The 228,148-nt window shown below is 62.8% G+C and carries 224 protein-coding genes, 3 tRNA genes and 2 pseudogenes (2 of these 229 running past the window's edge); 114 read left to right on the top strand and 115 right to left on the bottom strand.

Annotation, left to right across the window (positions count from 1 at the left end; genetic code table 11):
• Together hppD and GC121_RS12445 are read left to right on the top strand one after the other, a co-directional pair.
• A protein-coding gene (gene hppD / locus GC121_RS12450; RefSeq protein WP_151974814.1) for a 4-hydroxyphenylpyruvate dioxygenase crosses the window boundary here: on the top strand, positions 1-64 show its 3' portion. 1,040 nt of this gene lie to the left of the window's left edge; the window shows 64 of its 1,104 coding nt (coding positions 1,041-1,104); the start codon falls outside the window, past its left edge; the stop codon is at positions 62-64.
• Positions 65-233: 169 nt separating this feature from the next.
• Positions 234-310: transfer RNA gene (locus tag GC121_RS12445), tRNA-Arg, on the top strand.
• Positions 311-322: 12 nt separating this feature from the next.
• Here GC121_RS12445 and GC121_RS12440 read toward each other — a convergent pair.
• Genes GC121_RS12440 through grxC form a run of 3 tightly spaced genes read right to left on the bottom strand, consistent with a single transcriptional unit; the run spans position 323 to position 1,880 of the window.
• Positions 323-796, bottom strand: coding sequence for a DUF1178 family protein (locus GC121_RS12440; protein WP_151974812.1), 474 nt, complete (start codon positions 794-796; stop codon positions 323-325).
• Entirely contained in the window at positions 793-1,617 is an 825-nt protein-coding gene (locus GC121_RS12435) for a carbon-nitrogen hydrolase family protein (RefSeq protein WP_151974810.1), read from the bottom strand. The genes GC121_RS12440 and GC121_RS12435 overlap by 4 nt, the downstream gene beginning before the upstream one ends.
• Positions 1,617-1,880 (bottom strand): glutaredoxin 3, encoded by a 264-nt coding sequence (gene grxC, locus GC121_RS12430; RefSeq protein ID WP_151974808.1) that lies wholly within the window; start codon positions 1,878-1,880, stop codon positions 1,617-1,619. The genes GC121_RS12435 and grxC overlap by 1 nt, the downstream gene beginning before the upstream one ends.
• Before the next feature lie 130 nt (positions 1,881-2,010).
• On the opposite strand from grxC, the gene GC121_RS12425 reads away from it, so the two are divergent.
• Complete coding sequence (locus GC121_RS12425) at positions 2,011-2,484, top strand: Hsp20 family protein (protein ID WP_151974806.1); 474 nt, start codon at positions 2,011-2,013, stop codon at positions 2,482-2,484.
• A 362-nt stretch (positions 2,485-2,846) separates the two neighbouring features.
• Here the strand turns inward: GC121_RS12425 and GC121_RS12420 are convergent, their stop codons facing one another.
• From GC121_RS12420 to tpiA, 3 genes are all read right to left on the bottom strand, one after another.
• Positions 2,847-4,484 carry a CTP synthase gene (locus GC121_RS12420; protein ID WP_151974804.1) on the bottom strand — a complete coding sequence of 546 codons (1,638 nt, stop codon included), beginning with the start codon at positions 4,482-4,484 and terminating at the stop codon, positions 2,847-2,849.
• A gap of 100 nt (positions 4,485-4,584) precedes the next feature.
• Positions 4,585-4,977: a preprotein translocase subunit SecG gene (gene secG / locus GC121_RS12415; RefSeq protein ID WP_370513752.1), complete on the bottom strand. Its 393-nt coding sequence runs from the start codon at positions 4,975-4,977 to the stop codon at positions 4,585-4,587.
• 100 nt (positions 4,978-5,077) lie between these two features.
• Positions 5,078-5,836 carry a triose-phosphate isomerase gene (gene tpiA, locus GC121_RS12410; RefSeq protein ID WP_151974802.1) on the bottom strand — a complete coding sequence of 253 codons (759 nt, stop codon included), beginning with the start codon at positions 5,834-5,836 and terminating at the stop codon, positions 5,078-5,080.
• A gap of 269 nt (positions 5,837-6,105) precedes the next feature.
• Here tpiA and GC121_RS12405 point away from each other — a divergent pair, with 269 nt between their 5' ends.
• From GC121_RS12405 to lexA, 9 genes are all read left to right on the top strand, one after another.
• Positions 6,106-8,034, top strand: coding sequence for a peptidylprolyl isomerase (locus GC121_RS12405; RefSeq protein ID WP_151974800.1), 1,929 nt, complete (start codon positions 6,106-6,108; stop codon positions 8,032-8,034).
• A gap of 12 nt (positions 8,035-8,046) precedes the next feature.
• The gene (gene trpE / locus GC121_RS12400) at positions 8,047-9,558 is read left to right on the top strand and encodes an anthranilate synthase component I (RefSeq protein ID WP_151974798.1); all 1,512 of its coding nucleotides are present in this window, start codon (positions 8,047-8,049) and stop codon (positions 9,556-9,558) included.
• On the top strand, positions 9,558-10,346 hold the full coding sequence (locus tag GC121_RS12395) for a phosphodiester glycosidase family protein (RefSeq protein WP_151974796.1): 789 nt from the start codon (positions 9,558-9,560) through the stop codon (positions 10,344-10,346). The genes trpE and GC121_RS12395 overlap by 1 nt, the downstream gene beginning before the upstream one ends.
• Complete coding sequence (locus tag GC121_RS12390) at positions 10,343-10,948, top strand: aminodeoxychorismate/anthranilate synthase component II (RefSeq protein ID WP_151974794.1); 606 nt, start codon at positions 10,343-10,345, stop codon at positions 10,946-10,948. The genes GC121_RS12395 and GC121_RS12390 overlap by 4 nt, the downstream gene beginning before the upstream one ends.
• On the top strand, positions 10,945-11,940 hold the full coding sequence (trpD, locus tag GC121_RS12385) for an anthranilate phosphoribosyltransferase (protein ID WP_151974792.1): 996 nt from the start codon (positions 10,945-10,947) through the stop codon (positions 11,938-11,940). The genes GC121_RS12390 and trpD overlap by 4 nt, the downstream gene beginning before the upstream one ends.
• Before the next feature lie 266 nt (positions 11,941-12,206).
• Complete coding sequence (gene trpC / locus GC121_RS12380; RefSeq protein WP_151974790.1) at positions 12,207-12,995, top strand: indole-3-glycerol phosphate synthase TrpC; 789 nt, start codon at positions 12,207-12,209, stop codon at positions 12,993-12,995.
• Positions 12,996-13,121: 126 nt separating this feature from the next.
• A complete protein-coding gene (locus GC121_RS12375; RefSeq protein ID WP_151974788.1) occupies positions 13,122-13,514 on the top strand; it encodes a DUF3597 domain-containing protein in 393 nt (130 codons plus the stop codon).
• A gap of 198 nt (positions 13,515-13,712) precedes the next feature.
• Positions 13,713-14,186 carry a cyclic pyranopterin monophosphate synthase MoaC gene (gene moaC / locus GC121_RS12370; protein WP_151974786.1) on the top strand — a complete coding sequence of 158 codons (474 nt, stop codon included), beginning with the start codon at positions 13,713-13,715 and terminating at the stop codon, positions 14,184-14,186.
• A 112-nt stretch (positions 14,187-14,298) separates the two neighbouring features.
• Positions 14,299-14,961: a transcriptional repressor LexA gene (lexA, locus tag GC121_RS12365; RefSeq protein WP_151974784.1), complete on the top strand. Its 663-nt coding sequence runs from the start codon at positions 14,299-14,301 to the stop codon at positions 14,959-14,961.
• A gap of 24 nt (positions 14,962-14,985) precedes the next feature.
• On the opposite strand, the gene GC121_RS12360 is transcribed toward lexA, so the two are convergent.
• Complete coding sequence (locus GC121_RS12360; protein ID WP_151974782.1) at positions 14,986-17,175, bottom strand: ComEC/Rec2 family competence protein; 2,190 nt, start codon at positions 17,173-17,175, stop codon at positions 14,986-14,988.
• 29 nt (positions 17,176-17,204) lie between these two features.
• Between GC121_RS12360 and gltX the strand changes: the two genes are divergently transcribed.
• Both gltX and GC121_RS12350 read left to right on the top strand, forming a co-directional pair.
• Positions 17,205-18,638, top strand: a complete 1,434-nt coding sequence (gene gltX, locus GC121_RS12355) for a glutamate--tRNA ligase (protein ID WP_151974780.1) — start codon at positions 17,205-17,207, stop codon at positions 18,636-18,638.
• Between the two features lie 41 nt (positions 18,639-18,679).
• The gene (locus GC121_RS12350) at positions 18,680-19,966 is read left to right on the top strand and encodes a citrate synthase (protein ID WP_151974778.1); all 1,287 of its coding nucleotides are present in this window, start codon (positions 18,680-18,682) and stop codon (positions 19,964-19,966) included.
• A gap of 48 nt (positions 19,967-20,014) precedes the next feature.
• Here the strand turns inward: GC121_RS12350 and GC121_RS12345 are convergent, their stop codons facing one another.
• From GC121_RS12345 to GC121_RS12330, 4 genes are all read right to left on the bottom strand, one after another.
• Positions 20,015-21,379: a sensor histidine kinase KdpD gene (locus tag GC121_RS12345; RefSeq protein ID WP_151974776.1), complete on the bottom strand. Its 1,365-nt coding sequence runs from the start codon at positions 21,377-21,379 to the stop codon at positions 20,015-20,017.
• Between the two features lie 4 nt (positions 21,380-21,383).
• Positions 21,384-22,349: a hypothetical protein gene (locus GC121_RS12340; protein WP_151974774.1), complete on the bottom strand. Its 966-nt coding sequence runs from the start codon at positions 22,347-22,349 to the stop codon at positions 21,384-21,386.
• A gap of 34 nt (positions 22,350-22,383) precedes the next feature.
• Entirely contained in the window at positions 22,384-23,547 is a 1,164-nt protein-coding gene (locus GC121_RS12335) for a hypothetical protein (RefSeq protein ID WP_151974772.1), read from the bottom strand.
• Positions 23,548-23,622: 75 nt separating this feature from the next.
• Positions 23,623-23,928, bottom strand: coding sequence for an Hpt domain-containing protein (locus GC121_RS12330; protein ID WP_151974770.1), 306 nt, complete (start codon positions 23,926-23,928; stop codon positions 23,623-23,625).
• Between the two features lie 69 nt (positions 23,929-23,997).
• Here GC121_RS12330 and GC121_RS12325 point away from each other — a divergent pair, with 69 nt between their 5' ends.
• A complete protein-coding gene (locus GC121_RS12325) occupies positions 23,998-26,586 on the top strand; it encodes an ATPase (RefSeq protein WP_151974768.1) in 2,589 nt (862 codons plus the stop codon).
• Here GC121_RS12325 and GC121_RS12320 read toward each other — a convergent pair.
• The 26 genes from GC121_RS12320 to GC121_RS12205 all read right to left on the bottom strand — a co-directional run bounded on the left by GC121_RS12320 (position 26,583) and on the right by GC121_RS12205 (position 49,160).
• Complete coding sequence (locus GC121_RS12320) at positions 26,583-26,873, bottom strand: DUF1467 family protein (protein WP_151974766.1); 291 nt, start codon at positions 26,871-26,873, stop codon at positions 26,583-26,585. The two genes, GC121_RS12325 and GC121_RS12320, sit on opposite strands and share 4 nt — an antisense overlap.
• Positions 26,874-26,888: 15 nt before the next feature.
• A complete protein-coding gene (locus tag GC121_RS12315) occupies positions 26,889-28,538 on the bottom strand; it encodes a ribonuclease J (protein WP_151974764.1) in 1,650 nt (549 codons plus the stop codon).
• Positions 28,538-29,326 carry a type III pantothenate kinase gene (locus GC121_RS12310; RefSeq protein WP_151974762.1) on the bottom strand — a complete coding sequence of 263 codons (789 nt, stop codon included), beginning with the start codon at positions 29,324-29,326 and terminating at the stop codon, positions 28,538-28,540. The genes GC121_RS12315 and GC121_RS12310 overlap by 1 nt, the downstream gene beginning before the upstream one ends.
• A gap of 2 nt (positions 29,327-29,328) precedes the next feature.
• Positions 29,329-30,066 (bottom strand): biotin--[acetyl-CoA-carboxylase] ligase, encoded by a 738-nt coding sequence (locus tag GC121_RS12305; protein ID WP_151974760.1) that lies wholly within the window; start codon positions 30,064-30,066, stop codon positions 29,329-29,331.
• A 10-nt stretch (positions 30,067-30,076) separates the two neighbouring features.
• Positions 30,077-31,540 carry an NADH-quinone oxidoreductase subunit NuoN gene (gene nuoN, locus GC121_RS12300; RefSeq protein WP_151974758.1) on the bottom strand — a complete coding sequence of 488 codons (1,464 nt, stop codon included), beginning with the start codon at positions 31,538-31,540 and terminating at the stop codon, positions 30,077-30,079.
• Positions 31,540-33,075, bottom strand: a complete 1,536-nt coding sequence (locus GC121_RS12295; protein ID WP_151974756.1) for an NADH-quinone oxidoreductase subunit M — start codon at positions 33,073-33,075, stop codon at positions 31,540-31,542. The genes nuoN and GC121_RS12295 overlap by 1 nt, the downstream gene beginning before the upstream one ends.
• Positions 33,075-35,066, bottom strand: a complete 1,992-nt coding sequence (gene nuoL / locus GC121_RS12290; protein WP_151974754.1) for an NADH-quinone oxidoreductase subunit L — start codon at positions 35,064-35,066, stop codon at positions 33,075-33,077. The genes GC121_RS12295 and nuoL overlap by 1 nt, the downstream gene beginning before the upstream one ends.
• Before the next feature lie 7 nt (positions 35,067-35,073).
• Positions 35,074-35,379: an NADH-quinone oxidoreductase subunit NuoK gene (gene nuoK / locus GC121_RS12285; RefSeq protein WP_151974752.1), complete on the bottom strand. Its 306-nt coding sequence runs from the start codon at positions 35,377-35,379 to the stop codon at positions 35,074-35,076.
• A complete protein-coding gene (locus GC121_RS12280) occupies positions 35,376-35,993 on the bottom strand; it encodes an NADH-quinone oxidoreductase subunit J (RefSeq protein WP_255478893.1) in 618 nt (205 codons plus the stop codon). The genes nuoK and GC121_RS12280 overlap by 4 nt, the downstream gene beginning before the upstream one ends.
• Positions 35,994-36,023: 30 nt before the next feature.
• Positions 36,024-36,509, bottom strand: a complete 486-nt coding sequence (gene nuoI, locus GC121_RS12275) for an NADH-quinone oxidoreductase subunit NuoI (protein ID WP_151974750.1) — start codon at positions 36,507-36,509, stop codon at positions 36,024-36,026.
• On the bottom strand, positions 36,506-36,997 hold the full coding sequence (locus tag GC121_RS12270; RefSeq protein WP_151974748.1) for a hypothetical protein: 492 nt from the start codon (positions 36,995-36,997) through the stop codon (positions 36,506-36,508). The genes nuoI and GC121_RS12270 overlap by 4 nt, the downstream gene beginning before the upstream one ends.
• A complete protein-coding gene (gene nuoH / locus GC121_RS12265) occupies positions 36,970-38,013 on the bottom strand; it encodes an NADH-quinone oxidoreductase subunit NuoH (RefSeq protein ID WP_151974746.1) in 1,044 nt (347 codons plus the stop codon). Before nuoH ends, GC121_RS12270 begins: the two co-directional genes overlap by 28 nt.
• The gene (locus GC121_RS15365) at positions 38,010-38,153 is read right to left on the bottom strand and encodes a hypothetical protein (protein ID WP_199857850.1); all 144 of its coding nucleotides are present in this window, start codon (positions 38,151-38,153) and stop codon (positions 38,010-38,012) included. Before GC121_RS15365 ends, nuoH begins: the two co-directional genes overlap by 4 nt.
• On the bottom strand, positions 38,150-40,156 hold the full coding sequence (nuoG, locus tag GC121_RS12260) for an NADH-quinone oxidoreductase subunit NuoG (protein ID WP_151974744.1): 2,007 nt from the start codon (positions 40,154-40,156) through the stop codon (positions 38,150-38,152). Before nuoG ends, GC121_RS15365 begins: the two co-directional genes overlap by 4 nt.
• Positions 40,149-40,799 carry a hypothetical protein gene (locus GC121_RS12255; protein ID WP_151974742.1) on the bottom strand — a complete coding sequence of 217 codons (651 nt, stop codon included), beginning with the start codon at positions 40,797-40,799 and terminating at the stop codon, positions 40,149-40,151. Before GC121_RS12255 ends, nuoG begins: the two co-directional genes overlap by 8 nt.
• A complete protein-coding gene (gene nuoF, locus GC121_RS12250; protein WP_151974740.1) occupies positions 40,796-42,100 on the bottom strand; it encodes an NADH-quinone oxidoreductase subunit NuoF in 1,305 nt (434 codons plus the stop codon). Before nuoF ends, GC121_RS12255 begins: the two co-directional genes overlap by 4 nt.
• On the bottom strand, positions 42,100-42,240 hold the full coding sequence (locus tag GC121_RS15360) for a hypothetical protein (protein ID WP_199857945.1): 141 nt from the start codon (positions 42,238-42,240) through the stop codon (positions 42,100-42,102). Before GC121_RS15360 ends, nuoF begins: the two co-directional genes overlap by 1 nt.
• The gene (gene nuoE, locus GC121_RS12245) at positions 42,240-42,908 is read right to left on the bottom strand and encodes an NADH-quinone oxidoreductase subunit NuoE (protein WP_151974738.1); all 669 of its coding nucleotides are present in this window, start codon (positions 42,906-42,908) and stop codon (positions 42,240-42,242) included. The genes GC121_RS15360 and nuoE overlap by 1 nt, the downstream gene beginning before the upstream one ends.
• Entirely contained in the window at positions 42,898-43,086 is a 189-nt protein-coding gene (locus GC121_RS12240) for a hypothetical protein (protein ID WP_151974736.1), read from the bottom strand. The genes nuoE and GC121_RS12240 overlap by 11 nt, the downstream gene beginning before the upstream one ends.
• Positions 43,083-43,340, bottom strand: coding sequence for a hypothetical protein (locus tag GC121_RS12235; RefSeq protein ID WP_151974734.1), 258 nt, complete (start codon positions 43,338-43,340; stop codon positions 43,083-43,085). Before GC121_RS12235 ends, GC121_RS12240 begins: the two co-directional genes overlap by 4 nt.
• On the bottom strand, positions 43,337-44,551 hold the full coding sequence (locus GC121_RS12230; RefSeq protein ID WP_151974732.1) for an NADH-quinone oxidoreductase subunit D: 1,215 nt from the start codon (positions 44,549-44,551) through the stop codon (positions 43,337-43,339). The genes GC121_RS12235 and GC121_RS12230 overlap by 4 nt, the downstream gene beginning before the upstream one ends.
• Positions 44,548-45,297, bottom strand: a complete 750-nt coding sequence (locus GC121_RS12225; protein WP_151974730.1) for an NADH-quinone oxidoreductase subunit C — start codon at positions 45,295-45,297, stop codon at positions 44,548-44,550. Before GC121_RS12225 ends, GC121_RS12230 begins: the two co-directional genes overlap by 4 nt.
• Positions 45,294-45,842, bottom strand: coding sequence for an NADH-quinone oxidoreductase subunit B family protein (locus tag GC121_RS12220; protein ID WP_151975730.1), 549 nt, complete (start codon positions 45,840-45,842; stop codon positions 45,294-45,296). The genes GC121_RS12225 and GC121_RS12220 overlap by 4 nt, the downstream gene beginning before the upstream one ends.
• A 17-nt stretch (positions 45,843-45,859) precedes the next feature.
• Positions 45,860-46,246 carry an NADH-quinone oxidoreductase subunit A gene (gene ndhC / locus GC121_RS12215; protein ID WP_151974728.1) on the bottom strand — a complete coding sequence of 129 codons (387 nt, stop codon included), beginning with the start codon at positions 46,244-46,246 and terminating at the stop codon, positions 45,860-45,862.
• Between the two features lie 85 nt (positions 46,247-46,331).
• Positions 46,332-47,660: an SMP-30/gluconolactonase/LRE family protein gene (locus tag GC121_RS12210; protein WP_151974726.1), complete on the bottom strand. Its 1,329-nt coding sequence runs from the start codon at positions 47,658-47,660 to the stop codon at positions 46,332-46,334.
• A gap of 60 nt (positions 47,661-47,720) precedes the next feature.
• Positions 47,721-49,160, bottom strand: coding sequence for a coniferyl aldehyde dehydrogenase (locus tag GC121_RS12205; protein ID WP_151974724.1), 1,440 nt, complete (start codon positions 49,158-49,160; stop codon positions 47,721-47,723).
• A 143-nt stretch (positions 49,161-49,303) separates the two neighbouring features.
• Between GC121_RS12205 and GC121_RS12200 the strand changes: the two genes are divergently transcribed.
• The 3 genes from GC121_RS12200 (at position 49,304) to GC121_RS12190 (ending at position 51,405) form a co-directional block, all read left to right on the top strand.
• Positions 49,304-50,500: an acetyl-CoA C-acyltransferase gene (locus tag GC121_RS12200; RefSeq protein WP_151974722.1), complete on the top strand. Its 1,197-nt coding sequence runs from the start codon at positions 49,304-49,306 to the stop codon at positions 50,498-50,500.
• Positions 50,501-50,564: 64 nt separating this feature from the next.
• Entirely contained in the window at positions 50,565-50,975 is a 411-nt protein-coding gene (locus tag GC121_RS12195; protein WP_199857849.1) for a hypothetical protein, read from the top strand.
• 40 nt (positions 50,976-51,015) lie between these two features.
• Positions 51,016-51,405: a hypothetical protein gene (locus GC121_RS12190; RefSeq protein WP_151974718.1), complete on the top strand. Its 390-nt coding sequence runs from the start codon at positions 51,016-51,018 to the stop codon at positions 51,403-51,405.
• 60 nt (positions 51,406-51,465) lie between these two features.
• Here GC121_RS12190 and GC121_RS12185 read toward each other — a convergent pair whose 3' ends face one another.
• Positions 51,466-51,945 carry an SH3 domain-containing protein gene (locus tag GC121_RS12185; protein ID WP_151974716.1) on the bottom strand — a complete coding sequence of 160 codons (480 nt, stop codon included), beginning with the start codon at positions 51,943-51,945 and terminating at the stop codon, positions 51,466-51,468.
• A gap of 128 nt (positions 51,946-52,073) precedes the next feature.
• On the opposite strand from GC121_RS12185, the gene GC121_RS12180 reads away from it, so the two are divergent.
• Complete coding sequence (locus GC121_RS12180) at positions 52,074-53,375, top strand: ammonium transporter (RefSeq protein ID WP_234421238.1); 1,302 nt, start codon at positions 52,074-52,076, stop codon at positions 53,373-53,375.
• On the opposite strand, the gene GC121_RS12175 is transcribed toward GC121_RS12180, so the two are convergent.
• From GC121_RS12175 to GC121_RS12165, 3 genes are read right to left on the bottom strand one after another with little or no spacing between them, the layout of a single operon-like run.
• Entirely contained in the window at positions 53,372-54,079 is a 708-nt protein-coding gene (locus tag GC121_RS12175) for a triacylglycerol lipase (RefSeq protein WP_151974714.1), read from the bottom strand. The genes GC121_RS12180 and GC121_RS12175 overlap by 4 nt on opposite strands.
• Position 54,080: 1 nt before the next feature.
• Positions 54,081-55,487, bottom strand: coding sequence for a nitronate monooxygenase family protein (locus GC121_RS12170; protein WP_151974712.1), 1,407 nt, complete (start codon positions 55,485-55,487; stop codon positions 54,081-54,083).
• Positions 55,468-56,262, bottom strand: a complete 795-nt coding sequence (locus tag GC121_RS12165; RefSeq protein WP_370513751.1) for a class I SAM-dependent methyltransferase — start codon at positions 56,260-56,262, stop codon at positions 55,468-55,470. The genes GC121_RS12170 and GC121_RS12165 overlap by 20 nt, the downstream gene beginning before the upstream one ends.
• A gap of 227 nt (positions 56,263-56,489) precedes the next feature.
• Between GC121_RS12165 and GC121_RS12160 the strand changes: the two genes are divergently transcribed.
• On the top strand, positions 56,490-57,992 hold the full coding sequence (locus GC121_RS12160; RefSeq protein ID WP_151974710.1) for a tetratricopeptide repeat protein: 1,503 nt from the start codon (positions 56,490-56,492) through the stop codon (positions 57,990-57,992).
• A 54-nt stretch (positions 57,993-58,046) separates the two neighbouring features.
• Here GC121_RS12160 and prfB read toward each other — a convergent pair whose 3' ends face one another.
• The 3 genes from prfB to GC121_RS12145 all read right to left on the bottom strand — a co-directional run bounded on the left by prfB (position 58,047) and on the right by GC121_RS12145 (position 62,791).
• Positions 58,047-59,174: a peptide chain release factor 2 gene (prfB, locus tag GC121_RS12155; protein WP_151974708.1), complete on the bottom strand. Its 1,128-nt coding sequence runs from the start codon at positions 59,172-59,174 to the stop codon at positions 58,047-58,049.
• 111 nt (positions 59,175-59,285) lie between these two features.
• The gene (locus GC121_RS12150; RefSeq protein WP_151974706.1) at positions 59,286-61,835 is read right to left on the bottom strand and encodes a penicillin-binding protein 1A; all 2,550 of its coding nucleotides are present in this window, start codon (positions 61,833-61,835) and stop codon (positions 59,286-59,288) included.
• An 83-nt stretch (positions 61,836-61,918) separates the two neighbouring features.
• Positions 61,919-62,791: an N-acetylmuramoyl-L-alanine amidase gene (locus tag GC121_RS12145; RefSeq protein WP_151974704.1), complete on the bottom strand. Its 873-nt coding sequence runs from the start codon at positions 62,789-62,791 to the stop codon at positions 61,919-61,921.
• A gap of 483 nt (positions 62,792-63,274) precedes the next feature.
• On the opposite strand from GC121_RS12145, the gene GC121_RS12140 reads away from it, so the two are divergent.
• Positions 63,275-65,980 (top strand): ribonuclease E/G, encoded by a 2,706-nt coding sequence (locus tag GC121_RS12140; RefSeq protein WP_151974702.1) that lies wholly within the window; start codon positions 63,275-63,277, stop codon positions 65,978-65,980.
• A gap of 78 nt (positions 65,981-66,058) precedes the next feature.
• Here the strand turns inward: GC121_RS12140 and GC121_RS12135 are convergent, their stop codons facing one another.
• Complete coding sequence (locus GC121_RS12135) at positions 66,059-66,775, bottom strand: SDR family NAD(P)-dependent oxidoreductase (RefSeq protein WP_151974700.1); 717 nt, start codon at positions 66,773-66,775, stop codon at positions 66,059-66,061.
• 254 nt (positions 66,776-67,029) lie between these two features.
• On the opposite strand from GC121_RS12135, the gene GC121_RS12130 reads away from it, so the two are divergent.
• Together GC121_RS12130 and zapE are read left to right on the top strand one after the other, a co-directional pair.
• On the top strand, positions 67,030-67,812 hold the full coding sequence (locus GC121_RS12130) for a succinate dehydrogenase iron-sulfur subunit (protein WP_151974698.1): 783 nt from the start codon (positions 67,030-67,032) through the stop codon (positions 67,810-67,812).
• A 5-nt stretch (positions 67,813-67,817) separates the two neighbouring features.
• Entirely contained in the window at positions 67,818-68,924 is a 1,107-nt protein-coding gene (zapE, locus tag GC121_RS12125; RefSeq protein WP_234421236.1) for a cell division protein ZapE, read from the top strand.
• Here the strand turns inward: zapE and GC121_RS12120 are convergent.
• The 12 genes from GC121_RS12120 to GC121_RS12065 form a co-directional block, all read right to left on the bottom strand.
• Complete coding sequence (locus tag GC121_RS12120) at positions 68,921-70,816, bottom strand: XrtA/PEP-CTERM system amidotransferase (RefSeq protein ID WP_151974694.1); 1,896 nt, start codon at positions 70,814-70,816, stop codon at positions 68,921-68,923. The two genes, zapE and GC121_RS12120, sit on opposite strands and share 4 nt — an antisense overlap.
• A gap of 11 nt (positions 70,817-70,827) precedes the next feature.
• On the bottom strand, positions 70,828-72,384 hold the full coding sequence (xrtA, locus tag GC121_RS12115) for an exosortase A (protein WP_234421235.1): 1,557 nt from the start codon (positions 72,382-72,384) through the stop codon (positions 70,828-70,830).
• A complete protein-coding gene (locus GC121_RS12110; protein WP_151974692.1) occupies positions 72,374-73,597 on the bottom strand; it encodes a TIGR03087 family PEP-CTERM/XrtA system glycosyltransferase in 1,224 nt (407 codons plus the stop codon). Before GC121_RS12110 ends, xrtA begins: the two co-directional genes overlap by 11 nt.
• A gap of 10 nt (positions 73,598-73,607) precedes the next feature.
• A complete protein-coding gene (locus tag GC121_RS12105; RefSeq protein ID WP_151974690.1) occupies positions 73,608-74,666 on the bottom strand; it encodes a FemAB family XrtA/PEP-CTERM system-associated protein in 1,059 nt (352 codons plus the stop codon).
• Entirely contained in the window at positions 74,663-75,586 is a 924-nt protein-coding gene (locus GC121_RS12100) for an XrtA system polysaccharide deacetylase (RefSeq protein ID WP_234421234.1), read from the bottom strand. Before GC121_RS12100 ends, GC121_RS12105 begins: the two co-directional genes overlap by 4 nt.
• 15 nt (positions 75,587-75,601) lie before the next feature.
• Entirely contained in the window at positions 75,602-76,756 is a 1,155-nt protein-coding gene (locus tag GC121_RS12095; RefSeq protein WP_151974688.1) for an XrtA/PEP-CTERM system-associated ATPase, read from the bottom strand.
• Positions 76,757-76,776: 20 nt separating this feature from the next.
• Positions 76,777-78,429, bottom strand: coding sequence for a preprotein translocase subunit YajC (locus GC121_RS12090; protein WP_151974686.1), 1,653 nt, complete (start codon positions 78,427-78,429; stop codon positions 76,777-76,779).
• A 4-nt stretch (positions 78,430-78,433) separates the two neighbouring features.
• Positions 78,434-79,471 (bottom strand): capsular biosynthesis protein, encoded by a 1,038-nt coding sequence (locus GC121_RS12085; protein WP_151974684.1) that lies wholly within the window; start codon positions 79,469-79,471, stop codon positions 78,434-78,436.
• A 10-nt stretch (positions 79,472-79,481) separates the two neighbouring features.
• Positions 79,482-81,011: an XrtA system polysaccharide chain length determinant gene (locus GC121_RS12080; protein ID WP_151974682.1), complete on the bottom strand. Its 1,530-nt coding sequence runs from the start codon at positions 81,009-81,011 to the stop codon at positions 79,482-79,484.
• Between the two features lie 13 nt (positions 81,012-81,024).
• Positions 81,025-81,669, bottom strand: coding sequence for an XrtA/PEP-CTERM system exopolysaccharide export protein (locus GC121_RS12075; protein WP_151974681.1), 645 nt, complete (start codon positions 81,667-81,669; stop codon positions 81,025-81,027).
• Positions 81,670-81,864: 195 nt separating this feature from the next.
• Positions 81,865-83,091 carry a pyridoxal-dependent decarboxylase, exosortase A system-associated gene (locus GC121_RS12070; RefSeq protein WP_151974678.1) on the bottom strand — a complete coding sequence of 409 codons (1,227 nt, stop codon included), beginning with the start codon at positions 83,089-83,091 and terminating at the stop codon, positions 81,865-81,867.
• Positions 83,088-84,590, bottom strand: coding sequence for an acyl-CoA ligase (AMP-forming), exosortase A system-associated (locus tag GC121_RS12065; protein WP_151974676.1), 1,503 nt, complete (start codon positions 84,588-84,590; stop codon positions 83,088-83,090). The genes GC121_RS12070 and GC121_RS12065 overlap by 4 nt, the downstream gene beginning before the upstream one ends.
• On the opposite strand from GC121_RS12065, the gene GC121_RS12060 reads away from it, so the two are divergent.
• From GC121_RS12060 to GC121_RS12045, 4 genes are read left to right on the top strand one after another with little or no spacing between them, the layout of a single operon-like run.
• Positions 84,583-85,638, top strand: coding sequence for a GNAT family N-acetyltransferase (locus GC121_RS12060; protein WP_234421232.1), 1,056 nt, complete (start codon positions 84,583-84,585; stop codon positions 85,636-85,638). The two genes, GC121_RS12065 and GC121_RS12060, sit on opposite strands and share 8 nt — an antisense overlap.
• A 14-nt stretch (positions 85,639-85,652) precedes the next feature.
• The gene (locus GC121_RS12055; protein WP_151974674.1) at positions 85,653-85,946 is read left to right on the top strand and encodes a phosphopantetheine-binding protein; all 294 of its coding nucleotides are present in this window, start codon (positions 85,653-85,655) and stop codon (positions 85,944-85,946) included.
• Positions 85,947-85,952: 6 nt separating this feature from the next.
• Positions 85,953-86,621 carry a hypothetical protein gene (locus tag GC121_RS12050; RefSeq protein ID WP_151974672.1) on the top strand — a complete coding sequence of 223 codons (669 nt, stop codon included), beginning with the start codon at positions 85,953-85,955 and terminating at the stop codon, positions 86,619-86,621.
• Positions 86,621-87,418, top strand: a complete 798-nt coding sequence (locus GC121_RS12045; protein WP_234421231.1) for a hydrolase 1, exosortase A system-associated — start codon at positions 86,621-86,623, stop codon at positions 87,416-87,418. Before GC121_RS12050 ends, GC121_RS12045 begins: the two co-directional genes overlap by 1 nt.
• On the opposite strand, the gene GC121_RS12040 is transcribed toward GC121_RS12045, so the two are convergent.
• Genes GC121_RS12040 through GC121_RS12020 form a run of 5 tightly spaced genes read right to left on the bottom strand, consistent with a single transcriptional unit; the run spans position 87,377 to position 92,336 of the window.
• A complete protein-coding gene (locus GC121_RS12040) occupies positions 87,377-88,576 on the bottom strand; it encodes a class I SAM-dependent RNA methyltransferase (RefSeq protein ID WP_151974670.1) in 1,200 nt (399 codons plus the stop codon). The genes GC121_RS12045 and GC121_RS12040 overlap by 42 nt on opposite strands.
• A 27-nt stretch (positions 88,577-88,603) precedes the next feature.
• Positions 88,604-88,933 (bottom strand): hypothetical protein, encoded by a 330-nt coding sequence (locus GC121_RS12035; RefSeq protein WP_234421230.1) that lies wholly within the window; start codon positions 88,931-88,933, stop codon positions 88,604-88,606.
• Position 88,934: 1 nt separating this feature from the next.
• The gene (gene ilvD / locus GC121_RS12030; protein WP_151974668.1) at positions 88,935-90,653 is read right to left on the bottom strand and encodes a dihydroxy-acid dehydratase; all 1,719 of its coding nucleotides are present in this window, start codon (positions 90,651-90,653) and stop codon (positions 88,935-88,937) included.
• Positions 90,654-90,699: 46 nt separating this feature from the next.
• Entirely contained in the window at positions 90,700-91,434 is a 735-nt protein-coding gene (locus GC121_RS12025; RefSeq protein ID WP_151974666.1) for an N-formylglutamate amidohydrolase, read from the bottom strand.
• Entirely contained in the window at positions 91,431-92,336 is a 906-nt protein-coding gene (locus GC121_RS12020) for a 4-(cytidine 5'-diphospho)-2-C-methyl-D-erythritol kinase (protein WP_151974664.1), read from the bottom strand. Before GC121_RS12020 ends, GC121_RS12025 begins: the two co-directional genes overlap by 4 nt.
• 142 nt (positions 92,337-92,478) lie before the next feature.
• Between GC121_RS12020 and GC121_RS12015 the strand changes: the two genes are divergently transcribed.
• On the top strand, positions 92,479-93,033 hold the full coding sequence (locus GC121_RS12015; protein WP_151974662.1) for a hypothetical protein: 555 nt from the start codon (positions 92,479-92,481) through the stop codon (positions 93,031-93,033).
• 32 nt (positions 93,034-93,065) lie between these two features.
• Here GC121_RS12015 and GC121_RS12010 read toward each other — a convergent pair whose 3' ends face one another.
• Positions 93,066-94,712, bottom strand: coding sequence for an electron transfer flavoprotein-ubiquinone oxidoreductase (locus GC121_RS12010; RefSeq protein WP_151975722.1), 1,647 nt, complete (start codon positions 94,710-94,712; stop codon positions 93,066-93,068).
• Positions 94,713-94,752: 40 nt separating this feature from the next.
• On the opposite strand from GC121_RS12010, the gene GC121_RS12005 reads away from it, so the two are divergent.
• From GC121_RS12005 to ppdK, 5 genes and pseudogenes are all read left to right on the top strand, one after another.
• Positions 94,753-95,538 (top strand): hypothetical protein, encoded by a 786-nt coding sequence (locus GC121_RS12005; RefSeq protein WP_151974660.1) that lies wholly within the window; start codon positions 94,753-94,755, stop codon positions 95,536-95,538.
• Positions 95,535-97,310, top strand: a complete 1,776-nt coding sequence (locus tag GC121_RS12000) for a lytic transglycosylase domain-containing protein (protein WP_151974658.1) — start codon at positions 95,535-95,537, stop codon at positions 97,308-97,310. The genes GC121_RS12005 and GC121_RS12000 overlap by 4 nt, the downstream gene beginning before the upstream one ends.
• Before the next feature lie 217 nt (positions 97,311-97,527).
• Positions 97,528-98,097, top strand: a pseudogene (locus GC121_RS15870) (flagellar motor protein MotB); the annotation flags it as partial.
• A gap of 256 nt (positions 98,098-98,353) precedes the next feature.
• Positions 98,354-99,556, top strand: a pseudogene (locus GC121_RS11990) (glycine--tRNA ligase subunit beta); the annotation flags it as partial.
• 138 nt (positions 99,557-99,694) lie between these two features.
• Positions 99,695-102,364, top strand: coding sequence for a pyruvate, phosphate dikinase (ppdK, locus tag GC121_RS11985; RefSeq protein ID WP_151974654.1), 2,670 nt, complete (start codon positions 99,695-99,697; stop codon positions 102,362-102,364).
• Here the strand turns inward: ppdK and GC121_RS11980 are convergent.
• Entirely contained in the window at positions 102,354-103,130 is a 777-nt protein-coding gene (locus GC121_RS11980) for a methyltransferase (RefSeq protein WP_199857848.1), read from the bottom strand. The two genes, ppdK and GC121_RS11980, sit on opposite strands and share 11 nt — an antisense overlap.
• Before the next feature lie 42 nt (positions 103,131-103,172).
• Between GC121_RS11980 and GC121_RS11975 the strand changes: the two genes are divergently transcribed.
• Together GC121_RS11975 and hisI are read left to right on the top strand one after the other, a co-directional pair.
• A complete protein-coding gene (locus GC121_RS11975; RefSeq protein ID WP_151974650.1) occupies positions 103,173-103,988 on the top strand; it encodes a ComF family protein in 816 nt (271 codons plus the stop codon).
• Between the two features lie 260 nt (positions 103,989-104,248).
• On the top strand, positions 104,249-104,617 hold the full coding sequence (gene hisI, locus GC121_RS11970; RefSeq protein WP_151974648.1) for a phosphoribosyl-AMP cyclohydrolase: 369 nt from the start codon (positions 104,249-104,251) through the stop codon (positions 104,615-104,617).
• Positions 104,618-104,713: 96 nt separating this feature from the next.
• Here hisI and cysK read toward each other — a convergent pair whose 3' ends face one another.
• From cysK to tyrS, 4 genes are all read right to left on the bottom strand, one after another.
• Positions 104,714-105,634, bottom strand: a complete 921-nt coding sequence (gene cysK / locus GC121_RS11965) for a cysteine synthase A (protein ID WP_151974646.1) — start codon at positions 105,632-105,634, stop codon at positions 104,714-104,716.
• A gap of 3 nt (positions 105,635-105,637) precedes the next feature.
• Entirely contained in the window at positions 105,638-106,873 is a 1,236-nt protein-coding gene (locus GC121_RS11960) for an MFS transporter (protein ID WP_151975721.1), read from the bottom strand.
• A gap of 155 nt (positions 106,874-107,028) precedes the next feature.
• On the bottom strand, positions 107,029-107,367 hold the full coding sequence (locus tag GC121_RS11955) for a PilZ domain-containing protein (protein WP_151974644.1): 339 nt from the start codon (positions 107,365-107,367) through the stop codon (positions 107,029-107,031).
• A gap of 65 nt (positions 107,368-107,432) precedes the next feature.
• The gene (gene tyrS, locus GC121_RS11950) at positions 107,433-108,668 is read right to left on the bottom strand and encodes a tyrosine--tRNA ligase (protein ID WP_151974642.1); all 1,236 of its coding nucleotides are present in this window, start codon (positions 108,666-108,668) and stop codon (positions 107,433-107,435) included.
• Between the two features lie 56 nt (positions 108,669-108,724).
• On the opposite strand from tyrS, the gene GC121_RS11945 reads away from it, so the two are divergent.
• Both GC121_RS11945 and GC121_RS11940 read left to right on the top strand, forming a co-directional pair.
• The gene (locus GC121_RS11945) at positions 108,725-109,270 is read left to right on the top strand and encodes a DOMON-like domain-containing protein (protein WP_151974640.1); all 546 of its coding nucleotides are present in this window, start codon (positions 108,725-108,727) and stop codon (positions 109,268-109,270) included.
• Positions 109,267-110,469, top strand: coding sequence for an exo-beta-N-acetylmuramidase NamZ domain-containing protein (locus GC121_RS11940; RefSeq protein ID WP_151974638.1), 1,203 nt, complete (start codon positions 109,267-109,269; stop codon positions 110,467-110,469). The genes GC121_RS11945 and GC121_RS11940 overlap by 4 nt, the downstream gene beginning before the upstream one ends.
• Here GC121_RS11940 and GC121_RS11935 read toward each other — a convergent pair.
• The 5 genes from GC121_RS11935 to GC121_RS11915 all read right to left on the bottom strand — a co-directional run bounded on the left by GC121_RS11935 (position 110,463) and on the right by GC121_RS11915 (position 117,349).
• Positions 110,463-110,819 (bottom strand): hypothetical protein, encoded by a 357-nt coding sequence (locus GC121_RS11935; RefSeq protein ID WP_151974636.1) that lies wholly within the window; start codon positions 110,817-110,819, stop codon positions 110,463-110,465. The genes GC121_RS11940 and GC121_RS11935 overlap by 7 nt on opposite strands.
• A gap of 56 nt (positions 110,820-110,875) precedes the next feature.
• On the bottom strand, positions 110,876-112,630 hold the full coding sequence (locus GC121_RS11930) for a serine/threonine-protein kinase (protein WP_199857847.1): 1,755 nt from the start codon (positions 112,628-112,630) through the stop codon (positions 110,876-110,878).
• A 76-nt stretch (positions 112,631-112,706) separates the two neighbouring features.
• Positions 112,707-114,002, bottom strand: coding sequence for a serine hydrolase (locus GC121_RS11925; RefSeq protein WP_151974632.1), 1,296 nt, complete (start codon positions 114,000-114,002; stop codon positions 112,707-112,709).
• 111 nt (positions 114,003-114,113) lie between these two features.
• Entirely contained in the window at positions 114,114-116,105 is a 1,992-nt protein-coding gene (parE, locus tag GC121_RS11920; RefSeq protein WP_151974630.1) for a DNA topoisomerase IV subunit B, read from the bottom strand.
• Positions 116,106-116,179: 74 nt separating this feature from the next.
• Positions 116,180-117,349 (bottom strand): penicillin-binding protein activator, encoded by a 1,170-nt coding sequence (locus GC121_RS11915; protein WP_151974628.1) that lies wholly within the window; start codon positions 117,347-117,349, stop codon positions 116,180-116,182.
• 39 nt (positions 117,350-117,388) lie between these two features.
• Here GC121_RS11915 and rsmI point away from each other — a divergent pair, with 39 nt between their 5' ends.
• The 4 genes from rsmI to GC121_RS11895 all read left to right on the top strand — a co-directional run bounded on the left by rsmI (position 117,389) and on the right by GC121_RS11895 (position 120,262).
• Entirely contained in the window at positions 117,389-118,234 is an 846-nt protein-coding gene (rsmI, locus tag GC121_RS11910) for a 16S rRNA (cytidine(1402)-2'-O)-methyltransferase (protein WP_234421229.1), read from the top strand.
• Positions 118,231-118,581, top strand: coding sequence for a YraN family protein (locus tag GC121_RS11905; RefSeq protein ID WP_151974624.1), 351 nt, complete (start codon positions 118,231-118,233; stop codon positions 118,579-118,581). Before rsmI ends, GC121_RS11905 begins: the two co-directional genes overlap by 4 nt.
• A gap of 14 nt (positions 118,582-118,595) precedes the next feature.
• The gene (gene gshB / locus GC121_RS11900) at positions 118,596-119,567 is read left to right on the top strand and encodes a glutathione synthase (RefSeq protein ID WP_151974622.1); all 972 of its coding nucleotides are present in this window, start codon (positions 118,596-118,598) and stop codon (positions 119,565-119,567) included.
• Positions 119,568-119,647: 80 nt separating this feature from the next.
• Positions 119,648-120,262 carry a DedA family protein gene (locus tag GC121_RS11895; RefSeq protein WP_151974620.1) on the top strand — a complete coding sequence of 205 codons (615 nt, stop codon included), beginning with the start codon at positions 119,648-119,650 and terminating at the stop codon, positions 120,260-120,262.
• Here GC121_RS11895 and GC121_RS11890 read toward each other — a convergent pair.
• The 4 genes from GC121_RS11890 to rph all read right to left on the bottom strand — a co-directional run bounded on the left by GC121_RS11890 (position 120,259) and on the right by rph (position 123,747).
• Positions 120,259-121,152, bottom strand: coding sequence for a tyrosine recombinase XerC (locus GC121_RS11890; RefSeq protein ID WP_151974618.1), 894 nt, complete (start codon positions 121,150-121,152; stop codon positions 120,259-120,261). The genes GC121_RS11895 and GC121_RS11890 overlap by 4 nt on opposite strands.
• A 94-nt stretch (positions 121,153-121,246) precedes the next feature.
• Positions 121,247-122,398 carry a radical SAM family heme chaperone HemW gene (hemW, locus tag GC121_RS11885; RefSeq protein WP_151974616.1) on the bottom strand — a complete coding sequence of 384 codons (1,152 nt, stop codon included), beginning with the start codon at positions 122,396-122,398 and terminating at the stop codon, positions 121,247-121,249.
• A 9-nt stretch (positions 122,399-122,407) separates the two neighbouring features.
• The gene (gene rdgB, locus GC121_RS11880; protein ID WP_151974614.1) at positions 122,408-123,037 is read right to left on the bottom strand and encodes an RdgB/HAM1 family non-canonical purine NTP pyrophosphatase; all 630 of its coding nucleotides are present in this window, start codon (positions 123,035-123,037) and stop codon (positions 122,408-122,410) included.
• Positions 123,034-123,747 carry a ribonuclease PH gene (gene rph, locus GC121_RS11875; protein ID WP_151974612.1) on the bottom strand — a complete coding sequence of 238 codons (714 nt, stop codon included), beginning with the start codon at positions 123,745-123,747 and terminating at the stop codon, positions 123,034-123,036. The genes rdgB and rph overlap by 4 nt, the downstream gene beginning before the upstream one ends.
• A gap of 54 nt (positions 123,748-123,801) precedes the next feature.
• Here rph and hrcA point away from each other — a divergent pair, with 54 nt between their 5' ends.
• Together hrcA and grpE are read left to right on the top strand one after the other, a co-directional pair.
• Positions 123,802-124,845 carry a heat-inducible transcriptional repressor HrcA gene (hrcA, locus tag GC121_RS11870; RefSeq protein WP_151974610.1) on the top strand — a complete coding sequence of 348 codons (1,044 nt, stop codon included), beginning with the start codon at positions 123,802-123,804 and terminating at the stop codon, positions 124,843-124,845.
• 9 nt (positions 124,846-124,854) lie between these two features.
• Positions 124,855-125,436 carry a nucleotide exchange factor GrpE gene (grpE, locus tag GC121_RS11865; RefSeq protein ID WP_151974608.1) on the top strand — a complete coding sequence of 194 codons (582 nt, stop codon included), beginning with the start codon at positions 124,855-124,857 and terminating at the stop codon, positions 125,434-125,436.
• A gap of 89 nt (positions 125,437-125,525) precedes the next feature.
• On the opposite strand, the gene GC121_RS11860 is transcribed toward grpE, so the two are convergent.
• The 5 genes from GC121_RS11860 to GC121_RS11835 all read right to left on the bottom strand — a co-directional run bounded on the left by GC121_RS11860 (position 125,526) and on the right by GC121_RS11835 (position 128,657).
• A complete protein-coding gene (locus tag GC121_RS11860) occupies positions 125,526-125,990 on the bottom strand; it encodes a hypothetical protein (RefSeq protein ID WP_199857846.1) in 465 nt (154 codons plus the stop codon).
• A gap of 24 nt (positions 125,991-126,014) precedes the next feature.
• Entirely contained in the window at positions 126,015-126,932 is a 918-nt protein-coding gene (locus GC121_RS15350; protein WP_199857845.1) for a hypothetical protein, read from the bottom strand.
• A gap of 122 nt (positions 126,933-127,054) precedes the next feature.
• On the bottom strand, positions 127,055-127,636 hold the full coding sequence (locus tag GC121_RS11845) for a hypothetical protein (RefSeq protein ID WP_151974606.1): 582 nt from the start codon (positions 127,634-127,636) through the stop codon (positions 127,055-127,057).
• On the bottom strand, positions 127,633-128,136 hold the full coding sequence (locus GC121_RS11840) for a vgr related protein (RefSeq protein WP_234421228.1): 504 nt from the start codon (positions 128,134-128,136) through the stop codon (positions 127,633-127,635). Before GC121_RS11840 ends, GC121_RS11845 begins: the two co-directional genes overlap by 4 nt.
• The gene (locus GC121_RS11835; RefSeq protein ID WP_151974604.1) at positions 128,133-128,657 is read right to left on the bottom strand and encodes a copper chaperone PCu(A)C; all 525 of its coding nucleotides are present in this window, start codon (positions 128,655-128,657) and stop codon (positions 128,133-128,135) included. The genes GC121_RS11840 and GC121_RS11835 overlap by 4 nt, the downstream gene beginning before the upstream one ends.
• Before the next feature lie 172 nt (positions 128,658-128,829).
• Between GC121_RS11835 and dnaK the strand changes: the two genes are divergently transcribed.
• The gene (gene dnaK / locus GC121_RS11830; RefSeq protein ID WP_151974602.1) at positions 128,830-130,758 is read left to right on the top strand and encodes a molecular chaperone DnaK; all 1,929 of its coding nucleotides are present in this window, start codon (positions 128,830-128,832) and stop codon (positions 130,756-130,758) included.
• A 72-nt stretch (positions 130,759-130,830) separates the two neighbouring features.
• A complete protein-coding gene (gene dnaJ / locus GC121_RS11825; protein ID WP_151974600.1) occupies positions 130,831-131,958 on the top strand; it encodes a molecular chaperone DnaJ in 1,128 nt (375 codons plus the stop codon).
• Positions 131,959-131,967: 9 nt separating this feature from the next.
• On the opposite strand, the gene GC121_RS11820 is transcribed toward dnaJ, so the two are convergent.
• Positions 131,968-134,280, bottom strand: coding sequence for a patatin-like protein (locus GC121_RS11820; RefSeq protein WP_151974598.1), 2,313 nt, complete (start codon positions 134,278-134,280; stop codon positions 131,968-131,970).
• Positions 134,281-134,389: 109 nt separating this feature from the next.
• Between GC121_RS11820 and radA the strand changes: the two genes are divergently transcribed.
• The 9 genes from radA to rnr all read left to right on the top strand — a co-directional run bounded on the left by radA (position 134,390) and on the right by rnr (position 145,462).
• Complete coding sequence (gene radA / locus GC121_RS11815; protein WP_151974596.1) at positions 134,390-135,757, top strand: DNA repair protein RadA; 1,368 nt, start codon at positions 134,390-134,392, stop codon at positions 135,755-135,757.
• Between the two features lie 12 nt (positions 135,758-135,769).
• Positions 135,770-136,300 (top strand): CvpA family protein, encoded by a 531-nt coding sequence (locus GC121_RS11810; RefSeq protein ID WP_151974594.1) that lies wholly within the window; start codon positions 135,770-135,772, stop codon positions 136,298-136,300.
• Positions 136,297-136,722, top strand: a complete 426-nt coding sequence (locus tag GC121_RS11805) for an iron-sulfur cluster assembly scaffold protein (protein ID WP_234421226.1) — start codon at positions 136,297-136,299, stop codon at positions 136,720-136,722. Before GC121_RS11810 ends, GC121_RS11805 begins: the two co-directional genes overlap by 4 nt.
• Before the next feature lie 32 nt (positions 136,723-136,754).
• Complete coding sequence (locus GC121_RS11800) at positions 136,755-138,392, top strand: MFS transporter (RefSeq protein ID WP_151974593.1); 1,638 nt, start codon at positions 136,755-136,757, stop codon at positions 138,390-138,392.
• Complete coding sequence (alr, locus tag GC121_RS11795; protein ID WP_151974591.1) at positions 138,379-139,425, top strand: alanine racemase; 1,047 nt, start codon at positions 138,379-138,381, stop codon at positions 139,423-139,425. Before GC121_RS11800 ends, alr begins: the two co-directional genes overlap by 14 nt.
• A 79-nt stretch (positions 139,426-139,504) precedes the next feature.
• Positions 139,505-140,071: a polyhydroxyalkanoate synthesis repressor PhaR gene (gene phaR / locus GC121_RS11790; protein WP_151974589.1), complete on the top strand. Its 567-nt coding sequence runs from the start codon at positions 139,505-139,507 to the stop codon at positions 140,069-140,071.
• Positions 140,072-140,150: 79 nt separating this feature from the next.
• Positions 140,151-141,695, top strand: a complete 1,545-nt coding sequence (locus tag GC121_RS11785; protein WP_151974587.1) for an aminoacyl--tRNA ligase-related protein — start codon at positions 140,151-140,153, stop codon at positions 141,693-141,695.
• Positions 141,696-141,744: 49 nt separating this feature from the next.
• Positions 141,745-143,103 carry a M28 family peptidase gene (locus GC121_RS11780; protein WP_151974585.1) on the top strand — a complete coding sequence of 453 codons (1,359 nt, stop codon included), beginning with the start codon at positions 141,745-141,747 and terminating at the stop codon, positions 143,101-143,103.
• A gap of 79 nt (positions 143,104-143,182) precedes the next feature.
• Positions 143,183-145,462, top strand: a complete 2,280-nt coding sequence (gene rnr / locus GC121_RS11775) for a ribonuclease R (RefSeq protein ID WP_151974583.1) — start codon at positions 143,183-143,185, stop codon at positions 145,460-145,462.
• A 116-nt stretch (positions 145,463-145,578) separates the two neighbouring features.
• Here the strand turns inward: rnr and GC121_RS11770 are convergent, their stop codons facing one another.
• Positions 145,579-146,031 (bottom strand): universal stress protein, encoded by a 453-nt coding sequence (locus GC121_RS11770; protein ID WP_151974581.1) that lies wholly within the window; start codon positions 146,029-146,031, stop codon positions 145,579-145,581.
• A 145-nt stretch (positions 146,032-146,176) separates the two neighbouring features.
• Between GC121_RS11770 and GC121_RS11765 the strand changes: the two genes are divergently transcribed.
• The 19 genes from GC121_RS11765 to mazG all read left to right on the top strand — a co-directional run bounded on the left by GC121_RS11765 (position 146,177) and on the right by mazG (position 161,732).
• Positions 146,177-147,502: a pyruvate dehydrogenase complex dihydrolipoamide acetyltransferase gene (locus GC121_RS11765; protein ID WP_151974579.1), complete on the top strand. Its 1,326-nt coding sequence runs from the start codon at positions 146,177-146,179 to the stop codon at positions 147,500-147,502.
• Between the two features lie 284 nt (positions 147,503-147,786).
• Positions 147,787-148,158 carry an acyl-CoA thioesterase gene (locus tag GC121_RS11760; protein ID WP_151974577.1) on the top strand — a complete coding sequence of 124 codons (372 nt, stop codon included), beginning with the start codon at positions 147,787-147,789 and terminating at the stop codon, positions 148,156-148,158.
• Between the two features lie 107 nt (positions 148,159-148,265).
• Positions 148,266-148,616, top strand: coding sequence for an endonuclease domain-containing protein (locus tag GC121_RS11755; protein ID WP_151974576.1), 351 nt, complete (start codon positions 148,266-148,268; stop codon positions 148,614-148,616).
• The gene (locus GC121_RS11750) at positions 148,613-148,798 is read left to right on the top strand and encodes a hypothetical protein (protein ID WP_151974574.1); all 186 of its coding nucleotides are present in this window, start codon (positions 148,613-148,615) and stop codon (positions 148,796-148,798) included. Before GC121_RS11755 ends, GC121_RS11750 begins: the two co-directional genes overlap by 4 nt.
• The gene (lpdA, locus tag GC121_RS11745; protein ID WP_151974572.1) at positions 148,791-150,206 is read left to right on the top strand and encodes a dihydrolipoyl dehydrogenase; all 1,416 of its coding nucleotides are present in this window, start codon (positions 148,791-148,793) and stop codon (positions 150,204-150,206) included. The genes GC121_RS11750 and lpdA overlap by 8 nt, the downstream gene beginning before the upstream one ends.
• Positions 150,206-151,141: an aminotransferase class IV gene (locus GC121_RS11740; protein WP_151974570.1), complete on the top strand. Its 936-nt coding sequence runs from the start codon at positions 150,206-150,208 to the stop codon at positions 151,139-151,141. Before lpdA ends, GC121_RS11740 begins: the two co-directional genes overlap by 1 nt.
• On the top strand, positions 151,138-151,866 hold the full coding sequence (locus GC121_RS11735; RefSeq protein WP_151974568.1) for an HAD family hydrolase: 729 nt from the start codon (positions 151,138-151,140) through the stop codon (positions 151,864-151,866). The genes GC121_RS11740 and GC121_RS11735 overlap by 4 nt, the downstream gene beginning before the upstream one ends.
• Positions 151,867-151,905: 39 nt before the next feature.
• A tRNA-Ser gene (locus GC121_RS11730) sits at positions 151,906-151,995 on the top strand.
• Between the two features lie 33 nt (positions 151,996-152,028).
• Positions 152,029-152,529 carry a shikimate kinase gene (locus tag GC121_RS11725; RefSeq protein WP_151974566.1) on the top strand — a complete coding sequence of 167 codons (501 nt, stop codon included), beginning with the start codon at positions 152,029-152,031 and terminating at the stop codon, positions 152,527-152,529.
• 118 nt (positions 152,530-152,647) lie between these two features.
• Complete coding sequence (locus tag GC121_RS11720) at positions 152,648-153,682, top strand: lytic transglycosylase domain-containing protein (protein ID WP_151974564.1); 1,035 nt, start codon at positions 152,648-152,650, stop codon at positions 153,680-153,682.
• Positions 153,666-154,790 carry an SPOR domain-containing protein gene (locus tag GC121_RS11715; RefSeq protein WP_151974562.1) on the top strand — a complete coding sequence of 375 codons (1,125 nt, stop codon included), beginning with the start codon at positions 153,666-153,668 and terminating at the stop codon, positions 154,788-154,790. Before GC121_RS11720 ends, GC121_RS11715 begins: the two co-directional genes overlap by 17 nt.
• Before the next feature lie 45 nt (positions 154,791-154,835).
• Positions 154,836-155,984 carry a D-alanyl-D-alanine carboxypeptidase family protein gene (locus GC121_RS11710; protein WP_151974560.1) on the top strand — a complete coding sequence of 383 codons (1,149 nt, stop codon included), beginning with the start codon at positions 154,836-154,838 and terminating at the stop codon, positions 155,982-155,984.
• Positions 155,981-156,616, top strand: coding sequence for a dTMP kinase (gene tmk / locus GC121_RS11705; protein WP_151974558.1), 636 nt, complete (start codon positions 155,981-155,983; stop codon positions 156,614-156,616). Before GC121_RS11710 ends, tmk begins: the two co-directional genes overlap by 4 nt.
• Positions 156,613-157,584 carry an AAA family ATPase gene (locus GC121_RS11700; RefSeq protein ID WP_151974556.1) on the top strand — a complete coding sequence of 324 codons (972 nt, stop codon included), beginning with the start codon at positions 156,613-156,615 and terminating at the stop codon, positions 157,582-157,584. Before tmk ends, GC121_RS11700 begins: the two co-directional genes overlap by 4 nt.
• An 11-nt stretch (positions 157,585-157,595) precedes the next feature.
• Positions 157,596-159,164, top strand: coding sequence for a methionine--tRNA ligase (gene metG / locus GC121_RS11695; RefSeq protein ID WP_151974554.1), 1,569 nt, complete (start codon positions 157,596-157,598; stop codon positions 159,162-159,164).
• Complete coding sequence (locus tag GC121_RS11690) at positions 159,164-159,952, top strand: TatD family hydrolase (protein ID WP_151974552.1); 789 nt, start codon at positions 159,164-159,166, stop codon at positions 159,950-159,952. The genes metG and GC121_RS11690 overlap by 1 nt, the downstream gene beginning before the upstream one ends.
• On the top strand, positions 159,949-160,716 hold the full coding sequence (locus GC121_RS11685) for an MBL fold metallo-hydrolase (RefSeq protein WP_151974550.1): 768 nt from the start codon (positions 159,949-159,951) through the stop codon (positions 160,714-160,716). The genes GC121_RS11690 and GC121_RS11685 overlap by 4 nt, the downstream gene beginning before the upstream one ends.
• The gene (locus GC121_RS15345; RefSeq protein ID WP_199857844.1) at positions 160,713-160,880 is read left to right on the top strand and encodes a hypothetical protein; all 168 of its coding nucleotides are present in this window, start codon (positions 160,713-160,715) and stop codon (positions 160,878-160,880) included. The genes GC121_RS11685 and GC121_RS15345 overlap by 4 nt, the downstream gene beginning before the upstream one ends.
• Positions 160,881-160,979: 99 nt before the next feature.
• Positions 160,980-161,732 (top strand): nucleoside triphosphate pyrophosphohydrolase, encoded by a 753-nt coding sequence (mazG, locus tag GC121_RS11680; protein WP_151974548.1) that lies wholly within the window; start codon positions 160,980-160,982, stop codon positions 161,730-161,732.
• Here mazG and hflX read toward each other — a convergent pair.
• The 7 genes from hflX to dusB form a co-directional block, all read right to left on the bottom strand.
• A complete protein-coding gene (gene hflX / locus GC121_RS11675; protein WP_234421225.1) occupies positions 161,729-163,000 on the bottom strand; it encodes a GTPase HflX in 1,272 nt (423 codons plus the stop codon). The two genes, mazG and hflX, sit on opposite strands and share 4 nt — an antisense overlap.
• A gap of 68 nt (positions 163,001-163,068) precedes the next feature.
• Positions 163,069-163,650 (bottom strand): RNA chaperone Hfq, encoded by a 582-nt coding sequence (hfq, locus tag GC121_RS11670; RefSeq protein ID WP_151974544.1) that lies wholly within the window; start codon positions 163,648-163,650, stop codon positions 163,069-163,071.
• 186 nt (positions 163,651-163,836) lie between these two features.
• The gene (locus tag GC121_RS11665; protein WP_151974542.1) at positions 163,837-165,222 is read right to left on the bottom strand and encodes a sigma-54 dependent transcriptional regulator; all 1,386 of its coding nucleotides are present in this window, start codon (positions 165,220-165,222) and stop codon (positions 163,837-163,839) included.
• 19 nt (positions 165,223-165,241) lie between these two features.
• On the bottom strand, positions 165,242-167,476 hold the full coding sequence (locus tag GC121_RS11660) for an ATP-binding protein (protein ID WP_339390190.1): 2,235 nt from the start codon (positions 167,474-167,476) through the stop codon (positions 165,242-165,244).
• A gap of 58 nt (positions 167,477-167,534) precedes the next feature.
• On the bottom strand, positions 167,535-168,950 hold the full coding sequence (locus tag GC121_RS11655; protein ID WP_151974541.1) for a sigma-54 dependent transcriptional regulator: 1,416 nt from the start codon (positions 168,948-168,950) through the stop codon (positions 167,535-167,537).
• A complete protein-coding gene (locus GC121_RS11650) occupies positions 168,947-170,044 on the bottom strand; it encodes a nitrogen regulation protein NR(II) (protein WP_234421224.1) in 1,098 nt (365 codons plus the stop codon). Before GC121_RS11650 ends, GC121_RS11655 begins: the two co-directional genes overlap by 4 nt.
• The gene (dusB, locus tag GC121_RS11645) at positions 170,041-171,063 is read right to left on the bottom strand and encodes a tRNA dihydrouridine synthase DusB (protein WP_151974539.1); all 1,023 of its coding nucleotides are present in this window, start codon (positions 171,061-171,063) and stop codon (positions 170,041-170,043) included. Before dusB ends, GC121_RS11650 begins: the two co-directional genes overlap by 4 nt.
• 71 nt (positions 171,064-171,134) lie before the next feature.
• Here dusB and GC121_RS11640 point away from each other — a divergent pair, with 71 nt between their 5' ends.
• Genes GC121_RS11640 through GC121_RS11630 form a run of 3 tightly spaced genes read left to right on the top strand, consistent with a single transcriptional unit; the run spans position 171,135 to position 173,325 of the window.
• Positions 171,135-172,295, top strand: coding sequence for a bifunctional 2-C-methyl-D-erythritol 4-phosphate cytidylyltransferase/2-C-methyl-D-erythritol 2,4-cyclodiphosphate synthase (locus GC121_RS11640; RefSeq protein WP_151974537.1), 1,161 nt, complete (start codon positions 171,135-171,137; stop codon positions 172,293-172,295).
• 8 nt (positions 172,296-172,303) lie between these two features.
• On the top strand, positions 172,304-172,813 hold the full coding sequence (locus GC121_RS11635) for a hypothetical protein (protein ID WP_151974535.1): 510 nt from the start codon (positions 172,304-172,306) through the stop codon (positions 172,811-172,813).
• Positions 172,810-173,325 (top strand): CinA family protein, encoded by a 516-nt coding sequence (locus GC121_RS11630; protein WP_151974533.1) that lies wholly within the window; start codon positions 172,810-172,812, stop codon positions 173,323-173,325. Before GC121_RS11635 ends, GC121_RS11630 begins: the two co-directional genes overlap by 4 nt.
• Here GC121_RS11630 and GC121_RS11625 read toward each other — a convergent pair.
• Both GC121_RS11625 and lipA read right to left on the bottom strand, forming a co-directional pair.
• Complete coding sequence (locus GC121_RS11625; protein WP_151974531.1) at positions 173,286-173,747, bottom strand: type II toxin-antitoxin system RatA family toxin; 462 nt, start codon at positions 173,745-173,747, stop codon at positions 173,286-173,288. The two genes, GC121_RS11630 and GC121_RS11625, sit on opposite strands and share 40 nt — an antisense overlap.
• A complete protein-coding gene (gene lipA, locus GC121_RS11620) occupies positions 173,747-174,697 on the bottom strand; it encodes a lipoyl synthase (RefSeq protein ID WP_151974529.1) in 951 nt (316 codons plus the stop codon). The genes GC121_RS11625 and lipA overlap by 1 nt, the downstream gene beginning before the upstream one ends.
• A gap of 83 nt (positions 174,698-174,780) precedes the next feature.
• Between lipA and GC121_RS11615 the strand changes: the two genes are divergently transcribed.
• The 4 genes from GC121_RS11615 to GC121_RS11600 are packed head-to-tail and all read left to right on the top strand — an operon-like array spanning position 174,781 to position 177,498.
• Complete coding sequence (locus tag GC121_RS11615) at positions 174,781-175,764, top strand: sodium-dependent bicarbonate transport family permease (protein ID WP_151974527.1); 984 nt, start codon at positions 174,781-174,783, stop codon at positions 175,762-175,764.
• Complete coding sequence (locus tag GC121_RS11610; RefSeq protein ID WP_151974526.1) at positions 175,761-176,069, top strand: transcriptional regulator; 309 nt, start codon at positions 175,761-175,763, stop codon at positions 176,067-176,069. Before GC121_RS11615 ends, GC121_RS11610 begins: the two co-directional genes overlap by 4 nt.
• Positions 176,069-176,710, top strand: coding sequence for a carbonic anhydrase (locus GC121_RS11605; RefSeq protein ID WP_151974524.1), 642 nt, complete (start codon positions 176,069-176,071; stop codon positions 176,708-176,710). The genes GC121_RS11610 and GC121_RS11605 overlap by 1 nt, the downstream gene beginning before the upstream one ends.
• Before the next feature lie 44 nt (positions 176,711-176,754).
• Positions 176,755-177,498 (top strand): NYN domain-containing protein, encoded by a 744-nt coding sequence (locus GC121_RS11600; RefSeq protein ID WP_151974523.1) that lies wholly within the window; start codon positions 176,755-176,757, stop codon positions 177,496-177,498.
• A gap of 17 nt (positions 177,499-177,515) precedes the next feature.
• Here the strand turns inward: GC121_RS11600 and mutL are convergent, their stop codons facing one another.
• Complete coding sequence (mutL, locus tag GC121_RS11595) at positions 177,516-179,321, bottom strand: DNA mismatch repair endonuclease MutL (RefSeq protein WP_151974522.1); 1,806 nt, start codon at positions 179,319-179,321, stop codon at positions 177,516-177,518.
• A 185-nt stretch (positions 179,322-179,506) separates the two neighbouring features.
• Between mutL and GC121_RS11590 the strand changes: the two genes are divergently transcribed.
• The 6 genes from GC121_RS11590 (at position 179,507) to GC121_RS11565 (ending at position 185,418) form a co-directional block, all read left to right on the top strand.
• Complete coding sequence (locus GC121_RS11590) at positions 179,507-180,553, top strand: rod shape-determining protein (protein WP_151974521.1); 1,047 nt, start codon at positions 179,507-179,509, stop codon at positions 180,551-180,553.
• A 34-nt stretch (positions 180,554-180,587) separates the two neighbouring features.
• A complete protein-coding gene (mreC, locus tag GC121_RS11585; protein WP_151974519.1) occupies positions 180,588-181,508 on the top strand; it encodes a rod shape-determining protein MreC in 921 nt (306 codons plus the stop codon).
• The gene (locus tag GC121_RS11580; protein ID WP_151974517.1) at positions 181,508-182,080 is read left to right on the top strand and encodes a rod shape-determining protein MreD; all 573 of its coding nucleotides are present in this window, start codon (positions 181,508-181,510) and stop codon (positions 182,078-182,080) included. The genes mreC and GC121_RS11580 overlap by 1 nt, the downstream gene beginning before the upstream one ends.
• Positions 182,065-184,092, top strand: a complete 2,028-nt coding sequence (gene mrdA / locus GC121_RS11575) for a penicillin-binding protein 2 (protein WP_151974515.1) — start codon at positions 182,065-182,067, stop codon at positions 184,090-184,092. Before GC121_RS11580 ends, mrdA begins: the two co-directional genes overlap by 16 nt.
• Positions 184,089-185,207 (top strand): rod shape-determining protein RodA, encoded by a 1,119-nt coding sequence (gene rodA / locus GC121_RS11570; RefSeq protein WP_151974513.1) that lies wholly within the window; start codon positions 184,089-184,091, stop codon positions 185,205-185,207. The genes mrdA and rodA overlap by 4 nt, the downstream gene beginning before the upstream one ends.
• 135 nt (positions 185,208-185,342) lie before the next feature.
• Positions 185,343-185,418: transfer RNA gene (locus tag GC121_RS11565), tRNA-Lys, on the top strand.
• A 10-nt stretch (positions 185,419-185,428) separates the two neighbouring features.
• Here GC121_RS11565 and GC121_RS11560 read toward each other — a convergent pair.
• A complete protein-coding gene (locus GC121_RS11560; RefSeq protein WP_151974511.1) occupies positions 185,429-186,529 on the bottom strand; it encodes a redoxin domain-containing protein in 1,101 nt (366 codons plus the stop codon).
• A gap of 149 nt (positions 186,530-186,678) precedes the next feature.
• Between GC121_RS11560 and GC121_RS11555 the strand changes: the two genes are divergently transcribed.
• Entirely contained in the window at positions 186,679-187,662 is a 984-nt protein-coding gene (locus GC121_RS11555) for a M48 family metallopeptidase (RefSeq protein WP_151974509.1), read from the top strand.
• Here the strand turns inward: GC121_RS11555 and GC121_RS11550 are convergent.
• Positions 187,659-188,183: a flavin reductase family protein gene (locus GC121_RS11550; protein ID WP_151974506.1), complete on the bottom strand. Its 525-nt coding sequence runs from the start codon at positions 188,181-188,183 to the stop codon at positions 187,659-187,661. The genes GC121_RS11555 and GC121_RS11550 overlap by 4 nt on opposite strands.
• A 97-nt stretch (positions 188,184-188,280) precedes the next feature.
• Here GC121_RS11550 and ribB point away from each other — a divergent pair, with 97 nt between their 5' ends.
• Entirely contained in the window at positions 188,281-189,534 is a 1,254-nt protein-coding gene (gene ribB / locus GC121_RS11545) for a 3,4-dihydroxy-2-butanone-4-phosphate synthase (RefSeq protein ID WP_151974504.1), read from the top strand.
• Between the two features lie 2 nt (positions 189,535-189,536).
• Positions 189,537-189,956 carry a 6,7-dimethyl-8-ribityllumazine synthase gene (gene ribH / locus GC121_RS11540; protein WP_151974503.1) on the top strand — a complete coding sequence of 140 codons (420 nt, stop codon included), beginning with the start codon at positions 189,537-189,539 and terminating at the stop codon, positions 189,954-189,956.
• A gap of 169 nt (positions 189,957-190,125) precedes the next feature.
• On the opposite strand, the gene eno is transcribed toward ribH, so the two are convergent.
• On the bottom strand, positions 190,126-191,409 hold the full coding sequence (eno, locus tag GC121_RS11535; protein WP_151974501.1) for a phosphopyruvate hydratase: 1,284 nt from the start codon (positions 191,407-191,409) through the stop codon (positions 190,126-190,128).
• Positions 191,410-191,570: 161 nt separating this feature from the next.
• Between eno and GC121_RS11530 the strand changes: the two genes are divergently transcribed.
• From GC121_RS11530 to GC121_RS11510, 5 genes are all read left to right on the top strand, one after another.
• Positions 191,571-192,104, top strand: a complete 534-nt coding sequence (locus tag GC121_RS11530; RefSeq protein WP_234421221.1) for a hypothetical protein — start codon at positions 191,571-191,573, stop codon at positions 192,102-192,104.
• 6 nt (positions 192,105-192,110) lie between these two features.
• Complete coding sequence (locus GC121_RS11525; protein ID WP_151974499.1) at positions 192,111-192,548, top strand: phage holin family protein; 438 nt, start codon at positions 192,111-192,113, stop codon at positions 192,546-192,548.
• Positions 192,541-192,909 carry a hypothetical protein gene (locus GC121_RS11520; protein ID WP_151974497.1) on the top strand — a complete coding sequence of 123 codons (369 nt, stop codon included), beginning with the start codon at positions 192,541-192,543 and terminating at the stop codon, positions 192,907-192,909. Before GC121_RS11525 ends, GC121_RS11520 begins: the two co-directional genes overlap by 8 nt.
• A 16-nt stretch (positions 192,910-192,925) precedes the next feature.
• Positions 192,926-193,429 carry a hypothetical protein gene (locus GC121_RS11515; protein WP_151974496.1) on the top strand — a complete coding sequence of 168 codons (504 nt, stop codon included), beginning with the start codon at positions 192,926-192,928 and terminating at the stop codon, positions 193,427-193,429.
• Between the two features lie 90 nt (positions 193,430-193,519).
• Positions 193,520-193,759, top strand: coding sequence for a DUF4170 domain-containing protein (locus GC121_RS11510; protein WP_151974494.1), 240 nt, complete (start codon positions 193,520-193,522; stop codon positions 193,757-193,759).
• Here the strand turns inward: GC121_RS11510 and GC121_RS11505 are convergent.
• The 5 genes from GC121_RS11505 to GC121_RS11485 form a co-directional block, all read right to left on the bottom strand.
• Complete coding sequence (locus GC121_RS11505) at positions 193,710-194,189, bottom strand: hypothetical protein (protein ID WP_151974492.1); 480 nt, start codon at positions 194,187-194,189, stop codon at positions 193,710-193,712. The two genes, GC121_RS11510 and GC121_RS11505, sit on opposite strands and share 50 nt — an antisense overlap.
• A 22-nt stretch (positions 194,190-194,211) precedes the next feature.
• On the bottom strand, positions 194,212-194,679 hold the full coding sequence (gene greA, locus GC121_RS11500; RefSeq protein ID WP_151974490.1) for a transcription elongation factor GreA: 468 nt from the start codon (positions 194,677-194,679) through the stop codon (positions 194,212-194,214).
• 98 nt (positions 194,680-194,777) lie between these two features.
• Positions 194,778-198,107, bottom strand: a complete 3,330-nt coding sequence (carB, locus tag GC121_RS11495) for a carbamoyl-phosphate synthase large subunit (protein ID WP_151974488.1) — start codon at positions 198,105-198,107, stop codon at positions 194,778-194,780.
• Positions 198,091-198,498: a hypothetical protein gene (locus tag GC121_RS11490; RefSeq protein WP_151974486.1), complete on the bottom strand. Its 408-nt coding sequence runs from the start codon at positions 198,496-198,498 to the stop codon at positions 198,091-198,093. The genes carB and GC121_RS11490 overlap by 17 nt, the downstream gene beginning before the upstream one ends.
• 85 nt (positions 198,499-198,583) lie before the next feature.
• Complete coding sequence (locus tag GC121_RS11485) at positions 198,584-199,156, bottom strand: hypothetical protein (protein WP_151974484.1); 573 nt, start codon at positions 199,154-199,156, stop codon at positions 198,584-198,586.
• A 141-nt stretch (positions 199,157-199,297) separates the two neighbouring features.
• On the opposite strand from GC121_RS11485, the gene GC121_RS11480 reads away from it, so the two are divergent.
• Entirely contained in the window at positions 199,298-199,651 is a 354-nt protein-coding gene (locus GC121_RS11480; protein ID WP_255478892.1) for an endonuclease domain-containing protein, read from the top strand.
• Between the two features lie 598 nt (positions 199,652-200,249).
• On the opposite strand, the gene carA is transcribed toward GC121_RS11480, so the two are convergent.
• Positions 200,250-201,428 (bottom strand): glutamine-hydrolyzing carbamoyl-phosphate synthase small subunit, encoded by a 1,179-nt coding sequence (gene carA, locus GC121_RS11475; protein WP_151974480.1) that lies wholly within the window; start codon positions 201,426-201,428, stop codon positions 200,250-200,252.
• A gap of 149 nt (positions 201,429-201,577) precedes the next feature.
• Here carA and GC121_RS11470 point away from each other — a divergent pair, with 149 nt between their 5' ends.
• The 7 genes from GC121_RS11470 to GC121_RS11440 all read left to right on the top strand — a co-directional run bounded on the left by GC121_RS11470 (position 201,578) and on the right by GC121_RS11440 (position 208,463).
• Positions 201,578-202,030 carry a GatB/YqeY domain-containing protein gene (locus GC121_RS11470; protein WP_151974478.1) on the top strand — a complete coding sequence of 151 codons (453 nt, stop codon included), beginning with the start codon at positions 201,578-201,580 and terminating at the stop codon, positions 202,028-202,030.
• A gap of 149 nt (positions 202,031-202,179) precedes the next feature.
• Positions 202,180-204,021: a DNA primase gene (gene dnaG / locus GC121_RS11465; protein ID WP_151974476.1), complete on the top strand. Its 1,842-nt coding sequence runs from the start codon at positions 202,180-202,182 to the stop codon at positions 204,019-204,021.
• A 159-nt stretch (positions 204,022-204,180) separates the two neighbouring features.
• On the top strand, positions 204,181-204,408 hold the full coding sequence (locus GC121_RS11460; RefSeq protein ID WP_151974474.1) for a hypothetical protein: 228 nt from the start codon (positions 204,181-204,183) through the stop codon (positions 204,406-204,408).
• A gap of 10 nt (positions 204,409-204,418) precedes the next feature.
• Positions 204,419-206,437 carry an RNA polymerase sigma factor RpoD gene (gene rpoD, locus GC121_RS11455; RefSeq protein ID WP_151974472.1) on the top strand — a complete coding sequence of 673 codons (2,019 nt, stop codon included), beginning with the start codon at positions 204,419-204,421 and terminating at the stop codon, positions 206,435-206,437.
• A gap of 21 nt (positions 206,438-206,458) precedes the next feature.
• Positions 206,459-207,037: a DUF2059 domain-containing protein gene (locus GC121_RS11450; RefSeq protein ID WP_151974470.1), complete on the top strand. Its 579-nt coding sequence runs from the start codon at positions 206,459-206,461 to the stop codon at positions 207,035-207,037.
• 17 nt (positions 207,038-207,054) lie between these two features.
• The gene (locus GC121_RS11445) at positions 207,055-207,594 is read left to right on the top strand and encodes a pseudouridine synthase (protein ID WP_151974468.1); all 540 of its coding nucleotides are present in this window, start codon (positions 207,055-207,057) and stop codon (positions 207,592-207,594) included.
• 209 nt (positions 207,595-207,803) lie between these two features.
• Positions 207,804-208,463 carry a ParA family protein gene (locus GC121_RS11440; RefSeq protein WP_234421220.1) on the top strand — a complete coding sequence of 220 codons (660 nt, stop codon included), beginning with the start codon at positions 207,804-207,806 and terminating at the stop codon, positions 208,461-208,463.
• Here the strand turns inward: GC121_RS11440 and GC121_RS11435 are convergent.
• Complete coding sequence (locus GC121_RS11435; RefSeq protein WP_151974466.1) at positions 208,460-208,912, bottom strand: isoprenylcysteine carboxylmethyltransferase family protein; 453 nt, start codon at positions 208,910-208,912, stop codon at positions 208,460-208,462. The genes GC121_RS11440 and GC121_RS11435 overlap by 4 nt on opposite strands.
• 146 nt (positions 208,913-209,058) lie before the next feature.
• Between GC121_RS11435 and rpiB the strand changes: the two genes are divergently transcribed.
• From rpiB to rpsD, 6 genes are all read left to right on the top strand, one after another.
• Positions 209,059-209,499, top strand: coding sequence for a ribose 5-phosphate isomerase B (gene rpiB / locus GC121_RS11430; RefSeq protein WP_151974464.1), 441 nt, complete (start codon positions 209,059-209,061; stop codon positions 209,497-209,499).
• Positions 209,500-209,512: 13 nt separating this feature from the next.
• Positions 209,513-210,820, top strand: a complete 1,308-nt coding sequence (gene glyA, locus GC121_RS11425) for a serine hydroxymethyltransferase (protein ID WP_151974462.1) — start codon at positions 209,513-209,515, stop codon at positions 210,818-210,820.
• Between the two features lie 5 nt (positions 210,821-210,825).
• Entirely contained in the window at positions 210,826-211,062 is a 237-nt protein-coding gene (locus GC121_RS11420) for a hypothetical protein (protein WP_199857843.1), read from the top strand.
• A 6-nt stretch (positions 211,063-211,068) separates the two neighbouring features.
• Positions 211,069-211,560 carry a transcriptional regulator NrdR gene (nrdR, locus tag GC121_RS11415; protein ID WP_151974460.1) on the top strand — a complete coding sequence of 164 codons (492 nt, stop codon included), beginning with the start codon at positions 211,069-211,071 and terminating at the stop codon, positions 211,558-211,560.
• Positions 211,544-212,275 (top strand): RNA methyltransferase, encoded by a 732-nt coding sequence (locus GC121_RS11410; RefSeq protein ID WP_151974458.1) that lies wholly within the window; start codon positions 211,544-211,546, stop codon positions 212,273-212,275. The genes nrdR and GC121_RS11410 overlap by 17 nt, the downstream gene beginning before the upstream one ends.
• 170 nt (positions 212,276-212,445) lie before the next feature.
• Positions 212,446-213,060, top strand: a complete 615-nt coding sequence (rpsD, locus tag GC121_RS11405) for a 30S ribosomal protein S4 (RefSeq protein ID WP_151974456.1) — start codon at positions 212,446-212,448, stop codon at positions 213,058-213,060.
• Between the two features lie 171 nt (positions 213,061-213,231).
• Here rpsD and GC121_RS11400 read toward each other — a convergent pair whose 3' ends face one another.
• The 5 genes from GC121_RS11400 to GC121_RS11380 are packed head-to-tail and all read right to left on the bottom strand — an operon-like array spanning position 213,232 to position 217,356.
• Positions 213,232-213,504 (bottom strand): chorismate mutase, encoded by a 273-nt coding sequence (locus GC121_RS11400; RefSeq protein ID WP_234421218.1) that lies wholly within the window; start codon positions 213,502-213,504, stop codon positions 213,232-213,234.
• Between the two features lie 36 nt (positions 213,505-213,540).
• Positions 213,541-214,677, bottom strand: a complete 1,137-nt coding sequence (tgt, locus tag GC121_RS11395; RefSeq protein WP_151974452.1) for a tRNA guanosine(34) transglycosylase Tgt — start codon at positions 214,675-214,677, stop codon at positions 213,541-213,543.
• On the bottom strand, positions 214,667-215,626 hold the full coding sequence (locus GC121_RS11390; protein WP_151974450.1) for a YdiY family protein: 960 nt from the start codon (positions 215,624-215,626) through the stop codon (positions 214,667-214,669). The genes tgt and GC121_RS11390 overlap by 11 nt, the downstream gene beginning before the upstream one ends.
• A gap of 18 nt (positions 215,627-215,644) precedes the next feature.
• A complete protein-coding gene (locus tag GC121_RS11385; protein WP_199857934.1) occupies positions 215,645-216,412 on the bottom strand; it encodes an ABC transporter permease in 768 nt (255 codons plus the stop codon).
• Complete coding sequence (locus tag GC121_RS11380) at positions 216,412-217,356, bottom strand: ABC transporter ATP-binding protein (RefSeq protein ID WP_151974446.1); 945 nt, start codon at positions 217,354-217,356, stop codon at positions 216,412-216,414. Before GC121_RS11380 ends, GC121_RS11385 begins: the two co-directional genes overlap by 1 nt.
• 154 nt (positions 217,357-217,510) lie before the next feature.
• Between GC121_RS11380 and GC121_RS11375 the strand changes: the two genes are divergently transcribed.
• Complete coding sequence (locus GC121_RS11375; RefSeq protein WP_151974444.1) at positions 217,511-218,221, top strand: hypothetical protein; 711 nt, start codon at positions 217,511-217,513, stop codon at positions 218,219-218,221.
• On the opposite strand, the gene queA is transcribed toward GC121_RS11375, so the two are convergent.
• From queA to GC121_RS11350, 5 genes are all read right to left on the bottom strand, one after another.
• Positions 218,218-219,249 (bottom strand): tRNA preQ1(34) S-adenosylmethionine ribosyltransferase-isomerase QueA, encoded by a 1,032-nt coding sequence (gene queA, locus GC121_RS11370; RefSeq protein WP_151974442.1) that lies wholly within the window; start codon positions 219,247-219,249, stop codon positions 218,218-218,220. The genes GC121_RS11375 and queA overlap by 4 nt on opposite strands.
• A gap of 30 nt (positions 219,250-219,279) precedes the next feature.
• Entirely contained in the window at positions 219,280-219,990 is a 711-nt protein-coding gene (locus GC121_RS11365) for a peptidylprolyl isomerase (RefSeq protein ID WP_151974440.1), read from the bottom strand.
• A 179-nt stretch (positions 219,991-220,169) separates the two neighbouring features.
• Entirely contained in the window at positions 220,170-220,685 is a 516-nt protein-coding gene (coaD, locus tag GC121_RS11360) for a pantetheine-phosphate adenylyltransferase (RefSeq protein WP_151974438.1), read from the bottom strand.
• Positions 220,682-221,593, bottom strand: coding sequence for a polyprenyl synthetase family protein (locus GC121_RS11355; RefSeq protein WP_151974436.1), 912 nt, complete (start codon positions 221,591-221,593; stop codon positions 220,682-220,684). Before GC121_RS11355 ends, coaD begins: the two co-directional genes overlap by 4 nt.
• On the bottom strand, positions 221,593-221,838 hold the full coding sequence (locus tag GC121_RS11350) for an exodeoxyribonuclease VII small subunit (RefSeq protein ID WP_151974434.1): 246 nt from the start codon (positions 221,836-221,838) through the stop codon (positions 221,593-221,595). Before GC121_RS11350 ends, GC121_RS11355 begins: the two co-directional genes overlap by 1 nt.
• Positions 221,839-221,901: 63 nt before the next feature.
• Here GC121_RS11350 and GC121_RS11345 point away from each other — a divergent pair, with 63 nt between their 5' ends.
• The 3 genes from GC121_RS11345 to GC121_RS11335 all read left to right on the top strand — a co-directional run bounded on the left by GC121_RS11345 (position 221,902) and on the right by GC121_RS11335 (position 225,294).
• A complete protein-coding gene (locus GC121_RS11345) occupies positions 221,902-222,303 on the top strand; it encodes a DUF2177 family protein (protein WP_151974432.1) in 402 nt (133 codons plus the stop codon).
• Between the two features lie 76 nt (positions 222,304-222,379).
• Positions 222,380-224,611 carry a phosphoribosylformylglycinamidine synthase subunit PurL gene (gene purL / locus GC121_RS11340; protein ID WP_151974430.1) on the top strand — a complete coding sequence of 744 codons (2,232 nt, stop codon included), beginning with the start codon at positions 222,380-222,382 and terminating at the stop codon, positions 224,609-224,611.
• Positions 224,608-225,294, top strand: coding sequence for a nitroreductase family protein (locus tag GC121_RS11335; RefSeq protein ID WP_151974428.1), 687 nt, complete (start codon positions 224,608-224,610; stop codon positions 225,292-225,294). The genes purL and GC121_RS11335 overlap by 4 nt, the downstream gene beginning before the upstream one ends.
• Here GC121_RS11335 and serB read toward each other — a convergent pair.
• Positions 225,291-226,208 (bottom strand): phosphoserine phosphatase SerB, encoded by a 918-nt coding sequence (serB, locus tag GC121_RS11330; RefSeq protein WP_370513750.1) that lies wholly within the window; start codon positions 226,206-226,208, stop codon positions 225,291-225,293. The two genes, GC121_RS11335 and serB, sit on opposite strands and share 4 nt — an antisense overlap.
• Here serB and miaA point away from each other — a divergent pair.
• Entirely contained in the window at positions 226,165-227,115 is a 951-nt protein-coding gene (gene miaA, locus GC121_RS11325; RefSeq protein ID WP_151974426.1) for a tRNA (adenosine(37)-N6)-dimethylallyltransferase MiaA, read from the top strand. The genes serB and miaA overlap by 44 nt on opposite strands.
• A gap of 117 nt (positions 227,116-227,232) precedes the next feature.
• Positions 227,233-228,148, top strand: partial view of a biosynthetic-type acetolactate synthase large subunit gene (gene ilvB, locus GC121_RS11320; protein ID WP_151974424.1) — the 5' portion only. 827 nt of this gene lie beyond the right edge of the window; 916 of the gene's 1,743 nt are visible here — the first part of the coding sequence; its start codon is at positions 227,233-227,235; its stop codon lies beyond the right edge, outside the window.

The following is a 228,148-nucleotide window of genomic DNA, read 5'->3' as shown; positions in this document are numbered from 1 at the left end:
AAGCATCGAGCGCGATCAGGTGAAGCGCGGTGTGCTGAAGGTTGAGGCGGAACCGGCGGAGTAGCCTCGGACAAGTTCCAAAAGCCCGTTCGTCCTGAGCCTGTCGAAGGACTGCTTTTCTGTGTTCCAGCGCCAAGCGCCAAAGAGAAGTGCAGCCCTTCGACAGGCTCAGGGCAGTCGGGCTTGGGAGTGGGTTGCCAGCAATTTCGAGGCACCGTAAGGGCGCAATAGGCGCGCCCGTAGCTCAGTCGGATAGAGCATCGGATTCCTAATCCGGGGGCCACAGGTTCGAATCCTGTCGGGCGCACCAATCCCTACGCAATCAATTCAGTTTGTCGGGCGGAGCGACCGGAAACGGCAGCGGCGCAACGGGGATGCCTTCGTCCAGCAGAGCCTTTGCTTCTTCGGGGCTCGCCTCGCCATGGATAGCGGCGTGCGCCTGTTCGCCGTAATGCATGGCGCGCGATTCCTCGGCGAACTTTCGCCCGACCCAGGTGCTGTCCTTGAGCGCCTTTGCCTGTGCTTCGGCGAGTTTCACCATCGCCTGGGCGACTTCGGGAGGCATTGGCGCGTTGGCAACCGGAGCCACCGGCCCGCTGGCGGGCGCGGGCTTCGTCGCAAGCTGGTTGCCCTTCCTGCCCACTGCCGGAGCCATCGGCGCTTTGTCCACCACCGCCGACCCGCATAACGGGCAAACCAGCTTCCCATCCTCACGCTGCTGCGCAAAGTCGTCGGACGAGCCGAACCAGCCTTCGAACCGGTGGCCCGCGTCACAGGAGAGGTCGAACACGATCATGGCAGCGGCGATCTAGGGATTTCGCGCTTGTTGGCAAGGCTGGGGAGCTGGCGGCGCACCTCGGCGATGCGCGAGAGGTCGATATCGCAAAAGCCCAGCCCCGGCGCTTCGCCGCCCATGTCGAGCAGCACCTCGCCCCACGGATCGACGACCAGCGAATGCCCGTAAGTTTCGCGTCCATCCTCATGCTTGCCGACTTGCGCGGCGGCGATGATGAAGGCAGTCGCCTCGATGGCGCGGGCGCGCAGGAGCGTGTGCCAATGCGCTTTGCCGGTGGGCACGGTGAAAGCGGCAGGCACCGCTATGGCATCGCAGCGGCGACGGCCGAGCTCGTCCCACAAAGCGGGGAAGCGGATATCGTAGCAGGTTGTCAGGCCCAGAGTGCCGACGGGCGTGTCCGCCGTCACGACCTCTTCGCCCGGCGCGTAGGCGCTGCTTTCGCGCCAGCTTTCTCCGGTCGCCAGATCGACATCAAACATATGGATCTTGTCGTAGCGCGCCGCAGTCGCGCCGCTCGCATCGATCAACAGGCTGCGATTTGCCCAGCGCCCGTCATCGCGCAGAACCGGCAGGCCCAGCGCCAGCGCAATCGCGTGTTCGCGCGCAGCATCGCGCACCGATTGCACCAGCGCGCTCGCTTCCTCGGCCACGATGTGCACACCCGCCCGCGCGCGGTTGCGATCGAGCAGTCCGGCCATTTCGGGCGTGAAGAGGATTTCCGCGCCCTGCCCTGCTGCCTGCGCCATCGCCTCGCGGATACGTCCGCCATTCGCTTCGGGATCGGTGCCCGAACTCATCTGCAAAAGCGCGATTTTCGGCATTACAGGCCCAGCAAGGTGTCCAGCTTGCCCTCGCGGTCCAGGGCGGAGAGATTGTCAGACCCGCCTACCGGCGCATCGTCGATAAAGATCTGCGGCACCGTCATCGCATCGGGCTTGCGCGCCAACATTTCGTCGCGTTTGGGGCCGCCCAGCGTGATGTCATATTCGGTGTATTCCACGCCCTTCTTGTCGAGCAGCCGTTTTGCCATGAAGCAATAGCCGCAATAGGCTTTGGTATAGATTTCGACCTTGGCTGTGCTCACCCGTCACTCGCTTTCCGTTTGCGCGCGCGGCACGGTTGAAACGCCGCCGCTGCTGCCTATCTTGTCAACCGCGGATGCCGCTTACGGGTCCGCATATATGTCCAAATTGCTCAAAAGAGGATTTGTTGCAATGAACCGTTTTGATTTGACCCCCTATCGCCGCTCCACCGTCGGTTTTGACCGGCTGTTCGACTTGCTCGAAAACAATGCGCGAAACGCCGGCGACAATTACCCCCCTTTCAATATCGAGCGCCGCCATGAAGATGCCTATCGCATCACCATTGCTGTGGCCGGTTTCCGCCCGCGCGATCTCGATATCACCGCGCAGCAGAACCTGCTGACCGTGATCGGCAAGAAGCGCGACGAGGCCACCGATGGCGCAGAAATGCTCCATGTCGGCATCGCCAATCGCGGGTTCGAGCGCCGCTTTGAACTGGCTGATTATGTCCGCGTCGAGAACGCCGATCTGCAGGACGGCCTGCTGGTGATCGATCTGGTGCGCGAAGTGCCCGAGGCGATGAAGCCCAAGAAGATCGCGATTGGCGGCAACACGCTGGAAATAGTGGACGGCGACAAGAAGGACAGCGATCAGGCCGCTGCCTGATGCCGCAATTCCTAACCATGCGATGAAACTATGGGGGCGGGTCCGCTAAAACCCGCCCCCTCGACGTTTAGAACGCCGACTCGCGCGGGAAACGGGCTGTCCGGGTCGCAAGAGACAGCCTATCTCCCACCGCAAGGCCACGCCGACGCCGCTTGAAAAGATAATGTTTTCCGCGCGCGGCCGGTCAAATCCGGTTGGTCAAACTGACGCAGATTTTGCGCTGCACCGCCCCTCCCTCAAGGATGCGGATGCGGCTTCCCCCACACAGCCTGTTATCGATTGTTACTATTTCGCAGGTGCAACGCGCAAGCGATTTGTTACAAAACGACGGCGCTTGTAATATTCATGTTAAGCATAGCGGATCACACCAGACGCGACTGTTTCAGCGCAGCGGCGATGAAGCCGGAAAACAGCGGGTGCGGATCAAACGGGCGGCTCTTCAGCTCGGGGTGGAATTGCACACCGACAAACCACGGATGATCGGGCCGCTCGACAATCTCGGGCAGCAGGCCGTCGGGCGACATTCCGGAGAAGATCAGGCCGCCCGCTTCCAACCGCTCGATATAGGCGGAGTTCACTTCGTAGCGGTGGCGGTGGCGTTCGCTGATTTCTTCCGCGCCGCCATAAATGCCGCTGACATGGCTATTGCCCGCCAGCTTGGCCGGGTAGGCGCCCAAGCGCATCGTGCCGCCGAGATCGGTATCGGTAGAGCGGGTTTGCAGCCCTTCTTCGCTCATCCATTCGGTGATGATGCCCACCACCGGCTCGCTGGTTTCTCCGAACTCGGTTGAGGATGCCGCACTGATACCCTGATCGCGCGCCGCTTCGATACAGGCCATCTGCATCCCCAAACAAATGCCGAGGAAGGGCACTTTGCGCTCGCGGGCAAAGCGCACCGATGCGATCTTGCCTTCGCTGCCCCGGTCGCCAAAGCCGCCGGGCACCAGAATGCCGTGCATCGGTTCGAGCTGCGCGGCGATATCGGCATCGTCGCCTTCGAAAATCTCCGCATCGATCCATTTGATATGCACTTTGGTGCGGTTAGCCATGCCGCCATGGATCAGCGCTTCGTTCAAGGACTTGTAGGCATCGGGCAGGCCGACATATTTGCCGACCACACCGATGGTCACGGCGCCTTCGGGGTTCTCGTAGCGGTCCACCACATCAACCCAGCGCGCCATGTCTGGCGGGTTGGAGGTGCCGAGCATCCCGAAATGGCGCAGCACTTCGGTGTCCAGCCCTTCCTCGTGATATTGTTGCGGCACGGCGTAGATGCTGCTGGCATCGAGCGCGGGGATCACCGATTCCTTGCGCACATTGCAGAAATTGGCGATTTTCTGCCGTTCGCCATCGGGCAGCGGATGCTCGCAGCGGCACAGCAGCACGTCAGGCTTGATGCCCAGCGCCGCCAGCTCGCGCACCGAGTGCTGGGTCGGCTTGGTCTTCAGCTCGCCCGCCGCCTTGATGTAGGGCACCAGCGTCACGTGCACCGAGAGCGTCCGCCCCGGCTCCAGCTCGTTGCGCAGCTGGCGGATCGCTTCCATGAAGGGCAGGCTTTCGATGTCGCCCACCGTGCCGCCGATTTCGCAGAGGATAAAATCATGGTCGCCCTGATCGGCGAGCGCGAATTCCTTGATCGCGTCGGTAACATGCGGGATCACCTGTACGGTTGCGCCCAGATAATCGCCTCGCCGTTCCTTCGCGATGATGTCGCGATAGACCCTGCCCGAAGTGATATTGTCGTTCTGGTGGGCGGAGACATTGGTGAACCGCTCGTAATGGCCCAGATCCAGATCGGTCTCTGCCCCATCGTCGGTCACATAAACTTCGCCGTGCTGATACGGGCTCATCGTGCCCGGATCGACATTGAGATAGGGATCGAATTTGCGGATGCGCACTTTGTAGCCACGCGCCTGCAAAAGGGCCGCCAGAGAGGCTGCCATGAGACCTTTGCCGAGCGAGGAAACCACGCCGCCGGTGATGAAAATATACCGCGCCATGGGAGGAGAGCCTTAAGCCTCGTTTCGGATTCGGGGCAAGCGGATTGCGGCGGTTTTCACCGCTGCAACGCGAATAAACAGGGGAAAGTCTGGTGCGTGCCTATTCGGCGACGTCGGCCAGCGGGTCGGCTTCGGCCGGAGCGGCCTCGGTCTCGGCGGTCGCCGGTGCCGGAGCGGCCTCTGGCCCCGCCGGAATGTCCGTTGCGCCGCTCGCGGTCGAGCGATCGAGCGTGCTTTCCAGCTCGCCGCCGCCCATCGCGCTCTGCGCCAGACCTGCGAGCACGATTGCCAGCACCACGAAGATCACCGCCGACCATTTGGTCGCACGGCTAAGGAAGTTTGCTGCCCCGCGCGCCGACATCACACCGCCCGGGCTACCGCCGCCGCCAATCCCCAACCCGCCGCCTTCGGAACGCTGCATCAGCACAAGGCCGACAAGCGTAGCGGCGACAAGCGCCTGGATGACGAGGAGGAAGTTGAACAGAGAAGCCATGGTTCGGTCAGTCAATCAGAAGGGGTAACAAATATGCCGCGCATTTAGGCGGTGCGGGCCATTCCCACAAGGGGCGAGTGCGCGGGTAATTGCGGGTGGATTACGCCTCGTCCCGCTCGGCAGCGGCGACGATAATGCCAAGGAAGCTCTCCGCCGTCAGGCTCGCCCCGCCGACAAGCGCGCCGCCGACATCGGGCGTCGTGAGAATTTCCGCCGCGTTTCCGGCATTCACCGAACCGCCGTAGAGGATGCGGATCGCCTCCCCCACTTCGCCATACAGCGCGACCAGCTTGGCCCGAATCGCGGCGTGCATGGCAGCGATATCGTCCGTGGTTGCGGTGTTGCCCGTGCCGATAGCCCAGACCGGTTCATAGGCCACGGTGATCCGTTCCGCAGCGCCATCGCTGTCGGGTAGCGAGCCCTTGAGCTGGCGCGTCACGACATCGACGTGCTTGCCCGCCGCGCGATCATCTTCGGTTTCGCCGACGCAGACGATCACACTCATGCCAGCGGCAATCGCGGCCTCGGCCTTGGCCTTCACCAGCGCATTGGTTTCTCCGTAGCCCGCGCGCCGCTCGCTATGGCCGACAATCGTGAAGCTCGCGCCAGCATCCTTGACCATGATGGCAGAGACATCGCCGGTGTGGGCACCGCCGTCCGCCGGGTGGCAGTCCTGCGCACCCACCGCGATCAGGCCCGCTTCCTTGTGGACCGCGTGAATCAGCGTGAAAGGCGGCGCCAGCGCCACTTCCACCTTGATGAGCCGCTCGGCCGCACGGTCTATCGCGCGCGCTTCGGAAAGCATCGAGCGCGTGCCATGCATCTTCCAATTGCCGACAATGAAAGGACGGGTTGTCATCAATAATCCTGTAATTTCCGCTGGGTGCCGAAACAAAACCCCAAGGGGTGCGGTGCCGCTGCGTTTCTCTCCGATGTCCGCTAATCGGGTGTAACAGGCTTGTCAAAGTGCCTTTCGCATTATTTTGCCGAGTGCGCGCAGCCTGTTGCGATAGGGTCGCAGGCCTTATATGGCGAGCGGCAATAACGGGCGGCGCCTGCGTTTCGCCCTGTCTATCATACCTTAGTCTTTCATGGCCTGTCGGGCACGTTCCGGATCAAAACCTTCCTATGATTTCCTTCTTTCGCAACTTCTTCCAGTCGAAAATCGGCATTGGTGTCACGCTGGGCTTTCTGGCCCTGATCGCGCTGGCCTTTGCCAGTTCGGATGTCGCCAATACGGGAATGTTCGGCGGTGTTGCCGGTGGAGACCGCGTGGCCGTGGTGGGCGAGCGGACGATTTCCACAGGCGATCTGAGCCAGAACGTCAGCAATGCTTTCGAGCAGGCGCGCGCGCAGAACCCCACCTTGTCGCTTGAAGCGTTTATTGAGCAAGGCGGCTTTGATGATGTGCTGGAACAGGTGCTCAGCCGCAACGCGCTGGCCGAGTTTGCCCAGCTGATGGGGCTGCGGGCAGGCAGCAATCTGGTCAATTCGGAGATTATCAGCGGCGGAGGCTTCACCGGGCTCGACGGCGAATTCGATGCCGAGGCCTTCCGCGCCATGCTGCGCCAGCGCGGCCTGACCGAGGCGACGGTGCGCGATGATTTGGCGCTCAGCCTGCTCGCGCGGCAGACGGTGGTGCCGATTTCCTATCAGGCGCGGATGCCGCTGGGGATGGCGCGCACCTATGCGCAGCTGCTCAACGAGACGCGCAGCGGTTCTGCCGCGGTGTTCCCCGCCAATCTGTTCGCGCCCGAAGGCGACCCCACCGATGCGCAGATTTCGGCCTTCTATGCGGAGAACCGCGCCAGCTACATCCGCCCTGAACGCCGCACCTTGCGCTATGCCGCTTTCGGCGCGGAGCAAGTCGCGGCAGACCTGCCGCCGGTAACCGCTGCGCAGATCGCCGCGCGGTATGAAGCGGACAGCGTGCTCTATCAGGCGAGCGAGCGCCGGAGCTTTACGCAGCTTGTGCTGCAAAGCGAAGCTGATGCGCGCGCCGTGCTGGAACAGGCCGAGGGCGGAATGAACCTGCAACAGATCGCGCAGCGCCGCGGCCTTGCCACCACATCGGTGGAAGATGTCGAGCAGGCGGATTTTGCCGCGACCGCCTCGCAGGCCGTGGCCAATGCCGCTTATGCAGCCGATCAGGGCGCGTTTGCCGGCCCCGTACAGGGTTCGCTGGGCTGGTATGTGCTGAGCGTCGATAATGTCACGCAAATCGCCGGGCGGTCACTGGCACAGGCGAGCGAGGAAATCCGCGAGACGCTGATGCAGGAACGCGTGCAGCAGGCGCTGGAGGACGTGTCCGAGCGGCTCGAAACCGAATTCGCGCGCGGCAAGACGCTGGAACAGGCTGCCGAGGAACTGGGGATCGAACTCAGCACAACCCCGCAATTGCTGGCTGACGGCCGTGTCTACGGCCAGCCCGCGCAGGCTCCGCAGCAGCTTGCCCGCGTCGTCAGCTTCGCGTTCGAAATCGACGAAGGGGACCCGGAAATCGCCGAACTGGTGCCAGGTGAGGCTTTCCTGATTTTCGACGTCGATTCGATTGTCCGCAGCGCCGCCCCGCCGATTGCCGAACTTCGTCCGCAATTGATCGAGGCGTGGCGCCGCGAACAGGGATTGGCGGCAGCGGGCGAAGCCGCGGCGCGCGTGCTGGCGCGGGTTGAAGGCGGGATGTCTTTGGCGCAGGCCGTGGCGGCGGAAGAAGTGGATGTGCCGGCTGTGCAGTCGATCAATCTCAACCGCCGCGAACTCGCCGAGCAGGAGCGGATCACCCGCGCCACCATCCTGTTCTTCTCGATGGCAGAAGGCACCACCGAACGCGTGGCCGTGCCCGAAGCGGGCAATTGGTATGTGGTGCAACTCGACAATATCGAAACGCCCGAGCTGGCGCTCGATAGCGAGGATGTGGCCAACACCGCCGCGCAATTGTCGCAGGTGATCGGCGACGAATATCTCCAGCAATTCATCAATGGCGCCGAACGCAGCGTTGCAATCGAACGCAATGATGCCGGTATCGATGCGGTCCGCACGGGCCTTATCAGCCGCTAGGGAGCAGGTTCGCTGAGCGCCGCTGTCCATCATCAGGCCGAGGCGCTTGCCGCGCTGGCGGAAGGGCGCAACACGCTCGTCTGGCGGCGCGTGGTCGCCGACACCGAAACGCCGGTGGGCGGCGCGCTCAAGCTGATTGTCGAAGGGCGCGGCGATTTCCTGCTCGAATCGGTCGAAGGCGGGGAGATTCGCGGGCGCTATTCCTTGCTTGGGATTGATCCCGATCTGCTGTTCCGTGCCGTGGGCGAACGCGCCGAGGTCAACCGGCAATGGCGGTATGACCGCGAAGCGTTCGAGCCGCTTCCTGCCGACGCGATGACCGAGCTGCGCGCGCTGGTGAATGCCTGCCGCATCGATGTGCCCGAAGGCCTGCCGCCCGCCCTCGCCTGCCTCGTCGGCTATTTCGGGTATGAGACCATCGGCCTCGTCGAAAAGCTCCCCCGCGCCCCGCAAAGCGAACTTGCGCTGCCCGATATGCTGTTTGCGCGGCCTGCGCTGGTGCTGGTGTTTGACCGGCTGACCGACGATCTGTTCCTGATCGCGCCGCTCTGGGCCGACGGCTCCGATGCGGCGGGCAAGGTGGCGCGCGCAGTCGAGCGGATTGACGAGGCCCTGCGACGGCTTGAGGAGCGCACCCCTGCCAGCCCGCGCCTTGCCGAACTGCCCGAAGCCGCGTTACAGCCGGTGATCGCCGAAGCGGATTACCGCGACATGGTGCTGCGCGCGAAGGACTACATCACGGCGGGCGACATCTTCCAAGTGGTGCTCGCCCAGCGTTTCACCTGCCCCTTCCCCTTGCCGCCGCTGGCGCTGTATCGGGCGCTGCGGCGGGTGAACCCCTCGCCCTTCCTCTATTTCCTCGACCTGCCTGGCTTTGCCGTGGTCGGCTCCTCGCCCGAAATCCTCGTGCGGGTGCGTGATGGTGAGGTGACGATCCGCCCTATCGCTGGAACCCGCCCGCGCGGCGCCACCGAGGCGGAGGACAAGGCGAACGAGGCGAGCCTGCTTGCCGACCCGAAGGAATGCGCCGAACATCTGATGCTGCTCGATCTCGGCCGCAATGATGTGGGCCGGGTGGCGGGCGCGGACAGCGTCGAAGTCACCGCCAGCTTCACCATCGAGCGCTACAGCCATGTGATGCACATCGTCAGCAATGTCGTCGGCCAGCTGGCGGGCGACAAGGACGCGCTCGATGCCCTCTTCGCCGGTTTCCCCGCCGGAACCGTCAGCGGTGCGCCCAAGGTGCGCGCTTGCGAAATTATCGCCCAGCTGGAGCCGGAGACGCGCGGAGCCTATGCCGGCGGCGTCGGCTATTTCGCGCCCGATGGCTCTGTCGATAGCTGCATCGTCTTGCGCACTGCCGTGGTGAAGGACGGGGTGATGCACGTACAGGCGGGCGCGGGCGTGGTGGCGGATAGCGACCCGGCGTCCGAAGCCGCAGAATGCCGCCACAAGGCAGGCGCTCTGATCGCCGCCGCGCGCGAAGCCTTGCGCATCGCCGGAGAGCCGGAGTTCGGGCAGTGATGCGCCGCGCGGCAGCGGCGGCGGTATGCACTCTCCCCCTCGCGGCCTGTGAGCTGCACTTTGAAGGCGAGGTGAGCGAAGAGCTGGCCTCCATCTGCGAGCCGGTGGTGTTCGAGGAAACGCCCTTCACCCACTGCACCGCCGATCCGGCGCGGCATACGGTCGGCACCGATCTCTCCCCGGAGGACAGCGATGCGCCCTATCGTTCGCTGCGGGTGTTCTCCTATGATGTGTTGGCGCAGGATGCCGCCTCGGTCGTTTTTGCGATGAATGGCGGGATGTTTGACGCGGAAGGCCAGCCCATCGGCTATTATGTGGAGGACGGGCTCCGCTTGACCGTGCTCAACCAGAACGAAGGCCCCGGCAATTTCCACCTGCTCCCCAATGGCGTGTTCTTCGGCGAAGCAGATGGCGGATGGCGCGTGCTTTCGGCCGAGCGCTTTGCCGACGAAGTCGAGAACCGCCCGTTTTTCGCCACCCAGTCTGGCCCCATGCTGGTGGTGGACGGCGCTCTGCACCCCGATATCGCGCCCGACGGCACCTCCTACAAGATCCGCAACGCCGTGGGTGTGGACGCCAGCGGCCGCGCGCATTTCGTCATCAGCGAGGCTCCGGTGAGCTTCGGCCGGCTCGCTCGCTACTACCGCGATGTGCTGCGCGTGGATAACGCACTTTTCCTTGACGGCAGTGTGTCGCAAATCTGGGACCCGGCCAACGACCGTCTCGACACCGGCCCCGAAATCGGCCCCTTGATTGTCGTGCGCAATCGGGCAGAGAGCGGCGAATGAGCGACATCCTCGTCATCGACAATTACGACAGCTTCACCTTCAACCTTGTGCATTACCTGATGCAGCTGGGCGCGAAAGTGGAAGTGGAGCGCAATGATGCGCTGACCGCCGCCGAAGCGGTGGCGCGCGGGGCGAAGGGCATTCTCATCTCGCCCGGCCCTTGCACGCCCAATGAGGCGGGGATCAGTCTCGATCTGGTGGCCGCCTGTGCGGATAGCGAAACCCCGCTGCTCGGCGTGTGTCTGGGGCACCAGTCGATCGGGCAGCATTTTGGTGGCCAAGTGGTGCGCGGCGGGTTGATGCACGGGAAGACCAGTCTGGTAACGCACGACGGCACCGGCGTGTTTGCGGGGCTGCCCTCGCCCTACACAGCCACGCGCTACCACTCGCTGATCGTCGAGGATATTCCCGACTGCCTGCTGGTCAACGCCACGGCAGAGACTCCTGGCATAGATGGAGAGGCCGTGATGGGTTTCCGCCATGCCGAGCTGCCCATTCACGGCGTGCAGTTCCACCCCGAAAGCATTGCGACCGAGCACGGCCACGCGCTGCTTGCCAATTTCCTTGCCATCTGCGGCCTGCCCGCCAAGGTGCCCGCATGAGCCGGATTCTGCCCCCCGTCGACACCCCGCTGGAAGAGGACGAAGCCGAGCGCGTCTTCGGCCTGATGCTCGATGGCGCGCCTTCGGAAGAGGAGATTGCGCAATATCTCACCGATCTGTCGGATCGCGGCGAGCGGGCTGGCGAGATCGCAGGGGCAGCGCGGGCCTTGCGTGCGCGGCTGCTGCCGATCGAGGCCCCCGAGAATGCCATCGATGTCTGCGGAACGGGGGGTGACGGGCATCACACGCTCAATGTCAGCACCGCGGTGAGCCTGGTGGTAGCGGCCTGCGGCGTGCCGGTCGCCAAGCACGGCAACCGCGCCGCGTCCAGCAAAGCGGGCGCTGCCGATACGCTGGAGGCGCTGGGGCTGGACATGGAAGCCGCCGGACGCACGGCGGAAAAGACGCTCGCCGACATCGGGATTTGCTTCCTGTTTGCGAAGAACCACCACCCGGCGATGGCGCGCATCCAGCCGATCCGGCAGAAATTGGGCCGCCGCACGATTTTCAATCTGATGGGGCCGCTCAGCAATCCCGCCAAAGTGCGCCGCCAGCTGATCGGCATTGCCCGCCCGGCCTATGTCCCGATCTATGCCGAAGCGATGGCGCGTCTGGGGACGGAACGGACATTTATCGTCTCGGGTGACGAAGGGCTGGATGAACTCAGCCTCGATGAAGGCAACGAACTGGCCGATGTGCAGGGCCGCGAAGTGCGGATGCGCCGCGTGGATGCCAGCGATGCGGGCCTGCGTCATGCGCCGGTGGAGGCCATACGCGGCGATGATGCGGCACATAATGCCAAGGCGCTGCAAGCCCTGCTGCTCGGCGCGCCCGGCCCCTATCGCGATGCTGTGCTGTTCAACGCGGCAGGCGCGCTGCTGGTGGCGGGCGAAGTGGAGAGCTGGCGCGACGGCGTGGAAGAAGCGGCAGAGGTCATCGACAAAGGTTTGGCCAAGCAATTGCTCGAATGCTGGATTGCGGCGGCGAGATAGTGGGGTTTCACACTAAGCCCACAAAGACACGAAGATGTTCCGCTGTGCCGCAGGCAGAAGTCCTCTAAAGCGTTTCGCGCAGAGGACGCAGAGTTCGCAAAGAACGCTAAAATGACCTCTGCGCACTCCGCGTTCTCTGCGCGAGCCGGAATAGGCTGCGGCTTCGCCGCGATTTCAGACCTCTTCGTGTCTTTGTGGTCTTCGTGTGAACCAAACAAGGCATGCCTATCGACACGGCCGGACCCCAAAGGCATAGGCTCATCGCGATGGATAAGCTCAAAGAAATCTGCGCCACCAAGCGCGAGGAAGTTGCGGCGCGCAAGGCGCTCAAACCGCTCGACGAATGCGACCGGATTGCCGCCAAGCAGACCCCGCCGCGCGGGTTCCGCAAGGCGCTTGAAGCGAAGGCGCAGTCCGGCTTCGGCCTGATTGCCGAGGTGAAGAAGGCCAGCCCCTCCAAAGGCCTGATCCGCGCTGATTTCCAGCCCCACCGCCACGCGATGGATTATGAAGCGGGCGGTGCTGCGTGCCTGTCCGTCCTCACCGATGCGCCCTATTTCCAAGGGCATGAGAGCTTTATGATGCAGGCCCGCGCGGCCACTAGCCTTCCGGTACTGCGCAAGGATTTCATGGTCGATCCGTGGCAGATCGCCGAAAGCCGGATGATCGGCGCGGATGCTATCCTCATCATTGTTGCTGCGCTCGAAGACGAACAGATGCGCGAAATCGAGGCAGCCGCGCTCGAACGCGGGATGGACGTGCTGATCGAAGTGCATGATGAGGAAGAGATGGAGCGCGCGGGCAAGCATCTGACCTCGCGGCTGATCGGGGTCAACAACCGAGATTTGCGCAGCTTCACCACCGATCTCGCCACCACGCAGCGCCTCGCCCCGCTGGCGCCCGAAGGCAGTCTGCTTGTCGGCGAAAGCGGGATCACCAGCCATGCCGATTGCCAGCTGCTCGCGCAGTCCGGGGTGCACTGCTTTCTGGTAGGGGAGAGCCTGATGCGGCAGGACGATGTGGTCGCCGCGACCCGGGCCTTGCTCGGCAACTAGATTTTACACTACCAGATTTTACACTACTAGATTTTACAAGGCGTTGCGCGCTGTCATACATTGGCAACGCGGCACAGCGATGCTAGTCCGGCTGCACGTTTCAGCTTATTTGGAAGGGGATTACCCATGGGAATTTTCAGCTCGATCAAAAACGCGATCTTCGGCGACGATGAAGAAGAGCAGGCCGCAGCCGCTGCGCCTGCCGCAACCACGCCTGCTGCCGCGCCCAAGGCGAGCGGCTTTGGCGCGGCCAAGGCTGCGCCCAAGAGCGAAGTCGATATTGCCGAAGTGCTCGATGCCAAGGACGGTTCGGACACGCTCAACTGGCGCACGTCGATCGTCGATCTGATGAAGCTGGTCGGCCTCGATCCCAGCTACGAAAACCGCAAGGAACTCGCCACCGAACTGGGCGATGCGGATTATTCGGGCAAGGCGGAAGAGAACATCTGGCTGCACAAGCAGGTGATGACCAAGCTGGCCGATGCCGGCGGCCGTATCCCTGCCGAGCTGCGCGACTGATATTCAGCTCCGATACTCGCTCTGTCCTACTGTTTGGGACTGTGGCACAAGACGGCGCATGATCTTTGCAAATGCGCCATCACCCTATGCAAACCGCCCTGCCCGCTCATTCCGCGCGGCAGGGCGGTTTTCTGTTTCAGGACTGTGTAACAGGTGTAACAGGTTCGCCCTTAACCTGCAGAAACTGGCGCGTTTGGCATGACCGGCCTGACGCATCTTGATGATACCGGCGCGGCGCGCATGGTGGATGTCGGGGCCAAGGCCGTGACGGCGCGGGTCGCGGTGGCGGAGGGGCATATCGCTATGTCGGCTGAGGCGCTTGCGGCGGTACGCGATGGCCGCGGGCCCAAGGGCGATGTGCTAGCAGCAGCGCGGATCGCGGGGATTATGGCGGCCAAGCGCACCGGCGAACTGATCCCGCTCTGCCACCCGCTGGCGCTCGACGCCGTGAATGTGGACTTCACCTTCGAACCTGATGGCGTCCGCGTGGAAGCGCGCGCGGCGCTGACGGGCAAGACGGGCGTCGAGATGGAAGCGATGACGGCGGTCTCGGTCGCGCTGCTGACGGTCTACGACATGGCGAAGGCGCTTGATAAGGGCATGGTGATCAGCGGGGTGCGCTTGCTCGCCAAGAGCGGCGGCAAAAGCGGGGACTGGCGCGCGGAGCCGTGAGGCGACGGTGTTTCTGCACCAAAATGGCGGTATCGCTTGACTTGACCGCCGGTGTTCCATATGTGTTCCGTGTTCGTTCCCAAAATGGAACATCGCGGTAAGGAACAGACCCATGCTGACTGCCAAGCAACACGAACTGCTGCTTTTCATCCATCGCCGCCTTGAGGATTCGGGCATTTCGCCGAGCTTCGAGGAAATGAAGGACGCGCTCGATCTGAAGAGCAAATCGGGCGTGCACCGCCTGATTTCCGCTCTGGAAGAACGCGGCTTCATCCGCCGCCTTGCCAATCGTGCCCGCGCGCTCGAAGTTGTCAAAATGCCGGAGAATGTCGGCAATGATGCGGTGGCGAAAGTAACCACGCCGCCCGCTGCTGCGCCGGTCGCGGCCAATGATGTGATCGAAATCCCGTTGCACGGCAAGATTGCCGCCGGTGTTCCGATAGAAGCACTGGAAGGCAGCCAGACTCTGCCCGTCCCCGCGGCGCTGCTGGGCGCGGGCGAGCATTACGCGCTCGAAGTATCGGGCGACTCGATGATCGAGGCAGGCATTTTTGACGGGGATTTTGCCCTCGTGAAGAAGGTCAGCACCGCCCGCGATGGCGATATCGTGGTGGCACTCGTCAATGGCGAGGAAGCGACGCTGAAATATCTCTACCATGATGACGGCAAGATCCGCCTCGATCCGGCCAATGCCTCCTACGACCCGCAGATTTATGCCGATAGCCAGGTCGAAGTTCAGGGCAAGCTGGCGGGCCTGCTGCGGCGTTATCACTGACCGTTTGCGCGTCGGGTGGCGGGCCTAGTCCTGCCGCCCGCGCCACCATCCGTGCTCGCCTTCGCTCTGGGCCACGGTTCGCATATGCGCTTCGCCCGTGCCGCTGAGGACGAGCGCGATGCCGCCGCTCTGCTCCAGCATCCGGCGGTCGGCCTTGAGCACGCGCGGTTGGCAGCTGCGCGGGAGCCAACGGTCGGTAATCACGATGTCGCTGCGCTCGCAGGCGGCTGCGAGAGCGCGCTCCTCGACGATATCTTCGCTGCGGCTCATCAGCAGATGCCATTCGCGGCCCTCGCGTTCAAGCGTGAGCGCGCAGAAATCCCGGCTGCATTCGGCCCCGTGCCATTGCTCCATGGGAACCGGATCGCCTTCTACACCCGCCAATTCGAGGAGATTATCGCGCGTAAACTCGCTGCGGGTATCGCGTAGCACCAGCAGCCGATCATCCTCTCCGGTGATCCCGACATGGCGACCGTCGGAGGAGATTAGCACATCGGGAATGGGCGTAAGATAGAGCCACAGGCTCGCTAGAGCCGCCGGGATGAAGCCGAAGAGCCGCGCCCTTCCCCTCCATAGGGCGAGCCAAAGTCCGCCCGCCGCAAACAGCAGCACGGTCGGCAGCGTCATTTGCGGGATGAGCTTCACCGCGCCCGGTTGATCTGCGGTAAAATGCGCAATCCCCACCAGCAGATTGAGCGATTGGCCCGCCAGCCACCAGAACGGCGCGCCCAGCCCGACCACGTCAAACAGCAGCGCAATCGCGATAAGCGGCATGGAAATGAAGGTCACCAGCGGAATGGCGATCACATTGGCCAGCGCGCCATAAACCCCCGCACGGTGGAAGTGGAATAGGACGGTCGGCATCAGCGCGATCTCGATTACCAACCCCGTCACCAGCAGCATCGCGGTATTGCGGCCAAGGCGCGCCAGCCAGCTCTCCTCGCGCGTTTTCAGGAAGGCGCGAACCGGTGCCGAACTGTGCAGGGCAACAATCGCGATCACCGCGCTGAAGCTCATCTGGAAGCTCGGCCCGACAAGGCTCTCCGGCCACACCAGCAGCACCGCTACGCCCGCGACAGCGATCATGCGCAGGGACAAAGGCTCGCGGCCCAAAGCCAGCGCGATGAGCACGAGCAAGGCAGCGATGCAGCTGCGCACGGTCGGCACCTCGGCTCCCGTCAAAAGTGTATATCCAATGCCCGCCAGCGCCGCGACGCCCGCCGCCAGCACCGGCAGCCGCACGCGCAGCACCAGCCAGGGCCACAGCGCCAGCAACTTGATCGCGAGCAGATAGGCGGCCCCGATAAGTGCGCTTACGTGCAATCCGCTGATCGAGAGCAGATGGGTCAGCCCCGAATCGCGCATCGCATCCTCGTCCGCGACGCTGATCCCGCCCCGGTCGCCGCTGGCAAAGGCCGCCGCGATGCTGCCCGCCGAGCCATCGAGCTGTGTGCGGACATGGGCCGACAGGCGGCGTTGCAGCGAAGGGATCAGCGCCTCGCTCGCCGGAGCGGGTTCGATGATCGTGATCTCGCCGGTCACGCTGCCGGCCGCCGCCAGCCCCTGAAACCATGCGGCGCGGGCAAAGTTGTAGCCGCCCGGCAACATGGGGGCAGCTGGCGGCATGAGCCGCGCTTGCGCCCGGATAATTGCCCCTTCGGTCAGGTCGGGCGATGCAGTTTCGAGCGGCACATTGACCCGCACTTTCGCCGCCTCGCCATCCTCGGGGGAGCGGATGGCGAGCACGAGGCGCACCCTGTCTTGCGCGGGTTGCTCGATCCGGTCGAGAATGCGGCCTTCGATTTCGGCGAACACCGGGCGCTCGAAAGCCTCGGATCCCACCAGTTCGGAGCGCGCCCAGATCAGGCTGGTGCCCAGCGCAAACACGATCCCGCAGGCGGCCAGAGCGGTGGTCAGGTGCACCCTGTCCTCGCGGCCCTTCCAGCGTGCCAAAGCGCCAAGCGCAAGGATCAGTCCGCCAGCAATCGCGCCCACCCATTGCGCCGCGCTTGGCAGGATGAACCAGGCGGCAATTCCCGCAGCGAGAACAACCGCCAGCCAGGGCCCGCGATCAAAGCCCGCTTGCCCGAGAAATTGCTCGGCAGTGTCAGCGATACTGGACAAAGAGACACGGCTGCGCCAAGGCGTCTGCTGCAACGCAGCATCAAGATCGTCGTCCCCCAGCGGAACCAAAGGCGGCTGCCGCGATGCCATGCAGGGTAATGGACAGGAATCGCAGCATTATGGCAAGCTCTGATAGCAATCACGCTGACGCACAGCGTCCGGTGGTGACGCGCTTTGCGCCCAGCCCCACCGGTTTTCTGCATATCGGAAATGCCCGCACCGGCCTGTTTTCCTGGCTTTATGCCCGCCATTTCGGTGGCAAGGCGCTGCTGCGGATCGAAGATACCGACAAGGCGCGCAGCACGCAGGAAGCGATCGACGTAATCCTCGAAGGGCTCGCCTGGCTCGGCCTCGATTTCGATGGCGAGACGGTTTACCAAAGTGAGCGTGCCGGGCGCCATGCCGAGGTTGCGCAGAAACTTCTTGATGCCGGCAAGGCGTATAAGTGCTTTGCAACGCCGGAGGAGCTTACCGAAATGCGCGAGGCGCAGCGTGCGGCAAAGCAGCCGATGCGCTATGACGGTCGCTGGCGCGACCGTGATCCCGCCGAAGCGCCCGCAGGCGCGCCCTTCACCATCCGTATCAAGACGCCAGAAGTCGGCGAAACGGTGATCGAGGATGCGGTGCAGGGCCGCGTGAAGGTGGACAACCGCGAGATCGATGATTTCATCCTGCTGCGGGCCGATGGCTCGCCGACCTATATGCTCGCCGTGGTGGTCGACGATATGGACATGGGCTGCACCCACATCATCCGCGGCGATGACCATCTCAACAACGCTTTCCGCCAGTTGCAGGTGATCCGCGCGATGCAGGGGATCGAGGATGGCTGGGAAGAGCCGGTCTATGCGCATATCCCGCTGATTCACGGCAATGACGGTGCCAAGCTCTCCAAGCGGCACGGCGCGCTGGGCGTGCGCGATTATCGCGACATGGGCATTCTGCCCGAAACCATGTTCAATTACCTGTTGCGGCTTGGCTGGGGCCATGGCGATCAGGAAGAGTTTTCGATGGAAGAGGCGATTGCCCTCTTCGATATCACAGCCGTTGGCAAAGGGCCGAGCCGCTTCGACATGAAGAAGCTTCTGAGCATGAACGGCAATTATATCCGCGCCGCCGACGATGCGCGGCTCGCGGCGATTGCGGCAGAGATACTGGGTGAAAAGGCGGATGTCGCGCTGCTGACGCAGGCGATGCCGGTGCTCAAAACCCGTGCGCGCGACATGAACGAGCTGGCCGATGGCGCGGCCTTCCTGTTCAAGACCTTGCCCTTTGCGATGGACGAGCAGGCTGCTGCGCTGCTGGACGATGAAGCGCGTATCAGACTTTCCGCTATCTTGGCCCGGTTGCAGGGTGAAACGTACTGGACAATCGAGGCGCTGGAGGCCAATCTGAAAGTCTATGCGGAGGAGCTGGGGCTCGGCCTCGGCAAACTTGCGCAGCCGCTTCGCGCGGCGCTGACAGGGCAGACAACCTCGCCCGGAATTTTCGATGTGCTGGTTCTCCTTGGACGGGAGGAAAGCCTCGCGCGGATCGCCGCGCAGGCAGCGGCCTGAAGGGGTCGATCAGCGGGACTGGTATTTGAAGGAGATGTTCATTGGCTGACAAGCAGGCAGACCTGAGCGTGGGTGGCGAAACCTACAGCTTCCCGACCTTAGAAGGCAGCGTGGGGCCCGATGTTATCGATATCCGCAAGCTCTACGGGGATACCGGCAAGTTCACGTTCGATCCGGGCTACAAATCGACCGCCAGCTGCGAAAGCGCGCTGACCTATATCGATGGCGATGAAGGCGTGCTGCTGCATCGCGGCTATCCCATCGGGCAACTGGCCGAGAATTCTAGCTTCATGGAAGTCAGCTATCTCCTGCTCAACGGGGAATTGCCGAGCAAGGAAGAGCTCGACGATTTCACCTATACGATCAGCCGCCACACCATGCTGCACGAGCAGCTTGCCACCTTCTATCGCGGTTTCCGCCGCGATGCGCACCCGATGGCGATTATGTGCGGCGTCGTTGGCGCGCTGTCGGCGTTCTACCATGACAGCACCGACATTTCCGACCCTGAACACCGCACGATCAGCTCGCACCGCCTGATTGCCAAAATGCCGACGATTGCGGCGATGGCGTATAAATACGCGGTGGGGCAGCCCTTCATGCAGCCGCGCAACGATCTGAGCTATACCGGCAATTTCCTGCGCATGACCTTCGGCGTTCCGGCTGAAGAGTATGTGGTGGTTCCCGAAGTCGAAAAGGCGCTGGACCGGATTTTCATCCTCCATGCCGATCACGAACAGAACGCTTCGACTTCGACCGTCCGTCTCGCCGGTTCGTCGGGCGCGAACCCCTTTGCCTGTATCTCTGCCGGTATTGCCTGCCTGTGGGGCCCTGCGCATGGCGGGGCGAACGAGGCGGCGCTCAATATGCTCCGCGAAATCGGCACGCCGGACAGGATTCCGCACTATATCGAGCGCGCCAAGGACAAGAACGACCCGTTCCGCCTGATGGGCTTCGGCCACCGCGTGTACAAGAATTACGATCCACGCGCCGCCGTGATGCAGAAGACCGTGCGCGAAGTGTTCGATGCGCTGAAGGTGAAAGACCCGGTGTTCGAAACCGCGCTGCAACTGGAAGAGATTGCGCTGAACGATCCCTATTTCCAGGAAAAGAAGCTGTTCCCGAATGTGGACTTCTATTCGGGCATCATCCTTTCGGCCATCGGCTTCCCGACAACCATGTTCACCGTTCTCTTCGCGCTCGCCCGCACCGTAGGCTGGGTGGCGCAGTGGAACGAGATGATTTCCGATCCCGGCCAGGTCATCGGTCGCCCGCGCCAGCTCTACACCGGCCCGACGCAGCGCGATTACGTGCCGGTGGAGCAGCGTTAAGGCACTCTCTCAACAATGCGAAGGAAAGCCCCGCTTCGGCGGGGTTTTCTATACCGAAAGGTCGGCAGGCAGTTCCAGCGTGAAGCGGGCGCCCTGCCCCTTCGCGCTTTCGACCGTGAGCGAACCGCCCATGGCTTCGGCAAGGCGGCGCGAGATATACAGGCCGAGGCCCGAACCGCCGTCGCCCTGACGGCCAAGCCGCTCGAATTTAGTGAAGACACGCGCTTGCTGGTCTTCATCCAAGCCCTCGCCCTGATCGGCGACGATGATGCGCGCCCGCTCGCCATCCCGCTCGACACGGATCCACACTTGCCCGCCTTCGGGCGAATAGCGGATGGCGTTGCCGACCAGATTGAGCAGCACTTGCAGCGTGCGGCGAAACTCGCCGATGGCGGGCGCGCTTTCGCCCAGTCTCGGCTCGTCGATGGTGATCCCGCGTTCCTTGGCGCGCACGCCCAGAATGCCCGCGGCGCGGCGGCCGACATCGGCAAGGTCGATGTGATCGGGCGCAGGCGCGAAATCCTCGTCCTCGACCATTTCCAGCGTGGTGAGATCGTCGATCAGCGCCAGCAAATGTTCTCCGGCAGAGGCGATGTCGGCGGCATAATTGCTGTATTCATCCGCCAGCGGCCCGGCCAGCTGCGTGCGGATCGTCTCGGCATTGGCGATGATCCGGCTGACCGGTTGGCGCAGCACGGGCGCAATCTCGCGCCCGATGCCCGCCGAACGGTCAGGCCGACGCGACGGCTTGGGCGGCGCTTCGGTCAGCGGCCGGTCGGGCACAAGGTAGAGATCGAAGCCGACGGGCTGCGCCTCGCTCCGGCCCAGAGGCACCAGCTGTACGGCCCATTGGCGTTCCGAACCGGGCACAACAATGCGGGTGCCATCGAGCAAGCGCCACTGTGCCGGAGCCGCCAGCGTCGGGTTTTCGGGCCGCGCCAGCTCGCTCCAGAGATGGCCGACGGCCTGCATCATGGCCTCGCCCAGCGTGTCCATGTCGCGCGCCGTCCAATCGACGGTGAGGATGCGCTGTTGCTCGTCTAACCGCGCGGTGAGCCCGGAGAGGTGCTTGACCAGTGCCAGGCGTCCGCGATTGTCTTCCGCCAGCGAAGGCTCGGGGAGATCTTCAGCCTGCCAGGTGCTGATATTGATAACGGTGCCCATCCGGCCCGGAGTTACTTCTGCCCAAGCGGAAATCTGTTCGAAGGTGTCCTGCGCGCGGATGGCGCGGGACACCTTCTTGCCACTCGCCCGCGCCTTGCGCACCAGTTCGAGCAAGGCCGGGGTGACAATCGGCCCCGGCAATTCGCCGCCCGCGCGCAGATGGAAGCTCGCCAGCGGCTCCTCCGCCTCGATCAACCGGTCATCGGCATCGGTGCGCGCGCGCGCGGACTGGATGTGGGCGCTTGCCATTAGGTTAGCTCACCCGTTCCAGCAACGCTGCGGAATCGGCCAGCGCGGCGGAAGCGCGGTCTGCCCGCAGCGTATCGAAGCCTTCAGGCAAGGTTATATCCGGATGCAGGAACAAGAACTGTTCTTCTACCTGCGCTGCCGAAAGCCCCGCCGCGCGCAAGGTCAGCGCCAGCCGCGCGCATTGGTTTTCGGACAGCGAGAGGACCGCGACTTCGCGCGATTGCTCGCCCGCCATTTCCAGCGCGGTGACGAACATTGAAACGCCCGCGTGATCGACGCTGAGCGCGCGGTGCGCCTTGTCTGCCAGTTGGTGGATAAGGCCAGTCAACCGGGTGATGCGCGAATTGCTCTCTGCGTGTTCTTCGCGCAGGGCGGTCAGCGTATGGCCGACCCGGGGAAACTCGGCGACAAGAGCGGCCTCGCAATGCGCGCACACGGTTTCAAACACACCGGCGGGCAGTTCGCCCAGCGGCAGTTCCATGCGCCGCTGCTGCTGCATAAAGCGCGCCTGCGCCGAAAGCGCCCGCATGGCCTCCCGCGCCTCGCCACCTTCGGGCGAAGCGACTAGCTCCTGCAACAGCGGCGACAGCACGGCATCGATCCCGCTGCGAATGCTCAGCCGTTCGGCGGTCAGCGCTTCCACGGCGAGCGCATGGGCGAAGCCAATCACCGGCGCGCTTTCCATCAGACCGGCGGCCAGCGCGTTCTGCCGCTCATCGGCAAAGCTGCCGCGATCCGTAATGCCGTCGCTCTTTGCGAGGGCGAACAGCACCTGGCGTGCCAGATGCGTCACCATCCCGCGCACCTTGGCGATGACTTCATCGTTGAACAGATCGAGGTCTGCATGGGCGAGCAAATGCCGCAGGATCGGGCGTGTCGTCGCGAGCGAGATATCGCCCTGCGCCAGCTCATCGCGCAAGCTGCTTTCGACGCTTTCGGCCAAGGTTGCGGAGGGAGTTTCGGCGCTCATACCCGAGTGTTACTCCAACAGCGTTAATGGCAGGTTATTCGCTGGGCTTGCGCTCGGGAAAAAGCAGCACCGCTAGGCAAAGCGCCGCGACGGCCATGAAAGCAATTTCAGGAGAGGTCACGACGGACATCACGCCAAGCGCCAGCGCGATGATGGCGCGGTCACGCAAGGGTTCCTCGGCAGCGCGGGTCGGACGGCGATCGAGCAGCAGCAGCGCAGCGCCCAGCACGAGGGCGGGAAACGCGCCGCGATACCACAGCCCGTCAATCGCCAGCACGCCCACCGCGAGTATCGCCGCATCAACGCTATGGCGCAGGAAGTGCCACTTGCCCCGCTTTGCAAATGGAGCGCCGGCCAAATGGCCGAGTGCGAGATACATCTCCAGCAAGGGCACGGCGAGCGCGAGCAGGCCGAAGGCCGCCGCCGGGACACCGGAGAAGAGCGTGACGGCGATGCTGCCCGCCAGCAAGGCCAGCGCGGTGCCTCCAATGGCCAGCCCCGACCAGCTTCGCGCCAGCAATTGCGCTCCGGCCCGCGCCACTGCCTTGCTTCCAAGCCAGCGTGAGGGCGCATGGGCTGGTACCACCCCGAGGTGGACGCTGAGCCAGCGTTTCTCGTGCGATGCGGCGGCCTCGGCGCCCCGAATGATCGTCCAGCTTGCAGAATCGAGAATATCATCGCCCAACCGCGCCTCGGGCAGGCGCTTTTGCAGGCAAATGCGCAGCAGCGCGGCGTGCGGGGCGGCATCCTCGGGCAAGCGGGTGAGCAGATCGAGCCAGCTTCCCGGCATCGTCAAAACACCTGCCCAGGCGCGATCGAGGTCGATCCTTTCGAACCCCGCCGCCGTTCCCGGGCCGGAGGAAATCACCAGCATCCGGTCGCCCTCAGCGCGCAAGAGGTCGAGCGCCTGCACCGCTTCGGGCAGCAGATCGGGCTGGATGACCAGCAGGCTGTCTCCGCTGCCGATGGCGCCAGGCAAGGCGTGGGCGTTGGTGATGACCTGAAACCGCAATCCCGCGCCCTCGGCGGCGTAGCGCAAGGCGATAGCGTCCCCCGACGCGCCGCCGCCATGCGCGATCACCGCGGTGCAGCCAAGCTCGCGCGCAAACAGCAATTGCCGCTCGGCAAGCGACTGCCCTGCAATCGAAGGCTGTTCGGCCTCGCCCGGCATTGGCAGGCTGATAAGCGCAGTGCGCATTCCGGGGTTTGGCTCCGCTGTCTCTGGTGAAGCCCCAATCTAGGGCGGCGGAGGCGATGTGAAAAGCGCGGCGGCCTAGTCGGCGGCGGAAAACCGCAAGTGCAGCTCGCGCAATTTACGCAGGACAGCGGGATCACCCGGAGCGCCGTCGATTGCTTCCTGCGCCAGCCGTGCAAGCTCGCCCGCATGAAAGCTCGCGCCAAGCCCCTTCAGGCGATGCGCGGCGACGTCCCAGTTCCCGTCACAGCGGGCGCGGCTGAGCAGCGTGATTTGCGCCTCCAGGCTTTCGAGGAAGCTGGCGCGCAGCTCCGCGATGAGGGCCATATCGTCCCCCGCAGCGGCGGTCAGCGCCAGTTCGAAATCACCCTGTTCGTAAGCCATGGCCAGCCAATGCACGACAATGCGTTAAGACGGGGTTTCAGATAGTTTACGATCTGGTAAGCATAATCCATGAAAAGCCGCCGCAGCCTTACCGCTTCCGAACCGTCGATGGACGATGTTGCGCCTAGCTTCGGGCAGGAAGAGGGCTTTGCGGGGCACGAGGATGATGGCGCGGCGCCAGTCTTTGTGGAACCCGAAGAACCTTCGGATTTCTGGGAGGAAGAGCCTCCGGCAAAGCCGCGCTGGACGTGGGTGACGCCCACCCTCGCGGTCGCGGCTCTGTTGGGCTGGACAGGGTTTTTCGGGTGGGCGAACCAGCAAGAGATGCTTGCCGGAGCGACCCCGCAGCAATGGACGCAGTGGATTTCCAGCTGGGCAATTCCTGCAATCTTCATTCTGGCCGTGTGGATGCTGATCCAGCGCAACAACCGGCGCGAGGCGAACCGTTTTACCGATGCCGCGCGGCTGCTTTCGCACGAATCACGCGCGCTTGAAGAGCGGCTGACCACTGTGAACCGCGAACTCAGCATCGCCCGCGATTTCATCGCCGCGCAGTCGCGCGATCTGGAATCGCTAGGGCGCAGCGCAGCGGAACGGTTGAATGACAGCGCCGAATATCTGCAAAGCCTGGTGCAAGACAATGCGGCGCAGGTTGAGACGATTGGCACGGTTAGCCAAACGGCCGTTGCGAATATGGAGAACCTGCGCGCCAATCTACCAGTGCTGGGAAATGCCGCGCGCGACCTCAGCAGCCAGATCGGCAATGCCGGGCAGGTCGCGCATTCGCAGGTGGAAAGCCTGATCGCAGGGTTCGACCGGCTCAACCAGTTCGGCGAAGCGGGTGAGCGGCACGTTACCAATATCAACGAACGGGTATCGAGCACGCTCGCCGCTTTTGACGCGCAGGTGACAGCCTTGGGCGAGACCACGCAGGCGCGGTTTGGCAGGCTGCGCGAGATCAGCGAATCCTTCCGCACAGATATGATCGAGACCGAGGACTCGGCGCTCGAATCGCTGCGCGTGCGGGCGGAGGAACTGCAGACGCTTCTATCGCAAAGGGCCGAAGAACAACGCACGAGCGAGGAAGCCGCTCTGTCCAATTTGCAAGCGCGCCTCGCCGAATTGTCCGATCAGGGCGCAGGCTTGATCGCGACGCTGGCTGATGGGCGGGATGCCGCCGCCACCGAATGGCAGGAAGCCATCGAAGCACTCGAAACGCGGGTGCAAGAGGCGATTGCGCGCATCGCGGATGTCGATCAGGCCGCTATGGACAACGCGCGGCGTCGCCTCGCGGTTCTCACCGAAGAAGCAGGCCGTGCAGACCAGCAGATCGCGCAAAGTCTCGCCTCCTTCGATGCGCAAATGGACCGCCGGCGTGACATAAGCGCGGCGCGGCAGGCGGAAGAGCTGGCCGAGCTCGACGAGCGGCTTGCGGTGTTCGACACATTGTTGGCTGAACGGCGCGAGGGATATGAAGCCGCGCTGTCTGCCATTGCCCAACGCAGCGAGGGCCTGCTGTCCCGCTTGTCGACCGTCGAAGCCGATCTCGCCGCACTGCGACAGGCGGGCGAGGATGCGGATGCGCAACTGGGCGGCGCTGCCGAGCAATTCGCTGCGCGGCTCGCCACTGCACGTGAGGCGCTGGATACCAATAGCACGCGCATCGCCCAGCTCACCAATGATGGCGTCCGCCTGCTCGAAATCATCCGCGCGAGTGCCGAACATTCGGAAGGCACGCTGAGCAACGCGGTGAGCCTTGCCGAGACCCGGCTCACCAGTTTCGCAGCGGAAGCGGAGCGGCTTAGCGGGCTTATCGCCGATGCCGAGGCGGGCGGCGAACGTCTCATGGCCCATATCGCAGATGTGCGGGGAAGCGGAACCGCTTCGCTCAACCAACTGGCCACGATGGAAAGCCGGATCGCCAGCGTTTTGGCCAATGCAGAGGAATTGGCCAAAACCACCCGCGACGAGCTGCAATCGGCCATCGCAACCCTGTCTGACGCCTCCGAAAATGCGCTGACGCAGTTGCGCGCCTCGCAGGGTGAAGTGGTGGACGAGATCGCCAACAGCATTGCCAGCGAAAGCCGAGTGAAGATCGCCTCGGCCATCCGCAGCGATGCGGTGGAAGTGATTGCGGAACTCGAAGCCGCCGTGGCGCAGTCTTCACAGCGCGGTCAGCAGACGACCAAGGCGCTGCGTGACCAGCTGGCGCTGCTCAACGACTTGGCGGGCAATCTGGAACAGCGCATCACCTATGCCCGTGAACGGGCGGAAGAGCGCGTCGACAGCGATTTCAGCCGCCGCGTCGCGCTGATTACCGAATCGCTCAATTCCTCCGCCATCGACATCGCCAAGGCGTTCGACAACGAAGTGTCCGATACCCAATGGGCGAATTACCTGAAGGGCGATCGTGGGATCTTCACACGCCGCGCGGTGCGGCTGCTCGACCGCGGAGAATCCCGTGCCGTCGCCGAGGTCTACGAAGAAGACAGCGAGTTCCGCGAAACCGTGAACCGCTTCATCCATGATTTCGAAGCCATGCTGCGCGAAGTGCTCGCCACACGCGACGGCAACGCGCTCGCGGTCACTCTGCTCTCCAGCGATACGGGCAAGCTCTACGTCGCGCTTGCCCAGGCTATCGAGCGGCTGCGCAATTAGCGGTTGCCGCTGTCGTAAGCGGGCGGCTCCGGGAAGATATTGATATCGTCCACCGTCACCCACCCCTGATGGAAATTGGCGACAAACAAAGCGCACAGGATTGCCGCCACGATGGTGGCGCGCTTCACCACTTTCCACGGGCGGAAATTGACCGGTGCGCTGTCCGCTTGCCCCGGCACCTTGGCCTCGCCCGCTTCGTCCGCTGTCTTCAACCCGAAAGGCAGCAGCACGAAAGCCGACATCACCCAGATGAGGGCATAGATTGCGATGATGGACGTCCACTGCATGGCGCGGCTTCCTGATTACAATCCGGGCGCAATGACACGGGTTTGCGGCTTTTTGCCACACCATCTTTCGGCTGCCCGCCGCGCGGCAAGGCGCGCCGCTTCCTTGATCGCCTCAGGCTCGTCGCGCCGCCCTTTGCGTAGCTTCATCAGCGCGTCGACGACATCCGCCTGCGCTTCGGCGATAAAGGCTGCGTAGTCCTCATCGAGCGGCAGACCCAAGCCTTCGATGGTCACACCGCCCTGCCCGTCCAGCACAACGATCAGCACGCCCGAATGCGCAAGCCGCCGCCGCATCGCCACCGCTTCGCCATTGGCGGGCACGATGATATCGCCATCGAGCACCAGCCTGCCGGTCGGCACGCGCGCAATGGTCGCAGGCGCGCCGGGGGCAAGGCGCACGATATCGCCGTTCTTCTGGAAGTGGTTGTGCGGAATGCCGCTCGCCCGGCCAAGGCGGGTCTGTTCCTGCATATGCCGGATCTCGCCATGTACCGGCACGAGGATATCCGGACGCAGCCAGCCATACAGCGCTTCAAGCTCCGGTCGCCCCGGATGGCCTGAAACGTGGATTTCGCTCTGCCTGTCGGTCACCATCACCACGCCGCGTTCGGCGAGCATATTCTGCACCCGCCCGATGGCGAGTTCATTGCCGGGGATGACGCGGCTTGAGAAAAGCACGACATCGCCCTTGTCGAGCGCGAGCGGATGCGTTTCCTCGGCAATCCGGCTCAGCGCGGCACGCGGCTCGCCCTGTCCGCCGGTGGCAAGGATCAGCACTTCGCCGGGCAGCAGCGCCATCGCGGTTTCGAAATCAACCGGCTCGGAAAGGTCGCGCAGATAGCCATTCGCTTGCGACACCGCGATAATCCGGTCGAGCGAGCGCCCCGCGACGCACAGTTTGCGCCCCGTCTCCTGCGCCACCATCCCCAGCGTCTGCAGCCGCGCGACATTGGAAGCAAAAGTCGTCACCAGCACGCGCTTGCCGCGATGCTTGCGCACTTCCTCCAGCATCCCGCGATAAACCGCGCCTTCGCTGCCCGACGGCGCGGGGTTGAAGACATTGGTGGAATCGCAGACGAGCGCCAGCACGCCCTCGTCGCCGATTTCGACCAGTTCTTCTTCGGTCGTGGGCTCGCCGATGATCGGCTCTTCGTCCAGTTTCCAGTCACCCGTATGGAAAACGCGGCCATAGGGCGTTTCGATCAGCAGCGCATTGCCCTCGGCAATCGAGTGGGCGAGCGGCAGATAGGTAATCTCGAACGGGCCGAGCACGATGCTGCCGTGATCCTCCGCGATCTCGATCAGCTCGACCGCATCGAGCAATTGCGCTTCTTCCAGCTTGCGGCGGATCAGATCGGCGGTGAAGGGTGTGGCATACATCGGCACGCCAAGATCGGCCGCGAAGTACGGAATGGCGCCGATATGGTCTTCATGGCCATGCGTCAGCACAATACCGAGCAGATCGTCCGCCCGCTCCTCAATAAATTCGGGATCGGCGAACATCAGTTCGGTGCCGGGATACTCGTTCGCCCCGAAGCTCATGCCCAGATCGACCATCAGCCATTTGCCCTGACAGCCATAGAGATTGACGTTCATGCCAATCTCGCCAGAACCCCCAAGGGCAAGAAACAGCAGTTCATCCTGCGGTGTAAAATCGTTTTTCATTATGCTCCGGAAGCGTTTTCGACTCTGGCGGCAAGGATTTGCAGGCCGCGAATGGTCAGATCGGCGTCAATCACGTCGAATATGTCGGTCTTCTCGTCGAACAATATGGCGAGCCCGCCGGTCGCTACAACCTTAACCGGCCGGCCGATTTGCGCCTTCATCCGCTCGATCAGTCCTTCCATCAGCGCGACATAGCCCCAGAAGACGCCGATCAACATCTGGTCTTCGGTATTACGTCCGATAACGCTGGTGGTTTCCGGCGCGCGGATGGCGATGCGCGGCAGTTTGGCAGTGTTGCCTACCAGCGCGTCGAGTGAAAGATTGATGCCCGGCGCGATAATGCCGCCCTTATAGGCGCCGTTGTAATCCACCGCTTCAAACTTGGTCGCGGTGCCGAAATCGACCACGATCATATCGCCGCCCACCAGCTTATGCGCTGCTATGCAGTTGAGCGCGCGGTCCGCGCCCAGCGTGTGCGGCTGCTCGACATCGATCTCAAAATCCCACGCCGCCGCGCCCTGCCCTGCGAAAAGCGGGGTGATGCCGAAGTATTTCTGCGCCAGCACCGTCAGGTTATGCTCTGCCCGCGGGACGACCGAGCCGTAGATTATGCGAGTGATCGCGGCGCGGTCGATACCTTCGATGGCGAGCAATTGCAGCAGCCACACCGCGTATTCGTCCCCCGTGCGCCGGGGGTCGGTGGCGATCCGCCAGCGCGCGCGTATCTCCGTCCCGTCGAAAACGGCGAAGACGACATTGGTGTTTCCGACATCGGCTGCGAGCAGCATCGTCACGTCTCCAAAATTACATCGCCAGCGTGGATGATCCGCTCTGTGCCATCATCGAGGAGAAGCCATAAGGCACCATTGGTCTCGTCGAGTCCAGCAAAGGCTCCGGTTACCACTTCTCCCGCGCCGATATTGACGCTCGTGCGCGCGCCCGCTTGGTGGATCGAGTTCCAAAGAAAGCCCGATAGGGTCGCGGACAGACCCATGTTCATCCCCTGTTCGCGCCAACGCCAATTGTCGAGACGTTGACGGAGGGTTTCTGTAAGCGATGCGGCGAAAGCGTCCCGTTCGATCTTGGCACCGGCTTGGTGAAGGGGCGCGGTTGGCCTGTCCGGAAGGTCAGGCGCAGTCGCAAGATTGACCCCGATCCCGACGACCACGGCATTTCCCACCCGTTCTAGCAGAATCCCTGCGACCTTCCCGCCATTGAGAAAAACGTCGTTCGGCCATTTGAGGTGCAAACGGTTTTGCGCCGTGACAAGCGGCGCGATGGTTGCGAAAACGGACAGAGCGGCCACAAAAGAGAGCGTTGCTGGCGGTGGATCGTCGTCGCGCAAATGGACGATGGTCGATCCGATAAAATTGCCCTCCCCGCCCTGCCAGCTGCGGCCCTGCCGTCCCCTCCCCGCAGTCTGGCGGTTGGCGACGAGCCAGTAGCCTTCGGGAAGATCGTCGCCCTTGGCCAGTCGCGCGGACAGATCGGCGTTGGTGCTGCCGGTTTCGTCTACGATCTCGATCAAGAAGCCAGCCTCAGCCGGGCAGGCCGAGCGAGGCCGCCGCCATATCCGCAAGGCTCCCCAGCCATGGCGTCAGGAAATAGCCCAACGGCGAAACGATCACGCCGCAGATCAGCAGCAGCGCCCAATGTGCCTTATCGGCCTCGCCGGTGATGGTGCCCGCGGGTTCGTCGAAGAACATGATCTTGACGATCTTGATGTAGTAGAACGCGCCGATCACGCTCGCCGCAATGCCGATGGCAGCGAGCGCCAACAGGTCAGCCTCGACAGCCGCCTGAAACACCACAAACTTGCCCCAGAAACCGAACAGCGGTGGAATACCGGCCAGACTGAACATCAGCGCCATCAGCGCCCAGGCCAGCGCCGGGCGTGTTGTGGCGAGGCCTGCCAAGTCGGAAATACCTTCCAGCTGGTTCCCCTCGGCATCGCGCATCAGGAGAACGGCGACAAAGCTGCCCACCGTCATCACCGTGTAGATGGCGAGGTAGACGAGCAGTGCGCTTGCCCCGCTGGCATTGGCTGCAGCGAGGCCGATCAGGATGAAGCCGACATTGTTGATTGAGGAATAGGCGAGCAGCCGCTTGATATTACTCTGCCCGATAGCGCCCAGCGCGCCGATCACAATGGAGAGCAGCGCCGCTGCAATCACCACCTGCCGCCACGCATCGACCTGCGACCCGAACGCTTCCATGCTCACCCGCGCGAGCAGCGCCACGGCAGCAACCTTGGGCGCGGAGGCGAAGAACATCGTCACCGGCGTGGGCGCGCCCGTATACACGTCCGGCGTCCACATATGGAACGGCGCGGCGCTGATCTTGAAGGCGAGGCCCGCCAACATGAAGATCAGACCGAAGAGCATTCCGGTGCTCAGCTCGCCCGACACCGCAGCTGTGATCCCGGCAAAGCTGGTCGTACCAGTGAAGCCATAGGTCAGGCTCATGCCGAACAGCAAAATACCCGAAGCCAGTGCGCCGAGGACGAAATATTTGAGCCCTGCTTCCGCCGAGCGGTCATCATCGCGCAGCATCGCCGCAAGCACATAGGCTGCGAGCGAATTGAGTTCGAGGCCCATATACAGCGTCAGCAAATCATTGGCCGAAACCATGATGCTCATGCCGAGTGCGGCGAAGAGGATCAGCACCGGAAATTCGGTCTTCATCGCGCCGATCTTCTCGAAGAAGCGCGGTGCGATCATCAGCGTGGCGCCCGATGCGGCGAAGATCATCAGCTTGGCGAAACCGGCAAAGGCGTCGGCGCGGAACAGCCCGCCAAACGCCTCGGTCTCCATGCCCGAAGCCCCGGCGCAGACGCTAGGCGCAACCAGCGCGAAGGCTCCGCCCAAAGCCACGGCGGCGGCGATACTGGCGAACCGGGCGAATTTGTCCCCACCATAGGCCGCGACCAGTGTCAGCAGCAGGCCGGTGATGCCGAGAACGAGTTCGGGCGCGATCAGCGCGAAGGAAGCGGCAAAGGCCATCAGTGTGCCCCCTCCCCGTGATGCTCCGGCTCGGCAGCAGGAACAGCCTGTCCGATCACCAGCTGCGCGTCACTCGCAGGCTCCGCCTCGGCCAGTCGCTCATCGAGCCACTGGATGTCCGCACGCATCGGCGCAAGGAAGCTCTCTGGGTACACACCCATCCACAGCACCGCCGCGGCAATCGGGGCGAGCAGCAGATACTCGCGCTTCGACAGGTCGGGCAACGCAGCCGCATCGTCATTAACCTGCGGGCCGAAACACACGCGGCGGTAGAGGTAAAGCATATAGGCAGCACCCAGAATGATGCCGGTGGTGCAGACGAAGGCGACCCAGCTATTGATCTGATAAATGCCCGCCAGCGCAAGGAATTCGCCGACGAAATTGCTCGTCCCCGGCAGGCCAACACTCGCCATCGTGAACAGCAGGAAAAGCATGGCATAAGCAGGCATATTGGTGCTGAGGCCGCCGTAACGTGAGATTTCACGGGTATGCAGCCGGTCGTAAATTACGCCCACGCAAAGAAACAGCGCTCCCGACACGAGGCCGTGACCGAGCATGATCATCATCGCGCCTTCCAGCCCCTGCACGTTGAAGGCGAACAGGCCGACCGTGACGATCCCCATATGCGCAACCGAGCTGTAGGCGATCAGCTTCTTCATATCGTGCTGCACCAGCGCGATCAGGCTGGTGGCAACCACCGCGACCATCGACAAGCCCCACACAAGCCACACAAATTGCGCAGAAGCATCGGGGAACATCGGCAGGCTGAAGCGGATGAAGCCGTAACCGCCCAGCTTCAGCAAAACGCCGGCAAGGATGACCGATCCAGCGGTGGGTGCCTGCACGTGCGCATCGGGCAACCAGGTGTGCACCGGCCACATCGGCATCTTCACCGCGAAACTGGCGAAAAAGGCGAGCCAGAGCCATGTCTGTGCCTCTGGAGCAAAGTCATACTCCATCAGGAACGGGACATGCGTCGTGCCCGCCGTGTTCACCATCCACAGCATCGCGATCAGCATCAGCACCGAGCCGAGCAGCGTGTAGAGGAAGAATTTGTAGCTCGCGTAAATACGGTTATCGCCGCCCCACACACCGATGATGAGATACATCGGGATAAGGCCGGCTTCGAAGAAGATGTAGAACAGGAAGATATCCTGCGCAGCGAACACGCCGATCATCAGCACTTCCATGAACAGGAAGGCGCCCATATATTCGCCCACGCGCTTGGTAATCGCGTTCCAGCTCGCGCCGATGCAGATCGGCATGAGGAAGACGCTGAGCATGATGAGCATCAGCGCAATTCCGTCGATCCCGAGCGCGTAGGCGAAGGTATCGAACAGATTGTGGTATTCGGTATACTGCCACTGCGCGCCGCCGATATCGTAGTTCAGCCACAGCAGCACGCCGAGCGCGAGGTTGACCAGAGTCGCCACCAGCGCCGTCCAGCGCGCAGTGTTCGCGCCGACAAACAGGCAGATGATAGCGCCGACCAGCGGCACGGCGAGCATCGCGGAAAGGATCGGGAAGCCACCCATCAGAACAGCACCCAGGTGATGGCGGCGACAAGGCCGATAAGCATGATCAGGGCGTAACTCGTCATTTGGCCGGACTGGAACCTCTTCGCATAGACACTGCCTTGCGACACCAGCCACGCAGCCCCGTCAGGGCCGAAGCGGTTGATAGTTCCCTCGTCCCCGCGCTTCCACAGCACACGGCCGAGCCAGAAGGCGGGCTTGACGAAGAGAAGGTTGTAGAGCTCGTCGAAATACCACTTGTTGTAGACAAAGTTGTAGATCGCACCGAGCTGCTGCGTGGTCTGGCGCGGGATATCGGTGTTGCGGATATAAGCGAGCCACGCGCCGAACAGGCCGAGCAGCATAACAAGCAGAGCGGTGTTCTTCACCCACCAGGGCACTTCGTGCATCGCGTGCATCAGTTCGGCATTGTAAGCGATCGAGCCGTTCCAGAAATCGGCACTGTCGAGGAAGTTTCCGGCAAAAACCTGACCGGCCGCAATGGCACCGATACTCAGCACGCCCAGGGGAATGAGCATGGACAGCGGGCTTTCGTGCGGATGATAACCGCCTGTCGTATCCTCGCCTGCCTCTTCCGGAGTCTTGTGCACGCTGTGCTGGATATGCTCGCTCTCGATCCAGCGCGGCTTGCCCCAGAAGGTGAGGAACATCAGCCGCCAGCTGTAGAAGCTGGTGAGAAGTGCCGCGAAGACACCGACCCAAAACGCGCCGGTTCCGTGGCCTCCGGCGGCGTAGGATACCTCAAGGATCGCATCCTTCGACCAGAAGCCCGCAAAGCCTGCGTGCAAGTCGTAAATACCCACCCCGGTAATCGCCAGCGTGCCCATCATCATCGCCCAGAAGGTCAGCGGGATGTGTTTCCGCAGGCCACCGTAATAGCGCATATCCTGTTCGTGATGCATCGCGTGGATCACGCTGCCCGCGCCCAAGAACAGCAGCGCCTTGAAGAAGGCGTGCGTGAACAGGTGGAACATCGCCGCGCCATAGGCGCCGACACCGGCGGCGAAGAACATGTAGCCGAGCTGCGAGCAGGTCGAATAGGCGATCACCCGCTTGATGTCCCACTGCGTTGTGCCGACGGTCGCCGCGAACAGACAGGTGGCAGCACCAATAATCGTCACGAAAGCCAGCGCTACCGGAGCCGCTTCAAACATCGGCGAAAGGCGGCACACCATGAACACGCCCGCCGTCACCATGGTCGCCGCGTGGATCAGTGCGGAGACCGGCGTCGGGCCTTCCATCGCGTCTGGCAGCCAAGTGTGCAGGCCCAGCTGCGCCGATTTGCCCATCGCGCCGATGAACAGCAGCAGGCACAGGATCGTCATCGTATCGAGCCGCATTCCCATAAAGCCGATACTGCTCGCCCCTTCCATTGCGGGCGCCGCTTCGAGGATGGCGGGGATGCTCGTCGTCTGGAACACGAGGAAGGTGCCGAAAATGCCCAGCATAAAGCCAAGGTCACCTACGCGGTTCACCACGAAGGCCTTGATCGCGGCGGCGTTGGCGGACGGCTTCTTGTACCAGAAGCCGATCAGCAGGTAGCTCGCAAGGCCCACGCCTTCCCAACCGAAGAACATCTGCACCAGATTGTCGGCGGTCACCAGCATCAGCATGGCGAAGGTGAAGAGCGACAGGTATGCAAAGAAGCGCGGCTGATCCGGGTCTTCCTCCATATAGCCCCAGCTATACAGGTGGACGAGCGCGGAAACGGTGGTGATGACCACCAGCATAACAGCCGTCAACGTATCGACGCGCAGCGCCCAGTCGAAGCTCATCGCCCCGCTTTCGACCCACTTCATCACTGGCACAACTGTGGCGGTCTCGCTGCCGGAGAGGAAGTCGATAAAGATCGGCCAGCTGAGGCCGCAGGCGAGGAACAACGCGCCGGTGGTGATGCTCTTGGCTGCGACATTGCCGATGGCGCGGTTGCCCAGCCCGGCAATGATCGCCGCCAGCAAGGGCGCGAAAACGATGATCAGGATGGAGTTCACGTCCCTGCTAACCCTTCATCTGATTGACATCGTCCACGGCAATCGTGCCGCGCGAACGGAAATAAATGACCAGAATCGCGAGCCCGATGGCGGCCTCGCCCGCCGCAACGGTCAATACGAACATGGCGAAGACCTGTCCGGCCAGATCGCCAAGGAAGGCGCTGAAGGCGACGAGGTTGATGTTCACCGCAAGCAGGATCAGCTCGATCGCCATCAGCACCACAATGATATTCTTGCGGTTCATGAAGATGCCCAGCACGCCGAGCACGAACAGGATCGAGCTGACGATGATGTAGTGTTCGATACCGATCACAGTTCGACCCCCTGCCCGACTTCGGGCTTCACATTGACGGTCGCATCCTGCGGGCGGCGCGCGTTTTGTTTGGCAATGTTCTGGTGTCCGCGCGTCGAGCGCTGGCCGCGATGCGTCAGCACAATCGCGCCGATCATCGCCACCAGCAGGATCACGCCCGCAACCTCGAACAGGAACAGGTATTTGGTGTAAATCAGCGCGCCGAGGCTTTCCGTGTTGCTCGCCCCGGCAATCGGAGCAGCATCACCCAGCGGCGTGCCCAATTCCAGCTTGCCCGCACGGTAAGCGCCGATGCCCAGCACCAGTTCGGCGAGCAGGATCACCGCTATCGCCACACCCAGCGGCGCGTTCTTCATGAACCCGGCGCGCAATTCGGCGAAGTCGATATTGAGCATCATCACGACGAACAGGAACAGCACCGCGACCGCGCCGACATAAACGACGATCAGCAGCATCGCGAGAAACTCCGCGCCGACCAGCACCATTAGCCCCGCCGCGTTGAAAAAGGCGAGGATGAGCCACAGCACCGAGTGCACCGGATTGCGCGCAAGGATGGTGAACGCGCCCGACGCGATCACCAATGCGGCAAACATATAGAAGGCAAAGACTGTCAATTGGGGTCCCCGTCGACTCTTGCGGCGCGCTTAACGATACGGCGCGTCGGCTTCAAGGTTTGCGGCAATCGCCCGCTCCCACTTGTCCCCGTTCGCCAGCAATTTGGCTTTGTCATAGAGCAGCTCCTCGCGCGTTTCGGTCGCGTATTCGAAGTTCGGCCCTTCCACGATGGCATCCACCGGACACGCTTCCTGGCAGAAGCCGCAATAGATGCATTTGGTCATGTCGATATCGTAGCGCGTCGTGCGGCGGCTGCCGTCATCGCGCGGTTCAGATTCGATGGTGATGGCCTGCGCCGGGCACACCGCCTCGCACAGCTTGCAGGCAATGCACCGCTCTTCCCCATTGGGATAGCGCCGCAAAGCGTGCTCCCCGCGAAAACGCGGCGAAAGCGGGTTCTTCTCGAACGGATAGTTGAGCGTCACCTTCGGCTTGAAGAAATATTTCAAGGTCAGCGCGTGCGCCTTGAGGAACTCCCACAGGGTGAAGGATTTGATGAGTTGAGCGGCGGTCATTTGTCTGTCCTATCGGTCGACACAAAGGTGCAAAGGCCGATGCCAAATATGGCCGAACCGTCGCTGGACACCACGGTCGTCCAAGCAGCTATAAATTCGTCACTTCCATTGTACGGCTCAGTCGAAAGCATGATCTGCGAAAGCAATCCTCGGTCGCTTTCAAAATCAAATAGGATGTCACCGCCCTCTCTCGATCCAAGCCATGTGGAAGCATCGACGTTGTTGGATATCCTTCGGATGCCGATCAAATCGCGAGGGTCAGAAACGACCACGTCAGAAATGTCATTCGCATCTTCTTGGTAGGCAATCCGAACTTGTGCTCGGTTCACCATTTCATCGTTTTGGTCGAGTTGCGCGAAGTTACAATTCAGCGTCTGGTTTGCATACCTTTCCGCATACTCAATCGCAGGCTCGCCTTGGAAAAAGAGCGCCGGTGAGAGCAAAGTTAACAGCACACTCATCACCCATACCTCGTAAACATCAGCCACCCGCTTGTCAGCACAACGAACAACAGGCTCATTGGCAGGAACACTTTCCAGCCAAGGCGCATCAGCTGGTCATAGCGGTAACGCGGCACCGTCGCCCAGATCCAGCTGAAGATGAAGAAGAAGAACACCGTCTTCAGCAGGAACCAGATGAAGCCCGGCACCATGTAAAGCGGCTCCCACTCGATGGGGGGCAGCCACCCGCCGAAGAACAGCAGCGTGTTGAGGCTGCACATCAGCAGGATGTTGGCATACTCGCCCAGCCAGAACAGCGCGAAGGCCATGGAGGAGTATTCGGTCTGATACCCCGCCACCAGCTCGCTCTCCGCTTCGGTCAGGTCGAACGGAGCGCGCTGCGTCTCTGCAAGGCTGGAGATGAAGAACAGCACCCACATCGGGAACAGCAGCAGGTTGAAGTAATAGCCGTTGATGAAGCCAAACCCGTGGCCCTTCTGCGCGTTCACGATCTCGCTGAGGTTGAAGCTGCCCGCAAACAGCACCACGCACACGAGGATGAACCCGATCGAGACTTCATATGAAATCATCTGCGCAGCGGCACGCATAGCGGAGAAGAACGGGTATTTGGAGTTACTCGCCCAGCCCGCCATCGTGATGCCGTAAACCCCCAGCGAACTGATCGCGAGCACATAGAGCAGGCCGACATTGATGTCCGCCAGCACCACGCCATCCGCAAACGGAATCACCGCCCAGGCGAGCAGCGCCACGGTAAAGGTGATGATCGGCGCGAGGAGGAAAATGCCCTTGTTTGCCGCGCTGGGGATGATGGTTTCCTGAAGGAAGACCTTCAGCCCGTCGGCAAAGCTCTGGAGGATGCCGAACGGACCGACGACGTTTGGCCCCCGCCGCATCATGACAGCGCCGAGCACCTTGCGATCCATGTAAATGACCAGCGCCACCGCGAGCATCACGGGGAAGGCGATCAGCAGGATGCCGGAAACCATACCGACAAACAGCGCCCACTCGTAGGACAGGCCGAGGTTTTGGAAGAATTCGGTCATTCCGCCTCTCCCTTCTCATCACCGCTTTCGGTCCTAGCCAATTCTTGAGCCTCAAAGTGCCGAAGAATTGCAATAACTCCAAAAGCAACAATCAAAACGACAGCGATTAGCTGCAAGAAGACGATCTGGTCGAAGCTCATTCCGCCGCCTCCTTCAGCGCGTCGCCGTGCAGCAGTTCTGCCGAACATTGCTGCATCACCGTGCTGGCGCGGGCGATGGGGTTGGTTAGGTAGAAGTCCTTGATCGGATAGGCGGCAATCTCGCCTGCCGCCTTCACGCCCTTTGGCGCGGCCGGGAGCGCGCCGTAATCGGCGATCATGCCTTCATCGCCCAGCGCAGGCACTTCGGCCACCATGGCGGCACGAAGTTCGCCAAAGCTGTCGAACCCGACATTCACGCCCAGCGCATCGGCCAGCGCGCGCAGGATCGTCCAATCCTCGCGCGCATCGCCGGGCGCGAAGATCGCCTTGTCGGCCATCTGCACGCGGCCCTCGGTGCTGACATAGGTTCCGGCTTTCTCGGTGTAGGCGCTGGCAGGCAGGACGATATCCGCCGCGTGCGCGCCCTTGTCGCCGTGGTGGCCGCTATAGACCTTGAGACTGTCGCCGAACGCGCTCCAGTCGACCTCGTCCGCACCCAGCGCCAGCACGACCTTGGGCTTGGCCGCGACGATATCGGCGATGCCGCCCTTCTGCGCGAAACCGAGCATCAGCGCGCCCATGCGCGCCGCCGCGGTGTGGAGCGCGTTGAACTCGGCCTTCAGCTTGCCTGCCACGCCCAAAGCCGCCTCATGCGCACCCGCAGCAAAGCCCGCCGCGCCGAGGATGACCGCGGATTTCTCCGCCGCCTTGAACGCATCGGTGACGCTGGCGGGCAGCTTGTTCAGCACCGACAGGTCGGTGCCAAGAAACTCCGCCTTGTACGTCGTGTCCCATTCCGGCCCGACCACGAACACCTTCGCCCCGCGCTTCACCGCTTTGCGCAGGCGGACATTCACCAGCGGCGCTTCCCAGCGCACATGGCTGCCGATGATAAGGATGGCCTGCGCCTCCTCGATCCCGGCAAAAGTGCTGTTGAAATTGACCGCCGCGAGGTTGGACACGTCATAATCCATGCCCGTCTGGCGGCTCTCCATCAGCGAAGAACCGCTCGCCTTTAGCAGCGCCTTGGCGGCGAACATCGTTTCGCAATCGACCATATCGCCCGCGATCGCGGCGATGCTGGCGCCCGGCCCGGAAGACTTATGGGCCTTGGCGATCGCCTTGAACGCCTCGTCCCAGCTTGCCTCGGCCAGCTTGCCGCTCCGGCGGATGAAAACCCGGTCGAGCCGACGCCGCGTCAGCCCGTCGACCTGATAGCGTGCCTTGTCCGAAATCCACTCCTCGTTCACATCGTCATTGATGCGCGGGAGCACGCGGAGCACTTCGCGGCCACGGCTGTCGATCCGGATATTGGCGCCAACCGCGTCCGACACATCGATGCCGAGCGTCTTCTTCAGCTCCCAAGGGCGGCTTTCATAGGCATAGGGGCCGCTTGTCAAAGCGCCGACCGGGCACAGATCGATCACGTTCGCCGACAGCTCGTGCTTGGCCGCCTGCTCCAGATAGGTCGTGATCTGCATATCCTCGCCGCGATACAGCGCGCCGATTTCGTCCACGCCCGCAATCTCTTCGGAGAAGCGCACGCAGCGGGTGCAGTGGATGCAGCGGGTCATGATCGTCTTGATCAGCGGGCCCATATTTTTGGACGTGACCGCCCGCTTGTTTTCGTGATAGCGCGTACCGCCCCTGCCATAGGCCATGGCCTGATCCTGCAAATCACACTCGCCGCCCTGGTCGCAAATCGGGCAATCAAGCGGGTGGTTGATGAGGAGAAACTCCATCACCCCTTCGCGCGCGGTCTTGACCATCGGCGTATCGGTGCGAATTTCCTGCCCTTCGGTGGCAGGCAGCGCACACGAAGCCTGCGGCTTGGGCGGCCCCGGCTTCACTTCGACCAGACACATCCGGCAATTGCCCGCGATGCTCAGGCGCTCGTGGTAGCAGAAACGCGGGATTTCCTTTCCCGCAAGCTCGCACGCCTGCAGCACGGTGGCACCATCGGGCACCACCACTTCCTGACCGTCTACGGTGACTTTAGGCATCGGTCTCACTTTCTACCGGCGCGTCATCCTGCGCCGCGAGAATTCGGTAACTGGCGGTGGCGAGCATCGCGCGCATGGCAATCGCGCTCGCTTCGATGGCTTCGCCATTCTGGGTGCAGATGGCCTGCACCGGTGCAAGCTGCGCGAACGCGCCGACTTCCGCATCTGAGGCGACCTCGGTGGCGAACAGGTCAGCCACCAGATTGGGCGCGCCTGTCACCATGCAATTGGCCACCTGATCGGTGTAGGAATAGGTCTCCGGCTGATTACCGATCACGGCCATCGACAGACGGATAAGCAGTGAAGGCTCCTCCACTGTTTCCATCGCCTGTTCGGCAAGGCCGCCCGCAAAGGGAAGCCCGCCCAGCTCGATTCGCCGATAGGCGCGCGGCATGGCGCGGAAGCACCGTTCGCTGATCCGGCGGTCACCCATGTCCTGCATAAGCCGCCGGTATTCATCCGTACGGTAATCCATCGTCAGCAGGCGGCGCACGTCTTCCGGAAACTCGTCCGCCATGCAGGCCGTCCAAGCCTCGACCGCGAGACGCTGCATCCGCTCGTTTCGCTCCTGCTGCGCAGCGGCGGGGGTTGCCATAGCGAAGCTGGAGACGGCAAATGCTGTGATGGCGAGTAGCTTCCTCACTCCGCCGCCTCCTGCAATGCCGGGTTTTGGCCACCCTCACGCTCGGCGATGCGGCGTTCGAGTTCGGGGCGGAAGTGTTTGAGCAGGCCCTGGATCGGCCAAGCGGCGGCGTCGCCCAGCGCGCAGATCGTGTGGCCTTCCACCTGCTTGGTGACCTGGTACAGCATATCGATCTCTTCGACCGAGCTTTCGCCCACCCGCAGCCGCTCCATCACGCGCCACATCCAGCCTGTGCCCTCGCGGCAGGGGGTGCACTGGCCGCAGCTTTCGTGCTTGTAGAAATAGCTGAGGCGGCTGATCGCGCGAACGATATCGGTGGACTTGTCCATCACGATGACGCCCGCCGTGCCGAGGCCCGAGCCGAGTTCTTTCAGCCCGTCGAAATCCATATGCGCGTGGCGGATTTGCTCGCCCGGCACCAGCGGCACCGAGGAACCGCCGGGGATCACCGCGAGCAAATTGTCCCACCCGCCGCGAATGCCGCCGCAATGCTTCTCGATCAGCTCCTCGAAGGTGATGCTCATCGCCTCTTCGACGACGCAGGGCGTGTTCACGTGGCCGCTGATCTGGAACAGCTTGGTGCCCTTGTTGCCCTCGCGCCCGAAGCTGGCGAACCAGCTTGCGCCGCGCCGCAGGATCGTGGGGACGACGGCGATGCTTTCGACATTGTTGACCGTGGTCGGGCAGCCATAGAGGCCCGCGCCCGCCGGGAACGGCGGCTTGAGGCGCGGTTGGCCCTTCTTGCCTTCAAGGCTCTCAATCATCGCGGTTTCTTCGCCGCAGATGTAGGCGCCCGCGCCGCGGTGCATGAACACGTCGAAATCGTAGCCCGAACCGCTCGCATTCTTGCCAATCAGGCCCGCGTCATAGGCCTCGTCAATCGCGCGCTGCAACGCTTCGGCCTCGCGGATATATTCGCCGCGAATGTAGATATAGGCCGCCCGCGCCCGCATCGCGTATCCGGCGATCAGAGCACCTTCGACCAGCTTGTGCGGATCATGGCGGATAATCTCGCGATCCTTGCACGATCCCGGTTCGGATTCGTCGGCATTGATGACGAGGAAGCTGGGGCGGCCGTCTTTGCTTTCCTTGGGCATGAAGCTCCACTTCATACCCGTCGGGAAGCCAGCCCCGCCGCGCCCGCGCAGGCCCGATGCCTTCACCTCGTCGATAATGGCGTCCTGACCGACTGCCATCAGCTTCTTGGTGTTGTCCCAATCGCCACGCGCCTGCGCCGCTTTCAGCCCGGGCGACTGGAAGCCGTAGACATTGGTGAAGATGCGGTCCTTATCAGCCAGCATTACGCCATGCCTCCAAACACGAAATAGGCCGCCGCCGCTAGCAGCAGGACGAGCACGGCGGTCTTGACGATGCCCTTCAGGACTTTCCACGCGATGGCGACGAGCACCAGCGCGACGATAACGGGGACAACCTGATCCATCACCACGCGCTCCGGTAATCGTGATTGGCGTCGACCATTTCCTTGAGCGTCGTCGGCCCGCCCGCTGGCTCGGACGTATGCCGCCCCGGCTCCTGCGTGCCTTCCTTGGGCTGCTCGCCCGTGGCCAGCGCATCGAGCACGGCGTTCAGGCGCTCAGGCGTCAGGTCTTCGTAATTGCCGTCGTTGATCTGCACCATCGGCGCAGTGGCGCAATTGCCCATGCATTCGACCTCGGTCAGCGTCCAGAGGCCATCCGCCGAGACTTCGCCGAACCGCATACCGCGCGCCTTGCAGGCTTCGATAATGGCATCCGAACCGCGCAGCATACACGGCGTGGTGCCGCACACCTGCACGTGGAATTTGCCCACCGGAACAAGGTTATACATCATGTAGAAGGTCGCGACTTCGAGCACGCGGATGACCGGCATATCGAGATAGTCGGCGACATATTCGATCACCGGCAGCGGCAACCAGCCCTGCGTGTCGGTTTCTTCCCCCACCTGACGCTGCGCCAGATCGAGCAGCGGCATGACCGCAGACTTCTGGCGGCCTTCGGGATACTTCTTGATATGCCAATCAGCTTTTTCACGGTTGGCATCCGTGAAAGTCCAGCCACCCCAGCGCGCACGCAATTCGGGGGTATCGGGAGCGATATGTCTACCGGCCATGTGCCAGTCTCCGTCGTTCGAAATAGCGACCCACATAGAGGCCGATCACCGCAGCGAAGGCGGTGGAGAGGATGTCCTTGAGCGGCGCTTCGCCATGGAATGCCACAAGATACGCAGCAACAGCCGAGGCGAAGGCGGCGAAGGCGGCGACAAGGATAAGGAGTTCGCGGAGGATCATGCGGTTTGGCCCTGCGCCGACTTGCTTTTAAAGAACCACCACCACAAGACTATCATTCCTACCGCCCAACCCGCGATTAAACTAACCGGCACATCATTCAGTCCAAGAAAACCCGTACCGAGAGTATACGCGAAAGCCGCAATGCGGGCCTCACGGCCACTAACGAAAAATCTCGAAACGAAAAGCGCGATCGCGCCATTCAGCGGAGTAACGAGGATTGCGATAAAGAACTGAAAGAAGGACCACTCAATCACCGGTCACACTCCCCGAACACCACGTCGATTGCGCCCAGAATGGCGGTCGCGTCGGGCAGCATATGGCCCTTGGACATGAAGTCCATCGCCTGCAGGTGGCTGAACGCGGTCGGGCGGATCTTGCAGCGGTAGGGCTTGTTGGTGCCGTCGGCCACCAGATACACGCCGAATTCGCCCTTGGGGCTTTCGGTCGCCACATAGACTTCGCCCGCCGGAACGTGGAAGCCTTCGGTGTAGAGCTTGAAGTGATGGATCAGCGCTTCCATCGACTGCTTCATCTCGGCGCGCTTGGGCGGGGAGACCTTCTTGTTGTCGCTCGCAATCGGGCCTTCGGGCATTTCAGCGAGACACTGCTTGATGATGCGCGCGGACTGATAAACTTCCTCGCAGCGGACCATGAAGCGGTCATAGCAATCCGAATTGGTGCCGACCGGGATTTCAAAATCCATCCGGTCATACACGTCATAGGGCTGCGACTTGCGCAAATCCCACGGGATGCCCGCCGCACGGATCATTGGGCCGGAGAAGCCCCAGGCCATCGCGTCTTCCTTGCTGACAACGGCGATATCGACATTGCGCTGCTTGAAGATGCGGTTGTCCTGTACCAGGCTCATCGCGTCACCGAACAGTTCGGGCAGCCGCGTATCGACCCAGTCGCCGATATCGGTGAGCAGTTTCAGCGGCACATCCTGATGTACGCCGCCGGGGCGGAACCACGCGCTGTGCATCCGCGCGCCAGAAGCCCGCTCGAAGAAGTTGAGGCAATCCTCGCGCAGCTCGAACACCCAGAGGTTGGGCGTCATCGCGCCCACATCCATCACATGCGCGCCGATATTGAGCATGTGGTTGCAGATTCGCGTCAGCTCGGCGAACAGCACGCGCAGATACTGCGCCCGCTCCGGCACTTCGACATTCAGCAGCTTCTCGATGGCGAGGACATAGCTGTATTCCTGCGCCAGCGGGGAGCAGTAATCGAGCCGATCGAAATAGGGCAGCGCCTGCAAATAGGTCTTGTATTCGATCAGCTTTTCGGTGCCGCGGTGGAGCAGACCAACGTGCGGGTCGATCCGCTCGATAATCTCGCCATCAAGCTCCATCACCATGCGCAACACGCCGTGCGCGGCAGGGTGCTGCGGGCCGAAATTGATCGTGTAGTTGGAGATTTCCTCGCCGTCGGTTGTTGGCGCGCTATCCTGGACGAGGCCGCTCACTTGCCCTCCTCCTTCTTGTCCATGGCGGGCGGATTGGCCTTGCTGCCTTCCGCCGCCTTTGCATCAGCCGCCTTGCCTGCGCCGGTATCGGCGGGCTTTTCGGTGACCTTGGGCTTGTCGACCGGCGGCACATCCGCCTTTTCATCGCCCGGCAGCACGTAATCCGCGCCTTCCCACGGGCTGGTAAAGTCGAAGCTGCGGAAATCCTGCGCCAGTTTCACCGGTTCATACACCACGCGTTTTTCCTCCTCGGAATAGCGCAGTTCGGTGTAGCCCGTTAGCGGGAAGTCCTTGCGGAAGGGATGTCCTTCAAAGCCGTAATCGGTGAGAATGCGGCGCAGATCGGTGTTACCGTCAAAGGTGACGCCATACATATCGAACACTTCGCGCTCCAGCCAACCGGCAACCGGCCACAAAGTGGTGACGGTGGGGACAGGCGTATCCTCATCCGTGCTGACCTTCACCAAGACGCGGTGGTTCTTGGTGAGACTGAGCAGCATATAGACGACTTCGAACCGCTCTGCGCGGTCAGGGTAGTCAACCCCCGCAATCTCCACGAGCTGCTGGTAAGCGTGATCGTCCCGCAGGCTGCGCAGGACATCCTCGATGCTCTCGCGCTTCACCGTGAGAATGATCTCGCCATGCTCTTCGGACGAGCTGATAACGTGCGCACCCAGCGCTGACGTCAAAGCGTCAAGCACACCTTCGTTGGACGCGAATTTGGGGGCGGAGTTGAGGACGCTCATCGCTCAATCGTCCCCACACGGCGGATCTTCCGCTGCAACTGCATCACGCCATACAGCAGCGCCTCCGCAGTCGGCGGGCAGCCCGGGATGTAGATATCGACCGGCACGATGCGGTCACAGCCACGGACGACCGAATAGCTATAGTGGTAATAGCCGCCGCCATTGGCGCAGCTGCCCATCGAAATCACGTATTTCGGATCGGACATCTGATCGTACACACGGCGCAGCGCGGGGGCCATTTTGTTGCACAGCGTACCCGCCACGATCATCACATCCGACTGGCGCGGGCTGGCGCGCGGGGCGATGCCGAAGCGTTCCATATCGTAGCGCGGCATATTGACGTGGATCATCTCCACCGCGCAGCAAGCGAGGCCGAAGGTCATCCACCAAAGCGAGCCGGTGCGCGCCCACTGGAACAGCTCCTCGGTCGAAGTCACAAGGAAGCCCTTGTCGTTCACTTCGGTCTGGAGCGCGTTGAAAAAGTCCGCATCGGGCTGCTTCACCTCGCCGCCTTGGGCGGCAGCGGGCACGGCGTTCGGCGGCATAATGATGGTCGAATTGCTCATTCCCAGTCCAGAGCTCCCTTCTTCCACTCGTAGGCGAAGCCGACGGTCAGAATGACGAGGAAGATCATCATCCCGATCCAGCCTGCCCATCCGGTATGCTCCAGGCTGACAGCCCAGGGGAACAGGAAGGCCGCCTCAAGATCGAAAATGATGAACAGGATTGCCACCAGATAAAACCGTACGTCGAACTGGCTGCGCGGTGCTTCGAAGGCGGGGAAGCCGCATTCATACTCGGTCAGCTTGCCCTCTGTCGGGTTGTGCGCGCCGGTCAGGCGGGAAACGCCCATCGGCAGGAAGACGAAAGCCACCGAAAGCGCCAGCGCGATTCCCAGAAACAGGATGATCGGCAGGTATTCGAGGAGATAGGCGGTTTGATCAGGCAAAATGGACTCGGTTTTGCTGTTGATTTGCGGCGCGTCTAAGCCACCCGATGCTGCGATGCAAGGTAGCTGAACGGACTAAAATCCCCTATTCTGCCGGACTGTCCACGAGTTGCACGCTGCGGATGCGCGAGACGCGCGACCACTCGCCTTCGCGCAGGACGCCGCCCTCCTCGTACAAGTCCCACTGGCCATCGCCGAGGTAATAGAGCGCGTCGCCCGCAATGCTGCCGCCGAGCGGCTCGGTCCACGCAGGGTTCGCGAATTCGAGCGTGCGGTGCGAGGCGATCACGCCAATCCCCTGCCCTAGCGAAAACGCCGTGATACGGTGCGGATTGAGGCCGTTCTGCACCGCGATCAGCTCGTTGCCGTGCAGCCACAAGCCATCCACCCCGTCGAGCAGCATCGGCTCTGCCGCGCGCATCCGGTAGACATGGCGGCTGCGGATCATCACCTGAGCAAGGCCATAGCGATAGTCGCTGATATACAGCGCATTGTTGTCCGGCCGCACCGCAATCCCCTGCGGGCTGCGGAATGTGCCCGGCGCTATGAAGGTGCGCATCGTGCTGTCCGTAACGGTTGCGAAATACACGCCGCCACCGATCGGATCGCTGGCATAGACAGTGCCATCCGGCCCCACGGCAATATCCGATATCGTTGCACCCGGCCCAAGCGGCACACGGCGGCGCTCCTCCAGCGTGATCCGGTCGAGCGCGATCAGGCCGCGATAGGCGCTTGCGGGGTCGGGCGTTGTGCTGACGACGCCGGAAGCGACCCAGATCAAATTGCGCGTTTCGTCGAGCGCAATTCCGGAAAAGCTGCCTTCGCCCGAAATCGGGTGCGCCTGCCACGCGCCGTCACTCTCGCGATAATGCAGCGCGCGGGAGACGATGCTAGTGACGAACAGGCGATCCTGTTCGCTGTCCCACAGCACGCTTTCCGCGAGCCGTGCGGCTACGGCTACGGGCATCTCGGCCGCCACATCGCTGGCAGAGACTGGGCTACGATCCCATTCAAAGGCGCGGCGCACAGCCATCCGTTCGTCATTGGTGGTAAAGGCGCTGCGCAATTGCCCGACCGCTTGCTCCGGCAGCAGATAGCGCCGCTCGCCTAGCCAGGCGAGATCGGCGATAATCGGGGCGGAGCCGGACTCTTCACGCGCGACAAAATGCGCGCCGAGCAGACGCATCCGCACCGAGGAGGAATCGGGGAAGTCCTCTGCCAACTGCGTCAAACCAACAATATCCCCGATCTGGCCGGTATTGGCATCGACCGGGCGCCAGTCCACCGGCGGCCCCATCCCTTCCACTACGACCGCTTGCGGCTCCGGCGGCAGGACACTACCGGGCAGTTCGATACGGGACGCGCAGGCGGTGAGCGACAGCGCGAAGGTGACAACGAGAGCGAAGCGGATCATGCACGGAAGCCTAGCGCAGCGCAGCGCCGCCGCCCACCCTCGCTTGCCGGATTTCCAACGCTACTTTTTGGCCATCAGCCGCAGCATGGTCTGCGCCCGTTCGCCATAGGGCGGCTTCAGCCCCGCAAGGCCCGCCACATCCAGCTTGGGCTGGGTGTAGACGGCGCGCGCATGACTGAATTCGCGGAAACCTTCCGGCCCGTGATAGGCACCGATGCCGCTCGGCCCGACGCCGCCAAAGGGCAGGTCTTCCGCCGAAACGTGGAAGATGACGTCGTTCACAGTCACCCCGCCGGAAATGGTTCGCTGGAGCACTTGCTCGCGCTCCTGCGCGTCGCTGCCGAAGTAGTAGAGCCCCAGCGGGCGATCCTGTGCGTTGATATAGTCAATCGCCTCGGCGACGCTCTTGTAGCTCTTGATCGGCAGAACGGGGCCGAAAATCTCTTCCTGCATCGCCTGCATATCTTTGGTCGGATTGCGGATGATGGTGAGCGGCATCTTGCGCTGGTTGCTACTGGCAAAATCCTCCCCCGCCGGATTGATCTCCAGCACCTCGCCGCCCTTTGCCCGCGCATCGGCGACCATGGCTTGCAGCCGCGCATATTGCTGATCGTTGATCACGCAGGCGTAATCGGCATTGTCGAGGAGCGTGGGATATTGGTCCATCGCGGCGAGTTCCAGCGCGGCGATCACTCCGTCCTCCATGCTATCGGGCACGAGCAGGTAATCGGGCGCGAGGCAGATTTGCCCGGCATTCATCATCTTGCCCGTCACGATCCGGTCGCCCGCGCGGGTGAGATCGGCGCTGCGCCCGATCACCACCGGGCTCTTGCCGCCGAGTTCGAGCGTGACAGGCACCAGATTGGCCGCCGCCGCCTGCATCACTTTGCGACCTGTCGCGGTCGAGCCGGTGAAGACCAGATGATCGAAGGGAAGCGAGGAAAACGCCTGCGCCACGTCGACCCCGCCGATGGCCGTAGTGACTTCCTCGGGCGCGAAATACTTCACCACCAGTTCAGCGATTAGCGCGCTGGTCTGCGGGGTCAGCTCGCTCGGCTTGAGCATAGCCCGGTTACCTGCCGCCAGCACCTGCGCTAGTGGGGCGAAGGCGAGGTTTACGGGGAAATTCCACGGGCTGATAATCCCGATCACGCCCTTCGGCTCAAACCGCAATTGCGCTTTGCCGCCCAGCAGGCCGAGCGGGAATTGCGTGCTGCGGCTTTCCGGCTTCGCCCATTTCCCCAGATTGCCGCGACAATATTTGGCGAAGTTCACCGTCGCCATAATGTCGGTAATCATGCTCTGCACACGCGAGCGGTTGCCGTAATCGGCATTCATCGCCTCGCACAGCGCATCGGTGTTTTCGCCCAGAAGCGCGATCAGCCGGTCGATCCGGTCACGGCGCGTGGCGAGCGGCTCCGGCCTTGCTGCGGTGAACGCGGCGCGCTGCGCTGCCAGCATTTGCGGGAGAATATCGGGGTTGGTGCTCGAAACAGTCATGACAAAGCCTTAGGTCGAATATGCAAGGCGCACAAAATGTGCATTCGTATTGGCAACGCACTGCGTTTGCATTCGTTGCATCGCAACACTAAACGAAAGGCCAATACGGCCACCTCTGAAATACCGAAAGGTTGGAATCTATCATGCCCGCTTTCAACGAAGCCGATCCTATTGTCATCCTCTCCTACGCCCGCACCCCGATGGGCGCGATGCAGGGCGCGCTGTCGGATGTTTCCGCAACCGATCTGGGCGCGACGGCGGTGAAGGCCGCGATTGAACGCGCCGGTGTGTCCGGTGACGATGTGAACCGCGTCTACATGGGCTGCGTGCTTCCCGGCGGCCTTGGCCAAGCCCCTGCCCGGCAGGTGGCGATCAAGTCCGGCTTGCCGCTGAGCGCGCAGGCGACCACGGTCAACAAGGTGTGCGGTAGCGGAATGCAGACCGTCATCATGGGCGCGGAAGCCCTCGCCAGCGGCAGTGTCGATACGGTGATTGCGGGCGGGATGGAAAGCATGACCAACGCGCCATACCTCCTCAAGAAGCACCGTTCGGGCGCGCGCATCGGTCACGACACCGCTTACGACCATATGTTCCTCGACGGGCTGGAAGATGCTTACGAGCCGGGCCGTGCTATGGGCACGTTCGCGCAGGAAATGGCGGACAAGTACCAGCTAACCCGCGAGGAAATGGACAATTATTCGATCGCCTCGCTGGAACGCGCCAATGCTGCGATTGCCAGCGGTGCCTTTGCCGATGAAGTCGTGCCTGTCACCTTTAGCACCCGCGCTGGCGATGTGACGGTCGATACCGACGAATCGCCCTCGAAGGGCCGCCCCGAAAAGATCCCGCAACTGCGCCCCGCATTCGCCAAGGATGGCACCATCACCGCTGCAACCTCTTCGTCGATTTCGGACGGTGCGGCAGCGGTCGTGCTCACCCGCAAGAGCGTTGCCGAAGCCAAGGGCCTGACGCCGGTCGCCACCGTGATCGGTCTGGAAGCGCACGCACAGGCACCGGCGGAATTCACCATCGCTCCGGTCGGCGCGATCCAGAACCTGCTCGAAAAGACGGGCTGGAGCGTCGACGATGTCGATCTGTGGGAAGTGAACGAGGCCTTCGCCTGCGTCGCCATGTTCGCCATGCGCGACATCGGCATCGATCACGCCAAGATCAACGTCAATGGCGGCGGCACCGCATTGGGCCACCCCATTGGCGCAAGCGGCACGCGCATTATCGTCACCCTGCTCAACGCGCTGAAGCAGCAAGGCAAGAAGCGCGGCATCGCCTCGCTGTGCATCGGCGGGGGTGAAGCCACCGCGATTGCTGTCGAATTGGCCTGATTTTACTCGCACCTCAGCCGAGAGCTTGCTAACCCTCTTCCCTCGCAACTGAGGGGAGAGGGTTTTGCGTATTACGATAGTATTGGCCGGTGCATTGGCACTGGCAGCCTGCGGCGGAGACGAAGCAGCAGCGCCCGAAACGGCGGATGAAGCAGCAAGCGAAGCGGCGGCAACAAGTGTCGATCCTGCCGATGTCGGCCTGTTCGAGATTTCCAGCGATGATGGCGGCACTGTGATGCACCGCCGGATGGCGGATGGCACTTTTACTGACAGCGCAGACGGCGAAGACCTCGGCGGCGGCGCGTGGCGGCGCAATGAAGACGGCGCGATGTGCTTCGGCCAGAACCAGGGCGATGCCGAAGAAGCCTGCTGGGTCGAAAGCGAACCGCGCGAGGACGGCAGCTGGACGGCGATGGCAAGCAATGGCGACACCGTGATCGTGCGCCGCGTTACCGAGCCCGATGCGGCGGAATGATTTCTGACTTTACCGTGACCAATTGAAAGGGAAGCATATTATGAAGAAGATTATCGCAGTAGCCGGAGCCCTCGCCCTCGCCGCTTGTGGCGGCAATGCCGAAGAAGCCGAAACCACCGAGGAAGCTGCTGAAACCGCGGAAGCTGCTCCGGCAGCAGCGAGCACGGCCGCAGGCACCTACACCGAACTCGACACGGTCGCGACGCCTTCCGTGGTCGATATCAATGCCGATGGCACCTACACGATGACCAGCACTGAAGGCGAGCAGGCTGGCAGCTGGGTCGAGAACGATCAGGGCGTGTGCATGACCGGCAGCGAAGAAGGTGCGGCTGAAAGCTGCTACACCATCTCCGATGCCGACGCGGAAGGCGTGCGCACCATCACCGGCGCCGATGGCAACGGCGTGCGCTATTCCTTCGCAGCCGAATAACCGGCCTTGCATGGAACCAGAGAGGGCGGCCTTCGGGTCGCCCTTTTTTGTTGCGGTAGCCTAAGGCTCGCCCGCGCCCCACAGCCGGTCTTGCATCACCCAGCCGCGCGCGCCGTTCACGTTCAGCTCGCACCAGTTGCGCGCGCATTCGCCCAGCTCGCCAATCACGCCGGGTTCGAGATTCCAGCGCAAGGCGGCACTGTCCGCCCCCGTCTCGCGCATCGGCACCAGCCCTTCGCCGATCACCATCGCGGTCCGCTGCTGGCTCAGCAGGCTGTCGTAAATCCACCCTTGCGTGCCGTCGGGATCCTCGACCAACCGCCAGCCCTGAAAGCTGCGCAGCACTTTCACCGGCAGACCGGGGCGGCGGTACACCCATTCAACTGGATATTGCCGCCCGGCCCCCACGCGCATCCGCGCTTCCTCCGCACTGATGCTCATCCAATAGGGGAGCGTCCGGCTGTCCTGCGCGCGCGCATCCGGCACTGCGAAGAGCGCGGCAAAAGCCAGTAAGCACAGCATTAGAGAATTACGAACCATCGCCGTGTATGTAGCCGCGTGGGAAGAGTCGCTGCAAGACGCGCAATCATCTTGTCAGCACAATGCTTTCCGGTCACACAAGCGCAAATTGTCAGCCGCGTCGCAGGGCGGGCAACAGGGGTAACAGAATGGTTCGCACGCGATTGGCCGCAACGGCGGTTGCAACGGGAATGCTCGCCGCAGCAGCACCGGCGCAGGCACAGGATTTGACCAATATCGCGCAGAACAATCCGGGCGACACCGCCTGGGTGCTGACCGCCAGCCTGTTCACCCTGCTCATTACGCTGCCGGGTCTTGTGCTCTATTACGCCGGACAGGTGCGGGCGAAGAACGCTCTGTCGGTCGGCCTCCAAGTGGCGGCGATCACCAGCATCGTCTCGGTGCTGTGGATCATGGTCGGCTACACGCTGGCTTTCGGCGATACAGTGGGCGGGGTGATCGGCAATGGCCGGGCATGGATGCTGACCGGCCTGACAATTCTGCGGGACGGCATGAGCATCCCCGAAAGTACCTATGTTTTGTTCCAGATGGGCCTTGCCATCATGGCTCCGGCGCTGGTTGTCGGCGCATGGGTCGACCGCGCCCGCTTCGGGTGGGTCGTGGCGTTCTGCGGGTTCTGGAGCCTGCTAGTTTACGCGCCCGTTGCCCACTGGATCTGGGGCGGAGGCTGGCTTGGCGGGCTTGGCGTGGTCGATAAGGCTGGCGGTCTGATTGTGCATACAACGGCAGGCGTGTCAGCGCTGGTCGTGGCGCTGCTGATGGGCAAGCGGTTGCAGGGCAAGCCCGGCGCGCATTCGCCCGCATTGATGCTGGCAGGTGCCGCGCTGCTGTGGGTGGGCTTCCTCGCGCGCAACGGGGTGCCTTCACTGACGGCAACCGACGATGCGTCTGCAGCCATGCTCAACACGCATCTCGCGGGTGCGGTTTCGGCCTTGGCGTGGTTGCTGGTGGAGAAGATCAGCCGCGGCAAATCCACCGTCAGCGGCTTCGCGACCGGATTTTTGGCAGGCCTCGTCACCATCACGCCCTCGGCCGATCTTGTTTCACCCGGCGGCGCAATCCTGATCGGGATTGTCGGGGCACTGGTGTGCTTCTGGATGTCAAACCTCGTCCGCACGCGCCTCCCGATCGATGATACACTGGGCGTTTTCGCCCTCAACGGCGTGTGTGGAATGCTCGGCACGCTCCTGCTGGGCCTGTTCGCATGGCAGGGCCTTGGCGGCGCGGGCTACACGTCGGCAAGCGCCATCCCCTTGGCGCTGGGCGTGCAGGCGATGGGCGTTGCAGTCGTGGCGCTCTACAGCGCCTTCGTGACCGCGATCATTGCCGTCGGCGTGAGCCTGTTCATCCCAATGCGGGTGAGCGAGGAAGAGGAACGCGAAGGTCTCGACACGAGCAGCCATGGCGAGCGCGGGTGGGACTTCGACTAGGTCGGTGCCCGATCCGCGTCCACCTGCGCGATCATGCCCAGCAATTGCTCGATACAGGCGCGTGAGGTGCCCAGCGTGAAATGCGGTGCGTCGATCCGCAGCGTAAAGTCCGCCTCGCCCTCCCGCCCACGGCTGCATTCCGGCGCGACGATCCCGTCCACACCTGACCATATCGCGATGGTCGGCACGGGCGGTTTGGTCGTGAAATCTTCGGCAAAGGGCGGGTTGTCCACCGTGTGATCGTTGATCGCCTCATACAGCTTCCATGCGACATTGGCGTGCCGGTCACCCGAGAACGGGCTGGCCACAGTCACCACCATGTCGAGCATCTCCGCGCATCGCTGCCCTATCACCCGCGCATAGAGACCGCCAAGGCTCCACCCGATCAGGATAACCTTTTGCCGAGTCTGCTTGTGCAAGGCGGCGATGCGCGCTTCGAGCTTGCGCACCTTCTCCTGATCCGCACCGGTGTTGAGGCCGAGCCGCCAGCCTTCCGGCACAAAGCCCCGCGCCTTTAATGTGCGCCGCAGGAGCGTGGTAGAGACATCGCCCGTCGCAAGGCCGGGAATGACGATCACCGCCCGGCCCTGCCCGATCTGCGCACCCGCCCGCGGCAGACGCAGCGGATTGAGCAACACCCGCGGCACCGCCATCGCCTCGCGCAAGGTATTGCGCAAAGGCGGCGGAGCGGCGGGCTTGCTCATCTTAGTCGCCGGTCAAGATCCGCTCGACCAATTGCTTCACCGTCGGGGTGAAGTTGTTCGAGTAGAACGGATCGGTCTTGAAGCGGTACGCCGAATGGCCAGCGAAGGCCAGATTGTCGTCCGGATCGCCGCCATGGGCAATGTCCTGCAAGGTCTTCTGGATGCAGAAGCTGCGCGGATCGGCGAGGCGGCCGGTGGTGTAATCATCATGGTCTTTCCACGAGGAAAACCCGCAATGCGACAGGCAGCCCATGCAGTCGGTCTGGTCCTTGCGAATCTCGTCCCGCTTTTCGGGAGTGACAAAAACCACAGTGCTATCGGGGGTCTTCAAGGCCTGCGTATGCCCCGCAGCGGCCCACTCATGCGCGCGGGCGCGATCTTCGGGTTTCACCCAGAAGTTCTTGCCCTTCACTCCGACATCCAGCTGCGCGGTATGTTCGCCTTCGGCTGCCTTGGTGTAGGCGATCTGCCGCTCGCTGCGCGCTTCCAGATCGCGCAGGAAGGGGTTCTTCACCGCGCTGGAATAGAAACCCGTGGGGGAGAATTTGTGCAGAAGGATATCGCCTTCATCCAGCGTGCGCAGCAGATCCTTCCACCTTTGCGGGATCGGGCTTTCCTCGGTCAGCAGCGGCCGCGTGCCGAACTGGAACGCGATCTGGCCAAGCTCCGGATTGTCGATCCAGTTCTCCCACTCGCGCAAAAACCACACGCCGCCCGCCATGACGATGGGCACATCTTCGGAGACGCCTTCCGCCCGCATCGTCTCGCGCAAAGCGGCGACGCGCGGATAGGGGTCTTCAGGCTTCCTCGGATCTTCGGCATTGGACAGGCCGTTATGCCCGCCCGCCAGCCATGGGTCTTCATACACCACCGCCGCCATCAGCTCGCTCACCTTGTGATAGCTGCGCTTCCACAGCGCGCGGAAAGCGCGGGCGGAGCTGATGATCGGCAGGTAATTGACCTGGTGCCGCGCGGCAATCTCGGCGAGCTTGTAGGGCATCCCTGCCCCACAAGTAACGCCGGTGATGAGGCCTTTGCAGTTCGACAGCACGCCTTCCAGAACCTGCGGCGCGCCGCCCATTTCCCACAGCACATTGATGTTGATCGCGCCCTTGCCCGACGCAACATCGTAAGCGCGCTTCACCTGTTCGGTCGCGCCGTCAATGGCGTAGCGGATCAGCTGTTCGTGCCGTTCGCGCCGTGTCGCTTGCGGATAAAGCTGCGGAATGGGATCGCCATTCGCATCGTAGCTGTCCGCATTCACCGCGCTGACCGTGCCGATACCGCCTGCCGCCGCCCACGCGCCGGAGCTTGCATGGTTGGTCGCCGAAACACCCTTGCCGCCTTCGATCAGCGGCCAAACTTCACGGCCGCCGTAAGTGATGGGTTTAAGACCCTTGAACGTCATTATTGTCCTCTGAGTGGCCGTCACCGTTGACGGTCAATTCGCTAACTGTTGCTGCCTGCTGGGCGCAGGGTTCGATATTCTGTGGATCGGGGCGTTCGCCCTCGATCTCGAATTGCGCGTAGTAACCGGCGATTTCCGGCTTTCTGACGAACTCGACAAGGCGGTAGCCGACTCTTTCGAATTCGCAAAACAGCAGTTGTGGATTGATGCCGTGCTGGTCGGTTGGCCGGTCGACATCCACCACGATCACTTGCCCGCCTTCGCGCAAGGCCGGACGCATCCGCCACAGGAAGGCGTAGGGCTCGGTGATCTCGTGATACATATGCACCATGAAGATGCGGTCAAAGCTGTTCGGCGGCAGGCGCGGATCGTCGATCCCGCCGGTGATGACCGAGACATTGTCGAGCCGCTCGCGCTCGACCCGGCTGCCGAGCCGCCGCAGCGCCTCGTCATCGATATCCTGCGCCAAAACCCGCCCTTCCGGCCCGACACGCGCGGACAGGCGGACGGTGTAATACCCCTCGCCCGCGCCAATATCGGCCACGGTCATCCCTTCGGTGATCGCCGCCTGATCCATCACCGTCTCAGCCTCGCGCCGGTCATCGCGCGCTTCCTCGGTGGAGAAGGAATTGCCGGCGAGATCAGAGACTGGGCGGTAGGGCTGCGGAAAATCGAGCGACGTCTCGGGCCGCTCGGGCGCAGCGCTATCGCATCCGCCCAGCGTGAAGCAGGCGAGCAAACCGCCGATCATGGAGAGAGTGGGCCCCGATCTCATGCCAACGCCTCTAGCGGCCAGCGCGGCCAAGGCAAAGGGACTTATTGTGCAGGGTCTATTGGCGGTGTGTCGGTGAGATCGAGGCGGCGGGAGATGGCTCATGAACGCCGTGAAGTCCGGCGCCTTACTCAACCAAACGCCTCTAACGGCACTTGTCATACTTGTTTTCTTGCGTGTGATGGTAATTCCCGCAAGATTTCGAAAGTCAGTGACTATTGGAGGTATGCATGATGCCAGATCGTTTTCAAGGAATCAGGCTGAGGCTTTTTGCTTTACGCTTCACTGGCCTGCTTGGTCTGTTTATGTCGTGTTTTGCCATTCCCGTTGCGGCACAAGCGCAAACCGCCGGTCAAGTCTTTGAGCGCGGGCTTGATGCCTATGATCGAGGTGATTTCCGCAACGCTGCTGTCCTGTTTGAGCAAGCCTGCAACGGCGGAATACCGAGCTCTTGCAGCAATCTCGCAGTCCTCTTTATGACAGGAGAGGGTGTACCTGCGGACCGGTCTCGCGGAATCGCCATGTTCGACGCAGCTTGCCGATTGGGCAGTGAGGAAGCTTGTGACAACGCTGCAACCGCACGCCGCGCAGATGCAGCCAGAAGTGCTCGTGCGGCACCTGCACAAGGCCCTGTTGTTGCATCGTCGATACCAGCGTCTATTCAAGCGTGTAATAATGGCAGTCAATCAGACTGCGTACGCGCCGGCCGGGCACTGACACTTGGAGAAGGCGTGCGGGCCGACTTGGCTGCTGCTAGGCCCATCCTAATACAAGCGTGCGAGGGCGGAGATGCGCAATCATGCTCTTGGGCTGGAATTGCTTTAGAAAGAGGCGAAGGAGGGCCAGTCGATCTTGTCCGCGCGGGAACATTCTATTTGCGCGCATGTGAAGCAAACCTTCGTCGAACAGGTTGCGCATACCTTGGCCGTTTCTATGATTTAGCCGGAGAGATCGCACTTTCTGAAGCTGCCTATGCTAGGGCCTGTGACAGCGCGAACCTAGAGTCATGTCAGCAGCAGGCGCAAATGCTTATTCGCATGGGCCGCGAGTTACAATCGTTGCCGATTCTGGATCAAGCTTGTGCTGCCGATTACCCGAGTGCCTGCGCTCTTTTGGGGTGGGTAGAGTATGGCAGGGAGAATTTTGAAGCCGCCAACCTCGCATATGCAAAAGCCTGCCGTCTTGGGGTCGAATGTGCATTTGCAAGCGAGTTGGCAACTGCTCTCGAACGCCGCCAGCAATGGTTCGCGGAGCGTGCGAACGAACGGGCAGAATTGGTGGGACTGCTCCAAGCGGGCGACATATCCGGTGCCATTGATTTCGCCGTCTATGATCTACGGTCAGGCCCCTTAGCTTCTGAAGTTATACAATTGGCAATAAACAATAATCGAATCGGATCAATTAACACTCAAACGCTATATGTGCTCGCCAATTGGTTTCGTGATAGCCCGATCAGGGCAAGTGTTGACAGAGAACTGCGCGCAAGGGGTACAGGTTTGGAAGGCACTTTTGGGACGGGTACCAACCAACCCGGCATGGCGGAGGCCCGCTGGCGGACTGCAAATGGCGGTGGCAATGATGCTTACAGCAGCTATCAGCCCTCTGCGTCATCTGCTCCGGCGCGACCGCCGGTGTTGAGCACGGCTGACGCGGCCGCCCAGACTAGGGACAGTTATCGGAGCGCGCATTGTCAAATGCCGGGGTCAAACTCCAGCGCCGCTGTGTGCAATTAGAGTAAGGCTAAAGGCTAGTCTCAGTCTCCCGTGGGTGAAAGCCCTCGGGAGAGGCTACTCCACATCCTCCACAACCACGCTCTCGCCTGTCACCCGCTGCGCCAGCGCTGCGGCGATAAAGCCATCGAGATCGCCATCCAGCACGTCGTCCGGCGTCGGGCTGGTAAAGCCCGTGCGCAGGTCTTTCACCATCTGGTAGGGCTGCAAAACGTAGGAGCGGATCTGGTGGCCCCAGCCGATCTCGGTCTTCTCGGCATATTCGCCCGCCGCTGCCGCCTCGCGGATTTGCATCTCGCGTTCGAACAGCCGGGCCTTCAGCATATTCATCGCCGTGGCGCGGTTCTTGTGCTGGCTGCGGTCGGCCTGGCTGGCGACCACGATACCGGTGGGCTGGTGGGTGATGCGCACCGCTGAATCGGTCGTGTTGATGTGCTGCCCGCCCGCGCCTGACGCCCGGTAGGTATCGACCTTCAAGTCCGCCGGATTGATCTCGATATCGATATCGTCGTCGATCACCGGATAGACCCACACGCTGGAAAACGAGGTGTGGCGGCGGGCCGAGCTGTCATACGGGCTGATCCGCACGAGCCGGTGCACGCCGCTTTCGGTCTTGGCGTAGCCATAGGCGTTTTCGCCCTTGATAAGGATCGTCGCCGACTTGATCCCCGCCTGCTCCCCCGCCTGGTATTCGACCGTTTCGACTTTGTAGCCGCGCTTTTCGGCCCAGCGCGCATACATCCGGAAGAGCATTTCCGCCCAGTCCTGGCTTTCGGTGCCGCCCGCGCCCGCGTTCACTTGCAGATAGGTGTCGTAACCGTCCGCCTCGCCCGAAAGCAGTGCATTCACCTTGTCGCGGTCTGCCCGCTCGGCCAGCTTAGCGAGGCTGGAGAGGCCATCGGCAACGATATCGTCATCGCCTTCGGCCTCGCCCATTTCCACGAATTCCACCGCGTCAGACATTTCGCTGGAGATTTCGCGCACGGTTTCCACCGAGTCCTTCAGCAGCTTATGCTCGCGGCTGATCGCCTGCGCTGCCTTCGGGTCGTTCCACAGGTCGGGATCCTGCACCCGCGCTTCCAGCTCGTCGAGACGGCGCAGCGCCATGTCCCAGTCGAGCGATCTCTTCACCAGCGCCAGCGCCGCTTCGATGCGGTCAATATGCGCCTGCCCTTCGGCACGCATGGTCTCAATCTCCAATCAAACAGCGAGCGCGGTTAGCCGAGCCCGCGCACAATGGGAAGAGCGGCAGCGCGGTTCCGCAGCGCGCCGCCTGCCCCCATCGCACGTAAGGTGTTAGTAGATGCCGCCTTCTTCCTCGGCGAAATTACCCTGCTCTTCGGTAGCTTCCTGTTCGACTGGAGCAGCCGCACGCTGCGGCCCATCGCGCTGGCGACGGAGCTGGGCGAGGATGATTTGGCGCATTGCGTCGATGTCATCCTGCCGCTGGGTGCGGCGCGGTTCGGTGTCGGGTTTGAAGGCTTCCCAAATGATCGCGGCGGTCGGCTCTCCCGTGGGCCAGCCGGAGAATACGCGGCTGCCCGTGCGCCGGTCGATCCGCACCATCCGGACGCCTTCGGGCGCGGTGAAGGGGCGACCGTTCCAATGGCCCGGCGATTCCATCACGAACTGGCGGAAGATCGGCGCGGCCGTGTTCCCCGCCTGCACCCAGCCCCCCAGATTGCGCGGGTTATCAAAGCCGAGATACACGCCGCCGACAATATCCGGCGATCCGCCCACAAACCACACGTCCTTGGGGCCGGTGCTGGTGCCAGTTTTGCCGAACAGCGGAATGTCGAGATCGTTCAGCCGTGTCGCGGTGCCCCGCTCGATCACACCGGTGAGCATATGGACGGTCTGGAATGCTGTGCGGGCATCCATCACCTGCTCTCCGGTGCGGCCAAAGCGCGGCATTGGCCCGCCGTCCCACTCGGCCATATTGCAGCCGGTGCAATCGCGGGTGTCGGCGCGGTAAATCACATTACCGTCGCGGTCCTGCACATAGTCGATCAGCGTCGGCTCATTGAGCCGCCCGTGATTGACCATCGCCGCATAGGCATTGGTGATGCGCATAACGGTTGTCTCGCCCGCGCCAAGCGCGAAAGCGGGATAGGGCTGGTATTCGATATTCTCCGGCTCCAGCCCGACATCGCGGAAATCCTGAATGACATTTTCCATCCCCGCGTCCATCGCGATGTGGATGGTCATCAGGTTCTTCGACTGTTCGAGGCCGTAGCGCATGGGATACTCCCCCCCGCCGCGGCTGCCGCCGAAATTGGTGAAGCACTTTTCGCCCAGATTGCTGCCCTGATAGTAGCAGTACTGGCTGTCGGGGATCATGCTCGCTGGTGTCATCCCGTTGTCGAGCCCGGTAGCATAGACAAACGGTTTGACGGTCGAACCGGGCTGGCGATTGGCTTGCACCGCGCGATTGAACGCGCCCAAGCGGCTGTCAAACCCGCCCTGCACCGCATAAACGCGCCCAGTATGCGGATCGAGCGCGACGAAGCCGCCCGAAATTTCCGGAATGGCGCGCACGCGGAACCCGTTGCCGCTCGGTGACACGGCGGTGACGTGTCCGACTTCCAATCCGTCGGGTAGACCTGAAAGCGGCGCTTCCTCGCCATCGGCAAAGCCGATTGTGGCTGAACCGCCGTTGCGCTGCGTCACCACACCGATGCGCCAGTCTTCGTAATTGATGCCGAGGTAGGAACTTGCGAGCTGCGACGTCAGCGATCCGTCGTCGGGATCAATTGTTGCAATCGGGCCCGTCCAGCCGCGATTACCGTGATAGCGCAGCATCGCATCGCGCAGCGAATTGCGCGCCGCCTCCTGCAATTCCATGTCGAGCGAGGTGCGCACCCACAGGCCACCTGCATAGACGCTGTTTTCGCCATCCACCGCCTCTTCGCCAAAACGGGCGATCAGCTGGCGGCGCACCTCTTCGAGGAAATAGCCGGCATCGACCGAACGAACCTGGCCCCCGCCTTGCACCACCCCAAGCGGTGCCGCCTGTGCTGCGGCCATCTGCTCTTGCGTGATGTAACCGTTGTCTTCCATCTGCGAGAGGATGAAGTCGCGGCGCTGCTTTGCATCTTCGAAATTCGCTTCGCGGCCATAACGTTCGGGCGCCGGTGTGATTGCAGCCAGAAAAGCAATTTCATGCAGTTCCAGCTCGTCCACATCCTTGTCAAAATATGCCAGCGACGCCGCCTGCACGCCGAAGCTGCGGCGGCCAAGAGGTATCACGTTCAGATAAAGCGTGATGATGTCCTCTTTTTCCAGAACGCTTTCGATGCGTGTGGCGAGGATCATTTCGCGCAGCTTGCGGGTGATCGAGTATTCGTCGCCCACAAGAATGTTCTTGGCGACCTGCTGGGTGATGGTCGAACCGCCCACGGCGCGCTCGCCCGAACCGATTTTCGACACATAATCGATAACCGCGCCAACAAAGCCGCCTGCATCGATGCCGCTATGGCTCCAAAACGTCTCGTCCTCGGCAGAGATATAGGCGTTGAGCAGTTGCGCGGGCATATCGCGGTATTCGAGCTCAATCCGCCGCTCGCGCTCGTACCGGTGGACGATCTCGCCATCGATACCGCGCACGACTGTCGGCAAATTGGGCTCGTAATCGAGCAAGGTCTCGGCATCGGGCAGATCGTATGCGAGCCAGAAATAGCCAATAACCGCCAGGAGGAAGCCACCGCCCAGTGCGTAAAACAGTACGCGGAACCAGCGGCGCGTCTGCCAGGCATTGCGGATGTTATTCCACGCGCCCTGCCCGCCACGCGAAATGCGCCGGGTGACGCCGGTTTCGGCCATATCGTCAGAAAAACCTTCGTTCATACGCGAGGCTTTAGCATGGTGATGAAAGCTGGCGCCACACCGAATAATGCCGCGAACGCGAAAAACCCGTCGATTGCGCGGCCTTATTGCGGATTGGATTGGCGGGCGAGATAGATACGGATGGCGCGCGCCATGACTTCGGCAAAGCGTTCCTGTCCCTCGGGCGAAGCGAGCGCGCGTGCCTCCTCCCGGTTCGAAATGAACCCGGCCTCGTACAACACTGCGGGCACGTCGGGCGCGCGCAGCACGGCGAGCGCGGCGGAGCGCAGCGTTTGCGGGTGGAAGCGCAGCACCCCTTCCCCTTCGCGCACGATCAGCCGGGCAAATTCCAGCGACCGTTCGGATGTGCGGCGCTGGGAAAGCTCCACCAGAATGGCGTTCACGCTTTCATCGGTGCCCGACAGATCAACGCCGTTGACAACATCGGCATCGTTTTCGCGCTGGGCAAAGCGGGCTGCGGCCTCTGACGAGGCGGTCTCCGACAACGTATAGATGCTCGCACCCGTTACCCCGCCATCCTCGCCTGCGGAATCGGCGTGGATCGAAATGAACAGGTCAGCGCCTAGTGCGCGCGCGATTTCGGCGCGTTCCTCCAGGATCACCAGCGAATCATCGTCGCGCGTCATGGCCACACGGATGCCGCCTTCTTCCAGCAGCCTGTCCCGCAGCGCGCGGGCAAGGCCGAGGACAACAGTTTTCTCCCGATAATCCTCACCTATGGCACCGGGATCGGGGCCGCCATGCCCGGCATCGATCACCACCAGCGGGCGCGTCAGATCGGCGGGGCCGGCGATTTCCGGCAGGCCAAGCTGCGCCTCCGCCTCGGGCAAAGGAATGGTGATGACATAGCTGCGCCCCAGCACCGGAACCGGAATGGTCTGCCCCAGCGCGAACAGCGCAGCGATCAGCAGCACCGGGAAGGCGAATAACAGTCCGATCTGCAGACGATCCGACATCGTTAGACTTCAGCTCCTCTGCCCATAGCGCTGCGCGGCGTAAGGCCCGCGCCAATATCCATCGCTTGGTTAATATCATCACAAGGGATTTTTGCGAGAACGCGCAATAAGGTTGCCGAGGCTTTCCCCGACTGCTAGCAAAACGCTGTCGGTATTCCCAAATCCCGACAATGGCGGAACGGCGATTGGCCGGTATCCGCACATGATTACAGGTTGATGCCGCAATGCAAAGCACACGTTCCATGGTCCAATCGCTTCCGCAAGGATGCGTGCCGGTTGCAGAACGTGCAGCGCAGACGAAAATCCTGCGCCTTGGCATTGCTGCAAACACGCTTCGCACGCCCCTTCGCCAGACGGTGGACGGACGTATGACTTCTCCCCGACGCCAAGGGCGCGGGGCTCACACATATTGGCAGACACTTCTTCCCGGCGCGGGTTTACCGCCAGCGCCGGTAGCTGGGTGGTCTGCCCGGAGAATATTTAGTGGCAACGCGTATGCTTATCGATGCGCGCCACCCGGAAGAAACACGGGTGGCGGTGCTCAAGGGAAACCGGATTGAGGAATTCGACTTTGAATCTGCCGAACACAAGCAGATCAAGGGTAACATCTATCTAGCCAAGGTCACGAGGGTCGAACCCTCGTTGCAAGCGGCGTTCGTCGATTTCGGCGGCAACCGCCACGGCTTCCTCGCCTTTAGTGAAATCCATCCCGACTATTACCAGATCCCCGCGGCTGACCGTGCCCGCCTGCTCGCCGAAGAAGCGGCTGCGGCGGAAGAAGAAGCCCAGCTTCGCGAGGAAGACGAGGACGAGGATTACGGCGAAAGCGCGCTCGACCGGATCAACGAGGAAGACGGCGAGGAAGAGGAAAATCTTGGTGCCGAAGGCGGCGTGACCGAGATCGACACTTCCGAGAAGGACGATGTCGCGACAATCGAGGAAGGCCAACTCGAAAACGGTGACGACGATCCCGAAGACGATTCGGATGACGACGAAACGTCTGAGGACGGCGAAGACGACGGCGTTGGCCGCCGCGGTCGCGGGCGTCGGCAGCAGCGTGGTCGGCGTCCGCAGGGTCGCGGCGGCAAGCGTGGCAGCCGCGCCAAGGAAATCGACGAAGCGCGCGCCAAGCGGCAAGCCCTGCGCCGCCGTTACAAAATCCAGGACGTTATCCAGCGCCGCCAGGTGCTGCTGGTGCAGGTCGTCAAGGAAGAGCGCGGGAACAAGGGCGCGGCCCTCACCACCTATCTCAGCCTCGCGGGCCGCTATTGCGTGCTCATGCCCAACTCCAGCCATGGCGGCGGCATTTCGCGCAAAATCTCCAGCGGCAGCGACCGCAAACGGCTGAAGAGTATTGTCAGCGATCTCTCGCTTCCCAAGAGCATGGGGCTGATCGTTCGCACCGCCGGTCTTTCGCGCACCAAGCCGGAGATCAAGCGCGATTTCGACTATCTCGCGCGCCTGTGGGACGAAATCCGCGAACGCACCATGGCCTCCAGCGCGCCGAGCCTGATCCATTCGGATTCGGACCTCATCAAGCGCGCCATCCGCGACATCTACAATCGCGAGATCGAGGAAGTGATCGTTGAAGGCGAAGGCGGCTACAAATCCGCCAAGGCCTTCATGAAGCTGCTGATGCCCAGCCACGCGCGGCGGGTGAAGGCCTATTCTGATCCTGTGCCGCTGTTCCAGCGATACGGTGCAGAAGACGAACTTTCGGCGATGTACGAACCAGTCGTGCAGCTGAAATCGGGTGGCTATCTGGTCATCAACCCGACCGAGGCACTGGTCAGTATCGACATCAACTCGGGCCGTTCCACCAAGGAACACGGCATCGAAGCGACCGCGCTGCACACCAATCTGGAAGCGGCCAAGGAAATTGCGCGGCAATTGCGCCTGCGCGACATGGCCGGTCTGGTGGTGATCGACTTCATCGATATGGATCACAGCTCCAATATCCGCAAAGTCGAACGCTGCATGAAGGATTCGCTCAAGAACGACCGTGCGCGAATCCAGGTGGGCCGTATTTCCAGCTTCGGCCTGATGGAAATGAGCCGCCAGCGCCTGCGCACCGGCGTGCTCGAAGCCTCCACCCGCGAATGTCCGCATTGCGACGGGACGGGCCTTGTCCGCACCGCTTCGAGCGCCGGCCTGTCCGCGCTGCGCCTGATCGAGGACGAAGCGGCGAAGGGCAAAGGCAGCACGATCTCGCTTTATGCTTCGACCGAGGCGGCGGTATATCTGCTCAACGCCAAGCGTGCCGACCTGGCGGAAATCGAAAGCCGCTATAACGTCTCCGTCGAAGTCCTCCCCGAAGGCGAGGACGAAGGCGCGAAGATGCGCGTAACCTCCACCGGCCCGAAGCCCAAGGAAGCTCCCCGCTTCGAACCGATCATCGATGAAGATGATGGCGCGGATTTCGAGGATCACGAGGACGATACGGACGAGGATGACGACACCGAAACCCGTGCCGACCGCGACAATGACAGTGACGACGATGGCGGCCAGCGCAAGAAGCGCCGCCGCCGTCGCCGGGGCGGTCGTGGTCGCAACAAGGGAACGGGCCGTGACGAGAACGGCGAAGAGTCCGAAGGCGAGGAAAACTCTGGCGACGATGCGTCAGGAGATGGTTCGGACGATGCTTCGGGTGAAGCGGAAGACGGCGAAACCAAGCCCAAACGCCGCCGCAGTCGCGGTGGTCGCGGGCGGAACAAGTCGCGCCGACCGGCAGATGATGCGTTCGACACCGAAGAGCAAATTCCGGCGGTCGAAGCAGTAGAGGCTGAGGCTGAGGGCGAAGTCGAAGCTCCGGCGGAAGAAGCCGCACCGAAGCCCAAGCGTCGCTCGCGCGCCAAGAAGCCGGTCGAGGAAGCACCCGCAGAGGAGCAAGCGCCTGCGGCCGAAGCTGCCGAAGAAGCTACGGAAGAGAAGCCCAAGCCGAAGCGTCGCTCGCGCGCCAAGAAGGCCAGCGAAGACGCGCCGGTGGTGGAAGCGCCTGCCACCGAGGAAACTCCGGCGGAAGAGGCTCCCAAGCCCAAGCGCCGCTCGCGCGCCAAAAAGGTGGAAGATGCACCCGAGGCAGCGACGTCCGAGACGCCTGCGGCTGATGCCGATGAAGCAGCCGAAGAAGGCGAAGAAGGCGAAGGCGGTGCCCGTCGCGGTTGGTGGCAGCGCACTTTCGGGCAATAATCCGCAACAGCGGCAAACAAAAAGGCCCTCGCACAGCAAATGTGCGGGGGCCTTTTTGTTGCGTGCGGGTATGTGGAATTAAGGCTCGATCCGCGCGCCCTTCCAGTCGAACACGCCGCCGCTATCCGCTGGCGTCAGGTTGGCAAGAACATCCAGCAGATGCTGCGCCGATTGCGCCGGAGAGGTCAGCTGGCCGTCGGGCAAATTCTTCTGGAACGGCCCGGACAAGGCGGTGTCCACCGTGCCCGGATGCAGCCCCACGATCCGCGCCTGTTTATGCGTGCGCGCCATCTCGATGGCAAAGTTGCGGAGCAACATATTGAGCGCCGCCTTGCTCGCGCGGTAGGAATGCCAGCCGCCGATGCGGTTGTCGCCAATCGACCCCACGCGGGCAGAAAGCGCGGCGAAAGTGGCAGGCGCATCGCGCTGAAACAGCGGCAATATGTGCTTGGCGATCAGCGCCGGGCCGATGGTGTTCAGCGCCAGTATCTCTGCCATCGCAGCGGCCTCAAGGTGCCGGTAACTGCGCTCCGGCCCCGTTCCGTCGGGAAGTGTAAGCACGCCGCTGGCAACGATCACCAGATCGGGCGGCGTGGCGCGCATTTGCGCAGCCGCAGCCGCTATGCTTGCTTCGTCGGTCAGATCGAAAGCAAAGGATGTGATCCCCGCTCCCTCCGGGATGGCTCCGCTGCGCGAACCGGCAAGCACCTGCGTGCCCCCGCCAGCCAAGGCGGTTGCCAATGCCTCACCGATCCCGCCGCTCGCTCCGAAAATCGCCGCGCGTTTCCACCGCATGAAGTGCTGCCTTTCCTACATCTGACGCTGCGTTCTACGCCGCTGCCATGCGCATGCTAACCTCTCCAACCTGCTGTACTTGCATCGCTGCAAAGCAGGCGGGCGTTTTTGCCCCAGGACTGTGTAACAGGTGTAACAGGTTCGTTGGATTTGCCGCAGCAAGGCGCGGAAAACCGTGGTTCAGCCAAAGGTCTGCCTTGCCCTTGGCCAAGCATCGGCTAAATGGGAGGCAAGCTGAAACCCACGGGATCGACATGGCCACTTTCACTCTCCCCAAGAATTCGAAGATCAACAGCAAGGGCGCGGTCCACAAGGCCGAAGGTGCCAACCGGAAGAAGACCTTCCGCATCTACCGCTACGATCCCGATAGCGGGGCGAACCCGAAATACGACACGTTCGAAGTCGATCTGGACGATTGCGGGCCGATGGTTCTGGACGCGCTGTTCAAGATCAAGAACGAGATTGACCCGACGCTGACCTTCCGCCGCTCCTGCCGCGAAGGGATCTGCGGTTCCTGCGCGATGAACATGAACGGCAAGAACGGCCTCGCCTGCACCACCGCGATCGAGGATGTGTCGGGCGATATTCGCATCACCCCGCTGCCGCATATGGAAGTGATCAAGGACCTGGTGCCGGACTTCACCCATTTTTACGCGCAATATGCCAGCATCCGCCCGTGGTTGCAGACGGTTTCGACGACGCCTTCGGGCAAGGAACGCCTGCAATCGCCGCAAGATCGCGAGAAGCTGGACGGGCTTTACGAGTGCATCCTGTGCGCCTGCTGCTCCACCGCCTGCCCGTCCTATTGGTGGAACAGCGACAAGTTCCTCGGTCCGGCGATCCTGCTGCAGGCGTATCGCTGGCTGGCGGACAGCCGTGACGAGATGACGGGCGAACGGCTCGACGATCTGGAAGACCCCTTCCGCCTCTATCGCTGCCACACCATCATGAACTGCGCCAATGTCTGCCCCAAGGGCCTCAGCCCCGCGCGCGCCATTGCCGAGATCAAGAAGATGCAGGCCGAGCGCGCCATCTAAGTCCGGTGCTTGCCCGTTACGAAAAACTGATCGCGGCGGGCGAGTTACAGCCCGACCCCGATCAACGCCGCGCTGCCGAACGGCTCGGCCGGTTGGCGAAGGAGCTGGAGGCGGACGCCCCCGGCGGGCTGCTCGCCCAGCTGTTCAACCGCAAGCCCCAGAAGCCGCGCGGCGTGTATATGTGGGGCGGTGTCGGGCGCGGTAAATCGATGCTGATGGACCTGTTCGTCAGCGCATTGCAGATTGAGCAAAAGCGCCGCGTCCACTTCCACGAATTCATGCTCGAAGTCGATGTGCTGCTGCACAAGGAGCGGCGGGGAAAGCACGAGGGTGCCATCGGCCGGGTGGCCCGGCGGATTGCCCGCGATGTGCGCTGCCTTGCCTTTGACGAGATGGTCGTCACCAACACCGCCGATGCGGCGATCATGGCGCGCCTGTTCACCGCGCTGATCGTGGATGAAGGGATAACGGTGGTGACGACCAGCAACCGCCCGCCGCAAGACCTCTACAAGGACGGGATCAACCGCTCGCTCTTCACCCCCTTCATCGATCTGATTCTGGCCGAGCTGGACGTGGTGCCGCTCAACGGCCCGACCGATTACCGTCTCGACCGGTTGGGAGACCTCAAAACCTGGCACGCCCCCATGGGCGATGCCGCCACCGCGCAGGTGCGCGAAGCCTTCTTCCGCCTGACCGACTATGCACCCGAAGATGCCGCCAACGTTCCCACCGGTGAGCTGGCGCTGGGCGGCGGGCGGACATTGCACGTTCCCAAAAGCCTCAAAGGCGTCGCCGTGTTCAGCTTCAAACGGCTGTGCATGGAAGATCGCGGCGCGGCGGATTATCTCGCCATCGCCCGCACGTATCACACGGTGATCGTGGTCGGCATCCCGCAGATGGGGCCGGAAAACCGCAACGAAGCGATCCGCTTCACCAAGCTGATCGACGCGCTGTACGAGAACAACGTGAAGCTGTTCGTCACCGCCGCCGCCGTGCCCGAAGCGCTATATACCAAAGGCGACGGCGCGTTCGAATTTGACCGTACGGTCAGCCGCCTCAAGGAAATGCAAAGCGCCGACTACATGGCGCGCGGCCACGGCAAAGCGGGCTAGCTGATCCCGAGCTGCGCCAGCGAACGGTCGAGCATCACCAATTGCCAGAGCAATCGGCCATGATCCGAGCGGCCGGAGATATGCGTCTCCGCAATCGCGGCCAGCTTGGCATTGTCGAACCAACCGGTGCGCGCCAGCACTGCGCTTTGCGAGATACCGCGCGCCTTGCTCTCCAGCGGTCCGCGGAACCATTCGGCAATAGGCGTCACAAAGCCTTGCTTGGGGCGATAGAGGATGTCTTGCGGCAGATACCGCTCCATCGCCTTCTTCAGCACCCACTTGCCTTGCTTGCCGCGTACGCGAAGATTATCGGGCAGAGCGGCGGCGAATTCGACCAGACGGTGATCGAGCAAAGGCTCGCGCGCTTCAAGGCTGACAGCCATGCTGGTGCGGTCGACCTTGGTCAGGATATCGCCCGGCAGCCAGAATTTGAGATCGGCATATTGCGCGGCATCAAGGCCCGATTGCACCGGCGCCTTCGACATCAAATCGTGCAGCGCGGCCTCCCCGGCATATCCGCCCAGCTGCTGCGCGAAGCTGCCGCTGTAGAGGCTATGGCGCAGATCCCCCGGCGTCACCGCCAGTGCGCGCGCATAGCCCTCTGCACCTGATCCGGCGAGCGATTGCAAGGTGGCCTTGGCACGCAGCGGGCGCGGTGCCCAGTCGAGCTTGGGGAAAGCATCGCCCAGCGGCCCCAGCACGCTGCGCCGGACGCCACCGGGGATCAGCCCGCGAATGCGCGCTTCATGGGCATGGAACACTTGCCTGCGGTATCCGGCAAAAGCCTCGTCCGCTCCGTCACCTGACAAGGCTACCGTCACGCTTTCGCGCGCCAATTGGCACACCCGCCATGTCGGCAAGGCGGAGGCATCGGCAAAGGGTTCATCGAACATCGCGGCGATGGTGTCGATGGCATCGAACTGGTCGGCGCTCACCCGCCGCGAAGTGTGGTCGGTGCCGAAAAGCGCGGCGATTTGCTCGGCATAGGATGTCTCGTCAACGCTGGCGACATCGAAGCCGATCGAGCAGGTGCGCACCTTGCCCTTCCCCGCCTCGGCCATGAATGCAACGACGGTCGAGCTATCGACGCCTCCCGAAAGGAAGGCACCTAGCGGCACGTCGGACACCATCCGGCTTTCCACCGCCACTTTCAGATGATGCAGCAGCTCGGCTTCCAGATCGCGCGGATTGGCGGTGTGGCGGCGTTCGAAGCTGATATCCCAATATTCGCGCCGGCGCGGCGGCGGCGCGTCATGCTTCAGCAGCAGCGTATGGCCTGCAGGCAGCTTGTGCACGCCTTTCAGAATCGAACGATGATCGGGGACGTAACCCCAGGTCATGTAATCCTCGACCGCCAGCGGATCGACCTCGCGCCGCAGCAGCGGATGGGCGAGCAGGCCCTTCAATTCGGACGCGAAGGCCAGCGCGCCATCGGATAGCTGCGTGTAGAAAAGCGGCTTCACGCCAAGCCGGTCACGGGCCAGAAACAGCGTGCGCTCGGCCCGGTCATATATGGCGAAGGCGAACATCCCGTTGAGATGCGCGGGGCAATCCTCGCCCCATTGCTGGTATGCGGCAAGGATGACTTCGGTGTCGCCCTCTGTGCGGAAGCGCGCGCCAAACCCTTCGAGCTCGCGGCGCAATTCGCGGAAATTGTAGATCTCGCCATTGAAGACGATCACCGCCCGCTCGTCTGCCGAAACCATCGGCTGCGGCGATCCTGCAAGGTCGATGATCGACAGGCGGCGGTGCCCCAGTCCCACGCCCGGAGCCGTCCATACGCCCGAGCCATCGGGGCCGCGATGCGCGATGGCGTCGCACATCCGCTCCACCCGAGAAGGGTCAACCGGCTTGATCGTTCCGGTGTGAAAAAGGCCTGCGATCCCGCACATGGAGCCTGCCGTTACTCAATCGATCCGGCGCGGTCTATCCATTCGCCAAGATCGCTGGTGGATGCGCGGAAATCGGCGACGGCCTGCACTCCGTCGACACCGTGGTCTTCCTCGGCGGAGAGGATGAGCATGGCGGTGGGGCGGGCGGTGAGGAACAGACGATCCTGCATGGTGCGCAGCTTGAGCTGAAAGCCGCTGGTGCCCGTCCAGTCGCCCTTGCGGAACCATGTCTCTGCCGTGCGGCGCTGCGTAGCCATGGCCTGGATGCGCTGGCCCGGAACGCCGTCTGCCGAAAGTGTGGCCGATTGCCAGCGCCAGTCCGTGTCGGGCGGCAACGCGCCCTGCCCGAACGCCCCCGCCTCGCGCCCATCGCCCTGTGCGGCGTAGAGAGCAAAGACCACATCGACAGTGCGGCCGTCCGCGTCGCGGTAGCTGCCGCGCAGAACCCGGTCTGCTCCGCCGGCCAAGGGTGCCCAGGGATAGCTGTTGGCCTCGGCAACCTGCGTCCAGCCGGGCACTTCGGGGAGCGCCAGCGTGTCGGCAATCTCGGCCTCCAACGCGCGGCTTTGCGCAGCCCAGACCAGCGCGGCCAAGGTGATCGCAATGCTGGCAGCGAACACCGCCCAGCCCTTGCCGTTCCACCGTTCGAGCGGGCTAAAGAATGGCAGGGCGGCGATGTTGTCTGCGTCGATGAAAGCATCATCCACTGTGCGATCAAAGAACTTCCAGCCAATCGCCAGCAGCAGGCCCATCACCAGCGCAAAGAAGAACCAGCCGTAGAAGATGTGGTCAAAACCAGCGGCAAAGGCGATGCCTTGCGATTGTGCGATGTAGATCGTGCCCCACGCGCGAACGCCGTTGGCTAGGATCGGCAAGGCAATCGCCAGCGCCATAAAGCCGATGCGCCGCCACCATGATTGGAACAGCACGTGCGAAACCAGCGTACCCAGCGCGATCATGGCGATCAGGAATTTGACCCCCGAACACGCCTCGGCGACTTCGAACAGGCCCGCAGGCGTATCGATGAAAACGCCTTCGATATGCGCCGGAATGCCGCTGGCCATGGTGAGTGCAATGGTGATGTCGGCGGTTATCATCTGCAATGCTGGCACCAGCTCGTCGCCGATGGGAACGAGGAACAGGCCATATGCGAGCGGGAAGAACAGCGCCCAGGACACGCGCGGGCCGAGCATCGTCAGCACCAGCGATTGCAGGGCGAGGACAAGGCCCAGATGGCTCGCGGTCGCGGTGCCGGAGATATCTCCCAAGAGCCAGACGAACAGCGCGCCTGCCAGAGGAACGAGCCCCGGCCACCAGCTGGCAGGCGCCAGCTTGGCCAGCTCTCCTGCGCGTTGCCACACGAGCCAGACGAGGATCGCGGGCACGAGCAGGATGTGGTTGTAGGTCGAACTGTCCCACCACTGCATCACCATTTCCGCGTAGTCGGAGGCGAAGAGGGCGAACAGCACGGCCCAAGCCAGCGCGAGCCGGATCAATGGCAAGCGCCATTGCGGCACGATCATCTCTGCGGCAAGCGCGCGGCGGGGCTGGATCGCATCAAGCCGCATCGCGCGCAGCTCCCGTCGGAAAGCCCATCAGCGCGGGCAAATCGGCCAGCATCGCAGGCCAGCTCATCTGGCTCTGCACGAAACTGCGCGCCGCCGCGCCGATGGCCTCGCGTTCGGCGGGCCGGTCGAGCAAGTGCAGCGCGTGTGTTGCCAAGGCGTGATCAGTGTCGCCGATGACGAATTGCGCGCCGTGCTTGGCATCAATGCCAGTCGCCGCTTCTGGGCTGACCAGCACGCAGCGCGCCATGGCCATGGCTTCGAGCACCTTGTTCTGCACACCGCGCGCAATGGTCAGCGGCGCGGTGACGATGGTGGCGGCGGCGAGAAACGGTCGCACATCGGGCACCGCGCCCCACACGGTGACACCGTCCCGCTCGCCAAGCCTCGACACCTCGGCCGTCGGCGCGCGGCCGACGATATGGAACTCCGCCAGCGGATGTGCCTTGCGGATGCGCGGGAGAATGCCTTGGGCAAAGCGCGCAACCGCCGCGATATTGGGCGCGTAATCCATCTGGCCGGTGAAGACGAAATGCGGCCCTCCGCTCGCCAGATCAGGATGCGGTCGGGTCGCTGCGGGGTCAAAGAAGTCGCAATCAATACCATTGCCCAAGGCGCGGATATCGCGGGCGCGGGTCGTGCGTTCGCGCAGCAATCCGGCTTCGGCTTCGCTCACCAGCAAGGTGGCGTCGGCATGGGCGGCCAGAGCCTCCTCGACACCGCGCAGTAAGCGCCCCTCGCGCGCGTCGATCCAACCGCGCGGGCCGCTGCGATCCAGCGCATAGGCTTCGAATTTGGCGCTATCGACATCGACCAGATCGACGATCAAGCGGCCCCTCCATTCCGCCGGAACATATTGCCCCATCTGGCCGGAGAAGACGTAGATTGCGCTGATATTGCGCTCTGCCATCGTCTTGCGCACCCAGTCATGCAGGGCTTGCGAGCGGAACGCGGCAAGGCTGACGGGCTCGCGCCGGATCAATGCCTCTACTCCGGCAAGGCTGACGGGTTTTGACCGACGCGGCATCGCATGGCTGGCGGCAAGCGCAGCCAGTTCATGTTCATGGGTGAAATCACTCGCATCCTCGGCAAGGCAGCCGACATGGACGGGCGCAATCGCCGCCAGCGCTTTCAGCACATGGTGCGAACGGATCTTGTCGCCGCGATCGGGCGGAAACGGCAGGCGATGCGCCAGGAAGAGGATCTCACCGCTCACCCGTGCCTCCTCAACCCAGCCCACGGGCGATCAGCGGGCCGACCCGGTTGGCGATCGGCAACGGGAGCTTCTTCCACAGCGCGATGCGCGACTGGTGCCGCGCGCTCGTCGGATCGGCATCGCGCTTGGCATGGCCGGGCGCTGTCCAGCTCGCATAGCTCAGCGGTTCGGGCGTAAAGCCCCAGTTCTTCTTGAAGGCGTAGGCCCCGCTATTGGTCTTGCTGCGTCCGAAATCGAACCGGTCACAGCCGCGCGCCCGGGCGTGCAGCATCAGCGCGTAATACATCCGGTCATTGGCGCGAAGCGCACGGGCGTTCCACGTGCCCCCGCCCCAATAGGGCATCACCGCTCCGTCGTGGTAAAGCGACAAGACGCTCGCCACCGCCTCGCCTTGATGGTGCACGGTGAGGATATCGGCGTCGAGCCGTTCCAACACCGCATCGAACAGGCCGCGCGGGAAGACCGGTGTGCCGAGATTGCGGACGCTTTCGGCGTAGACGGCATAATGCGCGGCGCGCTCCGCAGCGTCACGCCCGACACTGATTTCGAGGTCGAAAGTGAGCGAACGGCGCACTTCGGCGCGTTGTTTCCGCGGAATGGCGAGCAATTGCGCTTCGTCATCCGGCGCCAGCGGAGCGATGAAGCCGCAATGGCTGTCGGTGGTCACATCCCACCCCTCGCCCACCATGCCCCCGCGCAGCTCAATTGTGGGGCAGGAGAGACGCTGCGCATATTCGGTTGCCGCAGCACAGAGCAGCCTAGCGGTCGCCGGATCATCGGCCAACACGCCGCCCTCCACGGCAAAGCCGCTCGATGCGAGGACGCGGCCAAAGATTGGTGAATGCACTTCGGTCAGCGGAAGCCATCCGGTGATTGCTCCGCCCTTCTCCGCCAGCAGTCCGCGCGCGCGGTTACCGGTGCCAGCCTCGACCGCCAGAAGCCAGGCCGGGCGATGAAACACTGAGCCGTGCGTCTCTGCCACAAAGCCGTCAATCCGCGTCGCCTCATCAGGCTGGCGCAGTTCGGCGATGCGGACGGTTTCGCGGGTCAAGGCGAACGGCGCGTTCATATGCCCAGCTTGCTGCGCTCGGCCTTTTCGGCAGCGATGCGCGCGCTTTCCCGATGCGCGATCAGATCGATCCGGCCCCAGGCAAATTCCTTGATCAGCTGGCCGAGCTTGTCCGACATCCTGTCAAGGTTGGTATAGTGCCGCAGGCGCGAGCGCAGCGGCGCACCGGCAACGCGCGGTTGGCCGGGATCGATTTCCCACGGGTGGAAATAGAAGATCGCCGGGCGCTCTTCCTGCCGGTTTACCTGCCGGATCGCCCAGCGGCTGAAGGCATAGGGCAGCACGCGGAAGAACCCGCCACCTCCTGCTGCCAGTCGCTTGCCGCGAAACACGGCGGTGGTCACCGGAAGCTCGATCAGGCTGTGCCACGGGATCGGATTGAAGGCGAAACGCGGGGCTTCGGCCCAACCGTAATGGTCATGCGCCACTGGCGCGACGCTGCTCGAATAGAGATAGCCCTGCTCTGCCAGTTCGGCGAAGGCCCAAGGCGTGCGGTGATCGATAGAGAAGCTGGGCGCGCGATAGCCGATCACGCGCTTGCCGCAGCAATCCTCTATGGTCTTGCGTGTCTTCTCGATATCCTTGGCGAAGCTGGTGCGATCCATGCGGAACACCCGCTCGTGATCCCACCCATGGCTGGCCACTTCATGGCCGCGCTTCGCAATCTCGCGCAGCAACGGGCCGTGCCGCGCCGCGACCCAGCCCAGCGTGAAGAAGGTCGCGCTGGCATTGGCTTCATCAAACAGGTCGAGGATCGCGTGGACATTGCGTTCCACACGGTCATCCAGCGTGCCCCAGCTGTCGCGCTCGATCACATCCTCGAACGCGCCGACCTGGAACCAGTCCTCGACATCGACGGAAAGCCCGTTGACGATGCGCGACTGTACATCCTGTTCAGTCTTGAAAGCGATGGCGTTCACCGCACTCGCCTCCTGCTAAGCCGCCTTGCTCGAATCCATTTCACTTTCGATCCATTCGATCAGCATGGTTAGCGTCTGGCGGATCGAACGTTCCTGTTCAAAGCACCGTGCTTCGATCCGGGCGACCTGTTCGCGCATCAGTTCGATTTCCGGCGCAACCGCGCTGCTGACAGCGGCATCGGTCTGGTTGGAAATCTCGACAATAGCCTGCTGCAATTCGGCGATCTGCGCATCGCGTTCGGCGAGCGCGGCTTCGAATTGCTGCATATCAACCCGCGGGACGGTGGGCATGGCCTTCACCGGCTCGAATTCGGGTTCCTTCTGCTTCAGGGCAGACGGTGCAGCGGCGGGGAAAGCGCGCTCGGCCTCCATTTCGCGGAGCACCGACTGCAACATCGAAGCATCAATGCGGTTGCGCTCTTCCACCGCGCCCAGCAACAGAAGGCGGTTGGCGATCTGGTTGACCCGGCGCGGAATGCCGCCCGATGCCTCGAACAATTCGGCATAGACGCGCTGGTCGAAAGCCGGATTGCCGTTCCAACCCACCTTTTCGAGGCGGTGGATGATGTAAGGCTCGATCTCGCTCTTCTGCATCGGTTCGAGGTGATGCGCCGCGATCACGCGCTGGCGCAGCTGCTCGAGGTTCGCATCATTCTGCAAGGTCGTGCGGAACTCGGGCTGGCCGAGCAGCAGCGTCTGCATCAGCGGGTGGTTGCCCAGCTGGAAGTTGGAGAACATCCGCAGCTCTTCGAGCGCCGGAACCGAGAGGTTCTGCGATTCGTCGATCACCAGCAGCACGCGGCGGCCCGAGCGGGCTTCATCGTGCAGGAAATTCTCGATCTCGGTCAGCGCGGTGGCCTTGTCGTGCCCTTCGACATCCAGCCCCATCGACGCAGCAACCACATGGACGATCTCGTCCTCGTTGAGCTTGCTCGTCACGATCTGCGCCACCGTCACCGCATTGGTGTCGAGGCTTTCCATCATATGCGCGACCAACGTCGACTTACCCGAGCCGATCTCGCCGGTGATGACGATGAATCCTTCACCCTGCGCGAGGCCGTAGCCGAGATAGGACAGCGCCTTGCGGTGCGTGATCGAACGGAAATAGAATTCCGGATCGGGCGTCAGCTGGAAAGGCTTGCCGGAAAGGCCGTAGAAATTATCGAACATGAGTGCGGTCTCCCTTGGACCTATCGGAAGGTGTAGCGCAGGCCGAACAGGGCCGATGCGTTCGAGAAATTGGTATCGTCATCGCGGTTGATGCCATCGACGCCCACGGCGGCGGTTGCACCCAGCCCTTCGATGATCTGGCGATCATAGGCAGCGCTGACGCTGTAGCCCCAGCCATCGACCGAGCCGCCGAACCCGCTTTCAAAGCGATTGACTGTGCCGCCGACATTGACCTGCGACTGGCGATCAAGCTGGCGCCCGACATAACCGGCGAGGTAATAATTCTCGTCAATCACGCCGTCGATGGCAGCAAGAACGGTGTTTTCGGCCCCGATGAAGCTGCGACGGTCATACCCGGCGCCCAGCCCGTAGGACGTGCGACCCGCGCCTCCGCCGTAGCTGACCGCAACACCGCGGCTGCGGAACACGGCCGAACGCAGCGAGCCGAGCCGTGCGAGTGCGCAGCCATCGCCATCGGCAGAGCCGACCACGCAGCCGCCCAGATCACCCGTCACCGGATTGCGGAAGGCCTCGAAATCGGTGCCGAGATCGTTCAGCGCATCGCCGACCTGGCCGCCGAAGCTGTTGATCCCGTCATAAACGCTGATGCCAAACTGCGAATTCTGGTTCGGCGTGTAGCTGAAGGAACCGTAATAGGTGGTTGAGCCATAACGGCGGCCAACCTGCGCCTGCAATTGCGTGCGGCGGCTCGGACGCCACATCACGCCAGCATCCCAGATCAAGCCTTCGGTTTCGTAAGCCAGTTGACGCGGTGCACTGTCGTCGGTGACAAAGCGGCCATCGGGGCCAATCACCGGATCGCCATTCACATCGCGCACCGCATCGCGGCTAGAGACTTCGACCTGCTCATACCCGACGCCGCCGATCAGCGCGAGGCTGGGGGTGACGGGGATCGTAATGTCGGCACGCGCATAGCGGTCATCGATACGCTGATCGAGGTTGGAGACGTCCTGCCGGTTCCAGCCAGCGCCAACGCCCACACCCACGGGCAGCACGGTATCGGGGGCAAAGCCTGCCCGCACGCCGAGATTGTGCGTGATTGCTTCGTCAAAAATATCCGCCGGGCCGGTGGCGGGATCGATGACGATGGCGTCGGTCGCTTCCACCCGTGTATAGCCGATGCGGTAAGCGCCGGTGACTTCGGCCTGGCCGATCTGTGCGCGCACAGCGGGGCCGGCGAACACCGAGTAAAGCTGGCTGGTCGCATCATCGTCGATGCCGAAATTGCCGCTGCTCGTGCCACCATTCGATTCGACGCGGGTGCGCGAGGCGAGCCCGCCGACTTCGAATGTGGCATCGGGGCCAGTCATGGCGAGCGACGCGCGCGCAATGCCGGAGAAAGTGTCGGTATCGGGAACCGTATCGTCATAACCGATGCGCCGCTCGTAACGCAGCGAGACGGCTGCCTGCGAATTGCGACCGGTCAGTCCGGCATCCACGCCCGCAGCAACGCGGGTGTAGGTAACGATGTCGTCGCCCGGCGAAAGCTCGGCGGTCACAACCTGCGCGGCCTCGATATAGGGCGCGATTTCCACCCCGCGCGTGGCCGAGCGGTATTCTTCGCCGCCCTCTCCGCCGGGATCGCGTTCCTGCGCCTGGGCCGAAACCGGCACCAGCGCCATGGCCAGCAATGTGGTGAGTGTCATACGCATGGGATCATGCCTCCTGCCCGTAATAGGCGCCAAAGCGGCGACCGCTGGGGCTGAAATGCGCTGCATTGAGAAGCAGCTTGAGATCGGGACAGGCCGAAAGCAGCGTCAGTGCGTCTTCCAGCGCGCTCTGTCCCGTACGGTCGGCACGGGCGACGACAATCGCCTGACCGACATGGTTGGCCAGCTCGGCTGCGGGCGAGGCCGCAAGCGCGGGCGAGCTGTCGAAAATAACGATGCGATTGGGCGCTGCACGGGTCAGCCGGTCGAGCACTTCGCCGGTGCGTTCGCTCGCCAGATATTCGCTGTCCGACGTCGTGTGATTGCCCGCAGGCAGGACAAAGAGCCCCGCCACATCGGTCGTCATCACGCAGTCTTCCACCTTGAGGTCTTGGCGCGCCAGCGCGTCCATAAAGCCGGGGCCGCGCGGCAGGCCGAGCATGGACAGCACCGAAGGCTTGGCGAAATCGGCATCGACCAGCAGCACTTCGCTGTCCTTCTCCGCCGCCAGCGCCAGCGCCAGATTGACCGCGCAATAGCTCTTCCCCTCGTTGGGATGCGGCGAGCAGACCAGCACGCGCTGGGCGAGTTGGCCCGAGCCCGACTCGCGCGCCTTGCGCACCGATTGCAGCACCTGCCGCTTCACAATGCGGAATTCTTCGAGCAACATCGTGGCCTGCACATCGGGCTGGATCAGCCCGTAAGTGGCCAGCGCCTCGCGGTCGATCTGGTGGACCTTCGCGGGGAAAGTCACATCCTCATACACCGGTTCCGGCTCGGGGGGCGGTGCGGGCGCAGCAACAGGCACAGCCGCCGCAACCGGTGCTGCTGCCAGTACCCGTGGCGGCATCCGCCCGGCAAGCGCCTCACCCAGCGATACCTCGCGGGCGGCCTCAGGCTCGCGCTTGGGCTTGCGGCGGTTGACCGGATTGGCGAGCGTCTTGGGCACCGGCGCGGGATGGAAATCCCCGCCCAGCCCGAAGAAATTTTCCGCCCGTTCGAACAGCGATTTGCCGGGCGTGGGGATTTTGCGGTGTTCTGTCATATCCCTCTCCTCACGCCACATTGCTGCGCTGGACGAATTCGACGCCGACCAGCACGATGCAGAGCACGCCCAGCCCGCCCAATCCGGCAGCGAAATATTTGAACCGCTTGCGGCGCAGATCGCGGCCCGCTTCGGTGAAGGTGTGCGTAATCGTGCCGATCACCGGCAGACCGAAGGTGCGTTCGAGCTGGCTGGCGGTCGCAAAAGTCGAGCCGAGCTTGCTGAGCGCATAGGCCGTGCCCGCGCCCGCTCCCAGGCCAGCAATCAGCACGCCGAGCAAAAGCAGCGGACGGTTCGGCGCCGACGGCGCGCGCGGCGTTGTCGGCGGATCGATCACTTCGAATTGCAGCGCGTTGTTCTGGCTGGCGAGCTGGTCGCTCAGGCGCAGTTCCTCGCGATCTTCGAGCAGTTCGTCATACTGTTCGCGCAGCACTTCGTAATCGCGGCTGATACGTTGCGCTTCGGCAGCGGCACCCGGTTCGCGCGCGGCGCTGGCGTTAATCGAGGCGATTTCGGCCCGCAAGGCAGCGGCGCGCGATTGCAGCGACATCACGTTCGACTGGCGTTCGCCCATCGATGCTTGGAGCGAGCTGTAGGCCGGATTGGGGATACCGCCCCCGCCGCCGCCGCCACCGGAACCGGCCGAGCGTTCGCGCAGGCTGGCGACGGTGCGCTCGGCCGCGATAATATCGGGGTGCGAATCGGTGAGTCCGCGTGCGCGCAAAGCCGCCAACTGGCCCTCGGCCTGCATCAGCGCCGTGGGCGCGCTGGCGCCACCGCCGCCGACATTGATCGTGCGCGGGGTGCTGGCAAGCTGGCCCTGCAAGGATGCGAGCGAGGCCTGAGCCGCTGCCAAATCAGCCTCCACACTGCGCAATTCCGCGCGGGTCGAGGCCATCTGCGTGGCAATCGCTTCCGCGCCGCCAATCAATTCGGGGTTCGCCGATTCGAAAGCGAGGCGGCGCTCTTCTGCCGCAGCCAGTTCTTCCTCGCGTTCAGCAAGCTGACGGTTGAGGAATTCGATCGATTCCTCCATTTCGCCACGCGCCCCGCCGAGATTCTGCTCGCGGAAGATATCGATCATCCTCTGCGCAATGGTCTGCGCCAATTCGGCATTTTCGGAATCGGACAAATTGCCACGACCGCTCTGCGCGGTGATCTCGAAGATATTCTCGCCTTCGCTGACGACCGAGATGTTCTTGGCCAGCCCTGCCCGCGCGGCTTCCATTTGTACCGGGGTCGACACCGAGTCGCCGATCCGCGTCGAACGGATAATGGTTTCGAGATTCTGCGCGCTCACCAAGGTCTGGCGGATGCGGTCGATCTGCCGTTCGCGGGCATTCGCGCCGACGCCGATCTGTTCGGCCAGCGCGTCGTCCACCTGGACGAAGATTTTCGCTTCCGATTCGTAGGTATTCGGCATCAGCGATACCGCCAACCAGCCGAGCAGACACACGCCCCATGCGATGGCGAGCGCCATCCAGCGGCGGTTCCAAACGGCCCAGAGGCCGGCGCGCAGTTCTTCGAGGATCTGGTTCAAGCCCCCAACTCCCTCAGAAGAAACTTTCCGGAATGATGATCACATCACCCGGCTGCAGCAGAACATTGGCATCGCTATCGCCGCGGCGGAGCAGATCGTTGAGGCGGAGATCATATTCGGTCTGCTCGCCCGTCTCGCGGTCAGTGCGGATCAGGCGGGCACGGTTGCCAGCGGCATATTCGGACAGGCCGCCAACCGCGATCATCGCATCGAGCAAAGTCATATTGGCGCGATAGTTCAGCGACGCAGGCTGTGCCGTTGCGCCGACAATGCGCACCTGCTGGTTAATCGCGCCGGCAAATTCGGTGACGATCACCGTGACAATCGGATCTTCGATATATTGCGAAAGCTGCAGGCGGATATCCTCGGCCAGCATGGTCGGGGTCTTGCCGACGGCGGGCATATCCGAAACCAGTGGCGTGGTGATGCGGCCATCGGGGCGCACCTGCACCTCGGCACCCAACTCGTCATTGCGCCATACGTGAATGGTCAGCTTGTCGAGCGGCCCGATGACGTAATCCTCGCTCGGCCCCTCCTGCAGCGGGGTAAGCCGCGCGGGTGCCAGCGAGTTGCCGGTAGAGCCACCAGCGCAGCCGGACAGTGCAATAGCCATGGCGGCGGTGGCCAGAAGCGTCTTTGCCGAAATTTTCGTTCGCATCGAATGCGTCCTCGAACAGTCTTGGACGATCCGCTGACGCTGGCCTAATCGCCGCGCACGCATTTCGTCCCTTGGGATCCGGGGATGCTTCTCGCCAAAAAGGGTGAACATTGCGTTATCCTTGGGTGGCCAAACCAAGGAATCTGGGCACTTTTCGCGTGCTGTCCCGCTCTGGGACGCTGTCTGAGGCAGGTGTTAGACCAGCATTTCCTTCGCCGCGCCCTGGCCCAGAAAGGCAGAAGGGCTGGCCGATGCGCCATAGGCTCCGGCGCAGAAAACGGCGACCAGATCGCCTACATCGGCGCGTGGCAGATGCGCCTGATCGGCCAACCGGTCGAGCGGGGTGCAGAGGCAGCCGACGATATTGACGACCTCTTCCGGCGCACTTGCGTATCTGCTCGCAATGGCAGCAGGATAATTGCGCCGGACAACGGTGCCGAAATTGCCGGACGCCGCGAGCTGGTGGTGCAGTCCGCCATCGGTGACGAGATAGGTCGTATCGTGGCTGACCTTCCGGTCGACAATGCGGCACAGATACACGCCGGCCTCGCCCACCAAGTAGCGGCCCAGTTCGATGGCGAAGTCGGTGTTCAACAGATTGTGGGGCAGATCGGCGAACCGCTCTGAAAGCGCTGCGCCCACCGCCTTGATGTCAAGCGGCGTGTCCCGGTCGAAATAGGGAATGCCGAAGCCGCCACCCATATTGAGATGCGGCACGTCCACGCCCGCCTCACTCGCCAGACGCGAGGCGAGCGTCAGCACATTCGCTTGTGTCTCGATAATCGCTTCTGCATCAAGCGCTTGGCTGCCGGTGTAAATATGAAATCCGCGCCAATGTGCGCCAGCATCGACCAGTTTCCGCGCCAGTGCGGGCACGCGTTCTTCGTCAATCCCGAAGGGCTTGGCGCCGCCGCCCATCTTCATGCCCGAACCGCGCATTTCGAAGGATGGATTAACGCGAATGGCGAGACGCGGAGCCACGCCCAGAACTTTCCCTGTCGCCAGCGCGCGCTCTGCCTCGCCTTCGGATTCGAGGTTGATCGTCACCCCCGCCTTGATCGCGGCGTGCAGTTCGCGGTCGCGCTTGCCGGGGCCCGCAAAGCTGATTTCGCGCGGCAGAAAGCCCGCCTCGCGCGCCATCACCAATTCCCCGCCAGAGGCAATATCCAGCCCGTCGACATGATCGGCGATGAATTCGAGCAACGGCGCGTAAGGGTTTGCCTTCATGGCATAATGTATCCGCACCCGATCCGGCAAAGCTGCGCGCAATTCACCGATCCGCCGCGCAATCGCATCGCGCGAATAGACGAACAGCGGCGTGTCCCCCGCCTCCTTGACCAAGGCCGAGGCTGTGCGCCCGCCAATGGCAAGTTCGCCATCCAGCGTGTCGAAATACGGAGGGATCGGGCCGAGGGGTTTCATTGCGCCTCCGCCTTTAACTGGCTGCGATCGATCTTGCCATTGGGGTTGAGCGGCATGGCATCAACCCAGCGGATGACGTGCGGCTGCATGAAATTGGGCAGATCGCGACGCAAGGCAGCGCGCAAGGCCTCTTCATCGCCCGCACCGCGCACCACCAGATGGATGGCATGGCCAAGCCGATCATCGGCGACACCGAAAGCCACCGCCTCATCAACTATCTCGGTTGAAACCGCCGCGTCTTCGATTTCCTGCGGGCTGATGCGGTTGCCGCTGCTTTTGATCATCGCGTCATCACGCCCGACGAAATAAAGCAGGCCATTAACCGCGCGCCGGACATTGTCGCCCGACCAGACCGCCATTCCGCCATAGCGGGAGGCCGAAGGCGCCGGTTTGAACCGTTGCGCGGTGCGCTCCGCATCCTGCCAATATCCTTGCGCCACCAATGGCCCGCAATGGACAAGCTCGCCTTCGGGAGCGATTTCGCCTGCGCTATCGACCACCAGAATTTCCGCAAACGGAATCGCCGTGCCCATAGAGGTAGGAAATTCGTCGACCAGCGCCGGATCGAGATAGGTGGAGCGAAACGCCTCGGTCAGCCCATACATCGGAAACAGCCGCGCATCGGGGAATTGCTTGCGGAGATGACGCACCAGTTCCTCGCTCAGCGCGCCGCCGCTATTGGTGAGCCGCCGCATGGCCGCGACCGCCTCGGGCGGCCACTCCTGCTCGGTCAATTGCAACCACAAGGGCGGGACAGCAGCCACAGTCGTGACGCCATGCTTGGCGCACGCCTTCGTGACATCGCGCGGCGTCAGATAATCGAGCGGGGCGACGCATCCGCCTGCATACCAAGTCGAAAGCAGCTGGTTCTGCCCGTAGTCAAAACTCAATGGCAGCACCGCCAGCGTCACATCATCGCGCGCCATGCCGAGATAATGCGCCACACTCACCGCGCCGAGCCAGAGGTTGGCATGGCTGAGCATCACGCCCTTGGGTCGTCCGGTCGAACCGCTGGTGTAAAGGATTGCGCACAGCGCATCGGGATCGGCGCTCGACAAAGGCAGGCTTTCGGCAAAGCCGTCGAGCAGAGCGTAAAGCTCACCTTCCTCCACGATTGCGCAATCCGCAGGCACGTCGCCGTCTTCCAGCGAGTCCAAGCGCCCCTTGTTGGCGACAAGCAGGCGTGCTGCACAATCGGCAAGGATATGCTCAACCTGCGCCCGCTTGAGCAGCGGATTGATCGGCACATGCACCAGCCCCGCGCGCGCTGCTGCGAGTGGCATCAGGCAGGTTAGCTCCCCCTTCCCTGCCCATGTTGCGACCCGCGCGCCCGGCTCGGGAACCTGCCGCGCCAGCCATGCCGCCAGCCTGCCGACACGGCTTCTTAAGTCCTTCCAGCTAAGGGCTTCCTTGCGCAGGATCAGCGCTGGCTCATCAACCGCTCCGCACTCAGCGAGGTGGTCGAGCGGCCGGGGAACAGGATCGGGCGTGGTGGACACGAAAATTCAGGCTCCGGAAGGCGGAAACAGGCAGGTGATTTCGGTCAGTTATCACGATGATCTTAAAGAAGTGCAAGGCGATGCCCCGCTCGCCGCGCTGCTCGCCGTGCCTGCGGCGTCCTCGCCGTTTGACCGGCTCGAATGGTGGCAAGGTCTGGTGGAGCATTGCGACATGTTTCCGCTGATTGCAGTCATACGCCACGGCGAAGCGCGCGCCGTTCTGCCACTCTACCGGGTGAAACGCAGCATTGAAGGCCTTGCCAACTGGTACAACTTTACTCTGCGCCCGATTGTCTCCGCCGGTGCCGATGGCGACGCGCTCCTGGCCGAAATGGCGGAGGATTTGGCGGGTCAGGCGCCGCATATCACCCTCGCCAAATTGCCCGACGAGAATGGCGAGACCACGCGCCTCGCCGCTGCCTTCCGCAAGGCGGGCTGGCTGGCGTTCCGATCGCAATGCGATGTGAACCACGTGCTGCACGTGAATGGCCGCAGCTTTGCCGACTATTTCGTCACCCGCCCCGGCCCCTTGCGCACCACGCTCAAGCGCAAGGCGAAGAAGGTGGAGGTGACGCTGGAGACGTACTTCAATCCCGATAGCTGGGCCGCCTACGAAGCGGTCTACGCGCAAAGCTGGAAACCCGAGGAAGGCTCGCCCGCCTTCTTGCGCCAATTTGCGCAAGCCGAAGGCCGGGCCGGCAGGCTGAGGCTCGCTATCGCCCGCGCCGGGGGCGAGCCTGTCGCCGCGCAGTTCTGGACGGTGGAGGCAGGCACCGCGTGGATCCACAAGCTCGCGCATACCGAGGCATCGAAGCCACTTTCGCCCGGCACCACGCTCAGCGCCGCGCTGTTCGAGCAGGTGATCGACCGCGACAAGGTTACGCTCATCGATTTCGGCACCGGCGACGATCCCTATAAGCGCGACTGGATGGAGGATATCCGCCCCCGCTACCGCCTTGAAATGTATCGCCCGCTTTGGCCCGGCAACTGGCCCGCCATCGCCCGCGCCGTGGTGCGCCGACTTGTCAGCCGCCCCGTCTCTGGCTAAGCCCCCCGCCCACTATGGTAAGCAATCTTCCCGTCCCCGTCGCAGACACCGGCGACACCGAATTGATCCTGCGGCAAGTGCTGCAGGATGTGCTGGGCCTGTCGCTCGAACGCGCGGCGGAGCTGGACGCGGAATCAGGGCTGTTCGGTCATTTGCCCGAACTCGATTCGATGGCGGTTGCCGGTTTGTTGACCGAGCTGGAAGACCGGCTCGACATCATTATCGAGGATGATGATGTCGATGGCGAGATGCTGGAAACGTTCGGCGGTCTGCTGGCGTTTCTCGCCGCCAAGCGCAGCGATAGTTAGGCGGCAATGCTGACGGCCGGTGCGTGGCACAGTCCGTTTGGCGGGCCGACACGTCTGGTTTCTGCTGGCGATCCGGTTGGCGCGAGCGCGCGGCTGCTTATCCTGCCTGCTGTGTTCGATGAAGGACACAAGCTGCGCCGGTTGACGGTCAATGTAATGCGGATGCTGGTGGACAGCGGCATCGCCAGCTTCATGTTCGATCCTGCGGGCCTGATGGAAAGCGCGCATCCGCTGGGCGACACTACCTTAGAGGACTGGCGCGATGAGGCCGAGGCAGCGGCAAAGGGCCTGTCGGCAACGCATATTCTGGCCATTCGCGGCGGTGCGCTGATCGCGCGGGAACGCGCCAATCTTGTCCACTACGCGCCGCTGCAGGGCAAATCGCTCCTGCGGGCCATGCTGCGCGCAAGGATCATTGCGAACAAAGAAGCCGGAACGCCATCGACACAGGAAGAACTACTCGCGCGCGGGAGAAGCGAGGGGCTGCGACTGGCCGGATATGCGCTCTCCGCAGCCATGGTCAGTCAGTTGGAGGGAGCCACCCACCCGCAAGCGGCGCGCACCATTGCGCAAAGCGAGCTTGGCGGCGCGGCGCTGTGGTTGCGGGCCGAAGCGTCTTACGAGGCCGAGCAGGCACGCCAACTCGCCCGCCTGGTTGCGGAGTGGGCCAGCTGATGCGCGAACATTTCACCTTCAACGTGGAAGGCGCGCAATGCCATGCGACGCTGGATGACGGCCCAAAACCGGTCGGCCTGCTGATCGTCACCGGCGGCAATGAAATCCGCAGCGGAGCCTTCGCCGGACAAGCGCATATCGCCGCCCATATCGCGGCCAAGGGCTATCCCGTGCTGCGTTTCGACCGCCGCGGTGTCGGCGATAGCGAAGGCGAGAATGCGGAGTTTCACAGCGCCTCCCCCGATATTGCCGCCGCTTTGGCAGCGTTCAAGGCGCGCAAGCCGGAACTGCGAGCGGTCGCCGGTTTCGGCATTTGTGACGGCGCGGCGGCGTTGATGCTGGCGCAAGGCGCGCAGTGCAGCGCCCTGGTGCTCGCCAATCCGTGGACGTTTGACGATGACTCTGGCGATGCGATGCCCGCAGAGGCCATTCGCGAACGCTATGCCGCGAAGCTCAAAAACCCGTCAGAGTGGAAGCGGCTGCTGAGCGGCGGGGTGAATTTGCGCAAGCTGGCGGGTGGACTGAAAGCCGCGCGGAACACCGCGCCACCGCCACCGTCCAACCTGCTCGAATCGCTCAAGGCAGGCATTGCCGGCTTTGCAGGCGACATTCTTTTCCTCGCGGCCAAACGTGACCGCACAGGGGCGGCTTTCCTGTCTGCGTGGGGCGAGGATGAGCGGATCGCGGTAAGCACCACCGCCGACCATGCCTTTTCCGATCCCGCGGATCAGGACTGGCTCGTCCAGCACCTGCTCTCAACGCTTGATGAACAGGCTCGCCAGCTCGACATGGGTTGACCAGAGGAACTGGCCGACGGGGCGCAGCTCTGCCAACTCGTATCCGGCCTCTTTCAGCATCACGCAGTCCTTCGACCAACTGGATGGGTTGCAGCTGATATAGACGACGCGCGGCACCCCGCTCTTCGCGATCTGCTCCACTTGCGTGCGCGCACCGGCGCGCGGCGGGTCGAGGACGATGCCGTCAAATGCCGCCAATTCGTCGGCGCGAAGGGGATTGCGGAACAAGTCACGATGCGCGGTTTCCAGCGGCAGGCGGGCCGCGCTGGCGGCGCTGCGCAGGGCGAGAATTGCTGCGCGGTCAGCCTCCGCCGCCAGCACTTTCGCCATAGCTGCCAGCGGAAGGGCGAAAGTGCCAAGCCCTGCGAAAAGATCGGCGACATTGGTGCAGCCATTGAGCCAACCGCTCGCCGCTTCCACCAGCGTCCCCTCGCCCCACACAGTCGGTTGCAGGAACGCGCCGGAGGGAAAGCCGACGGGTACCCCGCCCAGCGTCACCGTCACCGGCTCCGGCTCCCAGAATCCTTCCGCGCCGTACCCGTGATCGAGCGTCAGCCGCGCCAGCCCCTGATCGCGGCAGAAATCGAGCAGATCCTCGGTCTGCTCCAACCCCTCGGGCATAAAGCCTTTCAGCCCCAGATCGACTCCCTGATCGGCCAACGTAAGTTCGATATCGATGCTATACCGCCCTTGCAGGCGGGCGAGATACTTCTGCAGCGGAGCAATCAACGCAAACAACCGCGGGTCGAGCACATAGCACTCGGCCAGATCGACAATCTTGTGCGTCCCGCTCTGGGTAAAGCCGATCAGCGGCCTGCCTCCGCCATTGATCGCCCGCATACTCGCGCGGCGGCGGCTATGCGTCGGCGAAATGGTGGGTGGCGCGATGGTAGCCGGGTCAAGCGCGTTGGCCACTGCCGCGTTGCCAACGCGGTCTGCCACGAATTGCGCGAAGGCGGATGCGTCGAGATGCTGCAACTCGCACCCGCCGCAGGTGCTGAAATGGCGGCAGGGCGGCGTGGCATAATGCGGCCCGCGCGTGATTGCGCCATCGCTTGCCACGAGGTCGCCCGGCGCAGTTCCAGTGACATGCCGCCCGCTGGCAGTCACGCCGTCACCGCGCGCGGCGATGCGGAGGATTTCCTCTGGCTGGCTCACGTTATTGCCTTCGCCCCGAAAGTCACCTTACTCACTGACCGGCAATCGATAGCGATCTGCGCCCACACGCACTTCGATCATGCCTTCGCCGCGCACGACTTCGGCGGGCTGCATACCGTCGGCGGTGATGATGCCTTCGCCCGGAACGCCCAGCTCGAAGCGGCGGAAAACACCGTCAGGGTGGCGGACGATCAGGATACTCGCCCCCTCGTCCTCGGCCCGCTCCATCGTGCAATCGGGCGCGAAAGCAGAGGCACCGTTGATCGCGCATTCGATGGCGGGCGCAGCGGCTTGGTCGTCCACCGGTTCGCAGGCCGCGAGTGCCAGCAATGCGATGCAAGCGGAAACGGTTTTCACCCTAGATATCGGCATAAACATGCGTTTCCTTTGCCGCGCCGGGATGGGTGATCGCGCCGTTCACCGCCGGGCCGACATTCTGGGCGTAGCGCCACAGGGCCCCCGACTGGTAATCATTTTCGCGCGGCTGCCAGCGCGCGCGACGCTCTGCCAGCGCGGCTTCATCGACCACCAGATCGATCGTCCCCGCTTCGGCGTCGATGGCGATGGTGTCGCCATCCTCCACCAGCGCAATCGGCCCACCCTCGGCGGCTTCCGGCCCGACATGGCCGATGCAGAACCCGCGCGTGGCACCGGAAAAACGGCCATCGGTAATCAGCGCGACCTTCTCGCCCATGCCCTGCCCGTAGAGCGCAGCCGTGGTGGAGAGCATTTCGCGCATACCCGGCCCGCCCTTCGGCCCTTCATAACGGATAACGATGACGCTGCCCTCGGCAATATCGCGTTGCTCGACCGCGGCGAAGGCATCCTCCTCGCAATCGAACACCCGTGCGATGCCGGTGAATTGCAGGCGCTTCATCCCCGCAACCTTCACAATGGCCCCGTTCGGAGCCAGCGAGCCCTTGAGGCCGACCACGCCGCCGGTGGGCGTGATGGGATTGGAAACTTCGTAAATCACCTTCTGGTCGGGGTTCCAGACAACTTCCTCGATATTCTCGCCCAGCGTCTTGCCGGTGACTGTCAGCGGTTCGGGATCGAGGAAACCGCCATCGAGCAGCGTCTTCATCAGCATATAGACGCCGCCAGCCTCGTGCATATCCTTCGCCACATAGCGCCCGCCGGGTTTAAGATCGGCGATGTAGGGCGTCGATTTGAAGATCTCCGCCACATCGAACAGGTCGAATTCGATGCCGCATTCGCTGGCCATGGCGGGCAGGTGCAGCGCGGCATTGGTTGATCCGCCAGTCGCCGCGACCACGCGGGCGGCGTTTTCGAAAGCGGCACGGGTGCAAATGTCGCGCGGACGCAGATTGCGCTCCAGCAGCGCCATGACCTGACGCCCGGCGGCCATCGCGATTTCTTCACGCGATTTGTAAGGAGCGGGTGCCATATTGCTGTTCGGAAGCGACAATCCAATAGCCTCGCCCACACATGCCATAGTGTTGGCGGTAAACTGCCCGCCGCAAGCGCCGTGGCCGGGGCAAGCGACCTTTTCGAGCGCGATCAGTTCCTGCAACGGACAATTGCCCGCCGCGTGCTGGCCAACCGCCTCGAACACATCCACCACCGTCACATCCCTGTCGTGAAAAGTGCCGGGCAGGATCGAGCCGCCGTAGACGAAAATGCTCGGCACGTTGAGCCGCAGCATCGCCATCATCATGCCGGGCAAGCTCTTGTCGCAACCGGCAAAGCCGACCAGCGCATCATAACAGTGGCCGCGCACCGACAATTCCATGCTGTCGGCAATCACTTCGCGGCTGACCAGCGAGCTTTTCATCCCCTGATGGCCCATGGCGATGCCATCGGTCACGGTAATGGTGTTGAACCGGCGCGGGGTGCCGCCCGCCTCCTCCACCCCGGTGCGGCAGATATTCGCCTGCGCATCCAACGCTGTGTTGCATGGGGCGCTGTCGTTTCCCGCAGAAGCAATCGCGACAAAGGGCTGCGCAATCTGCTCTTCGGTCATCCCCATCGCGTAATAATAGGAACGATGCGGCGCGCGTTCCGGCCCCATTGATACGTGGCGGCTCGGCAATTTGGATTTATCGAACGTAGTCAAGGCAAACCCCTTTCGCGGGCGTGCTTGGCGCGCAAGGGGCGGTAAATCAAGTGGCGGTTTCCAGCGCCAGCTTCACCCGCCCTGCGACATCGGCAATAATAGCCGCCCAACGTGCCTGCCCGCGCTCCTCCGCGATCAGATCATTGCGGATTTCGATGGCGCAATAGGGCCGCCCGAACGCCTCTGCGTGGCGGTTCATTGTCGCGTTGAGCAGCTTGCCCGAATAGGGCTCATTGTCGCCGACAGTTACGCCCAATTCGGCGAACAGGCGGATGGCCTGGCGCGCGGCGCGGTCATCCTGATTGTAGAGCAGGCCGATTTCCCATGGCCGCTCAGCCCCCGGTTGGGTTTCCAGCGCGGGCGTGAAGGAATGGATCGAGAGGATCAGCGCAGGCTGCACCGCGTCGAGCCATTGTGCCATGGCGGCATGATAAGGCCGGTGGAAATCGGCGAGACGCCGTTCGCGGTCAGCACCGATATTGCCGGGGATCAGGATGCCATCGCTGGTGGTGGGGATCAGCCCGTCCGAATCCTCTTCGCGGTGCAAATCGATGACCAGGCGGCTGACCTCGCCCAGCATCGCAGCGATGGCGTGCCGCCGCGCCAGCCGCTCGCACACGCCGCCTGCGCCAATGTCCCAAGCGATGTGCTTCTGCATCGTCTCGTCAGAAATGCCGAGTTCAATGCCGTCGGGCACCGCGTTGGAGGCATGATCGCACACCGCCACGATGCCCCCGCGCACCGCTTCGCCGATGATCCGGTGACTTGCCGATCGGGTCACAACAGATTGCCCTTCATCTGCCACCAGTCCGGATGGTTTCCGAGAAGTATCTCCGCTGCTTGATCGCGCTGTTCGTTGTGCTCGAACAGTGCAAAACACGTCGCGCCGGAGCCTGACATTTCGGCCATCCAGGGGCCGGTGGCCTCCAAGGCAGCCAACACATCGGCAATGACGGGGCACAGGCTGATCGCCGGAGCACGCAAATCGTTGCGTCCCGCGCGCGCGATGCGGCTCGCCGGGCCATCGGGCAGCGGCCCGCGATCCTTGCCGTCCCACGCCTTGAACACCGGCCCCGTGGGGAGCGGAACGCGCGGATTGACGAGGAGGACGGCCATGCCCTTGAGATCGTTCTCGATTTCGCGCCGCTCGTCCCCCACGCCGGTGCCGATGTGCATATCGCTGTCGACACACGCGGGCACATCCGCACCCAGTTTCGCCGCCCGCTCACGCCAGTCGTCGGGCAGGCCGTAAGCATCGCGCACCATCCGGAAAACTGCCCCTGCGTCTGCCGAGCCCCCGCCGAGCCCAGCGGCGACAGGAAGGTTCTTTTCGAGAGTGATGGCGAGACCACCTGCACGCGGCAGCGCGTTGAGCGCCTTGGCGACGATGTTGTCTAACTTGCCCCCTTCCCCGTGGGGAAGGGTTGGGGATGGGGGTGCTACGGTCGATAGGGAAGAGCCCCCACCCCCAACCCCTCCCCCAAGGGAGGGGGGTAAAGGTGCGAGCAGTCCCGAGAATTCGCCCACCACAAGGAGGCTATCGACCTCGGCAGAATGCGCCACCAGCACATCCCCCGCATCGACGAAAGCGAACAGCGTCTCCAACTCATGATACCCGTCCTCCCGCCGCCGCCGGACGTGCAGCGCGAGGTTGATCTTGGCGTAGGCTGTTTCGGTGGACATTTGCCATCCCATAATTGCGACATTTTAGGTTGTCTGCAATCCATTCGACGGGAAAGATTGGGACTTGGTGTCGCATCTCGAAAGAGAAAGCGGCAAAATTCCTCTGGAAAATTTGTCGCAAAATTTTTGAAAGCAAAAATTTATGGCCGAAAAGCATCTAATGATAGCTGTAAATTGGTTTGGCCCATATTGGGGAACACTCGAAGAGACACGTGCCGTGGCCAGGAGAGATTTTGACGACGGATTGTACATGTGCCTTGGTAAAGCAGCTTACCAACGAAAACGTTCGATGCAGTATGTGGGTATCGGCACCCCACTATGCAGCAGGTTATCAGATTCACATCATGCACTTCCCCGTGTGACACGCGAACGTCAAATTTGGCTCGGTGAAGTGGCGACCGCCGAACCATCAGGTAAAAAAATTAAAGCGACCAAAGCCACGCTTGATTATGCGGAATGGCTACATGCGAGATTTATGCAACTGCCATTAAATGACAAAAAGACAAAAGGACTACCACCACGAAGCGTTACCGTTCTTAATCGCTGGTGGAAGCAAGATTATGTGACAATGCGAGATCGAAGGCCTCATCCTGATTGGCCAGATTTCATCGATTTTCCAGGACATGACCTCACTGCTCGAATGGTTTGGTTTGGCGCTCCAGGCAAACAAAGCCGCTTTACTGCGCCTGAATATTAGAAAGGCGCGAGCGAAAGAAGCTTCAATTCCCATCACATATTCGGATAATTCGGCCCGCCGCCGCCTTCGGGCGTCGTCCAGTTGATGTTTTGGTTCGGGTCTTTGATATCACAGGTTTTGCAGTGGACGCAGTTTTGCGAGTTGATCTGGAATTTGGGCTCCTGCCCCTCCTCCACCAGCCACTCGTACACACCCGCCGGGCAATAGCGCGCTGACGGGCCTGCGAAGACCTCGAACTCGCTTTCCCGCTGCAATTCCAGATCGGCAACCTGCAAATGGTTCGGCTGATCTTCGGCATGGTTGGTGAAGCTGTAGGCCACGCTGGTGAGACGATCAAAGCTGATCACGCCATCGGGCTTGGGATATTCGATCGGCTGATACAGGTCGGCTCGGCCCATCTGCTCGTAATCGCGGTGGTGCTTCATTGACGGGATGATGCCGAGCTTGATCTGCCGCAGCCACATATCCAAGCCGGCCAGCACCGTGCCCAGATCATTGCCGAACTTGGCGACCATCGGCTGCGCATTTTGCACCAGCTTCAATTCCTTGGCGATCCAGCTTTCGCGCAAACTCACCTCATAATCGGCAACTTCGTCATGCTCGCGGTTCGCCGCGATGGCCGCCGCGATGCTCTCCGCCGCCAGCATCCCGCTCTTCATCGCGGTGTGGCTGCCCTTGATGCGCGGCACGTTCACGAAGCCTGCCGCGCAGCCGATCAGCGCGCCGCCGGGGAAAGCGAGCTTTGGCACAGACTGCCACCCGCCTTCATTGATCGCGCGCGCGCCATAGGCCACGCGGGTGCCGCCTTCGAGATATTCGCGGATCGCCGGGTGCTGCTTCCAGCGCTGGAATTCCTGAAACGGCGAGACATAGGGGTTGGCGTAATCGAGCGCGGTCACGAAGCCCAAGGCCACCTGCCCGTTCGCCTGATGATAGAGGAAGCCGCCGCCCCACGTATCGCTCTCGCTCAGCGGCCAGCCCTGCGTGTGGATCACGCGGCCCGGAACGTGCTTTTCCGGGTCGATATCCCACAATTCCTTGATGCCGAGGCCGTAGACTTGCGGCTGGCAGTCGGCTTCGAGATCGAAGCGCGCCTTCATCTGCTTGGTGAGGTTTCCGCGCGCACCCTCTGCAAACACGGTATATTTCGCGTGGATTTCCATGCCGGGCTGGAAATCAGGCTTGTGCGAGCCGTCCGCCGCTATGCCCATATCCTGCGTGATTACGCCGGTAACCGCGCCCGCATCGTTGAACATCACTTCGGATGCCGGGAATCCCGGAAACACCATCACGCCCAGCGCCTCGGCCTGCTCGCCCAGCCAGCGCGTCAGATTGCCCAGCGAGCCGGTGTAGCAGCCCTTGTTCGACATAAAGGGCGGCATGGCGAGGTGCGGGATGCTCGTCTTCCCGCCTTTGCTGAGGATCCAGTGCCAGTTATCGGTGACGGGCGTTTCCGCCATCGGGCAATCCATGCTGCGCCAATCGGGCAGCAGCTCGTCCAGCGATTTGGGATCGACCACCGCGCCCGAAAGGATATGCGCCCCGATTTCCGAGCCCTTTTCGAGCACGACGACTTCCAGCTCTTCATTGAGCTGCTTGAGACGGATCGCCGCTGCCAGACCCGCAGGCCCGCCGCCGACAATCACCACGTCTACGGGCATTGATTCCCGTTCAACCATCATTTCATCCCGTTTTACCGATGTTCTGTTGGAGCGGGACTTGATCGACACACCTGTTAAGGTCAAGACCAGCCTTGGCCTCGCAATGGATAAATTCACCGACATCTCGCCGGAATACGGCCTTGCAGAGCAATACGCCGCCGCGCTCGACTGGTGGCGCGATGCGGGGGTGGATTGCGATTATGTCGATACTCCCGAGAACTGGCTGGGTCGTGCGGAGGCGGATGCACCCGCTCCCTTGGCTGCGGCCGAAACAAAGGCGGCCGAGCCCGCGCCGTTCAAACCAGCAATCTCGCCTGCCGATTTGCCTGACACACTCGCAGCATTCCACGACTGGTGGATGGCGCCCGAAAGCCCTCTGCCCCGCACACCAGCCCCGCGCATCGCGCCGCGTGGGCAGGCGGGTGCCGCGCTGGCCATTATCGTCCCGATGCCCGAGCGTGATGACCGAGACGCCTTGCTATCCTCTGTGCAAGGCAGGTTCATTGCGAATATCGCGCGGGCGCTCTCGCTTGATCCGGACACCATTTACCACGCCTCGGCCCTGCCTTCGCATCTGACCCTGCCCGATTGGGCGGAGTTGCAGCGTGAAGGGCTTGGCACGGCGCTGGCGCGGCATATTGCGCTGGCAAAGCCGCAGCGGGTGATCCTGTTCGGTAGCCCCTTGCCGCTGCTGCTGGGCCATGATCCTGCTGCTGCGCCTGACAGCTTTTCTTCGATCGAGGGCATTCCCGCCCTCGCCACCTTCGCACCCGACCGCCTGCTCGATCACCCGCGCCAACGCGCGCGGTTTTGGCAGCGGCTGCTTGCCTGGACGTCTGCATGACCACTCTGTTCTCCCGCTTCCTTGCCGCCTCCGCCGTCATCGGAGCCGCCCTGATCCCGGCCAGCGCCATTGCGCAGGAGCCGAATACCCGCACGTACTTCACCGCGCGGATCGCCACGCCCGAAGTGCCGCAGCAGCTTTCGGCCAGCGACCGGGAGCATTACCGCGCGGTTTTCCAGGCTATCGAGCGCAATGATTGGACGACGGTAGAAAGCCTGCTGAACCAGCGCCCCGACGGATTGCTGACCGATGTGGCGCGGGCGCAATATTATCTCGATGCCGAATCTCCGCGCATTGAGCTTCCCGCCTTGCTGGATTGGCTGAATACGGGCCGCGAATTGCCGCAGGCTGAAGCGATCGGTCGCTTGAGCACCACGCGCGGGGCGGCAAGCGCGCCAGACCTTCCCTATGCCCGCGAATTGGTCGGGCAGAACTCAATGCCGCGCCGCAACCGCCCGCGCAGCGTGGACGACGGGACGATGCCGGGCAATATCCGCTCGGCCATTCTGGAACGTATTACCAATGACGATCCCGATGGCGCGCGCGTCCTGCTCGACGGGGTCGATGCCGCATTGAGCTCCGAAGCGCGGGCGGAATGGCGGGCGCGCGTGGCGTGGAGCTATTTCATCGAGAACCGCGACGCCGAAGCGCTGGCGATGGCGCAGACCGTAAGCGTCGGCAGCGGCGCGTGGGTGGCAGAAGGCGACTTCACCGCTGGCCTGGCCGCTTGGCGGCTCAACGATTGCCGCCAGTCGGGCGATGCGTTCCAGCGTTCGGCGGCCGGAGCAACCAGCCCCAATTTGCGCACCGCCGCGCTGTATTGGGGCAGCCGTGCCGCGATGCGGTGCCGCCAGCCCGATCTGGCGAACCAGTTGCTGACCGATGCGGCGCTTGATGATCGCACCATGTATGGAATGCTCGCGGCCGAGCAGCTTGGTCGCCGTTTGCCCGACAGGGTCGAAACCGCAGACTTCACCCAGCAGGACTGGCAGAGGCTCGGCGGTATCGAGAATGTGCAGGTGGCCATCGGGCTGACCGAAATTGGCGAGGATGTCCTCGGTAGCCAGGTTCTGCTGCATCAGGCGCGAATTGGCGATCCGGCGGATTACGAGCCCTTGTCGCGCCTTGCCCGCGCGCTCGGCTTCCCGCAGACCCAGCTGTACATGGCATTGAACGCGCCAATGGGCACGCAGGCTGACGAGGCATCGCATTTCCCTGCGCCAAAGATCGCTCCCTATAATGGATGGCGCGTTGATCCCGCGCTCGCCTTTGCGCATATCCTGCAAGAGAGCAATTTCCGCGCCGATGCGCGCAGCCCGGCTGACGCGATGGGACTGATGCAGATCACTCCGATTACGGTGCGCCAGCACGCGCCGACGCTCGGTCTCAGTGCCAGCAGCGTCAACATCTACGATCCAGGTACAAATCTCGCTTTCGGCCAGCGCAATCTGGAAATGCTGCGCGACGATCCGACGACGCGCCAACGCCTGCCAGTCATCATGGCGGCCTATAATGCCGGGATGACGCCGATCCGCCGCTGGGAAAGCGAGATCAACGATTTCGACGATCCGCTGCTCTACATGGAAGCGATCCCCTATTGGGAGACGCGCAGCTATGTGGCCATCGTGATGCGCAATTACTGGATGTACGAAAGGCAGGCGAACGCGCCCTCGCCCACCCGGATGGCACTGGCGCAGAATGGTTGGCCGCTTTTTCCCGATGGCAACGGCCTGAATGACGGTCGCGCCTACATGTCTGCGGGCGGACAATAGCGGCACTTCCCAAGCCAAGCGCGGAAATCCGCCAAAATTGTCCTCAAACGCGACAAAGTGATGCTTAATTGCGACTACTCTGCAACGCCTTTTCAAAACACGGTGCACAGCGCGAAATTTTACGATAAGGCACTATCGGCATAGTCGCAAAATATGGCTAGGAAGCCAATGATGCTGCGGATTGATTCGCAGTGGTTTGATTATAGGGGATATCCGGATGAGGAAAATCACGACCGCCCTGATGAGCGCAACCGCGCTTGTCTCACTGCCCGCAATGGCTCAGGACGGTGGGTTCTACATTGGCCTGGGCGCTGGCGTGCTCAGCGCGGAAGACACCACGCTCGAGCAGAACGATGTCGTCCAGATCGACATCGACAATGATTATGGCTGGGAAGGCGAAGGCGTCATCGGTTACGATGCCGGTCTGCTCCGCTTCGAAGTCGAAGGTTCTTACAAGAACTGGGAATTCGACAGCATGACCAGCGACCTGCGGGTTCCCGCCAGTTTCGCGCCCGATGGTTCGGTGCAGCTTTCGGATCCGGCCCAGACCGAATTCGACCCGATCGGCGGCAATGCCGAAGTGTGGAGCGGGATGCTCAACATCCTTCTCGACCTTGGTGGTGAAGGCAATGGTTTCGGCGCCGCAGTTGGTGGCGGTGTTGGCGTTTCGAACGTCCGCATCCTCGACCTGCAGGCCTTCTCGACCGGTGACTACATCATCGAAGAAGACAATGACGTGCGTTTCGCATGGCAGGCGATAGCGCAGATTTATGCGCCGATCACCGATCGCATCGATGCTTCGCTGAAGTATCGTTACCACAATGTGGAAGGCCTGAGCTTCACCGATACACTGGGTCGTGATTTCGACTCGCAGATCGGCACGCACTCGGTGCTGGGGACGTTCATCTACAACTTCGGCGGTGACGAGACTCCTCCCCCCCCCGCCGCCTCCCCGGCCGGGGGTGGGGGGTGCCACGCCCGACACGTCGAACCCCCATCCCCAACCCCTTCCCCAAGGGGAAGGGGCTTCGCTGGCCGATCTGGCTTACGAAGCCGCCAAGTTATGCAAGGCCGATCTCGTCACCGAAATGGTCGGCGAATTCCCCGAATTGCAGGGCCTGATGGGCGGCTACTACGCCCGCGCCGAGGGCCTCGATCCGCAAGTCGCAGACGCGATCCGCGATCACTACAAGCCAGTGGGGCAGGGCGACGATGTGCCGACCGCTCCGGTGACGGTGGCGGTGTCGCTGGCGGATAAGTTGGATACGCTCCTATCTTTCTTCGCCGTCGATGAGCTTCCTACAGGCTCAAAAGATCCATTTGCTTTGCGTCGCGCAGCTTTGGGAATAGCTCGAACCATCATATTCAACGCCATTCCCTTCAACCTGGGCGGCTTGCAGTCTCGATGGGATTGTGAGTTTGACCCGGATAAACGAGGCTGGATCAAGACACAAGCAGGCCTTGGCATAAGCGAGACCATTCTCGGTAAGCCAAATCCGCATGATCTCGAAGCATTGTTCTACGGCTTATCACCTGCCGAGTTTATGGAAGTATTGTCGGACACCAATTGGCGCGAGGAGGTAGTTAGCAACGAAAGAAGGACCCTCGACTTCTTCGCCGAACGCCTCAAAGTCCAGCAGCGCGAGGCGGGTGTCCGCCACGACCTGATCGACGCGGTGTTCGCGCTTGGCGGGGAGGATGATCTTGTCCGGCTACTCGCCCGCGTTCATGCGTTGCAGGCGTTTGTCGAAACCGGGGACGGGGTGAACCTCCTCGCCGGGTACAAGCGAGCGGCGAATATTCTCAAGAAGGAAAACCACCCCCTCGTCACCCCGGCGCAGGCCGGGGCCCAGCTGGATTCCGGCCTGCGCCGGAATGACGACATGATGAGCACAGGCGACGAAGACCCGCTCGAAAATGTCGACGATCCCGAAATGCGCGCAATCTACGCCGAGCAGATCGCGCAATCCGGCTCCGGCCTTTCCTACACGCCCGAAGCGGCCGAAAAGGCGCTGATCAATGCGCTCGATGCAGCCGAGCCGCTGGCGGCGGAGGCCATCGCGAAGGAAGACTTCGCCGCCGCCATGTCCGCGCTGGCCAGCTTGCGTGCGCCGATCGATGCGTTTTTCGAGGAGGTGACGGTCAATGATGCCGATCAAGCCAAACGAAAGTCGCGCCTCGCTCTGCTTGCGCGCTTCCGTGCTGCAGTGCACAATGTGGCCGACTTCTCGAAGATCGAGGGGTGAGGATGGTGCTATCCCCCAAGTGTCATCCTTCGTATTTCGGGACTTTAGCCAGGCAATAACAGAGGTTTGAACGATATTCCCGAAAGTGACACGGTGTCACCTTTGTCACCCGGGGCGTTCAGGAAAGAAAGCCAGTTTATGAAAACGGTCTACACCTTCGGCGGAGACGCTCCGCATGACGAATCAAGACAGAAGGACAAGACCGTCACCGGCGGCAAAGGGGCGAACCTGGCGGAGATGGCGGGCATTGGCCTGCCCGTGCCGCCGGGCTTCACCATCACCACCGAAGAATGCGTGCGCTACCTGCAAGAGGGCGCGGATTTCAGCGACCAACTGCGCGCCGATGTCGCCAACGCGCTGACGCATATCGAAGGCGCCGTCGGCAAACGCTTCGGCGATGCGGCTGACCCGCTGCTCGTGTCGGTACGCTCCGGCGCGCGCGTTTCCATGCCCGGCATGATGGACACCGTCCTCAATCTCGGCCTGAATGACGCAACCGTGCAGGGCCTTGCCGCCACCAGCGGCGATCCCCGGTTCGCCTGGGACAGCTACCGCCGCTTCATCCAGATGTATTCGGACGTTGTCCTCGGCCTCGATCACGGGCTGTTCGAGGAAGCGCTGGAAATCGCCAAGGAAGACAAGGGCTACTTCACCGATACCGAGCTGGAGTCCGAAGACCTCGAAGCCTTGGTCGGCGAATACAAGTCCATCGTCGCAAACGAGCTGGGCAACAGCTTCCCGCAGGATGTGACCGAACAGCTATGGGGCGCGATTGCCGCCGTGTTCGACAGCTGGGATAGCGAACGCGCCAAGGTGTACCGCCGCCTGAATGCCATCCCCGGCGATTGGGGCACCGCAGTCAATGTGCAGGCGATGGTGTTCGGCAATATGGGCAATAGCAGCGCCACCGGCGTCGCCTTCACTCGCGATCCTTCGACAGGCGAGCGCAGCTATTACGGCGAATGGCTGGTCAATGCGCAGGGTGAAGATGTGGTCGCGGGCATCCGCACGCCGCAATATCTCACCAAGGCGCGCCGCGAAGCCGCCGGAGCAGAGCTGCCGAGCATGGAAGAAGCCATGCCCAAAGCCTATGGCGAGCTGGCGCGTGTGTTCGACCTGCTCGAAGCGCATTACCGCGATATGCAGGATATCGAGTTCACCGTGCAGCAGGGCAAGCTGTGGATGCTGCAAACCCGTTCGGGCAAGCGCACTGCCAAGGCCGCGCTCAAAATGGCGGTGGACATGGCGGGCGAGGGGCTGATTTCGGAGGAAGAGGCAATCCTGCGCGTCGATCCGATGGCGCTTGACCAGCTGCTCCACCCGACGCTCGACCCCGATGCGCCGCGCGATGTGCTTGGCGAAGGGCTTCCCGCGTCTCCCGGCGCTGCCTCGGGCAAGATCGTGCTCGACGCCGATACGGCAGAGCTGTGGGCGAACCGCGAGGAGGAGGTAATCCTCGTCCGCGTGGAGACTTCGCCAGAGGACATTCACGGAATGCACGCGGCCAAGGGCATCCTCACCGCGCGCGGCGGGATGACGAGCCACGCTGCCGTGGTGGCGCGCGGCATGGGGCGACCCTGCGTCTCCGGCGCGTCGGCGGTCTCGATCAACCTCGCCGAACGCACGCTGCGCATCGGCCAACGCGAGCTGAAAGAAGGCGATGTCATCACTTTGGACGGCAGCACCGGCAAGGTGATGGCAGGCCGCGTGCCAACTATCGAGCCGGAGCTGGCGGGCGACTTCGGCACGCTGATCGGCTGGGCAGACAAATACCGCCGCATGGGCGTGCGCACCAATGCGGAAACGCCCGAGGATTGCCGCACCGCACGCCAGTTCGGCGCGGAAGGCATTGGCCTGTGCCGCACCGAGCATATGTTCTTCGATGCCGGACGCATCAGCGCGGTGCGCGCGATGATCCTCGCTGATGACGAAGCCGGGCGGCGCGCTGCGCTGGAGCGGCTGCTGCCCGAACAGCGCGGCGATTTTGCCGAGATTTTCCGCACCATGGCGGGCCTGCCTTGCACGATCCGCCTGCTCGATCCGCCGCTGCACGAATTCATGCCGACCCGCGATGCCGAGTTTGCCGATCTGGCCGATGATCTGGGCGTGGACATCGAGCACCTGAAGCGCCGCGCGGCAGAACTGCATGAATTCAACCCGATGCTGGGCCATCGCGGGTGCCGCCTCGGCATCACCTTCCCCGAAATCTACGAGATGCAGGCGCGCGCCATCTTCGAGGCGGCAGTGGCCGTTACGGGCGAGGGCGGCGAGCCGGTCGTCCCCGAAGTGATGATCCCGCTGGTGGCGACCAAGAAGGAACTCGAAATCCTGCGCGCGCTCGTGGTGCGCACCGCCAACACGGTGTTCGAGGAAATGGGCGCAAGCGTCGATTACCTCACCGGCACGATGATCGAACTGCCGCGCGCCGCGCTGATGGCGGGCGAGATTGCGGAGGAAGCGCGCTTCTTCAGCTTCGGCACGAACGATCTGACGCAGACCGCTCTCGGCGTTTCGAGAGACGATGCCGGGCGCTTCCTCGGCTCCTATGTCGATCAGGGCATTTACGAGCGCGATCCGTTTGTCAGCCTCGATATCGACGGAGTCGGCCAGCTGGTCGAAATCGCGGTGGAGCGGGGCAGGGCGACGCGGCCCGACATCAAGCTGGGCATTTGCGGCGAGCATGGCGGCGACCCCGAAAGCATCGCCTTCTGCGAGAAGGTGGGCCTCGATTACGTCAGCGCCTCGCCCTACCGCGTGCCGATTGCGCGGCTGGCGGCAGCGCAGGCGGCGCTTAAGGCTAAAGGCTGATCGTCGAGCGGCGGCCTGTCAGCGTGATGATTTCAAACGTCTCGCTGACTTTGCCGTCCGCATCGGCTTGCGCCAGAAAGGCCGCCCGCGCGCGCTCCAAACCGGAGCGGCCGAGCGGCGGGGCGGCGGTTGCCAGCACATTGCCGAGCGCCTGCTCGCGCAAGTCCTGAACCAAGCGGTCGAGCGAGGAGTAGCGCGCCGTGAGGGTGTAGCTATCGACCACCGGATCAGCCCATCCGGCGCGGCCCAGGAGTTCGGGGCACGAGCGCGGATCGATCATCGGATGCATCCGCGGCGCGGCGCGGTCGGGCTCGGCCTCAAACATGGCGCGGCGCAGCTTGCCAAGGCTCTGTCCGCCAACAAAGCTCGCCATCGCCAGCCCGCCGGGCACCAGCAGCTCGCGCATCTGGATCAGCGCGCCGACCAGATCGTTGACCGTGCCGAGCGAATTGACGCTGGCGGCCAAATCATAGGTGGCGGAGGTGTATGGCAAGGGATCGTCGAAATCGTGCTGCCACCCGCCGTCAAAGCAGGCGTCATGCTCCCAAGGCGATTCGCAGAAGACCGACGCCCCGAAGCCCTCTGCCAGTATCCGCGCCGGCTGAAGTCGCAGAAAGCCGAGCCGGTCGAACAGATCATCCGCCATCGCCTCGATCAAGAACCATGCTGGTTCGCCCCGGTCCGCCAGCACCGCAGCGCGACGTTTGCGCGCCAGCTTCCGGGTGGGGGAAAATATGCACGGCGGAGATTTGCGCTGCGATAACATCGCCGCTTGCCTACAGTCCCATGCCGCGTCAGCATAGCGCCAATGTCACTTTCCCGAACCCTGTCAGAGACATTCGCGCCCGTTGTGGACCTCGTCTATCCTCCGCGCTGCCCGCTCTGCGGCGAAGGGCTGGCGGCGCAAACCGGTTTGTGCACCGCGTGCTGGAGCGAGCTGGTCATCCCCGGCGAGCCTTGCTGCCAACGATGCCAGCGCCCGTTCTCCGTCGACAGTGCGAGCGGCCTGACTTGCGCGCCCTGCCAGCAACGCCCGCCGCCGCATGACGGAGTGTATGCCGCTACGCTCTACAACGACACGGCGCGGCAATTGGTGCTCAATTTCAAACATGGCCGCAAGATTGCCCTTGCGCCCATGCTCGCGCGGCAAATGGCGGCGCGCTTGCCCGAACTGGATGGCGAGTGGCTCGCTGTGCCGGTGCCACTGCATCGCTGGCGGCTGTGGAAGCGCGGCTTCAACCAGTCGGCGCTGCTTGCGCAGCAGCTGGCGAAGCGCGAGGGGATCAGCCTGTGCGTTGACGGATTGCAACGGGTGCGCGCCACACCCAGTCTGGGCGGGCAGAACCGGAGGCAGCGTGCCGACACCCTCAAAGGGGCAATCCGCGTCAAACCGTCAAAGGCCGGGATGATCGGTGGAGCGCAGATCCTTCTGGTCGACGATGTCCTCACCAGCGGCGCGACCAGCAATGCCTGCGTCGCGGCGCTGAAAGCGGCGGGGGCAGCCAAAGTGAAAATCGCCTGCTTTTCCCGCGTGCTGGAGGAGGCCATGAAGCCGCCAACGAAAAACGCCCGGAGGTTTCCCTCCGGGCGTTCACGTGACGATAACGCTGGAACCTCGCGCTAACCCCCCAGAAAGCGCGGCAGTCCCAAACCCTCATGTGAAACAGGTGCCCTTTTGGGCCTCCCGCTCCTCCCATTCCTTGGCCGAAACCTTGAAATGAACCGCAGCCCGTCGAGCTGCTGAGAGGCTTCATTCCACGCGCGGGCTTGCGGGGCAAACGCCATTCATCCTAGTGACAGAATTTGGAACGGCATTGTGTTCAAGATGCAACAAATCCGCAAAGCCGGAGGCGGCTTTGCAGCAAGATAAGGGCTCCCCGCGAAGTGACCGACGCCACAAATGATCGCGAGCAAGGCAGCACGCTGCTGCCCAAATTCGACGCCAACGGATTGCTGACCGCGGTGGTGCAGCATTGTGCATCGGGCGAAGTGCTGATGGTCGCCTTTATGAACGCCGAGGCACTGGCCGCGACACAGGCAACGGGCAAAGCGCATTTCTACTCACGCAGCCGCAAAGCGCAATGGATGAAGGGTGAGACATCCGGCAACACGCTGTCAGTGCGCGAAATGCTGGTCGATTGCGATCAGGACGCGATCCTGCTGAAGGTGGAGCCGGCTGGGCCGACTTGTCACACGGGCGCGCACAGCTGCTTCTACCGCAAGCTGGAGGATGGCGCGCTGTCACAATTGTAACGCTCATTCGAAAGCGAGAATGTGGGCGAGGGTGTTGGCCATTGTGCGGCCTGTAGCATCGCCACGCTAAAGAGCCGCACAATAGCCCGCTTGCGATTACTCGGTCGGCAGGAAGTCCGGAACCGAAAGGTAACGCTCGCCCGTATCGTAATTGAAACCGAGCACGCGGGTGCCGGGGGCGAGATCGGGCAGCTTTTTGGCAATCGCCGCCAGCGTTGCGCCGGAACTGATGCCCACAAGCATCCCCTCTTCCGCCGCCGCGCGCCGCGCCATCGCCTTGGCCGCATCGGCATCGACCGCGATTGCGCCGTCGATCGACTGGGTGTGGAGGTTGCCGGGGATGAAACCTGCTCCAATGCCCTGAATGGGGTGCGGGCCGGGCTGTCCGCCCGAAATAACCGGCGACAGTTCGGGCTCGACCGCCCAGGCCTTCATCGCGGGCCAAACCTTCTTCAATTCTTCGGCGCAGCCGGTGAGATGGCCGCCCGTGCCGACGCCGGTAATCATCGCATCGATAGGCGTATCGGCAAAGTCGGCGAGGATTTCCTGCGCGGTCGTGCGCGCGTGGACGGCAGGGTTGGCGGCATTCTCGAACTGCTGCGGCATCCATGCGCCTTCGGTCTGCGCAACCAGTTCCGCAGCGCGTTCCAGCGCGCCCTTCATGCCCTTTTCCTTGGGCGTCAGATCGAAGCTTGCACCATAGGCTAGCATCAGGCGGCGGCGTTCCAGGCTCATGCTCTCGGGCATCACGAGCACCAGCCTGTAGCCCTTGACTGCGGCGACCATCGCCAAGCCGATGCCGGTGTTACCGCTGGTCGGTTCCACAATCATGCCGCCCGGCTTCAGATCACCCGCAGCCTCCGCCGCTTCGACCATGGCCAGCGCGATGCGATCCTTGATCGATCCGCCGGGATTGGCCCGCTCGCTCTTGATCCACACCTCGTGGTCGGGGAACAGCTTGGCAAGGCGGATATGCGGCGTGTTGCCGATGGATTGCAGGATATTGTCGAACTTCATGGCTCAGCTCCCTTGGTTGGCGGGCAGGTTACGAGATGGCGTGTCGTCCGCGTCTTGCAACGTTTCGGGCGGATCGAAGGTGCGGGTGGTGCGCAAAACGGGGAAGATCCGGCTCCACAGCGCCACAATCGCCAGCGCGCCCGCGCCGCCCGCCACAATCGCGGCAACCGGGCCGAGCAGATAGGCGAGCGCGCCCGAAAACGCATCGCCGCCTTCGTTGGAGGCGCTGATCGTCATCATGCTGACAGAGGACACACGCCCGCGCTTGTCGTCCGGCGTGTGCAGCTGGATGAGCGACTGGCGGACATAGACACTGAACATATCGGATGCGCCGATCACAAACAGCATGGCAAGGCTCAGCACCAGATTTGTGGACAGCGCAAACCCGATGGTCGCCAGCCCGAACACCGCCACCGCCCACAGCATTTTGGGGCCGACATTGCTGTGCAATGGTCTGATCGAGAAGAACAATCCGGTCAGGATCGCGCCGGCGGGTGTCGCCGAAGCGAGCAGCGCGAGGCCGGTCTCGTCGGTGTGCAGAATATCGCGCGCAAACACCGGGATCAGTGCGTTCGCTCCGGCAAGGAAGACCGCGAACAGATCGAGCGTGATCGCGCCCAGCACCATCTTGTTGCGCCCGACATATTGCAGCCCGTCGACAATCGCCCCGATGGGTCGCTGATCCTTACGCATGGCAGGCTGCGGCACCGCGCCGATTGTGGAGAGTGCCACCAGCGAGAGCGTAAAGAGCGCAAGCGCAACGGCGTAGGGAAGCTCCGGCTGCACCGCATAAAGCACCGCGCCAATCGCCGGGCCGACCAGCCGCCCGACTTGCCAGGAGATAGAAGAAAGCGCGATGGCCGTCGGCAGAACGCTTTTGGGCACAAGATTGGGAGCAAGGGCCGACAAGGCCGGGCCGGAAAAACACCGGGCGATCCCGAGAAGGATCGCCACGCCGAACAGGATCGGAAGCGTGATCACGCTCTGCCACGTGCACCAGAACAGCACTCCAGCGCAGGCCAGTTGCAGTATCACGGTCAGCCGGGCGAGCGAGCGCCTGTCGAACCTGTCGGCCGCCAGTCCGGAGAAAGGCGTCAGAACGAAAAGCGGGAGAAATTGCAGCAGGCCGATAATCGCCAACTGCCCGGCGCCCTCGGCCACATTCATCCCGCTGTCGCGCGCAAGGTTGTAGGCCTGCCACTGGATCACCAGCAGCATCGCATCCAGCGCCAAAGTCATGCTCAGGCGGGATAGCCAATACGCGCGATAATTGGCGATCCGGAACGGGTGGGGGTGTTCGGGGCGGGGCGTTTCACTCACCCGCGCCCAATGGCAGCGCGCGCCGCGCTTGCCAAGCTAGCTTAGATTGTAACGGGTAAAGCTGGAAACGGGCTTCAGCCGCGCCGACGCAGCGCCGGATTGGGTTGCATTTCGGAAATCATGCGCTGGAAATCGTCCAAGCGAACGATGCGTTCGAACTGGAAGCCTGCGCGCTCGTGGGTCACCCAGATGCAATAGGCTTCGATGCGCCCTACGGCGGGCAGCCGCACGATCAGGCGGTCACCCCGCGCAACTTCCACGGCACCATCGGTCATGAAGCCATGCGCCGACACATTGGAAATGTGCATCTTCAGATCACCGTGCAGCAAATGCTCCGCGATGACCGAGAAATCCACCGGATGCCGCGACGCGCGTCGCAGATCGGTGACTGACAATTGTGCGCCTCCAGCCATGTGGTGCGGCCCTCCGTATAATTGCAGAGTGCCTTTTCGCAGCAAAAGGTGGAGATTGTGTAAAATCAGCCGTGGCGCAGAATCGCGTGCCGTTTCTTGCCCAGGCTGAGACGCAGCTCGACGCCTGCCGCAGGACAGGCGATCAGGTGGGCGGGATCGGTAATCGTCGCGCCATCAAGTTTGACCGCACCCTCGACCAGTTTGCGCTTCGCCTCGCCATTGGAGGCGGTGAAACCGAGTTCGGTCAGGGCGGCACCGATGCGGATGCCTTCGGCAGGCACTGCGAGTGCGGGCAAATCCTCACCCAGGCCGCCCCCGGCAAAGGTCTGCTCGGCGGTGGCCTTGGCAGATGCCGCCGCCGCTTCGCCGCGCACCAGCCGCGTGACTTCGTCCGCCAGAACAATCTTGGCCGCGTTGATCTCGCTGCCTTCGAGGGCTTCAAGGCGGGCGATTTCGTCAAGCGGCAGATCGGTGAACAGTTTCAGGAACCGGCCCACATCGCGGTCATCGGTGTTGCGCCAGAATTGCCAGAAATCATAGGCGGGCAGTTGCGCCTCGTTCAGCCACACCGCGCCTGCCGCCGTCTTGCCCATTTTCGCGCCATCGGCTGTGGTAAGCAGCGGCGTGGTGAGGCCGAACAGTTCGGTTCCGTCCATCCGGCGGCCCAGTTCCATGCCGTTGACGATATTCCCCCACTGGTCGCTACCGCCCATTTGCAAGCGCACGCCCATTTCCTTGGAGAGATGGCGAAAATCATACCCCTGCAGGATCATGTAATTGAATTCGAGGAAGGTCATCGGCTGTTCGCGTTCGAGCCGCAGCTTGACCGAATCGAAAGCCAGCATCCGGTTGACCGTGAAGTGCGTTCCCACCTCTTGCAGCAGCTCGATATAGCCGAGCTTGCCGAGCCAATCCTGATTGTTCACCATCACCGCATCGGTTGGCCCGTCACCAAAGGTCAGCAGCTTGTCGAACACGGCAAAGATGCCCGCGATATTGGCCTCGATCGTCTCGTCCGAGAGCATTTTGCGGCTTTCATCGCGGCCCGTGGGGTCACCAATCCGGGTGGTGCCGCCACCCATCACCACAATCGGCCTGTGCCCTGTCTGCTGGAGACGGCGCAGCATCATGATCTGCACCAGCGATCCGACATGGAGCGAAGGGGCGGTCGCGTCGAAACCGATATAGCCGGGCACAATCTGCCGCGCGGCAAGGGCGTCCAGTCCCGCCGCGTCCGTCATCTGATGGACATAGCCACGCTCTTCAAGCAATTGCAGCAAATCGGAAGTGTAAGTCGTCATCTCGGTGTACCGGGGCCTCTTAACCAGGTGGCGGCGCGTAGCACGAGGAACACTGCTTGCAAACGTATGAACTGGCTGCGCACCCGGCCCATCCCCCGCTCGGCGTGCTGCGAGTCGAAGCGCGCATCTTGTCCATCAACGATAGCTGGCTGCGCATCCGCTGGCGGATCGACGGCGCGGCAAGGCTGGTTATGCCGCCTTTTGCCGGAAAGGGGCGGGCGGATAAACTGTGGCAGACGACCTGTTTCGAGCTGTTTATCCAGCGCAAGGGCGAAGACGCAGCATACTCCGAATACAACCTTTCCCCGTCCGAACGCTGGGCGGCCTATGACTTTAGCGCCTACCGCGAAGGCATGGCCGAACGCCCCTTCGCGCGCGAACCGGACTGCGTGATGCGGATGGGCCAGTCGATGGCGATATTCGACGCCAGCCTGCCGCGCGCGCAAATACCCGACCCACCGTGCCGTCTGGGCCTTGCGGCGGTGATCGAGGAAGAGGGCGGCGTGAAGAGCTATTGGGCGCTGGCCCATCGCGGCGCTGCACCCGATTTTCACGATCCCTCTTGCTTCGAAGCCAGTCTTGCGCGAACCCGCGCGGCATGAAATTCGGAATCGACAGGCTTCTTGCCGAGCCAGACCTGCTGGAAGCGCTCAAGGGCAGGCGGGTTGCGCTCGTGGCGCACCCCGCCTCGGTCACCGCAGATTTGACCCACAGCCTTGATGCACTGATCGCAGCGGGCGTGAATGTCACCAGCGCCTTCGGCCCGCAGCATGGGCTGAAGGGCGACAAGCAGGACAATATGGTGGAAACTGCGGACGAGACCGATCCGCATTACGGCATCCCTGTTTTCTCGCTCTACGGCGAAGTGCGCCGCCCGACCGGCCAGATGATGTCGAGCGCGGATGTGTTCCTGTTCGATCTGCAGGATCTGGGCTGCCGCATCTACACATTTGTGACGACGCTTCTCTACCTACTGGAAGAGGCGGCGAAGCATGGGAAGACCGTCTGGGTGCTCGATCGCCCCAATCCGGCGGGCAGGCCGGTTGAGGGCACGTTGCTGTTGCCGGGGCATGAAAGTTTCGTCGGTGCCGCGCCCATGCCGATGCGGCACGGGCTGACGATGGGCGAGATGGGCCACTGGTTCATCCGCCATTTCGCGCTCGATGTCGATTACCGCGTTGTCACGATGCACCATTGGCTGCCCGAGGGGCCGGGCCTTGGCTGGCCGGAAAGCCGCATTTGGATCAATCCCAGCCCCAATGCGGCCAATCTCAACATGGCGCGTGCCTATGCCGGAACGGTGATGCTGGAAGGGGCGACGCTGAGCGAAGGGCGGGGCACCACGCGCCCGCTTGAAGTGCTGTTCGGCGCGCCCGATGTCGATGCGAAGGCGGTGCTGGCCGAGATGCATCGGCTCGCTCCCGACTGGCTCGCGGGCTGCGCCTTGCGCGAATGCTGGTTTGAACCGACCTTCCACAAGCACGCAGGCAAGCTGTGCAACGCGCTCATGATCCATGCCGAAGGCGGGTTCTACAATCACGCGGCATTCCGCCCCTGGCGTTTGGAGGCGCTCGCCTTCAAGGCAATCCGCAGCCTCTACCCCGATTACCAGCTATGGCGCGGCACCGATTTCAAATACGAATATACCGACAACGTTCTCGCCATCGATGTAATCAATGGCGGGCCGGGATTACGCGAATGGGTGGATGACGCTGAGGCAATGCCTGCCGATCTCGACACGCTGTCCGCGCCCGATGAAGCGCAGTGGCGCGAAGACGTGGCGGAGCTGCTGCTTTACTGAGCGCGGTGCAACAGCGGCGCTTCGGCCTGCGAGCGCGGCGGCAGCGGCTGGATACCGCTACTGGTCACCATGAAGTCGCACCCGCCAATATTGTAATCCACCGCGCGCACCATTTGTGGCCTGTCAGGCGAAGCCGGTTCGCGGCGAAATTGGGCCTGCCCGCGCTCTTCCATGACGGTTTCCCAAGTATCGGCGCAATTGGGGGACGGCAAAGGCGCGATGTCTTCAAAGACAAGCGGCGCATCTTCTACCGCCGGTGCGATGAGCGGATCGCCAACCAATGGGTCTGTATTCGCGACCAGCAAGGGCGAAGTGAGCAGGCAAGCTGCGGTTAGGACTTTACGGGCCATACGTTAAACTCCTGATGTCCTGAAGCTATACCATTGGTGCGGCGCAAGGTGAACCCTCACTCCGGCGCATTGCCCTGCGTTTGCGGTCGCACGGTGCGGAAAGCCACCCGGACAAAAACTTCCGAGCTTGGCTGCGGCGGCGGAGCGATCGTCCCGGTGGCGGTGGGAACAGGTGTCGGCGGGGCGATTTCCTGCGCGCCATTGGCGGCTTGTTCCAGTGCCTCGCTGGCAACCGTCGCGGTGACAGTGGGCGATGGTGCGGGTTCGGGCAGGGGCTCGAACCGCGCATTGGCTTGTAGTGCCCGGCACACACTGGTGGCAGACGCATTGCGCATCTGTGGAGGCGTGACCTGACTGCTGCCGCCAATCGTGCAGCCCGTGACAGAGCCCCCCGGCGCCACCGTCAGATAGGCGGCGATCACGCCGGTGACTTCCCCGTTGCCATACATCTGGCGGGGCAGATCCTGCTGGCGCACCCAGCTTTCGGGAGCAATCGGGATTCGTCCTGCGTCGGGAGCCAGACTCGTGGCGACGGCAACCTGCGGCAGCAAATCGCGCGGCGGAGGGGCAGGCGGTGCTTCAATAGGTATGGTTGGCGTGGCCGTTGGAGCAAGCACGGGTGCAGACGCGGACGTCTCGTCGTCACGGCTGCCGGGAACGCTCGCATATTCACCCAGCAGCATTCCGCCCACCGCAGCCAGCGCACCAGCCGCGACCAGACCAAGAATGATCCAGACGAGCTTACCGCTGCGCTTTGTGTGCGGGTCGCTAGGAGGATCGTCTTCGAAATCGCTTTGATCAAACGCCTCGGGTGATACTGGAACAACTTCGGTCACCCCGTCGTCGTCATCCTCTTCCTCGCCATACAAGGCCATCGGTGTTGTAGCCGAAGCGAACATGACGGTTTTCTCCAGCTCGTCCCCGTCAGTTTGCACCCATTCTTCCAGCGCCGTAAAGATCGGGCCGACGCGCCCCAGCACATCGTCCGCCGAGCGGAGGCGGTTTTCGGGGTGTGGTGCCAGCATCGCCGCCAGCATGGGTCGCATCGGCTCGGCAATGGCCGACAAGTCAGGCAGTTCGCGCCGCATCCGGATCGCCGCTCCGGGGGTATTGCCCATATTGATGCTCTTGCCCCGGGCGAGACCGACAATCACCAGCGCGAGGCTGAAAATGTCGGTCCACGGGCCGATGGGATAATCGGGTTCACCCAGCTGTTCGGGCGCGACGAAATTGTATTTGCCGGCAAAGCCCGATCCGATGATCGTTGTGCCGTCCCCTGCGGTATCCTTCACAATCCCGAAATCGATGATCTTCGGGCGTTCGATATCGCCGTCCTCCAGCAGGATATTATCGGGCGCCATATCGCGGTGGACGATTCCCGCCTTGTGCGCCGCGCGCAATCCGATAGCGAGTTCGCTAAGCAGCGAGAGCAATTCCTGCGGGCTGAATTGCCGCTTGCCGATCAGCGATTTGAGGCTGGGGCCGTCGATAAATTCGGTGACAATGAAGCTGAGATCGAGCGCCGGATCATGCGCAAAGGTGCGATAGGCGACCAGGCGCGGATTGTTCAGCCGCAGCATCGCCTTCACTTCCTTGCCAAACATTTGTTTGAACAGATCATCATCGGCCTGTTCGGCGCGGATCACTTTAATGGCGACATGGTCTTCCTCCATGAAGATATTCGCCGCGCGATAGACAGCGCCCATGCCGCCTTCGCCAATGCTTTCGAGTATGCGGTAATTGTTGTTGAGCACGGTTCCGGGTGCAAGCGCCAGCCGCCCCGTTCCGCCGCCTCCCACATCGCCTGCCATGACACCCCTTCGCACGGTTCCGCCTGCTGCCAGCCTAAGCCAGAGCGGCGCGAAGTGCCAGAGGCCAGGGGCTCTTCTAGTCTGCCAGCGCGATGGCCCGCATTCCCAGCAGGTTGAGCGTCGACAGATCGACTTCGGCGTCCGGATTGTTCCAGCCCAGCGATACGATAAACCACTCGCCCGCCGCATTGCGCAGCAGCCAGGTCAGATTGAGCACGCCCGGCTCCGACCCGCCCTTGTAGCCAACATAGTCCCACCGCTCGGCGATGGTCTCGCCGACCGCTGGGTTCACTCCCATCACGCCGAAGGCGTTATCATCCTCTAGCGCGGTCATCCGCGTGAACAGCGCGGCCAAATCCATGGGCGAGGCGAACCATTCGACCTCGATATTGTTCGGCCCGCTGCTGAAAGCGCCCAGAATCTCGGCATCTTCGCGTTCGGCGCCAGCCAGAGCGGCAAGGCGCCCCCGCCGCTGTTCCTCGGAAAGGGCGAGATAGGCCGCGCCGTCAAAGCCGGGCTCCGACTTTAGCAGAAACAGCTCGCGTGTGGTCAGCATCGGGCGCATCTGCGCAGGATCGGCATGACCGCTCGCCGCCACTTCTGCCTCCACCGCCTCACGCCCCAGCACCGCGATCAGTTGGTCGGTCGCGGTGTTGTCGCTGATCGAAATCATAAGCGTCGCCAGCGTGTGCAGTGTCACTGGTGCGCCTTCGGGCCAGTCCTGCATCATCCCGCTGGGATAGCTGCGGGTGTTTAGCGCGATCGTATCGTCCCACTCCAGTTCGCCCGCGTCCACCGCCTGCGCCAGCGCGGACAGCACGTAGAGCTTGAAGGCGGAGCCCAGCGCGAGCGGGGTTGCCGCATTATGCGCGGCGATGGGCGTATCGGCACCCAATTGCATGACCAGCAGATTGCTCTGCCCGGGAAGCGCCGCCACATCTGCGACCAGCGCCTCGATGCTGTCATTCAGCGGTTCCACGCCGGTCAGCAGCAAGCCGTTCACCAGATGCGGCGACCCGCCTTCGATATTAAGCGTGGCAGTCGCCATTCCACGTTCAAAGCGGATGCGGATGACGCCTCCGGTCGACGATGCGGCCGCGACATCTTCCAGCCCGATCAGCGCGCCGAACTGGGCTTCCAACTGCGTGGTAATGGTCTGGAATTGCGCTTCGGGAACCTGTGCGCGGAACCCTTCGCTGAACACCGCGGCATAGGGCATTTCACCACCAAGCACCCGCACCACGTCGCCCGCTCGCGTTTCGAGCGGCGCAGAGACTATCGCGCCCGCCTCGGCCTCCTGCGCGAAAGCAGGTGACGGCATGAGTGAGGGCACCAGCGTTATTGCTGCAAAAGCGGCGAGAAGCGATTTCATGGCAGAGACCCCGAAGTTTCTAACCCACAGCTTGGGCGAGGGGAACACAAAGGTCAACGCGCCGCCCGACGAAGCGCGCGCTTCGCCAGACGCAGGGTGTTGCGTGGCACCCTACGCGTCGATCATTTCCCGATCGATCTCGCCCGCGCGGTTCTGGATGAAGTTGAAGCGGTGTTCCGGATTGCGGCCCATCAGCTGGTCAACGAGTTCCTTCACCGCGAACCGCTGTTCGTGCTGTTCGGGCAGGGTGATGCGGATCAAGCTGCGGGAGGCGGGGTCCATCGTCGTTTCGCGCAGCTGCCCGGGGTTCATTTCGCCAAGCCCCTTGAAGCGGCTGACTTCGACCTTCTTGCCCTTGAACACAGTGCGCTCGATTTCGGCGCGATGTTCGTCATCGCGGGCGTAGAGACTCTCCTTGCCCGCCGTCAGACGATACAGCGGCGGCTGCGCGAGATAGAGGTGCCCGCCGCGCACCAGATCGGGCATTTCCTGGAAGAAGAATGTCATCAGCAGCGTGGCGATATGCGCGCCGTCGACATCGGCATCGGTCATAATGACGACGCGGTCATAGCGCAGATTTTCTGCGTCACAGTCCTTGCGCATCCCGCAGCCTAGCGCGAGCGCGAGATCGGCGATTTCGGAATTGGCGCGGATCTTGTCGGCAGTGGCGCTGGCCACGTTGAGGATTTTGCCGCGAATCGGCAGGATTGCCTGCGTCTTGCGATTGCGCGCCTGCTTGGCGGAGCCGCCTGCCGAATCGCCTTCGACGATGAACAATTCGGTCTCGCCTTCGCCGTCGCCGCTGCAATCGGTCAGCTTGCCGGGCAGCCGCAGCTTCTTGGCGTTGGTGGCGGTCTTGCGCTTGATTTCGCGTTCGGCCTTGCGTTTGAGGCGTTCCTCCATCCGTTCCATCACCGCGCCGAGCAGCGCCTTGCCGCGCTCCATATTGTCGGTGAGAAACTGGTCGAAGCGGTCGCGTACGCCGTTTTCCACCAAGCGCGCGGCTTCGGGCGAGGTGAGGCGATCCTTGGTCTGGCTCTGGAATTGCGGGTCGCGGATGAAGACGCTGAGCATGATTTCCGCCCCGGTCATTACGTCATCAGCGGTGAGGTCTTTGGCCTTTTTCACGCCGGTCAGCTCGCCAAAAGCGCGCAGCCCCTTGGTCAGCGCAGCGCGTAGCCCTGCTTCATGCGTACCGCCATCGGGCGTGGGCACGGTGTTGCAATACCAGCTTGTCGAACCGTCCGACCATAGCGGCCAGGCGACCGCCCATTCGACCCGGCCCATCTGCTGGCCGTCATCATTCTCCGGAAAGTCCTGATTGCCTGCAAAGAAATCGGCGGTGACGCATTCACGGTTGCCGACCTGCTCTTTCAGATGATCGGCAAGGCCGCCGGGAAACTGGAACGTCGCCTCGGCGGGCACATCGTCAGAGACTAGCGAGGGCGCGCATTTCCAGCGGATCTCCACCCCGGCAAACAGATAGGCTTTGGAGCGCGCAAGCTTGAACAACCGCTTGGGATTGAACTGGCGATCGCCAAAAATCTCCGTGTCGGGGACAAACGTCACGCTCGTCCCCCGGCGATTGGGTGTGTCACCGATTTTGCCGATTTTGCCCTGCGGCAGGCCGCGCGAGAATTCCTGCGCATAGACCTGCTTGGCGCGTGCGACCTCCACCCGCGTCAGGCTGGACAATGCGTTGACCACGCTCACCCCGACGCCATGCAGGCCGCCGCTGGTGGCATAGGCTTTGCCCGAAAACTTGCCGCCCGAATGCAGCGTCGTGAGGATAACTTCGAGCGAGGATTTGCCGGGAAATTTCGGATGCTCGTCCACCGGTATGCCGCGGCCGTTATCGGTGATGGTCAGGCGGTTGCCTTCCTCCAGCACCATTTCGATGCGGTTGGCATGGCCGGCCACCGCCTCGTCCATCGCGTTGTCGAGAACCTCGGCAGCAAGGTGGTGCAGCGCGCGATCATCGGTGCCACCGATATACATACCTGGCCGACGGCGGACGGGCTCCAGCCCTTCCAGCACCTCGATGGAGGAGGAATCATAGTCGCCGCCAGAGCTGGCGGGGCCGTCAAAAAGGTCATCACTCATACGCGAGGATATAGGCGGAGCAGGACTCCGCCGACAAGCGAGTTCGCGGGGTTATCCGCCCCCGGAAACCTGCCTCAGAAACCCGTGGGCGCCGGATCGACAATCGTGAAGGCGCCATTGCCGATCTGACGCACTTCGAACGCCCGCTCTCCCACACCATTGGTGCGGAAGCGGAAGGCACCGTCAAGACCGAGGAACCCGCCATCAGCGGTCAGCAAACCCTCGGGCAAGTCGCGGCCGGGAACCCAGTCGCGCGTGATCCGCAAGGTCAGCAGCACAGCGTCGTAGCCCAGCGAAGCGACGCGGAACGGCTCCGAGCCAAACCGCGCATTGTAGCTGTCGGCAAACTGAAGGTAACGATCATCCGAAACGGTGGCGAACCATGCACCGCGCAGTTCCGGCACTTGGGCGAGCGAGTCCTCGCGGCTCCACAATTCGGTGCCGATGATGGAGGGCAGGGCGTCGCCTGCCGCCTTCAGACGCGGCGCGGCGGTCATCGCCAATTGCGCATTGTCTGCAATCAGCACGGTGTCAAAACCGCCTGCCGCTCGCAGCCGGTCTGCCGCGCTGAGGATGGAGGTGTTGGTGCGGTCATATCGCTCCACCGTGACCAGACGCGCTCCGCGCGCGGCTAGCGCTTGGTCAAGCGCATTGAGCGAGCGGTCACCATAATCGCCCCGCGGAGCAAGTGCGGCGAAATTGCGCGCGCCTTGGTCGATTGCGAAATTGACCGCACGGGCCACCGCCTGCTCGGGGATTTGTCCCATCACGAACACATCGTTACGCGCAACGGACGTGTCGTTGGAAAAGGTAATCAGCGGCACATCAGCCGGACGCGCCTGCGCCAGCACATCGCCTACCTCGGAACGCTGCAAAGGGCCAAGGATCAGCTGGTTGCCATCTGCCACCGCGCGCCGCGCCGCTTCCGAGGCGCCGCCTGCGGTGTCATAGGTGGTGATGCGCAGATTGTCCGCACCTGTATCGAGCAGCGCCATGGTGGTGGCGTTGGCAATCGACTGGCCGACATTGGCGTTCGCGCCCGATAGCGGAACCAGCAAGGCAATCCGGTGGCGATCGGTGTCAGTCGGCAGAACATCGGCGCTCGGCGCAACATCGGTAGTTGGCGCATCGGCCACCGGGCCAGTCCCTGCCAAACCACCAGTCGTATCCGGCACCACGGCGCAAGCGCCGAGCATCAGAGTTGCCATTCCCACCAGCGCCGCGCGCTTCAAATACCCGATCATGCTTGCCGTCCTCGCATAAATTCGTTCATGGGGGTGCGCGTGACCCAAGACGGCGCTCCCCTTGCTCCCGGCCTCTATATCGTTGCCACCCCGATTGGCAATCTCGGCGATATCACCATCCGCGCGGCTGCGACGCTGGCGCAGGTGGAGACAATCGCTTGCGAAGATACAAGAGTAACCGGCAAGCTGCTGAAGCATCTCGGCATTGCCAAACCGCTATGGCGGTATGATGACCATTCGGCACCGAAGGATCGCGAACGGCTGATCGAAGCGATGCGGAGCAAGCCGGTGGCGCTGGTAAGCGATGCGGGAATGCCGCTGGTCTCCGATCCCGGCTATCGCCTTGTTATCGATGCCAAAGAGGCTGGTATTCCGGTAACCGCGCTGCCCGGGGCCAATGCGCCGCTTACCGCGCTGGCGCTGTCAGGGCTGCCCAATGACCGTTTCCTGTTCGCAGGGTTCCTGCCCAATAAGGAGAAGGCGCGGCTGGATATGCTGGAGGAACTCGCCCCTGTTCGCACCACGCTGATCTTCTTCGAAACCGCGCCGCGCCTTGGCAAAAGCCTTGCCGCGATTGCCGCCGTGATGCCGGAACGCGAGGTCGCAGTGGCGCGCGAATTGACCAAGTTTTACGAGGAGTGCCGCAGCGGCACTTCTGCCGAGCTGCTGGCGCACTACACCGCGAATCCTCCCAAAGGGGAAATCGTCTTGCTCGTCGGCCCGCCGGGCGAGGGGAGCGAGACCGATCCCGCCCACGCCGACGCAATGCTGCAAGACCTGTTGAAGACCGAAAAGGCCTCCAAAGCTGTGGCACAGGTGGCGAAGGCCACCGGAATGGACCGCAAGGCGCTCTACGCCCGCGCCATGGAGCTGAAAGGGGCATGAAGCGGCAGCTGGCCGAGGCGAGGGGGCGCAAGGCCGAGGATGAGGCAGCGGCGTGGCTGGAAGGACAGGGCTGGCACATCCTCGCCAAACGCCGCAAAACCAAGGTTGGGGAAATCGATCTGGTGGCGCGGCAAGACGGCCTGATCGCCTTTGTCGAAGTCAAATGGCGGCGCAAAGCGGCCGATCTTGATCTGGCGATCGACGAACACCGTCTCGCCCGCGTTGCCGCCGCGGCGGAGGCAGTGGCGCATGAATATGCGGCGAATGGCGAGGATTTGCGGGTGGACGTCATCCTCCTTGCACCCGGCGCAGAGCCTCGCCACATCACCAATGCCTGGATGCCGTGAATGGAGTTTGCCCAATGTCGCTGAGAGTAGCCGTCCAGATGGATCCGCTGGAAAGCATCAAGATTGCCGGCGATTCCAGCTTTGCCCTGATGCTCGCCGCGCAGGCGCGGGGGCATTCGCTGTGGCACTATGACGTCACGACGTTAAGCTGGCAGGACGGCAATGTCTTCGCCTGGGCGCGGCCTGTTACCAATGTCCAGCGCGTCGAAGGCAGCCACTTTACCGCAGGCGATCTGCAACAAATCAACCTCGCTGAAGATATTGACGTGGTGCTGATGCGGCAGGACCCGCCATTCCATCTCGGGTATATCAGCGCCGCGCTGCTGCTCGACCGGCTCGCAGGCAAAACGCTCGTCAGCAACGATCCGCGCGAAGTCATCAATGCGCCGGAAAAGATGTATGTGCTCGACTACGCGCATTTCATGCCGCCCACGCTCATTACCCGCGTGCTCGATGATGTGCGCGAATTCCAGCGGCAGCATGGCGCGGTGGTGGTGAAGCCGCTGCATGGCAATGGCGGGAAGGCGATTTTCAAGATCGATGCCGAGGGCACCAATCTGTCCGCGCTGTTCGAAGTGTTCAATCAGACCTGGCCCGAACCGCATATGGTGCAGCCCTTCCTCCCCAGCGTGGCCGAGGGCGACAAGCGGATAGTATTGATCGACGGCGTAGTGGCGGGCGCAATCAACCGGCGCCCGGGCACGGGCGAGTTCCGTTCCAACCTCGCCCAAGGCGGAAGCGCGGAAGCAACCACGCTCACCCCCCGCGAGCAGGATATCTGCGCGGCGATGGGGCCGGATTTGAAGCGGCGCGGGCTGACTTTTGTCGGGATCGACGTCATCGGCGGCGAATGGTTGACCGAGATCAACGTGACATCGCCCACTGGAATCGTGGCAATAGACGCGTTCAACGGCACCGATACGGCGGGCCTGATCTGGGATGCGCTGGAACGTCGTCACGCGGCGATGGTTGCTGCAAAGGGGTAGGCGTTTACCAAACGTTAACCATACTTTAGGTTTCCCATTTTTGGACTTTTCCCAGATACTTATGCTTCAATGCGCGCGCCATGGATGAGCTGATTATCGAAGCGATCGCGCGCGCCGGATATTTCGGCATTTTCCTGCTGATGGTGCTGGAGAACGTCGTTCCACCCGTTCCCAGCGAAGTCATCATGGGCATTGGCGGCGTGCTGGTGGAGCGGGGCGAGATGGCTTTCTGGCCGCTGCTGCTGGTCGGCACGAGCGGCACGGTAATCGGCAATTACTTCTGGTATTGGCTGGGCGATGTCTACGGATACGAACGGCTGGAACCGCTGGTCGACCGTTGGGGCCGCTGGCTAACCGTTGACTGGAGTGACATCGCGCGCGCGCAAGTCTTCTTCGCCAAGCACGGCCACTGGGTTATCTTTTTCCTGCGCTTCAGCCCGTTCTTGCGCACGATCATCTCGCTGCCCGCAGGCCTGGTGCACATGCCCAAATGGAAGTTTCTGGCGTTCACCTTTGCCGGATCGCTGATCTGGAACGCTGCGCTTATCATCGGCGGCGTATGGCTGAGCACCTATCTCAAGGAATCGCAGGACGTGCTCGGCTGGATTATCATCGGCTTCTGCGTGGCGGCGGTGGCGGGTTATCTCTACCGCGTGTTTACATGGGTACCGCGCGCCGAGCGGGACAAGGATTAGTCCTTCTCGCGTGGATGCGCCGAGCGATAGGCTTCGAGCATTTTCGCCGCATCGACCTGCGTGTAAATCTGCGTCGAGCCAAGGCTCGCATGGCCAAGCAGTTCCTGCAAACTCCGCAAATCCGCGCCCGAGCCAAGCAGATGGGTGGCAAAGCTGTGCCGCAAAGCGTGCGGCGTCGCGGTGTCGGGGAGGCCGAGCGCCTTGCGCGCCCGCGCCATCGCCTTTTGCACCATGCCCTGGCTCAGCGGCCCGCCTTTGGTGCCGCGAAACAGCGCGCTATCGCCGGTCAGCAGGTGCGGGCAGGCTTCCGCATAACGCGCCACCGCCTCGCGCACGATCGGCAGCAAGGGCACCACGCGCTGCTTGCGGCCCTTGCCGGTAACCACGAGTGTTTGGCCAAGCGGCAGGTCGCTCGCCTTCAGCGAGAGCGCCTCGGCAATCCGCATTCCCGCACCATACATCAGCAGCATCACCGCGGCATCGCGCAGCCCGATCCAGTCCTCGCCGCCGCTTTCGGCCACCGCTTCAACCAGATTGGTCGCTTCATCGGGGGTGACGGGCCGGGGGATGCCCTTCTTGATGCGCGGCCCGCGCAGGCGCGGCGCGGTGCCGGGATCGGCCCCCACTTGCTCGCGGGCATAGGTGACAAAAGCTTTGAGCGCGGACAATTCTCGCGCGGCGGAGGCATTGCCGAGTCCATCGGCACGGCGCGCGGCCAATTGCCCGCGCAAATCGCGGGTGGAGAGCGCGGCCACACCCTGCCAATCGTCAAGCGCGAGGCGTTCGGTCAGCCGCTGCGCGGTAGCGACATAGGCGCGCACCGTATGCGGCGAGCGACGGCGCGCGGTTTGCAGATGCTCGCGCCATTGGGAAAGAATTGAAGCACTCATAGCGCCACCTCCGCTCGTCCTGAGCCTGTCGAAGGACGTTGGCGCGAACGTCCTTCGACAGGCTCAGGACGAGCGGGGCTAGAGTACGCGCGTGTCATGCCTGCACCAACTCGTCAGCCACCAGTTTTGCCAGCAATGCATCCAGCAAAGGCATTCCCTTTTCAGTAATAATCAGCCGCGTTCCCTCTTGCCGCACAAAGCCCAGTTCCGCGTGCCGCTCGACTTCCCGCAAATCCACCAGTGCCGTCTCCGCCATGCCGAAGCGCGCGGACAGCAAGGCCAGATCGACCCCTTCGGCGAGCCGCAGTCCCATCAGCAAGGCTTCGGACGCCTGCTCCGCTTTGCCGAGCTGGCGCTCCTCCTGCAAACCGCTGCCATTGCGTTCCACCGCTGCCAGCCAGTTTTCGGGCTTCTTGTGCCGCGTGGTAGCGAAACCGCCGCGCCGCCCATGCGCGCCGGGGCCGATGCCGGCATAGTCCTGATACCGCCAATATGCGAGGTTATGACGACTTTCCTCGCCGGGGCGGGCATGGTTGCTGATCTCGTAAGCCGGCAGACCCCCCGCTGCGGTCATGTCGCGGGTAAGGGTGAAGAGATCGGCGGCTGCATCATCGTCGAGCGGCACAAAATCCTCGCGCCGCACCATCGTTTCGAACCGCGTTCCGGGCTCGATCGTGAGCTGGTAAAGCGAGAGGTGTCCGGTGCCCAGCCCGAGAGCACGGCCAAGCTGCGCACGCCACGCTTCGGGCGACTGCGAGGGCAGGGCATAGATCAGGTCGAAGCTGACCCGCGCAAAGGCCTTCTGCGCGGTATCAAGCGCTTGCAGCCCCTCGCGCGCGCTGTGCAACCGACCCAGAAAGCGCAGTGCCGCATCGTCCAGCGATTGCAGGCCGAGCGACACCCGATTGACCCCCGCTGCCGCCAGATCGGCGAATTTGGACGCTTCGACCGAGGACGGATTGGCTTCCAGCGTGATCTCGATCCCCGGTGCAAAGCCCAACAGCTTTTCCGCCTCCGCCAGCAGCGCCGCGACCAGAGCAGGGGGCATCAGCGACGGGGTGCCGCCGCCAAAAAAGATCGACTCCAGCGGCTCGCCACCCGCGAGCGTCGCCTCGTGCCGCAAATCGGCAAGCAGGCTCTCCTTCCACAGTGCCGCATCCACGCTGTCCCGCACGTGCGAGTTGAAGTCGCAATAAGGGCATTTGGCGAGGCAGAAAGGCCAATGGATGTAAAGCGCGCGCGCCATGATGCGCCGCTATATACCGAATTGCTCGGCCTTCAGCTTGGCAAAAGCATCGGCGCGGTGGCTGATTGCGTGCTTATCCTCCGGCGCGATCTCGGCGAAAGTCTGCACGCTGCCGGTGGGGACGAACACCGGATCATATCCGAAACCCATCGCGCCGCGCGGCGGCCAGGTGAGCGTCCCGTCGACCCGCCCCTCATAGACCGCGTGCGCGCCATCGGGCCAGGCGAGGGCGAGGACGCAGGAGAACCACGCATTGCGCGGCGTATCCGCGCCCTTGGCCTGCAACAGCCCTTCAACCTTGCCCATCGCCATATACCAGTCGCGCCCCGGTTCGCCTTCGAACCATTGCCGTTCGGCCCAGTCGGCGGTGTAAACACCCGGACGTTCGCCCAACGCCGCAACAGAAAGCCCGCTATCATCGGCAAGCGCGGGCAGGCCCGACGCCTCCGCCGCCGCGCGCGCCTTGATCAGCGCATTGGCAATGAAGGTGGTCCCGGTCTCGGCGGGCTCGGGCAGACCCAGCGATCCGGCAGAGATACACTGCAAACCAAACGGCGCGAGGAGAGCGGAAATCTCCTTCAGCTTGCCCGCATTATGCGTGGCAATCACCAGTTTCCCGCTGCCAAGCTTGCGCGTCATTGCGTTGCCGCGCCTTGCGCACGGAAAATCTCGCCACAACCCATTTGCGCGAGTCGAAGGAGGCGCAGCAGTGCTTCCTCGTCATACGTCGCGCCTTCGGCTGTGGCTTGCACTTCGGCGATCTGGCCGCCTTCGATCAGTACGAAATTGGCATCGGCATCGGCCGAGGAGTCTTCCGGATAATCGAGATCGAGCACCGGCGTGCCCTCAACAATCCCGCAGGAAACTGCCGCGACCTTGGCGGTGATCGGATCGACCTTTACTTCGCCGCTGGCCAGCAAGGTATTCACCGCCAGACGCAGCGCCACCCATGCGCCGGAGATCGACGCGGTGCGCGTGCCGCCATCGGCCTGCAACACGTCGCAATCGAGGGTGATTTGCCGCTCGCCGAGCTTTTCCAGATCGACCACCGCGCGCAAGGATCGTCCGATCAGCCGCTGGATTTCCTGCGTCCGCCCGCTCTGCTTGCCGCGTGCCGCCTCGCGCGCGCCGCGCGTGTGCGTGGCGCGGGGGAGCATCGAATACTCGCCCGTGACCCAGCCCGAGCCCTTGCCGCGCATCCATGGCGGCACGCCGCGCTCGATACTCGCCGTGCACAGCACCCGCGTATCGCCAAAGCTGATCAGGCAAGAGCCCTCCGCGTGCTTGGTGAAGCCGGTTTCGATCGTGATGGCGCGCATTTCGTCGGGCGCACGGCCGGAAGGTCGCATGAGAATCTCCAAAAGTTTGCGTAGGCGGCACTAGCGACTAGATAGGGCGCTGTCATGCCATCACCGCCCATCCACGAACTGACCGACCGCGCGCGGGAGATTTTCCGTCTGGTGGTGGAAGATTATCTGTCCAGCGGGCATCCGGTCGGATCGAAAGCGCTGGCACAGCATGGCGGTTTGAACCTCTCGCCTGCCTCGATCCGCAGCGTGCTGAGCGATCTCGAAATGCTCGGCCTGCTCGCCGCGCCGCATACCAGCGCAGGACGAATGCCAACCGAAAGCGGTTTGCGCCTATTTGTCGACGGCATCATGCAAGTGGCGGAGCCGACCGCAGAAGAGCGAGCGGCCATCGAACAGCAGCTTTCCGAACCGGGGCCCATCGAAGCGGCGCTCGAAAAGACCAGCGCGATCCTGTCCGACATTTCGGGCGCAGCGGGCATGGTGATGGTGCCGCGCAACGAGCCTCGGCTGGCGCAAATGCGACTTGTCCCGCTCGATGCCTCCCGCGCACTCGCCGTACTGGTGGGCGAGGACGGCAATGTGGAGAACCGCATTGTCGAGCTCGGCAGCGCAGTGTCCACTGCCACGTTGGAGCAAGCGGGCAATTTCATCAGCGCGCGACTGGTCGGGAAAACGCTGGCCGAAGCGGCGCAGGCGATGCAGGCGGAGATCGTGTCCGGCAAATCCGCGCTCGACACCGCGTCTGCCGCGCTGGTTGAGGCTGGCATCGCGGTGTGGAGCGAAGACCCCGCCAACCGCCCGGTGCTGATCGTGCGCGGGCAAGCCAAGCTGCTGGATGAAGGCGCGCTGGAGAACCTCGAACGGGTGCGCTCTTTGCTCGACGATCTGGAGAACAAGCAATCGGTCGCCAGCCTGCTGGAGCGGGCGCGCAAGGCCGATGCCACCCGCATTTTCATCGGCGCGGAAAATCGCCTGTTTGCGCTCAGCGGCTCTTCGGTTATCGCCGCGCCCTATCGCGATCGCACGGGCAAGGTTGTCGGCGTGCTCGGCGTGATTGGCCCCACGCGGTTGAATTACGCGCGGATTATTCCCATGGTTGATTTTACGGCCCAGTCGCTGGGCAAACGGATAGGTTAGCAGGACACAATGATCGATAATGAACACGACCGCGATGAAGCGGTTGAAAAGGAATTGGCCGGCGTTCCCGAGGAATTCCTTGCGGATGATGACGACAGCGAAAATTCTGCCGATGCCATGGGTGACGCGATTGCGGCGCTGAAGGCTGATCTGGAAACGGCGCGGCAGGAAGTGCTCTACGCCAAGGCGGAAACGCAGAATGTCCGCCGCCGGATGGAGAAAGACGTCGCCGATGCGCGCGCCTACGCCGCCACCGGCTTTGCCCGCGAAATACTGGGCGTGGCCGACAATCTCGCCCGCGCGATTGAAGCCGTGCCCGAAGATCTGCGCGAGGATTCGAAGTTCAAAGGTCTGGTCACCGGCATTCAGGCTACACAGCGCGAGCTGGAGAAGGCCTTCGCCCAGCAGGGCATCAGCCGCATTGCCGCCATGGGCCTGCCGCTCGACCCGAACCAGCATCAGGCGATGATGGAAATTCCCACCAACGATGCCGAGCCGGGCACGATCGTGCAGGAAATGCAGGCCGGCTACATGATCCGTGACCGCCTGCTGCGGCCCGCCATGGTGGCCGTAGCGAAAAAGCCGGACTAATTCTCTAAACGTCGCTGGAAACAGAAAAGGCGGGGCCGCACGGCCCCGCCTTTTCCTTTGTGCCTTGCGGCTCGTCCAACGGGTGAACCTTACTGGCTATAAAGCTCAGAAATGTGCAGCTGTGCGCTGGCATTGCTGGTGCTGCCATAAGTGCCCACCCAGATTTCGTAGCGGCCCGACATCGGGCTGCCGAAACGCAGCGACGGGTTGAGGCCGTTGCCGCCGTCATCGTCGCAATACCAGCGGCCGTCAGGCGCGTTCACGACAATCGTGGTGTCCGCCGACGCATTGACCGACAGGATCAGCGGAAGCGAACCGGCAGAGTAGTTGAGCCGCACGTCGGGGGAGGTAGCGATAAATCCGCGGCAACCAGCGCCCAGATTGCTCGCATCATTGGTTCCGCCCGAAGCGAGGTCAACCACGAAGGGATCGGGCGTAAAGCCGACCGACAGGTTAACAGTGCCGAAGATCGGATCGGCGTTGACGTCCTGCGCAACAGCAGGCGCAGAAACACAGGCGGCAACCATGGCCGCAACAGAAAAAGCAAATTTCACAAGTAGTTCTCCGAAAATGGAACTTTACTGGCTGTAAAGCTCCGAAATGTGCAGGTCTGCGGCAGCGTTATCGGTGCTGCCATAGGTGCCTACCCAGATTTCATAACGGCCCGACATCGGGCTGCCGAAACGCAGCGACGGGTTGAGGCCGTTGCCGCCATCATCATCGCAATACCAATTGCCGTCCGGCCCGTTGACCACCAGCGTGGTGTCCGCATTCGAATTGACCGAGAGGATCAGCGGCAGCGAGCCGGCGGAGTAGTTGAGCCGCACGTCAGGCGCAGTGGCAATGTAACCACGGCATCCGCTGGCAACCATCGAGGCATCGTTGGTGCCACCCGAAGCGAGCGAAACGATGTAGGGATCAGGCGTGTAGCCAGCGCGCAAGTTAACCGTTTCGAAGATCGGATCGGCATTCACATCCGGCCCGCTGCTCGGAATCGGCACGTCCATATAGATGTCGTCAACATACATATCGCCGCTCGGGCCATACAATTCGGAAATGTTGACGGTGGCGGGATAGTTGTCCGTGCCGCCATAGGTGCCGACCCAGATTTCATAGCGGCCGGACATGGCGGGCGAGAACTGCACCATCGGGTTGGGATAGCCGCCCGAATCATCATCGCAATACCAGTTGCCGTCCGGCCCGTTGATGACAATGGTGGTGTCGGCATCCGACGTCGCCGAAAGGATCAGCGGCAGCGAACCGGCTTCGAAATACAGCCGCACATCGGGATTGGTGGCGATAAAGCCGCGGCATCCATCGATGTAGCTGATATCGGTGAGGCCACCCGAAGTGACCGGCACGACATAGGGATCGTTGGCAAACCCGCCGCGCAGCGTAACGGTTTCGTAGGTCGCATTGGCGCTGATGTCTTGTGCGGCAACGGGCCCGGCGATGGCTGCGGCGAGCACAGCGGAAACGGTAAATACAGTCCTCATTTTTTGATTACCCCCTAATGGTCTTCGTCTCTTGTTGGCTGCGACCTGCCGCTTGTGTGCAAGCGGCCACGTTAACCGATTGTGTATTGTCCGTTCAATCTCCCGTTAAGCTGGCAACCGCGTCAAACGACCAGATACAAGATCAGGTAGCGCACGATCAACGCAACCAGCAAAACTGCCTGCACGTGACGGTTGCGCCATAGCATTGCCAAGCCCATCAGGAATATGAAAAACACTGTCACACCGATGGAAAGCGGTGTTATGATCTGATCGCGGACATTCTCCAGCGACAACAGATAGGCCCATTGCACCAAAACCAGCGCGATCAGGATGCCGAAGATCGTGCGCGCGACGCGGAAATAATGCGTGTCGAGATCGCGGAAACGCTCGGGGTCGGTGGGGAAAACCAGTCGCGCGGCGAGATAATAGGCGCTGGAAAAAGCGACGACTCCCAGCAGCATCGGGGCCGAAACGGTAATCAACGGGCGGATCGTCCAGGCAAACATCCAGAACGACATCAGATCAATCATGACGAACAGCGCCATCAGCGGGGTGAGCCAGCCGATTTTGAAGCCGTTCTCCCGCCCTTCGGCATCGCGGGCAAATTCCAGTTCCAGCGCGCGCCCGAACCCGCCCAGCAGCTCGACCAGTGAGAGGCCGAGGATGAGCGCGTAGAGCACGAAGATGAATTCGAAATCACTCATCCGGTGGCGCCGGGAAAATCGACCAGCCGGTCATACGCCGCGGCATCCGCAACCCCGCGCAGCTTGATCCCGTTGCGCAGCAAAAAGGCGTGTTCGACGATGCGCGCTTGCTGTTCGATTCCGTATTCCTCCAGCTTCCAGCCGGGTTTCAGCGCGTAGTCATAGCGCGCCCACGGCATCCGGCGGGTGACCAGATACCAGTCACCGCGGGTTTGGGTTTGCCAGACATGCACCATTTCGTGAATGAACAGCGCCTGCCGGTGCAGCGGGGCGCTGGAGAAATCGTCGCAATACACCTCGCCCAGCGGGTGGAAATGGATATGGCCGCGCGGCGCCATGGTCACCCGCTTGGGTTGGAAAAACGCCCATTTGCGCCGCCTGATCGTGACCTTGGTATAGTCGATGGCGCGACCGAAAATGGAGCGGGCGAGGGCGATTTCGCCCGGTGTCAGCGGGCGCTCACCCCCCACGGGGCAGGCAAGCGCCGCGCCTTCGCTCACGCCGCGTCGTCGCCTTCGCCGCTGGGCGTAAAGCCTTCGGGCGTTTCGCCCGCCGGATAGGCTTGCACGGTAAAGCTGCACTTGTCCCCGCCAGCAAAGGTCAGCGTGACTTCGGTTTCGCCGCCAGCCGCAACACCTGCGCCGATGCCCATGGCCATGATGTGTTTACCGCCCGGCTCAAACACGGCGGTGTCTCCCGGTGCGAGGCCGACTTGCGGCAGCTCGTTCATCACCACTTCCATCGCCCAGGTGCCGGTATCGTGCATCATCGCGCTTTCGGCACCCAGCACTTCGGCAGCACGGATCATGTATGTATCCTCACCGGTGTTGCTGATGGTGAAGTAAGCAGCGCCCGGATTCGCCTCCACTGCAGGCAGCGACAGCCAGCCATCGGTCACCGTAATCCCCGGCGGGCAGTCGCCTGCAACTTCAGCCGGAGCCTCTGTTTCACCGCCGCACGCTGCGAGTGCCAGCGCACCTGCCAGCACCGCGAATCTGTTCAAACCATGCTTCATCATCATTGTGTTTCCCCGTAAGACATTGCCGATTTTCTAGGGGCAAGCGTCCCTTGTGCCAAGCAAAAGCGCGCCTATATCCGCCCTCGTTACACAGCTTTTATGAGCTGCCGAGTGGCTTTGCCGGACTGGCGGGAGGCCGAAAGCGCAGCGTCCAATATGAAAGAGATGGGGAATTATGAGCAAGATTATCGGTATTGACCTTGGCACCACCAACAGCTGCGTGTCCGTGATGGAAGGCGGCAAGCCCAAGGTTATCGAAAACTCCGAAGGTGCGCGCACGACGCCTTCGATTGTCGCCTTCACCAAGGATGGTGAGCGTCTGATCGGCCAGCCCGCCAAGCGGCAGGCCGTGACCAATCCGGACAACACGCTGTTCGCGATAAAGCGCCTGATCGGCCGCCGGTTTGAAGATCCGACCACCAAGAAGGATATGGATCTCGTCCCTTACAACATCGTCAAGGGCAAGAACGGCGATGCTTGGGTCAATGCAGGCGGTGAAGATTATTCCCCCAGCCAGATTTCCGCCTTCATCCTGCAAAAGATGAAGGAAACCGCCGAAAGCTATCTCGGTGAAACGGTGACCAAGGCCGTGATTACGGTGCCCGCCTATTTCAATGATGCACAGCGTCAGGCAACCAAGGATGCCGGCCAGATCGCGGGCCTCGAAGTCGAGCGCATTATTAACGAGCCGACCGCCGCCGCGCTGGCCTATGGCATGGACAAGAACGACGGCAAGACCATCGCCGTATATGACCTTGGCGGCGGTACCTTCGATATCTCCGTTCTCGAAATCGGCGACGGCGTGTTCGAAGTGAAGTCGACCAATGGCGATACCTTCCTCGGCGGCGAAGATTTCGACAATGTGATTGTCGAATATCTGGCTGACCAGTTCAAATCGAAGGAAAACATGGATCTGCGCAAGGACAAGCTTGCGCTCCAGCGTCTGAAGGAAGCTGCCGAAAAGGCGAAGATCGAGCTGTCGAGCAGCCAGCAGACCGAAGTGAACCTGCCATTCATCACCGCGCGCATGGAAGATGGCTCTTCCACTCCGTTGCACTTGGTCGAGACGATCACCCGTTCAAAGCTCGAACAGCTGGTGGGCGACCTTATCAAGCGCACGCTCGAGCCGTGCAAGAAGGCGCTGGAAGATGCCGGCGTTTCCAAGGATGGCATTGACGAGGTGATCCTTGTCGGCGGCATGACCCGTATGCCCAAAGTGCGCGAGATCGTAGAAGAGTTCTTCGGTTCGAAGCCGCACACTGGCGTCAATCCCGATGAAGTTGTCGCGATGGGTGCTGCCATTCAGGCGGGCGTGTTGCAGGGCGATGTGAAGGATGTGCTGCTGCTCGATGTCACCCCGCTGTCGCTGGGTATCGAGACTTTGGGCGGCGTGTTCACCCGCATGATCGATCGCAACACCACGATCCCGACGAAAAAGACGCAGGTCTATTCGACGGCGGAAGACAACCAGAACGCTGTGACCATCCGCGTTTCGCAGGGCGAGCGTGAAATGGCGGCGGACAACAAGCTGCTCGGCCAGTTCGACCTTGTCGGTATTCCGCCTGCACCGCGCGGCGTGCCGCAGATCGAAGTGACCTTCGATATCGACGCGAACGGCATCGTGAACGTGTCCGCCAAGGATAAGGGCACCGGCAAGGAACAGCAGATCCGCATCCAGGCATCGGGCGGCTTGACCGATTCCGATATCGAACAGATGGTGCAGGATGCCGAGAAGTTTGCCGATGAAGACAAGAAGCGCCGCGAAAGCGCCGAAGTCCGCAACAATCTCGACAGCATGGTGCACGCCACCGAAAAGCAGATCACCGAAAACGGCGACAAGGTTGACGCCGCGATCAAGGGTGAAGTCGAAACCGCTTTGGCCGAAGCCAAGACCGCGTTGGAAGGCGACGACGTCGAGGTGATGAAGGACAAGAGCCAGAAGCTCACCGAAGCGGCGATGAAGATGGGTCAGGCGATCTACGAAAAGTCGCAGGCCGAAGGTGCCGATGCAGCCGCCGATGCGGCAGCGGCAGACACGGCGACAGCGGATGAAGAGGTCGTCGAGGCCGAATTCACCGAAGTCGACGACGAGAACAAGTCGTAAGTCTGACGATGGAAAAGCTGGCCGCCATCGACGCCCATAGCGTCGGTGGCGGTGCGCTTTAGGGGTCTGCCAATGTCTGCCGAAATCGACTTCTACGAACTGCTGGGCGTCGCGCGCAATGCCGATGGGGCGACCATCAAATCCGCCTACCGCAAGCTCGCCATGCAGTATCACCCCGATCGCAATCCGGGCGATGCCGAGTCCGAGGCGCGCTTCAAGGCCATCAGCGCCGCCTATGACATCCTGAAGGATGAGCAGAAGCGCGCCGCCTATGACCGCTACGGCCACGCCGCTTTCCAGAATGGCGGCGGCGGGCCCGGCGGCATGGGCGGGCAGGATTTCGGCGATCTGGGCGATATTTTCGAAACGATTTTCGGCAGCGCCTTTGGCGGTACAACCGGCGGCGGCCGGGCGCGACCACGGCGCGGGGCCGACCTGCGCTATGATATGCAGATTTCGCTGGAAGATGCCTTCCACGGCAAAAGCAGCGAGATCGAAGTCGAAGTCTCCACCGCGTGCAAAACCTGCTCCGGCTCCGGCGCGGAACCGGGCACGTCAAGCCGCCGTTGCGAGCTGTGCCATGGCGCGGGCAAAGTGCGCGCCAAGCAGGGCTTTTTCGTCATCGAACGCCCGTGCCCCAATTGCAGCGGTTCGGGCGAAGTGCTCGAAGCGCCGTGCCGTTCTTGCCGTGGGGAAGGGCGCAGCGATACGATGCAGACCTTGCAGGTCGATATCCCCGCAGGCGTCGATACCGGAACGCGCATCCGCCTGACGGGCAAAGGCGAGGCGGGGCCGCGCGGCGCACCGGCGGGCGATCTCTACATCTTCGTCCATGTGAAGCCGCACACAGTGTTCGAGCGTGAAGGCACCGCGCTGTTCACCCGCGTGCCCGTCAGCTTCACCACTGCTGCTTTGGGGGACACGATCGCGATCCCCGGGCTCGACGGCGAGACGCATGAAATCGAAATTCCCGCCGGCATCCAGTCGGGCAAGCAATTGCGCAAACGCGGCGCGGGGATGCCAGTGCTGCAAGGGCGCGGGCGCGGCGATCTGGTGGTCGAGGTGCAGGTGGAAACACCCACCAAGCTCACCAGCCGCCAGCGCGAATTGCTGTGCGAATTCCGCGAAACCGAAACGGGCGAGGAATGCCCGCAGAGCCGTGGCTTTTTCGACAAGCTGAAGGATGCGTTCGGAGGCTAGGACAGGGCCTCAGCCCAGCTTCGCCACAATCTCCGCCCGCAACTCCTCCACCAGGCTGCGCCGACACAGGCCGCGCGCCGCCTCTTCCTCGCAGATCGCCAGAAAAGTATCGCGCTTGAAGGCCAATCGTTCGGCATCGGCAAAGCCGCCGGGAATGGTGGAGCAGACGAGGTCAATCATCCGCTCCGCGCCGTGCAAACGGCCCCACAAGTAATCGTTCTCACGATAGAAGCGGCTGAAAAACGCGCCGAAATTGAAGAATTCGGTGCCGCGCAGGGTTGCCTCGGTGCCGCCTTCGCGCAGGGTGGTGGCATCGTCCGGGCTGATGCGGTCAACCTTGACCGGATCGAATTCGGTCAGCCCTTCATTGCGCAGCAGCGGCAAAGTGGCAACGTCGTAAAACGGAAAGCCGAGATAGCTGAGCAGCACGCGGCGGCGCAAATCCTTGGGCATCGCCTGCATTGCTTCGGCCAGAATTTCCTCTGCCGCCGTATCCGCCTCGCGCAAGGCCCGGCGGCGGGCGAGTTCGGCGAGGTAGAGTTCCGGCTGCTCGCTCGCCCGCGCGGCGATTTCGGCAAAGCCGTCCCCCAAATTCTCCGCCGCTTCCTTCTCGAAATACAGCGCGAGCGCGCGGTAGACCTGCTCGCGCGCTGCCTCCAGATCGTCGTCGGGAATGTCCGGATCGGCATCCCATTCGCGCGACAGCCGCCGCGCCAACAGGCGCAAGCGGCGCACGCGGTAGGCAAGATCGTGATCGCGCAAGAAGGCGACCGCCGTCTCGTTCACGCTCCCCTTGCCATGCACGATTTTGCCCAGACCGCGCGCTTCGATTGTCCGGCGCAAATGCAGTTCCACTTGCCGCGCGCTCACCGCATCAGCGGCAGGGGCGGAGCGCACCGCCAGTTCGGCCAGCCGCTCGATAATGCCGGAGAGTTTCGCCTGCGCGTAGGATTGGAAAGCGAAGCCCGCCTGCTCCACCACCGCCGCCTGTGCCCGCCCGCGCCAGATGGCGAGCCGCTTGGACGTGGGCTTGTCAAGGAACAGCGTGCGCCCGAACAGCTTTTCCACCGCACCTTCGACTTCGGGACGCAAGGCGGCGACCATATCGCGGAGCTTGTGCGCCTCGCGCGTCTGCTGCTCAAGTACTTCCAGATTGTCGCGGATCGGCTGTTCGCGCGGGATGGTGGAGATGGAACCGATGATCGCGCCGAAAAAGCCGACCGGCTTCACCGCCTCGCCGCGCTCCATCGCCCTTTTCCGGGGAGAGGGGTCGATATAGACAAAGCGCCGGTCAACCTCACGCTGCGCCGGGCGCGCGCCAAGCCCCGAAATCGCGCCTTCAAACGGTGCATTGTTGAGCACCGATCCATCGATCAGCGCGACATGGTCAACCGTGCCCCGCTCGACATGGGCAGGCATGATGCGGCGCAGAAAGTTCGGGCGGTTGCTCCACCCGCCGGGATCGAGCGCGTCGACTTCGGCAAGGCCCATCGGCGGAAAAGCGCCCGGAAAACTCGCGGTTGCGCGCGCGGCGAATGTCAGCTCGCACTTATGCGCCAGATCTTCCCCGCCGGAAACGGGCGCGGGCGAGCGAAAGCACACCGGCATCCGGTGCTCGGTTTCCTCCACGACCGGCGGACTGTTGAGGCGCAGCAGCTCCTTGTGGCCGCGATAATCGGTGGCAGTCACCAGCAGATCGACCGGATGGCCGGGCGGCAGCAGCGGCGCCTCGTGTGGCTGCTCGGCCATCGCTTGCAGCGCATTATACAGCAGCCGCGTGAAGCCGGGGCCGGAAAAGGGCGGTTCGAACCACCGCCCCCGCACCAGGCTGGAAATCTTCCGGCGCACTTCGGAACGCGTTTCCTTGGCGACATTCTCGTTCACCACATTGCCCGGGCGGTTGGTGAGATACCACACGAAGGGCCGCATATAGGGCTTGGACGCCATATCCGACCATGGCCGCGCCTCTTCATCGACCAGCTTTTCGACATCGGCATTGTCGAGCCACAGCTCGGTCAGCGGCTCAAGGCTTTGGCCCGAATGGATCGCCTGGGCGAGGAACACCGCATTGATCCCGCCCGCACTGGCGCCGGTGATGATGTCAGGCAACATCCGCAGGCGCAGGGCGTAGCTGCTCTCGATCCGGCGCAGGAGAGCGAGGTAGACCCCTTCGACGCCCTCCTGCACGGGGGCGTCCGCCTCGTGAAAAGCGCGACTGGCGCGGGCGAGTTTCCAGATTTCCTTGGTAACCCCGTGCATATAGACCGCGAGGCTGACCCCGCCGTAACACACCAAGGCAATGCGTAACTCTTTCTGCCGCATGGGCCAGACTGTGGCACAAAGCGACAGGCGGGCAAAGCATGGCGATGGTGCTTTTGCGCGGTTTTCAGGTGGCCTTGCGTTCCATTTATGTTCCGGTTAGAGCGGGCACATGGCCAAGCCCAAAAAACGCTATGTCTGCACCGAATGCGGCAGTGTCGCGACCCGCTGGCAGGGCCAGTGCGGCGATTGCCAGCAATGGAACACGCTGGTCGAGGATGCGCCGGAAACGACGTTTGCGGCCAAGCATGATCTTTCCACCGGCGGGCGCTCGATTGTGTTCGAGGCGCTGGATGCGCCGACCAAGCCGCTGCATCGGCGGACGACGGGCCTTGCCGAATTTGACCGTGCGCTGGGCGGCGGGCTGGTGCCGGGCTGCGCGATCCTGATGGGCGGGGAGCCGGGCATCGGCAAATCGACCCTGCTGCTGCAAGCCGCCGCCAAGATCGCCAAGAGCGGCGGCGATGTTGTGTATGTCAGCGGCGAGGAAGCGACCGGGCAGGTGCGGATGCGCGCCAAGCGGCTGGGCCTTGCCGATGCACCGCTCCGGCTCGCGGCGGCAACCTCGGTACGCGATATTCTGACGACGCTCGGCACCCATGGCGCGCCCGATTTGCTGGTGGTCGATTCGATTCAGACCATGCATTCGGACATGATCGAAGGCGCGCCCGGCACGGTCAGCCAGGTGCGCGCGAGCGCGTTCGAACTGATCCGCTATGCCAAGCAGACCGGCACCTGCCTTGTGCTGGTGGGCCATGTGACCAAGGACGGCAATATCGCCGGGCCGCGCGTGCTCGAACATATGGTCGACACGGTGATGAGCTTCGAGGGCGAACGCAGCCACCAGTATCGCATCCTGCGCTCCTTGAAGAACCGCTTCGGCGCGGTCGATGAAATTGGCGTGTTCGCGATGGAAGGATCGGGGCTGGAGGAAGTTTCGAACCCGTCCTCGCTGTTTCTATCGGGGCGGGAGGAACCGATTGCCGGGAGCGCGGTGTTCCCCGCGCTGGAAGGCACACGGCCCGTGCTGGTGGAAATCCAGGCGCTCATCGTCCGTCTGCAATCGGGCGCAACCCCGCGCCGCGCGGTGGTGGGGTGGGACAGCGGACGGCTGGCAATGCTGCTCGCGGTGCTCGAATCGCGCTGCGGGCTGAGCTTCTCCACCGCAGAAGTCTATCTCAACGTCGCGGGCGGCTATCGCCTGTCTGACCCCGCTGCCGATCTCGCCGTAGCCGCGGCGCTGATCTCCGCGCTGGCGGACAAGCCGCTACCCGCAAGCGGAATCTGGCTCGGCGAAGTGGCGCTTTCGGGCGAAGTGCGGCCCGTTGCGCACACCTCACTGCGGCTGCGCGAGGCGGCGAAGCTGGGCTTTGCCAGCGCCTGCGGCCCCGTGGACGGCGCGCAGGATGTGGCATCGCTCGGGTATAAAGACATCGCCGGAGTGTCCGCGCTCGTTGACCGGGTGATGGCAGGCTCCTAAATCGCTGGAGCTATGACGGGTTTCGACATCATCGTGCTCCTGCTTGTGGGAGTGGGCGCCATTGCCGGTTTCATGCGCGGCTTCGTGCAGGAAGTGCTCTCGCTCGCCGCGTGGCTGCTCGCCGTGTTCGCCATCCGTTATTTGCATACCGATCTGACGGCGGCGATTTTCGGTTACATGGGCTCGCCCATCACCGCGAGCATCCTCGCTTTCGCGCTGCTGTTGCTGGTGCCCTATGCGGGGATGAAGTTGATCGCGAGCATGGCGGGGCGCAAATCGCGCAATTCGGTGCTCGGCCCGATTGATCGCGTGCTCGGCTTCGGCTTCGGCGCGATGAAAGGGATTATCATTACCGTCATCGCCTTCTCACTGCTGGTGCTCGGCTATGACACGGTGTGGGGCGCGCAGGGCCGTCCGCAGTGGATTACCGAGGCGCGCACTTATCAGCTGGTCGATGCAGGATCGCGGGCGATGGTGCAGCTGATCGACGAGCGGCGCGAGCAGTTGCAAAGCGAACCAGCCGTGGAAGACAGCGCGGAGTGAGCGCGCTCTACACGCCCGCCATGCTCGCCGCCGCGGTCGAGCTGGCGCAGTATCCGGTCTTGCCAGCGCCTTGCGCAGAGGGGCGGGCGCGCTCGACCACTTGTGGTTCCGAAGTCACTGTCCAGCTGGCGTTGGCCGAAGATGGCCTGATCGCCCGGATCGGCTTGCAAGCGCGCGCCTGCGCCGTCGGGCAAGCCGCCGCTGCGGTCTTCGCGCGCCATGCGCCGGGCCGTAGCGAGAGCGCCATCGCAGCGGCGCATGATGCGCTCGCAGGATGGCTGGCGGGCGAGGGCGCGCAACCCGATTGGCCCGATCTCGATCTGGTCGCGCCCGCGCTGGACTATCCCGCGCGCCACGGCGCGATGCTGTTGCCGTGGAAGGCCGCGCGCGAAGCACTTTCCAGCGTCCCCGCTTCGCGCTAACCCGCTCGCAAAAGAGCCCAAGGGGAGAGCCAATGGAGGACACCGCAGCCATCGCCGAACATCAGCCAAGCGCCAAGGAAATCCGCCTCGTCATCGCGGCGAGCAGCGCGGGCACCGTGTTCGAATGGTATGATTTCTTCATCTACGGCACGCTGGCCTACATTCTCAAAGACGCGTTTTACGATGTCGACAACGAAACGCTGGGCCTGCTGCTGGTGTGGTCAACCTTCGCGGTCGGCTTCGCCTTCCGGCCCATTGGGGCGATCCTGTTCGGCTATCTGGGAGACAAGCTAGGCCGCAAATACACCTTCCTCGTCACGGTAACCCTGATGGGCGTTGCGACGGCGGGCGTGGGCCTGATCCCTACGGTGGAAACAGCGGGGATCGCCGCGCCGATCATCGTCATCTGCCTGCGCATTATCCAGGGCCTCGCGCTGGGCGGCGAATATGGCGGAGCGGCGATTTACGTTGCCGAACACGCGCCCCCCGAAAAGCGCGGCTTCTACACCAGCTTTATCCAGGCCAGCGTGGTCGGCGGCTTCGTGTTGTCGATCCTCGTGGTGCTCGCCTGCCGCGCGCTCATTCCGGAGGAGGATTTCGTGGCGTGGGGCTGGCGCATTCCGTTCCTGCTCTCGATCATCCTGCTCGGCATTTCGCTGTGGATGCGGCTGAAACTGTCCGAAAGCCCGGTGTTCAAGGCGATGAAGGCGGCGGGCAAGATGGCGGGCAACCCCTTCGTCGAAAGCTTCACCTATCCCGGCAACAAAAAGCGCATTTTCATCGCCCTGTTCGGGATCACCGGCGTACTGACCACGATCTGGTACACCGCTTTCTTCTCCAGCCTGTCTTTCCTGCGCGGGCCGATGCGGATGGAACAGGGGCTGGTGGAATGGATCCTGCTGATCGCGGGCAGCCTGTCGATGGCGTTCTACGTGATCGTCGGCAAGTGGTCGGACCGGGTGGGGCGCAAGAAGCCGATTATCATCGGTGCGCTGGGCGCGCTGGCGCTGCTGTTCCCGGTGTTCTGGGCGATGGGTTCGCTCGCCAATCCGGGACTGGCGCAGGCTTCTACCGACAATCCGGTGGTGGTGAGCGGGCAGCAATGCACCACCGATCCGTTTGCCGAACTGGCGGGCGCACAACAGAGCGACTGCGGCAAAATCCTCGAAGCCCTGACCGCGAACGGAGTGCGCTACACCATTGCAGAGGCGGATACGCTTGGACTTGCGGTGAATGGCGAACCGCTGCCCATCGGGGCGGACTGGTTGGATAGCGGCACCGCGCGCAGCGAGGGCATCATCGCCGCATTGACACCCTATGGCTTCGATTTCGAACGCCAGTCGCCGCCCTTTGCCAGTATTCTCGGCATTATCGGCCTGCTGCTGGTGCTGGGCGTGTTGTCCGCGCTGACCTACGGTTCGGTCGCCGCGCTGTTGACCGAAATGTTCCCCGCGCAAATCCGCTATTCCTCGATGTCGATCCCCTATCACATCGGCGCGGGCTATCTTGGCGGGTTCCTGCCGCTGATTTCCAGCATCATCGTGGCGCGCACGGGCGATATCTATTCGGGTATCTGGTACACCTGGGTCGTGGTCGCCTTCGGGGTCGCGGTGGCATGGTGGGGCCTTAAGGACGGCCCGCCGACAGACTTTGCCGATGACCCTGCTTGAGGAGCCGCCGCGCAGCCTGCGCCTGCGGATCGACCAGACAGCGATTGCCGACAATTGGCGGATGCTCGACGCGCTGTCGGGCAGCGCGGAGACGGGCGCTGCGGTCAAGGCCAATGCCTATGGCGTAGGCGTGGAGGCAGCAGTGCCCGCGTTGCTGGCAGCGGGCGCGCGCAGTTTCTTCGTCGCGCATTGGAGCGAGGTGGCAGTCGTCCGCACTTTGGCGGGACAGGCGAGCGTCAGCGTGCTGCATGGCGTGCGAAACGATCAGGAAGCCGCCTATGCGCGCGCGACCGGTGCCATTCCCGTCATCAACTCGCTGCACCAGGCGCAAGTGTGGTCGGCAAGCGGCGGAGGGCCGTGCCACCTGATGGTCGATACCGGCATCAACCGTCTGGGCATCGCGCCCTCGGAAATCGGCGATCCTGCCATTCGGGCACTCGCCATCGACACGCTGATGTCGCATCTCGCCTCTGCCGACGAGGATAGCGCGCTCAACGCGCTGCAACTGCAACGCTTCCGTGAAGCGGCGGCGGCGGTTCCGGCCAAGCGGCTGAGCCTTGCCAATTCGGCGGGCATAGCGCGCGGGGCGGACTTCGCCTGCGATCTGACGCGCCCCGGCCTCGCGCTGTATGGCGGGGTGCCGCATCCTTCGCTTGCGGGCCGCATCCGGCAAGTCGCTTTTCCCGAGGCCGCCATCCTGCAAATCCGCCACCTCGCCCCCGGCGACTGCGTCGGCTACAACGCCACATGGACGGCACAGAGGCCGACCCGCGCGGCGACGGTCTCCATCGGCTATGCTGATGGCTTCCTGCGCCAGATGGGGCTTGGCTGTGCATTGCAACACGAAGGCAGGGCGCTGCCGCTGCTCGGCCGGGTATCGATGGACATGGTTGTCGTCGATGCCAGCGACAGCACGGCCAAGGAAGGGGATTTCCTTGAAATCCCATGCGAATTGCCCGAAGTCTCCCGCCGTTCGGGCCTCTCCCAATATGAAGTCCTAACCGTTCTTGGCCAACGCTTTGCGAGAAACTAGGACAAGTTCTCTCCCGCAATTGCAAAATTCGTGCTGCAAGTGCTAAGATGGCAAGCGAAGAGAGAGAAAAGGATTCTTCATGGCCGATAAGGCGGAAGCGAGCTCAGATACGGTCGTCATCAAGAAGTACGCCAACAGGCGGCTCTACAACACCCAATCGTCAAGCTACATTACATTGGAAGACCTCGCCCGCATGGTGCGCGAAGGGGTCGATTTTCAGGTGCTCGATGCCAAGACGGGCAATGACATCACCCATTCGATCCTGACCCAGATCATCATGGAAGAAGAGGCCAATGGGGAGCATATGCTGCCCGTTAGCTTCCTGCGCCAATTGATCGGGATGTACGGCAATTCGATGCAAGCGATGATGCCGCCCTATCTCGAAGCGGCGATGGCCAATTTCCAGAGCAACCAATCGTCTTTGCAGGATGCGTTCAAGGCCAGCTTGGACCCGCAGGCTTTCGCGCGCATGGCCGAGCAAAACCTGGCCATGTTCACCGCGGCGGCGAGTGCTTTCATGCCCACGGCTGCGGCGGCTCCCAAGCCAGCGGCATCAGCCGAGGAGCCGACGGCGCGCGAGGATATCACGACGCTACGCGCACAAATGGCCGAAATGCAGCGCAAGCTCGACCAGCTCGGGGAATAATTCCGCCTTCTCGACACGCGCCGCGTGTCGCGCCAATACCTTTCACCACAGCTTCATCTCGGGACGGGACCCTTTAGCCATGTCTGCCATCCGCCATGCCCTCAACACCAAGCGCGAGGACGATTTCGCCGCATGGTATCAGGAAGTCATCTCCGCCGCCGATATGGCCGAGGAATCTGGGGTGCGCGGCTGTATGGTCATCAAGCCGTGGGGCTATGGCATCTGGGAACGGATGCAGCGCCTGCTGGATGACCGGATCAAGCGGGCAGGGGTACAGAATGCCTACTTCCCGATCTTCATCCCGCTCGCCAATTTCTCCCGCGAGGCGGAACACGTGGACGGGTTCGCCAAGGAAATGGCGGTTGTCACCCACCACCGGCTGATTGCCGACGGGAAGGGCGGGCTGATCCCCGATCCCGAAGCGAAGCTGGAAGAGCCGCTGGTGGTGCGCCCGACCTCGGAAACGATCATCGGTGACGCCATGAGCCGCTGGGTGCAAAGCTGGCGCGATTTGCCGCTGCGGCTCAACCAGTGGGCGAACGTGGTGCGCTGGGAAATGCGTACGCGGATGTTTCTGCGCACCAGCGAATTCCTCTGGCAGGAAGGCCACTCCGCGCACGCCGATGCGGAAGAGGCCAAGGCCGAAACGATGATGGCACTCGAAATGTACCGCGCCTTTGCCGAGGAAGACGCCGCAATCCCCGTGATTGCAGGCGAAAAGCCCGAAAACGAGCGCTTCCCCGGCGCGAAGGAGACATGGTCGATCGAGGCCATGATGCAGGACGGCAAGGCGCTGCAAGCGGGCACGAGCCACTATCTCGGCACCACGTTCGCCACAGCTGCCAACATCCGTTACCAGAACGCCGAGGGCTCGGAATCTTTGTGCCATACGGTCAGCTGGGGGATGTCCACCCGCATGGTCGGCGGGCTGATCATGACGCATGGCGATGATGATGGCCTGCGCGTGCCGCCTGCGCTGGCACCGTTCCAGGTGGTGATCCTCCCCATGCTGCGCGACAAGCCCGAAGATGCCGCGCTGATCGCCTATTGCGAAGAATTGCGCGCTGCTTTGGCAACCAAGACCGCGCTGAAAGAGCCGCTGCGCGTGCTGCTCGATACCCGCCCCGGCAAGGCTGCGGCAAAGCGCTGGGACTATGTGCGCAAGGGCGCGCCGGTGATTGTCGAAGTCGGCGGGCGCGATATGGAAAACGGCGTGGTGACGCTGCTGCGCCGCGATGCGCTGTGGGATTTGGATACGGGCAAGACCGCGTTCCAGTCCCCCTCGCGCGAGGAAGCGGCGGACGCGATTCCTGCGCTGCTGGAAGACATCCAGTCGGCGCTGTTCCTTGAAGCGCAGGCCCGCCGCGATGCCAATATCCGCGACGATATCACCGATATGGCGGCGCTCGCCGCGCATTTCGGGGAAAGCGCGAAATATCCCGGCTGGGTGAAAGTGCAGTGGAAAAAGCAGACGGGCGAGGCGCTGGACACTGTGGTCGAGCAATTGAAAGCGCTCAAGCTCACCTTCCGCAATGTGCCCATGAACACACCCCCTGCGGATGGACGCTGCATCTTCACCGGCGAACTGGCGGACGAACGGATTTACGTCGCGCGGGCGTATTGAGGCTTAGGGCCACTTGCATGGGCCGCGTTTTTGCGCGAACCATGCCGCCATGCGTTACCCGATCCTAGCAGCGGCGCTTCTGGCCGCTCCCTTCGCCTCTGCCAGCGCGCAGCAAGACCCCGGCCTCGATGTTTCGGAAGAGCGCCTGCGCGCCGATGTGGAGGCCATGGTCGGTTTCTACACGCGGCACACGCTCTCCAGCCAGACCGATCCCGAACGCGGCATCGGCGCGGCATTGGAATGGGGCATCGGCGAGTTCCGCGAGGCGAGCGCGGCTTGCGGCGACTGTCTCGAAACGCGCTTTATCGAAACCGAAGTCAGCGGACGGCGCATTCCGGAGCCGGTGCGGCTGCGCAATGCCATCGCCATCCAGTGGGGCACCGAACGGCCGAACGAGGTCGTCATCATCCAAGGTCATATCGACAGCCGCGGCTCCGATGTGCTTGATGCCGAAGTCGAAGCGCCGGGCGCGAATGACAATGCCAGCGGCAGCGCGTTGACGATCGAGGCCGCGCGGGTGCTCAGCCAGCACATTTACCCCACGACAATCATTTATGCATTGCTCAGCGGCGAGGAGCAGGGCCTGTATGGCGGCAATCTGCTCGCCGATTATGTCACCGAACAGGGGTGGACGGTGAAGGCCGTGCTCAACAATGATGTGGTGGGCGGATCGTGCGGATCGGACGGGGTGTGCGATGCCGAAAACGTCCGCGTCTTTTCCGAAGGTGTGCGCGCCGATGCCGACGCAGCCACCCGCGCGCGGATGCGCAGCATGGGCGGGGCGAACGATTCCCCCAGCCGCAACCTCTCACGCTGGCTCGATACGCTCGCTGCGCAATATGAGGACGGGCTGGATGTCCGCCAAACATGGCGCAGCGACCGCATGGGGCGAGGCGGGGACCACCTGCCGTTCCTCGACCGGGGCTATCCCGCCATCCGCTTCTCGGTCGCCATCGAAGATTACGAACACCAGCATCAGGATTTGCGGGTCGAAAACGGTGTGATCTATGGCGACACCATCGCGGAGATGGATTTTCCGTATCTTGCACGCGTGACGCAGTTCAACGTCCGCGCGGCGGACCGACTGGCGCGTGCTCCGATGCCTCCGAGGGTTACGGCGAACGGGATCGTGCGTCCGGATGTCTTGCTCGAATGGCAACCCGTGGATGGCGCTGCCGGGTACACCGTGTGGCGTCGCCGCACGGATGAGCGGGATTGGAACCAGCGCCTTACGGTTGCTGATGCCGGAGATGGTGCGGAAATCAGCGTGACGCTTGCACCCGATCGCGGCGATGACTGGATTTTCGGCGTCAGTTCAGTATCAGCGGACGGCAGCGAAAGCCCCGTCTCCAGCGCGGTTCCCGGCGGGGAGTTCTATCCGCTGCCTCAGGGAGATGACTCCCAATAAGCCGTCATTGCGAGGAGCCGCTGGCGCTGCGCCAAAAGCGTTGCTCGACACAAACCGAGCCGGTGCGTAATGCCAGCCTATGTCCAAACGCCCGAACACCCGCAAATTCCAAGGCCTCCCTTCGAAGGATCAAATCCTCGAATTCATCAAAACCGCTGACGGCCCGGCGGGAAAGCGCGAAATCTCCCGCCATTTCCGCCTGAGCGGGCAGGAAAAGATCGCACTCAAGGCGCTGCTCAAAGACATGGCCGAGGAAGGCCTGATCGACGGGAGCCGCAGCGCGTACACCCGCATGGGCGGCGTGCCCAAGGTCACCGTGCTGCGCATTGTCGAAATCGACGAGGGCGAGCCTTACGCGATCCCCGAAAGCTGGCAGCCCGACGACGCCACCCCGCCGCCTCGCCTGCGGGTGATCGAACGCAAGAAGCAGGCGGCGCTGCGCGTGGGTGACCGTATCCTTGCCCGCACCGAGGAGGCCGGGCGCGGCTGGTTGGCGCATCCGATGAAGAAACTGCCCTCGCAAGAAGGCGCGATGCTCGGCGTGATCGAGATTGACGGGGCCGGGCAGGCGTGGCTCGCGCCTGTGGACAAGAAGATCCGCAATTCGGCCAAAGTCAGCGATACGGGCGGGGCAGAAAAGGGCCAGCTCGTCCTCGCCGAACCGGCCGGGCGCGGGCGCAATGCCAGCGTGAAAGTCACCGAAGTGCTCGGCGACCCGCTCGCTCCCAAAAGCTACTCGCTCATCGCCATCCACAAATACGGCATCCCGCACACCTTCCCGCAGGAGGTGCTCGACGAGGCTGAACACGCCGCCAAAATCCCGCTTTCCGAAGACCACCGCGAAGATCTGCGCCATCTTCCCATCGTCGCCATCGACCCCGCCGATGCGCGCGACCATGACGATGCGATCTGGGCCGAGCCGGACGGGAAGGGCGGCTTCCGCGCGCTCGTCGCCATTGCCGATGTCTCCTTCTACGTCCGCCCGACCAGCAAGCTCGACCGCGAAGCGCGACGGCGCGGCAATTCGGTCTATTTCCCCGACCGGGTGGTTCCCATGCTGCCCGAAGTGCTTTCAGCCGATGTCTGCTCGCTGAAAGAGGGCGCAGACCGGGCGGCGATGGCTTGCCACCTGACGATCAACGCCAAGGGCCAAGTGACCGACTGGCGCTTCACCCGCGCCTTGGTGCGGATTCACGAGGTGATTGCGTATGAAGATGCGCAGGCCCGCATCGACGGGGGCGAGGCGGCGGAGAACCTCCAAAACCTCTGGGCTGCGTGGAAGGCGCTTGCCTCCGCCCGCAACGACCGCGACCCGCTCGATCTCGACCTGCCCGAACGCCGCGTGGTGCTGGACGAGCACGGCAAGATCAAGGAAATCGCCATCCGCGAACGGCTCGATGCGCACCGCGTGGTGGAGGATTTCATGATCGCGGCCAATGTCGCCGCGGCGAAGGCGCTCGAAAGTAAGGTGCAGCCGGTGGTCTACCGGATTCACGAGCCGCCCACGCGCGAGAAGCTGATTGCGCTGCGCGAATATTTCGAAACGTTGGGCAAAAAGCTGGCGTTGGGGCAAGTCATCACGCCCGGCCTGTTCAACCGGATGCTGAAAGACATTGCCGATCCGGCGGAAAAGGCGCTGGTGATGGAGGCGGTGCTGCGCAGCCAGACGCAGGCCTATTACGGGCCGAAGAATGCGGGGCATTTCGGGCTGGCGCTGGGCAGCTACGCGCATTTCACCTCGCCCATTCGCCGCTATTCGGATTTGCTGGTGCATCGCGCGCTGGTGGATGGATACGGGCTGGAGCAGCCCGCGCCCAAGGGCCAGATTCCCGACACCAGTGGCCTTGCCGACCACGACCGCGCCGATCTCGGCAAAATCACCGATGCGATCAGCATCACCGAACGCCGCGCGATGGAGGCCGAGCGCGATACGATCGACCGCTATGTCGCCGCGTGGCTCTCTGGCCGCGTGGGCGAGGTCTTCAAAACCCGCATCACCGGCGTGCAGAGCTTCGGCTTTTTCGCGACGATTGTCGGGCTGGGCGGTGACGGGTTGGTGCCGATCAGCACGCTGGGCCGCGAATATTTCCGCCATGACGAAGCCGCGCACGCGCTGATCGGCGAGCAAAGCGGCACCCGCTACGCGGCGGGCGATATGCTCGAATTGCGACTGGGCGAGGCGAACCCGCTCACCGGCGCGCTGAAATTCGAACTGCCCGAAGGCGGCGGAGAGCAGCGCATCGAACCGCGCGGCGGCCGGCACGGGCCAAAGCCCAAGCGCGACCGGCAGGGCAAGCACCAGGTCGGCAAACGCGGCCGCCCGGGCAATATCCGCCATCAAGGGCGGGGGAAGAAGTAGCGCAAATACGCACGGTCGCTTTAGCGACCGCAAGGGCGACCGCCCGCCCGCAGCGGGCGCGTAGCGGAGCGAAGCGCGTCTAGCGAGGACGAAGCCGCGGATGCGGCTTCGCAACCTCAAGAGAGTCGATCAATATCTTCCGCCGACAGCGCACCCGGCACGATAATCAGCGGGCAGGTCAGCGCGCTCATATGCGTCGAGAAATACGTCACCAGCGGCCCCGGCGCGCCTTCGGCGGCTGCGCCCAGCACCAGTGCGGCGACTTCGGGGTGCTCTTTCAGATAGTTGGCCACCACCGTCTTTCCGTCTCCCACGCGCACCGCGATCTGCGGCATCTTGCCGCTTTCATAGGCAAGCTCTCCCGCGGCAGAGTTCGCCAGCACCTCCGCCCGGTCGCGCGCCTCTTCCTCGATGGTCGCCTGCACGCCGCCAAAGGCGCTGAAATTCTGCTTCGGCACCATGGCCAGCAAATGCACCACGCCACCGGTTTTCGCCGCGCGGCGGGAGGCGAAACGCAAGGCCACGCGGGCTTCCTCGGTTTCGTCGATAATCACCAGATAGACGCGCATTCGTATTTCCCTGTGGCAAGCCTTGGGTATCTCGCCAAACGCCGCCATACGCAAGGCCCAGCACTGTAGGCCTTGCTCCGGAAGGGCAAATTGGCCAATGAATGCGCACACGGTCCAACGCAGTATCAGGGAGCCTGCACCGCCCATGCCCATTGCCATCAAGATGCCCGCACTTTCTCCGACGATGGAGGAGGGAACTCTCTCCAAGTGGCTGGTGAAAGTGGGTGACAGCGTGTCCGCCGGTGACATCATGGCCGAGATCGAAACCGACAAGGCGACGATGGAATTCGAAGCGGTGGATGAAGGTGTGATCGCGCATATCCAGGTGGCAGAGGGCACCGAAGGCGTGAAGGTCGGCACGGTGATCGCGACTCTGGCGGAAGAGGGCGAGGATGCGGGCAGCGTGGCGCCTGCTGGTGGATCAAGCGAAACAGCCAAACCCGAGAGTGCTGAGCCTGTCGGAAGCGAAGCTGAGGCGAAGGCTCAACCACTGTCCTCCTCTTCTGAAGAGAAGAGCAGTCCTTCGACAAGCTCAGGACAGTCGGAAACCAAGGTTGCACCCGCCACAGGCGGCGACCGCATCATCGCCTCCCCGCTTGCCAAGCGGATTGCGGAACAGAAGGGCATCGACCTTGCAGGCGTGAAGGGCTCCGGCCCCAATGGCCGCATTGTGAAGGCTGATGTGCAAGGCGCGCAGCCCGGCGCGGCTGCTGCTCCAGCTGCTGCGAGCGCTCCGGCCCCGACACCTGCTCCGGCTCCCGCACAAGCTCAGGATTTCGGCATCCCGCACGAAGTCGAAAAACTCTCCAATATGCGCAAGACGATTGCGCGCCGCCTCACCGAGAGCAAGCAGCAAGTGCCGCATATCTACCTCACGGTCGATATCCGCCTCGATGCGCTCTTGAAGCTGCGCGGCGAGCTGAACGCCGCGCTCGAACCGCAGGGCGTGAAGCTGTCGGTCAATGATCTGCTCATCAAAGCGCTGGGCAAATCGCTTGAAGTGGTGCCCGCCTGTAACGTGCAGTTCGCGGGCGATTCCATGCTCAAATTCAGCCGCGCCGATATTGCGGTGGCGGTTAGCATTCCGGGTGGCCTCATCACCCCCATCGTCACCGATGCGGGTAGCAAGGCGGTGAGCAAGATCAGCACCGAGATGAAAGACCTCGCCACCCGCGCGAAGGATGGCAAGCTGATGCCGGAGGAATATCAGGGCGGCACCGCCAGCCTTTCCAACATGGGGATGTTCGGCATCAAGCAGTTCGAAGCGGTGATCAATCCGCCACAGGGCATGATCATGGCCATCGGCGCGGGCGAGGCGCGGCCCTATGTGGTCGACGGCGCGCTCCAGATCGCGAGCGTGATGAGCGCCACCGGCAGCTTCGACCACCGCGCCATCGACGGCGCCGACGGCGCGCAGCTGATGAAGGTGTTCAAGGAAATGATCGAGGCACCGCTGGGGCTGGTGGCTTAATTGAGCGTAGCCACTGCCATACCAGTTTTTCGCTTTGTTGCAGTGGTCCTCGCTTGGCTGGAGATCGCTTTCGCCATATTCTGGGTTGCACTTCTGCATAGCGCCTTAGGCAATGAACCTAGCGATGGCATTCTCGCAATTCTCTTAGCCATTGTCTTCTGCTCTGTTCCGCTGGCTGGCCTTTTGGTCGTCAAGTTCGTCAATCGAAGCCTTATCGACGCGATCATAGTTACATTGTTAGTTTGTTGGCCACTTGCTGTTTGGTGGATGACTTGGAATCTGTGATGCAGAACCGTAACCCCGCCATGCGCACCGTCGCCATGCCCGCCGACGCCAATGCCTATGGCGACATTTTCGGCGGCTGGCTGATCAGCCTGATGGACTCGGGTGCGGGCCTTGTCGCGGCGCGCCATGCGAAGGGCAGGGCGGTGACGGTCGCGATGGATGCGGTCGAGTTTCACAAGCCGGTGAAAGTGGGCGACGAAGTCTCGGTTTATGCCGAGATCACCAAGGTCGGGCGCACCAGCATGGTGATCGCCACCGACGCCTTCCGCCGCGAACGGCACTCGGAGGAAGAGGAGCTGGTCACCTCGGCCAAATTCACCTTTGTGGCGATAGACGATGCGGGCAAACCGCGTGCGGTGAATGCAGGATGAGTGCGCCGCGAACCAACTCCTCTCCCCTTGCGGGAGAGGAAGGGGCCCGCCGCGCAGCGGTGGGAAGGAGAGGGGGCAGGCGCGACCTGCTGCCTTTGGCGAAACATATGCGCCGCGAGCCCACCGATGCAGAGCGCAAGCTCTGGTCGCTGCTGCGCGGCAAGCGATTGGGCGGCCACAAGTTCAAACGGCAAGAGCAAATTGGCGATTACATCGTCGACTTAGTTTGCTTCGGTTCCCGCGTGATTATCGAAGCCGATGGTTCACAGCACTCAGATGATGCCGACGCCGCGCGCGATCATTGGCTCACATCCCAGGGCTTTCGGGTCTTGCGGTTCTGGAACAACGAAATTCTCAACAATTCCGATGGGGTAGCGCAGATGGTTCTCGCTGCGCTCGAAACCCCTCTCCCCGACCCTCTCCCGCAAGGGGAGAGGGAGAAGGACGGCGAGGTATGATCGCACTCTTTCCTACAATCGGCGCGGCGGACATACTCTGCGGCATGAAACGCTCGCCGCACCTCTTTTTGCAATCCACAAAACGCGCGCCAAAACAGACCGCAGGTTTTTTCCTCCTGGACACTGTAACAGGTGTAACAGGTTCCAACCAACCCATTGAAAACAGGACAGCAAATGGCTGACAACTCCTACGACATCATCGTTCTCGGTTCCGGCCCCGGCGGCTATGTCGCGGCGATCCGCTGCGCGCAGCTTGGCATGAAGACCGCCATCGTAGAGCGCGAGAACCTGGGCGGCATCTGCCTCAATTGGGGGTGCATCCCCACCAAGGCGCTGCTCCGTTCGGCAGAGATCCTGCATTACGCGCAGCACGCGAGCGATTACGGGCTGAAGATTGCGGGCACTATCGAGGCCGATCTGGAAGCGGTGGTGAAGCGCAGTCGCGGTGTCGCCAAGCAGCTTTCGGGCGGCATCGCGCACCTGATGAAGAAGAACAAGATCACCGTCCATATGGGCGAGGGGACGCTGACCGGCCCGACTTCGCTCACCGTAAAAGGCGAGAAGGGCGAGGAGAAACTCACCGCCAAACACGTGATCGTCGCCACCGGGGCGCGCGCGCGCAATCTGCCCTTTGCTCCGGCGGACGGAAAGCGCATCTGGACCTATCGCCACGCCATGGTGCCGCCGGAAATGCCGAAGAAGCTGCTGGTGATCGGATCGGGCGCCATCGGTATCGAATTTGCCAGCTTCTACAACGATATGGGCTGCGATGTGACCGTGGTCGAAATGCTCGACCGGATCGTGCCGGTGGAAGATCACGAAGTCTCTGCCTTCCTCGAAAAGAGCCTCACCAAGCAGGGCATGACGATCATGACCGGCGCAGGCGTGGAAGCGCTGGAAGTGACCGGCAAGGGCGTCACCGCGAAGATCAAAGACAAAGCGGGCAAGGTGCACGCCAACGAATACACGCATTGCATCACCGCCATCGGCATCATGCCCAACACCGAGAATATCGGGCTGGACAAGCTGGTGGAGATGGATCGCGGTTTCATCCAGATCGACCCCTATGGCCGCACCAAGTCGAAGGGCCTGTGGGCCATCGGCGACTGCACGCCGGGGCCGTGGCTGGCGCACAAGGCGTCGCACGAAGGCGTCACCGCTGCCGAGGCCATCGCGCAGGAACTGGGCAACAAGGACGTCCACCCGCACCCGCTCAACCGCGATGCAATCCCCGGCTGCACCTACTGCCACCCGCAAATCGCCAGCGTCGGCATGACCGAGGCGAAGGCGAAGGAAGCGGGGCGCGAAGTGAAAGTCGGCGTGTTCCCCTTCATCGGCAACGGCAAGGCGATTGCGCTGGGCGAGGCCGAGGGCTTCACCAAGACGGTGTTCGACGCCAAGACCGGCGAGCTGCTGGGCGCGCACATGGTCGGCGCGGAAGTGACCGAGATGATCCAGGGCTACACCATCGGCATGACGCTGGAGACGACCGAGGCGGAGCTGATGAACACCGTCTTCCCGCACCCGACAATCAGCGAGTCGATGCACGAAGCGGTGCTGGGCGCATATGGCCGGGCGCTGCATATCTGATGGTCGAGGGGAAGGGCACACACTCCTACCTCCCCGATCCGCGCAATGCGGACATCCTGATCTGCGTCAATGGCGAGCATTTCGCGCGCGACGCGGCGAAGGTCAGCGTATTCGATAGCGGCTTCATGCTGGGTGATGGCGTGTGGGAGGGGCTGCGACTCCATCACGGAAGGCTCGCCTTTCTTGACCAGCATTTCGACCGGCTGTGGCGCGGGGCGAAGGCGATCCATATGGAACTGGGCGTCACCCGCGAGGAGTTGGAGCGGCGGCTCTACGCAGTGCTAGACGCCAACGGCATGACCGGCGACGGGGTGCATATCCGCCTGATGTGCACCCGCGGTATCCGCTCGACCCCGTATCAGGATCCGCGTGTGGTGATCAGCCCTGCCACCATCGTCATCATTCCCGAATGGAAAGAGCCAGCGCCCGAAACCGCGACGCGGATGCTCGACCTGTTCACCGTCCATGTCCGGCGCGGCTATCCCGATGTGCAGGACCCGATGCTTAACTCGCACAGCAAGCTGAACTGCATCACGGCCTGCATCCAGGCAGCGCAGGCAGGGGCGGACGAGGCGCTGATGCTCGATCCGCACGGCTTTGTAGCGACCTGCAATTCGACCCATTTCTTCATCGTGAAGGATGGCGAAATCTGGACGTCGAGTGGCGATTACTGCCTCGATGGGATTACGCGCGGAACGGTTATCAGCGTGGCGCGCGAGGCGGGGATTATGGTGCGCGAACGCAATTTCTCACTGACCCATGTCTATGGCGCAGACGAGGCTTTCACGACAGGCACCTTCGCGGGCGTGGCTCCGGTGGGAACGGTGGACGGGCGGGTGCTCGGCACGCAGCGGGGGCCGATGGTGGAGCGGCTACAGCAGCTCTACCTCGCCCGGCTGGCGAAGGACGTGGCAGCGCGGAGCAAGCCGTCGTGACGTTCCGGATCGCCATGTGGAGCGGCCCGCGCAACCTCTCTACAGCGATGATGCGCAGCTTTTCCAGCAGAGCGGACACAGCGGTGTCAGACGAGCCGTTCTATGGTGCCTACCTCCGCGAAACGGGCGATCCGCAGCCGATGATGGACGCGGTCATGGCGTCGATGGAGTGTGATTGGCATCGCGTTGCCGGTACGCTGCGCGGTGCTGCGCCAGACGGGAAGGCCGTTTGGTATCAGAAGCATATGTCGCACCACATGGAAGGCCCGGTTTCCATCGCCGACTTCCCCGAATTCCGCCATGCCTTCCTGATCCGCGATCCGGTGCGGGTGGCCGCGAGCTATGCCAACAAACGCACTGAAATCCGGCCCGAACACCTCGGCACGGCGCGGCAGCGGGACTTTTTCGAGCGCGAGGCAGACCGGCTTGGCCATGCACCGCCAGTGGTGGACAGCGCCGCCGTGCTCGCCAACCCGGCGGGCGTGCTGGAAGCACTGTGCGATGCGCTGGGTATCCTGTGGGACACAGCGATGCTCGGCTGGGAGAAAGGCCCGCACCCCGCAGACGGCGTGTGGGGCGCGCATTGGTACGACAAGGTGAATGCCTCCACCGGTTTCGGCGATGCGCCAGGCGGTTTGCCCGAACTTCCCGGCGAATATGCCAGAGTAGCAGAGCAATGCCGCGCCGATTACGAGGCTTTGGCGCACCATGCGATAAGGGCATGACAGAGGCCGCCATTCGCGCTAATTGCGCCGCGCTTGGCTGGACAGGTGGCAGAGCGGTTGAATGCACCGGTCTTGAAAACCGGCAAGGGTGCAAGCCCTTCGTGGGTTCGAATCCCACCCTGTCCGCCAACGAATTGGGGGGCCGCGACAAGCGGAAAAGACATGGCAATAGATGAAAGCAATTCAGTCATCGTGCTCGTCGGGCACTCTGGCGTTGGAAAATCCACCCTTGGGCCTACACTCGCGGAGGCGCTGAACTATAATTTTTTTGACGTAGATGCGGAAATCGCGAGCATTTCTGACGGAGGATCAAACGGACTATCTACACGCCGCGGCCTATTGCAAGGTCTGAGCCGATGCAACCAATCAGTAATTGCCGCTGGATACGAGGATTTCTCTGACGAAATTATGGGGCCGCAGATTAAGGAACGCGTGTTTTCTGTCTGGATCAAGGCTGCTCCTAACGAGAGGCTCGGAAAAACCGTAATTGGTCACCTGTTTTCCCCCGCGTCCTTAACCAGCTTCAACGCAATTAGTAGGCTCGAGCAAGATAAGCTGTTCAGCTTTGCGGATCTAACTGTTTCGATTGGTTCTCTCGACATACCGGAAGCCAGTAAGCTTCTGATAGACACGGTGAAGGCAGCGCTGCCACTTCGCCATTGAGCTACGCGTCCTGCGCCAAAGTCCGATTCCACACACTTCACCTTAATCGCGAGTCCATCTGCCTCAGAGCACAATTCAGGGGATTCCCTTTGGGGAGACGACCGCATAGGGTGCCCACATGATCAGCAAACCTCTCCGTCTCGCCGCCCTTGCGATTGCCGCTTCGCTCGCCTTCGCCACGCAAGCCAATGCCCAGACGCAGTCTTTTGACGCCTATCTCGAAACCGTCGCTGCGCAGGCCCGCGCCGAAGGGGTGAGCCAGCGAACGATTGACGCCGTGTTCACCGGCCTCACGCCCAACAACCGGGTGATCGAGCTGGACCGCGACCAGCTTGTTTCCGCAGGCAGCCCGCGCACGTCCACCGGCTTCCCCTCGATGGCCAACTACCTCGGCCGGCACAACACGCAGGCGCGGATCAATGGCGGCGTGCGCACTTTGGCGCGGGTGCGCCCGATCGCGTCGCGGATCGAGCAGGAATATGGCGTTCCGGCAGAAATCGTCATCGCCATCTGGGGGCACGAGACGTCTTACGGCGCGGTGATGGGCAGTTTCGATCTGCCGCGCAGCCTCGCCACGCTGGCCTGGGAAGGCCGCCGCCGTGATCTGTTCGAGCCCGAACTGATCGCGGTGCTGAAAATGGTCGATCAGGGCGTGCCGCGCAGCCGCTTGGTCGGGAGCCATGCCGGTGCATTCGGCAATGGCCAGTTTCTCCCCAGCGTCTATCTGCGCCTCGCGGTCGATGCTGACGGGGATGGGCAGCGCGATTTGTGGAACAGCGATGCCGATACGCTGGCCTCCATCGCCAATTATTTCCGCGACGCCGGATGGCGTCAGGGCGAGCCGTGGGCGGTGCGCGCCTTTGTGCCCAATACGGCTGACCGCAGCGGGATTGAAAGCCGCGTGACATCGCCGGTCTGCCCACGCGTGCACGAACGCCACAGCCGCTGGCTGACCGTGCGTGAATGGCGGGCGAGGGGCATCGAACCGCGCGCGCCCATCGGTGACGATGTGCTCGCCACGCTGTTCGAACCCGATGGCCCCGCCGCTCCCGGTTACCTGTTAACGCAGAATTATAGGGTTATCCTCGAATATAACTGCTCGAATTACTACGCCATGAGTGTGGGGTTGCTTGCAGATGAGATCTCCCGATGAATTCCGTTTCGCCCGGCTTGCGCCAAGGATTGCGCGGGCTCCGTTAACCCTTTCGCTTGGGCTTGCGCTGGCTGCCTGTGGCGGCGGTGCGGGACAGCCCGGCCTTTCCAGCGCGGGAGACGTGACCGCGCCTGCACGCAGCAACGGGCCGATTGCGGACTTCCCCGTGGTCGTCGGCGCGCCCTACACGGTTGGCAACACCGAATACGAGCCCGCCGATGTGCTCAATTACGATCATGTCGGCTATGCGACGATTGATGCAGGCGCGATGGGTTACACCGGCGCGCATCACACGCTGCCGCTGCCCAGCTATGTCGAAGTGACCGCGCTCGATACCGGGCGCACCATCCTCGTCCGTGTGGAGCGGCGCGGGCCGATGACGTCGAACCATCTGGTCGCCCTGTCGCCTGCCGCGATGGCGCAATTGGGAGCGAGCAGCGAAACACCGGTGCGCGTGCGCCGCGCGGTGCCGCCCGAAGACCAGCGCTTCCTGCTGCGGGCAGGGCAGGCTGCGCCTTTGCGGATGGATACGCCGCCTTCGCTGCTGACCGTGCTGCGTCGACGCTTGCCCGAAGATGGCGGCGCATCGCTGCGCGCGGAAAACGCCGCCAGCCCGGCCGCGACACCGCGCGTTCCGCAACCGATCCCAACGGTGGAGATTGCGCCCTCGACCGCGCAGCAAACTCCGGCGCCCGCTCCGGCACCTGCTCCGGCACCTGCGCCCGCTCCGGCACCGATGCCCGTTCCCGCGCCGCGCGTTGCGGATGTGCCCGCGCTCCCGCCGCTCGGTTCTAGTTCACCAGCGCCCGCTCCGGCCCCGGCTCCGGCTGCGACCACGGCTCCGGCAGCCACTCCCGCACCGGCACCTGCGCCCGCTCCGGCCCCAGCAACCGCAGTCACAGGCGGCTTCGTTGTGCAGGCCGCCGCGTTCGCTGATCGCAGCCGCGCCGACCGCGTGGCGCGCGATATCGGCGGGCAGGTAACGCAGGCGGGACGATTCTACCGCGTGCGCACCGGCCCCTTCGCCACCCGTGGAGAAGCCGAGGCCTCGCTCGCCAATGTCCAGCGCGCAGGCTATAGCGACGCACGAATCTTCACCGGCGACTGAGGCAGCGCGGATGCGCTTGGCCTCCGCCAGACAAGCGGAGCGGGCGTGAAACGGATTGGTGCGGCGATTGGGGCAGCGTGGGCGCTATGGCTCGCCGCGCCTGCTATCGCCAACGAAGCGCCGGTTCCCGATGATATACCGATTGCGCTGCTGGTTGACCTGTCGAACGGGCAGACGCTCTATGCGCGCGAGGCGGATCGCCGCTTCGTGCCCGCCTCCGTCACCAAGGTGATGACCGCCTACACCGCTTTCGCACTGATCGAGGCGGGCGAGCTGCGGCTCGACATGCCCTTCCTCTACAGCCAGGCGCTGGAGGATGAATGGTATAACGAAGGCAGTACCATGTTCCTGCGCGCGGGCGAGCGGCCCACCGTGGCGCAATTGCTGCTGGGGGTGACGACTGTTTCGGGCAATGACGCCAGCGTGGCGCTGGCCGTGGCAGCAACGGGTTCGCTTGATCAATGGCTGGCGCTGATGAACGCGAATGCGCAAGCGCTGGGGATGCGCAACACCCATTTCGGCTCGGCCAACGGCTTTCCCGATGGCGGGCAGACCTATACCACGGCGCATGATCTGGTGCTGCTCGGCCGCGCCACGGTGCAGGAGCATGAGGCGCTCTACCGCCGCTTCTACGGCCATCGCGGGCTGCGCTGGGGCGATATCGCGCAGGACAATCACGATCCTGTGACAGGCCGCGTTGCCGGGGCGGACGGGCTGAAAACCGGTTACACCAACGAAGCCGGGTTCAACTTCCTCGGTTCGGCCGAGCGCGACGGGCGGCGGCTGATGATGGTGCTGGCGGGCGCGCCGACCGAGCCCATGCGCGATGAAGCCGCGCGCGCCTTCCTCGAATGGGGGTTCGCCAATTTTCGCCAGCAGCGCCTGTTTGCGGGCGGCACCCGCGTCGGGCTGGCGCAGGTGCAGGACGGGGAGCGGCGCGAGGTCGGCCTGCGCCTGCCCGAGGATTTCGCCATCGCTCTGCCCGAGGGCGTGGGGGAAGGGGACTACACTATCGATATCGCCTATCGCGGGCCAATCATGGCACCCTTCGCCGAAGGCGACATCGTGGCACGCTTGCGGCTGGCGATTGACGGGGAGATCGTTCTCGAAGCGCCGCTGGCGGCCGCCGAAAGCGTGGAACGGGCAGGCCCGCTGGAGCGGATCGCGAACGCCTTTGCCGGGTGGCTGGGATGAGCGGCGGGCGCTTCATCACCTTCGAAGGCGGCGAAGGCGTCGGCAAATCGACGCAGGCCCGAATGCTCGCTGAAATGCTGCAAGCGCGCGGGCGCAGCGTGCTGCTGACCCGCGAGCCGGGCGGCACCAAGGGCGCCGAAGCCATCCGCGCACTGCTGCTCGATACGCAATATGACTGGGACGCGAATGCCGAGGCGCTGCTGTTCGCCGCCGCGCGGTCCGACCACGTCACCCACGCTATCGGACCCGCGCTCGATGCCGGCAAATGGGTGGTGTGCGACCGCTTCATCGATTCCTCACGCGCCTATCAGGCGGGAGGAGACGATCTGTCCGACGATGCGATCCTCTCGCTCCACACCATCGGCTCTTACGCGCTGATGCCCGATGTTACTTTCCTGCTTTATGCCAATGGCGAGGACGTGGCGCAGCGCCTGGAAGCACGCGATGGCGATACGCCCGACAGGATTGGCGGAAAATCGGCCGAATATCACGCCAAGGTCGGGCAAAGGTTCCGCGACCTTGCGGCGATGGATCCCGAGCGCTTCGTGCTGATCGATGCGAGCGGCTCGCCCGACGCGGTGCACCAGCGGATTGTGCAGGCGATGGCGCCGATGCTGGGCGAGAGCGGATGACGCGCCCGGCGGCCGACTATATCGGACATGCGCAGGCCTGGGCCGAATGGCGGCGCGCCATGGCGGGCGAGCGGATGCATCATGGATGGATTTTGTCGGGCCAGAAGGGCGTCGGCAAATCCGCCTTCGCGCTCGCCGCCGCGCGTGAACTGGTGGCCGAAGCGGGCGTGAAGCAGCCCGAGGGCGACCATCCCGATATCCTCTACATTTCGCATGGCCCGAAAGACGACAAGGAGGAAAAGAAGCGGCAGGACGGCAAGCCGTTTGAACTCGCCCGCAGCATCCGCGTCAAGCAAGTGCGCGAATTGCAGCAGCGCCTGACGACAAGGCCGACGCTGGGCAGCCGCCGTGTGGTCATTTTCGATCCGGCTGACGATCTGGAGAAAGGCGCCGCCAACGCACTCTTGAAAAGTCTCGAGGAACCGCCTGCGGGCACTCACTTCCTGCTGATCGCGCATCGCATCGGGCGACTGTTGCCGACGATCCGCTCGCGTTGCCGCGTGCTCGATTTTCCGCGCGTTTCCGACGCTGATATGGACGCGGTGCTGGCCCGCGAGGCACCACAGGCCAGCGCCGCCATGCGCGCCGCCGCGATTGCGGCCGCCAGCGGCTCTCCGGGTGCAGCGATCGATTTCGTCGAGCTCGATCTCGGCGCGATACACCAGCTGATGCAGGTGCTGGTCGAACGCGGTGATCCCGATTTCTCCCTGCGCGGCCAGCTCGCCGCCGCGATGGGCGCACGGCCCAAGCGCGAAAAGCAGTTTGCCGCCATCGAGCTCGCCCGCGCGGTGGTGGCTGACAGGCTGGCGCGCACGCCCAAGCGGGCCATCCCCACGCTCGTCGACACCCACAGCGCGCTGGTGAAGCTGGCAGGGCAAGCGCCGACCGCCAATTTCGATGCCGGCCTGCTCATCATGGAGGTCGGAACGCTGCTCGCCGGTCTTGCAGGCAGGAAAGCGTCAGCCTAGGGACAGCGGCGATGGCCGATCCCTTCTATCTCACCACCGCGATTCATTATCCCAATGGCAGGCCGCATATCGGCCATGCCTATGAGACGATTGCCGCCGATGTGCTCGCCCGCTTCCACCGCCAGATGGGGCGCGAGGTGCGGTTCCAAACGGGAACGGACGAACACGGCCTCAAAATGGCGCAGAAGGCCCGCGAACTGGGCATCACCCCGCGCGCGCTGGCGGACGAAATGTCAGGCCATTTCCGCAGTCTGTTTGATCAGCTTGATATCTCGTATGATCGCTTCATCCGCACCAGCGAGGATGTGCACCACCGCGCCAGCCAGGCGATCTGGCGGGCGATGGAAGCCAAGGGCGATCTCTATCTCGACCGCTACGAAGGCTGGTACTCGATCCGCGACGAAGCCTATTATGACGCAAGCGAGTTGACCGAAGGCGAGGGGGGCGAGAAGCTCTCCCCGCAGGGCACGCCGGTGGAATGGACGGAAGAAGAAACGTGGTTCTTCCGCCTCTCGAACTATCAGGACAAGCTGCTCGCGCTTTACTCTGAGAACCCCGATTTCATCCGGCCGGCAAGCCGTCGCAACGAAGTGCTGCGCTTTGTCGAGGGAGGCTTGCGCGATCTTTCGGTCAGCCGCACCAGCTTTGACTGGGGGGTGAAAGTCCCCGGTGCGGAAAACCATGTGATGTATGTGTGGGTGGATGCGCTCACCAATTATCTCACCGGATTGGGCTATCCCGATGCGACGCCGGACATGGCCAAATTCTGGCCCGCCGATCTGCACTTGATCGGCAAGGACATTACCCGCTTCCACACCGTTTACTGGCCCGCCTTCCTGATGAGCGCGGATATCCCGTTGCCCAAACAGGTGTTCGCGCATGGCTTCCTGCTCAATCGCGGGCAGAAGGAATCGAAGTCGCTGGGCAATGTCACCGATCCGGGCGAACTGGCGGAGCGGTATGGAGTAGACGTGCTGCGGTATTTCCTGCTGCGCGAATTCAGCTTCGGGCAGGATGGCAGCTATTCGGCAGAAGCGATTGTAAACCGTTCAAATTCGGAATTGGCCAACAGCTTCGGCAATCTGGCGCAGCGCACGCTTTCGTTGATCTTCAAGAATTGCGAGGCGGCCCTGCCCGAAGTGCATAGGCATACCGACGAAGACAACGCGTTGTTCACCCATGTTGACCGCGTAATCCATCAGGAAATGCCCGCCGCCTATGCCGATCTGGCTTTCGCGCAGGCGCTGGAAGCGTGGATGGGCGCGGTGTTTGCCTGCAACGCCTATATCGATGCAGCGGCGCCCTGGGCGCTCAAAAAGACCGATCCGGAGCGGATGCAGACGGTACTCGCCACGCTCTACATTTGTATCGCGCAGCTTGCGGTAGCGGTGGTGCCGGTCATGCCCGGATCAATGGCGAAACTGCTCTGCGCGATGGGGATTGGCGAGGACTTGCGCAGTCCCGATGCCATCCGGTCGCATTGGTACTCGCCGCTGGCAGAGAGCGATTTCCGGCTCGATCAGCCGCAAGGCCTGTTCCCCCGCCTCGAACTACCCGCAGCCGAGGGCGAGGGCGCGTAGTGCTGATCGATAGCCACTGCCACCTGGTTTACCAAGGGCTGGTCGAACGGCAGGCCGAGGTGCTCGCCAATGCGCGCGCGGCAGGGGTCGACGGCTTCCTCAACATCTCGACGCGCGAGCGGGAGTGGGACGAAGTGGTGGCCGTGGCCGAACGCGAGCCCGATGTGTGGGCCACCGTGGGCATCCACCCGCACGAGGCCGACCAGCACGCTGATCTGGGCCGCGAGAAGCTGCTGGCGGCAAGCGACCATCCCAAAGTCATCGGCCTCGGCGAAAGCGGGCTCGATTATTACTACGACAAGTCCGACCGCGATGTGCAGCGCGATCTGTTCCGGATGCATATCGGCGTAGCGCGCGAAACCGGCCTGCCTTTGGTGATCCACACCCGCGATGCGGACAGGGACACGGCGGACATTCTGGCGGACGAGATGGGGAAGGGCGCCTTCCCTGCCCTCATCCACTGCTTCACCGCCTCGCCCGCATTCGGCCGGCAGGTGCTGGAAATGGGGCTCACCATCTCGCTATCGGGCATAGTCACTTTCAAGAACGCTGTCGAACTACAGGAATTTGCGAAAGAAATTCCGGCTGGCCGCCTGCTGGTAGAAACCGACAGCCCGTTCCTCGCGCCCGTCCCGCATCGCGGCAAGAAATGCGAGCCTGCCTTTGTCCGTAACACCGCCGAATTTGTGGCAGACCTACGCGGCGTGAACGTGGAAGAACTCGCCGCAACCACGACCGCCAATTTCTTCGCGCTGTTCACCAAGGCCGGGCGAAAGGGCGCGGCGTGAAGCTGATCGTGCTCGGCTGCGGCACGTCCACCGGGGTTCCGCGCATCGGCAATGATTGGGGCGAATGCGATCCGAGAGAGCCGAAGAACCGCCGCAGCCGCGTTTCGATCATCGTCGAGAACAAGGCCGGTGCGCGGTTGCTGGTCGATACGTCGCCTGATCTGCGGGGCCAGCTGCTCAGCAATTCGATTGCCAAAATCGATGCGGTCTTCTGGACGCATGATCATGCCGACCACTGCCACGGCATCGACGATCTCCGACCCTTCCGCTTCGGCAGAACCTCGGGTGTTCCCGGATTTGCCTCCGAATTCACCGCAGGTCGGCTTCGGCGGCGCTTTGACTATGTATTTGAGGGGCAGAATGGCTACCCATCTATAGTCGAGCTTAACACGCTGGAAAACATACGGATTTTCGCAGGCTTCGGTGTCGAGCATATGGAAATGCCGCACGGGCCGATCACCACGACTGCCTATCGCTTTGAATGCGATGGTAAATCAATCGGTTATGCGACAGACTTCAGTCATTTGACGAAGGAAATGATCGCCTTCTTTGACCGGGTCGATATCCTCGTTACCGATTGCTTGCGGCGCGAAAAGCATCCCACGCACGCCAATCTCGCCATGTCGTTGGAATTTGCCAAAAAGTGCAAAGCCGGAAAGGCCGTGCTGTCGCATCTGGACAAGAGCATGGATTATGCGACTTTGCAGGCAGAAGTTCCGGGCAATGTCCTGGTCGGCTATGACGGAATGGAGCTGTTGGCGTGAACGGTGTGCATTGGGTCTCGATCATCGGATTGGTCGGCTGGCTGGCGCTAGCGGCTGGCGCGTATCGATCCTACCAGATCGACACCAGTGATACGATCCGCATGGCACTGATCTGGGCCGCGATATTTGTCGGCGTGGCATTTGTTTTCAGCGTGATAGCATGAGAGGGGGCTTCCTCTCTCCTACGCCCAATACTTTACATAATATATATTATCATTCCAATGTATCCATCCAGATGAACCACTCCCAACCGCTCCCCCGCTATGTCTGATCAACTCAATCGCCTGCTTTCGATCATGGCGCGGCTACGCGATCCGGAGCGCGGTTGCGAATGGGATGTCGCGCAGGATTTCTCGACCATTGCGCCATATACGATCGAGGAAGCCTACGAGGTCGCTGACGCCATCGAGCGCGGCGATATCGACGATCTACGCGGCGAACTTGGCGATCTGCTGCTGCAAGTCGTCTTTCACGCGCAAATGGCCAAGGAAGCCGATCATTTCGCCTTTGAGGATGTCGCCCGTTCGATTGCCGACAAAATGGAGGCGCGCCACCCGCACATCTTCGGCGATGAAGGCGGCGTGATGGACGGCGCACGTTGGGAGGACATCAAGGCGGCCGAACGCGTGTCAGGCGGAGCTGACAGCGCGATGGACGGCGTCGCGCGCGCGCTACCGGCTCTGATGCGTGCGCAGAAGCTGCAAAAGCGCGCCGCACGCGTGGGTTTCGACTGGCCCGACGCAGACGGGCCCGCAGCCAAAGTCGCCGAAGAAGTGCAGGAGCTGCGCGACGCCGCGCCGGACGAACGGTTCGAAGAAGCGGGTGATTTGCTGTTTGCTGCGGTCAATCTGGTGCGCGCCTACGGCATCGCCCCCGAAGATGCACTGCGCGCCGCCAACAGCAAGTTCGAACGGCGCTTCCGCGCAATGGAACATTTGGCGGACGGCAGGTTCGCCGAGCTCGATCTTGATGCCCAAGAGGCGCTGTGGCAGCGCGTGAAGCACTCTGAAAGCTAACCGCCAAGCGACTCAAATCGCCCGAATTCCTTATCTGTCAGGCGCACCACAAGGCGTCGTTGTGGCCCACCCTCACCCTCGCCCGCATCGTCATCGGCAAGCACTGCGCCATGGGCGTGCAGCCAGGCAAGCCGCGCGCCATCGCTGGCTGAAAGTGTCAGCGTATAGGTCTGCGCGCCTTTGGTCAGCACCGCGCCCAGATATTCGGCGAGCGAGCTAACGCCTTCCCCTGAAACAGCGGAAATCGGCACAACGGCATCATCTGTCGCGGCCCGAGCGCCTAGCTCCTCGCGGGCTTCGGCATCGAGCAAGTCCCACTTGTTCCACACTTCGACCACCGGCGCGTCGATACCCTCCCCCGCTTCGTCCACCACGCCGAGATCGGCGAGGACGGAGAGCACTTCGCGCTTTTGCTGCGCGGTATCGGGGTTGGCGATATCGCGCACGTGCAGCACGATATCGGCAGCGGTGACTTCCTCCAGCGTGGCACGGAAGGCTGCGACGAGCTGCGTCGGCAAATCGCTGATGAAACCCACCGTATCGGAGAGGATCGCCTTCTCGACACCCGGCAGGCTGATCGCCCGCATGGTCGGGTCGAGCGTGGCGAAAAGCAGATCCTCTGCCATGACGTCTGCCCCGGTCATCCGATTGAACAGTGTCGACTTCCCAGCATTGGTATAACCGACCAGCGCGATGACCGGCCACGGTGCCCGCCCCCGCCGCTTGCGATGTAGCGCGCGGGTTCTGCGCACCTGTTCGAGCTCGCGCCGCAACTTCGCCATGCGGTCGCGGATCAATCGCCGATCGGCCTCGATCTGCGTTTCGCCGGGGCCGCCGAGGAAACCGAAGCCGCCGCGCTGGCGTTCAAGGTGCGTCCAGCTGCGCACCAGACGGCTCGCCTGGTAATCGAGATGCGCCAGTTCGACCTGCAAACGCCCTTCCGCCGTGGCGGCGCGCTCGCCGAAAATCTCCAGAATCAGGCCGGTACGGTCGATCACCTTGCGCTTGATCTTGTCTTCGAGATTGCGCTGCTGGATTGGCGTCAAAGCGCCATCGACGATCACCAGTTCGGCTTCGTGCAATTCGCAATCGGTGGCGATGCGTTGCACCTGCCCTTCCCCGAACAGCGTATTGGGGCGCATATCACGCACGGTGATCGCATAGGCTTCGGCCACCACAATCCCGATGGCGAGCGCCAGCCCCTTGGCTTCCTCAAGCCGCGCAGCAAGGTCTTCGCCGACCCTGTAGCCACGAATTTCCGGACACACGATCAGCGCCCGCGCACCGCGGGTTACTTCGCCATCAAAGTCGTCATCAACTATCAGAATGTGGTGCCTCAGCTCTCGCCATCGCCGTCATCAATGCCATCGCCGGACAAGTCGACATGGCTCGCGGGCTGGATGGTGGACACGGCGTGCTTGTAGGCGAGCTGGACATAGCCTTCGCGCTCCAGCAGCATACAGAACAGATCGTAGGCCGCGATCCGCCCTTGCAGCATCACGCCGTTGACCAGAAACATCGTCACCTGCACCGCCGAATCGCGCACCCGGCTGAGGAAAATATCCTGCAAAAGCCGTTGCTTACGGTTGGCTTCTGACGCGGTGTCGAAGCTGTCGGCATCCACCGGATTGCCCGGCATGATGGTGGAAATCGCGTGCTTATAGACCAGCTGCGACTGCCCGTCGCGGCGCAGCAGGATCGAGAAATTGTCGAACCAGGTCACAATGCCCTGCAATTTCACGCCCTTGACCAGGAACATGGTTACCGGAATCTTCTCGCGGCGCAGGTGATTGAGGAACAGGTCCTGCAAATTGCCACCCTTCGCAGCAGGCGCGCTAGTGCTGGTGGTGCTTACCGAAATGTCTTCGTCCTTTTCGATCTGTTGTCGCGGACGGGCAGACAAAGTGCCCTTGGCCATGTTTAGCTCCATCGTTTTTGGCGACACCAAAGCATCGCAGTCTGGCCGCTGTGCGACCGGTATCATGTGACGAGATAGGCAGAGCCGGTCTTACGTCAATTGTAAAGTTAGCAACCTCTTATGAAAACTTGGATACTCTAGCGGCGGTGTAGATCATTTGCGGTACGCCGAACAGCAGTGTTCGCGTTAATCCCGCTCGCCTTGCTCGTTGCGTTCGCTCATCCCCAGCAGCTTCAGTTTCCGGTGCAAGGCAGAACGCTCCATGCCGATAAAGCCGGCGGTTTTGGAGATGTTACCGGAAAAGCGGCGGATCTGGATGCGCAGATATTCGCGCTCGAAATTCTCGCGCGCTTCGCGCAGCGGAACCCCCATCAGATTGGACATGCCCGTCCCGCTGTCGGACGAACCGCCGGTCAGTTCTTCCGGCAGCATACCGGGCGCGATCTCGTCAAAATCCTCGCGCGGGGCGAGGATCACCGTACGTTCGATCACATTGCGGAACTGGCGGACATTGCCGGGCCAGTCATAGGCCTGCAGCGCCGCCATCGCTTCGGGCGTAATGCGCGGCGGTTGCAAGCCCTGTTCGCGGGCATAGCGGGTGAAGAAGTGCTCGGCCAAAGCCGGAATATCCTCGCGCCGGTCCGACAGCGGCGGGATCTCGATCGGCACCACGTTGAGCCGGTAGAACAGGTCTTCACGAAAGCGCCCTTCGCCGATCTCCGCCAGCAGGTCTTTCGCGGTGGAACTGACGACGCGCACATCCACGCCCACTTGCCGCGTTCCGCCCACGCGCAGAAAGCTCTGCTCGGTCAGCACCCGCAAAATGCGGGCCTGCGAGCTTTCGGGCATGTCCGCGACTTCATCGAGATAGAGCGTGCCGCCATCGGCCATTTCGAGCAGGCCCGGTCGCACCAGCTTGCCGTCGGCTTCCTCGCCGAACAATTCGTGTTCGAACCGCTCGGGTGTAATGCGCGCGGAATTGACCGTGACAAAGGCCTTGTCGGCGCGCGGGCTCCAAGCGTGCAGCAGCCGCGCCGCGACTTCCTTGCCTGCCCCCGCCGGGCCATTCACGAACACCCGGCTACCGGTATTGGCAACGCGCTTCAGCGTGGCGCGCACCTGGTTGATGACCGAGGAATTACCGGTGAATTCGTCGGTTGACGCCATGCCTTCGCGCAGCCGCGCGTTTTCCCGCCGCAGCCGCTCGGTTTCGGTCGCGCGTTCGACCAGATGCAGCAGCCTGCTCGCCTCGAACGGCTTTTCGATAAAGTCCATCGCGCCGCGGCTGACCGCCGATACGGCGGTGTCGATATTGCCGTGGCCGGAAAAGATGATGACCGGCAAGCCCGGCTCGCGCGCCTTGATCGCGTCGAGCACTTCGAGCCCGTCGCGCGGGCTGCCATGGAGCCAGACATCGAGGAGCACGAGGCTGGGCCGCCGTTCATCGACCATCGCAATCGCCCGCTCGCTATCGCCTGCGGTGCGGCATTCATAGCCTTCATCGCTGAGCACGCCGGCAACCAGCTCGCGGATGTCGCGTTCATCATCAACCACCAGGATGTCGAGAGCCATTACTTGGTCCTTCTGTTTATCATGCTTGTCCCTCGGCGGGGTCGATTGCCACGGCGGGATCGATGGCAAAGCGCAGCGTCGCCTGCGTTCCGCCGCCAGTAGCAGGGGCGAAACTGATTTCGCCGCCATGTTCCTCGACGATCTTCTTCACGATGGCGAGGCCGAGGCCGGTGCCCTTTTCCCGCGTGGTGACATAGGGTTCGAGCACGTTGACCCCGCCCTGCGGCAGGCCGATGCCGTTGTCGGTAATCATCACGACAACCGCATCATCGGTGCTGCCCATTTCCACGACGATTCGCCCGCGCCAGTCGAGATCGGCTTCTTCCTCGCGCGCTTTGGTATCAACCGCTTCGGCGGCGTTTTTGAGCACATTGGTCATCGCCTGCCCCAGCTGGTGCCGGTCGCAGGCGATCAGCGGAATGTCATCCTCGGCAGCGAAGCCATAGGCGATTTGCGGATTGGCGACTTCTTGCAGGAACAGCGCCTGCCGTACGAGATCGACGGGGTCCTCCTGCCGGAAAATCGGCTTGGGCAGGCGCGCGAAATTGGAGAATTCGTCCACCATCTTGCGCAGGTCGCCGACTTGCCGGATGATCGTTCCGGTCAATTCGTCGAACAGCTCGCTATCACTTTCGATCTGGCGACCATAGCGGCGCTTGAGACGTTCGGTCGCCAATTGGATCGGGGTCAGCGGGTTCTTGATTTCGTGCGCGATCCGCCGCGCGACGTCTGACCAAGCCGCCTGCCGCTGGTCGACCAGTTGGCGGGTAATGTCCTCGAACGTCAGCACCATGCCTTCGCTGGCGGGGGAAAGCTGGACGGCGAAAGTGAACGGCTCCCCGCCGCGCTGGAACTGCACGATTTCGCTCGCCGAGCCTTCGCGCACCATGGCGGCGAATTGCGGGACGATTTCGCTGAGCTTTTGCCCGACCACATCGCCCTCTGAATTGTCCAGTAACAGCCGCCGGGCAGAGCTGTTCATCAGCAGGACATTACCCTCCGCATCGAGCGAGATGATGCCTGCGGTGATCGATTCCATCACCGTTTCCATAAAGGCGCGGCGCTCTGCCAACTGGTGGTTCGCGCCGAGCAAGGCATCGGTCTGCCGCTCGATCTGCGAGGTCATGCGGTTGAACGCGCGGTTGAGCAGGCCGATCTCGTCCGGTCCGGTGCGGCCGGAAACGCGCATGGCATAATTCCCCGCCCCGATCTCGCCAGCCGCATCGGCCAGCTCGGCCAGCGGTTTCACCTGCCGGTCCGCAAAGCGCAATGCGGCGAAGACGGAGATGCCCACCAAGGCGAGCGAAACAAGGAAAAGTGCGACGTTGAATTGCAGTTGCAGAACGCGGGCGCGCTGGTTCAGCTCGCCATAAGACCGCACCACGTTCTGCGCCTGTCGATAGAGTTGCGCGGCCTCTGGCTGCGCATCGCGCGCTACGTAAAAATAGGCTTCTGAATCGCTGTCGAGCAAAGCAATCGCCTCGTTGCGCTGCTCCGAGCTGCGTGACACAAACGAAGCGCCCGCATCGATTTGCGCCATGTCCTCCACCGAAACCCTCAGGCGCTGCCGGTCGGCCAACGGGTCTTGCAGATAAACGAGCCGCGCATCGCCCTCATCCGAACGGCGATAAATGCCACCCTCGCTCAATTTGCGAACGAGAAGCTGCTGCAAAAACTGGTCGTTAAACTCCGGACTGGTGACGGGCAGTCGTTCGAGTACGAACCGCATATCGCTTGCCATGGCGACAGCTTCCAAACCAACGGCGCGTTGGTTTTCGTCGTAATAGCCCTCTGCCAATTCGTTCGCGTTCTCCATGATCCCGCGCGAATCGTCGGAGAACCAGAACTCCACGCCCGACTGGAACAAGACCGAGGCAAACGCCGCGACGAACAGCGTCGGGATGGCGGCGATGAGCGAGAAGAAGAACACCAGATTGACGTGCAGCCGCGCGGTGGTGCCCCCTGCCCTACGGATGGCGATGCGTCTGCCTGCGAGAACGACAATGCCAAGCGCCGGGATCAGCGTTCCGAGCAAGAGCGCGGCTGCTTGCTCGGACGGCATCAGATCATTGCTGTTGGCGCGCGCTGCGACGGCGACCCAAGCGGTGATCAGCATCCCGATCAGCGTGACCGCAGCGAGAATTTCCAGCCACAGGAACAGATTCATCCGCCGCGCAAGCACCTGCGCGCGCCGCCACCAGCGTGAGCGTTTGCCTGCGGACGTGTCCGCTCCGGAGAGAGAGGTGGATGCCACGTTGCAGACTTACAACAACACTGTTGCCTCTTTGCAAGGGCTTTTTGCCCCCTTGCGGCTAAGCGGTGGAAAACTCCTCCGGATCGATACCCAGCTCCTGCAACCGCTTGCGCAGCGTGTTGCGGTTGATGCCCAGCATTTGCGCGGCTTTCAGCTGGTTGCCGCCGGTCTGGCGCAGGGCATGGCGGAACACCGGCGCTTCCAGCACAGCGAGCGCATCGTGATACAGCGCGCCCTCGGCAAAGCGGCTGGCGTTGAGCCAGCGCGCCACCGCTTCGGCAATATCGCCGTCTTCGTCCCCATCGTGCGGAATGCCTGCGTGGCTGGCATCAAGGCAGGCGAAAATGGTGTCCGCCCCGATCCGCTCCTCGCGCGCCAGCAAGGCGGCACGGAACATCAGGTTCTGCAATTCGCGCACATTGCCGCGCCAGCTTTGCGCCTCCAGCGCCCGCGCGGCATCGTCTCCCAGCACGCGCGGGGGGAGCCCCTGCTTCACCGCCTTGGCGAGGAAGTGCCGCGCCAGCGGCTCGATATCGCCCTGCCGCTCGCGCAAGGGCGGCAGCTTGATGGGGACGACATTGAGGCGGTAGAACAGATCCTCGCGGAACGTCCCCGCGCTGATCATCGGCAACAGATCGCGATTGGTCGCGGCGACGATGCGGACATTAACCGCGATTTCCTGATCGCCGCCCACCCGGCGAATCCGGCCCGATTGCAGCGCGCGCAGCAGGCGGGTCTGTGCCTCGGCGGGCATATCGCCGATCTCGTCGAGGAACAGCGTGCCGCCATCGGCCTGTTCGAACTTGCCGATATTGCGCGCGGTCGCACCGGTGAAGGCGCCCTTTTCGTGCCCAAACAATTCGCTTTCGATCAGCTCGCGCGGAATGGCCGCGGTGTTGACGGCGACAAAGGGCCCGGACTTGCGGCGGCCCAGCTCATGGATGGCTTCGGCCACCAGTTCTTTGCCCGTCCCGCTTTCGCCGAGCACCAGCACGGTCAGATCATTGTCGAGCACGCGGGTGATCATGCGATACACATCCTGCATCGCCGCGCTTCGCCCGATCAGCGGCAGGCCATCGGGCATGGCCTCGCCCGCGCTGGCCGTGCCTGACGAACGCTCCGCCGCCTGGCACGCCGCCCGCACCAGCTCGTCCAGATCGAAGGGCTTGGGGAAATATTCGAACGCCTGATTGTTGCTCGCCCGCACCGCAGTATCGAGCGTGTTCTGCGCCGAGATGATGATGACCGGCATGGCGGGATAGGCCGCGCGCACTTCGCCGAGGCTTTCAATCCCGTCGCCATCGCGCAGCATCACATCCGTTAGCATGACGTCAAACCGCCGCGCCGCCAAGGCGGCATCGCGCCCGGCCACGCTGTCGCACACCTCAACCGTGAACCCCTCGTGCTCCAGCCCGGCGACGATCACCGTGGCAATCGCGCTGTCGTCTTCCACCAGAAGGGCTGTGCGGCTCATGGCATGGGCGTCCTGATCAGTTTCACCATCGGCAAATGCACGCGGAAATGCGTCCACCCGGTTTTCTCGTCGCGTTCGTGGCTGACGCGGCCGTCCATATCGCGCACCAGCTTCTGCACCAGCGCGAGGCCAAGCCCCTGCCCCTGCGGCTTGCTGGAGACGAAGGGTTCGAAAATGTAATCCCGCACCGCCGGATCAATCCCTGCGCCATTGTCGCTCACCCGCACTTCGATTGGGAGCCTGACCGGCACGCCCAATCGCTTCACCGTCATGGCGAGTCCGCTGACAAAGCGGGTGCGGATCATCACTTCGGGGGCGACGCTTGCCAGCGCCGCGTCGCGGGCATTGGCCATCAGATTGATGAGCACCTGCACCAGCGCGCCTTCATTGGCGAGCACATCGGGGATCGAAGGGTCAAACTCCTCGCGCCACGCCAGCGCGTCGGGGCAATTGAGCTGCACCGTTTCCATCGCCCGGTGAATGGCCTGATGGAGATTGACCGCCGACACCGGTTCGGTGTCCTCGCGGCCCAGCCTTTGCATCCGGTCAATAAGTGCTGCGATGCGGTCAACTTCATCGGTGATAAGGCTGGTTAGCTTGGTGTTGGCCGGATCGGACTTGCGCGCCAGCAATTGCGAAGCGCCGCGAATGGCCGCCAGCGGGTTCTTGATCTCATGCGCCAACACCGCCGGGCCACGCAGAGTGGGCGCGCCGTCATGCTCGCCAAACCGCTCACCCTGGCTCGAATCTGACAAGGTCAGCGTCCGCCAGCCAGGATGTGTGGGGATGGTCGAGACGGTCAGATTGCTGCGCCACGTCCGCTCGCCAATCCCGACATCGACCCCGCGCGCGACAAACTGCGCTTCGGGATCGCCCAGCCCTTCTATCAGGCGCTGCTGGGTGAAATGCACGATATCGAGAAACTGCCGCCCGCGCAGGCGCGACGCGCTGGCACCGAGCAAGGACTCGCCTGCCGGGTTCAGATCGGCAATCTGCTGCTCCGGATCGAGCAGCACCATAGCGAAGCTGAGGCCGGACAGCTGCTCTGCCGGGCCGGGAATGTGCGCCGCCTTGCCTTCGCCAGCATCGCTCACGCGGCGCGGCGCCTCAGAAAGGGTTCGTAGAAGCGTTCCAACTCGCCCAGCACTTGCGCGGCGTCGTCGATGAAATTGGCCTTGTTGCGGAAATCGGCGCTGCCATGCATTCCCTTGGTGTACCAGCCCAGATGCTTGCGCGCGATTTTGACGCCGGTCTCCACGCCGTAATGCTCCAGCATGGCGTGGTAATGCTCGACGAGCGTTTCATATTGCTCGGCATAGCCGGGGCTTTCGAGGCTTTCGCCCGTCTTCCACCAGTGCATCACCTGCCCCAGTAGCCACGGCCGGCCATAGGCCCCGCGCCCGATCATCAGCCCGTCCGCGCCCGATTGCTCCAGCGCCTTGGCGGCATCGGCAATCGTACAGATATCACCGTTGACGATCACGGGGATATTCACCGCGTCCTTCACGGTGCGGATGAACGACCAGTCGGCGCTGCCCTTGTACATCTGGTTCCGCGTGCGGCCGTGGACGGTCACCAGCTTCACGCCCAGATCCTCGGCAATATGCGCCAGTTCGGGGGCGTTAAGGCTCGCATGGTCCCAGCCCATGCGCATCTTCACCGTCACCGGCACGTTGACGGCCTTTACCGTCGCTTCCATCAGCTTGGTGGCGAGCGGCACTTCGCGCATTAGCGCGCTGCCGGCGAACTGGCCGACAACCTTGCGCACCGGACAGCCGAAATTGATGTCGATAATCGCCGCGCCCTGATCTTCGCTCAGCTTCGCGGCTTCGGCCATGCTGGTCGGATCGCAGCCGACCAGCTGCATCGAGACAGGGTCTTCGCTTGCGTGCCAGCGGGCCTTCTGGATCGACTGTCGCGTTTCGCGGATCGCCGCCTCGCTCGCAATCATTTCGGTGACGTTGAGCCCGCTGCCATAGCGGCGCACCAATTGGCGGAACGGCATATCGGTCACCCCCGTCATCGGCGCGAGCACGACGGGGCAGTCGATCCGGATCGGGCCGATATCGATCGGCGTCACGGCCGGGGACGGAGGGATGAGCGGGTTTTCCATGCTGTGCCTAATAATTGGGCAGGCGCATAGTGGATTGCGAGGCGCGGCTCAAGGCGTTAGCGCGCTCGGGCATGAATGCCGCTGCCACTCTTCCTCCCTTTAGCGCCGTGATTGTCGCGGCGGGCAAGGGATTGCGTGCGGGCCAACCCTTGCCCAAGCAGTTTGCTGTGTGGCGGGGGAAGCCGGTGCTGCGGCACTCGGCAGAGGCGCTTGCAGGCGCGGGTGCAGCGCGGATTGTCGTTGCCATTCCCGAGGGTGCCGACGCAGCGGCGCAAGCGGCGCTCACAGGCATTGACGGCCTTACTCTGGTGACTGGCGGTGCGACGCGGCAGGAAAGCGTACGGCTGGCGCTGGAGGCGTTGGAAGCCGAGCCCCGGCCGCTTGTGCTCATCCACGACGCCGCCCGGCCCGATCTGCCCGGCGATGTCATAGCCCGCTTGCTGGCAGCTCTCAGCGCCTATCCCGGCGCGATCCCGGTATTGCCGGTTGTCGATTCGATGATCCGCGCCGATGGTGATCTGATGGCGGGCAATGCGCGGCGCGAGGAATTGCGGCGGGTGCAGACCCCGCAGGCCTTTCGTTATGCCGACATACTTGCGGCGCACCGCAGCTGGCAGGGCGCGAGCGATGCCGGAGATGATGCGCAAGTGCTGCGCGCGGCGGGGCACAGCGTGTCGCTGGTCGATGGTGACGAGCGGCTCAAGAAGCTGACATTTGCAGAGGATTTCATGGCTGACACCCCTTCCCCCCTCGCCATCCGCGTCGGCACCGGGTTCGACGTCCACCGGCTTGCCGATGGCGAGGAGCTGTGGCTGTGCGGAGTGAAGATCGAGCACACGCAGGGCTTGGCGGGGCATTCGGATGCCGATGTCGGGCTGCACGCGGTGGTCGACGCCATTCTGGGCGCTTGCGCCAAGGGTGATATCGGCGACCATTTTCCGCCCACCGATCCGCAATGGAAAGGCGCGGCTTCCTCCGCCTTTGTCGAACACGCGGTCAAGCTGGCGACGGAAGCGGGCTACGCGATCGGCAATGTGGATCTGACGCTGATATGCGAGGCACCCAAGATCAAGCCCCACCGCGAGGCGATGCGCGTCAGGCTGGCCGAATTGCTGGGTGTCGAATGCGACCAGGTCAGTGTAAAGGCTACGACTACCGAACGCCTCGGCTTTGCCGGACGGGGCGAAGGGATTGCAGCGCAAGCGGCCGCTACGCTGGTCAGAAAGGGTTAGATCGCATCATGCTTCGGACGTTTGCCATTTCTGCCGCACTGGCGCTTTCTGTCGCAGTCCCTGCAAAGGCACAGGCGCAACAACTGCCGAATGAAGCGCAAGTGACGGCAGCTGCGCGTTTCATGCTTCCGGTGGCGCTTGATGGCGTGCTGAACGCCTGCGCGGGACAGCTTGCCGGTGACACCTATCTGATGACCAACCGGGATCGGTTGCGCAGTGAATTTGAGACAGCGGCCGAAGGCTCTTTCGAAGAGGCCCGCCTTGCGCTCTTCGTGCTGGGCGGCGGCACCATCGGCGGGAAAGAGCAGCGCGCCGAACTGGACACGATAACGGAGACGATGATGCGCACGATCGTCGAGGAGCTTATCGACAGTGAAGTCGCCAACGCAATGAACGCGGAGTCTTGCGCGATTGCCAATCGTCTGATGCAGGAGCTTGCTCCGCTCCCGGCGGAAAACTTCGCCAGCCTGCTCGGTTATGTGCTGCACGAAACCGGGTTTAGCACGGGGCGCCGGTGAGTAAGCACACCGCCCTCCCCCCGTCGATCCTGCCCGATGATATCGTCGCGCTGGCGCAGCGCGTGGTCGAAGAAAACGCTGCGGCAAAGCGGACAATCGTGCTGGCGGAAAGCTGCACGGGCGGTCTGGTAGCTGCGGCGCTGACCGAGATTCCCGGCTCCTCTGCCGTGCTCGATCGCGGTTTTGTCACCTATTCCAATGCCGCCAAACAGGCCGAACTGGGCGTGCCTAGCGACATCATCGAAGCCTTCGGCGCGGTATCCATCGCCTGCGCCTTCGCCATGGCGCAAGGCGCGCTGGAAAACAGCGATGCCGATGTTGCGGTGGCGATTAGTGGCATTGCCGGGCCGGGCGGCGGCACGGATTTGAAACCCGTCGGCACCGTGGTGTTCGCCCGCGCCATTCGCGGCGAGGACACTCCGATGGCCGATGAACGCCTGTTCGAAGGCGAGGATCGCGCCGGTGTCAGGCGTCAGGCGACGCTTTGCGCGCTGGAGCTGTTGCTGCCGTAAAGCTCAGCCGCCCGCGCTTCGAACGCGGCGACCATTTTGCGGAAGGCCCGATCAACATATTGCCCGGCAAGCGTTTCGAACATGATGTTCTTGAACGCGAAATCGACCGCAAAATCGATCTCGCACGCGCCATCGCCAACGTCGCGGAACGTCCAATTGTTGTCCAAATCGCGCAGCGGCCCGTCGATATAGTGGACGTGGATGGTGTTCGGACGATCCTTCACCACCTTGCTGGTGAACTTCTCGCGCAAGGCCTTGAAGCCGACCAGCATATCGGCGGTCATCTCGGTGTCGCTGTCCTTGCGCACCCGCGTGGCGACGACCCAGGGCAGGAACTGCGGATAGGAATCCACATCTGCCACCAGATCGAACATCTGCTGCGCGGTGTAAGGCAGGCGTTTGGTATCGCGGATCGACGGCATCAGGCGGACTTTGCAGCAGCCTTTGCCAGCTTTTCCTCGCGCGCCGCTTTCATCACCGCGAAATCATCGCCGGCGTGATAGCTGGAGCGGGTCAGCGGCGAGCTGGCGACTTGCAGGAAGCCCTTCGCCCGCGCAATCGCGCCATAAGCGGCGAAGGCTTTGGGCGTCACGAATTCCTCGACATGGGCGTGTTTGGGCGTGGGCTGCAGATACTGACCCATGGTCATGAAATCGACATCGGCGCTGCGCATATCGTCCATCACCTGATGCACTTCCAGCCGCTGTTCGCCGAGGCCGAGCATGATGCCGGATTTGGTGAAGATCAGCGGATCGTGGCTCTTCACCTCTTCCAGCAACCGCAAGGAGGCGTAGTAGCGCGCGCCCGGGCGGATGGTCGGATACAGCCGCGGAACGGTCTCCAGATTGTGATTGTAGACATCCGGCCCCGCCTCGCAGATCGCCTCCACCGCCGCGCGCATCTTACCGCGGAAATCGGGCGTGAGGATTTCGATGGTGGTATCGGGCGTTTCGCGGCGGAGCGCCTTGATGACTTTCACGAACTGCCCCGCGCCGCCATCGGGCAGATCATCGCGGTCCACGCTGGTGACAACGATATGGTGCAGGCCCATCTCGCCCGCTGCCACCGCGACATTTTCCGGCTCCATGGGATCGACGATGCGCGGCATCCCGGTCTTCACATTGCAAAAGGCGCAGGCGCGCGTGCAGACATCGCCCAGGATCATGACGGTCGCGTGCTTCTTGTCCCAGCATTCGCCGATATTCGGACACGCCGCTTCCTCGCACACCGTGTTCAATTTGAGATCGCGCATCAGCTTGCGCGTTTCGTGATAGCCCTTCGAAACGGGCGCTTTCACGCGAATCCAGTCCGGCTTGCGCTGGCGCGGCGGACGGGCATCTTCGGGCTTCGGAGGGTTCGACAGATCGGTCATGACACAGGCCATCTAGTCAAGCGGGCGGATAACCGCAATGGTAGCGCTTGCCCTACTTTAGGCGGTGTCTTAAGCGCATTCGTATGGATACTGTTGGACTTCAGGCGCTGACCTCTCCGGTCGTGTTGTTTTTCGTGCTCGGCATCCTTGCCGCAGTCGCCCGATCCGATCTCGCGATTCCCGAAGCCATCGCCAAAGGGATGTCGCTTTACTTGATGGCCGCTATCGGCCTCAAAGGCGGGATAGAGGTGGCGGAAAGCGGGTTGGACGGCACCGTGCTGGCCGCGCTGGGCGTCGGGATCGCTGCGGGATTTATCATGCCACTCTACGCCTATTGGCTGCTGCGCGGCTTCGGCAAGCTGGACCGGATCAATGCAGGCGCGGTGGCGGCGCATTACGGTTCGATCAGCGTGGTCACCTTCGTAACGGCGGTCGAAATCTTCGAGCTGCAGGGCAATCCGCCGCAAGGCTATATGGTGGCCGTGATGGCAACGATGGAAAGCCCCGCCATTCTCGCAGGCTTGCTGCTGGCACGCGGTGGCGGATCGGATAGCGGGCAAAGCACCAAGGAGTTGCTGCACGAAGTGCTGTTCAACGCCTCGGTCGTCCTGCTGCTTGGTGCTTTCGCCATCGGCTGGATTTCCGGCCCCACAGGCTTTGCCGATGTCGAGCCGTTCTTTGGCGCGATGTTCAAAGGCGTGCTGTGCCTGTTCCTGCTCGATATGGGCCTGATCGCCGCGCGCCGGATGATGGATTCACGCGCTCTGACGTGGCGCTTGGTGGCGATTGCCATCGGGCTGCCGCTGGTGAACGGCGCAATCGGCACTGTGCTCGGCGTGATGGTCGGGCTGGACACCGGTTCGGCCGCCGCGCTTGGCGTGCTGTGTGCCAGCGCGAGCTACATCGCGGTGCCCGCCGCCATGCGGCTTGCGCTGCCGGAGGCTGACCCGGGGATTTATCTCACCATGTCGCTCTCAATCACCTTCCCCTTCAACGTCCTCATCAATATCGGCCTGATCGGCACGCTGGCGGCGATGCTGACCGGCACCGGAGCACCCTTGCCATGATCGAGACTGTCATCCGCAAACGCATCGAAATCCTCGCCGATCAAGCACAAGCGCGGCGCGTGACCAAGGCGATTGACGAGGCTGGAATCACCGGCTGGACGATCACGCCGGTTACCTCGGGCAAAGGGCGCGAAGGGCAATGGCGCGAGGAACGGGTGATGGGGACGGACAAGGTCTTCATCCTCACCATCGCCTCGCAGGAAAACGCCATGGCGCTGGCCGAGAACCTTGCCCCCATCCTCACCTCGCACGGCCTGCTGCTGACGATGTGGGATGTGGAGGTCATTCGCGGCGAGCGTTTCTGATGCCCGAATTCCACGAATTGCTGAACGGGTATCGTCGCTTTCGCAGCGAGGGCTATCCCCGACAGCGCGCCCGCTATGACGAGCTGGTCGCCCAGGGCCAGAGCCCCAAGCTGATGATTATCGGCTGTTCGGACAGCCGCGTCGATCCGGCGCAGATTTTCGATGTCGATCCCGGCGAGATTTTCGTCGTACGCAATGTCGCCGCACTGGTTCCGCCGTTCGAGAAGACCCCCGGCCAGCACGGCGTTTCCGCCGCGATCGAATTTGCTGTGCAAGTCCTGAAGGTGCGCCAGATCGTCGTGATGGGCCACGGGATGTGCGGCGGGTGCAAGGCGGCGCTGACGCAGGAGATGCACGGCAGCGAGCCGGGCGAAGGCGGGTTCGTCGCCAATTGGGTGCACCTGCTGGACGCCGCGCGCGAGCCGGTCGCCGCCGAGCACGGCACCAGCGGGCGCGCGGCGGAGCGGGCGATGGAAATGGCGGCGGTCGGCGTAAGCCTCGACAATCTGCGCACTTTCCCCTTTGTGAGTGCAGCAGTGGCGCGCGGCGATCTGAAATTGCGGGGCACCTTCTTCGCCATTTCCGAAGGCGTGCTGTATCACCGTGACGAGGCAACGGGCGTCTTCGAACCCGTTGAATAGCCAAGGGGCTTGCGCGGGCACGGCAGTGTGGCCACAAGACAACCATGCCCGAAGCCACTCTCAAAAACATCGCTCTGCTGATCGATGCAGACAATGCCAGCCATGCAGGAATCGACCCGGTGCTGACCGTGCTCGCCGAGCTGGGGCAAGTGAATATCCGCCGCGCCTATGGCAATTGGGCCAAGCCTGCTTTGGGCAATTGGAGCACGATCACCCACCGCTTTGGCCTGCAACCGATGCAGCAATTCGATCTGACCAAGGGCAAGAACGCCACCGACATCGCCATGACGATTGACGCGATGGACTTGCTCCACGCGGGCAAGGTGGACGGCTTCGGGATCATGAGCAGCGACAGCGATTTCACCCCGCTGGTCACGCGGCTGCGGCAGGACGGGCTGATCGTTTACGGCTTCGGCAGCACCAGCAAAACGCCCACCGCGTTCAAAAGCGCCTGCACCCGCTTCATCGATATCGACGCTCTGATCGCCGGGGCCAAGGATGATGCCGGGGCGGACCGAGACACGCCCAAACCGCAGCCCGAAGGCGAGAAGTCCGCGATTGACGACGAAGTAATCGAACTGCTCGGCACCGCCTTGAAGGCCGCCAAACGCGACGAGAACGGGTTCGCCACCCTCAGCGAGGTCGGCAATATTGCCGGGAACCGCTCCAGTTTTGATGTGCGCAATTACGGTTTCAAGCGACTGTCCGACCTGTTCGAAGCGACCGACAATTTTCAGGTGGAACGGCGCGGGGAATCGAAAATACCCTATGTGAAGCGCTTGCGCTGACCGGACATCGCGGCGGCTCAATGCCTCCCGAACAGTTTCTCGACATCGTCCATCGACAGTTTGACCCATGTCGGCCGCCCGTGATTGCACTGGCCTGATCGCGGAGTGGCCTCCATTTCGCGCAGCAGCGCGTTCATTTCGGTGACGCTCAGTACCCGTCCGGCCCGCACCGATCCGTGGCAGGCCATGGTGGCGAGGACATATTCGATCTTCTCCGTCAGCAGCAGCGATGCGCCATGCGTGGCGATATCGTCCGCCAGATCGCGCAGGAGTTGGCGCGGGTCGGCCTTTTTGAGCACGCCGGGGATGGCGCGCACCAGCATCGCATCGGGGCCGAAGCGTTCGATCACCAGCCCCAGCTGCGCGAAAGGCTCGCTCTGCGCTTCCAGCCGGTCGCAATCGGCTTCGTCCAGTTCGACCACTTCGGGCATCAACAGCGCTTGGCTCGCGGCAACCGTGTCTCCCGCCCCCGCCGCGCGCAGCCGTTCGAGCACGATCCGCTCATGCGCGGCGTGCTGATCGACCAGCACCAGCCCGTCCGCCGCCTCGGCAACGATATAGGTGTTCGCCACCTGCCCGCGCGCAATGCCGAGCGGATAGTCCGCTGCCTCTGCGGGCAAATCCTCTGCCGCTTCCGCCCTGCCCTGTGGGAGAGCTTCGGCGGACGCACTCCCCCACGGCAACGGCGTTTCCGCCACCCTCTCGCCCGCTTGCGCAGTCCAGTCGCGGCCAGCAAAGATCGAACGCAAGGCAGGCGACGGCTCGACCGGCTCGCTCTGCCAGCGCGCCATCGCGCCGCTATCGGGAGCCTGCGCGCTGCGCCGGTCGCCGGTCGACAGTGCCTGCCGCAGTCCGGTGACGATAAAGCCGCGCACCGCCGCGGCATCGCGGAAGCGCACTTCGGTTTTGGCGGGATGCACATTCACATCGACATCGGCGAAGGGAATATCGAGAAACAGCGCGAGCACGGCATGGCGATCCCGCGCCAGCATTTCGGCATAGGCCCCGCGCACTGCGCCGGTCAGCAGGCGGTCTTTCACCGGGCGACCGTTGACGAAGAGATACTGGTGATCGGCCACCCCGCGATTGTACGTCGGCAGGCCCGCAACGCCGGTCAGCCGCATCACTCCCTCGCCGCCCGGACGCTCCAGATCGATTGCGACGCCATTGTCCGCCAGTTCGCGCGCGACAATCTGCGCCACCCGCTCGGGCGCGCTTTGGCCAGCTTGGACGGAGAATATCCGCCGCTCGCCATGCTGGAACGTAAAGGCGATATCGGGCCGCGCCATCGCCAGCCGCCGTACAACATCGTGGCAGGCGGCATATTCGCTGCGGGCGCTGCGCAGGAATTTGCGCCGTGCGGGGACCTTGGCGAAGAGCTGCTCCATCCGCACCCGCGTGCCCGGCGGCAGGGCGGCAGGGCCTTCCTCCACCAGCGCGCCGTGATCGATCACGCGCCGCCAGCCCTCGGCAGCATCATGCGGGCGGCTTTCGATGGTCAGCCGGGCAACGCTGGCAATCGAGGGCAGCGCCTCGCCGCGAAAGCCGAGTGTGGCGACCTGTTCGATCGCTTCGTCGGGCAATTTGGAGGTCGCGTGCCGTTCCAGCGCCAGCGCCATCTGGTCGGGCGACATACCACAGCCATCATCGGTCACCTCGATACTGCCCAACCCGCCATCGGTGATGCTGACGGTGATCCGGCAAGCCCCTGCATCGATGGCGTTTTCCACCAGCTCCTTGAGCGCCGAAGCTGGGCGTTCGACCACTTCGCCAGCGGCAATGCGGTTGACAAGCGTTTCGGGAAGGCGGCGGATTTGGGGCATTCGGCGCAGGCTACAGGCCGCTGGCCGCGTTTTCGAGCCAAAGCTGCGCAAAATCTCCGCTTTGTCGACAAATATTTTGGCGTTTCTCCTGCATCCGCGTTAAGGGGCGCTTCTCTCCGCAATGCAGAGCCCTCTCACCGCGGATTCGCGGCGCCTCGGCGGCAATTCAGAATACAGGTTCTTCGATGAGTTCTTTCTTCTCCAATCTCTTCAAATTCGGTTCGCAAAACATGGCCATCGACCTCGGTACGGCCAACACGCTGGTCTATGTGCAGGATCGCGGCATTGTGCTGAACGAACCGTCCGTGGTTGCCATCGAAACCATCAACGGCGTCCAGCGGGTCAAGGCCGTGGGTGATGATGCGAAGCTGATGATGGGCAAGACGCCGGATACCATCCAGGCCATCCGCCCCCTGCGCGACGGTGTGATCGCCGATATCGAAATCGCCGAGATCATGATCAAGCACTTCATCCAGAAGGTGCACGGCAAGCGCACGCTGCTGCGCTATCCCGAGATCGTGATCTGCGTTCCCTCGGGCTCGACCTCGGTGGAGAAGCGCGCCATCCGCGATGCGGCGAGCAATGCGGGCGCATCTGAAGTATTCCTGATCCTTGAACCCATGGCGGCAGCCATCGGTGCGGATATGCCGGTGACCGAGCCGGTCGGCAGCATGGTCGTCGATATTGGTGGCGGCACAACCGAAGTCGCGGTGCTGTCGCTGCGCGGCCTCGCCTACACCACCTCGGTGCGCACCGGCGGGGACAAGATGGACGAAGCCATCGTTTCCTATGTCCGCCGCCACCACAATCTGCTGATCGGCGATGCCACTGCAGAGCGGATCAAGAAGGAATATGGCTGCGCCATGGTTCCCGATGACGGCGTGGGCGAAACCATCGTCATCAAGGGCCGCGACCTCGTGAACGGCGTGCCCAAGGAAATCAACATCAACCAGGCGCACATTGCCGAGGCCTTGTCCGAACCGATCGGTGCCATCGTTGAAGGCGTGCGCATCGCGCTGGAGAACACCGCGCCCGAGCTCGCGGCAGATATCGTCGACCAAGGCATTGTGCTCACCGGCGGCGGCGCGCTGATCCAGGGTCTGGACGATCATATCCGCGAAGAAACCGGCCTGCCGGTCAGCATTGCCGAAGATCCGCTCACTTGCGTGGCCATGGGCACCGGCAAGGCGATGGAGGACCCGATCTATCGCGGCGTCCTGATGACGGCATAAGGGCGCAACACGAGAGCAGAGGGAGCGGGCCGCAATGGCACCGCCACAGGCACAAAGAGCAGGCGCGAACAAGAAGGCACAGCTGGGCCTGTTCGCGGGCTATGTGTTCGCCAGTGCCGGAGCATTGATTGGCGCTTTGCTGCTGATCATCTCGCTCTGGCGTCCGGAAACCTTCAACGGGCTGCGCTCGATGGCGAGCGACGCTGCCGCTCCTGTTGGAGAGGCAGGCGCGAGCGGGCGCACGGGCTCGCGCAGCTTCTTCGAAGCGATTGCCGGATATTACGATGCCGGCTCGAAGAATGCCGCGCTCGAAGAGGAAATCGCCGTCGCCCGCGTGCGCCTCGCCGAAGCGCAGGCGCTGGAGCAGGAAAATGCGCGGCTGAAGGCCTTGCTCGGCATTATCGAAAGCGAAATCGAACCGGTCGCCACCGGGCGGCTGATCGGCTCCAGCTCGGCAAGCACGCGGCGCTTCGGCTATCTCGGCGCGGGCCGTAATGACGGGGTGCGCGTGGGAATGCCCGTCACCTCCCCCATGGGCCTGGTGGGCCGCGTGCTGGAAACGGGCGCGACGACATCGCGCATTCTCCTGCTGACCGATCCGGAAAGCATCGTGCCAGTGCGCCGCGCGACCGATGATGTGGTCGCCTTTGCTGAAGGGCGCGCGGATGGTTCGCTGCGCATCCGGCTGATCAATCTGGGCATCAATCCGCTGGAGGAAGGCGACATTTTCGTCACCTCCGGCGCAGGCGGACTGTTCCGCCCGGGGATCGCCGTCGCGGTGGTGAGCGAACTGACCGAAGACGGCGCGATTGGCCGCTTGCTCAGCAATCCGGCGGCAACCGATTTCGTGCTGGTCGAGCCGATCTTCCAGGCCGAAGCGATCGAGGCGGCAAACGCTCCGCTATTATCGGAAACCCCCGCAGAGGAGGACGCCGAAGCGGAGGAGGAGAGCTGATGGAAAAGCTCGACCCCAAGGCCCGGCGTGATCCGTTCGGCAAAAAGATCAACCGCGATCATTCGCCCGTGCTCGCCTACGGGGTGCCGTGGTTCACCATTCTGCTCGGCTCGCTTGCGCCGATGCTGCCAATCATCGCCGCCGGACCGATACTGCCCCCGCTCGGCTATCTCTTCCTGCTCGCATGGCGGATTTACCGCCCCGGCCTGCTGCCGATGTGGGCGGGCCTGCCACTTGGCCTGTTTGATGATCTGTATTCGGGCCAGCCGCTGGGTTCGGCGATCCTGCTGTTCTCGCTCACCATGATCGCGCTCGATCTGATCGAGCTTCGCTTCCCGTGGCGCGGGTTCTGGCAGGACTGGGGCATCGCTGCGCTTTTCCTGACGATCTATGTCGGCTTTACCGCGCTGTTTTCAGGCGCGAATATCACGGTGATTCAGCTGACTCTCATCTTGCCGCAATTAGGGCTGAGCGTTCTTCTCTTCCCGCTGGTGGCGCAACTCGTGGCGCAGCTTGACCGACTTAGGCTTACCCGCATACCGCTGTCGTTGATTCCATGGTCCAATCGGTAACTTCCAACGCGCTCAAGCAGACCTTTGACAGGCGTAGCTTTGTCGTGGGTGCGGTGCAGGGCGGCATCGGGCTGCTGCTGGCGGCACGGATGGGCTATATCGCCGTTGCCGAGAACGAGCGATACACGCTGGAGGCGGAAAGCAACCGCGTGAACCTCTCGCTGATTCCGCCGCGGCGTGGCTGGATCCTCGATCGCAACGGCTCCCCCCTCGCCTCCAACCGCGCCGATTTCCGTGTCGATATCATTCCCGAACGGGTCACCAATCCCGAGGCCACCGTCGGCCTGCTGAGCGACCTGTTGGGCTTTTCCGAAGTCGAGAAGCTCGACCTGCTCGAGCGGCTGGAAGGCGCGCGGGGCTTTGCCGCCGTGCCGGTTGCCAACGGGCTCGATTTCGAGAAGTTCGCCGCTGTCAGCGTGCGCCTGCCCGAATTGCCCGGCGTGATCCCGCAGCGCGGCTTTTCGCGCTTCTACCCCACCGGCCCGGCGGTCGGCCATCTGGTCGGCTATGTCGGCGCGCCGAGTCGCGAAGAGTATGACGCCGAACCGCAGCCGCTGTTGATGACGCCGGGCTTCAAGATGGGCAAAGACGGGCTGGAGCAATATTTCGACCTGACCTTGCGCGGCGAACCCGGCGCGCGGCGGGTCGAAGTTACCGCGTCGGGGCGCATTGTCCGCGATCTTGAAACCCGCGACGATGTGCAGGGCCAGCCGATCAAGCTGACGATTGACGGCCCGCTGCAAGACTATGCCGCCCGCCGCCTCGGCCTCGAATCCGGCTCGGTCGTGGTGATGGACTGCCTGACGGGCGATGTGCTGTGCATGGCCTCCATGCCGAGCTTCGATCCCAACAGCTTCTCCGACGGCATCGGCCGCGTCGAATATTCGATGCTCAGCGAAAACGAGCGTGTGCCGCTGCGCAACAAGGTGCTGCAAGGCCTCTATCCGCCGGGCTCCACAGTTAAGCCGACTGTGGGCATGGCGCTGCTGGGTGCCGGTGTTGACCCCGATGAGACCGTCTTTTGCGGTGGCGGCCTGCAAGTCGGCAGCCGCCGCTTCAACTGCTGGAACCGTCGCGGCCACGGACAGACCAATCTTGCAAAGGCCATCTATCAAAGCTGCGACGTGTATTTCTACGCCATGGCGCAGCGCACCGGCATCCAGCCGATAGCGAATGCTTGCCGACTGTATGGGATGCAGGAGCGGTTTGACCTTCCGGTGGCCAACCAGTTCTACGGCACCGTGCCCGATCCCGCGTGGAAGATGGAGAAATACGGGCAAGAATGGGCAGCGTTCGACACGGTGAACGCGACCATCGGCCAAGGCTATATGCTCGCCAACCCGCTTCAGCTTGCGGTGATGGCCGCGCGCCTCGCCACGTCCGAGAAGGTCAATCCGCGGCTCATTTTTTCCAACGAGCGCCCCAGCTTCGAAAGCATGGGCGTCAGCGCGGAATACAAGGCCTATGTGCGGCAGGCGATGAGCGATGTGGTGAACGGCCCCGGCACCGCCGGGCGCGCGCGTCTGCCCATCGACGACGTGCTGATGGCGGGCAAAACCGGCACCGCACAGGTGGTCGGGCTCAACATTTCGGATGGCCGCTCCGGCCCTTGGCGCTTCCGTGACCACGGCCTGTTCATCTTCTTCGCCCCGTTCGACAATCCGCGTTATGCGGGCGCGGTGGTGATCGAGCATGGTGGCGGTTCGGGAGCAGCCTATCCGGTGGCGCGCGATGTGATGACTTTCATGTTCGACCCGCAAAAGGGGCTCGACGCGCTGCACGCGCTGGAGGCAGGCTGGGGCGGCACCGCACAACAGCGGCTCGACCGGCAATATGCCGCTTACGCTCAGGCCGCCGGGGTCGATCTGCCCCCTGCCCCGCCGCCGATCACGCTGGCGCGGCAAGTCGATGCCGAAGCGCGCGCCGCCGCCGACGAACCGGAAGAAGCCGCGACCGACGCGGTCACCCCCCGCGAAGACCCGACCGCACGGTCTGACGAGGCGACGACATGAGAGGCAAAATCACTCTGCCCGCGCCTATCGCCGAGTTTCCGTGGCGCGTCGTGGTGCCGCTGACGCTGCTCGTCCTTTTTGGCGCAGCTGTGCTGTATTCGGCCGCAGGTGGATCGATGAGCCCCTATGCCAGTTCGCACTTGCTGCGCTACGTTGTCGCTTTGGGGATTGCTCTCAGCATCTCCTACCTCCCCATAGAGCTCACCAAGTGGGGGGCCATACCCGGCTATATCTTGATCCTGCTGCTGCTGATCGCGGTGGAAATCATGGGCCAGGTCAATGGCGGCAGCCAGCGATGGCTCAATCTCGGCTTCATGCAATTGCAGCCGTCAGAGCTGATGAAGCCCTGCATCGTGCTCATCCTCTCCGCCTATTTCGCCAATCTTCCCCCCGCGATGATCGGGAGTTGGAAAGCCTTGGCCGTGCCCGGCGGCATCATCGCCTTGCCGGTGGCCTTCGTATTGCTGCAACCCGATCTTGGCACATCGCTCGCTATTGTTTTCGGCGGCGTGGTGGTGATGTTCTTTGCGGGCATCCCGCAGAAATGGTTCATCGGCGGCGGTGCGGCGATGGTGGTTATTGCCCCCTTGGCCTATTTCTTCGGCTTGCAGCCGTACCAGCAACAGCGGGTGCTGACCTTCCTCAATCCCGAAAGCGATCCGCAAGGGACGGGCTATCACATCATCCAGTCGAAAATTGCCATCGGATCGGGCGGCATCACCGGCAAGGGCTTTGGCGAAGGCTCGCAAAGCCAGCTCAACTATCTGCCCGAACCGCACACCGATTTCGTCTTTGCCACCATGGCGGAGGAATGGGGCATGATCGGCGGTCTGTTCGTGCTGCTGATTTTCGGGATCGTCCTGCGCTGGGGACTCACCGTCGCGCGCGAAGCACCGGACCGCTTCGGCAGCCTGCTCGCTGGCGGACTTACCGCCACGATCTTCTTCTATGTCGGCGTCAATCTGATGATGGTGATGGGCTTTGCGCCGGTGGTGGGCATCCCCTTGCCGTGGATGAGCCATGGCGGATCATCGATGCTTACCAATATGCTCTGCGTGGGCGGCATCATGCTGGTCGAACGCTCGACCCGCGCGCAGCGCAAGAGCAATTTCTGAGGCGCCGCGAAATTTCGCAACAAGGCGCTTTCTGCACTTGCACAGCGGGCCGAACCCGCTAAATGAGCGCCTCCCGGACGAATCACCGCGTGACAGAGTCGAAAAGCCCGCGCCTTTAATGGTGCGAACGGGAATGGACGCATAGCTCAGTTGGTAGAGCAGCTGACTCTTAATCAGCGGGTCCTAGGTTCGAGCCCTAGTGCGTCCACCATCCCCTTCCATCACCCGTCATTGAACAGATGCGATATCAGGTTGTAGCGTACGCCTGAGGTTGTTTCCTGCACCTCGTGCAGCAGCGACGAGGAAAACACCATCGCCGATCCTGCGGGCACGCGATAGCCTTTGGGGCTGAACTCGCCAAATACGATGCCGCCGCCTTCGTAATCATCGTTCAGGCTGATCGAGAGCGCAAAGCGTCGGTGCGCGCCGACCGGGCTGGTGTTGTCGCGGTGGCCCATCGCAATCCCTTCGCGCTTGCCGACATAGCGCGCAATATGCAGGTCTTCGCGGCGCGTGACGTTGAACGCGAAAGCCTTGTTGATCATCGGTGTAACCCGCCCGAACAGGCGTTCATCGAGTATCGCCAGCGTATTCCGGTCGCGGATTATCAGATCGACGCGGTCCTGCCGCTCGTGTTCGTAAACCGGAATGCGGAAATTGCCCTCGAACTCGCCCGGCCGCGCCCGGCGCACGAGGAACGGCGTGTCCTTTTCGACCGACTCGATCAGATTGGCGCATTCTTCGGGGGAGAGCACATTCGGCACAATCAGTACCGGCGCGTGCGGCGGGCTCCAGCGGGTTTCAGTGGCGGCCTGTGCATTGTCGAGAATTGTCATAATCGTCTCCAACGTATCGCCAACGGAACCGTCCAGATCGAACCACGCGCGGATCTGCCGATAGGGAGTAAGCAGAACCAGTCGCACAACCTTATCGCTGCCCTTGTGCAAACCGTAAGAAGCGAAAATCGCGCCCGATGGATCACCTAGCACCGGCCAGACAAAGCCGGCCGCACGCTTGCGAGCCTTGTTCGCCGTGGCGTCGCTCGATGCACTCATCGCAATAACCGTCGCGTTTTCCGCATCAAGCCTCGACTCTAACGCAGCCAAAGACCTGAGCAATTCTCCGGTGTACTCAGCGTCGGGATCACCGATGAGTACGAGCAACAGATGCTTCCCCGAAATGTGATCGTCGGCGAGTCCGATCTTGCGACCGTCCTCGTCATGGCCACTGAATGCCGTTGCCAGCGCGCCCTGCCACATTTCCTGCACATAGGGCCGGATAGAGGGCGCTGCGATTTCGTAGGTTGATTGTGTGTCGCTCATCGGTGTCCGGCCCGTCCTGCCCTATCCACCAGCCTATCGGCCTCCATTGCAAAGCAAAAGCGGCAATTGTGCACTTTCCGGCTCGGGCTAGGCAAAGCAAAGGACGAGCAGCAGCTTGTTTCCGCAAGACCGGCGAGGCAAGAAGGGGAATGCATCGCGCACTCATTATTCTGCTACTCCTATTGCATCTTGCCGCTGGCAGCACCGCCGGACTTGCGCAGGAAAGCGCGCGTCAATCAGCGGTAGAACAGCAGGATGTCCGGCTTGCGCGCATCGCCGAGCAATTGCTGGGCGGCAATGCGGCGCTGTGCACCTCGCTGATGCCGCTCACCGGGCTGATCCTGCATAGTGTCGACCAGTATCGCGATGGCGAGGTGCGCGCACAGTTTCGCGACGGCAACATCGCGATTGCCGCCATTGTCCCGCATTCGCCCGCCGAGCGGGCCGGTTTGCGCCGTGGCGAGGCTTTGGTGGCGATCGGCGATGTGTCGCTCGATGCCCTGCCCGCGCCCGAGAGCGGCAATTTACGCGAAGCCGCGTTCGATATCCTCGCCGCGCAACCGACCGACGCGCCGGTGGCGCTGCGGCTGCGCACCGACGGGGTCGAACGAACAGTTATGCTGCCCGCCCCTGCCGGGTGTCGCTCGCTGGTCGAAATTCTGGTGAGCGACGGGCCGCGCGCGCGGTCTGACGGGCGGGTGATCCAGATCCAGTTCGATTTCGCGCGAGAGCTATCCGACGAACAGCTGGCTGTCGTCCTTGCGCACGAGCTGGCGCATACGGTGCTGGAGCATCGCCGGCGCAAGCAGGCGGCGGGCATCGACAATGGCGCTCTGGCCGAAGTGGGCCGCAACCAGCGCGCCAATCGCGAGGCCGAGGTGGAGGCGGACAGGCTGTCCATCCACCTGCTCGCCAATGCCGGTTTCGATCCGCTGTCGGTGCCTGCATTCTGGCGCTCGGACATCGGCCAGCGGCTCGGCGGCGGGATCTTCAACAGCTTCGTCTACCCGTCCAACGAAGCGCGCGCCGTGCTGGTGGACGAGGAAATCGCGCTCTACCTGCCGCAACGGCGCGGGCCGAGCTGGCCGGGGCACTTGCTCGAATTGCGCGAACGGGGCTTTGGCAGCGATTAGTCCTTCGGTCGGCGCGCGCGTTCGGGGGCTTCGCTGATATCGATATAGTGCCGGTCGTAATAGGTGAGCGGCGTGGCGTCCTGACGGTGGTTGGCCTCCACCAGCGTTCCAATAAAGATCGAATGCGTGCCGAAAGTGTGCCGGTCGGCCACGGTGCAGATCAGGCTGGATTGCGCGGTGGCGAGGACGGGGACTCCGTGATGGTCTTCCCATTCGCCCACCGCGAAACGATCGGGGCGCGGCTGCATGAAATGTTCCGCCACATCGCGATTGCCGAGGCCGAGCACGTTGACGCAGAAGCGCTCCGCCTTTTCAAGCGGTTCGTGCAATGACGCATCGCGGTTGATGCAAACCAGCAAGGAGGGCGGATCAAAGCTCAGCGAGCTGACAGCGGTCGCCAGAATGCCCCAATCATGGCCCTCATGCCGCGTCGTCACCGCATAAACGGTCGCCGCGACATGGCGCATAGCCTCGCGGAAGGCGGCGGCGATTTCGGAAGGGGTCTGTCCTACAGGGGGCATAAGGGCTCATAGATGGCGCTTTGGCTTGCGCGCAAGGCTGGAGAGAATGTGATGCAACCGACTTGTAATCACATTTTAATGTGATACTGGGCTTTCTATGAGTGAAACTGCAGAAAAAGTAAAAAAGCTGATCTCCGAAGGCCTGATGACACGCGCCGGGCTGGCGCGGGCGGCGGGGTTGCACGCCAATACCTTGCGCGATTGCACCGAGGAGAGCTGGAACCCTACCGCCGATACGCTCGGCAAGCTGGAACGGTTCCTCACCGAGAATGACGAAACGCCGGTGCTGGTCGGGATCGAGGAGATCATCGACGAGGCGCGCAATGGCCGGATGTATATCCTGGTCGACGATGAAGACCGCGAGAACGAGGGTGATCTCATCATCCCGGCGCAAATGGCGACACCCGCAGCGGTCAACTTTATGGCGATGCACGGGCGCGGCCTCATCTGCCTTGCGCTCGACAAGGCGCGGGTGGAAGCGCTCGGGCTCGAGCCGATGAGCCGCAACAACCGCGAATCGATGCAGACCGCCTTCACCATCTCAATCGAGGCGAAAACCGGTGTAACTACAGGCATTTCCGCCGCAGACCGGGCACGCACGGTCTCGGTCGCCATCGACAGTTCCAAAGGGCCGGACGATATCGTCACCCCCGGCCATGTGTTCCCGCTCACCGCCCGCGATGGCGGCGTGCTGGTGCGCGCTGGCCATACCGAGGCGGCGGTCGATATCTCGCGGCTGGCGGGCCTCAATCCCTCGGGCGTGATCTGCGAGATCATGAACGAGGATGGCAGCATGGCGCGGATGGATGACCTGATGCGCTTTGCCCGCAAGCATGACCTGAAAATCGGCACGATCCGCGATCTGATCGCCTACCGGATGCGCCACGATCATCTGGTGGAACGCGGTGACGAGCGGCAGTTCACGTCCGATTATGGCGGGCAGTGGCGGCTCATCACCTATCGCAACACCGTTTCGAACAATGAAGCCTATGTGCTTCAAAAAGGGCACATTGTTCCCGACAGGCCCACCCTCGCCCGCGTCCATCCGATCTCGGTTTTCGACGATGTGCTGGGCGAGCCGGGACCGCGCAAGCGCACGCTCCAGCGCGCGATGGAAGCGGTGGGCGAGCATGGTTCGGGGGTCATCGTCATTCTCACCGGGCGGGTGGGCAAGAGCGGCAACTGGACGACCGAGGAGGAAGTCCGCAATGTCGGCATCGGCTCGCAGATCCTCGCCGATCTGGGCGTGCATGACATGATTCTGCTCACCAATTCGCAGCCCAACGTGGTTGCCATCGAAGGTTATGGCCTCAATATCGTCGGCCACCATCCCATTCCGGAGACCGAATAATCATGGCGAATTTCCTGATCGTAGAGGCGCGTTTTTACAGCCATCTCAATGATATGCTGGTGGCTGGCGCGAAGGCGGCGCTGGAGCAGGCAGAGCATTCGGTCGATGTCATCACCGTCCCCGGCGCGCTCGAAGTGCCAGGCGCGATTGCGTTGGCGGCGGAAAGCGGGCGCTATGACGGCTTTGTCGCCATCGGCGTGGTGATCCGCGGTGAGACCTATCACTTTGAAATCGTTGCCGGCGAAAGCGCCCGCGCGATCATGGCGCTGACGATGGACGGCATCGCCATCGGCAACGGCATCCTGACCGTCGAGAACGAAGCGCAGGCGATTGTCCGCGCTGATCCGGCGCAGAAAAACAAGGGTGGCGAGGCCGCGCAGGCCGCGATGCGCTTGCTCGAACTGGCGGGCGAATTCGGCTGAGCGCCATCACATCGGATCACACCAGAATGTGATGTTGTTGGATACGAAGGCCACGCAGTGCTTGATTAAGGCAGAGCTTGTGTAGCTCTAGTATACCCCCAAGTGGCACCCTTGGCACCGTCAACTGCAGCGCAAATGCGCTTGGCTGCGCCTTTGGTGCCGCCAGAAGCTATCCAAGCTTTCGGAAGCAGCCCTTACCGGCATAAAATGCGCTCGATCCCAGCTCTTCCTCGATGCGGATCAGCTGGTTGTATTTCGCCAGCCGGTCCGACCGGGCGAGCGAGCCGGTTTTGATCTGCCCGCAATTGGTGGCGACCGCGAGATCGGCGATAGTCGCATCCTCGGTTTCGCCCGAGCGGTGGCTCATCACCGAAGTGTAGCCCGCGCGGTGCGCGACATCGACTGCGCACAAGGTCTCGCTCAAAGTGCCGATCTGGTTAACCTTCACCAGCAGCGAATTGGCCAGCCCCATCTCGATCCCCATGGCAAGCCGCTTGGGGTTGGTGACGAAGAGGTCATCGCCCACCAGCTGCACCCTGTCACCCACCATGTCGGTGATGGCCTTCCAGCCTTCGAAATCGTCTTCGCTCATCCCGTCTTCGATCGAACGGATCGGGTATTCGTCGCACAGCTTGGAGAGGTATTCGGCCATTTCATGCGGGGTAAGCGAGAGTCCCTCGCCCGAAATCTCGTATTTGCCTTCGCGGAAAAACTCGGTGGCGGCGCAGTCCAGCGCCAGCACCACGTCTTCACCCGGCGTAAAGCCCGCCTTTTCGACAGACGCCATGATAAAATCGAGCGCGTCGCGCGTGCTCGCCAGATTGGGTGCAAAGCCGCCTTCATCGCCAACTGAAGTCGCCAGGCCCTTTTCGGCAAGGCCCTTCTTCAGCGTGTGGAAAATCTCGCTGCCCCAGCGCACGGCTTCGGCCAAGGTCGGCGCGCCCACCGGCATCACCATGAATTCCTGCACGTCGATGGGATTGTCCGCGTGTTCGCCACCATTGACGATGTTCATCATCGGCACCGGCAACACATGGGCGGACACTCCGCCGACATAGGAATAGAGCGGCAGGCCGCGCGCTGCCGCAGCAGCCTTTGCCACCGCAAGGCTCGCGCCGAGAATGGCATTCGCGCCGAACCGGCTCTTGTTCTCGGTGCCGTCCGCCGCGATCATCGCCATGTCGATATCGCGCTGGTCTTCGGCATCCATTTCCAGCAGCAGATCGGCAATCGGCCCGTTCACTGCTTCGACTGCCTTGGTTACGCCCTTGCCCAGATAACGGCTTGTGTCGCCGTCGCGCAGTTCCACCGCCTCATGCGCGCCGGTCGATGCGCCCGAGGGCACCGCAGCGCGGCCCATGCTGCCATCTTCCAGAAGAATATCGACTTCTACCGTCGGGTTGCCCCGCGAATCGAGGATCTCGCGGCCGTGCACGTCGATGATGGCGGTCATGAAAAAAGGCTCCTGTTGTGCGTTTTGTCGCCCTCTATAGGGCGGAACCTTGCACTGCAACATACGTTGGTATCTTGAAGCCGGACTGTGTTATAACCATAATACAATCGTAGGGATTTTTCAGGCGGGCACTGCCCGCCGCAACGGAAAGGGATATCATTATGGCTGCCAAAAAGCCCAAGACGTCCGCCAACGTCGAGATCGAAACGACCGAAGCGGCCACCGAAGCCGCAACCGAAACTGTCGGAGAAGGCACATCCGAAGCCCGCTCGCGCTTTTCCGCCGCGCTGGACGAAGCCAAGGCCGGCGCTGCGGCCTTGGCCGACGAAGGCAAGGCGCGCGCTGCCGAAGCCAAGGAACAGGCCAAGGCACGCGGTGAAGACTGGTCTGCCGAAGCCAAAACCCGCGCCGGTGAACTGGCCGTGGAAGGCAAGCACAAGGTGAGCGAGGGGCTTTCCAGCCTCAGCCGCGTGATCGACGAAAACGCCCCCGCGCTGGATGAAAAGCTGGGCGCGAAATACGGCGATTATGCCCGCTCCGCCTCGCGCACGCTGGAAGAAAATGCCCGCCTGCTGGAGGAAAAGAGCCTCGACGAGCTGGCCAATGATTCGCGCGAAGCGATCCGCAAAAGCCCGGTCGCCGCAGTCGGCCTTGCCGCGCTGATCGGCTTCTTGGCGGCCCGCCTGTTCCGCTAATCCGCAGTGTCGCTTGCCGAGAACGCAGCCAGCGTCCCTCCCGAAAGCGATGACGCCACAGGTGCCCCGGCGCAGGATAATGCCGCCGGGGCCCCGCTGCGCTCGCTCTACGACGATTTCGAAGCCCTGATCGATGATGCGCGCACCTATTTTGACGCGGAACTCAGCTATCAGAAAAACCGCGCGGGCTTTGTCGCCAACCGGCTGAAGAACGGGATTGTTGCCGCGCTCGCCGCGCTGGTGATCGTGATCTTTGCGCTGATCGGGTTGACGGTCGGGCTGATTATCGCGCTCACCCCCCATGTTACGGCGTGGGGCGCAACCGCGATTGTGGTCGGCACACTGCTGCTGGGCGCTGCACTTCTGGTGCGGCGCGCGATGGTCGCTTTCCGCGAAATGTCCGCCGCCATGCAACCGCCTGCCGGAGAGGATAGCGATGGCTGATCTGCGCCAGCTTGAAGAAGACCGCGCACTGCGCGATGCGGCGAAAGGTCTGCTCGACCGCGACATCGCGCATTTGCGCGGCGATGTAAGCGCGCAGAATATCGGCAAACGCGCCGCCATCCGTTTGCGCGAAGGCGCGGAGGGCGTGGGCGGCGATGCCTCTGCTTTTGTGCGCGAGAACCCCGGGCGGGTCGGCAGCGCGGCGGCTCTTGGCGTCGGTCTGGTGCTGCTGGTGGCATTCCGCACCCAGCTGTCGGACTGGGTCGGCGCGCTGTGGCAGGCAAGCGGGCTTGCCGACGGGGCGACTGACCGCGAAGCTCTGGAAGAGAGCGACGAAAGCGGCGATAATTCAACCAATTGAGATTTGGAGAACTCCCATGAACGCTCCCACCATTCAGGAAAAACGCGAAGAGATCAAAGCCCGCATCGCCGCCGCCGAAGCGCGCGAGGCGCAGCTGAGCGAGCAGAGCCTTGCCACCCGCGCCGCCGATAGCGCCGCGGATGCGGGCGAGGCCTTCACCACCTTTGTCAAAAAGCACCCGGTTGCCTCGGCTGCGGGCGGCGTGTTGCTCGGCATTCTGATTGCGAGCGCCTTCAAGGGCCCGCGTCAGGCAGCGATCCGTGGCGGCGCGAAGGCGGCGAGCCTAGCGACCATCGGCGCGGAAATCGCCAGCGGCTTTGCGTCGCAACTGATGGACGATGCCAGCGAACTGGGCCGCGAAGGCGCACGCCGGGCGGAAGATCTGACCGATGTTGCAGGCGACCGCGCCCGCTCGCTGAAGCGCAGCGCCGCGCACAAGGTTGGCGATGCCGCCGATGCCGCGCGCATCGCCCGCCGCGAAACCGGCAAGGCTCTCGCCCGCGCATTGGGCCGCCGCTAGTCCGCGAATTTCCTTCAAGAACACCCTTGCGCGTCCTGCCGGCATTGCCGATAGGGCGCGCAATTGCATTCAGCCTCTGAGGGAAAATCGATGTCCGACACGCATGACAGCCAGCTGCTCCACATGGTGATCGGCGGCCGGGTAAATGATCCGCGCACCGTGGAATTCCAGGATTTGAAGGACATTCACGTCGTCGGCTTTTATCCCAGCTATGCCGAAGCCGAACACGCCTGGCGCGGCTGGGCGCAGCGCACGGTAGACGATGCCGAGATGAAATACGTCATCGTGCATCTGCACCGGTTGTTGGAGCCGGAACTGCCTGCGGGCTGATTCGCCCCCTGATATCGGTCAGAAACTCGGCGTCACCGGTGTAAAAATCGAGGACTTTTCTTGCGCGAGCAGTCGCAAACATATTCGGGATCGGGGCCATATAGGAATCCCAGCTTTCGCGATCCAAAATCCCGGCTCTATGTTGATGCCATGCAAATTCGCGGATTCGCAGGGCCTTGATGACCATCCATGTGATCCTGCGCTCATTCTCCGGAGAAATATCGTCATCATCGGAGATCAAATGCGGATCAACGCCATGATCTATGAATTTGGAAATCAGCGCCAAATCAGCGTCCAGTAATCCTTGGCGCGAATTCGCGGTAATCGCCTTGGTATTTTGTCTAATCTGGGCTGCCAGATACCATAGGCTAGCTACGACCGCGAAAGCTGCGGTGATGTCGCTGATTGCCGATACCGCGTCCCAATTCATGCTCTTGCCCCCCCAGAGAATTCTAGATGAATTCGATCTTCTTGATGAGATAGAACTTCTCACCCGAAGGCACGGTTACCTCAATCTCGTCACCAACGCTTTTGCCGATCAATGCGCGGGCGAGCGGGCTTTCGTAGGAAACACGGCCGACCTTCGCGTCGCTCTCTGCCTGGCCGACGATCTGGTATTTGCACGGCTTGTCGTCTTCATCGAGCACCGTCACCGTCGCGCCGAACACCACACGATCACCGGACAGCGTGGCAGGATCGATAATCTGTGCGCGGCTGGTCTTGTCTTCCAGCTCGGCGATCTGCGCTTCGACCTGGCCCTGGCGCTCCTTCGCGGCGTGATACTCGGCGTTTTCCGAGAGATCGCCATGCGCGCGAGCTTCCTCGATCGCCTCGACGATTTTGGGGCGCTCTGCCCGCAATGCTTTCAAATCGGCGGTCAGCTTTTCGTAGCCTTCCGCAAGCATCGGCACTTTCTGCATTGGCACTTCCTGTCTTGTGTCAGATCACCCGTCAAAACGAGCCTGCCCCGCCCTGCATAGGCGGCTGGCGCGGGTCGGAATGGAGGGAGAAACGGTGTCTATTTCCCGCTATAATAGTCCTGCAGGCTCTTGACTGCAAGGTCAGCCGCAGAAACCGAGACAATCGCGGTTGCCACAGCATCGCAAGCGGCAGCGGTGGTGTAGTAGGGAACCCGCGCTTCCAGCGCCGAGGCGCGGATGGATTGGCTGTCCTTGTGGCTCTGCCAGCCCTCTGTGGTGTTGAACACCAGCGCGATCTCACCATCGATGATCTTGTCGACGATATGCGGCCGCCCCTCGGCCACCTTGTTCACCCGCTCCACCGGCAAGCCCTGTTCGCGCAGATAGGCCTGCGTGCCGCCGGTGGCGATGGCGGTGAAGCCATAATCGATCAGCTTGCGCACCGGTTCGACAATCTGCGCCTTGTCGCCATCCTTGACCGAGACGAACATACACCCCTTCTCTGGCAGGCGCGTGCCTTCGGCGATTTGCGACTTGGTGAAGGCGGTGGGGAAATCCTTGTCGATCCCCATCACTTCGCCGGTTGACTTCATTTCCGGTGTGAGCACGGGATCGGAGCCGGGGAAGCGGGCGAAGGGGAACACCGCCTCCTTCACCGCGATATAGTCGATATCGCGTTTGACAGGCGGCAAGTCCGCCAGTTTCTCCCCCGCCATCACCCGCGCGGCGATTTTGGCGATTTGCGAGCCGGTGGCCTTGGCGACGAAGGGCACGGTGCGGCTGGCGCGGGGGTTGACCTCGATGAGATACACTTCGCCCTGTTTGATGGCGAATTGCACATTCATCAGCCCGCACACTTTGAGCGCACGGGCCAGAGCTTCGGACTGGCGCTCCAGCTCGTCAACGATTGCGTCGGGCAGGCTGTAGGGCGGTAGTGAACAGGCGCTGTCGCCCGAATGGACGCCCGCCTCCTCGATATGCTGCATCACGCCCGCCACCACGACGTCTTGCCCGTCGCACAGCACATCGACATCGCATTCGATCGCATCGCGCAGATACTGGTCGACCAAAACCGGCGATTCACCCGAGACTTCCACCGCGGTGTTGATGTAGTTTTCCAGCTGCGCGTCGCTGTCGACAATCTCCATCGCCCGCCCGCCGAGCACGTAGCTGGGGCGCAGCAGCACCGGATACCCGATGCGATGCGCCACCGCGAGCGCCTCCTCATGGCTGTAGGCAATGCCGTTTTCGGGCTGTTTCAGCTTCAGCTGGTTGACGAGCCTAGCGAACCGCTCGCGGTCTTCGGCAAGATCAATCGCATCCGGACTGGTGCCGAGGATTGGGATTCCCGCCGCCTCCAGCGCGCCCGCCAGCTTGAGCGGCGTCTGCCCGCCAAACTGCACGATCACGCCTTTGAGCGTGCCCTTGGACTGCTCAACCCGCAGGATTTCGAGCACATCCTCAGCGGTCAAAGGTTCGAAATAGAGGCGGTCGGATGTATCATAATCGGTCGAAACCGTTTCCGGATTGCAGTTGACCATGATCGTTTCATAGCCCGCTTCGGAGAGCGCGAAGCAGGCGTGGACGCAGCAGTAATCGAACTCGATCCCCTGCCCGATCCGGTTCGGCCCGCCGCCGAGAATGACGATTTTCTCGCGCTCGGACGGGTCAGCCTCGTTCTCGGCCACCCCAAAGCTGGGGGCTTCGTAGGTCGAATACATATAGGGCGTGATTGCTTCGAATTCCGCCGCGCAGCTATCGATCCGCTTGTAGACGGGCAGCACGCCGAGCTTCTCGCGCAGCTCGCGCACCTCGGCCTCGCTGGTAGCGCCCGCCATGGCGCGCAGGGCATCGTGGAGCAGCCCGCTGCGCTTCGCCTGCGTTTCCCCCAGACCGCCAGCGACACCCACCGAACGCACCGCCAAAGTGGCGAGACGTTTATCGGAAAAGCCCATCGCTTTCAGGCGGCGCAGCTCGTCTGCACTGTTGGGCAGGCCATCGGTGCCGATGCGCTTTTCCTCGGCGATAATCTCCTCGATATGCCGCAGGAACCACTTGTCGTAATGCGTGATCGCGTGGATTTCATCGACGGTGAAGCCTTCGCGGAAGGCTTGCCCGGCATTTAGCAAGCGGTCGGGCGTTGCCTGGCTGAGCGCGGCGGTAATCGCCTCGCGAGCCGCCCCTTCCAGGGCAGGCATCCGGTTGAACCCGTCGAGCCCGGTTTCCAGCCCGCGCAGCGCCTTTTGCAGGCTTTCCTTGAAGTTGCGGCCAATCGCCATGACTTCACCGACCGATTTCATCGCAGTGGAAAGCAGCGGCTCTGCGCCCTTGAACTTCTCGAAGGCGAAGCGCGGGACTTTGGTGACCACGTAATCAATCGTCGGTTCGAAGCTGGCAGGCGTCGCGCCGGTGATTTCGTTGGTAATCTCGTCCAGCGTGTATCCCACCGCCAGCTTCGCCGCGACGCGCGCGATTGGGAAGCCGGTGGCCTTGGATGCAAGCGCGGATGAGCGCGAGACACGCGGGTTCATCTCGATCACGATCAGGCGGCCATCCTTCGGATTGACTGCGAACTGCACGTTCGATCCGCCTGTTTCCACACCGATTTCGCGCAGCACATTGATGCTGGCGGTGCGCATGATCTGGTATTCCTTATCGGTCAGCGTCAGCGCGGGAGCGACGGTGATCGAATCCCCCGTATGCACGCCCATCGGATCGACATTTTCGATGGAGCAGATGATGATGCAGTTGTCGTTCCGGTCGCGGACAACTTCCATCTCGTATTCTTTCCAGCCGAGCAGCGATTCCTCGATCAGCACTTCGGTGGTGGGGCTGGCATCGAGCCCGCTGCGCACGATCCGCTCGAATTCCTGCCGGTTGTAGGCGATGCCCCCGCCCGTCCCGCCCATGGTGAAGCTGGGGCGGATAATGCTGGGCAGGCCGGTGCGTTCGAGGATGGCATAGGCCTCCTCCAGCGTATGCGCGGTGCCGCTGCGCGCGCTTTCCAGCCCGATCGCGTCCATTGCATCGCGAAAGCGCATCCGGTTTTCCGCCTTGTCGATCACATCGGCCTTCGCGCCGATCATCTCGACCCCGTATTTTGCCAACGTGCCATCCGCATCCAGCGCCAGCGCGCAATTCAATGCGGTCTGCCCGCCCATCGTCGGCAGCAGCGCATCGGGCCGTTCCTTGGCGATGATCTTGGCGACGATATCGGGCGTAATCGGCTCAATATAGGTGGCGTCCGCCATGTCCTGATCGGTCATGATCGTGGCGGGATTGCTGTTCACGAGGATGACGCGATACCCGTCCTCCTTCAGCGCCTTGATCGCCTGCGTGCCCGAGTAATCGAACTCGCACGCCTGGCCGATGATAATCGGGCCAGCGCCGATGACGAGGATGGAGGAGATGTCAGTTCTTTTCGGCATCGGTACTGCCTTCATTGTCAGTCGTGGTGTGGAGGGGCCCTGCTTCAGGCGCAGGCGGTGTCATTTGCCAGTCTTCGCGCAGCGGCTCCCACATCGGTTTCTCGTCTACATACACGCGGATATTCGATTTTACCCAAGCCAGCCCCGAGTCGCAGATGCGCAGCAATTCGCGATCGCCGCTCTCTGGCTTTTCGAGCGCGATAAACCCATGCCCGATCAGGGTGTCGAGCGCAGACTGGAACTGCTCCGGGGTCAGATATCCCCCCGAAGCCAGATGGTTTCTGATCCAGTGCAGGCTCCTGACGGAAGGATTGCGGTCATTCGACCGCCCGACCACCGTCATCAGCAGCGTCAGATCGGCCTGACGTTGATCCATTATCGGCAGACTCACCCCAGCACCCCCGAGAACTTCCCGAACAGGTGGCAAATGCCCTGCATGCCAGCGCCGATGGAGGAGATGTCGTTACGTTCGGGCATTAGGTTTCGATGTCCACAAGGCTATCAAGAGTGGGTGCCGTCAGCGGGTCTGCGCTGGCGGGCGGCGGCAGGACGATAACGAAGCTGGTGTGGCGGTCCACATAGCGCATAAAATCCTGCCGGTAGACGCGGCCATCGCGCAGGAAGGTGCAGCTTTGGCGGATGCTCACCAGATCGCTGCCGGTGCGCACGGCGACATAGGTGAGCACCTGATACCGCAGCGGCGAGGTCCGGCGGCCCATCACGTCAAGCCGGCTGACCACATCGCCCGGCGCGCTGCGGGTGTCGAGCTCCTCGAAACCACGCAGCCGCTCCTGCGCAAGATTGGCCGCGTGCACCTGCTCAAGCTGGTAGAGCGCGGCGCGATAGGGCTCGCGCTTGGCCGCCGCGCGGCACTCCATGCGGCCCGCGAGCACTTCGCCCTGATGGTTATATTGCAGCGGCCGCCAGAAGCTGGCGACGGCCGTATCGTCCACCCCCGATTGAAGCTCAACCCCGCCCTCGCCGATGAAAGCGACGCCTTCCATAAGTTGGACGGAGACGGGGGTTATGTCTTGGGCGGCGGCAGGCATGGCTGCGAGAAGCGCGAGGCTAGCTAGCGCCGCACACGCACCCCTAACCCCTCCCCACGGGGAGGCGAATTTGGTGGTGCAAGAGTTTGACGAAGCTGATAGCCCTTCCCCTTGGGGAAGGGTTGGGATGGGGGTTCCACGGTGGCCAAAAAGCGTTTGACCCAACTCGCGCGCGAAATGCGCAACAATCCCACCGAAGCGGAGACGCGCCTCTGGCAGCACCTGCGCGCCAGCCAATTCTGTGACGCGACCTTCACTCGCCAGCACCGGATCGGAGACTTCATCGCCGACTTCGCCTGCCGAAAACTGCGCCTCGCCATCGAGCTCGACGGCGGGCAGCACGCGGAGAGTGGCACGGACGCGGGCCGGACGCGGGTGATCGAAGCGCATGGCTACAAGGTGATCCGGTTCTGGAACAACGAAGTCCTCGGCAATATCGACGGCGTGCTGCACGTGATTGCGGAGGAGATTGCTCTGGCGAGAAATGAGTGCTGAAAAGCCCCCCTTCCCTTGAGGGAAGGGGTTGGGGGATGGGTGTACAACGCCCGAAAGGTAGCCCTGCCCTTTCACCGTCGAACCCCCATCCCCAACCCTTCCCCAATGGGAAGGGAGCGGGTCGCGCCGCTGGCGAAGATGGAGGAGATAGCGAGTCGGGCAGGCATTAGAAATTCTCAAAAGGAGTTGTAGGTATCGAGACAATTCGGACCGGTCCGCAATTTTCAGCTACATCACGGACGTTTTGAGGGGCTACGTGATGCTCGATGACCAGGGTCGTGTCGTCATCCCAGCGGAGGGTTATGTCGGCTTGGCCATGACCCCAAAAGGCTCGACAACTCAGTCTTGGTGTATCGCTTGGGTTCCAAGAACTTTTGACGAAGACGACGCGGTGGTATCCGCTAACTGCGCCAGCATCGTCAAATTGAACTCTGGCTTCACGCGAGCCATCTGGGGACTCAACTCGCTCATAAATTGTCCGCTCTGATGCCGCGATAAGCATTGCTCCAAAAAGAAGTCCCGGACTTAGAATCAAAAAGCCGACGAGCAGTACTACACAGCCTGACACTCCAGCGATTTTACGCCAATTCGCCATAGGCTATCCCAACATCCCCACAAACCTTTCGAACAGATAGAAACTGTCCTGCGGCCCCGGGCTCGCTTCCGGGTGATACTGCACCCCGAACGCCTTCTTCCCTGCAATCGCGATCCCGCAGTTCGAGCCGTCGAACAGCGACACGTGGGTTTGCTCCACGCCTTCGGGCAAGGTCGCAGCATCCACCGCGAAGCCGTGGTTCATGCTGGTGATCTCGACCAGTCCCGCGCTCGCGCCCCAGTTTTCGCCGACACGCTGCACCGGATGGTTCGCGCCTCTATGCCCCTGGTGCATCTTCATCGTCTTCGCGCCCGCCGCCAGCGCGAGCATCTGGTGGCCGAGGCAGATGCCGAAGAGCGGCACGTCCGCCTCCAGCAGCGCGCGGATCACCGGCACCGCATATTCCCCCGTCGCCGCCGGATCGCCGGGGCCGTTCGACAGGAACACGCCATCGGGTTTGAGCGCCATGATGTCTTCTAGCGAGGTCTTCGCCGGAACCACCGTCACCCGCGCGCCCGCCTTTACGAGATTGCGAAAAATATTGTCCTTCGCGCCGTAGTCGATCGCCACAACGTGGGGCTTACCGTCCCACGCGGCGCGCCCGTAACCATGGCCCAGCCGCCAGTAACCGCCCGACCAATCCTCGCGTGCCTCCCGCGTCACCCGCACGGCCAAGTCCATCCCCTCAAGCCCCGGCCATTCCTGCGCCCGCTGGAGCAGCGCATCGAGGTCGAACACGCCCTCCGGCGAATGCGCGATCACCGCATTGGGCGCGCCCGTCTGGCGGATGCGGCGGGTCAGCGCGCGGGTATCGACGCCCGAGAGGCCGATCTTGCCGTGCTTTGCCATCCATTCGGTGAACTCGGTCTCACTGCGGAAATTGGACTGCTTCGTCACTTCCTCGCGCACCACGCAGCCCACCGCGCCTTCCACCAGGCTTTCGACGTCCTCGCCATTGGTGCCGACATTGCCGATATGCGGGAAGGTGAAGGTGACGATCTGCGCGGCGTAGGAGGGGTCGGTCAGCACTTCCTGATACCCCGTCATCGCGGTGTTGAAGCAGACCTCGCCCACCGCCGAGCCGGTCGCGCCGAAGCCCTTGCCCCAGATGATCGTGCCGTCAGCAAGAACGAGAACACCCGTAGCTCCCTTGGGCGCAGACGAAGAGGCGGAAAAGGCCATGGTGGCTCCCGTGAATCAGTTGACCGGCAATGTGTGCTAAGTCCCAGCGGCTAAGCGTGCACTGTGCTCCCGTCAAGCGCGGGCTTGGCTTTATTTCGCGGCCCTCTACATGAGGGGCCAACCATCCACAGATTCTAGCGAGAGAACCGATGCTGCGCGACCAGATCAAGTCCGAAACCGTCACCGCGATGAAGGCGGGCGACAAGCCCCGCACCGCCGCGCTCCGCCTGATCGGCGCGAAGATCAAGGATAAGGATATCGAACTGCGCACCAAGGGGCCGGTCGATGATGACGATGCGCTGGTGGTCGATGTCCTGCAAAAGATGGCCAAGCAGCGCCGCGAGTCGATCCAGATGTACGAAGATGGCGGCCGCACCGAACTCGCCGAGCAGGAACAGGCCGAACTGGCGGTGATCGAGGAATTCCTGCCCACGCAATTGGGCGAAATCGAGACAAAGGCTGCGATCGAAGCGATCAAGGCCGAGCTTGGCGCAGGCGGCATGAAGGATATGGGCCGCGTGATGGCCGAACTCAAAGCCCGCCACGCGACCGTGCTCGATATGTCAAAGGCGAGCGGCTGGGTGAAAGAGGCGCTGAGCTAAGGCGCAACGCCGCAAGGTCGTTGCACAAAAAACTCCCCTCCCGCCTGCGGGAGGGGTGATTGTAGGGCATTCGCTCCTCGCCATCTGCTTAACAAAAATGTAGCATTCGCACCCCGAGCAAGAGTCGAAAAAGGAGTCGGGTCAGCGTTATGCTTACCCCACAGTGGCTTGACGAATTAAAATCGCGAATCACACTGTCTTCTCTGGTTCAGAAGACGGTGAATCTCCAACGCGCCGGGCGTGAGTGGAAGGCGTGTTGTCCGTTCCATAACGAGGCGACACCCAGCTTCTACGTCAACGACCAGAAGGGGTTCTATCACTGCTTCGGCTGTCAGGCACATGGCAGCGCGATCGACTGGATGATCGAGCAGCGCGGGCTGCAATTCATGGATGCGGTGAAGGAACTCGCTGCAGAGGCAGGAATGGAAGTTCCCGCCCCCGATCCGCGTGCCGCCGAGCGGGCGGAGAAGCGCGCGAGCCTGCATGACGTCATGCAGGCAGCGCAGGACTGGTTCGTGGCGCGGCTGGCTTCGGACGAGGGAGTAGGCGCACGGCGCTATCTGGAGAAGCGCGGGTTGTCGCAGCGGATGATCGAACAGTTCGGTTTCGGCTATGCCCCCGACGACAAGCTGGCGATCAAACAGGCGCTATCGCAATTTGACGAGGCGATGTTGGTCGAGGCGGGGCTGCTGATCGCGGTTGACGACAAATTGCCCTATGCGCGCTTTCGCGGGCGGCTGATGCTGCCGATTCAGGATGCGCGCGGGCGGGTGATCGCCTTTGGCGGGCGCATTCTGGAGAGCCGTGACGGCATTGCGAAATATCTGAACTCGCCCGATACGCCACTGTTCGACAAGGGGCGCACGCTCTACAATATCCACCGCGCAGGCGCGGCGAGCCGCAAGACCGAGCGGGTGATCGCGGTCGAAGGCTATATGGACGTGATCGCCCTCGCCCAAGCAGGGTTCGAGGATGTGGTCGCGCCGATGGGCACGGCCTTGACCGAAACGCAGGTCGAACTGCTCTGGCGCATGGCGGACAAACCGGTGCTGTGTTTTGACGGCGATGCGGCGGGCCAGCGTGCCGCGATGCGCGCGGCGGAGCGCACCCTGCCCCTGCTGCGCCCCGGACACAGCCTGCAAATCGTCCAGCTGCCCGCAGGGCTCGATCCCGATGATCTGGTAAAACAACGCGGCGCGGCGGCGATGGAGACCTTGCTCGCCCGGCCCAAATCGCTGCTCGACCTGATCTGGGAGCATGAGCGCGAGGCGCAGCCGCTTACCTCGCCCGAGGACAAAGCCGGGCTGAAAGAGCGGCTGCTGGATCATGTTGCTGCTATCCAGCATCCGGACATTAAATCCCTTTATAAGCGAGAGTTGCTTGACCTGTATGGCAGGCTTGCCTTCCCGCAGAGGGAATTTAAGAAGCGTGAGTGGACGCAAAAGCGTTCGACCAACATTATAGATTTTGTCGAAGAGAAGCGTCGGAGAGATGCGCTTAAGCACTCTGCCGCTTTAACGAAACAAGAGCAGTATTTACGCAACCGCCTTGGCAGCGCGCTTACGGCCGGCTTGTTGCGCAGGCCATACCTTATTCCTGCTCATGCAGCAGACATTTTCGCGATCCCAGAAGTGGAACTCGACCCGCGTCTCCGCCTACTCATTGAAGCTTGGCAAGACGGACTTGAGCTTGACCCAATTACAATGGGGGCTGTACTAAAAACAGCCGGTCAGGAATTGCCAAAGCCTGAGGATTACGGGCGCTTACGTTTCACTTTCGTCTGGCCAAGAGCAAGCGATGATGACGCGGAAAAAAGTCTAGAAAAGGGCGTAGGGCTTTATGCTGGCCTACCAGAGTGGAAAGAGCTCCTTGCTCGCGTGAATGCATCGTTCGAACAAGACCTTCGAGATGAAATATATGTCGAGCAACAGCGATTGAGGGCTCAAGTGGAGGACTTTCTCCCAAGCATTCGAAAGTTACTCGTAGCATAAGGTTGGGAAATCTTCCCTTGCCCGCTTGAAGCGGGCGATATTCCGCCCATATCCCCTACAGACATCCTGCCGCCGCCGCCGGATAACACCCGATTTACCTTCCTCAGCGAAGGCCATGATCCGGGCGCCGCGAGGGAGGAACTGGCCGAAGCCATTGCCATGCTGGTCGAAAGGCCCGCATTGGAAGCGGCAATTGCAGATGCCACGCGTCGTTTCGCTACCGATCCCGAAGGCGCCTTTGCCGAGCAACAACGCTTGCGCAAACGAAAGCTGGAAATTGAGGCGCGACTCGGCCAAATGGCAAGAAAACGGGCTGCGCTTGCAGCTGATCTGGATACTTCGCCCGAACCTGTAAAACAGGCTCCGGACGATCATAAAACGGACTGACGACCTGATAATGGCGACCAAGGCTAAGAAATCCCAAGGGGCAGAAGACGCCCCCCTGATCGATCTCAACGAATCGACGCTCAAGAAGATGATCGCGAAGGCGAAGCGCAAGGGCTACATCACCTATGATGAGCTCAACGAAGCGCTGCCCAGCGACCAGATGAGCGCCGACAAGATCGAGGATATCCAGACCGCGCTGTCGGATATGGGCGTGCAGATCGTCGAGAGCGCTGAAGATGCCGAGGACGAGGATGAAGGCCCCGAGGAAATCGCGCCTGCTGGTTCCGATGTCGCCGACGGCCCGAAGCAGAACGTCCCCGAAAAGAAGAAATCCGTCGCCGGCGAAGGCCGCACCGATGATCCGGTGCGGATGTATCTGCGCGAAATGGGCGCGGTGGAACTGCTCAGCCGCGAAGGCGAAATCGCCATTGCCAAGCGGATCGAGGCCGGCCGCGACACGATGATTATCGGCCTTTGCGAAAGCCCGATCACGTTCCACGCCATCATCATGTGGTCCGAGGCGCTCAATAACGAGGAAATGCAGCTGCGCGAGATTCTCGATCTCGATGCGATGCTTTCCAAGGAGCCTCCGGTCGACAAGATGGAGGACGGCGAAGACGATGATGACGGCGAGATTTCGGAAGAAACCGCCGGCCCCTCCATCCGCGACGATGACGAGGATGAGGAAGAAGACGAGGACAGTGAGGACGAGGACGGCGAAGGCACCTCCAAGCAGCGCGACGACGATGATGAAGAAGACAACACCATGTCGCTCGCGCAGATGGAAGCCGCGCTAAAGCCCGACGCGCTCGAACGCTTTGCCCGCATCACCGATCTGTTCAAGAAGTTCGAGAAATTGCAGGCCGAACGGGTCGAAACACTCGCCAATGGCGAGGCTTTCCCCAAGGCCAAGGAAAACAAGTACGAATCCTTGCGCGAAGAGCTGACCGCCGAGGTCGAAAGCGTGCAGTTCCACGCGACCAAGATCGAATATCTGGTCGACAATCTCTACGCCTTCAACCGTCGTCTGACCGCGCTGGGCGGCCAGATGCTGCGTCTGGCCGAGCGCCAGAAGGTGAAGCGGATCGACTTCCTCAATTCCTATGTCGGCAACGAGCTGGATGAAAACTGGCTCGCCGAAAAGGCGAAGAAGGACAAGAAGTGGGCCGCTTTTGCCGAGAAAGAGGCCGACGCGGTGGAACGTATTCGCGTCGAAATCGCCGATATCGCCAGCCAGACTGGCATGAGCCTCACCGAATTCCGCCGCATCGTGAACATGGTGCAGAAGGGCGAGCGCGAGGCGCGTATTGCCAAGAAGGAAATGGTCGAGGCGAACCTGCGTCTGGTGATTTCCATTGCCAAAAAATATACGAACCGTGGCCTGCAATTCCTTGATCTTATTCAGGAAGGCAATATCGGCCTGATGAAGGCGGTCGACAAGTTCGAGTATCGCCGCGGCTACAAGTTCAGCACCTATGCCACGTGGTGGATCCGGCAGGCGATCACCCGCTCGATCGCCGATCAGGCGCGCACCATCCGTATTCCGGTACACATGATCGAGACGATCAATAAGCTGGTGCGCACCAGCCGCCAGTTCCTGCACGAACAGGGCCGCGAGCCGACACCCGAAGAAATGGCCGAACGCCTCTCCATGCCGTTGGAGAAAGTGCGCAAGGTGATGAAAATCGCCAAGGAGCCGATTTCGCTGGAGACGCCGATTGGCGACGAGGAAGATTCGCACCTTGGCGATTTTATCGAGGACAAGAACGCGATCATCCCCGTGGATGCGGCGATCCAGGCGAACCTCAAGGAAACCGTCACCCGCGTGCTCGCCAGCCTCACCCCGCGTGAAGAACGCGTGCTGCGGATGCGCTTCGGCATCGGGATGAACACCGATCATACGCTGGAAGAAGTCGGCCAGCAGTTCAGCGTGACCCGCGAACGCATCCGGCAGATCGAGGCGAAGGCTTTGCGGAAGCTCAAACATCCGAGCCGCAGCCGGAAGATGCGGAGTTTCCTGGATCAGTAGTCACTTCTCGGGATCGCAAATATGAAGAGTTACTTCGCGTCCGCCGCAGCGCTGCTGCTGCTTCCGGTGCCCTCCGCGTCCTTCGCGCAGGAGGCCGAGACGGCGGCTGACGCAGAGCAGGTCAGCAATCTCGAACTGGCGCGCGAAGTAATCGAATTGGGATTTCCCGAAGAAACGCGGATAGGTTCAATGCTAGGTGTTGCCGATCAGTTGATTGCGCAAATGCGTGCTGGCAACCCGCAATGGCAATCCGACCCGCGCTTGGAGCGCGTGTTTGACCGCTTTGCTGCCCGCGTGTTGGAGACAACCAGCGATGTCCTGTCGCGGCATATCGATGACATGATGGAAGGGATGGCGCTGGCTTATGCAGATTCCTTCTCGCGCGAAGAGTTGCTTGCCATTCGTGAATTTGTGTCATCGCCCGCCGGACGGGGATTTCTGACGCGCGTCACCAACCTGAACACGCACCCCGCCTATGCCGAAGCGAACCAAGCCTATATTGACGAATACATGACCTATATGCCGGGGCTGCAGCAGGAGCTCCTGCGCGATCTGACGGAAACGCTGAGCCAGTCGGAAGGTGCAAAGGGAGGCGATTAGTCGCTCTGCCTAGCGCAATGCCCCTGATCCTCTTCAACAAGCCGATGAACGTGCTGTCGCAATTCACCGATCGCGGCAGTCCGACGCAGCGCGCGACGCTTTCCGATTACATCGACATTCGCGGTGTCTACCCCGCAGGCAGGCTCGACCGGGATAGCGAGGGGCTGTTGCTGCTTACCGATGACGGGCGGTTGCAGGCGCGGATTGCTGATCCGAAATTCAAGTTCGCCAAAACTTACCTCGTGCAAGTCGAAGGGGAGCCTTCCTCCGATGCCATCCGGCAACTCGCGCAAGGCGTCGATCTCAATGACGGCCGCACGCGCCCTGCGGAGGCGGAGCGGATTGATGATCCGCAGCTCTGGCCGCGCGATCCGCCCGTGCGGTTTCGCAAGAGCGTGCCCGATAGCTGGCTCAAACTCACGATCCGCGAGGGGAAAAACCGCCAAGTTCGGCGAATGACAGCGGCGGTGGGCCACCCGACCCTGCGCCTCGTGCGCATCAGCATCGGCGATTGGTCGCTGGGCGATCTCCAGCCGGGCGAATGGCGGGAGGGCTAACTAACTCCCCTCCCCTTGGGGAGGGGCTCGGGGTGGGGGTTCCACGCCAATTTGATGCCGAACCCCCATCCCAACCGTAGGCGCTGCGCGCCGTCTTCGACTCCCCCAAGGGAAGGGCTCTTGATCGCACAATAGACTCCCGCCCCGTGCTGTGGCATTCGCGGTTTCGGAGAGGACAGACCCGATAGTACAAATCAAGGATCGTCCGCGTGCCCACTCCTGCTCCCAAAACCATCGCCCCAAAATCGATAGCAATCGTCAGCCAGAAGGGCGGCTCGGGCAAGACGACGCTCGCTTTGCACCTCGCCACGCGCGCAGTGGAGGCGAAGCATCCGGCCTGCGTCATCGATACCGATCCGCAAGCCACCGCCGCGGCTTGGGGCGATTGGCGCGGCGATTTCTTGCCCACGGTTGTCACCGCTCCCCCCGCCCGGCTCGCGCGCACGGTCGAAAATGCGGGCAAGCAAGGGCTGGGGTTGACCGTGATCGACACCCCGCCCCACGCCGAGGCGGCCATGCGCGAGGCGATCAAGATTGCCGATCTGGTGCTGATGCCCACCCGCCCGCGCGCCTTCGATCTCCATGCGCTGGAAGCCATTGCGGAAATGGTGCAATTCGCCGGAACAAAGGCTTTTGTGGTGCTCAACGCCGTGCCCGCCCGCGCGACAAAGCAGGTGGCCGAGGCGACCGAAGCTGCGAAGGCGCTCGGGCTCGAAACCTGCCCCGTTACGCTGGGAGAGCGGGCAGATTTCCACCGCTCCTCCGCAAAGGGCGAAGTGGCGGCGGAAATCGATGCCAATGGCAAGGCCGCGCAGGAAGTCGCGGCATTGTGGAAATGGGCGGCAAATCAGCTGGGGCTGAAAGCCTAGATCCAGCGCCGCACTTTGGCGCGATAGGCCGCGAATTGCGGGCCAAACCGCGCCGCCAGCGCTGCTTCTTCCGGCATGATCTGGAAGCGGGTGATGTAAAGTACGAAGACGGCAATGCCGAGCAAGCTCGCGCCATTGCCCAGCCACATGCCCCAGCCTGCCAGCAGCAGCGCCATCCCGAGATACATCGGATTGCGGCTGATCCGGTAGAGCCCATCGGTTACCAATTCGCTCGCCCGCTCCGGCACCAGTGGATTGACGGTGGTGCGCGCGCGGATGAAGGCGGCGACAGCCACCAGCTCAATCGCCAGACCAGCAGCGGCCAACACGGCGGCCAGCACCATCTGGCCCGGCACCGAAAAGGCGGCTTGCGGAACGCTGTTCGCGGCAAACCACATCAAGAATGCGGTCAGCAGCCCGATAACGGGTGGGGGAATCCGGTTGTTCATTTCCCCCTCTTAATGCGCGGGACGTTGCGGCGGCAAGCGTGCCAGCATCGGTTCGCCAAGACATTCGTCTGCGGCCAATGGCGAATGGGCGAAAACTGTGTTGCAAGGGGTGGAGAATCGCTGCCCCCTCCCCTATGTCGCCTGCCATGCGTATCGCCATTGCCTCCGACCATGCCGCGACCGACCTGAAGGCCGAACTGCGCGACTGGCTTATCGAACAGGGTCACGAAGTGGCCGATCTTGGCCCCGCGCCGGGCGAAAGCGTCGATTACCCCGATTATGGCCGCAAACTGGCTGAAGTCGTCGCCGAAGGCACGGCGGAACGCGGCGTGGCTCTATGCGGCAGCGGGATCGGCATTTCGATCGCCTGCAACCGCAATCCCGCGATCCGCTGCGCCTTGGTCTCCGAACCGCTTTCCGCTGCCTTGTCGCGCGAGCACAATAACGCCAATGTCATCGCCATGGGCGCCCGCCTGACGGGCGGCGAAATGGCCAAGGCGTGCCTTGCCGCCTTCCTCGAAACAGAATTTGCTGGTGCCAATGACCCAAATAGCAGGCACCAGCGCCGCGTTGACAAGCTCTCCTGAAACGGAACCCCCTATGGCTACCCAAGAAATCATCACGCCCGATATGTCCCGCTTCTGGAGCGACAGCCTGGCCGAGGCTGATCCCGATATCGCTGCAGCGATCAACAAGGAACTCGCCCGCCAGCGCGACAAGATCGAACTGATCGCGAGCGAGAACATCGCTTCCAAAGCCGTGCTCGAAGCCGCGGGCAGCGTGTTCACCAACAAATATGCCGAGGGCTATCCGGGCAAGCGCTATTACGGCGGCTGCGACTATGCGGACGTGGTGGAAACGCTGGCCATCGAACGTGTGTGCAAGCTGTTCGGCTGCAATTTCGCCAATGTGCAGCCCAACTCCGGTTCGCAGATGAACCAGGCGGTGTTCCTCGCCCTGCTCCAGCCGGGCGATACCTTTATGGGGCTCGATCTCAATTCGGGCGGCCACCTGACGCATGGCTCGCCGGTCAATATGAGCGGCAAGTGGTTCAATCCGGTCGCCTACGGGGTCGACAAGGATAGCGAGACGATCGACATGGACACGGTGATGGCGACCGCGAAAGAGCACAAGCCCAAGCTCATCATCGCCGGTGGCACCGCCTACAGCCGCATCTGGGACTGGGCAGCCTTCCGCAAGGTGGCGGATGAAGTCGGCGCGATCCTGATGGTGGATATGAGCCACATTTCCGGTCTGGTGGCTGGCGGCGCGCACCCCTCGCCCTTTCCCCATGCTGATGTGGTGACCTCCACTACGCATAAGAGCCTGCGCGGCCCGCGTTCGGGGATCATCCTGTGGAATGACGAAAAGTTTACCAAGCCTTTCAACATGGCGGTCTTCCCGGGAATGCAGGGCGGCCCGCTGATGCATATCGTCGCCGCCAAAGCCGTAGCCTTTGCCGAGGCGCTGCAGCCGGATTTCAAGCTCTATGCCCACGCGGTGGTCGAAAACGCCCGCGCGCTGGCTGCCAGCATTGAGGAAAATGGTCTGCGCATTGTTTCGGGCGGCACCGACAACCACTCTATGCTGGTTGACCTGACTGCGATGGATGTGACCGGCAAGGCGGCGGAGAAGGGCCTCGACCGCGCCTATCTCACTTGCAATAAGAACGGCATCCCCTTCGACATGCGCAGCCCGTTTGTGACGAGCGGCATCCGCCTTGGCACGCCTGCGGGCACAACGCGCGGATTTGGCCCTGCCGAGTTCCGCAAGATCGGTGCTATGATCTGTCAGGTCGTCGAAGGGATGAGTCGCAACGGCGAAGATGGTGACGCACAGGTGGAAGAGCGCATTCGCCGCGAAGTTGGCGAATTGTGCGCGAATTTCCCCGTCTATCCGGGAATGTAAGAGAGATGACGAACGATCCGCGTCGCAGAGACGATAATGATATTGACCGCTTCATCCTGAAGGATGCGGTGGAGGAAGCCAAAGCGATGGGGCGCGAGGGTCTCTCGCATCCGTCGGTCAAGCCGGTGGCTGTCGGCGCTGCCGTCGGCGCGGTTGCGGCGGGCCTTCTGCCGATTGTCACCTGGCCCATCGGCTTGGTCGTGGGCGCGGGCTTCATGCTCTACAAGCGGGTCAGACCGTAAGCGTTCATGCGGTGCCCCTTTTGCGCGCATGATAACAGCCAGGTCAAAGATTCGCGCCCGACCGAAGACAACACCTCGATCCGACGCCGTCGCCAGTGCGAGGGGTGCGGCGCGCGTTTCACCACGTTCGAGCGGGTGCAACTACGCGAGGTGACGGTCGTCAAATCGGGCAGCGATGGCGGCGAAGTGCGGCGCGAGGCTTTTGACCGCTCCAAGATCGAACAATCGGTCGCGCTCGCTGTTCGCAAACGCGGGATCGAGCAGGAGCGGATCGACCAACTCGTCTCGGGAATCCAGCGGCAGGTGGAAACCGCCGGTGAAAGCGAAATCGCTTCCGAACGCATCGGGCAGATGGTGATGGACGGGCTGCGGCAATTGGACAGTGTCGCCTATATCCGCTTCGCCAGCGTCTATCGCGATTTCAGCGAGGCGAAGGATTTCCAGGACTTTGCCAGCGCCGTGGAAGAAGCCGGTGGGCGCGATGCCGCTGGAAGCTGAGCCACCCGTCATTGTGCTTGTCCGCCCACAACTGGGTGAGAATATCGGCAAGGCCGCGCGCGCCATGCTCAATTTCGGGCTGACCGAAATGCGCATCGTTGCCCCGCGCGATGGCTGGCCCAATCCGTCCGCCGGGCCCGCAGCCTCGGGCGCGGATATCGTGCTCGAACAGGCGCAGGTCTTCGACACCACGGCAGAGGCGGTGGCCGATTGCGCGCACGTCTACGCTACCACGGTGCGCAAGCGCGGCGTGACCAAGCCCGTGCTGACCCCCGAACAGGCGGCACGCGAAGTGCCGCAGCAGGCCGGGCGCAGCGCCTTCCTGTTCGGGCCGGAGCGGTCGGGACTGGAGACCGACGACGTGGCGCTGGCCCGCACCATTGTGACCGCGCCGATCAATCCCGAATTCGGCTCGCTCAATCTAGCGCAAGCGGTAATTCTGGTGGCGTATGAGCTGTCCAAGAATGCCGATCTGGCCATGCCGACGCGGGATGAGCTCCTGCCCCCTGCCCCGCAGGGAGAGTTGGAGGGCCTGATCGCGCATCTGGAGCGGATGCTCGAACCCCGCGACTATTTCTTCCCCGAAGCCCGTGCAGAGACCACGCGGCGCACCTTGCGCGGGGTGCTCACCAAGCCCGGCTGGAACCATCTGGAAGTGCGCACCCTGCGCGGGGTGCTGACGACGCTTGCGCGGCAACCGCGCGGCGATGATTGATCCGCTTCCCGCTTGACTTCCGCGCCCGCGCCGCTAATTGCGCGACCTCGCGACAAATTGGCTCCGCACCCCGGTGAAGCGGTAGCCGCGTCTGGCAGCAGGTCAGGCGGTGCGATGCCGGGTTGAATGGCTGCCATCGGGGTGGCCCAGCAAATTGAAGGATACGTCTCATGACGAAGCGCACCAGCGCCAAGCACAAACTCGACCGCCGGATGGGCGAAAACATCTGGGGTCGTCCCAATTCCCCGGTGAACAAGCGTTCCTACGGCCCCGGCCAGCATGGCCAGCGTCGCAAGGGCAAGATGTCGGACTTCGGCCTGCAGCTGCGCGCCAAGCAGAAGCTGAAGGGCTATTACGGCGACGTCACCGAAAAGCAGTTCAAGGCAACCTACAAGGCGGCCAGCCGCATGAAGGGCGACACCGGCCAGAACCTGATCGGCCTGCTGGAACGCCGCCTCGACATGATTGTGTACCGCGCCAAGTTCGCGCCGACGATCTTCGCCGCGCGCCAGCTCGTCAGCCACGGCCACATCAAGGTGAACGGCGTGAAGTGCAACGTTGCCTCGCGTCGCTGCGATGTGGACGATGTGATCTCGCTGGGCGACAAGGCCAAGGAAATGGCACTGGTCATCGAAGCGCAGAGCCTGCCCGAGCGTGACATCCCCGACTACGTTTCGGTGGATGGCAATGACAAGGTGAACTTCATCCGCGTGCCCACGCTGGACGAGGTGCCCTATCCGGTGACGATGGAACCGAACCTGGTGGTCGAGTTCTACTCGCGCTAATCCTTCGGGTGTTGCGACAAAAAGGGGCGGTCCTGCGGGGCCGCCCTTTTCGTTTGTGGGGTGCGCAAAATTGGCATCGCAAGTCTCGCTGCCGCTCCCTTGAGGGAGGGGCAGCGAGACTTGTGAACGTAGTGAACTAGTCGCAGCGGGGTAGGTGTTCGACGCCGGAAATTACGTCCGAACCCGATCCCACTCGTCAAATTCGTAAGCAATCGAGCCTTCGACCAGCACTTCCCAGATTTCGCCGATCACGGCTTCGGGAAGGCCTGCTGCGCGCGCTTCTGCCTGTGCCGCCGCGATCACCGCCGCTTTGCGTTCCTCGTCGCGCACCACATCGCGGCTCGGCTTGATGCGGGCCGCCGCGCGCATATAGCCGAACCGCCGAGCGAGCAGCGCCACCAGCTCGCGGTCGGTCGCATCCACGCCCTCGCGCACTTCGGGCATTGTGGAACAGTCTTCGGGCAGTTTTGGCATTAGGCGTCAGGCTTTCAGGTAATCGCGGCGAAAGTTTCGGGCGAAATCATCGAATGTCCCCGCGCTAATGGCATCGCGCATCGCCTGCATCAACTGCTGATAGAAGCTGAGATTGTGCTCGGTGAGCAGCATCGCGCCGAGGATCTCGCCGCTCTTGTGCAGATGGTGGAGATAGGCGCGGCTGTAGCTGGTGCAGGTCGGGCACGGGCAACGCGGATCGAGCGGGCCGGTATCCTCCGCATGGCGGGCATTGCGCAGATTGACCGGGCCATCCCAGGTAAAGCCTTGCCCGTTGCGGCCCGAGCGGGTCGGCAGCACACAGTCGAACATATCCACCCCGCGCTCCACCGCGCCGACCAGATCGTCGGGCTTGCCGACGCCCATCAGGTAACGCGGTGCGTCTTCGGGCAGCATGGCGGGCGCGTAGTCGAGCACGCCGAACATCGCCTCCTGCCCCTCGCCCACGGCAAGGCCGCCAATAGCGTATCCGTCGAATCCGATGGCGCGCAGCGCCTCTGCCGAATGGCCGCGCAGCTCTTCGTTCAAGGCACCTTGCTGGATGCCGAACAGGGCCGCGCGCGATGCGTGTTCCTGCCCACTGTCAAACCCGTCGCGGCTGCGCTGCGCCCAGCGCATAGACAGCGCCATGCTCGCCGCGATCTCGCTCATCGGGCGGTCGGCACGCGGGCATTCGTCGAACGCCATCACGATGTCGGAGCCGAGCAGGCGCTGGATTTCCATGCTGCGCTCAGGGGAAAGCATATGCTTCGAGCCGTCGATATGGCTTCGGAACTCCACGCCTTTCTCGGTCAGCTTGCGCAAGTCCGAGAGGCTCATCACCTGATAGCCGCCGCTATCGGTGAGGATCGGTCGGTTCCAGCGCATGAACTGGTGCAAGCCGCCCAGCTTGGCCACTCGCTCCGCACCGGGGCGCAGCATCAGGTGATAGGTGTTGCCGAGGATAATGTCCGCACCGGTCGCGCGCACATCTTCCACCTTCATCGCCTTGACGGTGCCCGCCGTGCCCACCGGCATGAAAGCAGGCGTGCGGATCGTCCCGCGGCGCATTTCGATCTGCCCGGTGCGCGCGCGGCCATCGGTCGCGTTCAGCGTGAAGCGGAAGCGGGGCTTGTCAGAAGCCATAGATCAGCGTGAAGCGCGTCAGCGTGTCGGTCGTTTCAGCACCCACGCCGGGATTGCTGTCATATTCGACGGCCCAGGACGCCCGCGCGCGCAGATTGCCGATAATCGTCGCTTCGAGCCCGGTCGTCGCGGTAATGCTGGTGTTCGCGCTGTCGATCACCACCAGCGCCTCGCCTCCGGTTTCGACCGTGGAGTTGGCGTCCTGCGTCAGCTTGATCGTATCGCTGATCTGCCAGTCGAAATCTACGCCGAACAGCGCGGCAAGGTTCTGGTTGCGGCGGCCATCGGTGAAATCGGTGACGCGGTAGGCCGGCCCGGCCTTGATCGAGAGATGCAGCCCATCGGAATTGAGCACACGGTATCCCAACCCGCCCGAGACGACGTAGCGTTCCGCATAGCCTTGCCGGTTGTCACGCTCGAACTGGGCAAGGCCGAAGGCGAACAGGTCTTCGTCAATCTGGTAACGCGGTTCATACTGGGCGAGCAATTGTTCGCGCGTTGTCGTTCCGTCCTGTCGCCGATAATCGGCAGCAAAGCGCAGGCGATGCTGCCAGTTGATCCCGTCGCGGTTCAGGCTCAGCGCAGTTGAGACACCGATTTCATCGGTATTGCCGGAGGACTGGAAGCCGCCGATCTGCCCTTCCCCGCTCCAATTCTCAAACAGGCCCGCCTGCCGGATCGCCTCTTGCTGGGCCGCAGCAGCGGCGGCAGCACGCTGCGCCTGCGCAGCCTGATAGGTCTGCCAGCGCGCGTCGATTTGCGCTGCGCTTTCGGGGAAGGCTGCACGGGCCGCGTTGAACACCGCTTGCACGTCGTCGGCATCGCCATTGGCAATCGCCGCGTCGATCATCGCTGCGGCGGCTTCGGGGAGTGGCGGCGCCGCATCCTGCGCGAAAGCAGGTGTGGCGAGCAGAAGGAGCGGAGCAGAAAGGGAAAGCAGTCTGGTCATGCCGCGCCTGCTAACGCCTCATTCGCGCAGACGCCAGCCTGTCTTGAATATCCACGCGATAATCCCGACGCAAACCAGCAAGAACGCCAGCGTCGCCCCCAGCGATACCGCGATGGGCAGGTCGGATTCGCCAATGAACGTCCAGCGCAGCCCGTTCACCAGATAAACCACCGGATTGACGAGCGAGATCGTGCGCCACGGCTCGGGCAGCATTTCGAGCGTGTAGAACGTGCCGCCAAGGAAGGTGAGCGGGGTCAGCACCAGCAGCGGCACGATTTGCAGCTTCTCGAAACTGTTCGCCCACAGCCCGATGATAAAGCCTAGCAGCGAAAAGGTCGCCGCCACCAGCAGGATATAGAAGAAGGCCAGCACTGGATAGGCGATCTGGTAATCGATAATCAGCGCCGCCGTTCCCAGAATGATCGCGGCAAGGATCAAAGACTTCACCGCCGCCGCGCCGACAAAGCCGATCAGCGTTTCGACCACGCCGACGGGTGCGGAGAGCAGCTCGTAAATCGCGCCGGTGAATTTGGGCATATAGATCCCGAAACTCGCATTGCTGGTGCTTTCGCTGAGCAGGGTGAGCATCAGCAGGCCGGGCACGATAAAGGCACCGTAGGGTACGCCTGCGGTCGTCTCCACCTGCCGCCCCATCGCCGCGCCGAACACGACGAGATAGAGCGAGGTGGTGATCACCGGTGAGAGGATCGAGCCGAAAGCAGTGCGGAACATCCGCATCAGCTCGTTCTTGAAGATGGCGTAGGCGCCGCGCAGGTTGAGATGCATCACGCCGCCTCCTCTTCGCGCTGGTGGACAAGATCGACGAAAATATCCTCCAGCGTGCTTTCGCGGGTATCGAGGCCGGTAAAGCCGATGCCCTGGCGGGTGAGTTCCTGCGCCAGTTCTGCGATTTCGCGTTTGCCCTTCCCTGTCCCGTCGCCGCCGCGATAGACGAGGCTTTGGCCATCCTTTTCCAGATGCAGCGGATAGGCGGAGAGGCTCGTTGGCACTTCCGCCATCGCCTCGGCCAGTTCGAAATGCGCTTCGGTGCGGCCGAGCTGCGCCATCATCGCGTCTTTGTCATCCACCAGCAGGATTTCGCCTGCATTGATGACACCCACACGGTCGGCCATTTCCTCGGCTTCTTCGATATAGTGGGTGGTGAGAATGATCGTCACGCCGCGCGCGCGCAGCGCGTCGATCTGCCGCCACATATCGCGGCGCAATTCCACATCGACGCCCGCCGTCGGCTCGTCGAGAAATAGCAGTTCTGGATCGTGGCTCAGCGCCTTGGCGATCATCACCCGCCGCTTCATCCCGCCCGATAGCTGGCGGATCTGCGCATCGCGCTTGTCCCACAGGCTGAGGCTTCTGAGGATCTCCTCCACCTTCGCCTCGTCCGGCGGGCAGCCGAACATTCCGCGCGAATAGCGCACCTGCCGGATCACCGTATCAAACATGTCGAAGCTGAGTTCCTGCGGCACCAGTCCGATGCGCCGACGCGCGGTCTTCCAGTGCTTGGCGATATCGAGCCCGAATGCGTGCATCGTCCCGCCCGTAGGCCGAACAAGCCCGCACACCGCGCCGATCAGCGTGGTTTTGCCCGCACCATTGGGGCCGAGCAACGCGAAAATCTCGCCCTTGCGGATCGCCAGATCAACGCCCCTGAGCGCCTGTACTCCGCCGGAATAGGTCTTTTCGAGACCGCGAATGTCGAGAATGGATTCCATCGTGCGCAATGTGGAGACGATTGCTCTCCGCTCCAAGCCCAAAAGCGCGCGAGCACAATTTGGGCTTGCACTTGGCCACTGCTTTGGGGAACATGGCGCAACGGGCCGCACCGCAGCGAAACAATCGCGCGCACATCTCGAGGGGGAGAATGCGATGCCTTGTCCGACGATCCATGAATTTGCCGCCATGGCCGATGCGATCTATTCGCCATCCAACAGCGTTTTGGTGCCCAATTACACCCGCATCAGCTTTCGCGAACGCTCCAATGGCTTCAAGGGCGGCCTCTACCGCCAGTCCAGCGGCAGGAACCAGACCAATATCATCGCCTTTGCCGGCACCGACATGAGCGGCGAAGCGGGTACCGACATTCGCGATCTCGCCGCCGACGTAGGCTTTGCGGGACGCAGTGTGACGCTGGCGGTCTATATCACCAACCCCGCTGCGGCGATCTCTATCGAGCTCGGCCGCCAATTGCTCGAGTGGCAGTTTCGCGAAGCACTTGCGTTGGTGCGCGATACGCTCGGCACGGCAGGGCATGGCAGCACCACCTATGTCGTGGGCCATTCGCTGGGCGGCGGCTTGTCGCAAATGGTGGCGGCGGAGCTGGGATTAAAAGGCATGGCCTTCAACGCGCCAACAACCTCGCAGCTCGGCTATTCGATCAGTCCCGCCAACCGCTTTTTGTGCGTGAACCAGTGGAACGACCCCGTCTCGCTCGCCACCAAGGCGATCGGCAACCATCTGGGCGAGGAGCTGATTATCAACAACGGTACCAGCGGAATGGACGCGCACAGCATGACGAACATTGTCAGCTATCTCGCCAGCAGCGGCGGCAATTATTACGGCCAGCAAGTACGGTTCTAGGCAGGCAACAATAGGCTCGAATCGCCGTAGCTGTAAAAGCGGTACTTCTGCGCGATGGCGTGTTCGTAAGCCGCCAGCATCCGTTCGCGGCCCATCAGCGCGCTCACGAGCATCATCAGCGTTGATTTGGGCAAATGGAAATTGGTCATCAGCCCGTCGACGGCTTTGAAGCGATAGCCGGGCGTGATGAAAATGTCGGTGTCGGCGGCGAAAGGCTGGATTGTGCCATCCGACCCCGCCGCGCTTTCCAGCGTGCGCAGGCTGGTGGTGCCCACCGCGATAATGCGCCCTCCCGCAGCGCGTGCGGCGTTGAGGCGCGCGGCGACGTCAGCCGTGATGCGGCCCCATTCGGAATGCATCGCGTGATCGTCTGTATCCTCGGCCTTCACCGGCAGGAAGGTGCCTGCGCCGACATGGAGCGTGATCGTCTCGCGCTTCACCCCGCGTGCATCGAGGGCCACGATCAGTTCGGGCGTAAAGTGTAGCGCCGCCGTGGGCGCGGCCACCGCCCCGTCCTCGCGCGCGAACATCGTCTGGTAATCCGCGCGGTCGCGTTCGTCGGTGGGGCGCTTGCCCGCAATGTAGGGCGGCAGCGGCATGCTGCCCGCACGTTCGAGCAGCACTTCAACCGGCTCCTCGCCCGCGAAGGCCAGCGTGAAGGAGCCATCGGGATGGCGCGTTTCGGCAATGGCGGTTACTCCGCCGCCGAACACCAGCTCGTCACCCTCGCGCACGCGCTTGGCATTGCGGATAAAGGCCTGCCAACGGCGCAAATCCTCGCGCTTGTGCAAGGTCACGCCGACCTTTGCCTCACCACGCCTGCCCTCCAGCTGCGCCGGGATCACGCGGGTGTCGTTGAACACCAGCACATCGCCGGGTTCGAGCAGATCGGGCAGGTCGCGCACGCCCTTGTCGGCAAACGGCTCGTCCCCGCGCACCAGCAACATCCGCGCCGCATCGCGCGGCACCGCAGGGCGCAGCGCGATCAGCTCTTGCGGCAGATCGAAATCGAACAGGTCAACCTTCACCGAACGTGCGCCCCACCGGTCGGTAAAGGCCTACTCGCCGGCGGGCGCGTTGAGCATATCCAGGGTGATGACTGCATCCTCCGCCGGAGCGTCAGGCCGCGGCATCATTTGCGGGATGTTGTCCGCCGCGATGGAAGCCTGCAAAACCCGCGTGGGGTTTGCCGGCGGCTCGCCACGCGAAATCGCGTCGACGGCTGCCATATTGTGAATGACGCGGCCGAAATTGGTGTAGTTCCGGTCGAGCGCGAAAGTCGGGTAGAAGACGATAAAGAACTGGCTGTTCGCGCTGTCTTCATTGCCGCCCTCGCGCGCCATCGACACGGTGCCGCGCACATGGGGGAGGAAGTTGAATTCGGCTTCCAGATCGGGGAGCGTCGAGCCGCCCTGCCCGGTGCCCGTCGGATCGCCCGTCTGTGCCATAAAGCCGTCGATCACGCGGTGAAAGGGAACGCCGTTATAGAACCCGTCGCGGGTCAGCGTCTTGATCCGCTCAACATGGTTGGGCGCCCATTGCGGGACCAGACGGATAGCCACCCGCTCTCCGGTCGACAAATCGAGCAGGAGGATGTTCTCGCGGTCTTCATTCATGTCGAAATTGACGCGCAGCGGCATATCGCCGAATTGCGGAATGGCCGATTGCACCTGCTCGACAGCGGGCTGGAGGTTGGTTTCCTGCGCCGTGGCAGAAGTGGAAACCATCGTAAGTGCGGCAAGCGCCGAAAGCGCGAAAGTGCGAAACATAAATCCCATCCGGGTTGAAGTCCTCAGTATGCCCGCGGTGTTAGTGGCGGCGGGCTGACAGTTCAATGAACATCTCCCCTCCCGCTTGCGGGAGGGGCTGGGGGAGGGAATGTAAAGTGCGGTGATATAATGACAGGCCCTCCCCTGACCCCTCCCGCAAGCGGGAGGGGAAAATCCTATCATAACTCGCCCCGCCGCCCGATCTCGGCAACGCGTGCCTCCACCGCATCCTTTACCTGCGGCGGGACGAAGGGGGCAATATCGCCGCCATAGAGAGCGATTTCCTTTACCAGCTTGCTGGCGATGGGTTGCAGCGAGATATCAGCCATCAGAAATACAGTCTCGATGCTGGCATCGATCTGCTGGTTCATCCCGGCCATCTGGTATTCGTATTCGAAGTCGGCGACCGCACGCAGGCCGCGAATGATGACGCCTGCGCCAACATGGCGGGCATATTTCATCAGCAGCGCATCGAACCCGCGAATCTCGACATTGGTCAGGCCGAGCCGCGCGACTTCCGCCGCCATCATCTCCATCCGCTCGTCGGTGGTGAACATCGCGGTTTTGCTGGGATTGGTGGTGACGCCGATAATCAGCCGGTCCACCAGCTTGGCGCCGCGCCGGATAATATCCGCATGGCCGAGCGTGCAAGGGTCGAAAGTGCCGGGATAGAGGCCGATGCGCTGGCCGCTCACCTGTCCCGCTCCACAATAAACCGTGCCAGCGCGCGCAGCAGGTCGGCTTCGCTGCCGTGGCTCGCGAGGTGGCCGATCGCCTGATCCGCCAGCGCGTGGGCCTGTGAGCGTGCGCCGTCGACGCCCATCAGGCTGACGAACGTCGCTTTGCCCGCATCGGCATCCTTGCGCAGCGCCTTGCCCGCCTTGGCCTCGTCGCCCTCTTCATCAAGCAAGTCGTCGGCAATCTGGAAGGCGAGGCCGATATCGCGGGCGTAGTTACGCAGGTGCGAGCGCCCCTCTTCCGGCACCTTGGCGAGGATCGCGCCCATTTCCACCGCCGCGCACAGCAGCGCGCCGGTTTTCAGCTGTTGCAGCCGGGTAATCGTGTGCAGATCGAGATCGCCGCCGACTTCCTCTGCCGCGATGTCCATCACTTGCCCGCCCGCCATGCCCTTATGGCCGCTCGCGCTTGCCAGCGCATGGACAAGCTCGGCGCGGATCCACGGATCGTTGCTCACCTGCCGCCCGCCGAGAATCTCGAACGCCAGTGCGTGGAGCGAATCTCCCGCCAGCACCGCAATCGCCTCGTCAAACGCCTTGTGCAGCGTCGGCTTGCCGTGGCGCGTATCATCATCGTCCATGCACGGCAGATCGTCGTGGATCAGCGAATAGACGTGGATCGCCTCTATCGCTGCCCCCGCATAGACCGCCGCCGCACGGCTCGCCCCATACATTTCGGCAACCGTCGCCAGCAGCAGCGGGCGCACCCGTTTGCCACCGCCGATGGCAGCATAGCGCATCGCCTCCACCAGCCGCGCCGAATTGTCGTCCGGCACCGGCAGTAGCGCGTCGAACGCGTCGTCGATTTCCTGCTGGATGCGTTTCAGCCCGCTGCCCAGAATATCATTCGCCACAACGAGTTCCATCAGTCCGCATCGAAGGGCTGGGTGCCCTGCGCCTTGCCGTCGGGCCCGGCGACAATCTTCTCGATCCGCGCCTGCGCCGCATCCAGCCGCGCCTGGCAATGCTGGCGCAATTTCTCGCCCTGTTCGTACAAGTCGATGCTCTCATCGAGCTTCGCCTCGCCGCTTTCCAGCTTGCGCACCACCTCTTCGAGCGCCCGCAGCGCGTCCTCGAAACTCATCCCGGCAATGTTCGGACTATCTCCCATATCGGGAACCTTTGGCCCGCACGTGCATCGGGGTCAAGCAGGCCAAGCCAAGGGGAGCGGGTTATGAAGTGGATTATTGCCTATATCGCGGCAGCGATTGCCTTCGGAGTGCTCGACAGCTTCTGGCTCCGCTGGGCCGCGCCCAATCTCTACCGGCCCGTGATCGGAGAAATTCTGGCCGACAGCTTCCGCATGGGGCCAGCCTTGGCGTTCTATACAATCTATATTGCGGGCATGGTGTGGTTTGGCATCAAGCCGGGGATCGACAGCGGCAATGTGTTGCAAGCGCTGCTCAACGGCGCGCTACTCGGTCTGGTCTGCTATGCGACCTTTGACCTCACCAGTCAGGCGGTGATGAAAGTGTGGGCGACGCACATTTCGGTGGCCGACATCGCTTGGGGCACCTTCGCCACCGGCGTGGCAAGCGCGGTGAGTTGTTGGGTGGTGCTGCGCTTCTTTCCCTGAACGTGCGGAGTTTTTTAAGGGGAAGTTGGGGCCGAAGGGCTAGCGAGGAGGCGCAGGCGAAGCTAAGGCGCGTCCCATGAGCGAAATCACCCCCGAAGTGGTCGAACAGCACGGCCTCAGCCCCGAAGAATACGACCGCGTTCTGCACGCCCTCGGGCGCGAGCCGAACCTTGTCGAACTGGGCATTTTCTCGGTCATGTGGAGCGAGCATTGCTCTTACAAATCGAGCCGCCTGCACTTGAAAAAGCTGCCGACCGAAGCGCCGTGGGTGATCTGCGGTCCGGGCGAGAACGCCGGTGTGATTGATATAGGCGACGGCCAGGCTGCCATCTTCAAGATGGAGAGCCACAACCACCCCTCCTATATCGAACCATATCAGGGCGCGGCGACGGGCGTGGGCGGCATTTTGCGCGACGTGTTCACCATGGGCGCGCGCCCGGTGGCGAATGCAAACGCACTTCGTTTTGGCCGTCCCGATCACCCGAAGATGAAACATCTGGTGCAAGGCGTCGTCGCAGGGATCGGCGGATATGGCAATTGCGTCGGCGTGCCGACCGTGTGCGGGGAGACCAATTTCCACCCCGCCTATGACGGCAATATCCTTGTCAATGCGATGACGGTGGGCGTCGCCGATGCGGACAAGATTTTCTATTCCGCCGCGACAGGTGTGGGGAACCCCATCGTCTATGTCGGCTCCAAAACCGGGCGCGACGGGATTCACGGTGCGACAATGGCCAGCGCCGATTTCGGCGAAGATGCCGATGCCAAGCGCCCCACGGTGCAAGTGGGCGATCCTTTCACCGAAAAGCTGCTGATCGAAGCCTGCCTCGAACTAATGGCGACCGACGCGATTGTCGCCATTCAGGATATGGGCGCAGCCGGCCTCACCTCCTCCAGCGTGGAGATGGCGACCAATGGCAAGGCGGGCATCCGGCTCGATATGGACAAGGTGCCATGCCGCGAGGAAGGCATGACGCCATACGAAATGATGCTGAGCGAAAGCCAGGAGCGGATGCTCATGGTGCTGAAGCCGGGCAAGGAAGCCATGGCAGAAGCGATCTTCAAGAAGTGGGAACTCGATTTCGCGGTCATCGGCGAAGTCACCGATACGCGCCATATGGTGCTCGAATGGGGCGGCGAAGTGGTGTGCGACATTCCGCTCGGCCCACTGGCTGCTGATGCACCGCTGTATGACCGGCCCTATCTCAGCCGCGAGGAATATACCGCGTGGGCGGGCATCACTCCGATCACCGAACGGCCCGACAGCGCCAATCCGGGCGCGGATTTGCTAACGCTGCTCGCCAGCCCCAACCTCGCGTCGAAAAGCTGGATCAGCGAGCAATATGACAGCCAGGTCGGCGCGGACACGCTGCAAACCGGCGGCGATGCGGGCGTGGTGCGCGTTCACGGGACGCGCAAGGCGCTCGCCATCAGCACCGATTGCACCCCGCGCTATGTCTTTGCCGATCCCTATGAAGGCGGCAAGCAGGCGATTGCCGAGGCATATCGCAACCTTTGCGCGGTGGGCGCGCGTCCCTTGGCGGTGACCAACTGCCTCAACTTCGCCAACCCGCAGCGGCCCGAGATAATGGCCCAGCTTGTCCACGCGCTCGCCGGGATGGGCAAGGCGTGCCAGTATCTCGATTTCCCCATCGTCTCGGGCAATGTCAGCCTGTATAACGAAAGCAAGGCGACGGGCGGCGGTTCGGCCATCCTCCCCACGCCTGCGATTGGCGGGGTCGGCCTGATCGACGATTACGCGCAGATGATGACGATGCCGTTCAAGGCGGCGGGGGAGACGATCTATCTCATCGCGCCCGAAGCCTGGGCAACACCCGATCCGTCCCGCTCGCATCTCGGCAAATCGCTCTGGCTGAGCGAAGTACATGGCCGCGACGAAGGCCGCGCGCCGCCGGTCGATCTGACGCTGGAAAAGGCTGCGGGCCGCATCGTGCGCGAACTGATCACTGACGGTCTGGTGAGCGCGGTGCACGATATCTCCGATGGCGGCCTTGCCGTCGCGCTCGCCGAAATGGCGATGGCGAGCGGTATCGGAGCCGATGTGCAGGCGGACGACAAATACACCGCTGCACAGTGGTGGTTCGGCGAGGATCAGGGCCGCTACATCATCACCGTGCCCGATACGCAGGCCTTCAACGAAGCGCTCGCCAAGGGCACCGAGAATGACGAGACGGCTGCGGTCGGCTTCACCCGGATCGGGACAACCGGCGGCGACAGCCTGCTCGGCGTGAGCATCGAGGATATGCGCAAAGCACATCGCAGCTTCTTTGAAGGGTGGATGGGTTGAGCCAAACCCACCACCCCTTCCCGCCGCTGCCCGACTATTCAGATGCGGAGCGCATTGCCCGCGCCAAGGCCGCTTACGAGCAACTGAAGACCCGCCATTCGTGCCGTGATTTCTCCGACGCGCCCGTTCCGCGCGAAGTGATCGAACATGCCATTCGCGCGGCGGGCACCGCGCCCAATGGCGCCAACCACCAGCCGTGGCATTTCGCGGTCATCCACTCGCCGGAGAAAAAGCGCGCCCTCCGCGAGGCGGCCGAAGCCGAAGAGCGGCGCTTTTACGGCGCGGATGGCGACGCGCCCAAGGCAAGCGCAGAATGGCTCGGCGCGCTTGCCCCCATCGGCACCGATGCGTCCAAGCCGTTCCTCGAAACCGCGCCATGGCTCATCGTGTGCTTCGCCCAGCGCACCGGCGGGATCGCGGAAGATGGCGAGACGCAGAATTACTACGTCAATGAAAGCGTCGGCATTGCGTGCGGGATGCTGATAGCCACGCTGCACGATGCGGGGCTGGCGACACTGACGCACACCCCCTCCCCCATGGGTTTCCTGCGCGATCTGTGCGGTCGTCCAAAGAACGAAAAGCCGCTGATGATAATCGTCGCAGGCCTGCCGGGCGAGAATGCGACGGTACCCGAGCACGCGGTCAAGAAGAAGCCGCTCGAACAGATTGCCAGCTGGCTTTAGGCCACCCAATCCTTCTCCGGAATATCCAACAGCTTCAGCAAGCTCGTCAAATCACCGCGATCCACCCAGCCATTAGCTGCGGCGCGGGCCTTGGGTTTGGCGCGATAGGCGATGCCATAGCTTGACGCCTGCAACATCGGGATATCGTTAGCCCCGTCGCCTGCGGCCATGCTGACGGCGTTCTCGCCCAAAACCGCCACTTCCTCGCGCAAGACCGCTTCCTTGGTCGCGCTGTCGACAATCGCGCCCACGAGGCCGCCGGTCAGCTTGCCGTCCGTGACATCCAGCCGGTTACCGACCACGCGCTCGAAGCCGAGTTGCCCGGCGACCCGGTCGGCGAAATGGTGGAAGCCGCCGGTCACGAGCACGGTGCGGCAGCCCTTGGCCTTGAGCGTTTCCACCAGCACCTGCGCGCCCGGGGTCGGGCGGATGCGCTCGGCGAGGCACTGGTCAATCGCACTTTCGGCCAATCCGGCGAGCAGACCGACTCGCTCCCGCAGCGCGCTTGCAAAGTCGAGCTCGCCCTGCATCGCCCGCTCGGTGATGTCCGCCACCTTCTCCTTCAGTCCGGCGAAATCGGCGAGTTCGTCGATGCATTCCTGCCCGATCATGGTCGAATCCATGTCCGAGACGAACACGCGCGGAAAGGCGAAGGGCCCGCTCGCCACAATCGCGTCGCTTTCGGGGAAATGCGCGTCCAGCGCAGCGCGGAACGCCACCATATCGGTGCCCGGGCTTTCGATCTGCAATACGTCACCGCAGAATTCGCGCATCACCGCGTTGGCCACCGGCACCGCGCCGTCCGCAAGCTGCGCCGTCATCGCGTCGAGACGGGTTTCCAGTATGGCGGGGTCTGCTATCAGACGGGCGATGAGCACTTCGGCAACTCCTGCGCAAAACAAGGTCGCGCTCATCGCAGGGCCAACCGCGAGCGGCAAGTCCGATCTGGCGGTGCGGCTGGCAAAGGCGTGGGAAAGCGCGCGCGGCGGCGGTGCGGTGGTCATCAATGCCGACAGCGCGCAGGTCTATGCCGATCTGCGCGTGCTCTCCGCTCGGCCCGACGAGGAGGAGATGCAGGGCGTGCCGCATCGCCTGTTCGGCACGTGGGACGGGGCGCAGGCGTGTTCGGCGGTGGATTGGGCGGAGAAGGCGAAGGCGGAGATCGCCATCGCCCATGCTGCGGGCGCGTTGCCGGTACTGGTCGGGGGCACCGGGATGTATCTGCAAGTCCTGCTCGACGGGATTGCGCCGATCCCTCCCATCGACCCCGACATTCGTGCGGAAATCCGGGCGATGGACGTTAGCCAAGCATACGCAGCCCTGAGCGTAGAAGACCCCGAACGCGCCGCAAAGCTCGCACCCTTGGATTCGCAGCGGATTGCGCGTGCGCTGGAGGTTGTTCGGTCTACAGGTGTCACGCTGGGCGAATGGCAGAAGCGCAAAGCAGGCAGCATCGCAGGCGACATCGACCTGCATCCGCTTGTCCTGCTCCCCGAACGGGAGTGGTTGTATGATCGCTGCGACCGGCGGCTGGAGATCATGGCGGCAAATGGCGCTGTTGCGGAAGTCGAAGCGCTGCTCGCCCGCAAGCTCGACCCCGATCTGCCCGTTATGCGCGCCATCGGTGTGCGCGAGTTTGCAGGCTTCGGTCGCGGCGAATGCACGCTGGAAGAAGCGATTGCCCTCGGCCAGCAATCCACCCGCAACTTTGCCAAGCGGCAATACACCTGGTTCCGCAACCAGCCTCCGCCCGAATGGCCGCGTATAGACTCCAGAACGGTCGATATTCGCGCACAATTCGACATATTATTTCACGATTAGCTGTTGACAGGACATTTTCGAAAAGCTACTTCGCGGATCGAGAGAACGGAACTATGGCCCGGCAGGAGCAATCTTGCCGGGTTCATTTTTGCCCGTTGAAAACTGAGGAGTGCTATCGTGTCGGAAGAGCGCAGCGGAGCTGCGATATTGGTGGAATGCCTTGCACGGCAGGGCGTGGAATTCGTCTTCGGCTATCCCGGCGGCGCTGTCCTGCCGATTTATGACGAGCTTTTCTCCGACACGCGCATCCGCCACATCCTTGTCCGGCACGAGGCTGGTGCGGCGCACGCGGCGGAAGGCTATGCCCGCTCCACCGGCAAGCCCGGCGTGGTATTGGTGACGAGCGGCCCCGGCGCGACCAATGCGATAACCGGGATTGCCGATGCCTATATGGACTCGATCCCGATGGTGGTCATCACCGGGCAGGTGCCCACGCCCTTGATCGGGACGGACGCGTTTCAGGAGGCCGACACGGTGGGCCTGACGCGGCATTGCACCAAGCACAATTATCTTGTGAAAGACCCTGAAGACCTCGCCGCAACTATCGAGGAAGCCTTCGAAATCGCCACGACTGGTCGCCCCGGTCCGGTGGTGATCGATATTCCCAAGAACGTGCAAATCGCCACCGCCCTGCAAGGCGACGGCCCGGCCCCGCGCAAGAAGCGGTATCAGCCGCGCATGATCGGCGCGCCGGAGGAAATCGCCGAGGCGGTCGAGATGATCGCGCAGGCCGAGCGCCCGATTTTCTACACCGGCGGCGGCGTTATCAATTCCGGCCCCAAGGCGACCGAATTGCTGCGCCAGCTCCAGTCGATCACCGGCGCACCCACCACCTCCACCCTGATGGGCCTCGGTGCATTCGCTGCCGATCATCCGGACTGGCTGGGGATGCTGGGAATGCACGGCACGTTCGAAGCCAATATGGCGATGAACCAGTGCGACGTGATGGTGTGCATCGGTGCGCGCTTTGATGACCGGGTGACGGGTCGCCTCGACGCCTTCTCGCCGGGGTCGAAGAAGATCCATATCGATA

Source organism: Erythrobacter sp. EC-HK427 (genome assembly GCF_902498745.1).
Lineage (GTDB): Bacteria > Pseudomonadota > Alphaproteobacteria > Sphingomonadales > Sphingomonadaceae > Alteraurantiacibacter.
The sequence above is the reverse complement of the archived record's forward strand: the minus strand, read 5'-3'. Positions and strand labels throughout refer to the sequence as shown.

Bases quoted from the DNA above. Each gene is read 5' to 3' on its own strand.
- GC121_RS12440 (WP_151974812.1), bottom strand. From the start codon at position 796: ATGATCGTGTTCGACCTCTCCTGTGACGCGGGCCACCGGTTCGAAGGC.
- GC121_RS12435 (WP_151974810.1), bottom strand. From the start codon at position 1,617: ATGCCGAAAATCGCGCTTTTGCAGATGAGTTCGGGCACCGATCCCGAA.
- GC121_RS12425 (WP_151974806.1), top strand. From the start codon at position 2,011: ATGAACCGTTTTGATTTGACCCCCTATCGCCGCTCCACCGTCGGTTTT.
- GC121_RS12420 (WP_151974804.1), bottom strand. From the start codon at position 4,484: ATGGCGCGGTATATTTTCATCACCGGCGGCGTGGTTTCCTCGCTCGGC.
- secG (WP_370513752.1), bottom strand. From the start codon at position 4,977: ATGGCTTCTCTGTTCAACTTCCTCCTCGTCATCCAGGCGCTTGTCGCC.
- tpiA (WP_151974802.1), bottom strand. From the start codon at position 5,836: ATGACAACCCGTCCTTTCATTGTCGGCAATTGGAAGATGCATGGCACG.
- GC121_RS12405 (WP_151974800.1), top strand. From the start codon at position 6,106: ATGATTTCCTTCTTTCGCAACTTCTTCCAGTCGAAAATCGGCATTGGT.
- GC121_RS12395 (WP_151974796.1), top strand. From the start codon at position 9,558: ATGCGCCGCGCGGCAGCGGCGGCGGTATGCACTCTCCCCCTCGCGGCC.
- GC121_RS12390 (WP_151974794.1), top strand. From the start codon at position 10,343: ATGAGCGACATCCTCGTCATCGACAATTACGACAGCTTCACCTTCAAC.
- trpD (WP_151974792.1), top strand. From the start codon at position 10,945: ATGAGCCGGATTCTGCCCCCCGTCGACACCCCGCTGGAAGAGGACGAA.
- trpC (WP_151974790.1), top strand. From the start codon at position 12,207: ATGGATAAGCTCAAAGAAATCTGCGCCACCAAGCGCGAGGAAGTTGCG.
- GC121_RS12375 (WP_151974788.1), top strand. From the start codon at position 13,122: ATGGGAATTTTCAGCTCGATCAAAAACGCGATCTTCGGCGACGATGAA.
- moaC (WP_151974786.1), top strand. From the start codon at position 13,713: ATGACCGGCCTGACGCATCTTGATGATACCGGCGCGGCGCGCATGGTG.
- lexA (WP_151974784.1), top strand. From the start codon at position 14,299: ATGCTGACTGCCAAGCAACACGAACTGCTGCTTTTCATCCATCGCCGC.
- GC121_RS12360 (WP_151974782.1), bottom strand. From the start codon at position 17,175: ATGGCATCGCGGCAGCCGCCTTTGGTTCCGCTGGGGGACGACGATCTT.
- gltX (WP_151974780.1), top strand. From the start codon at position 17,205: ATGGCAAGCTCTGATAGCAATCACGCTGACGCACAGCGTCCGGTGGTG.
- GC121_RS12345 (WP_151974776.1), bottom strand. From the start codon at position 21,379: ATGGCAAGCGCCCACATCCAGTCCGCGCGCGCGCGCACCGATGCCGAT.
- GC121_RS12340 (WP_151974774.1), bottom strand. From the start codon at position 22,349: ATGAGCGCCGAAACTCCCTCCGCAACCTTGGCCGAAAGCGTCGAAAGC.
- GC121_RS12335 (WP_151974772.1), bottom strand. From the start codon at position 23,547: ATGCGCACTGCGCTTATCAGCCTGCCAATGCCGGGCGAGGCCGAACAG.
- GC121_RS12330 (WP_151974770.1), bottom strand. From the start codon at position 23,928: ATGGCTTACGAACAGGGTGATTTCGAACTGGCGCTGACCGCCGCTGCG.
- GC121_RS12325 (WP_151974768.1), top strand. From the start codon at position 23,998: ATGAAAAGCCGCCGCAGCCTTACCGCTTCCGAACCGTCGATGGACGAT.
- GC121_RS12320 (WP_151974766.1), bottom strand. From the start codon at position 26,873: ATGCAGTGGACGTCCATCATCGCAATCTATGCCCTCATCTGGGTGATG.
- GC121_RS12315 (WP_151974764.1), bottom strand. From the start codon at position 28,538: ATGAAAAACGATTTTACACCGCAGGATGAACTGCTGTTTCTTGCCCTT.
- GC121_RS12310 (WP_151974762.1), bottom strand. From the start codon at position 29,326: ATGCTGCTCGCAGCCGATGTCGGAAACACCAATGTCGTCTTCGCCGTT.
- nuoN (WP_151974758.1), bottom strand. From the start codon at position 31,540: ATGGCCTTTGCCGCTTCCTTCGCGCTGATCGCGCCCGAACTCGTTCTC.
- GC121_RS12295 (WP_151974756.1), bottom strand. From the start codon at position 33,075: ATGGGTGGCTTCCCGATCCTTTCCGCGATGCTCGCCGTGCCGCTGGTC.
- nuoI (WP_151974750.1), bottom strand. From the start codon at position 36,509: ATGACCGCCGCTCAACTCATCAAATCCTTCACCCTGTGGGAGTTCCTC.
- nuoH (WP_151974746.1), bottom strand. From the start codon at position 38,013: ATGACCGAATTCTTCCAAAACCTCGGCCTGTCCTACGAGTGGGCGCTG.
- GC121_RS15365 (WP_199857850.1), bottom strand. From the start codon at position 38,153: ATGAGCTTCGACCAGATCGTCTTCTTGCAGCTAATCGCTGTCGTTTTG.
- nuoG (WP_151974744.1), bottom strand. From the start codon at position 40,156: ATGCCTAAAGTCACCGTAGACGGTCAGGAAGTGGTGGTGCCCGATGGT.
- nuoF (WP_151974740.1), bottom strand. From the start codon at position 42,100: ATGCTGGCTGATAAGGACCGCATCTTCACCAATGTCTACGGCTTCCAG.
- GC121_RS15360 (WP_199857945.1), bottom strand. From the start codon at position 42,240: ATGGATCAGGTTGTCCCCGTTATCGTCGCGCTGGTGCTCGTCGCCATC.
- nuoE (WP_151974738.1), bottom strand. From the start codon at position 42,908: ATGGCCGGTAGACATATCGCTCCCGATACCCCCGAATTGCGTGCGCGC.
- GC121_RS12240 (WP_151974736.1), bottom strand. From the start codon at position 43,086: ATGATCCTCCGCGAACTCCTTATCCTTGTCGCCGCCTTCGCCGCCTTC.
- GC121_RS12225 (WP_151974730.1), bottom strand. From the start codon at position 45,297: ATGAGCGTCCTCAACTCCGCCCCCAAATTCGCGTCCAACGAAGGTGTG.
- GC121_RS12220 (WP_151975730.1), bottom strand. From the start codon at position 45,842: ATGCCGCCGAACGCCGTGCCCGCTGCCGCCCAAGGCGGCGAGGTGAAG.
- GC121_RS12210 (WP_151974726.1), bottom strand. From the start codon at position 47,660: ATGATCCGCTTCGCTCTCGTTGTCACCTTCGCGCTGTCGCTCACCGCC.
- GC121_RS12205 (WP_151974724.1), bottom strand. From the start codon at position 49,160: ATGACTGTTTCGAGCACCAACCCCGATATTCTCCCGCAAATGCTGGCA.
- GC121_RS12200 (WP_151974722.1), top strand. From the start codon at position 49,304: ATGCCCGCTTTCAACGAAGCCGATCCTATTGTCATCCTCTCCTACGCC.
- GC121_RS12190 (WP_151974718.1), top strand. From the start codon at position 51,016: ATGAAGAAGATTATCGCAGTAGCCGGAGCCCTCGCCCTCGCCGCTTGT.
- GC121_RS12185 (WP_151974716.1), bottom strand. From the start codon at position 51,945: ATGGTTCGTAATTCTCTAATGCTGTGCTTACTGGCTTTTGCCGCGCTC.
- GC121_RS12180 (WP_234421238.1), top strand. From the start codon at position 52,074: ATGGTTCGCACGCGATTGGCCGCAACGGCGGTTGCAACGGGAATGCTC.
- GC121_RS12175 (WP_151974714.1), bottom strand. From the start codon at position 54,079: ATGAGCAAGCCCGCCGCTCCGCCGCCTTTGCGCAATACCTTGCGCGAG.
- GC121_RS12170 (WP_151974712.1), bottom strand. From the start codon at position 55,487: ATGACGTTCAAGGGTCTTAAACCCATCACTTACGGCGGCCGTGAAGTT.
- GC121_RS12165 (WP_370513751.1), bottom strand. From the start codon at position 56,262: ATGAGATCGGGGCCCACTCTCTCCATGATCGGCGGTTTGCTCGCCTGC.
- GC121_RS12160 (WP_151974710.1), top strand. From the start codon at position 56,490: ATGATGCCAGATCGTTTTCAAGGAATCAGGCTGAGGCTTTTTGCTTTA.
- prfB (WP_151974708.1), bottom strand. From the start codon at position 59,174: ATGCGTGCCGAAGGGCAGGCGCATATTGACCGCATCGAAGCGGCGCTG.
- GC121_RS12150 (WP_151974706.1), bottom strand. From the start codon at position 61,835: ATGAACGAAGGTTTTTCTGACGATATGGCCGAAACCGGCGTCACCCGG.
- GC121_RS12145 (WP_151974704.1), bottom strand. From the start codon at position 62,791: ATGTCGGATCGTCTGCAGATCGGACTGTTATTCGCCTTCCCGGTGCTG.
- GC121_RS12135 (WP_151974700.1), bottom strand. From the start codon at position 66,775: ATGCGGTGGAAACGCGCGGCGATTTTCGGAGCGAGCGGCGGGATCGGT.
- GC121_RS12130 (WP_151974698.1), top strand. From the start codon at position 67,030: ATGGCCACTTTCACTCTCCCCAAGAATTCGAAGATCAACAGCAAGGGC.
- GC121_RS12120 (WP_151974694.1), bottom strand. From the start codon at position 70,816: ATGTGCGGGATCGCAGGCCTTTTTCACACCGGAACGATCAAGCCGGTT.
- xrtA (WP_234421235.1), bottom strand. From the start codon at position 72,384: ATGCGGCTTGATGCGATCCAGCCCCGCCGCGCGCTTGCCGCAGAGATG.
- GC121_RS12105 (WP_151974690.1), bottom strand. From the start codon at position 74,666: ATGAACGCGCCGTTCGCCTTGACCCGCGAAACCGTCCGCATCGCCGAA.
- GC121_RS12095 (WP_151974688.1), bottom strand. From the start codon at position 76,756: ATGTTCGATAATTTCTACGGCCTTTCCGGCAAGCCTTTCCAGCTGACG.
- GC121_RS12090 (WP_151974686.1), bottom strand. From the start codon at position 78,429: ATGCGTATGACACTCACCACATTGCTGGCCATGGCGCTGGTGCCGGTT.
- GC121_RS12085 (WP_151974684.1), bottom strand. From the start codon at position 79,471: ATGACAGAACACCGCAAAATCCCCACGCCCGGCAAATCGCTGTTCGAA.
- GC121_RS12075 (WP_151974681.1), bottom strand. From the start codon at position 81,669: ATGCGAACGAAAATTTCGGCAAAGACGCTTCTGGCCACCGCCGCCATG.
- GC121_RS12070 (WP_151974678.1), bottom strand. From the start codon at position 83,091: ATGAAACCCCTCGGCCCGATCCCTCCGTATTTCGACACGCTGGATGGC.
- GC121_RS12055 (WP_151974674.1), top strand. From the start codon at position 85,653: ATGGTAAGCAATCTTCCCGTCCCCGTCGCAGACACCGGCGACACCGAA.
- GC121_RS12050 (WP_151974672.1), top strand. From the start codon at position 85,953: ATGCTGACGGCCGGTGCGTGGCACAGTCCGTTTGGCGGGCCGACACGT.
- GC121_RS12045 (WP_234421231.1), top strand. From the start codon at position 86,621: ATGCGCGAACATTTCACCTTCAACGTGGAAGGCGCGCAATGCCATGCG.
- GC121_RS12020 (WP_151974664.1), bottom strand. From the start codon at position 92,336: ATGTCCACCGAAACAGCCTACGCCAAGATCAACCTCGCGCTGCACGTC.
- GC121_RS12015 (WP_151974662.1), top strand. From the start codon at position 92,479: ATGGCCGAAAAGCATCTAATGATAGCTGTAAATTGGTTTGGCCCATAT.
- GC121_RS12010 (WP_151975722.1), bottom strand. From the start codon at position 94,712: ATGGTTGAACGGGAATCAATGCCCGTAGACGTGGTGATTGTCGGCGGC.
- GC121_RS12000 (WP_151974658.1), top strand. From the start codon at position 95,535: ATGACCACTCTGTTCTCCCGCTTCCTTGCCGCCTCCGCCGTCATCGGA.
- ppdK (WP_151974654.1), top strand. From the start codon at position 99,695: ATGAAAACGGTCTACACCTTCGGCGGAGACGCTCCGCATGACGAATCA.
- GC121_RS11980 (WP_199857848.1), bottom strand. From the start codon at position 103,130: ATGTTATCGCAGCGCAAATCTCCGCCGTGCATATTTTCCCCCACCCGG.
- GC121_RS11975 (WP_151974650.1), top strand. From the start codon at position 103,173: ATGTCACTTTCCCGAACCCTGTCAGAGACATTCGCGCCCGTTGTGGAC.
- cysK (WP_151974646.1), bottom strand. From the start codon at position 105,634: ATGAAGTTCGACAATATCCTGCAATCCATCGGCAACACGCCGCATATC.
- GC121_RS11960 (WP_151975721.1), bottom strand. From the start codon at position 106,873: ATGACTTTGGCGCTGGATGCGATGCTGCTGGTGATCCAGTGGCAGGCC.
- GC121_RS11955 (WP_151974644.1), bottom strand. From the start codon at position 107,367: ATGGCTGGAGGCGCACAATTGTCAGTCACCGATCTGCGACGCGCGTCG.
- tyrS (WP_151974642.1), bottom strand. From the start codon at position 108,668: ATGACGACTTACACTTCCGATTTGCTGCAATTGCTTGAAGAGCGTGGC.
- GC121_RS11940 (WP_151974638.1), top strand. From the start codon at position 109,267: ATGAAATTCGGAATCGACAGGCTTCTTGCCGAGCCAGACCTGCTGGAA.
- GC121_RS11935 (WP_151974636.1), bottom strand. From the start codon at position 110,819: ATGGCCCGTAAAGTCCTAACCGCAGCTTGCCTGCTCACTTCGCCCTTG.
- GC121_RS11930 (WP_199857847.1), bottom strand. From the start codon at position 112,630: ATGGCAGGCGATGTGGGAGGCGGCGGAACGGGGCGGCTGGCGCTTGCA.
- GC121_RS11925 (WP_151974632.1), bottom strand. From the start codon at position 114,002: ATGAAATCGCTTCTCGCCGCTTTTGCAGCAATAACGCTGGTGCCCTCA.
- parE (WP_151974630.1), bottom strand. From the start codon at position 116,105: ATGAGTGATGACCTTTTTGACGGCCCCGCCAGCTCTGGCGGCGACTAT.
- GC121_RS11915 (WP_151974628.1), bottom strand. From the start codon at position 117,349: ATGATCGGGTATTTGAAGCGCGCGGCGCTGGTGGGAATGGCAACTCTG.
- GC121_RS11905 (WP_151974624.1), top strand. From the start codon at position 118,231: ATGAAGCGGCAGCTGGCCGAGGCGAGGGGGCGCAAGGCCGAGGATGAG.
- gshB (WP_151974622.1), top strand. From the start codon at position 118,596: ATGTCGCTGAGAGTAGCCGTCCAGATGGATCCGCTGGAAAGCATCAAG.
- GC121_RS11895 (WP_151974620.1), top strand. From the start codon at position 119,648: ATGGATGAGCTGATTATCGAAGCGATCGCGCGCGCCGGATATTTCGGC.
- GC121_RS11890 (WP_151974618.1), bottom strand. From the start codon at position 121,152: ATGAGTGCTTCAATTCTTTCCCAATGGCGCGAGCATCTGCAAACCGCG.
- hemW (WP_151974616.1), bottom strand. From the start codon at position 122,398: ATGGCGCGCGCGCTTTACATCCATTGGCCTTTCTGCCTCGCCAAATGC.
- rdgB (WP_151974614.1), bottom strand. From the start codon at position 123,037: ATGACGCGCAAGCTTGGCAGCGGGAAACTGGTGATTGCCACGCATAAT.
- rph (WP_151974612.1), bottom strand. From the start codon at position 123,747: ATGCGACCTTCCGGCCGTGCGCCCGACGAAATGCGCGCCATCACGATC.
- hrcA (WP_151974610.1), top strand. From the start codon at position 123,802: ATGCCATCACCGCCCATCCACGAACTGACCGACCGCGCGCGGGAGATT.
- grpE (WP_151974608.1), top strand. From the start codon at position 124,855: ATGATCGATAATGAACACGACCGCGATGAAGCGGTTGAAAAGGAATTG.
- GC121_RS15350 (WP_199857845.1), bottom strand. From the start codon at position 126,932: ATGAGGACTGTATTTACCGTTTCCGCTGTGCTCGCCGCAGCCATCGCC.
- GC121_RS11845 (WP_151974606.1), bottom strand. From the start codon at position 127,636: ATGAGTGATTTCGAATTCATCTTCGTGCTCTACGCGCTCATCCTCGGC.
- GC121_RS11835 (WP_151974604.1), bottom strand. From the start codon at position 128,657: ATGATGATGAAGCATGGTTTGAACAGATTCGCGGTGCTGGCAGGTGCG.
- dnaK (WP_151974602.1), top strand. From the start codon at position 128,830: ATGAGCAAGATTATCGGTATTGACCTTGGCACCACCAACAGCTGCGTG.
- dnaJ (WP_151974600.1), top strand. From the start codon at position 130,831: ATGTCTGCCGAAATCGACTTCTACGAACTGCTGGGCGTCGCGCGCAAT.
- GC121_RS11820 (WP_151974598.1), bottom strand. From the start codon at position 134,280: ATGCGGCAGAAAGAGTTACGCATTGCCTTGGTGTGTTACGGCGGGGTC.
- radA (WP_151974596.1), top strand. From the start codon at position 134,390: ATGGCCAAGCCCAAAAAACGCTATGTCTGCACCGAATGCGGCAGTGTC.
- GC121_RS11810 (WP_151974594.1), top strand. From the start codon at position 135,770: ATGACGGGTTTCGACATCATCGTGCTCCTGCTTGTGGGAGTGGGCGCC.
- GC121_RS11800 (WP_151974593.1), top strand. From the start codon at position 136,755: ATGGAGGACACCGCAGCCATCGCCGAACATCAGCCAAGCGCCAAGGAA.
- alr (WP_151974591.1), top strand. From the start codon at position 138,379: ATGACCCTGCTTGAGGAGCCGCCGCGCAGCCTGCGCCTGCGGATCGAC.
- phaR (WP_151974589.1), top strand. From the start codon at position 139,505: ATGGCCGATAAGGCGGAAGCGAGCTCAGATACGGTCGTCATCAAGAAG.
- GC121_RS11785 (WP_151974587.1), top strand. From the start codon at position 140,151: ATGTCTGCCATCCGCCATGCCCTCAACACCAAGCGCGAGGACGATTTC.
- GC121_RS11780 (WP_151974585.1), top strand. From the start codon at position 141,745: ATGCGTTACCCGATCCTAGCAGCGGCGCTTCTGGCCGCTCCCTTCGCC.
- rnr (WP_151974583.1), top strand. From the start codon at position 143,183: ATGTCCAAACGCCCGAACACCCGCAAATTCCAAGGCCTCCCTTCGAAG.
- GC121_RS11770 (WP_151974581.1), bottom strand. From the start codon at position 146,031: ATGCGCGTCTATCTGGTGATTATCGACGAAACCGAGGAAGCCCGCGTG.
- GC121_RS11765 (WP_151974579.1), top strand. From the start codon at position 146,177: ATGCCCATTGCCATCAAGATGCCCGCACTTTCTCCGACGATGGAGGAG.
- GC121_RS11760 (WP_151974577.1), top strand. From the start codon at position 147,787: ATGCAGAACCGTAACCCCGCCATGCGCACCGTCGCCATGCCCGCCGAC.
- GC121_RS11755 (WP_151974576.1), top strand. From the start codon at position 148,266: ATGCGCCGCGAGCCCACCGATGCAGAGCGCAAGCTCTGGTCGCTGCTG.
- GC121_RS11750 (WP_151974574.1), top strand. From the start codon at position 148,613: ATGATCGCACTCTTTCCTACAATCGGCGCGGCGGACATACTCTGCGGC.
- lpdA (WP_151974572.1), top strand. From the start codon at position 148,791: ATGGCTGACAACTCCTACGACATCATCGTTCTCGGTTCCGGCCCCGGC.
- GC121_RS11740 (WP_151974570.1), top strand. From the start codon at position 150,206: ATGGTCGAGGGGAAGGGCACACACTCCTACCTCCCCGATCCGCGCAAT.
- GC121_RS11725 (WP_151974566.1), top strand. From the start codon at position 152,029: ATGGCAATAGATGAAAGCAATTCAGTCATCGTGCTCGTCGGGCACTCT.
- GC121_RS11720 (WP_151974564.1), top strand. From the start codon at position 152,648: ATGATCAGCAAACCTCTCCGTCTCGCCGCCCTTGCGATTGCCGCTTCG.
- GC121_RS11715 (WP_151974562.1), top strand. From the start codon at position 153,666: ATGAGATCTCCCGATGAATTCCGTTTCGCCCGGCTTGCGCCAAGGATT.
- tmk (WP_151974558.1), top strand. From the start codon at position 155,981: ATGAGCGGCGGGCGCTTCATCACCTTCGAAGGCGGCGAAGGCGTCGGC.
- GC121_RS11700 (WP_151974556.1), top strand. From the start codon at position 156,613: ATGACGCGCCCGGCGGCCGACTATATCGGACATGCGCAGGCCTGGGCC.
- metG (WP_151974554.1), top strand. From the start codon at position 157,596: ATGGCCGATCCCTTCTATCTCACCACCGCGATTCATTATCCCAATGGC.
- mazG (WP_151974548.1), top strand. From the start codon at position 160,980: ATGTCTGATCAACTCAATCGCCTGCTTTCGATCATGGCGCGGCTACGC.
- hfq (WP_151974544.1), bottom strand. From the start codon at position 163,650: ATGGCCAAGGGCACTTTGTCTGCCCGTCCGCGACAACAGATCGAAAAG.
- GC121_RS11665 (WP_151974542.1), bottom strand. From the start codon at position 165,222: ATGGCTCTCGACATCCTGGTGGTTGATGATGAACGCGACATCCGCGAG.
- GC121_RS11655 (WP_151974541.1), bottom strand. From the start codon at position 168,950: ATGAGCCGCACAGCCCTTCTGGTGGAAGACGACAGCGCGATTGCCACG.
- dusB (WP_151974539.1), bottom strand. From the start codon at position 171,063: ATGGAAAACCCGCTCATCCCTCCGTCCCCGGCCGTGACGCCGATCGAT.
- GC121_RS11640 (WP_151974537.1), top strand. From the start codon at position 171,135: ATGAATGCCGCTGCCACTCTTCCTCCCTTTAGCGCCGTGATTGTCGCG.
- GC121_RS11635 (WP_151974535.1), top strand. From the start codon at position 172,304: ATGCTTCGGACGTTTGCCATTTCTGCCGCACTGGCGCTTTCTGTCGCA.
- GC121_RS11625 (WP_151974531.1), bottom strand. From the start codon at position 173,747: ATGCCGTCGATCCGCGATACCAAACGCCTGCCTTACACCGCGCAGCAG.
- lipA (WP_151974529.1), bottom strand. From the start codon at position 174,697: ATGACCGATCTGTCGAACCCTCCGAAGCCCGAAGATGCCCGTCCGCCG.
- GC121_RS11615 (WP_151974527.1), top strand. From the start codon at position 174,781: ATGGATACTGTTGGACTTCAGGCGCTGACCTCTCCGGTCGTGTTGTTT.
- GC121_RS11610 (WP_151974526.1), top strand. From the start codon at position 175,761: ATGATCGAGACTGTCATCCGCAAACGCATCGAAATCCTCGCCGATCAA.
- GC121_RS11605 (WP_151974524.1), top strand. From the start codon at position 176,069: ATGCCCGAATTCCACGAATTGCTGAACGGGTATCGTCGCTTTCGCAGC.
- GC121_RS11600 (WP_151974523.1), top strand. From the start codon at position 176,755: ATGCCCGAAGCCACTCTCAAAAACATCGCTCTGCTGATCGATGCAGAC.
- mutL (WP_151974522.1), bottom strand. From the start codon at position 179,321: ATGCCCCAAATCCGCCGCCTTCCCGAAACGCTTGTCAACCGCATTGCC.
- GC121_RS11590 (WP_151974521.1), top strand. From the start codon at position 179,507: ATGAGTTCTTTCTTCTCCAATCTCTTCAAATTCGGTTCGCAAAACATG.
- mreC (WP_151974519.1), top strand. From the start codon at position 180,588: ATGGCACCGCCACAGGCACAAAGAGCAGGCGCGAACAAGAAGGCACAG.
- GC121_RS11580 (WP_151974517.1), top strand. From the start codon at position 181,508: ATGGAAAAGCTCGACCCCAAGGCCCGGCGTGATCCGTTCGGCAAAAAG.
- mrdA (WP_151974515.1), top strand. From the start codon at position 182,065: ATGGTCCAATCGGTAACTTCCAACGCGCTCAAGCAGACCTTTGACAGG.
- rodA (WP_151974513.1), top strand. From the start codon at position 184,089: ATGAGAGGCAAAATCACTCTGCCCGCGCCTATCGCCGAGTTTCCGTGG.
- GC121_RS11560 (WP_151974511.1), bottom strand. From the start codon at position 186,529: ATGAGCGACACACAATCAACCTACGAAATCGCAGCGCCCTCTATCCGG.
- GC121_RS11555 (WP_151974509.1), top strand. From the start codon at position 186,679: ATGCATCGCGCACTCATTATTCTGCTACTCCTATTGCATCTTGCCGCT.
- GC121_RS11550 (WP_151974506.1), bottom strand. From the start codon at position 188,183: ATGCCCCCTGTAGGACAGACCCCTTCCGAAATCGCCGCCGCCTTCCGC.
- ribB (WP_151974504.1), top strand. From the start codon at position 188,281: ATGAGTGAAACTGCAGAAAAAGTAAAAAAGCTGATCTCCGAAGGCCTG.
- ribH (WP_151974503.1), top strand. From the start codon at position 189,537: ATGGCGAATTTCCTGATCGTAGAGGCGCGTTTTTACAGCCATCTCAAT.
- eno (WP_151974501.1), bottom strand. From the start codon at position 191,409: ATGACCGCCATCATCGACGTGCACGGCCGCGAGATCCTCGATTCGCGG.
- GC121_RS11530 (WP_234421221.1), top strand. From the start codon at position 191,571: ATGGCTGCCAAAAAGCCCAAGACGTCCGCCAACGTCGAGATCGAAACG.
- GC121_RS11520 (WP_151974497.1), top strand. From the start codon at position 192,541: ATGGCTGATCTGCGCCAGCTTGAAGAAGACCGCGCACTGCGCGATGCG.
- GC121_RS11515 (WP_151974496.1), top strand. From the start codon at position 192,926: ATGAACGCTCCCACCATTCAGGAAAAACGCGAAGAGATCAAAGCCCGC.
- GC121_RS11510 (WP_151974494.1), top strand. From the start codon at position 193,520: ATGTCCGACACGCATGACAGCCAGCTGCTCCACATGGTGATCGGCGGC.
- GC121_RS11505 (WP_151974492.1), bottom strand. From the start codon at position 194,189: ATGAATTGGGACGCGGTATCGGCAATCAGCGACATCACCGCAGCTTTC.
- greA (WP_151974490.1), bottom strand. From the start codon at position 194,679: ATGCAGAAAGTGCCGATGCTTGCGGAAGGCTACGAAAAGCTGACCGCC.
- carB (WP_151974488.1), bottom strand. From the start codon at position 198,107: ATGCCGAAAAGAACTGACATCTCCTCCATCCTCGTCATCGGCGCTGGC.
- GC121_RS11485 (WP_151974484.1), bottom strand. From the start codon at position 199,156: ATGCCTGCCGCCGCCCAAGACATAACCCCCGTCTCCGTCCAACTTATG.
- carA (WP_151974480.1), bottom strand. From the start codon at position 201,428: ATGGCCTTTTCCGCCTCTTCGTCTGCGCCCAAGGGAGCTACGGGTGTT.
- GC121_RS11470 (WP_151974478.1), top strand. From the start codon at position 201,578: ATGCTGCGCGACCAGATCAAGTCCGAAACCGTCACCGCGATGAAGGCG.
- dnaG (WP_151974476.1), top strand. From the start codon at position 202,180: ATGCTTACCCCACAGTGGCTTGACGAATTAAAATCGCGAATCACACTG.
- GC121_RS11460 (WP_151974474.1), top strand. From the start codon at position 204,181: ATGCTGGTCGAAAGGCCCGCATTGGAAGCGGCAATTGCAGATGCCACG.
- rpoD (WP_151974472.1), top strand. From the start codon at position 204,419: ATGGCGACCAAGGCTAAGAAATCCCAAGGGGCAGAAGACGCCCCCCTG.
- GC121_RS11450 (WP_151974470.1), top strand. From the start codon at position 206,459: ATGAAGAGTTACTTCGCGTCCGCCGCAGCGCTGCTGCTGCTTCCGGTG.
- GC121_RS11445 (WP_151974468.1), top strand. From the start codon at position 207,055: ATGCCCCTGATCCTCTTCAACAAGCCGATGAACGTGCTGTCGCAATTC.
- GC121_RS11435 (WP_151974466.1), bottom strand. From the start codon at position 208,912: ATGAACAACCGGATTCCCCCACCCGTTATCGGGCTGCTGACCGCATTC.
- rpiB (WP_151974464.1), top strand. From the start codon at position 209,059: ATGCGTATCGCCATTGCCTCCGACCATGCCGCGACCGACCTGAAGGCC.
- glyA (WP_151974462.1), top strand. From the start codon at position 209,513: ATGGCTACCCAAGAAATCATCACGCCCGATATGTCCCGCTTCTGGAGC.
- GC121_RS11420 (WP_199857843.1), top strand. From the start codon at position 210,826: ATGACGAACGATCCGCGTCGCAGAGACGATAATGATATTGACCGCTTC.
- nrdR (WP_151974460.1), top strand. From the start codon at position 211,069: ATGCGGTGCCCCTTTTGCGCGCATGATAACAGCCAGGTCAAAGATTCG.
- GC121_RS11410 (WP_151974458.1), top strand. From the start codon at position 211,544: ATGCCGCTGGAAGCTGAGCCACCCGTCATTGTGCTTGTCCGCCCACAA.
- rpsD (WP_151974456.1), top strand. From the start codon at position 212,446: ATGACGAAGCGCACCAGCGCCAAGCACAAACTCGACCGCCGGATGGGC.
- GC121_RS11400 (WP_234421218.1), bottom strand. From the start codon at position 213,504: ATGCCCGAAGTGCGCGAGGGCGTGGATGCGACCGACCGCGAGCTGGTG.
- tgt (WP_151974452.1), bottom strand. From the start codon at position 214,677: ATGGCTTCTGACAAGCCCCGCTTCCGCTTCACGCTGAACGCGACCGAT.
- GC121_RS11390 (WP_151974450.1), bottom strand. From the start codon at position 215,626: ATGACCAGACTGCTTTCCCTTTCTGCTCCGCTCCTTCTGCTCGCCACA.
- GC121_RS11385 (WP_199857934.1), bottom strand. From the start codon at position 216,412: ATGCATCTCAACCTGCGCGGCGCCTACGCCATCTTCAAGAACGAGCTG.
- GC121_RS11380 (WP_151974446.1), bottom strand. From the start codon at position 217,356: ATGGAATCCATTCTCGACATTCGCGGTCTCGAAAAGACCTATTCCGGC.
- GC121_RS11375 (WP_151974444.1), top strand. From the start codon at position 217,511: ATGCCTTGTCCGACGATCCATGAATTTGCCGCCATGGCCGATGCGATC.
- GC121_RS11365 (WP_151974440.1), bottom strand. From the start codon at position 219,990: ATGTTTCGCACTTTCGCGCTTTCGGCGCTTGCCGCACTTACGATGGTT.
- GC121_RS11355 (WP_151974436.1), bottom strand. From the start codon at position 221,593: ATGGAACTCGTTGTGGCGAATGATATTCTGGGCAGCGGGCTGAAACGC.
- GC121_RS11350 (WP_151974434.1), bottom strand. From the start codon at position 221,838: ATGGGAGATAGTCCGAACATTGCCGGGATGAGTTTCGAGGACGCGCTG.
- GC121_RS11345 (WP_151974432.1), top strand. From the start codon at position 221,902: ATGAAGTGGATTATTGCCTATATCGCGGCAGCGATTGCCTTCGGAGTG.
- purL (WP_151974430.1), top strand. From the start codon at position 222,380: ATGAGCGAAATCACCCCCGAAGTGGTCGAACAGCACGGCCTCAGCCCC.
- miaA (WP_151974426.1), top strand. From the start codon at position 226,165: ATGAGCACTTCGGCAACTCCTGCGCAAAACAAGGTCGCGCTCATCGCA.
- serB (WP_370513750.1), bottom strand. From the start codon at position 226,208: ATGAGCGCGACCTTGTTTTGCGCAGGAGTTGCCGAAGTGCTCATCGCC.